At 46.4% G+C, this 230686-nt stretch carries 197 protein-coding genes, 1 tRNA gene, 6 pseudogenes, 2 CRISPR repeat arrays and 1 riboswitch (1 of these 207 running past the window's edge); of the genes and pseudogenes, 158 read left to right on the top strand and 46 right to left on the bottom strand.

Annotated elements, in window-relative coordinates:
- The 12 genes from yaaA to AC6I3O_RS20065 form a co-directional block, all read left to right on the top strand.
- A protein-coding gene (gene yaaA / locus AC6I3O_RS20120) for a peroxide stress protein YaaA (RefSeq protein ID WP_497852404.1) crosses the window boundary here: on the top strand, positions 1-601 show its 3' portion. Its footprint begins 140 nt before the window's first position; the window shows 601 of its 741 coding nt (coding positions 141-741); the start codon falls outside the window, past its left edge; it ends in the stop codon at positions 599-601.
- A 402-nt stretch (positions 602-1003) separates the two neighbouring features.
- Positions 1004-1189 (top strand): hypothetical protein, encoded by a 186-nt coding sequence (locus tag AC6I3O_RS20115; protein WP_497852403.1) that lies wholly within the window; start codon positions 1004-1006, stop codon positions 1187-1189.
- Between the two features lie 79 nt (positions 1190-1268).
- Positions 1269-1994 (top strand): LytR/AlgR family response regulator transcription factor, encoded by a 726-nt coding sequence (locus AC6I3O_RS20110; RefSeq protein ID WP_497852402.1) that lies wholly within the window; start codon positions 1269-1271, stop codon positions 1992-1994.
- Between the two features lie 11 nt (positions 1995-2005).
- On the top strand, positions 2006-3325 hold the full coding sequence (locus tag AC6I3O_RS20105) for a sensor histidine kinase (RefSeq protein WP_497852401.1): 1320 nt from the start codon (positions 2006-2008) through the stop codon (positions 3323-3325).
- A gap of 216 nt (positions 3326-3541) precedes the next feature.
- Positions 3542-4168, top strand: a complete 627-nt coding sequence (locus AC6I3O_RS20100) for an accessory gene regulator B family protein (RefSeq protein WP_497852400.1) — start codon at positions 3542-3544, stop codon at positions 4166-4168.
- Positions 4116-4268 carry a cyclic lactone autoinducer peptide gene (locus AC6I3O_RS20095; protein WP_497852399.1) on the top strand — a complete coding sequence of 51 codons (153 nt, stop codon included), beginning with the start codon at positions 4116-4118 and terminating at the stop codon, positions 4266-4268. The genes AC6I3O_RS20100 and AC6I3O_RS20095 overlap by 53 nt, the downstream gene beginning before the upstream one ends.
- Before the next feature lie 54 nt (positions 4269-4322).
- Positions 4323-13565, top strand: a complete 9243-nt coding sequence (locus AC6I3O_RS20090; RefSeq protein ID WP_497852398.1) for a DNRLRE domain-containing protein — start codon at positions 4323-4325, stop codon at positions 13563-13565.
- 157 nt (positions 13566-13722) lie between these two features.
- Positions 13723-14241: a hypothetical protein gene (locus AC6I3O_RS20085; protein ID WP_497852397.1), complete on the top strand. Its 519-nt coding sequence runs from the start codon at positions 13723-13725 to the stop codon at positions 14239-14241.
- Positions 14242-14268: 27 nt separating this feature from the next.
- Positions 14269-14874 (top strand): hypothetical protein, encoded by a 606-nt coding sequence (locus tag AC6I3O_RS20080; protein ID WP_497852396.1) that lies wholly within the window; start codon positions 14269-14271, stop codon positions 14872-14874.
- 397 nt (positions 14875-15271) lie between these two features.
- Entirely contained in the window at positions 15272-15520 is a 249-nt protein-coding gene (locus tag AC6I3O_RS20075; protein WP_497852395.1) for a hypothetical protein, read from the top strand.
- A gap of 236 nt (positions 15521-15756) precedes the next feature.
- Complete coding sequence (locus AC6I3O_RS20070; protein WP_497852394.1) at positions 15757-17007, top strand: hypothetical protein; 1251 nt, start codon at positions 15757-15759, stop codon at positions 17005-17007.
- Positions 17008-17347: 340 nt separating this feature from the next.
- On the top strand, positions 17348-18112 hold the full coding sequence (locus AC6I3O_RS20065; RefSeq protein WP_497852393.1) for a MerR family transcriptional regulator: 765 nt from the start codon (positions 17348-17350) through the stop codon (positions 18110-18112).
- 46 nt (positions 18113-18158) lie between these two features.
- Here AC6I3O_RS20065 and AC6I3O_RS20060 read toward each other — a convergent pair whose 3' ends face one another.
- Entirely contained in the window at positions 18159-18788 is a 630-nt protein-coding gene (locus AC6I3O_RS20060; RefSeq protein ID WP_497852392.1) for a DUF4230 domain-containing protein, read from the bottom strand.
- A 58-nt stretch (positions 18789-18846) separates the two neighbouring features.
- On the bottom strand, positions 18847-19182 hold the full coding sequence (locus AC6I3O_RS20055) for a MerR family transcriptional regulator (protein ID WP_497852391.1): 336 nt from the start codon (positions 19180-19182) through the stop codon (positions 18847-18849).
- Positions 19183-19522: 340 nt separating this feature from the next.
- Between AC6I3O_RS20055 and AC6I3O_RS20050 the strand changes: the two genes are divergently transcribed.
- From AC6I3O_RS20050 to AC6I3O_RS20035, 4 genes are all read left to right on the top strand, one after another.
- Positions 19523-20443 carry a radical SAM protein gene (locus AC6I3O_RS20050; protein ID WP_497852390.1) on the top strand — a complete coding sequence of 307 codons (921 nt, stop codon included), beginning with the start codon at positions 19523-19525 and terminating at the stop codon, positions 20441-20443.
- 215 nt (positions 20444-20658) lie between these two features.
- A complete protein-coding gene (locus AC6I3O_RS20045) occupies positions 20659-21168 on the top strand; it encodes a helix-turn-helix domain-containing protein (RefSeq protein ID WP_497852389.1) in 510 nt (169 codons plus the stop codon).
- Between the two features lie 165 nt (positions 21169-21333).
- Positions 21334-22149, top strand: coding sequence for a purine-nucleoside phosphorylase (locus AC6I3O_RS20040; RefSeq protein ID WP_497852388.1), 816 nt, complete (start codon positions 21334-21336; stop codon positions 22147-22149).
- Positions 22150-22223: 74 nt separating this feature from the next.
- A complete protein-coding gene (locus tag AC6I3O_RS20035) occupies positions 22224-23414 on the top strand; it encodes a phosphopentomutase (protein ID WP_497852387.1) in 1191 nt (396 codons plus the stop codon).
- A 41-nt stretch (positions 23415-23455) separates the two neighbouring features.
- Here AC6I3O_RS20035 and AC6I3O_RS20030 read toward each other — a convergent pair whose 3' ends face one another.
- From AC6I3O_RS20030 to hydE, 4 genes are all read right to left on the bottom strand, one after another.
- Positions 23456-26464, bottom strand: a complete 3009-nt coding sequence (locus AC6I3O_RS20030; RefSeq protein ID WP_497852386.1) for an EAL domain-containing protein — start codon at positions 26462-26464, stop codon at positions 23456-23458.
- A 75-nt stretch (positions 26465-26539) separates the two neighbouring features.
- Positions 26540-27778, bottom strand: a complete 1239-nt coding sequence (hydF, locus tag AC6I3O_RS20025) for a [FeFe] hydrogenase H-cluster maturation GTPase HydF (RefSeq protein WP_497852385.1) — start codon at positions 27776-27778, stop codon at positions 26540-26542.
- An 87-nt stretch (positions 27779-27865) separates the two neighbouring features.
- The gene (hydG, locus tag AC6I3O_RS20020; RefSeq protein WP_497852384.1) at positions 27866-29287 is read right to left on the bottom strand and encodes a [FeFe] hydrogenase H-cluster radical SAM maturase HydG; all 1422 of its coding nucleotides are present in this window, start codon (positions 29285-29287) and stop codon (positions 27866-27868) included.
- Positions 29288-29388: 101 nt separating this feature from the next.
- Positions 29389-30435, bottom strand: coding sequence for a [FeFe] hydrogenase H-cluster radical SAM maturase HydE (gene hydE, locus AC6I3O_RS20015; RefSeq protein WP_497852383.1), 1047 nt, complete (start codon positions 30433-30435; stop codon positions 29389-29391).
- A 595-nt stretch (positions 30436-31030) separates the two neighbouring features.
- On the opposite strand from hydE, the gene AC6I3O_RS20010 reads away from it, so the two are divergent.
- Positions 31031-32152: an RtcB family protein gene (locus tag AC6I3O_RS20010; protein WP_497852382.1), complete on the top strand. Its 1122-nt coding sequence runs from the start codon at positions 31031-31033 to the stop codon at positions 32150-32152.
- A gap of 5 nt (positions 32153-32157) precedes the next feature.
- Here the strand turns inward: AC6I3O_RS20010 and AC6I3O_RS20005 are convergent, their stop codons facing one another.
- From AC6I3O_RS20005 to AC6I3O_RS19990, 4 genes are all read right to left on the bottom strand, one after another.
- The gene (locus AC6I3O_RS20005; protein WP_497852381.1) at positions 32158-33261 is read right to left on the bottom strand and encodes an ABC transporter permease; all 1104 of its coding nucleotides are present in this window, start codon (positions 33259-33261) and stop codon (positions 32158-32160) included.
- A 73-nt stretch (positions 33262-33334) separates the two neighbouring features.
- On the bottom strand, positions 33335-34198 hold the full coding sequence (locus AC6I3O_RS20000; RefSeq protein ID WP_497852380.1) for an ABC transporter ATP-binding protein: 864 nt from the start codon (positions 34196-34198) through the stop codon (positions 33335-33337).
- Positions 34199-34263: 65 nt separating this feature from the next.
- Positions 34264-35046, bottom strand: a complete 783-nt coding sequence (locus AC6I3O_RS19995; RefSeq protein WP_497852379.1) for a hypothetical protein — start codon at positions 35044-35046, stop codon at positions 34264-34266.
- A gap of 29 nt (positions 35047-35075) precedes the next feature.
- The gene (locus AC6I3O_RS19990; RefSeq protein WP_497852378.1) at positions 35076-35615 is read right to left on the bottom strand and encodes an RNA polymerase sigma factor; all 540 of its coding nucleotides are present in this window, start codon (positions 35613-35615) and stop codon (positions 35076-35078) included.
- Positions 35616-35820: 205 nt separating this feature from the next.
- Here AC6I3O_RS19990 and AC6I3O_RS19985 point away from each other — a divergent pair, with 205 nt between their 5' ends.
- The 5 genes and pseudogenes from AC6I3O_RS19985 to AC6I3O_RS19965 all read left to right on the top strand — a co-directional run bounded on the left by AC6I3O_RS19985 (position 35821) and on the right by AC6I3O_RS19965 (position 38635).
- Positions 35821-36294 (top strand): Panacea domain-containing protein, encoded by a 474-nt coding sequence (locus AC6I3O_RS19985; protein ID WP_497852377.1) that lies wholly within the window; start codon positions 35821-35823, stop codon positions 36292-36294.
- Positions 36281-36721 carry a hypothetical protein gene (locus AC6I3O_RS19980; RefSeq protein WP_497852376.1) on the top strand — a complete coding sequence of 147 codons (441 nt, stop codon included), beginning with the start codon at positions 36281-36283 and terminating at the stop codon, positions 36719-36721. Before AC6I3O_RS19985 ends, AC6I3O_RS19980 begins: the two co-directional genes overlap by 14 nt.
- A 60-nt stretch (positions 36722-36781) precedes the next feature.
- Complete coding sequence (locus AC6I3O_RS19975) at positions 36782-37714, top strand: hypothetical protein (RefSeq protein ID WP_497852375.1); 933 nt, start codon at positions 36782-36784, stop codon at positions 37712-37714.
- Between the two features lie 18 nt (positions 37715-37732).
- Positions 37733-38026: pseudogene (locus tag AC6I3O_RS19970) on the top strand (DNA polymerase beta superfamily protein); the annotation flags it as partial.
- Positions 38027-38209: 183 nt separating this feature from the next.
- Entirely contained in the window at positions 38210-38635 is a 426-nt protein-coding gene (locus tag AC6I3O_RS19965; RefSeq protein WP_497852374.1) for a DNA polymerase beta superfamily protein, read from the top strand.
- Positions 38636-38651: 16 nt separating this feature from the next.
- On the opposite strand, the gene AC6I3O_RS19960 is transcribed toward AC6I3O_RS19965, so the two are convergent.
- A complete protein-coding gene (locus AC6I3O_RS19960) occupies positions 38652-39374 on the bottom strand; it encodes a DUF4253 domain-containing protein (RefSeq protein ID WP_497852373.1) in 723 nt (240 codons plus the stop codon).
- Positions 39375-39766: 392 nt separating this feature from the next.
- On the opposite strand from AC6I3O_RS19960, the gene AC6I3O_RS19955 reads away from it, so the two are divergent.
- Complete coding sequence (locus tag AC6I3O_RS19955) at positions 39767-42910, top strand: hybrid sensor histidine kinase/response regulator (protein ID WP_497852372.1); 3144 nt, start codon at positions 39767-39769, stop codon at positions 42908-42910.
- Positions 42911-43029: 119 nt separating this feature from the next.
- Here AC6I3O_RS19955 and AC6I3O_RS19950 read toward each other — a convergent pair whose 3' ends face one another.
- Positions 43030-43731, bottom strand: a complete 702-nt coding sequence (locus tag AC6I3O_RS19950; protein WP_497852371.1) for a helix-turn-helix transcriptional regulator — start codon at positions 43729-43731, stop codon at positions 43030-43032.
- Between the two features lie 283 nt (positions 43732-44014).
- Here AC6I3O_RS19950 and cas3 point away from each other — a divergent pair, with 283 nt between their 5' ends.
- The 8 genes from cas3 to AC6I3O_RS19910 all read left to right on the top strand — a co-directional run bounded on the left by cas3 (position 44015) and on the right by AC6I3O_RS19910 (position 56410).
- Positions 44015-46525: a CRISPR-associated helicase Cas3' gene (gene cas3 / locus AC6I3O_RS19945; protein WP_497852370.1), complete on the top strand. Its 2511-nt coding sequence runs from the start codon at positions 44015-44017 to the stop codon at positions 46523-46525.
- 56 nt (positions 46526-46581) lie between these two features.
- The gene (gene cas5c / locus AC6I3O_RS19940; protein ID WP_497852369.1) at positions 46582-47331 is read left to right on the top strand and encodes a type I-C CRISPR-associated protein Cas5c; all 750 of its coding nucleotides are present in this window, start codon (positions 46582-46584) and stop codon (positions 47329-47331) included.
- Positions 47306-49180 carry a type I-C CRISPR-associated protein Cas8c/Csd1 gene (gene cas8c, locus AC6I3O_RS19935; RefSeq protein WP_497852368.1) on the top strand — a complete coding sequence of 625 codons (1875 nt, stop codon included), beginning with the start codon at positions 47306-47308 and terminating at the stop codon, positions 49178-49180. The genes cas5c and cas8c overlap by 26 nt, the downstream gene beginning before the upstream one ends.
- A complete protein-coding gene (gene cas7c / locus AC6I3O_RS19930) occupies positions 49173-50030 on the top strand; it encodes a type I-C CRISPR-associated protein Cas7/Csd2 (protein ID WP_497852367.1) in 858 nt (285 codons plus the stop codon). Before cas8c ends, cas7c begins: the two co-directional genes overlap by 8 nt.
- Positions 50031-50035: 5 nt before the next feature.
- Positions 50036-50695, top strand: coding sequence for a CRISPR-associated protein Cas4 (gene cas4, locus AC6I3O_RS19925; protein WP_497852366.1), 660 nt, complete (start codon positions 50036-50038; stop codon positions 50693-50695).
- A gap of 1 nt (position 50696) precedes the next feature.
- Entirely contained in the window at positions 50697-51728 is a 1032-nt protein-coding gene (cas1c, locus tag AC6I3O_RS19920; RefSeq protein WP_497852365.1) for a type I-C CRISPR-associated endonuclease Cas1c, read from the top strand.
- An 8-nt stretch (positions 51729-51736) separates the two neighbouring features.
- Positions 51737-52027: a CRISPR-associated endonuclease Cas2 gene (cas2, locus tag AC6I3O_RS19915; RefSeq protein WP_497852364.1), complete on the top strand. Its 291-nt coding sequence runs from the start codon at positions 51737-51739 to the stop codon at positions 52025-52027.
- Positions 52028-52188: 161 nt separating this feature from the next.
- Positions 52189-54660: direct repeats of the CRISPR family, unit length 32 nt; unit sequence GTCACTCCCTGCGTGGGAGTGTGGATTGAAAT.
- A gap of 190 nt (positions 54661-54850) precedes the next feature.
- On the top strand, positions 54851-56410 hold the full coding sequence (locus AC6I3O_RS19910; RefSeq protein WP_497852363.1) for an IS1634 family transposase: 1560 nt from the start codon (positions 54851-54853) through the stop codon (positions 56408-56410).
- Between the two features lie 30 nt (positions 56411-56440).
- A CRISPR array of direct repeats spans positions 56441-57263; the repeat unit is 32 nt; unit sequence GTCACTCCCTGCGTGGGAGTGTGGATTGAAAT.
- Between the two features lie 448 nt (positions 57264-57711).
- Here AC6I3O_RS19910 and AC6I3O_RS19905 read toward each other — a convergent pair.
- Positions 57712-57906: pseudogene (locus AC6I3O_RS19905) on the bottom strand (nuclease); the annotation flags it as partial.
- Between the two features lie 102 nt (positions 57907-58008).
- On the opposite strand from AC6I3O_RS19905, the gene ptsP reads away from it, so the two are divergent.
- From ptsP to AC6I3O_RS19770, 27 genes and pseudogenes are all read left to right on the top strand, one after another.
- The gene (gene ptsP / locus AC6I3O_RS19900; protein ID WP_497853537.1) at positions 58009-59634 is read left to right on the top strand and encodes a phosphoenolpyruvate--protein phosphotransferase; all 1626 of its coding nucleotides are present in this window, start codon (positions 58009-58011) and stop codon (positions 59632-59634) included.
- 74 nt (positions 59635-59708) lie between these two features.
- The gene (locus tag AC6I3O_RS19895; protein WP_497852362.1) at positions 59709-60044 is read left to right on the top strand and encodes a hypothetical protein; all 336 of its coding nucleotides are present in this window, start codon (positions 59709-59711) and stop codon (positions 60042-60044) included.
- Positions 60045-60172: 128 nt separating this feature from the next.
- Positions 60173-61483 (top strand): M18 family aminopeptidase, encoded by a 1311-nt coding sequence (locus AC6I3O_RS19890; RefSeq protein WP_497852361.1) that lies wholly within the window; start codon positions 60173-60175, stop codon positions 61481-61483.
- 98 nt (positions 61484-61581) lie between these two features.
- Positions 61582-62430, top strand: coding sequence for a YitT family protein (locus tag AC6I3O_RS19885; protein ID WP_497852360.1), 849 nt, complete (start codon positions 61582-61584; stop codon positions 62428-62430).
- Positions 62431-62470: 40 nt separating this feature from the next.
- A complete protein-coding gene (locus AC6I3O_RS19880; RefSeq protein ID WP_497852359.1) occupies positions 62471-63493 on the top strand; it encodes an asparaginase in 1023 nt (340 codons plus the stop codon).
- Positions 63494-63499: 6 nt separating this feature from the next.
- A complete protein-coding gene (locus AC6I3O_RS19875; protein WP_497852358.1) occupies positions 63500-63781 on the top strand; it encodes a hypothetical protein in 282 nt (93 codons plus the stop codon).
- A gap of 46 nt (positions 63782-63827) precedes the next feature.
- Positions 63828-64694, top strand: a complete 867-nt coding sequence (locus tag AC6I3O_RS19870; RefSeq protein ID WP_497852357.1) for a YitT family protein — start codon at positions 63828-63830, stop codon at positions 64692-64694.
- 119 nt (positions 64695-64813) lie between these two features.
- Complete coding sequence (locus tag AC6I3O_RS19865; protein WP_497852356.1) at positions 64814-66037, top strand: PucR family transcriptional regulator; 1224 nt, start codon at positions 64814-64816, stop codon at positions 66035-66037.
- A 120-nt stretch (positions 66038-66157) separates the two neighbouring features.
- A complete protein-coding gene (locus AC6I3O_RS19860) occupies positions 66158-67318 on the top strand; it encodes a double-cubane-cluster-containing anaerobic reductase (RefSeq protein ID WP_497852355.1) in 1161 nt (386 codons plus the stop codon).
- A gap of 226 nt (positions 67319-67544) precedes the next feature.
- The gene (locus AC6I3O_RS19855) at positions 67545-68534 is read left to right on the top strand and encodes a methionine ABC transporter ATP-binding protein (protein ID WP_497852354.1); all 990 of its coding nucleotides are present in this window, start codon (positions 67545-67547) and stop codon (positions 68532-68534) included.
- On the top strand, positions 68531-69199 hold the full coding sequence (locus AC6I3O_RS19850) for a methionine ABC transporter permease (protein ID WP_497852353.1): 669 nt from the start codon (positions 68531-68533) through the stop codon (positions 69197-69199). Before AC6I3O_RS19855 ends, AC6I3O_RS19850 begins: the two co-directional genes overlap by 4 nt.
- A 71-nt stretch (positions 69200-69270) precedes the next feature.
- Entirely contained in the window at positions 69271-70113 is an 843-nt protein-coding gene (locus AC6I3O_RS19845; RefSeq protein ID WP_497852352.1) for a MetQ/NlpA family ABC transporter substrate-binding protein, read from the top strand.
- Positions 70114-70286: 173 nt separating this feature from the next.
- Positions 70287-71198: an AEC family transporter gene (locus tag AC6I3O_RS19840; protein WP_497852351.1), complete on the top strand. Its 912-nt coding sequence runs from the start codon at positions 70287-70289 to the stop codon at positions 71196-71198.
- A 70-nt stretch (positions 71199-71268) separates the two neighbouring features.
- On the top strand, positions 71269-72378 hold the full coding sequence (locus AC6I3O_RS19835; protein WP_497852350.1) for a uroporphyrinogen decarboxylase family protein: 1110 nt from the start codon (positions 71269-71271) through the stop codon (positions 72376-72378).
- A gap of 185 nt (positions 72379-72563) precedes the next feature.
- A complete protein-coding gene (locus AC6I3O_RS19830) occupies positions 72564-73448 on the top strand; it encodes a uroporphyrinogen decarboxylase family protein (RefSeq protein ID WP_497852349.1) in 885 nt (294 codons plus the stop codon).
- A 21-nt stretch (positions 73449-73469) separates the two neighbouring features.
- On the top strand, positions 73470-74126 hold the full coding sequence (locus AC6I3O_RS19825; protein WP_497852348.1) for a corrinoid protein: 657 nt from the start codon (positions 73470-73472) through the stop codon (positions 74124-74126).
- A complete protein-coding gene (locus tag AC6I3O_RS19820; RefSeq protein ID WP_497852347.1) occupies positions 74120-75136 on the top strand; it encodes a uroporphyrinogen decarboxylase family protein in 1017 nt (338 codons plus the stop codon). Before AC6I3O_RS19825 ends, AC6I3O_RS19820 begins: the two co-directional genes overlap by 7 nt.
- A gap of 16 nt (positions 75137-75152) precedes the next feature.
- Positions 75153-76754 carry an ASKHA domain-containing protein gene (locus AC6I3O_RS19815; protein WP_497852346.1) on the top strand — a complete coding sequence of 534 codons (1602 nt, stop codon included), beginning with the start codon at positions 75153-75155 and terminating at the stop codon, positions 76752-76754.
- 17 nt (positions 76755-76771) lie between these two features.
- Positions 76772-77221 carry a C-GCAxxG-C-C family protein gene (locus tag AC6I3O_RS19810; RefSeq protein ID WP_497852345.1) on the top strand — a complete coding sequence of 150 codons (450 nt, stop codon included), beginning with the start codon at positions 76772-76774 and terminating at the stop codon, positions 77219-77221.
- Between the two features lie 14 nt (positions 77222-77235).
- A complete protein-coding gene (locus AC6I3O_RS19805; RefSeq protein ID WP_497852344.1) occupies positions 77236-78246 on the top strand; it encodes an aminoglycoside phosphotransferase family protein in 1011 nt (336 codons plus the stop codon).
- Between the two features lie 28 nt (positions 78247-78274).
- Positions 78275-78380: riboswitch (TPP riboswitch) on the top strand.
- Complete coding sequence (locus tag AC6I3O_RS19800; RefSeq protein WP_497852343.1) at positions 78379-78942, top strand: energy-coupled thiamine transporter ThiT; 564 nt, start codon at positions 78379-78381, stop codon at positions 78940-78942. Its footprint overlaps the riboswitch before it by 2 nt.
- Before the next feature lie 284 nt (positions 78943-79226).
- On the top strand, positions 79227-79877 hold the full coding sequence (locus AC6I3O_RS19795; protein ID WP_497853535.1) for a TVP38/TMEM64 family protein: 651 nt from the start codon (positions 79227-79229) through the stop codon (positions 79875-79877).
- 20 nt (positions 79878-79897) lie between these two features.
- Positions 79898-81031: a sulfurtransferase gene (locus AC6I3O_RS19790; RefSeq protein ID WP_497852342.1), complete on the top strand. Its 1134-nt coding sequence runs from the start codon at positions 79898-79900 to the stop codon at positions 81029-81031.
- A 134-nt stretch (positions 81032-81165) separates the two neighbouring features.
- On the top strand, positions 81166-81594 hold the full coding sequence (locus tag AC6I3O_RS19785) for a hypothetical protein (protein ID WP_497852341.1): 429 nt from the start codon (positions 81166-81168) through the stop codon (positions 81592-81594).
- Complete coding sequence (locus AC6I3O_RS19780; RefSeq protein WP_497852340.1) at positions 81591-82283, top strand: TVP38/TMEM64 family protein; 693 nt, start codon at positions 81591-81593, stop codon at positions 82281-82283. Before AC6I3O_RS19785 ends, AC6I3O_RS19780 begins: the two co-directional genes overlap by 4 nt.
- The gene (locus AC6I3O_RS19775) at positions 82284-83852 is read left to right on the top strand and encodes a TIGR04282 family arsenosugar biosynthesis glycosyltransferase (protein WP_497852339.1); all 1569 of its coding nucleotides are present in this window, start codon (positions 82284-82286) and stop codon (positions 83850-83852) included. It abuts the gene before it with no gap.
- Positions 83853-83855: 3 nt separating this feature from the next.
- Positions 83856-84527 (top strand): annotated as a pseudogene (locus AC6I3O_RS19770) (TIGR04283 family arsenosugar biosynthesis glycosyltransferase); the annotation flags it as partial.
- A 375-nt stretch (positions 84528-84902) separates the two neighbouring features.
- On the opposite strand, the gene AC6I3O_RS19765 reads toward AC6I3O_RS19770, so the two are convergent.
- A complete protein-coding gene (locus tag AC6I3O_RS19765; RefSeq protein ID WP_497852338.1) occupies positions 84903-85043 on the bottom strand; it encodes a hypothetical protein in 141 nt (46 codons plus the stop codon).
- On the opposite strand from AC6I3O_RS19765, the gene AC6I3O_RS19760 reads away from it, so the two are divergent.
- From AC6I3O_RS19760 to AC6I3O_RS19740, 5 genes and pseudogenes are all read left to right on the top strand, one after another.
- Entirely contained in the window at positions 84996-85319 is a 324-nt protein-coding gene (locus tag AC6I3O_RS19760; protein ID WP_497853533.1) for a uroporphyrinogen decarboxylase family protein, read from the top strand. The genes AC6I3O_RS19765 and AC6I3O_RS19760 overlap by 48 nt on opposite strands.
- Positions 85320-85537: 218 nt before the next feature.
- Entirely contained in the window at positions 85538-86425 is an 888-nt protein-coding gene (locus AC6I3O_RS19755) for an Abi family protein (RefSeq protein WP_497852337.1), read from the top strand.
- An 81-nt stretch (positions 86426-86506) separates the two neighbouring features.
- The gene (locus AC6I3O_RS19750) at positions 86507-87316 is read left to right on the top strand and encodes an acyltransferase domain-containing protein (RefSeq protein WP_497852336.1); all 810 of its coding nucleotides are present in this window, start codon (positions 86507-86509) and stop codon (positions 87314-87316) included.
- A 158-nt stretch (positions 87317-87474) separates the two neighbouring features.
- Positions 87475-89133, top strand: a pseudogene (locus tag AC6I3O_RS19745) (DUF4091 domain-containing protein).
- 336 nt (positions 89134-89469) lie between these two features.
- Positions 89470-90380 (top strand): annotated as a pseudogene (locus AC6I3O_RS19740) (Rpn family recombination-promoting nuclease/putative transposase).
- A 220-nt stretch (positions 90381-90600) separates the two neighbouring features.
- Here the strand turns inward: AC6I3O_RS19740 and AC6I3O_RS19735 are convergent.
- Positions 90601-90723: an ABC transporter permease subunit gene (locus AC6I3O_RS19735; protein WP_497852335.1), complete on the bottom strand. Its 123-nt coding sequence runs from the start codon at positions 90721-90723 to the stop codon at positions 90601-90603.
- 211 nt (positions 90724-90934) lie between these two features.
- On the opposite strand from AC6I3O_RS19735, the gene AC6I3O_RS19730 reads away from it, so the two are divergent.
- Both AC6I3O_RS19730 and AC6I3O_RS19725 read left to right on the top strand, forming a co-directional pair.
- Positions 90935-91468: a sigma-70 family RNA polymerase sigma factor gene (locus AC6I3O_RS19730; RefSeq protein ID WP_497852334.1), complete on the top strand. Its 534-nt coding sequence runs from the start codon at positions 90935-90937 to the stop codon at positions 91466-91468.
- Entirely contained in the window at positions 91458-92540 is a 1083-nt protein-coding gene (locus AC6I3O_RS19725) for a DUF4179 domain-containing protein (RefSeq protein WP_497852333.1), read from the top strand. The genes AC6I3O_RS19730 and AC6I3O_RS19725 overlap by 11 nt, the downstream gene beginning before the upstream one ends.
- A gap of 101 nt (positions 92541-92641) precedes the next feature.
- Here AC6I3O_RS19725 and AC6I3O_RS19720 read toward each other — a convergent pair whose 3' ends face one another.
- Positions 92642-93535 carry an AraC family transcriptional regulator gene (locus AC6I3O_RS19720; RefSeq protein ID WP_497852332.1) on the bottom strand — a complete coding sequence of 298 codons (894 nt, stop codon included), beginning with the start codon at positions 93533-93535 and terminating at the stop codon, positions 92642-92644.
- Positions 93536-93688: 153 nt separating this feature from the next.
- On the opposite strand from AC6I3O_RS19720, the gene AC6I3O_RS19715 reads away from it, so the two are divergent.
- The 20 genes from AC6I3O_RS19715 to AC6I3O_RS19620 all read left to right on the top strand — a co-directional run bounded on the left by AC6I3O_RS19715 (position 93689) and on the right by AC6I3O_RS19620 (position 117617).
- Positions 93689-94855: a galactokinase gene (locus tag AC6I3O_RS19715; RefSeq protein ID WP_497852331.1), complete on the top strand. Its 1167-nt coding sequence runs from the start codon at positions 93689-93691 to the stop codon at positions 94853-94855.
- Positions 94856-94882: 27 nt separating this feature from the next.
- Positions 94883-96373, top strand: coding sequence for a UDP-glucose--hexose-1-phosphate uridylyltransferase (gene galT / locus AC6I3O_RS19710; protein ID WP_497852330.1), 1491 nt, complete (start codon positions 94883-94885; stop codon positions 96371-96373).
- 77 nt (positions 96374-96450) lie between these two features.
- Positions 96451-96524, top strand: a tRNA-Arg gene (locus AC6I3O_RS19705).
- Between the two features lie 118 nt (positions 96525-96642).
- Positions 96643-96792, top strand: coding sequence for a hypothetical protein (locus AC6I3O_RS19700; RefSeq protein ID WP_497852329.1), 150 nt, complete (start codon positions 96643-96645; stop codon positions 96790-96792).
- 106 nt (positions 96793-96898) lie between these two features.
- Positions 96899-98167, top strand: coding sequence for a 6-phosphofructokinase (locus tag AC6I3O_RS19695; protein ID WP_497852328.1), 1269 nt, complete (start codon positions 96899-96901; stop codon positions 98165-98167).
- Between the two features lie 238 nt (positions 98168-98405).
- Positions 98406-99818 (top strand): hypothetical protein, encoded by a 1413-nt coding sequence (locus tag AC6I3O_RS19690; protein WP_497852327.1) that lies wholly within the window; start codon positions 98406-98408, stop codon positions 99816-99818.
- 233 nt (positions 99819-100051) lie between these two features.
- Positions 100052-100621, top strand: coding sequence for a glycerol-3-phosphate responsive antiterminator (locus AC6I3O_RS19685; RefSeq protein ID WP_497852326.1), 570 nt, complete (start codon positions 100052-100054; stop codon positions 100619-100621).
- Between the two features lie 33 nt (positions 100622-100654).
- The gene (gene glpK, locus AC6I3O_RS19680; RefSeq protein WP_497852325.1) at positions 100655-102160 is read left to right on the top strand and encodes a glycerol kinase GlpK; all 1506 of its coding nucleotides are present in this window, start codon (positions 100655-100657) and stop codon (positions 102158-102160) included.
- A gap of 169 nt (positions 102161-102329) precedes the next feature.
- Complete coding sequence (locus AC6I3O_RS19675; protein ID WP_497852324.1) at positions 102330-103772, top strand: NAD(P)/FAD-dependent oxidoreductase; 1443 nt, start codon at positions 102330-102332, stop codon at positions 103770-103772.
- Positions 103773-103791: 19 nt separating this feature from the next.
- A complete protein-coding gene (locus tag AC6I3O_RS19670; protein WP_497852323.1) occupies positions 103792-105060 on the top strand; it encodes an NAD(P)/FAD-dependent oxidoreductase in 1269 nt (422 codons plus the stop codon).
- 5 nt (positions 105061-105065) lie between these two features.
- On the top strand, positions 105066-105479 hold the full coding sequence (locus tag AC6I3O_RS19665) for a DUF1667 domain-containing protein (protein WP_497852322.1): 414 nt from the start codon (positions 105066-105068) through the stop codon (positions 105477-105479).
- Position 105480: 1 nt separating this feature from the next.
- Positions 105481-106005 (top strand): GNAT family N-acetyltransferase, encoded by a 525-nt coding sequence (locus AC6I3O_RS19660; RefSeq protein WP_497852321.1) that lies wholly within the window; start codon positions 105481-105483, stop codon positions 106003-106005.
- Positions 106006-106762: 757 nt separating this feature from the next.
- Complete coding sequence (locus tag AC6I3O_RS19655; protein WP_497852320.1) at positions 106763-111757, top strand: VaFE repeat-containing surface-anchored protein; 4995 nt, start codon at positions 106763-106765, stop codon at positions 111755-111757.
- A gap of 122 nt (positions 111758-111879) precedes the next feature.
- Positions 111880-112452, top strand: a complete 573-nt coding sequence (locus AC6I3O_RS19650; RefSeq protein WP_497852319.1) for a 2-oxoacid:acceptor oxidoreductase subunit gamma family protein — start codon at positions 111880-111882, stop codon at positions 112450-112452.
- Complete coding sequence (locus AC6I3O_RS19645; RefSeq protein WP_497852318.1) at positions 112452-112754, top strand: 4Fe-4S binding protein; 303 nt, start codon at positions 112452-112454, stop codon at positions 112752-112754. Before AC6I3O_RS19650 ends, AC6I3O_RS19645 begins: the two co-directional genes overlap by 1 nt.
- A 3-nt stretch (positions 112755-112757) precedes the next feature.
- Positions 112758-113939 (top strand): pyruvate ferredoxin oxidoreductase, encoded by a 1182-nt coding sequence (gene porA, locus AC6I3O_RS19640; RefSeq protein WP_497852317.1) that lies wholly within the window; start codon positions 112758-112760, stop codon positions 113937-113939.
- 12 nt (positions 113940-113951) lie between these two features.
- A complete protein-coding gene (locus AC6I3O_RS19635) occupies positions 113952-114887 on the top strand; it encodes a thiamine pyrophosphate-dependent enzyme (RefSeq protein ID WP_497852316.1) in 936 nt (311 codons plus the stop codon).
- Between the two features lie 6 nt (positions 114888-114893).
- On the top strand, positions 114894-116357 hold the full coding sequence (locus AC6I3O_RS19630) for a sodium-dependent transporter (protein WP_497852315.1): 1464 nt from the start codon (positions 114894-114896) through the stop codon (positions 116355-116357).
- An 89-nt stretch (positions 116358-116446) separates the two neighbouring features.
- Positions 116447-117127 (top strand): TIGR00266 family protein, encoded by a 681-nt coding sequence (locus AC6I3O_RS19625; RefSeq protein WP_497852314.1) that lies wholly within the window; start codon positions 116447-116449, stop codon positions 117125-117127.
- Between the two features lie 22 nt (positions 117128-117149).
- The gene (locus AC6I3O_RS19620; RefSeq protein ID WP_497852313.1) at positions 117150-117617 is read left to right on the top strand and encodes an HAD family hydrolase; all 468 of its coding nucleotides are present in this window, start codon (positions 117150-117152) and stop codon (positions 117615-117617) included.
- Positions 117618-117851: 234 nt separating this feature from the next.
- Here AC6I3O_RS19620 and AC6I3O_RS19615 read toward each other — a convergent pair whose 3' ends face one another.
- On the bottom strand, positions 117852-118394 hold the full coding sequence (locus AC6I3O_RS19615) for a TetR/AcrR family transcriptional regulator (RefSeq protein WP_497852312.1): 543 nt from the start codon (positions 118392-118394) through the stop codon (positions 117852-117854).
- A 233-nt stretch (positions 118395-118627) separates the two neighbouring features.
- On the opposite strand from AC6I3O_RS19615, the gene AC6I3O_RS19610 reads away from it, so the two are divergent.
- A complete protein-coding gene (locus AC6I3O_RS19610; RefSeq protein WP_497852311.1) occupies positions 118628-119491 on the top strand; it encodes a DegV family protein in 864 nt (287 codons plus the stop codon).
- Between the two features lie 124 nt (positions 119492-119615).
- A complete protein-coding gene (locus AC6I3O_RS19605; protein WP_497852310.1) occupies positions 119616-121688 on the top strand; it encodes a HelD family protein in 2073 nt (690 codons plus the stop codon).
- 34 nt (positions 121689-121722) lie between these two features.
- Here the strand turns inward: AC6I3O_RS19605 and AC6I3O_RS19600 are convergent, their stop codons facing one another.
- Positions 121723-122616 carry an RluA family pseudouridine synthase gene (locus AC6I3O_RS19600; RefSeq protein WP_497852309.1) on the bottom strand — a complete coding sequence of 298 codons (894 nt, stop codon included), beginning with the start codon at positions 122614-122616 and terminating at the stop codon, positions 121723-121725.
- A 192-nt stretch (positions 122617-122808) separates the two neighbouring features.
- On the opposite strand from AC6I3O_RS19600, the gene AC6I3O_RS19595 reads away from it, so the two are divergent.
- Positions 122809-123297, top strand: a complete 489-nt coding sequence (locus AC6I3O_RS19595; RefSeq protein ID WP_497852308.1) for an NUDIX hydrolase — start codon at positions 122809-122811, stop codon at positions 123295-123297.
- A gap of 100 nt (positions 123298-123397) precedes the next feature.
- Here the strand turns inward: AC6I3O_RS19595 and AC6I3O_RS19590 are convergent, their stop codons facing one another.
- The 3 genes from AC6I3O_RS19590 to AC6I3O_RS19580 form a co-directional block, all read right to left on the bottom strand.
- Positions 123398-126292 (bottom strand): EAL domain-containing protein, encoded by a 2895-nt coding sequence (locus tag AC6I3O_RS19590; protein WP_497852307.1) that lies wholly within the window; start codon positions 126290-126292, stop codon positions 123398-123400.
- A gap of 188 nt (positions 126293-126480) precedes the next feature.
- Entirely contained in the window at positions 126481-127353 is an 873-nt protein-coding gene (locus AC6I3O_RS19585; RefSeq protein ID WP_497852306.1) for a zf-HC2 domain-containing protein, read from the bottom strand.
- A gap of 43 nt (positions 127354-127396) precedes the next feature.
- Positions 127397-127876, bottom strand: a complete 480-nt coding sequence (locus AC6I3O_RS19580; RefSeq protein WP_497852305.1) for an RNA polymerase sigma factor — start codon at positions 127874-127876, stop codon at positions 127397-127399.
- Between the two features lie 184 nt (positions 127877-128060).
- Here AC6I3O_RS19580 and trxA point away from each other — a divergent pair, with 184 nt between their 5' ends.
- The 5 genes from trxA to AC6I3O_RS19555 all read left to right on the top strand — a co-directional run bounded on the left by trxA (position 128061) and on the right by AC6I3O_RS19555 (position 134136).
- Positions 128061-128369 carry a thioredoxin gene (gene trxA, locus AC6I3O_RS19575; RefSeq protein ID WP_497852304.1) on the top strand — a complete coding sequence of 103 codons (309 nt, stop codon included), beginning with the start codon at positions 128061-128063 and terminating at the stop codon, positions 128367-128369.
- Between the two features lie 177 nt (positions 128370-128546).
- Positions 128547-131135 carry an ATP-dependent chaperone ClpB gene (gene clpB, locus AC6I3O_RS19570; RefSeq protein WP_497852303.1) on the top strand — a complete coding sequence of 863 codons (2589 nt, stop codon included), beginning with the start codon at positions 128547-128549 and terminating at the stop codon, positions 131133-131135.
- A 236-nt stretch (positions 131136-131371) separates the two neighbouring features.
- Positions 131372-132592 (top strand): LCP family protein, encoded by a 1221-nt coding sequence (locus AC6I3O_RS19565; protein WP_497852302.1) that lies wholly within the window; start codon positions 131372-131374, stop codon positions 132590-132592.
- A 54-nt stretch (positions 132593-132646) separates the two neighbouring features.
- A complete protein-coding gene (gene srtB, locus AC6I3O_RS19560) occupies positions 132647-133453 on the top strand; it encodes a class B sortase (protein WP_497852301.1) in 807 nt (268 codons plus the stop codon).
- Positions 133454-133545: 92 nt separating this feature from the next.
- Entirely contained in the window at positions 133546-134136 is a 591-nt protein-coding gene (locus AC6I3O_RS19555) for a hypothetical protein (RefSeq protein WP_497852300.1), read from the top strand.
- Positions 134137-134716: 580 nt separating this feature from the next.
- Here AC6I3O_RS19555 and AC6I3O_RS19550 read toward each other — a convergent pair.
- Entirely contained in the window at positions 134717-135319 is a 603-nt protein-coding gene (locus tag AC6I3O_RS19550; RefSeq protein WP_497852299.1) for a hypothetical protein, read from the bottom strand.
- Positions 135320-135414: 95 nt separating this feature from the next.
- Positions 135415-135651 (bottom strand): sortase family protein, encoded by a 237-nt coding sequence (locus AC6I3O_RS19545; protein WP_497852298.1) that lies wholly within the window; start codon positions 135649-135651, stop codon positions 135415-135417.
- 134 nt (positions 135652-135785) lie between these two features.
- On the opposite strand from AC6I3O_RS19545, the gene xylB reads away from it, so the two are divergent.
- On the top strand, positions 135786-137261 hold the full coding sequence (xylB, locus tag AC6I3O_RS19540; protein ID WP_497852297.1) for a xylulokinase: 1476 nt from the start codon (positions 135786-135788) through the stop codon (positions 137259-137261).
- Positions 137262-137312: 51 nt separating this feature from the next.
- Here xylB and AC6I3O_RS19535 read toward each other — a convergent pair whose 3' ends face one another.
- Together AC6I3O_RS19535 and AC6I3O_RS19530 are read right to left on the bottom strand one after the other, a co-directional pair.
- The gene (locus AC6I3O_RS19535) at positions 137313-138161 is read right to left on the bottom strand and encodes a YitT family protein (protein WP_497852296.1); all 849 of its coding nucleotides are present in this window, start codon (positions 138159-138161) and stop codon (positions 137313-137315) included.
- Positions 138162-138192: 31 nt separating this feature from the next.
- Positions 138193-139542, bottom strand: coding sequence for an MATE family efflux transporter (locus tag AC6I3O_RS19530; protein ID WP_497852295.1), 1350 nt, complete (start codon positions 139540-139542; stop codon positions 138193-138195).
- 345 nt (positions 139543-139887) lie between these two features.
- Between AC6I3O_RS19530 and larC the strand changes: the two genes are divergently transcribed.
- Genes larC through AC6I3O_RS19510 form a run of 4 tightly spaced genes read left to right on the top strand, consistent with a single transcriptional unit; the run spans position 139888 to position 142915 of the window.
- Complete coding sequence (gene larC, locus AC6I3O_RS19525) at positions 139888-141219, top strand: nickel pincer cofactor biosynthesis protein LarC (protein WP_497852294.1); 1332 nt, start codon at positions 139888-139890, stop codon at positions 141217-141219.
- 15 nt (positions 141220-141234) lie between these two features.
- Positions 141235-142107 (top strand): ATP-dependent sacrificial sulfur transferase LarE, encoded by an 873-nt coding sequence (gene larE / locus AC6I3O_RS19520; protein ID WP_497852293.1) that lies wholly within the window; start codon positions 141235-141237, stop codon positions 142105-142107.
- Positions 142104-142301, top strand: a complete 198-nt coding sequence (locus AC6I3O_RS19515; protein WP_497852292.1) for a metallophosphoesterase family protein — start codon at positions 142104-142106, stop codon at positions 142299-142301. Before larE ends, AC6I3O_RS19515 begins: the two co-directional genes overlap by 4 nt.
- 14 nt (positions 142302-142315) lie before the next feature.
- Positions 142316-142915, top strand: a complete 600-nt coding sequence (locus AC6I3O_RS19510; RefSeq protein WP_497852291.1) for a PilZ domain-containing protein — start codon at positions 142316-142318, stop codon at positions 142913-142915.
- Between the two features lie 63 nt (positions 142916-142978).
- On the opposite strand, the gene AC6I3O_RS19505 is transcribed toward AC6I3O_RS19510, so the two are convergent.
- Complete coding sequence (locus AC6I3O_RS19505; protein WP_497852290.1) at positions 142979-143653, bottom strand: PepSY domain-containing protein; 675 nt, start codon at positions 143651-143653, stop codon at positions 142979-142981.
- Positions 143654-143830: 177 nt separating this feature from the next.
- On the opposite strand from AC6I3O_RS19505, the gene AC6I3O_RS19500 reads away from it, so the two are divergent.
- The 3 genes from AC6I3O_RS19500 (at position 143831) to AC6I3O_RS19490 (ending at position 145738) form a co-directional block, all read left to right on the top strand.
- The gene (locus AC6I3O_RS19500; protein WP_497852289.1) at positions 143831-144448 is read left to right on the top strand and encodes a flavodoxin family protein; all 618 of its coding nucleotides are present in this window, start codon (positions 143831-143833) and stop codon (positions 144446-144448) included.
- A 27-nt stretch (positions 144449-144475) separates the two neighbouring features.
- On the top strand, positions 144476-145405 hold the full coding sequence (gene arcC, locus AC6I3O_RS19495) for a carbamate kinase (protein ID WP_497852288.1): 930 nt from the start codon (positions 144476-144478) through the stop codon (positions 145403-145405).
- A 147-nt stretch (positions 145406-145552) separates the two neighbouring features.
- Positions 145553-145738 (top strand): ferredoxin, encoded by a 186-nt coding sequence (locus AC6I3O_RS19490; protein WP_497853531.1) that lies wholly within the window; start codon positions 145553-145555, stop codon positions 145736-145738.
- A 64-nt stretch (positions 145739-145802) separates the two neighbouring features.
- Here the strand turns inward: AC6I3O_RS19490 and AC6I3O_RS19485 are convergent, their stop codons facing one another.
- Positions 145803-146045, bottom strand: a complete 243-nt coding sequence (locus tag AC6I3O_RS19485) for a PRC-barrel domain-containing protein (RefSeq protein WP_497852287.1) — start codon at positions 146043-146045, stop codon at positions 145803-145805.
- Between the two features lie 356 nt (positions 146046-146401).
- On the opposite strand from AC6I3O_RS19485, the gene AC6I3O_RS19480 reads away from it, so the two are divergent.
- The gene (locus AC6I3O_RS19480; RefSeq protein WP_497852286.1) at positions 146402-146791 is read left to right on the top strand and encodes a DUF6483 family protein; all 390 of its coding nucleotides are present in this window, start codon (positions 146402-146404) and stop codon (positions 146789-146791) included.
- Positions 146792-146934: 143 nt separating this feature from the next.
- Here the strand turns inward: AC6I3O_RS19480 and AC6I3O_RS19475 are convergent, their stop codons facing one another.
- A complete protein-coding gene (locus tag AC6I3O_RS19475; protein ID WP_304523303.1) occupies positions 146935-148653 on the bottom strand; it encodes an IS66 family transposase in 1719 nt (572 codons plus the stop codon).
- Entirely contained in the window at positions 148640-148900 is a 261-nt protein-coding gene (locus tag AC6I3O_RS19470) for a hypothetical protein (RefSeq protein WP_305085201.1), read from the bottom strand. The genes AC6I3O_RS19475 and AC6I3O_RS19470 overlap by 14 nt, the downstream gene beginning before the upstream one ends.
- A gap of 480 nt (positions 148901-149380) precedes the next feature.
- Between AC6I3O_RS19470 and AC6I3O_RS19465 the strand changes: the two genes are divergently transcribed.
- The 4 genes from AC6I3O_RS19465 (at position 149381) to AC6I3O_RS19450 (ending at position 151857) form a co-directional block, all read left to right on the top strand.
- Positions 149381-149845, top strand: a complete 465-nt coding sequence (locus AC6I3O_RS19465; protein WP_497852285.1) for a hypothetical protein — start codon at positions 149381-149383, stop codon at positions 149843-149845.
- The gene (locus AC6I3O_RS19460) at positions 149779-150261 is read left to right on the top strand and encodes a methyl-accepting chemotaxis protein (RefSeq protein WP_497852284.1); all 483 of its coding nucleotides are present in this window, start codon (positions 149779-149781) and stop codon (positions 150259-150261) included. The genes AC6I3O_RS19465 and AC6I3O_RS19460 overlap by 67 nt, the downstream gene beginning before the upstream one ends.
- A 178-nt stretch (positions 150262-150439) precedes the next feature.
- On the top strand, positions 150440-150826 hold the full coding sequence (locus AC6I3O_RS19455; RefSeq protein ID WP_497852283.1) for a hypothetical protein: 387 nt from the start codon (positions 150440-150442) through the stop codon (positions 150824-150826).
- Positions 150827-150849: 23 nt separating this feature from the next.
- Positions 150850-151857 carry a type II toxin-antitoxin system antitoxin SocA domain-containing protein gene (locus AC6I3O_RS19450; RefSeq protein ID WP_497852282.1) on the top strand — a complete coding sequence of 336 codons (1008 nt, stop codon included), beginning with the start codon at positions 150850-150852 and terminating at the stop codon, positions 151855-151857.
- A 104-nt stretch (positions 151858-151961) separates the two neighbouring features.
- On the opposite strand, the gene AC6I3O_RS19445 is transcribed toward AC6I3O_RS19450, so the two are convergent.
- From AC6I3O_RS19445 to AC6I3O_RS19430, 4 genes are all read right to left on the bottom strand, one after another.
- Positions 151962-152126 (bottom strand): GNAT family N-acetyltransferase, encoded by a 165-nt coding sequence (locus AC6I3O_RS19445; protein WP_497853529.1) that lies wholly within the window; start codon positions 152124-152126, stop codon positions 151962-151964.
- Between the two features lie 28 nt (positions 152127-152154).
- Positions 152155-152778, bottom strand: a complete 624-nt coding sequence (locus AC6I3O_RS19440) for a hypothetical protein (protein ID WP_497852281.1) — start codon at positions 152776-152778, stop codon at positions 152155-152157.
- Positions 152779-152928: 150 nt separating this feature from the next.
- Entirely contained in the window at positions 152929-154236 is a 1308-nt protein-coding gene (locus AC6I3O_RS19435; protein WP_497852280.1) for a sensor histidine kinase, read from the bottom strand.
- A complete protein-coding gene (locus tag AC6I3O_RS19430; protein WP_497852279.1) occupies positions 154233-154943 on the bottom strand; it encodes a LytR/AlgR family response regulator transcription factor in 711 nt (236 codons plus the stop codon). Before AC6I3O_RS19430 ends, AC6I3O_RS19435 begins: the two co-directional genes overlap by 4 nt.
- A 208-nt stretch (positions 154944-155151) precedes the next feature.
- On the opposite strand from AC6I3O_RS19430, the gene AC6I3O_RS19425 reads away from it, so the two are divergent.
- The 6 genes from AC6I3O_RS19425 (at position 155152) to AC6I3O_RS19400 (ending at position 161078) form a co-directional block, all read left to right on the top strand.
- Entirely contained in the window at positions 155152-156507 is a 1356-nt protein-coding gene (locus AC6I3O_RS19425) for a hemerythrin domain-containing protein (RefSeq protein ID WP_497852278.1), read from the top strand.
- A 91-nt stretch (positions 156508-156598) separates the two neighbouring features.
- Entirely contained in the window at positions 156599-158170 is a 1572-nt protein-coding gene (locus tag AC6I3O_RS19420; protein ID WP_497853527.1) for an AAA-like domain-containing protein, read from the top strand.
- Between the two features lie 90 nt (positions 158171-158260).
- The gene (locus AC6I3O_RS19415) at positions 158261-159133 is read left to right on the top strand and encodes a hypothetical protein (RefSeq protein ID WP_497852277.1); all 873 of its coding nucleotides are present in this window, start codon (positions 158261-158263) and stop codon (positions 159131-159133) included.
- A 57-nt stretch (positions 159134-159190) separates the two neighbouring features.
- A complete protein-coding gene (locus AC6I3O_RS19410; RefSeq protein WP_497852276.1) occupies positions 159191-159451 on the top strand; it encodes a DUF2164 family protein in 261 nt (86 codons plus the stop codon).
- Positions 159429-159767, top strand: a complete 339-nt coding sequence (locus tag AC6I3O_RS19405; RefSeq protein ID WP_497852275.1) for a hypothetical protein — start codon at positions 159429-159431, stop codon at positions 159765-159767. The genes AC6I3O_RS19410 and AC6I3O_RS19405 overlap by 23 nt, the downstream gene beginning before the upstream one ends.
- A 180-nt stretch (positions 159768-159947) precedes the next feature.
- A complete protein-coding gene (locus AC6I3O_RS19400) occupies positions 159948-161078 on the top strand; it encodes a HipA domain-containing protein (protein ID WP_497852274.1) in 1131 nt (376 codons plus the stop codon).
- Between the two features lie 223 nt (positions 161079-161301).
- Here the strand turns inward: AC6I3O_RS19400 and AC6I3O_RS19395 are convergent, their stop codons facing one another.
- Positions 161302-161658, bottom strand: coding sequence for a molecular chaperone Hsp90 (locus AC6I3O_RS19395; protein WP_497852273.1), 357 nt, complete (start codon positions 161656-161658; stop codon positions 161302-161304).
- A 215-nt stretch (positions 161659-161873) separates the two neighbouring features.
- Here AC6I3O_RS19395 and AC6I3O_RS19390 point away from each other — a divergent pair, with 215 nt between their 5' ends.
- The 5 genes from AC6I3O_RS19390 (at position 161874) to AC6I3O_RS19370 (ending at position 170189) form a co-directional block, all read left to right on the top strand.
- A complete protein-coding gene (locus AC6I3O_RS19390) occupies positions 161874-165095 on the top strand; it encodes an alpha-mannosidase (RefSeq protein WP_497852272.1) in 3222 nt (1073 codons plus the stop codon).
- A 59-nt stretch (positions 165096-165154) separates the two neighbouring features.
- On the top strand, positions 165155-165820 hold the full coding sequence (locus AC6I3O_RS19385) for a YesL family protein (protein WP_497852271.1): 666 nt from the start codon (positions 165155-165157) through the stop codon (positions 165818-165820).
- A 129-nt stretch (positions 165821-165949) separates the two neighbouring features.
- Positions 165950-167677 (top strand): sensor histidine kinase, encoded by a 1728-nt coding sequence (locus AC6I3O_RS19380; protein WP_497852270.1) that lies wholly within the window; start codon positions 165950-165952, stop codon positions 167675-167677.
- 36 nt (positions 167678-167713) lie between these two features.
- Entirely contained in the window at positions 167714-168946 is a 1233-nt protein-coding gene (locus AC6I3O_RS19375) for a response regulator (RefSeq protein WP_497852269.1), read from the top strand.
- A gap of 991 nt (positions 168947-169937) precedes the next feature.
- A complete protein-coding gene (locus AC6I3O_RS19370) occupies positions 169938-170189 on the top strand; it encodes a hypothetical protein (RefSeq protein ID WP_497852268.1) in 252 nt (83 codons plus the stop codon).
- Here AC6I3O_RS19370 and AC6I3O_RS19365 read toward each other — a convergent pair.
- The 5 genes from AC6I3O_RS19365 to AC6I3O_RS19345 all read right to left on the bottom strand — a co-directional run bounded on the left by AC6I3O_RS19365 (position 170167) and on the right by AC6I3O_RS19345 (position 173471).
- Positions 170167-170787, bottom strand: a complete 621-nt coding sequence (locus tag AC6I3O_RS19365; RefSeq protein ID WP_497852267.1) for an RNPP family C-terminal domain-containing protein — start codon at positions 170785-170787, stop codon at positions 170167-170169. The genes AC6I3O_RS19370 and AC6I3O_RS19365 overlap by 23 nt on opposite strands.
- A 117-nt stretch (positions 170788-170904) precedes the next feature.
- Positions 170905-171822: an IS3 family transposase gene (locus tag AC6I3O_RS19360; protein ID WP_016220921.1), complete on the bottom strand. Its 918-nt coding sequence runs from the start codon at positions 171820-171822 to the stop codon at positions 170905-170907.
- Positions 171819-172106 (bottom strand): transposase, encoded by a 288-nt coding sequence (locus AC6I3O_RS19355; RefSeq protein WP_016220920.1) that lies wholly within the window; start codon positions 172104-172106, stop codon positions 171819-171821. The genes AC6I3O_RS19360 and AC6I3O_RS19355 overlap by 4 nt, the downstream gene beginning before the upstream one ends.
- A 62-nt stretch (positions 172107-172168) precedes the next feature.
- Positions 172169-172462 (bottom strand): helix-turn-helix domain-containing protein, encoded by a 294-nt coding sequence (locus AC6I3O_RS19350; protein ID WP_497852266.1) that lies wholly within the window; start codon positions 172460-172462, stop codon positions 172169-172171.
- Between the two features lie 61 nt (positions 172463-172523).
- The gene (locus AC6I3O_RS19345) at positions 172524-173471 is read right to left on the bottom strand and encodes a helix-turn-helix domain-containing protein (protein ID WP_497852265.1); all 948 of its coding nucleotides are present in this window, start codon (positions 173469-173471) and stop codon (positions 172524-172526) included.
- A 442-nt stretch (positions 173472-173913) separates the two neighbouring features.
- Between AC6I3O_RS19345 and AC6I3O_RS19340 the strand changes: the two genes are divergently transcribed.
- Positions 173914-175329, top strand: coding sequence for a S41 family peptidase (locus AC6I3O_RS19340; RefSeq protein WP_497852264.1), 1416 nt, complete (start codon positions 173914-173916; stop codon positions 175327-175329).
- A 19-nt stretch (positions 175330-175348) separates the two neighbouring features.
- Here AC6I3O_RS19340 and AC6I3O_RS19335 read toward each other — a convergent pair whose 3' ends face one another.
- Positions 175349-176200 carry a hypothetical protein gene (locus AC6I3O_RS19335; RefSeq protein ID WP_497852263.1) on the bottom strand — a complete coding sequence of 284 codons (852 nt, stop codon included), beginning with the start codon at positions 176198-176200 and terminating at the stop codon, positions 175349-175351.
- Between the two features lie 409 nt (positions 176201-176609).
- Here AC6I3O_RS19335 and AC6I3O_RS19330 point away from each other — a divergent pair, with 409 nt between their 5' ends.
- The 4 genes from AC6I3O_RS19330 (at position 176610) to AC6I3O_RS19315 (ending at position 179642) form a co-directional block, all read left to right on the top strand.
- Positions 176610-176984 carry an IS66 family insertion sequence element accessory protein TnpA gene (locus tag AC6I3O_RS19330; protein ID WP_497850689.1) on the top strand — a complete coding sequence of 125 codons (375 nt, stop codon included), beginning with the start codon at positions 176610-176612 and terminating at the stop codon, positions 176982-176984.
- Positions 176974-177336, top strand: a complete 363-nt coding sequence (gene tnpB / locus AC6I3O_RS19325; protein ID WP_497850690.1) for an IS66 family insertion sequence element accessory protein TnpB — start codon at positions 176974-176976, stop codon at positions 177334-177336. The genes AC6I3O_RS19330 and tnpB overlap by 11 nt, the downstream gene beginning before the upstream one ends.
- Positions 177337-177613: 277 nt before the next feature.
- Positions 177614-179230: an IS66 family transposase gene (gene tnpC / locus AC6I3O_RS19320; RefSeq protein ID WP_497850691.1), complete on the top strand. Its 1617-nt coding sequence runs from the start codon at positions 177614-177616 to the stop codon at positions 179228-179230.
- Between the two features lie 184 nt (positions 179231-179414).
- Entirely contained in the window at positions 179415-179642 is a 228-nt protein-coding gene (locus tag AC6I3O_RS19315; RefSeq protein WP_497852262.1) for a hypothetical protein, read from the top strand.
- On the opposite strand, the gene AC6I3O_RS19310 is transcribed toward AC6I3O_RS19315, so the two are convergent.
- The 3 genes from AC6I3O_RS19310 to AC6I3O_RS19300 form a co-directional block, all read right to left on the bottom strand.
- Positions 179639-180577: a helix-turn-helix domain-containing protein gene (locus AC6I3O_RS19310; RefSeq protein WP_497852261.1), complete on the bottom strand. Its 939-nt coding sequence runs from the start codon at positions 180575-180577 to the stop codon at positions 179639-179641. The two genes, AC6I3O_RS19315 and AC6I3O_RS19310, sit on opposite strands and share 4 nt — an antisense overlap.
- A 61-nt stretch (positions 180578-180638) precedes the next feature.
- Positions 180639-181586, bottom strand: a complete 948-nt coding sequence (locus tag AC6I3O_RS19305) for a helix-turn-helix domain-containing protein (protein WP_497852260.1) — start codon at positions 181584-181586, stop codon at positions 180639-180641.
- Between the two features lie 420 nt (positions 181587-182006).
- Positions 182007-182162 (bottom strand): hypothetical protein, encoded by a 156-nt coding sequence (locus AC6I3O_RS19300; RefSeq protein WP_497852259.1) that lies wholly within the window; start codon positions 182160-182162, stop codon positions 182007-182009.
- 342 nt (positions 182163-182504) lie between these two features.
- Here AC6I3O_RS19300 and AC6I3O_RS19295 point away from each other — a divergent pair, with 342 nt between their 5' ends.
- The 10 genes from AC6I3O_RS19295 to AC6I3O_RS19250 all read left to right on the top strand — a co-directional run bounded on the left by AC6I3O_RS19295 (position 182505) and on the right by AC6I3O_RS19250 (position 196278).
- Complete coding sequence (locus AC6I3O_RS19295) at positions 182505-183929, top strand: radical SAM protein (protein ID WP_497852258.1); 1425 nt, start codon at positions 182505-182507, stop codon at positions 183927-183929.
- Between the two features lie 27 nt (positions 183930-183956).
- Positions 183957-185564 (top strand): ATP-binding cassette domain-containing protein, encoded by a 1608-nt coding sequence (locus tag AC6I3O_RS19290; RefSeq protein ID WP_497852257.1) that lies wholly within the window; start codon positions 183957-183959, stop codon positions 185562-185564.
- A gap of 262 nt (positions 185565-185826) precedes the next feature.
- On the top strand, positions 185827-186642 hold the full coding sequence (locus AC6I3O_RS19285; protein WP_497852256.1) for an ABC transporter permease: 816 nt from the start codon (positions 185827-185829) through the stop codon (positions 186640-186642).
- Positions 186639-186866, top strand: coding sequence for a hypothetical protein (locus AC6I3O_RS19280; protein WP_497852255.1), 228 nt, complete (start codon positions 186639-186641; stop codon positions 186864-186866). Before AC6I3O_RS19285 ends, AC6I3O_RS19280 begins: the two co-directional genes overlap by 4 nt.
- A gap of 23 nt (positions 186867-186889) precedes the next feature.
- Complete coding sequence (locus AC6I3O_RS19275; protein WP_497852254.1) at positions 186890-188380, top strand: ABC transporter substrate-binding protein; 1491 nt, start codon at positions 186890-186892, stop codon at positions 188378-188380.
- A gap of 127 nt (positions 188381-188507) precedes the next feature.
- Complete coding sequence (locus tag AC6I3O_RS19270) at positions 188508-189266, top strand: copper homeostasis protein CutC (RefSeq protein ID WP_497852253.1); 759 nt, start codon at positions 188508-188510, stop codon at positions 189264-189266.
- A gap of 50 nt (positions 189267-189316) precedes the next feature.
- The gene (locus AC6I3O_RS19265) at positions 189317-191947 is read left to right on the top strand and encodes a transglutaminase domain-containing protein (RefSeq protein ID WP_497852252.1); all 2631 of its coding nucleotides are present in this window, start codon (positions 189317-189319) and stop codon (positions 191945-191947) included.
- Between the two features lie 23 nt (positions 191948-191970).
- Positions 191971-193035 carry an aldose 1-epimerase family protein gene (locus AC6I3O_RS19260; RefSeq protein WP_497852251.1) on the top strand — a complete coding sequence of 355 codons (1065 nt, stop codon included), beginning with the start codon at positions 191971-191973 and terminating at the stop codon, positions 193033-193035.
- Positions 193036-193158: 123 nt separating this feature from the next.
- Positions 193159-193677, top strand: coding sequence for a D-lyxose/D-mannose family sugar isomerase (locus tag AC6I3O_RS19255; RefSeq protein ID WP_497852250.1), 519 nt, complete (start codon positions 193159-193161; stop codon positions 193675-193677).
- A 96-nt stretch (positions 193678-193773) separates the two neighbouring features.
- A complete protein-coding gene (locus AC6I3O_RS19250; protein ID WP_497852249.1) occupies positions 193774-196278 on the top strand; it encodes a beta-mannosidase in 2505 nt (834 codons plus the stop codon).
- Between the two features lie 164 nt (positions 196279-196442).
- Here AC6I3O_RS19250 and AC6I3O_RS19245 read toward each other — a convergent pair whose 3' ends face one another.
- The gene (locus tag AC6I3O_RS19245) at positions 196443-196862 is read right to left on the bottom strand and encodes a DUF3788 domain-containing protein (protein WP_497852248.1); all 420 of its coding nucleotides are present in this window, start codon (positions 196860-196862) and stop codon (positions 196443-196445) included.
- A 429-nt stretch (positions 196863-197291) separates the two neighbouring features.
- Positions 197292-197360 (bottom strand): annotated as a pseudogene (locus AC6I3O_RS19240) (DUF6783 domain-containing protein); the annotation flags it as partial.
- A gap of 328 nt (positions 197361-197688) precedes the next feature.
- On the opposite strand from AC6I3O_RS19240, the gene AC6I3O_RS19235 reads away from it, so the two are divergent.
- From AC6I3O_RS19235 to AC6I3O_RS19175, 13 genes are all read left to right on the top strand, one after another.
- A complete protein-coding gene (locus AC6I3O_RS19235; RefSeq protein WP_497852247.1) occupies positions 197689-198843 on the top strand; it encodes a hypothetical protein in 1155 nt (384 codons plus the stop codon).
- A 514-nt stretch (positions 198844-199357) separates the two neighbouring features.
- Positions 199358-201319: an endonuclease MutS2 gene (locus AC6I3O_RS19230; protein ID WP_497852246.1), complete on the top strand. Its 1962-nt coding sequence runs from the start codon at positions 199358-199360 to the stop codon at positions 201317-201319.
- A gap of 28 nt (positions 201320-201347) precedes the next feature.
- Positions 201348-201866, top strand: a complete 519-nt coding sequence (locus AC6I3O_RS19225) for a peptidylprolyl isomerase (protein WP_497852245.1) — start codon at positions 201348-201350, stop codon at positions 201864-201866.
- Positions 201866-202807, top strand: coding sequence for a DMT family transporter (locus tag AC6I3O_RS19220; RefSeq protein WP_497852244.1), 942 nt, complete (start codon positions 201866-201868; stop codon positions 202805-202807). The genes AC6I3O_RS19225 and AC6I3O_RS19220 overlap by 1 nt, the downstream gene beginning before the upstream one ends.
- Before the next feature lie 28 nt (positions 202808-202835).
- The gene (locus AC6I3O_RS19215; RefSeq protein ID WP_497852243.1) at positions 202836-203015 is read left to right on the top strand and encodes a chorismate--pyruvate lyase; all 180 of its coding nucleotides are present in this window, start codon (positions 202836-202838) and stop codon (positions 203013-203015) included.
- A 91-nt stretch (positions 203016-203106) separates the two neighbouring features.
- Entirely contained in the window at positions 203107-203952 is an 846-nt protein-coding gene (locus AC6I3O_RS19210; protein WP_497852242.1) for an energy-coupling factor transporter ATPase, read from the top strand.
- Complete coding sequence (locus tag AC6I3O_RS19205; RefSeq protein ID WP_497852241.1) at positions 203937-204860, top strand: energy-coupling factor transporter ATPase; 924 nt, start codon at positions 203937-203939, stop codon at positions 204858-204860. Before AC6I3O_RS19210 ends, AC6I3O_RS19205 begins: the two co-directional genes overlap by 16 nt.
- Positions 204799-205623, top strand: coding sequence for an energy-coupling factor transporter transmembrane component T family protein (locus AC6I3O_RS19200; RefSeq protein WP_497852240.1), 825 nt, complete (start codon positions 204799-204801; stop codon positions 205621-205623). The genes AC6I3O_RS19205 and AC6I3O_RS19200 overlap by 62 nt, the downstream gene beginning before the upstream one ends.
- 30 nt (positions 205624-205653) lie before the next feature.
- Complete coding sequence (gene truA / locus AC6I3O_RS19195) at positions 205654-206415, top strand: tRNA pseudouridine(38-40) synthase TruA (protein WP_497852239.1); 762 nt, start codon at positions 205654-205656, stop codon at positions 206413-206415.
- 4 nt (positions 206416-206419) lie between these two features.
- Complete coding sequence (locus AC6I3O_RS19190; protein WP_497853525.1) at positions 206420-207571, top strand: aminotransferase class V-fold PLP-dependent enzyme; 1152 nt, start codon at positions 206420-206422, stop codon at positions 207569-207571.
- Between the two features lie 78 nt (positions 207572-207649).
- Complete coding sequence (locus AC6I3O_RS19185) at positions 207650-209884, top strand: hybrid sensor histidine kinase/response regulator (protein WP_497852238.1); 2235 nt, start codon at positions 207650-207652, stop codon at positions 209882-209884.
- A gap of 129 nt (positions 209885-210013) precedes the next feature.
- Positions 210014-211288 carry a double-cubane-cluster-containing anaerobic reductase gene (locus AC6I3O_RS19180; protein WP_497852237.1) on the top strand — a complete coding sequence of 425 codons (1275 nt, stop codon included), beginning with the start codon at positions 210014-210016 and terminating at the stop codon, positions 211286-211288.
- A gap of 15 nt (positions 211289-211303) precedes the next feature.
- Positions 211304-211564, top strand: a complete 261-nt coding sequence (locus tag AC6I3O_RS19175; protein ID WP_497852236.1) for a putative Se/S carrier protein — start codon at positions 211304-211306, stop codon at positions 211562-211564.
- A gap of 49 nt (positions 211565-211613) precedes the next feature.
- Here AC6I3O_RS19175 and AC6I3O_RS19170 read toward each other — a convergent pair whose 3' ends face one another.
- Positions 211614-212795: an IS630 family transposase gene (locus AC6I3O_RS19170; protein WP_304523360.1), complete on the bottom strand. Its 1182-nt coding sequence runs from the start codon at positions 212793-212795 to the stop codon at positions 211614-211616.
- Positions 212796-212914: 119 nt separating this feature from the next.
- Here AC6I3O_RS19170 and AC6I3O_RS19165 point away from each other — a divergent pair, with 119 nt between their 5' ends.
- The 13 genes from AC6I3O_RS19165 to AC6I3O_RS19105 all read left to right on the top strand — a co-directional run bounded on the left by AC6I3O_RS19165 (position 212915) and on the right by AC6I3O_RS19105 (position 230686).
- Positions 212915-213679, top strand: coding sequence for an acyl-CoA dehydratase activase (locus AC6I3O_RS19165; protein WP_497852235.1), 765 nt, complete (start codon positions 212915-212917; stop codon positions 213677-213679).
- 106 nt (positions 213680-213785) lie between these two features.
- The gene (locus AC6I3O_RS19160; RefSeq protein ID WP_497852234.1) at positions 213786-214241 is read left to right on the top strand and encodes a hypothetical protein; all 456 of its coding nucleotides are present in this window, start codon (positions 213786-213788) and stop codon (positions 214239-214241) included.
- 16 nt (positions 214242-214257) lie between these two features.
- Positions 214258-214737, top strand: a complete 480-nt coding sequence (locus AC6I3O_RS19155; protein ID WP_497852233.1) for an RNA polymerase sigma factor — start codon at positions 214258-214260, stop codon at positions 214735-214737.
- Positions 214734-215570 carry an anti-sigma-I factor RsgI family protein gene (locus AC6I3O_RS19150; RefSeq protein WP_497852232.1) on the top strand — a complete coding sequence of 279 codons (837 nt, stop codon included), beginning with the start codon at positions 214734-214736 and terminating at the stop codon, positions 215568-215570. Before AC6I3O_RS19155 ends, AC6I3O_RS19150 begins: the two co-directional genes overlap by 4 nt.
- A gap of 119 nt (positions 215571-215689) precedes the next feature.
- Entirely contained in the window at positions 215690-217672 is a 1983-nt protein-coding gene (locus tag AC6I3O_RS19145) for a sodium-translocating pyrophosphatase (RefSeq protein ID WP_497852231.1), read from the top strand.
- A 315-nt stretch (positions 217673-217987) separates the two neighbouring features.
- A complete protein-coding gene (gene pckA, locus AC6I3O_RS19140; RefSeq protein ID WP_497852230.1) occupies positions 217988-219592 on the top strand; it encodes a phosphoenolpyruvate carboxykinase (ATP) in 1605 nt (534 codons plus the stop codon).
- A 246-nt stretch (positions 219593-219838) separates the two neighbouring features.
- On the top strand, positions 219839-220870 hold the full coding sequence (locus AC6I3O_RS19135) for a CobW family GTP-binding protein (RefSeq protein ID WP_497852229.1): 1032 nt from the start codon (positions 219839-219841) through the stop codon (positions 220868-220870).
- A gap of 94 nt (positions 220871-220964) precedes the next feature.
- Positions 220965-221894 carry a TIGR03943 family putative permease subunit gene (locus AC6I3O_RS19130; RefSeq protein WP_497852228.1) on the top strand — a complete coding sequence of 310 codons (930 nt, stop codon included), beginning with the start codon at positions 220965-220967 and terminating at the stop codon, positions 221892-221894.
- A gap of 76 nt (positions 221895-221970) precedes the next feature.
- Positions 221971-223653: an AAA family ATPase gene (locus AC6I3O_RS19125; protein WP_497852227.1), complete on the top strand. Its 1683-nt coding sequence runs from the start codon at positions 221971-221973 to the stop codon at positions 223651-223653.
- Positions 223654-223710: 57 nt separating this feature from the next.
- The gene (locus AC6I3O_RS19120) at positions 223711-224862 is read left to right on the top strand and encodes an SGNH/GDSL hydrolase family protein (protein WP_497852226.1); all 1152 of its coding nucleotides are present in this window, start codon (positions 223711-223713) and stop codon (positions 224860-224862) included.
- A 128-nt stretch (positions 224863-224990) separates the two neighbouring features.
- On the top strand, positions 224991-228524 hold the full coding sequence (nifJ, locus tag AC6I3O_RS19115) for a pyruvate:ferredoxin (flavodoxin) oxidoreductase (protein ID WP_497852225.1): 3534 nt from the start codon (positions 224991-224993) through the stop codon (positions 228522-228524).
- Between the two features lie 361 nt (positions 228525-228885).
- Positions 228886-230034 (top strand): DUF3696 domain-containing protein, encoded by a 1149-nt coding sequence (locus tag AC6I3O_RS19110; protein ID WP_497852224.1) that lies wholly within the window; start codon positions 228886-228888, stop codon positions 230032-230034.
- Complete coding sequence (locus AC6I3O_RS19105) at positions 230018-230686, top strand: hypothetical protein (RefSeq protein WP_497852223.1); 669 nt, start codon at positions 230018-230020, stop codon at positions 230684-230686. The genes AC6I3O_RS19110 and AC6I3O_RS19105 overlap by 17 nt, the downstream gene beginning before the upstream one ends.

Genomic DNA, 230686 nt, shown 5'->3' with positions numbered 1-230686 from the left:
GCTGTGGCAATGTAACGATAAGATTGCAGAACTGAATTACCGGCGGTTTCAGGATATGAACCTTAGGAGGAACTTAACACCGGCATTGGTTTCTTACGAAGGAATCCAGTATCAGTATATGGCGCCAGAAGTATTTACCCAGAAAGAATGGGATTATGTGCAGGAACACCTGCGCATCCTATCCGGGTTCTATGGTGTGTTGAAGCCTCTGGACGGGGTTGTGCCGTATCGGTTGGAGATGCAGGCGAAAGCACGGGTTAATGAAACGAAGAATTTGTATGAATTCTGGGGAGACAGGCTGTATCATGAAGTACGGGGTGAGGATGGAATCATCCTGAACCTTGCGTCGAAAGAATATTCAAAATGTATTGAAAAATATCTGAAACCGGAAGATACCTATATTACCTGTGTTTTCGGGGAGCAGAAGGACAATAAGGTGGTGCAGAAGGGGACGCAAGCGAAGATGGCGAGGGGGGAGATGGTGCGTTTTATGGCAGAGAAGGATATTCTGGATGTGAAAGAGATACGGGGATTCGACCGTTTGGGATATCATTTTCAGGAAGAGTTGTCATCGGAGAAAGAGTATGTATTTTTAATTTGATAAATCTGTAATTATGTCTTGACTTTGACGTAACGTAAAGCCTTATCCTTGAGTTACCGAAGGGAGGGAGCCTTAATGGAATATGGTATTGTTTTTATGGGGAAACAGAGGTCGTTTACATAATTAGTCTATATAACAGGATATCTAAGAGAGGGATATCCTGTTATTTTATTATTATTTTTGGGTTAGTAAAGCCTTTGGAGATTTGTTATATAAAAACATAAATTCACAATTATTATAATAAAAGAGTTAGTTTGATTAGTAGCAAATGCAAATAAATTCTAAAAAGAAGTATAAATAATTTGTTTTGTATAAAATAATAAATCTAATATGATTATATAAATAGATATATAATATACTTATAATAAAAGTAAAATTCATTTAGTAATGTGAGGAGGAAAAATGTTCAAAGTAGATAAAAAGTATGCAAAGACTAATATCCAAAAAACAGTGCGTTTTACAGAAGATTTGTTGAAAAAGCTGGAGGTGATAGCAGAAAAAGAGGATATATCGTTCAATACATTAGTATTGCAGTGTTGCTATTATGCCATAGAAAATATGGAACCACAAGGGGAAGTGGAAGAATAGTTATCTGCAGCCTGTTGGTTTGAGAGGGAAATTATCTGAATATAGTAAGAATATACAAATTGAATATGGAAATCAAAAGATGAAAACAGAGGGAAGAATGATGTTGTATATAACAATTTGTGATGATGAAGAGATAATTGCTCAAAAAATAAAACAGATTATTGAAAAAGAAGCAATACACATAGACATACCAATCGTGATAAAAATGTGTACGAATGGCGGAGAGTTTTTAGACCAATATCAGGTAAATGAGAAGGAATTAATATTTATGGATATTGATATGCCTGTGAAATCTGGCATTGAGGTAATCCGGCAGTTGGAAGAAATGGAACGGAACCGAAATGTTGTCTTAATTACAAGCCATGACCATCTGGCGTTAGAATCATTATCCTGCGCACCGTTTCAGACAATCCGAAAGGTGATGATGGAATCTGATATCCCTCTGGCAATTAAGAGGTATCTCCGGGAATGGGAGAGTCGGAGACCGACTCTGGAATTAAAAGGCAGCGGTACGATCTATCGGTTGGAAAGAGAGGACGTGCTTTATCTGGAAAAGTACAAGCATAACGTTATCGTACATCGAAAGAAAGGGGAAGATATTCAAATCCGCAGCAGCATGCAGGATTTAGAAAAAGAACTATCCGGCAGAGGTTTTGTCAGGGTACATGCGGGTTATATGGTAAATCTCCGGCACTGCCATTCGTTGGAGAAGAATGAAGTCGTTTTAAGGGAAGGTCTTCGTATCCCTGTCAGCCGGGATAGGAGGAAAATAGTGAAAGAGCAGTTTATGGTAAGCAGAGAATAGGGGAATTTTTAATGGTTATTGCGCTAAGTGAGATTTTCTGTTTGGCAGAAATCATTATCGTGGTTGAATTTCTGGTTCATTTCTTAGGATGGAAGGAAGAAATCCGAGCGAAAAGTGCGGGGATTGCCGGGGTTCTTGCCTTGCTCTTTGGAATGGCGCAGTTAAGTGGGAGGTTTCAGTATAGTTACCAGACGGTTGTATTGAGCGATATATTTATATTGGTATTATTCTGCCGAAAATATTTAAAGGGAAATATACAGTTACAAATATTAGGGTGCACGTTACCGTTTCTGATACTTACAGTCAGCAATGTTTTTCTTATGCAGATTCTGGCGTTCTTTTATAAAATTCCTGTAAAAAGTTATTTGGAGCATTATGGATTCTATTTTCATATAGGAGTGATTCTGTCAAAGTCTATATTGGCATTTTCGCTATATTATATACAAAAAGCGGCAGGGAAAAAACTTTGCTATCTGTCCGATAAGTATTGCTTTATTATAAATGGCGTAATTGTATATACGGTGATTATAGAGCTTCTGCTGTTTTATATTATTAACTATGGCGGATATCAAAAGACAATCAATGCAATGTTGTTGGTTGTTTCTGCGGGGATTATACTGACTACTATATATGTGGTCTGCACTGCATATACGATTAATGAAAAAAACAGCAAATTGTTATATGCACAGATGATACAGATACAGAATCAAGAAAAGGAGAGCCAGATACAGGAGATTGGGAGGGCGGATTTGAGGGAGCGGCAGTTGGTGCATGATTACAGGAATCACTGTCTGAGTATGCAGGAATTGTTGGACAAGGAGAGGTATGGAGAGGTGAAACAGTATTTGGAAGAAATGACGGGGAAGTATATGCGGAAAGAAAAGGAGTATATCCATACACAGAATAAAGCAATCGACGCTGTTCTGAATGCAAAGATTGCGCTGTGCAGGGAAAAAGATGTCTCCATATATTGCACTGTGGTTGGGAATCTGAAAGCAGTGAGGGGATTGGAGTTTAGTTCCATTTTATTCAACCTTTTGGATAATGCGATTGAAGCAAGCATGAAAATTACAGAACCGAAAAAACGCCGCATAGAAGTTTTAGTCTGTAAGGAGAGTTTGGCAGTTGAGATATTTGTGAAAAATACGGTTATGCAATCCGTTTTAGAGTCGAATGGGGAGCTGATATCGGATAAAAAACAGGCTGGGCATGGGATTGGGCATATATCGGTGGAGGCAAGTGTAGATACGTTAGACGGATTGATTCGGTATTATGAAGAAGATCAGATGTTTTGTGTACATATTTTTGTGCCATATATGAGTAAGGAATAGTAGGAATCATTGTCAAAAGACGGCGGTTACAGAGGGAATATCCCTTCGTAATCGCCGTCTTTCTTCTATTATGAAAATCCCCTAAGAGGATGTGGAGGATTATTTTATTCAAAGGGGAAAAAATACAGATTATGCCAGATCTGCTACAGGTTATGCCATGGCTATTGTATAAAATGCAGTACGGCATTATGGTGGAGACGGAGGGAGGTCGAGTATATGATCGCATATGGTGCAAGGAAAGTGACTGAATTGCTGTTAAAAGAAAAAGTGATAGAGAAAGAATATGAAGAAGTCTACCAATATGGAACGGAGCTTCTGTTATCTACAGCGTTGGATTTTCTGATTGTGTTGATAATGGGGGCTATATTTGGCAGAACTGAAGCCGGAATTTTGTATTTCTTAGTGCTGGCAACCGTTAGGACACAGGCCGGGGGATATCATGCCTCCACGTATTTTTGGTGTGGATGTGTCTATAGTATTACGTTTCTTATGGTACTAGGGTTTGTCAGAGTATTTTCATACATATGTGTCAACTTTGCATACCTCATGCTGAGTTTACTGATAAACAATATTTTTATCTGGTCGCAGGCGCCGGTTCTTCATAACCGCCGAATGGAGGATGAAGAGAAAAGGCTTGCAAGAAGGAACGCAGGGGTTTCATGCATGGTTTGGATGTGTATTGCTATATTTCTGTACAGGATCTATCCTGCCGCAGCATATACAATCCTTGCGTCAGGGATTATGATCTCGGTCTATATGATGATTGGAAAACAAAAGGAGGGCAAGATTTATGAAAGCAGACAGAAAAAAGAATCTTCTTACAAATACGGCGAAAGTGATTGAAAAAGCGGCGATATTTGGAGGCGGTTATCCTACGTGGTTAGGGTTCCATGAACCGAAAAAACCTGAAAAGTTAGACGAAATAAGAAAAAACAGAAAGTAAAGATTTTGCTTATGAGGTATGCAAAAGTATGACCAGAAAACAGGAGGAATACGAATGAGTAAAAAAGGAATGAGAAAAATCGTCAGATCGTGTTTATGTTTTCTGATGGCGCTCCTATTGGCATTCCAGGGAACAGGTTCCCTATTCGTACAGGCGAAGGAAACGGTTGAAAATTCTCCGAGGGATGTGGATATGTCAAGGCCGGAGGCTTTGACTTCAAAGGAAGCAGGGATTGAGGAGCCGGAACCAGAAAATGTTGAGGCGGCAGATGATAAAGCAGATGGAGAAACGAAAGAAGATTCCCCTGCAGATCAAGAAGAAGGAAAAGAGGAAGTGCAGGAATCAGAAGAGCCTCAGATTGTAGAAGAGACTCAGGAACCGGAAGAAACCGCTGAGATGGAAGAACCATCCGAACCGGTAGAAATAAAAGAACCGGCAGACTATTATCCATTACCCAAAGAGCCGGATGGCGAACTGATCGAATATGATAAAAAATCACGTACTTATAAGACGGGCGAAAAAGAATATACAACGGTCATCGGCGGCTATGTGGGAGTCTATGAAGATGAAGAAGGCAAAATGCAGCTAGTGGACAATACTTTGGAAGAGTCGGAAGAAGAGTCTCCAAAACCGCAGAGAAAAGCATTAAGAGCCCGTTCTAAAGCCGAAGGAGAACCGGCGGAAGAGCTGGATACGGGAGTCTATCAGAATAAGGCGAATGATTATGTGGTACAGCTTCCTAAGAATATTACGCAAGAGGCAGGAATGGTCATAGAAAAGGATGATTTCCGTATAGAGATTGTTCCACTTGGAGGCGATTATACACATTCGGCTGTAAAGGGCAATGCGATTTTGTACAACCAGGTTTATGAGGGCGTAGATGTCCAGTATACGGTCATAGACCACAATATCAAAGAAGATATTGTCTTAAACAAACCCATAGAGTCAGCAGTTTTTGAGTATGAACTTAGGAATGAGAACTTAAAGGCAGAACTTAAGGATAATCAGGTATACCTTTATCCGGGAGATAAGACGATAGATGATGCGGAATACGTTTTAGAGGCTCCGTCTATGGAGGATGCGGCGGGAGCCGTAGACTTCAATATTGTGCTGGAACTGCGGGAGGAAGAAGACGGAAGAAGCATTCTTACCGTAAAACCGGACGCTGAGTGGCTGGCAAGTGAGGAGCGGCAATATCCTGTCAGAGTTGATCCGAGTACCGTCAGCATTGGTAAGGAAGCCTTCAATCTGAATGGAGTAGAGCAGGGAAGCCCGACGACGTATATTGGAGATAATAACTATCCATACGTTGGTTATGATGATGGAATTAAGTCCGGGAATCTTTCTGGTTATGGGACTATGCACATGATCTGCAGGACTTATATCAAGGTAAATTATGATTTTAGCAATATCCCTCAGGATTCTAAGATAGACAGCGCAACTTTTTCCGTCAGCCAGAGGACCGCATACAGCGGCGGTGCGTCCCAGTTTGGTCTGTACCGGATTGACGACGCATGGGGACTCCCTTTAAAATGGACGAACCAGCCCATGAACCACACATTCATAGACGTGCAGAACGCAAGTGCGGTAAAGAATGCCTATATCAATTATGATGTCAAGGCTCTGGTCAACGACTGGGTACAGGGAACCTATGTTAATAATGGAATGGTATTAAAGGCAATCGACGAAGCCTCCGGGCAGGCGGCGGCCATGCAGTGTGAAGTGCTTAATAACCGCAACTCACCGTATGGACCAAGCCTTACGGTACAATGGTCTCCTGCGGAAGATCCGTTCCTTCGTGACATGTCGATTGATGATACGACTATCCTGCTCCGTCCTATGACGGAAAAGAGTTTGAACGGGAAATTACAGTTTGATGCAGTATTCGTAGACGGACTGGCTAAGAGTAAATCAGAGGTGGAATATTACCTCGTGCCGGATGAAGAAAAAGAACATCATACGACAGACGCAAAACCCTTGTATACCTATCCGGACAGCACAGAATTCAATGTGCTGTTCCCTGCGGCAAATAAATATTACAGCAAGGATACGAACTGGCAGAGCGACCTGTATATAGGACTTGAAAAAGACAAGCTGTATCTGTATAAGGCGTATGCGACGAAAGAAATCGATGGGGAGACAGTAACCGGAAAAGAAGTAACCAGCGACAGTTTTGTAATCTATGGTGTAAAACAGTTTGATACCTTCCCGAAGATTGCAAAATATTATGGCGTACCTCTCAAGGATATCATGAAGGATAATCAGGTTCAGGACGCCCTAGTTGTGGAGAACAACACCATCTTTATACGGAATCCGCAGACAAACGTCCCCTATAATCCGCCGCCGCTTACGGATATCGATAAAATGAAGATTGACGGCGCGCTTTTGGGGCGCGGGCTGCATTGCGAATTCGGTTTTGAGCCTGTGAACCTGAATACAGGAAATTTCTACATGGATCAGGCGGACGTGTCCATGAAAGAGCTGAACGGGGAATTTTCAATCATACGCAGCTACAACTCAAAAGGCACTGACCAGAATTCTATGTTTGGACGTGGATGGAGTTTCAATTATGACCAGTCCCTGGTACAGATGGAGGACGGGAGTATCCTGTATATGCGCGGGGACGGAAGCTATCTGTTCTTTGAAAAAAAGGAGGATGGCTCTTATTCGTGTCCGGCAGGCTACGAGTATGCTCTGAAGCCTGTGACATATGAGGGGACAGACCATGACGAAATTGGATGGGAGATTAAGGACGCAGCGCAAAGCACCTTATCCTTTGATAAATACGGCGTACTTAGGTTTATCACGGATGTTGACGGTTTTGTGACACGCCTTGATTATAGCGAAGAATATAATCTCAACAAGATTGTGACACCATCCGGCAAAGAGTTTGCAATTGAGCAGAATGAATTCGGCTATATCACAGGAATCACGCTTCCGGACGGAAGTAAGCTCGCTTATTCTTATGACGAGAATGGAAACTTGGCGACGTTTACAGATGCGAACGGAGGAATGCGGGAATATCAGTACGATGACACCAGCCGGATGACAAGTTGGAAAGATGAGAATGGCAATACGGTTGTAACGAACACTTATGACGACGACGGCAGAGTCGTCGAACAGACGGATGCCAACGGAGGGACGGCTGTCATTGAATATCAGGAGGGCAAGACGGTCACAGTTGATAATGAAGGAAACCGGACAGCATACAGCTACGATGGCCAGTACCGCACAAAGTCCATTACTTACCCGAACCATACCATGAGTATCAAGTCCTATAACAGGGAAAACCAGTTAGAGCGTGAAGTAACGGCAAAAGGCACCAAAACATACACCTACGATGATTTCGGCAACATTGCTACGGAGACACGGGAAGACGGATGTACGGCCTCTTATGCTTATAATGCGCAGAATAAGCTGGTTTCCGCTACGAACTATAACGGTGCGCTTACAACGTATGAGTATGACGGCGGGGGAAATCTTGCAGCTGTGAATCAGCCGGACAAAAGCCGTATCACATATACCAGCGACAATTTTCACCGTATTACATCTATGACAGACGGAAGAGGGATTACTTCCACATATGGTTATGATGGGGCGAACCTTACCTCCTATACGGATGGGGAGGGGAATGTCTGGAAATTCACCTATGACGATATGAACCGTGCAGTATCAAAGACAGATCCGCTGGGGAATACAGAGAGTATCTCCTATAATGCCAGAGGAGAAGTCATTGCAAAGACGGCAGCCGATGGCGGTGTTGAAAAATACGGCCTGGATGGGGTTGGAAATATTGTTTCGATTACAGACCCACTTGGGAAAACAACCACATTTACCTATGACGCCATGTACAACATGGTGCAGGGGACAGATTCCGAAGGGCATTCTATCTCTTATGAGTATGACAAGAATTACCGGGAAATCCTTTCCACCGACGCAAAAGGCAATACGATTGCGTCAGAGTATGATAAAATGGGCAGGCTTATCAAAGAGACGAACCAGGATTTTGGAACCAGGCAGTATGGATATGATGTTGCCGGTAACCGTGTCAGCGATACGGATGGGGAAGGGAATACCACTTCTTATGAGTATAATGCACTGGGGCTTCCGACAAAAGTTACAGATGCGCTTGGCAGCACGACACAGTATTCCTACGACCCGCTCGGGAATGAAACAAAGGTATCCCACGCAGACGGGGCGGCAGTACAGACTTCTTACGACAGCATGGGCAGGGTGGTTTCTGCTACGGATGAACTGGGAGCGACGGTATCTTACCAGTATGACGCAAATGGGAATGTGACTTCCGTAAGTGACGACAGCGGACGTACTTACTGCTATGAATATGACAGGAATAACAACCCGGTCAAGAAAACGAACCCAGAGGGCGGAGTCAGCGTATATACCTATGACGGAGCAGGAAGAATGGTTTCCTACACGAATGAGGAAGGGCAGACGGAAGTATATTCATATGACGGGGCAGGAAGAGCCGCCAGCGTAACCAACGATATGGGAATCGTCTATGCCAATGAATATGACCAGAACGGCAGCCTTATATCGAGTACGGACGGCAATGGGAACACCAGCTCCTATACCTATAACGGAGTAGGGAGTCTGACATCGGTGACAGATCCGCTTGGAAATATCACTGCCTTCAAGTATGATGTGCTGGATAACCTGAAAGAGACGGTTGACGCCTTAAAAGGAAAAACAAAATATTCCTATGATTCCAGGGGAAATGTGACGAAGATGACAGACCCTCTTGGGAATGTTTACACGTACCGTTATGATAAGAATGGAAATAATACAGGGCTGACAGGACCGCAAGGCGCAGAGGTCACGATGAAGTATGACGCAGCCGGTCAGTTGATTTTCGCAGGAGACGCACAGGGCTTGGAGGTCACATACCAATATGACGCAATGGGTCAGGTGACCAGAGAAAGTGACAATACCGGGAACAGCACGGACTATACTTATGACGGAGCCGGAAACCTCACAAGCCGGACGGATCAGATCGGACGTACAACAAAGTATACTTATGATAAATACGGGCGTCTGCTGGAGATTAAGGAAGCTGACGGAAGCATAACATCTTATGAATATGACGTTATGGACCGCCTGACGGCGGTTACTGACGCAGAAGGAAACCGCACAGAATTCGCTTATGATAAAGCGGGGAATCTTCTTACCATGACAGAAGGGGAAAAAGCAGTCTATCGGTACACTTATGATAAGAAAAACCGTGTGTCATCCGCGACAGATCCTATTGGGGCAGTCAGGAAATTTGCCTATGATGGGAATGACAACCTGCTGGAAGCAGTGGATGAAAACGGCGTAAAAACGACTTACGAATACGACGCGAACGATAATCTAGTCAGACAGACCGACGGTAACGGAAATGCAGTGTCTTACCAGTATGACGAGCTGGACCGTAAGATCAAAGAAATATCACCGATGGAAGAAGTGTCTGAATATCGGTATGACGCTCTGGGAAATCTGACGAAATACCAGGATCCAATGGGATTGGTAACGGAGTATAAATATGACAGCCTTAGTAACCTGGTTGAAGAACTCTCTCCCAAGGGTGCAGTGACAAGGTATGGCTATGATAAGCATGGAAACGTGGTGTCCGTAACGGACGCAATGGGAAATGAGACGGCTTACAGCATGGATCTGAATGACCGTGTCACGAAGATCACACAGCCCAACGGAGGCGAATATTCCTACGATTATGATGAGGTTGGAAGGCTGAAAAGTATGGTCAGTCCGTTAGGATATCAGAAGAATTTCACCTATGATACGGCTGACAACGTGGTAAAAGAAACGGATAGCCTAAAGAGTGTAGACGTTTACACTTACGACAGGCTCCACCGTATGGTCTCATCCACGAATGCCTTAGACGGTACCAGCCGCTATCAATACGACAGACATGGTAATCTGACGCAAGTCTCCGACTCGGTAGGAAGAACAGAAAACTACACTTACGATCTGGCGGGGCGGATGGTCCAGGCTGCCGACCCGATGGGGAAAATAACGAAATTCACCTATGACCCGGTGGGAAACATTACGACCGTAACAAAGCCGGGAGACAGGGAAACTCGTTATGGTTATGATAAAAATTATAACATTACATCCGTAACCGACCCCATGGGATATGCAGAACAGTTTGTCTATGATAAGAGTAACCGGATGGTTGAAGAGATTGACACACTGGAGCAGAAGATTTCTTACAAGTATGATAAGGACGGGCGTGTGACGGAGGTTACGAATAAGTCCGGGTACACGGCTGCATTTGATTATGATCCCCATGGTAACATCCTTGTGAAGACAGACCGCACAGGATTAAAGACCCACTATGAATATGACGTTAATGATAATCTGACCAAAGTAACAGACCCACTTGGCGGGATTACCAGCTATGCTTACGATAACATGGACCAGATGGTTTCTTACACGGATGCGTCCGGTAAGATAACGGCATATACTTATGACCTGGAAGGCAATCTTACATCCCTTACGGATCCTGCTGGAAGGACAGAAGAATTTGCTTACGATGAAAAAGGACGGCTTACTGCGCATACCGCTGCAAGCGGCAAGAAAGTATCCTATGATTATGATAAGCTTAATGACCTTCTGGAAAAATCCTATACAGATGCGAGAGGCAAGGAGACGGAAAAAGCGGTTGCTTATGCCTATAACAGCGCAGGCGAGCGTGTTTCCATGAAGGACCAGACAGGAAAGAGCTTTTATGAATATGACGGACTCGGCAGGATCGTGAAAGTAACGGACGGTTCGGGAAAAGAAGTAAGCTACACTTATGACAAGGCGGACAATCTCCAGAACATCACATATCCGGACGGGACAGAGGTATCCTATGAGTATGACCTGAATGACAATCTGGTAAAAGTGACAGACAGAGACGGGAAAGTGACGGAGTACAAGCATGACGCCTTAAACCGTGTGACAGAGACAATCCGGGCAAACGGCACGAAGACGGTGGTTTCGTATGACGCAGAAGACCATGTGACAAAGCTTGTGAACACTTGCGGTACATGCGGGGAAGTCATCTCTTCCTACGAATACCAGTATAATGAGCGGGGGTATATTATTGCGGAAAGCGCAGCAGAGTTAGAGGCAGGGACAAGAAAGACTCCGAGCTTCTACGACTGGTATAACTGGGGCGGGCAGAAGCTCAAGGAAGACTCCAAGTGCTGCCATGAAGAAAAGACGATTAAGACAAGCCGTAATTACGAATATGACGGGAACTGGGAATTGGTAAAATGTACTGAAAAGATACAAGGAGGCGTACAAACAACCCATCAATACACTTATGATAAGGTGGGGAACCGTACTTACTATGAGCGTGTGGAAGACGGTGTTCTGAAGGTCAAGTATAAGTACGAATATAATGATTCTAATCAGCTTGTAAAGAGAACGGACTGCAAGATCTGGGGAGATAAAGGAGCCTGCTACAAATATGATGCAGACGGCAACCTGATTACTTCACAGGAAAATGATTACGAAGAGCCAGTGAAATATGAGTATACGGCGGAGAACCGCTTGAAAGTAGTGAGTCAGGGCGGTAACGTGCTGATGGCGGCCATGTATGACGGGGATAACAACCGGGTATTCCAGATTGACAACACTTACAAATGGGAAGACTGCTATGGGAAAGAAGTACTGATCCCGGAATCCCAGAGGACGGAAGACGGAAATAGCCCGAAAGAACAGCTTGCGGCTGTCGTCAAGGGAGGTGTAAAGGCTAAGGGATATACGCTGACGGAGTATGTCAATGACATCAACCGGGAGAACGCAGAGGTTCTTCTGGAGTATGGTGCGGATGACCAGGTGCGCCAGTCCTATGTATATGGGGAAGAGCGAATTCAGGTTGATAAAACCGAAGAAAACAGTTATTATTTATATAATGGACAGGGAAGCGTATCAGGGCTTTTAAAGGAGAACGGGAAGCTGGCCAACAGTTACCGGTATGACCCATACGGAAACCTGACATCAGGCACGCCGGATGCAGTGAATTATTATGGTTATCATGGGGAATCTACGAATATAAAGACGGGATTCCAGTATCTGCGGGCAAGGTATTATGCTCCTGCGACGGGAAGGTTTACCACAGAAGACCCATATCTTGGGAACCAGGCGGAGCCATTGTCCAGGAACCGTTATGCGTATACGGAGAATAACCCGGTTAATTATGCGGATCCTACGGGGTATGTGAAGACTGCGAAAACGGCAAGAAGCAGTAGGAGCGGGGGATTGGCAGGTTCTTTAAAGAATCTGGCTAAGAGCGCCGTTTCGGTAGGAAAGAGTGTGTCCCGGAAGGTGCAGAGTTCGGTTACGGCGGCGAAGGCGGTACAGGCTGTTAAGAGTAATCCTAATTATGGAAAATCCGGGAGTCAGAAAAAAAGCTACTTAACACAAGTTTCCAGTGCTGTATCTAAGATATCGAATATTGCGCAACGAGTCAGACAGAATATAGTAAGAGAATTATGTAATTCAAAAGAGAAGGTTTCAAAAGAAATAGATTGGAAAAAAGTTGGCATTATAGCGGCATCAACGGCGGCAGTGTTGGTATTGGGGTATTTTACTGGAGGCGCTGGTCTGGTAGCAGCCGAGGCTCTTGGATTAGCGAAAGGCTCGCTTGGGGCTATGGTGTTTGGAGGAGCGGTTTCAGGAGCAGCTGGAGGAGCGGTATATGGTGTGACATATTCCACACTTTCCGGGAATAATCCAACAATGGTGATGAGAGACACTCTGTCCGGTGGTGCTTCAGGAGCAATATGGGGTGGGATATTTAGTGCTATTGGCTATGCCTATATTGGTCCTGTGACAAATCAGCCTATGTACCCGGTTAATCAGAAGATGGAGCCAGGACATATTGCGAAAATATCAACAAGAGATTTGGCATCAAAGACGTATACGGTATGGGATAACATTATACCAACAGCAGAAAACATCCCATATACAAATACTCCTGCTACATTTGAGATAAAGTTAAATAGTAATATTAACTACATAAATCCTAAAACGGGAAATAGTTCTGTTTGGACTAATGCAAATGCGACAAAACATGTAGGAGAATATGTAACAAGATTTGGAGGTCAAACATCAAACAGTGCTATTAATAGCCAAATTATGTTAGAAAGTTATTCGGTTTCTCTAAATCAAGCAATGGAAGATGTGACATTAAAAGCACCGGGAAGGTATTTTGGTCTTTATGGAAATTGGGAAATAGGTGTTAACACTGAGAGTGGCGTTGTATATCATGCGAGGATGATTAAATAAGGGAGGGATTAGTGTATTATCTGAAATGTTTTGGGTTCTTGATAATGCAAATAAAATAGATTTATGAGTTAATTAAGCAATTCAAACCGTAGAAACGTGATGTGACTTTTAATTGTGCCCTCAAGTGAGGATACAATTGTATAAGGAGTATAATGAAATGATATATGAAAGTGAAAACAAAGAAAAATATACTAGAAATGTGGAAACAATGGGTGAAAATTTAGTCTTACTAGAAGTTGTAAATATTTTAAAAAGAGCAGGAATGAACTATCATTTGTTTTTTACTAACGATAGAAAACCACCATTAGACATAGCAATAAATCCAGAAAAGAATACTATAGAATATTTTAGCTATTTTGTTCAAGATGAAAAGATAGTTAATAAACATTTTTTGAATTTAATTGAATTTTCTAACAAAAGAATAGAAATAGTGAATTTAGATTGGAATGACAAAAATCACGAAACAACTATCAAAAATAATTTTAATATTTTTATGGAGAATGATTGTATTGGAATAATAGATTGCTGTATAGGCGAGAGTGAAACTATTATGGGATATGAAATTGATAATAACAATTATATTTTATTTGACTCTAATAAGAAATTTGCTGGAATAGTGATGGTAAATATTAGTAAAGAAGAATGGAATAAATTAAGGAAGGCAAAAGTTATTTAAAAAGGTGATAATTTGAAAAATACGAATATGATAAAGTTAAGTATTATTAGTGTTTTTATAAGTCTTGAAGTAATGGGGTGTACAAAAAATGAATTTGCTCCAGAAGCCTATGTAAAAAGCACACTGGATGCAGTTTACCACGATGAGTATGAGGAATATGCAAAATTCTTGGACATATCGGAGAAAGAAGCGAAATCTAATCTGGAACAGGATTTTGAGGAACAGATTCAGCTGGAATTTGAAAACTTTGATGGTATTAAGAAAGACGGTATCAAGCAATATCAAGAAATGATGCGTAAAGTGAAGGAGTTGGCAAAATATGAGGTAGCAGGCTCGAAAAAGGACGATGATGGCAGCTATATTGTAGAAGTCCGGGTTGAGCCAGCCGATATTTACCAGACGTTGGAGCAGAGTTCTATGGAAGTAAGTGCGGAAAAGATTGAACAAGGGCTGGATTCTTCAGAACCGGAAGTATTTGCGGCGGTTCTGGCAGAAAGTATCCGGAAAAGTATTGAGCAGAATACTTACGGGAAAGCAGTCACGGTTGAAGTGACGGTATCAAAAAATAATTCAAATACATATTACTTGGAAGATACGGAAATGGAAAAATTGGCAGCCGCATTATTTCCCTAATGATTAAGAAAAAACGCTGTGGGAGTATATCCTGCAGTGTTTTTTCTTAAAAATAAAATTGTTAAAAAAATCCATAAAAACGAGAGGCAGGAAAGATACCAATAGATATAATGTCACAAGCAACTTCTATAATTCCTTATGGTATGGCGGTATACCAATAAAAGGAATATCGATTAAGAAAATAGTCGAGACGGTAACTGCGATTGGGGCTGCCGTTTTAGAGGGTATACAAGTTGTTGGTGTTTCAGAAATAGTGGTAGAAAGTGGAATATTAGCAGCAGAAATGTTGTAAGAGCTGGAAGTGCGACTGGTGGTTCAACCTTGGAAATAAGAATCTCTAATAGCAAACTATATTTCAGATTCTAAACAAGTAACTATTTTTTTGGGTAATATATCTATGTTTAGGGTAATAGAGGAAGGAATGGCACTAAATAATTTATTTGATTGCGAGAAAAACGGAGACTTGAGAATTGCAGGATTTCCCAATATAATTTACCAAATAAAAAATGGTGAGTTTTATGAATTTTCAAAGAAAATTGCAGGAGAATTATGCGATTTGTTAGAATTAAAACACTATGTGATAATAACAATGAACTATATTATTGAAGTGATTACACAATGGGAACCGGAAATAACAATAAACTAAAAATCTAATAGAAAGATTATCTGCATACTAGAAATCTAGGATTATTGGAAGGAGAGAATATTTTAGAGTTACTTAAAAATGTTGATAATAAGTATGATTCTATCGATTCACTAGAAGCTGATTTGTGGTTTAGTGCAAAAAGCAGATGTAGTTTTAATCATTGTTGGTTTTCAGTCAGAGATGGAATACTCTCTTGTGTATATTTTAGGCGATTGGAAAGTAATAGGAGAGGAATTGTGAAAAAAGTAAAGTCAAGTGTCATTTTCTTGTGCATTTTTCTATTAACAGGATGTATAGATAATGAATTGGGAAAAGAAAATATGCGAAAAGCGAATATTAATCATAATTTTTTGAACTATAAGCAGGAGATATATTCTGGATGGGGAAAAGAGTGTGCGTTTTATGAAGGAAGAATTTACTTTTTTCAGAATGAAGGTATTCCGGGTATCTATAGTATGGATGCCCGGGGTAAAGAAAAAAGAATTGAGATTGAAGTTCAAAATATAAGAAAAATTCAAGTGTTAGAAGATGGAATTTATTTTGCAGGACCGATTCAAGGGGATGAATTAAATCGCTATACGATATATCGGAAACGTTGGGATAGAAGTAGTGCTGAAAACTATCTAATGGATAATACTCAAAAAGAAAGAAATGTGTGGGATTTTTTTATGGATGATGATCATACAATGGTTGTGGTAAATGTTTCGCCATATATTCCTTATATGTATTTATATTTCACGGTTTTTACTGTAGATGCCGAAAAAAAGTGGATTCCTTTATCAGAATACAAAGAATATTTAAAAAATTATGAGCAAGATAATGTAGATGACAACCGGACGAATATATTTGGATATGAAGATATTTTGTTTGTGGTAGAAACAGGATTGCATAATAATTCAGAGAATGAATATTTGTATGATTGGGGCGAACAAAATCTGTCAGTTTATCAAATGAAAATAAACCAGATATTATTTTTTAGAAATCAAGAGCTTTATAATGAAAGAGGTTGTGATAGTGTACTCCAAACAATATATAAGGATGAATTTGTAATATCGAATGGTAATAAATTGTTATGGATTGAGCAGAATGCATCAGAATATTCCAAGGTTTTAGAAATTTCTGATATGGAGGAAGTTAAATATTCTATTAAAAAAGATGAAGGATTGATTACCATAGCGAGTGATGGGAAAAACGAATATTTATATCTTGTTAATCTTGAAACGTTACAGATAGAGCATATTTTTTCTGTTCCAAACAAAGAAAAAGTTCTGGCCATAGATCAAGAAAGATTATATACAGTGTCGGAGGAGGGAGTGCAGGTATATAAGTCAAAAAATGAAAAGTATATTATGGTAAATAAAATAGAGTGGAAAAATAAGTTAAAAGATACGAATAAATTAGAGATGGCTGGGACTACTATTTTTAAATATGATGTGAAAAAAGAAAATGGGGAGATTAGTTTGGAAGAATTTTTAGTATTAGATTGAATTTTTAGATAGTGTATGAGGTGAATATATGAAAGTGTTAAAAAAGATAAGTATACTGTTAGATTGAACAAGGGCTGGATTGTTCAGAACCGGAAGTATTAGCGGCGGTTCTGGCAGAGAGCATCCAGAAAAGTATTGAGCAGAATACTTACGGGAATGCAGTCACGGTAAAAGTGACGGTATCAAGAAATAATTTAAATACATATTACTTGGAAGAGGCGGAAATGGAAAAATTGGCAGCCGCATTATTTTCAAAGTAATTTGATAAATCTGTAATTATGTCTTGACTTTGACGTAACGTAAAGCCTTATCCTTGAATTACCGAAGGGAGGGAGCCTTAATGGAATATGGTATCAGAGAGTTATCCGAGATGGCGGGGGTGAGCGCGCGTACGCTTCGCTATTACGATGAAATCGGGCTGTTGAAACCACTCTATGTAAGTGACGCCGGGTATCGTTTTTATGGGGAAACAGAGGTCGCCATGCTGCAGCAGATTCTTTTCTACCGTGAAAGAGGATTCGGTTTGAAGCAGATTCGGCAGATTTTATATCGGGAAGATTTTGATATCAGGAATGCTCTTGAAGAACACCTTTCGGAGCTGCTTAGGCAGAGGGAACATGTGGAGTCTCTGATTCGGACAGTGGAACAGACGATACGTCAGGTGAAAGGAGAATGTAAGATGAGTAATGCGGAGAGGTTTAGGGCATTTAAGGAGCGGATTGTCCATGAAAATGAAGAAAAATACGGCAGTGAAATCCGTGAGAAATATGGGAATGACGAGGTGGATGCAGCGAATAAGAAGATGCTTGATATGTCCGAGGCTGATTATGAGAGGTTCAAGAACCTTGGGGAGGAGATTCAGAGCCTCCTGGAAGATGGTGTTGCCGCGGGAGTGAAACCGGACAGTGAGGAGGCAAAGCGGATTGCGGGTCTTCATAAGGAATGGCTTTGCATGACGTGGAAAAAGTATACGAAGGAAATGCATCAGGGGGTTGCCAGTATGTATGTCTGTGACGAGCGGTTTACGGGGCATTATGACGCCAAAATGGCGGGGTGCGCCAAATTGCTGGAACAGGCGGTATGCTTTTGGGTGGATAAGATATAAAAGTAAGATTTGAGGGGAGTGGTTAAGACTCCCACTCCCAAATTTGTCACTCCTGCGACCACTCTATTTTCACTTCATATTCACCGTTAAAACTGGATAACATTTCAAAAAGTACCGTTTCGGCATTGCTTTTGGCAATGTCTAAAATTCCTTTTTCCGTAGCGCTCTCTTTCATTTTGCCTTTCAAATCGTTTTGAGCATCATTTAAATCTTCTATAGAAATAGGATTAAAAATACTATTAGATTCGTCTAATTTCTCGAATGATTCATTATCAATCTCTACTCCTGTAATTTCTACTGCAGGCAACTTTATAATAATCGTCTCCCTATCTTGCGTTATCTGTGCCTCACTCAGATCTCTAATACCAGCTTTCACAATACCATCATATTGCACAATAAAACTTTTTTCAGTAAAAGGAATTTTCCAGTCCTTAAATTCCCTTGAATCGGTTCTTGTTATAACATCCGTACATAAATACGTTCCTGTATTTAGTTCGGCAGCCGACTCCAATTTTTCTTTAATTACTTCGACGGTATTTACCACTTCGTGCTCCATGCTATTCTTTACTTGTCCTGTAAAATGTTTATATGCAAAATAGCTTCCTCCACCTACCAATATAATAACTACAATAATTGATACTATTTTTATAGTGACTCCCTTTAATACATCCTTCATAGCTTTTCCTTTCTCTCGTTATTCTGCGCTCCTATAAAAGGCAGTTAATTAACTTATTCTAAAAATTATCGTTTGCCAGATTTGCAATCATTTCATTTGCTTTCTCAATCAACTCATCCATTTCCACCTTAGCCTTTCTTAACTTGTCCACTTGTCGTTCAAGAGTTTCTTTTATCAAAAAATTGGGACCATCAATGATGATTGTGATTTCCCGGATTGTAAATCCCAATCGCTGATAAAACTTAATTTGTGCAATTCTCTGTCTGGCAGTATCATCATAAAGTAAATGTCCATACTTATTTCGCCCTGTCGCAGCTACTAATCCTGCTTTTTCGTATCCTTGGAGAGCTCTTCTCGATACCTCAAGTGTTTCACAAATTTCCCGCAGTGTCATACAATACGCACCTTCCCTTTCTAGCGTATATCTGCACGTTACGTGCAGTCAAAGATTTTATTTTTGAAGAACACGCCATTTTTCTTCTTTGAAAGGAAATGTTTTTTTCGCGAATTTTTGCTCAAAATGGATATCCGATTTATTGAAGGGTAAATTTTATAGTTATTTTTAGCATTGACAAGGCTTCAAAAAAAGCATATGATGCAACTATAAATACAGTTGCATAAGAAATTGGCAGCTGTTGCAATAAAGAATGGAGATACGCTGAATGCTTCTGTCGAAAAAGCGATCAAGGAATACGTTTAGATAAAACGCGCGAAGAACAAGGAGGTTGGAGCTTATGGAATACGAAGGACAAATCTGCCGTGCGCCCATGGAGCGCGCTTCATTCATGCTGCCAATCATGGTAGGCTGTTCCTACAACCGCTGCAAATTCTGTAACCTGTTCCGGCACTTGAGCTACCGGGAGCTGCCCCTTGAACAGATTGAGCAAGAGCTAAAAAGGGTCAAAGGAGTCGGCGGGAACCCTAAGAGGATTTTTCTTGGAGACGGGAACGCATTTGCCCAGAAGAATGACCGGCTGATTCAGATTCTTGAGATGATCCGGCAGTATTTCCCGGATTGTGAAGAAATCAACATGGACGCCACCGTGACAAGTATCCGCAAGCGTTCGGACGAGGAGCTTCGTAAGTTTGGGAGGCTGGGGGTGCGGCATCTGTATCTTGGCATTGAGAGCGGGCTTGACGACGTACTTGCATTTATGGAGAAAGACCACAATCAGGAACAGGCATATGAGGCAATCCGGCGTCTGAAACATGCAGGCATGGTATTCGACGCCCATATCATGACGGGTGTTGCAGGGAAAGGAAGAGGGGCCGAGAATGCAAAGGCATTGGCAGAGTTCCTGAATCAGACAGAACCGGCTCATGTGGTAAACTTTTCCATGTTCCTGCATAAAGAGGTTCCGTTGTACCAGAACATTCTGGACGGCAGTTTTATCCCGGCGTCAGAACGGGAGAACCTTGTAGAAGAGCGCTGCCTCCTCGAAAGACTGGACGCGGATATTTTGTATGATGGATTTCATGATTTTATCAGGTTCCGAGTGCGGGGGAGACTGCCCAGAGACAAAGAGAAGATGCTTTCCCGGCTTAACGAGGTGATTGGCAGAACACCGGAGACGGAGTTATATTCTTATGTACAAGGAGAATGCCCTGCGCTGGAAAGATGTGAAGGCGGGGCAGTTTGGAAATATGATTCGTAAATTTTGCGGCATGGTCATGGGAAGAACCATGCCCTTTTTGTCATATAGGAAACTTCGTGTACATTCTTTATTTAATGTCAGGATGATGGAAACAGGCAAAATCAGAGTAGACATCCCATGTCCAGTAGAGAAAATGCGGCATTTCTCGCTTTGTGTCGTGTTCATTCTCCGCGGAAAGGATTATTCTGAATATACACCAGGAAGGAGGAAACAGGATGGACTTAAAAAAGATTGGACAGTTCCTAAAGCTCTTGCGGAAAGAGAAAGGAATCACGCAGGAACAGTTCGCGGAAATAATTGGTGTTTCAGGGCGGACGGTTTCCAGATGGGAGACAGGGGCTAATATGCCGGATCTGGATATCCTGATTCAGATTGCGGATTATTATGAGGTGGAAATCAGAGAAATCTTAGATGGAGAAAGGAAGGGCGAGAAGATGAATAAAGAGATGGAAGATACCATATTGAAGGTAGCAGATTACAGCAATCATGAGAAACAGAAGGTGACAAGGCGAATGTGCATTCTGTCTGTGTGCGGAGTCATTGCATTTACCATATATCTTGTTATGGAATACTTGGGGGTTGCCGACAACAAAGGAATTCAGGAGGATATTGCAAGCTGTGCGTTGGGGTTTGCCTATGGCGTGATGCTGACGGGAGTGATATACACCAGCGGGTATCTTGTAAAAATAAAGGCGTTTAAGGCGCGGATGCTCAAGAGAGGGTAGCATTCAATACTGTATTTGTGAAATGTATCTAAAAACATATGGATAAATTTGTCCAAATCTCCTAAATTTTCAAAATATATCAATTTACGCCAATTGTCATTTTTTATAACACATAAATTAGGTATAATGAATGTAAAATATAAGGGCAGAGAGGAAGGTTTTATCATGTACCAAAAATTAATGACATGTCTATCCAGCGTAAAACAGAAGATTGATTTTAAACCCGAGGTTGCCTTGGTCTTAGGCTCAGGACTAGGAGATTACGCAGACGGAATCAAGGTCGAAGATACTATGGAATATGCAGAAATCGACGGCTTTCCGGTTTCGACTGTCAAGGGGCATAAAGGGCGGTTCGTGTTCGGATACGTGGGAGAGACGCCGGTGGTTATCATGCAGGGACGTGTACATTATTATGAAGGATATCCTATGTCCGACGTTGTGCTTCCCACCCGCCTGATGGGATTGCTTGGGGCAAAGAAGCTCCTTCTGACGAATGCGGCGGGCGGTGTCAACGAGACATTCAAGCCGGGGGATTTTATGATGATCACAGATCACATTACTATCGGGGTTCCAAGCCCTCTGATTGGGCCGAACATCGAAGAGTTAGGGACCAGGTTCCCGGACATGAGCGAGGTATACAGTAACCGGCTTCAAGGCGTGGTCAGGGAGTGCGCGGCAGATTGCGGGATAGATCTTAAAGAAGGCGTCTATGTCCAGTTTACCGGTCCAAGTTATGAGACGCCTGCGGAAATCAGGCTTGCAAGGAGCTGGGGCGCAGATGCGGTGGGCATGAGCACGGCGTGCGAGGCGATGGCGGCGCGCCACATGGGACTGGAGGTCTGCGGGATTTCCTGTATCACCAATCTGGCGGCAGGACTGTCACGTCAGGAGCTGAACCACAAAGAAGTGCAGGAAACGGCAGACCGTGTGGCAAAGTCTTTCAAAGAACTGGTCACGAAAATCGTCACGAATATGGCATGATATGCGGGAGAAACAGCCATTGCAAAGTCGGTATTTCCGCCATTGATGCGAAAGGATAAGAGAGGGGTGTTAAAATGAAGCGATACAAACGGATATTTACGATTGTAGTGGATTCCCTTGGCGTGGGGGCGCTGCCGGACGCGGCGGATTATGGGGATGCGGGGACGGATACCCTGGGGCATATTTCTCAGAGGATGGAGCAATTCCATATCCCGAACCTGCAGAAACTCGGAATGGCGAACCTTCATCCGCTGAAACAGGTGGAGGCTGTGGAACGTCCCATGGGATATTTTGCCTGTCTTAGCGAAGCCAGCGCCGGAAAAGACACGATGACCGGACACTGGGAGATGATGGGACTCTATATCACAGAGCCGTTCCAGACATTCACGGAAAATGGTTTTCCCAAAGAGCTGATTGATGAGCTTTCAGAACGGACGGGGCGTGTAATCATCGGCAATAAGAGCGCCAGCGGCACGGAGATTCTGGAAGAGCTGGCGGAGGAAGAGATTGCCACAGGGCATATGATCGTGTATACATCTGCCGATTCAGTCTTGCAGATCTGCGGAAATGAGGAGACATTTGGGCTTGAGGAGCTATACCGCTGCTGTGAGATAGCCCGGGAGATTACCATGAAGGACGAATGGAAGGTAGGGCGCGTTATCGCAAGACCGTATGTGGGGAAGAAAAGGGGCGAGTTCAGGAGAACCAGCAACCGCCATGATTATGCGCTGAAGCCTTGCGGGAGGACTGCGCTCAACGTGCTTGAGGATGCGGGGCTTGACGTCATTTCCGTGGGAAAAATATTCGATATCTTCGACGGGGAAGGGCTTACGGAGTCCAACAAATCCAAAAGCTCCGTCCACGGAATGGAGCAGACGATTGAGATTGCCAAGAGGGAGTTTGAAGGGCTGTGTTACGTGAATCTTGTTGATTTTGACGCCCTATGGGGGCATCGGCGGGATGTGGAAGGTTACGCAAAGGAATTGGAGCGTTTTGACGTTAAACTGGGGGAATTGTTGGAAATTTTAGGAGAAGATGATTTATTGATGATTACGGCTGACCATGGAAACGACCCGACCCACACGGGGACAGACCATACGAGAGAGAGGGTTCCGTTCCTGGCTTATTCTCCGTCTATGGAAGGATTTGGAAAATTAGAAGACATGCAGACATTTGCCGTGGTTGGTGCGACGATTGCAGACAACTTCGGGCTTGCTATGCCGGAGGGGACGATTGGGAATTCTATCCTTGGGCAGTTAAAATAAAAAGCGGCGCACGGGTATGCGCATAAAAAAGGACTGCTGCGTTAAGTGCAGCAGTCCACTTTTTTTTGGTAAAATTGATTGGAATTCAACAGTTTTTCTTTCTGGATCTCCGTAATCTGCTCCGTAATATCCTTGACAAATACATAGAACAACCTATGTTCTTCCCCCCATTCGGAGTTCTCAAGATGCCCGCAGTCGTCCAGCCAGCGAATCTCACCGTCTTTCCGGATAATCCGGTACTGTACATAATCCATGTTTTCGTTGGAATGTTGAATCTGATTCCGGATTTCCCATTCTACCCGGTCAAGGTCTTCGGGATGGACCAACCCCTTAAACGACCCGTTAACCAGTTCCATGAATTCATCCATCGTATTACATCCAAATATGGTCATAATCGCCGGATTTGCATACAGAATCCGTTCATCGTCCACAGCCCGGTAGATAAAGAAGCCGTCCGACATATTGGCAAGGGACTGGGCCATACGCAGATGGCGTTTCTCCTCCTCGTCTTTGATAATGTTATCAATACTCCGGATTGTAATTACGGCAGTCTTGGGAATCCCTTTTTCACGCTCGCTGATGGTGACGCTGGTGAGGCACCATTCGTCTGCAATGCCAGAGTCCTTCGCGCTCCTTCGGTAACGGTATTCCGTGGAGTCCTGCACCGCAAGGATGGATCGCAGATTATCCAGAGAAAGGAATTTACGGATATTTTTCTCATCATATTTTAAAATCTTGCCTGTCCCGAAATGCCGGTTCACGACTGCTTCATAATTCCCTCGTTCCATCAGGCCATTAGCGTCCGGATAAATCATCCGGCAGTAGTTATCCCGAAGATGAAGGAAATAAACCTCACGGTAAGCAAGCACCATGCTGTTCAGCGCACCCTCATGGATCTGCATATGGGTAACATCCCGCATCAGGCAGGCGACATACCCATACTCATGCTGGTAGAGCGTGAGCTGGAGGTAGTGGCTGGAAATGGAGCTGTATGCGTAATGGGTTAAAGTTTCTCCCCGAAACGCCGATTGGTAGGCTTTGGTAAACAGCTCTTTCTGGTCATCCCGGAAGGCTTTCAGAATCAAGTGCCGCAGTAATTTGACATCTCCGCCGCAGGTCTTCGCCATCTCATGGTTAATATAGATAATCTCATAGTCAACCGGCGCTCCGGAAGGATCTAAAATTATCTTGGCAAGCCCGTATCCGCATGGAATATTGCCGTAATAGTGTTCCAGCTTGTCTTGTTCCTGTTCTGTAAATTCCATGATTTCCGGTTTATATGGCTTTTTCTGCAGTTCCCTTTCCCGGAAAGAGGTAACGTCCACGAGGGAACAGTAGAACATCTTATGGCCGTTCTTTTCCCGCAGGAAAAATACCTTCATGAAAATCCACAGCACCTTGCCGTCCATCCGGATAAAATGAATATAACCTTCGGCGCAGCCAGGGCGTTTGTCATATGCCTGTTCAAATAGGGAGAACAGCACCGGCCTGTCATCATCCCGGACATGATCCCAGAGTTTCTTGTCATAATTCTCTGTATCGTTGGTTCCCACGCCTACAAGCCTGAAATACTGTTCGTTGACACGGGTAATCTCAATCTGGTTCTCGTATACATCGTAAAATGCCGCCGCCCCCAGAATATTATTGACCATGGTATCCGTAAACAGGTTGCCGTCAATGAACTCTCTTGTGTGGAGGGCTTCCACCTGCTTGACACACAGGCCGTTAAAGTCCAGATTCCGTTCGTCAGCCAGAAGATTTTCAAACTGGTTGATGGGAAGAGGTTTATAATAATAGTACCCTTGGGCATAACGGCAGCCCATATTCCGCATCAGCTCCTCATGATGCTGGTTCTCCACGCCTTCCAGGACAATGGGGATTCCAAGGAGGCGGGCCATGTTCACCACTGACTCAAGAATGCCAAGACCCCGGCGTTCCTCCTCTATGCCCATCTCCAGAAAACACATGTCAATTTTCAAGACGTCTACATCCATGCTTTTGAGTGTATTCAAAGAAGAATAGCCGCTTCCGAAATCGTCCATCATGACCTGGAACCCGGCTTTTTGCAGCCGCTTTACCGTATCGTTGACTTGCTGCCCGTCTTCTGCGTAAGCGCTTTCCGTAATCTCGCACTTGAGATATTTTCTGGGTACTTGATATGTATCGGTCAGTTCTATCAGAAATGCAGGTACGTCAATGGTCAGGATATCCAGCCTTGATATGTTAATGGAAATGGGAACCGGGCGGTAGCCTTTGTTGATCCAGCCTTGCAGCCAAGCAGCTACTTTCGTCCAGACAGCCTGGTCAAGCGCCGTGATAGACTGGTTCTTTTCCAGTACGGGAACGAATATCCCGGGGGATATAAGCTTACCGTAATGAATCCAGCGCACCAGCGCCTCCGCACCGACAATCTTCCTGGTGGTGATATCATACTGTGGCTGTGCGTAGAATGTAAATTCGTCATTCTCAAGCGCAACCTTTACATCAGAGAGTACCTGCCATTCCTTCTCCAGAGAATTCTCCATGACGGGGTCATAGATACGAATCCGGTTCATATGGCTTCCCAGTGCATAGGAAAGCGCCATGGTGGCGCGGTCGTACATGACCTCCGGCGGGAGCGTAAGGTCGTCCAATGTATAAATGCCGATAGCGGGAAGGGAATGGGCGATTCCGTTGAGCTGCCCCATGCTGACAGCGATTTCATCCCAAATGGCGCGGAACAGCTCCAATTGGAACGGAATGATGATGCAGAAGTCATCCCCGTTAAAATGTCCGGCGACACCGCCGTATTGTTTCGTATAACGTTTCAGGCAATTTGAAATAAAGATAAGAAGCTCGTCCCCCTTATCTCTGCCGCAAAATGTATTGATCATCCTGAAATGCTCAATATCAATTGCCGCCATGGCATACGCGCCTGGCTGGACATTTTCCAGATAAATCCTCGCCGCATGCATAAAGCTTCGCATATAATGCAGCCCTGTTAAAGGGTTTAAGTCGAAAGCCGCCGGTTCGGCCGCATTTCCTGTTCCAGTCGTGATACCTTTTTCCACGCAGTGTTACCTCCCGATAAATGGATTAATAATGAAATATTGTACTACGTTCCAGTAATAAAATCAAGTAAAGTATCACAACTGGAAGATTGAGGTGCTTCTTTCAAGAATTCCTTTCATATAGGCGATGACTGTCCCATAATTTGTAATCGGCACGCCGGCGTCTTCGGCACATTTCAGGCGGTATTTCATCTCCCGTTCATTCAACGTGCATCCGCCGCAGTGTACAATCAACCGGTATTTCCCAAGGCCGGAAGGGAATTCGGTTCCGCTGGTGAATTCATAATTCAGTTCTTTTCCCGTGTGCTTTTGCATCCATGCCGGCAGTTTTTCCGTACCGATATCCCCGCATTGCCTGTGGTGGGTGCATCCTTCGGAAATCAGCACGGTATCACCGTCATTCAAGGTATCCAGGGCTTTTGCGCCATTTACCACGGTCCTTAGGTTTCCCTTATATCTTGCAAACAAAATGGAAAATGAAGTTAAAGGGATATCGTCCGGCACATCGGCGGCGGTTTGTTCAAATGCCTGGCTGTCCGTAATGACAAGGGAGGGCTTCCGGCTTAGAGATGCAAGGGTTTCTTTCAGCTCCGTATTCCTTGTGACGACGGAAACCGCCCCTGTTTCAAGAATATCCCGGATTGTCTGCTGCTGCGGCAGAATCAGGCGTCCTTTGGGCGCGGCTTTGTCGATTGGGACAACTAAGACGACCAGGTCGGAAGGATGAATCAGGTCCGCGACAAGCTGCTGCCTGTTCTCCTCGCCGGGGGCAAGAGAGGCGATTAACTCTCTTAATTCACGTATGTTGGCCTGCTTAGCGGCGCTTACCCAAATAACGGGAGGGGCAGCGGCGCTGCCGGCAGTTGCTGTGCCGGATGGCATCCCCTCGGTATATTGTGGATTAGGCGGGGGGCTTTGGAGCAGGTCGGACTTATTCATAACAATGACGCAAGGAATGGATTTATCTTTTATCTTTTTCAGGATTGCATCGTCCTCCTTCGTCATGCCCACTGTACCGTCCAGAACAAGGACGGCGATATCCGTCTTGTTTAATATCTGGTATGCCTTTTGGATTCTGAGGCTGCCAAGCTCGCCGTCGTCGTCAAGCCCGGGGGTATCAATGACGACCACCGGACCCAGGGGAAGAAGCTCCATTGCCTTTAGCACAGGGTCCGTGGTGGTTCCCTTGATATCAGAAACGATGGCAAGACTCTGCCCTGTCAATGCATTGATGATGCTTGATTTTCCCGCATTACGTTTCCCGAAAATGCCGATGTGTATACGTTCACCGGAGGGTGTGGCGTTTAAACTCATGATGTGGTTTCTCCTTTTCAAGTACTTTTGTATAGTTCGTTTTTGCCCCGGACGCGTCCATAGTCTGGAGTGGACCGGGGCAGGATGTTAGAAACGGAAATCTCTCCGGTTATTTTCACGTATCAGTTTCAGGTTCTCAAGTACGACTGCCCGTGCCTTCTCGTTTGGCACATTCAAGACTTCTTTGTCAATCAGCTTATCCCCGATTGCCTTAGTCGCCGGGGAAGCATAGTCCATCAGGTACTCCTCAAGGGTCATCAGCGCATTGGGATGGCAGCAGTTCTGAATCTGTCCGCTTTTGCACAGGGACATGAAACGGTCGCCTGTCCGTCCTTCCCGGTAGCACGCCGTGCAGAAGCTGGGAAGATAGTCCATCTCCATCAGCCACCTTACCACCTCGTCCAGCGTGCGGTTGTCGATGACGTCGAACTGCTCGGATTTCGCGTCTTCCGGCTCCGGCTCGCAGTAACCGCCCACGCTGGTCTTCGAGCCGCCGCTGATTTGGGAAATGCCCAGATGGAGCACACGTTCGCGGGTCTTCTGGCTTTCGCGGGTGGAAATAATCATGCCTGTGTAAGGAACAGCAATTCGGATGCAGGCAACGATTTTCGCGAATGTGTCGTCGTCGATACCGTTTGTAAAGGAATCCGCATCAATATCATCGGCATTGCGCAGCCTTGGCACGCTGATGGTGTGCGGACCGACGCCGAAGGCGGCTTCTAAGTGTTCCGCATGCATCAAAAGCCCGGCAAATTCGTAGCGGTATTTATCAAGGCCGAAGAGTACCCCCACGCCTACGTCGTCAATCCCGCCCTCCATGGCCCGGTCCATGGCCGTAGTGTGATAGTCATAGTCGTGCTTAGGGCCGGTAGGGTGGAGTTCCAGATAACTTTCTTTATGGTATGTCTCTTGGAACAGGATATAGGTGCCGATACCGGCTTCTTTCAGCAGACGGTAATTGTCTACGGTGGTAGCCGCAATATTGATGTTAACCCGGCGGATGGCGCCGTTTTTATGCTTAATGCTGTAAATGGTGTTGATGCAGTCCATATAGTAGTCCATGGTATTGTGGACCGGGTCTTCGCCTGCTTCTAAGGCAAGCCGTTTATGCCCCATGTCCTGAAGGGCGATTACTTCCCGGCGGATTTCTTCCTGTGTCAGTTTCTTCCTGGCAATGTGCTTGTTCTTCATGTGGTACGGACAGTAGGTGCAGCCGTTAATACAGTAGTTGGACAGGTACAGCGGCGCAAATAGGACGATTCGGTTGCCGTAGAAGTCTTTCTTGATCTGTTCTGCCAGCCGGAAGATTTTCTGGTTCATTTCCGCATCGTCACAGGCAAGAAGGACGGATGCCTCCCGGTGGGACAGTCCTTTGCGCAGCGCGGCTTTTTCAATCAGAGATTCGATGAGTTCAGAATTGTTCTTGTTCTCGTCGGCATAGGCGAGAGTGTTCAGAATCTCCTCATGGTTGATAAATTCTTCGGGATTTTTGGAATGGACGTCATACATGTTTTTTTCCTCCTAATTATGATTTATATTGATACCTTAATGGACGAAGTCCACCTGCCCCGTCAGGGGCATGAATTGCGGTGTGCCATTTGGGTATTTTGTCAGTTCAGAGAATCGCCCCGTGCGGTGACGATTCGGTAGCCGATGGCTTCCATGCGTCTTTCCAGGCAGCTTCTGCATTCTGCGGCTTCGTCGCCGGTGCAGATTTTGTTGTCGTACAGGGAGTAGTCTTTGCGGACGCCAGTCGGCGACAGGTTCGGCATCACCACGTTTGCGCCGGAGAGGATGCCTAATTCCCGCCCGTTGGGGTCGATGGTTCCAAGGGCTGTGGTCGCCGGAAGCAGTGCCTTTGGGAGCATAAGCCTTAAAAGTCCCAGCATGAACAGGGTTAGCTCTAGCGTGCCGGAAGTCTGGCCTGCAAATGGGGTGTCGCGGTGTACGATGAACGGACCGATTCCGACCATATGGGGATTTAGTTCCCGTATGAACAGCATATCCTCCGCCAGGTGTTCTGCCGTCTGGTAAGGCGAACCGACCATGAATCCGGTTCCCACCTGATAGCCGATTTCTTTCAGGTTCCACAGACATTCCTTCCTTGCTTTTGCGGTGAGGGAAGGCGGGTGAAGCCTGGAATAATGGATGGAGTTGCTGGTTTCATGGCGTAAAAGGTAGCGGTCGGCGCCGGCTTCAAAATATTGCCTGTAACTTTCGCGGGATTTCTCGCCGATGGACAGAGTAAGGGCGCAGTCTGGGTATCGGTCTTTGATACTGCTTATCAGGCGGACGATTCTTTCGTCCGTGTAAAATGCGTCCTCCCCGCCTTGAAGTACAAAGGTGCGAAAACCCAGTCCATATCCGGTACGGCAGCAGTCAAGGATGTCCTCTTCCGAGAGCCGGTAGCGGTTGGCATGGGAATTGCTTTTGCGGATTCCACAGTACAGGCAGTCGTTTTTGCAGTAGTTGGTAAATTCAATCAGTCCGCGTATATAGACGTCATGCCCGTAATGGATGTGGCGTTCTTCCCGGGCGAGGGCGAATAGGTATTCGGCGGCTTCGGGAGTACGTTCCGTGATGAGCTGTACCCATTCATGCTTTGTGAGAGTGCGGTCTTCTTTTAGTTTGTCAATGAGAAATATTTGTTTCTGCATAAATCACTCCTGTGCAAATAAAAGGACCTGACGCAAGTAAGGCGTCAGGTCCTGATGGTCTGTATGGACAGTCCTTAAAAGGGCAGGAAATCCCTACCCAGTAATCCTATCTGAATCTGTGCGCCTTTTCACGCAGCATATGCTGAAATATCATCAGAATACCTTTGTGATCAGTACATCTGTTATTATAGCATAAGGACTTGTGGGGGACAATGAAAGTTTAAGTTTTCACAATATAAATCGTCAAGCACAATATCGTTTTGAGGGTTGACAATCCGCCCCTATCCCTCTATACTGTACATAGTAATTTAGAAATCACAGATTCATTGCATGAAAGGAGGACAATTATGAGTTATTCAGATTATGTATTCAGTAACTTAACAACGGTTTTCAAAGAGAGCGGGTTGTCCGAATTTCATTTCAGGACGAGATAACAGTCGTTTTATCCATGTCCATTTACCCAAGGCTGCCGTAAGGTTTAGAGCCGTTTCAGGCAATCCGTCATCTCTGGCCCTATTTTGGGGGTGTCTTTTTTGTACTCATTTTGCAGGAAAGCACCGTTTGGAATCGGACATATTAGCAGAGAAAGGATTATATGAAAATAGTAGATGGAGTCTATACTTCAGCAAAAATATTCACAGAACAGATTGAAGATTATGCATCTGCACAGATTCAGATGCTTTGTGACAATGCGGCGTTTGCGGGCTGCAAAATCAGAATCATGCCAGACGTACACCCGGGAAAGGTAGGGACAATTGGGTTTACTTCGAGTATAGGAGATAAGATACTGCCAAATGTCGTGGGCATTGATATCGGATGCGGCGTCACTTTGGCGAGATTAAAACAGAAAAAGGCAGAATTTCAGAAATTAGATAAGGTCATCAGGAGATGTGTCCCGGCAGGGTTCCAGATTCGTCAGGAACCACATCGGTTTATTACGGATTTTGATTTCATGGGGCTGCATTGTATTGAGCATATCAATGTCGAGAAGCTGGGATTGAGTCTTGGAACTCTTGGCGGTGGGAATCATTTTATCGAAATTGACCAGGATAAAGAAGGATATCTCTGGGCGGCAATCCATTCCGGCAGCCGCAGGCTTGGAAAAGAGGTGACGGAATACTATCTGACGAAAGGTCAGAAGGCATTGAAAAAAGAAGGCGTTTCCGTTCCCTACGAGCTGACCTATCTGGAAGGCAGGTTGATGGAGGAGTATCTTCATGACGTCCGTATCGTGCAGGAATATGCTATGCTTAACCGGGAGGCAATTCTGGATGAATTGGCGAAAGGCATGAAATGGAAGGTTCAGGAGCAGTTTTCCTCCGTCCATAATTATATCGATGATTCCGGGGATGAGGCCATCCTGCGCAAAGGGGCAGTCTCGGCGAAGAAAGACGAGCCGGTGGCAATTCCCGTCAACGCACGGGACGGTATCTTGCTTGGAGTTGGAAAGGGGAATGGGGATTGGAATGATTCCGCTCCCCACGGCGCCGGACGGAAGATGAAGCGGGAAGAGGTGGCAAAGAGATTTACCGTCCCGCAGTTCAAGGCGCAGATGAAGGGAATCTACAGCACTTGTATCGGAAAAGACACGCTGGACGAGGCGCCGTTTGCCTATCGAAGCCTTGGAGAGATAGAAGGCTTAATTGAGGATACCGTAGAGGTCAGGGGGCGGCTTCTCCCTGTTTATAGTTTCAAAGCCGGAAGGGAGAAGTGGTAGGACATCTAATGGCGCCGGAACCGGTAATATCCGGTGAACATCCCTCCGGCGCCGACTGCGAGCGCAATACACAGATGAAGCGCCATCTGGTTTGCGGAGAATCCGAATCCTGTGCTCATTGGAAGGTAGATCGGCATGGAAGTCATAAAATGGCTTATGATTCTTGACAGCGCCATGTCTAAGGGAAGCATCCTTCCAAGAATCTTAATCCAGACAACGGGGAACAGATAGCCGGAAAGGGCAAGTATCAGCGCAAGGAAAGGGCTATGGCACGCCGCCGAGATTCCTGCCACCATGCCGGTGAGGAGCAGGGCTCCAATGATGCCGAGGCATGTGATATATAGGAAAAAGCCAAGGACGCTTTCCGGGCAGTAGCCAAAAGGCGTGGCAAAATTCAGGAGAATGGAGGAAGCATCCAGTCCTTGTACTCCGTATACGGCAAGGTAGATTCCCCACAGATAGGCGCAGGCTCCTAAAGTCAGGGCGACTGCGAAGCAGGCGGATGCAAGGATTTTCATCCAGATTCCGCTTGCCCTTCCGCGGCGTGTGGTACGCAGGATGTCCGCCGTTTTTAGCTGGTACTCCTCGGCAAAGACCGGGGACAGGCCTAAGATTAATACGACGAACAGCGCAAGTATGATTAAGACATACATTTCAGCAAAGTCATTCCATCCGTATACATAGTCGAACCGTACTTCGTTTTCCAGAAGGTATGCACAGTTATGCTCCCATTCTGCCCCTTCACGAAAATGGATTTCATCCGGGTTATTCCCGTCTGTCTGCAGGAAGTTGGTAAATTCTTCCGTTACAAAACGGTTCAAGTAGTTCCCGATTGCATTTCCATTCGCATCATAATAGAAGAAGCCGTAGTCTTTGTAGATTTGGGCAATGGTATCTTCGGTCAGAAGCCCCAAATAGCGGCTTGCCAATGCCTTATCTTGACGGATTGCCTCCTGTCCGCGGTAAACGGTTTCGTCTATGGTTGTTGTATAGTGGCAGCATTCGTTGTACAGGCGTATGGTCGCAAAAGCCAGCAGCAGGAATACGCCAAGCCAGATGATTTTCCGGGATTTAATCTTATAAAGTTCTTCTTTCCAGATTGTCCACATGTTTAGACACCTCCTCAAAATGATATACCCATCCGGGTATCCCGTGAAGCAAGCCCCTAAGGGGGCGGTCGGACTAACGTCCGATAAGGTATAGATATACGTCTTCTAGGCTGGGGGATACCAAAACCGCGCCTTCGCAGGGACATGTATCCGATACAAGACGCAGGCGTACCGTTTCCCCTTCGTTTTTCAGGTTGCTGACGGCAAAAATCTCATTGAGCCGGATTGCTTCCTCGGGGTTTGCCAGATATTCCCACACCTTCCCTGCTGCGCTTTCGGTGATTTCTGCGACGGTTCCCTGTTGGATGATACGCCCCTGTTTCATGAGCAGGATTTGGTCTGCGATGAATTCTACGTCAGAGACGATATGGGTAGACAGGATGATAATACGTCCCTTGGACAGGGAACTGATGATATTGCGGAAACGGATGCGCTCCTTGGGGTCAAGCCCGGCTGTGGGTTCGTCGAGAATCAGGATTTCCGGGTCGTTTAAGAGCGCCTGTGCAATTCCGAGCCTCCTTAGCATTCCACCGGAAAAGGTACGGATTTTGCTGTGTTGGTCGCCGGCAAGGCCGGTAAGGCTTAACATTTCCCGGACTTTTTCTTTGGCAAGGTCCTTGGGGACTGCCTTACATGCCGCAAGATATTCCAGATAGCGTTTCGCCGTGAAGTCAGGGTAGTATCCGAAATCTTGAGGCAGATAGCCAAGAAGATAGCGGTAATCGCCGTCAAGCCTGCCGATTTCCATATCGTTGCAGCGGATTTCTCCAGCCGTCGGTTTCAGAACGCCGCATACCATGCGCAGCAGCGTGGTCTTGCCGGCGCCGTTTGCGCCCAGAAAACCGTATACGCCTTCGCGTAAGGTCAGGGATACGTTGTCTACGGCGATTTTATTTTTGAAATGTTTGGTGATACGGTCTAATGTCAGTTCAGGCATAGTTACCTCTCTTTCTGTAAAAATGTTTTGCCGTTTTTGGCGTGAATGGTTTAATTGTGGATGGTTTAATTCAGGCAGATATTGTCGCCATTTTCAATGCTGCCAAGCAGACGGCAGATTTGTGCTATGCACATGAGCAGTCCGGCGGCAGCCAATATCTGCCAGATGATAAAGTATCCCGGCTGATACGCAGAATCCCATAACAGGGGAAAGAGCGCAAGGATACCGCACAGTAAGCCAAGGGCAAACGAGCGGAAACCGGAAGAAGTATTTCTAAGGCGTACCAGCATGTGCAGGTACAGGGTGTCCGACCACAGGAAGGGAACCAGCATATAGGTCAAGGAGGCTAGGACCTCCCCAGGATTTCCATCTCCTGTAAGGATTAAAAATAAGGACAAAATGGCGAAATCGGCAATCCCAGCTTCCAGCATCCGGATACATACCATCTGTTTTAAATTCAGGTAAAGGGTCTGTTCCAGCTCTGCCATATGCCAGGAGAACAGGTTCGCTACATGGCCAAGGCAGATGTTTCCTGCAAATACCAGAAATACGGAGCATGCGGCGAGGGTTTCCGTGCCGTCTGCCTGCCGTCTGCGTAAGATCATTACCAGAAACATGGCCGTCAGCAGGAGAAGCCCTTGGAGAAGCCAATGTTTCCATGAACGGAAACGGAGCTGGTTCCATAGCTGTTCCCAGAATGTGGGATAATGCCGAATCTGCTTCCGGGCGGCTTCCAGCCGGATTGCGGCCAACTTTTGAGCCTTTTTCGTTTCGTCCAGCGGGAATTTCCATTCTGTAACCGTTTTTTTAATTCTCTCTGGTTCAGTATTGTTTTTGTGTATTATCACTTCAATGAATTCTCCTTTCTAGGTTCATTTTAAGTAAAATCACTTTGATGAAGCAGTTCTTTCAGCCGGGAAAGTCCCTGACGGATGCGGGATTTTACTGCATCGCAAGAGACCCCGGTCATCCGGGCTATTTCTCGGTTCTTATATCCATAAAAGTGATGGAGGAGCACGGCTTCCCGCTGGGGTTCCGGGATTTTTCTAAGGGCGTCAGACAGGAGCAGCGTGTTTTCCGAAGTATGCGGATTGCTGGGGGGATTTGCGGATTGCAGAGTTTCTATGCATTCCAGTGATTCTGGTTTCCTAAGCGGCCGTGTATCTGCCCGCAGGTATTCACGGCACAGGTTCATGGCGATGGTCAGGAGATAGCCTTTTAGGTTGCGGTATTGATAATGGTCTACATATTTTATAAAACGCAGGAAGGTATCCTGTGCAAGGTCGTAGGCATCTTCCCGGCTGCCGGTCTGGTAGCAGCAGAAATAATAGATGTCGTCATAGTATTTGCCGGCAATCTCGTTCAAATATTCTGTTTGTCCGTTATGAATCCGCCGAATCAGCTCCTTGTCCTCCAAAGCTAATCTCCTCCCTGGTGTAATGGTGTAAAACGTCTTACAATTAATATAACTCTTTTTATCTGAAAAAGGAGTCAGAAAAGCGGAAGAAAAATTAATTAAGAAAACAAACATTTGTTCTGTTTTGGTTGACATGTGAATAGAGTACGTGATATAATTTTTTTAGACATAAGTGGCGGTAATATTATTTAAGAAGGAGTACGTCATGAAAAAGTATAAGGCAATCGATATTGCAAGATGGTTTATTGACAGGAATTGTGAGGATGTCAATAATGGAGAAGATGAAAAGATGACACTTTTGAAACTTTTGAAGCTGCTATATTATGCAGAGGGTTGCTCGCTCGCATTGGATAGGGGGTCGCTATTTGATGAAAAGATATTGGCATGGGAGCATGGCCCGGTAGTAGAAGAAGTGTGGAGAAGTTTTGGCAATGCGTATGATTTGCAGACAGATGAGGAGGATATGGTAAGAAGTTTATCTAAAATCAGTGAGGAAGATAAAGAGTTGCTTGAGGATGTCTATGCCGTTTTTGGAAAATATTCAGCTTCCGGGCTGCGGAATAAGACTCATGCAGAAAGTCCGTGGCTTAATGCAACTCAGGGAGGCAGGAGGTTCAATTCAGAAATTTCGAGACAGTCGATTATGGAATATTTTAAGGAGAACTATGTCAAGAATTAAGGATGACCAGAAAGATTTCATTGATAAACAAGTAGAAGAGCGGTTAAGACGTGCGAACGAAGAGAAACATATAGCCATCAGCTTTGAGCATGAGATATCTAATAACAGTTATAGTCCTGACGGTATACGGGACAAGAATGAAAGACTGAGGTTTTATGAGCAGTTTAGAAGTAAGATGAAGAATATGACTGGAAAAACATGGAGAAATTTCGGAACAGAAAAGAAGAAAACCGGATACGAAACGTTGCCGTTTAAACAATTTACAAAGAGTATGCAAGCATCATTGAAACATACGAATATAGTAAGCCCAGATTCAAAATTGGATGTAATAAGAGTAGCTAATGATTATAGGGTTATTGGAAAATATTTAGCAGGGGTATACTATATCATTGCATATGATATTGCTTTTTCGGCATATAATCATTAGATTTGTACCATAAAGGAGTAAAAACTAAAAACAGAATAAATATCACGGGAGGAAAAGACAATGAATGTACAGATTGAAAATATCATGCCAGAAGGTTTTGTGTACGAGAAAGTCCACAATGTGATGCATGGAGCCGTGAATGGAATCGCGCTTTTGATTGTGCCGATTATGGCGGAGAACCAGTTCCGGATACAGCTTCACGGAGATATAGAGAGGAGCGGCAAAAAAGAGAACTTTTTAGAATTCCTTAAAGTATTGGATCAGAGGCATCCCTTTGTCCGGTATGCGGGGTATAACGGAAGGAATACAGTCACGATACAGATAGATTCCATGGAGCAGGAAGATAAGGAGAATCTGACCATCATTGCCTCGGAAATCACTTCAAAATGTATGGAGTGTGGAATACCTAACTGTTGCTCACGATGTAAGAATGTACTTCCCCTACGGGCCGCGGCTGTGGATGGAATGCCTGCCTTGCTTTGCGAGAATTGCTTTACACAAGAGATGAGCGGGGCGAACGGACAAGGCATACGGAAGGAGAATGTTTTTCTGGGATTCATCGGTGCGGTTGGAGGCGCATTGCTGGGAACTGCTTTGTGGGTAGCGATTGGCATGGTTGGCTTCATTGCCGGAATTGCCGGATATGCAATTGTATTTTGCGGGATGAAGGGCTATGAGATGCTTGGGAAAAAGCTTTCGAGAAAGGGAATCGTCATTTGTATTGTCCTTTCCTGCCTGATGATTCTGGGGGCAGAGTATATCTCGTTAGGATTTTCGATATATAAAGAGCTGGGGAAGGAGTACTATCTTTCTCTGCTTGATTCCTTTTCGCTGGTGCCGGCGCTTTTAGAAGAGCCTGAGATTGTAGGAGGCGTGATAAAGGATTTGATATTTGGATATGGTCTGGCAATCTGGGCATGTTTTTCATCTGTAAGGCTCGTGTGGAGACAGGTTCAACAGGAGCAAAAACCGCATACAGTTGTGCCGTTATAATCATGAAGGGGGATTCCTATGGATTTCAAAGCGTTGATGCTCACAAAAGAATATGACTTCCTCAGAACAAATGAACGCCTTGGCAGCCGCATGATTCTTCTTGGGCTTGGCGGCAGCCATGCCTATGGTACATGCAATGAGAACAGCGACGTTGATTTCCGCGGCGTCACCCTCTCCATGCCCTCTGATTTGCTAGGATTGACACGGTTCGAGCAGTATGAGGACAGGCAAACGGATACGGTGATTTATTCTTTCAACAAAATCATCCGCCTGTTGCTGGAATGTAATCCGAATACCTGTGAATTGCTGGGGCGGATTTCTATGAAATTGTATCGGACTATGAGAAGCGCCTGGAAATGGCGGCGGCAAACTGTACGCTGCCGGATGAGCCTCACATGGAGCAGGTGGGGGCGTTTGTGGAGTATGTGAATAGGAAGAGCATAGAGTACCCAGTTATAAGAAGTGGAAACCAGTTATAGCATGACAGGTGATTCAATGAGAGAGATATTAGAAGAGATTCACAGGAAGTTAGACGAAATCGAACAAGCAGAGGATGTGAAGATCCTCCTTGCCGTAGAATCCGGAAGCAGGGCATGGGGGTTCGCATCACCGGACAGTGATTATGACGTACGGTTCATTTACCAGAGAAAACGCGAGGATTATCTGCGTCTGGATGAAAAGAAGGCGGCTGTCCATCATTACCGCGGAACGGCTGCCAATACCTTTTATGCCCATTTGCAGGGAGCGCAGGTAAAATATAAGAAATATCTTTATGCCCTGCGCCCGCTGCTGGCATGCCGGTATATCGAAAAGAACCATTGCCCGCCTCCGGTTCTGTTCCATGAGCTTTTGCGGATGGAATTGCCGGATGGATTGAGGGAGGGGATTGAAGAGTTTCTCAGAGTCAAAAAGGTTTTTTAAAAGTTTTGTCAAGAAGCTAATCCCACCAGAAATACCACACGTCCGATTCCTCAAGCCCTGCCGCAAGCTCCGAAATTTTGTAAGTCTGGGTTCCCTGCTCGACTCTGTCCGTGCAGAAAGCATAGTGTTCCCTGGCGGCTTCAAGGCTGTCAACCCCGTTCAGTTTCGCAGGTGCATAGAATTCCATCACGTCACTGGTAAACGCTGCGGGAACTGCCTGATATTTTTCATACCAGTATTTGCAGACAGATATCATTTCTTCCGGTGCGGGGCAGTCATTCCAGCCGCCCATGGGCAGGTAGGCGATGATTTCCCACGGGTTTTTCACCGGAATCTCAAGGAGCAGTACATCTTCTTCCAGTTTGTTGGCACGGAATGAGATGTAGCTGCAAAAATGGTTCACGATTTCCCCATCTGTCTCGTTTCCAATGAAATCGTCCACATCGTCGATTTCATAATCATCCATATAACCCTTGAACCGTTCTTCCAGGATATCCTTTCCGTCATCTCCGCATCCTGCAATGAGTTCGTCTCTGCTGCATATCTCCTTTGCGGCGTAATCAAGCCATTCGATTACGTGGTCTTCCAACAGGAGGATAGCCGGGAAGAATCCGCCTTTTTTGCCTGCGTCAAATGCCGTGCGGTAAGCCTGTTCCAGAAGTTCTGGGTCGGAACCCTTTTCAAAAACGGTGTATTTACATTCAAATCTTTCTGCAATCTTTCTGGTTGATTCTTTCATAGTGCATTCCTCATCCTTTCCTTGAAATCATTGTTTTATTCTGGCGTCTCAGGTTGTCAAGCCCAGTTAGGTATACCCAAAGGGCATCCCGTGATGCATGCCCCTGACGGGGCGGGTGGACTTCGTCCATTAAGGTATATTATATCACACATAACTAAGAATACAATCTTATGGGGCTATGTAGGGGCGGGGGCAGCATCCTGCACGGCTCAGGAGTGAGCAGTAACGGCATCCTTCCATAGTTGATTTCCGCCGACAAAGCATATTGACATGGAATTTGACAGTTGATAAAATAAGTAGTATATAATGCGTAGCTATTAGTTTCGTGTGCCGACACGGAAGGTCGCAGTCATCAGAAAAATATTTGCAGAATATAGAGGGGAGAACGGACAATGTATCATTGCCATTTACGATTTTATTTAACAGGTTGTCCATGCAGCGTCTTTGAGAGTATCAAGGAAATACTTCCGTTTGAGCACTTTGCACATGAGTTTTTCGAGAGTGTGGAACTGGAAACAGAACAGGCTTGCGGCGCGGATGTAATTCTTTTGAACCTTATGGGAAGGGAGGTTCAAAAGACATTAACGACATTGCTTGAAGCTAAGAAGAAGGAAACGGATCTGATCGTGCTTGCAGACAAGGGACAGATACCGGAGCTTGATGAGTATCTGGAAGCAGTCCGCGATATATGGGTTATGCCCATGACGGATGCAGAGGCAAGGTTTCGTTTTCAGAAGTGGCAGCAGACATATAAGATGGAGAAGGACTACTGGCAGACCAGCCAGTTTTTCGAGGCAACAATCAACAATGTCCCGAACCTTGTCTGGTACAAAGATAAGGACGGAATACATGAGAAAGTGAACGACAGCTTTTGCAGGACGGTCAACAAGACAAAGGAACAGGTGGAGGGGCGGGGACACGCATATATCTGGGATGTAGAAGAGGATGACCCGGCATGTATCGAATCTGAGCGGGAAGTCATGAACAGCCAGAAGACCTGTATTTCCGAGGAGACCATCAAGACCGGGGACGGTATGAGGCTTCTGACTACATATAAGTCTCCGTTATATGATTTGGACGGAAGCGTGATGGGGACGGTTGGCGTTGCGATTGATGTGACTCAGGAGCGGGCGTATGAGCAAGAAATCATGGAGAAGAACCGGACATTGGAGACAGTGTTTACGACCATGGATTGCGGAATTATATGCCATACTGTGGATGGAACCCGTATCATCAGCATCAACCGGGCGGCGCTCAATATTCTGGGGTATGAATCTCAGGAAGAGATGATGGAAGCAGGATTTTGTATGGTGGCGGATTCCGTGTTGGATGAGGATAAACCGAAACTTAGGGATAGTATCAAGTCCCTGCAAAAGGAAGGGGACAGCGCCAGCGTGGAATACCGCGTTAAGCATAAGGACGGAAAGCTTCTTCATGTGATGGGGAATATCAAACTTCTGGAGGAGAATGGAGAAGCGTTCTACCAGCGTTTCCTTTTAGACTGCACGACACAGAAGTTAGAAGAGAAGAGGAAAGACCAGCACAATCAGGAGTTAGTCCAGGCTTTGAGCATTGACTATAACAGGGTGTGCTATTTTGACCTTAGTACAGGGAAAGGGATTCCGCTTCAAGGTTCTAAGGATCAGACGGAGATGTTTGGTTCTGTTTTTCGTGGAGAAATTTCTCTGGAAAAGAGCATGGAGCAGTATATACAAGCCTTTGTTTACGAGGAAGACCGTGATATGCTCCGGCAGGAATCTTCGAGAGAGAACTTGATGAACAAGCTGGCTGAAAAGGGGAAGCATTTCGTCAACCACCGTGTCTCCTGGGATGGGAATACAAAGTATTTCCAGATGAAGGTGGTGCGTACCGGGGAGTGGAACGAGAGCAAGGGAATCGTCATGGGCTTCCGCAATGTGGACGGCGAGATCCGGGAGGCGATGGAGAAGAAGAATCTGCTGGAGGATGCGTTGATGCAGGCGAACCGTGCCAGCAAGGCGAAGAGCACTTTCTTGTCCAATATGTCCCATGATATCCGTACGCCGATGAATGCAATCGTCGGTTTTACGGCGCTGGCAATCACCCATATTGACAACAGGGAGCGGGTGGAGGAATACCTGCAGAAAATCATGACGTCGGGGAACCACTTGCTGAGCCTGATTAACGACGTGCTGGATATGAGCAGGATTGAGAGCGGGAAGATTCGTCTGGATGAGAAGAAATGCAGCCTGCCGGAGATATTACATGGTCTGCGCAATATCTTACAGGCGGATATCCACAAAAAGCAGTTGGAGCTGTACATAGATACGGTGGATGTGTTTGACGAGGAGATTTTTTGCGATAAGCTGCGCCTGAATCAAGTACTTTTGAACCTGATGAGCAATGCGGTGAAATATTCAATCGCAGGCGGCATTATCAGCCTGCGGATTACGGAGAGGCCGGGGGCGCCTAATGGCAGTGCAAACTATGAGTTCAATATCAAGGATAACGGTATCGGCATGAGCCAGGATTTTGTGGAGCATATCTTTGAACCGTTTGAGCGGGAACGCAATTCGACGATTAGCGGCATTCAGGGAACTGGGCTTGGTATGGCGATTACGAAGAATATTGTGGATATGATGAACGGCTCTATTTCCATAAAGAGCGAGCTGAATGTGGGGACGGAGGTCACGGTAGGGTTTACGTTCCGTCTTCCTTCTAAAGAAAAAGAGCCGCAGGATATCCCGGAACTGAAGGGGCTTAGGGCTTTGGTCGTGGACGATGATTTTGACAGTTGCGACAGTGTGTCCTACATGCTGGAACAGATTGGGATGCGCGCCGAGTGGACGCTGTCAGGGAAAGAGGCGGTTCTTCGTACCCATCAGGCAGTCATGCGCAATGACGTTTACAGTGTATACATTATTGACTGGATGCTGCCGGATATGAATGGCGTCGAGGTGGCGCGGCGGATACGCAAGGAAATGGGCGAGCATGTGTCGATTATCCTGATGACTGCCTATGACTGGGCGGAGATTGAGGAAGAGGCAAAGGATGCGGGAGTCACGGCGTTCTGCGGCAAGCCGATGTTCTTGTCAGAGCTGAGGCGGTGCCTGTACTCGCTTGTCCATGCGAAGGAAGAGTTTGGAGATAGAGATGCACAGGCGCAGATCGGATGCCTTACCGGGCGAATTTTGCTGGCGGAGGATAACGAGCTGAATCAGGAAATCGCGGAGGTAATCTTGGAGGAAGCAGGAGTTACGGTGGAGATTGCCGAAGACGGGCAGAAAGCGCTGGATATGCTCGAGAAGTCGGAGGCAGGGTATTATCAGTTGATCCTGATGGATATCCAGATGCCGAATATGAACGGCTATGAGGCGGCAAGAGCTATCCGAAGACTAAAGAACCGGGAACTGGCTGAGATACCGATTATTGCCATGACTGCCAATGCATTCGAGGAGGATCGGCAGGAAGCTCTGAAAAGCGGGATGAACGGACATATTGCGAAGCCGATTGATGTTGAGGCGCTATTTGGGGCATTAGAGAAGATTCTGGCTTAGTGTACCCAAAGGGTATCCCTTGATGCATGTCCCTTAGGGGGCGGGAAGGCTGTCGTTTCATAGATATACAATAACCATCAGTCCGGAAATGCCAGGCTGGTGGTTATTATTACTGCCGTCTAATCGCTGATTTCGCTCAGATACCGGTAAATCGTCGCGGTAGAGCAGGAAAACTTCTTCGCAACGAAGGAAATCGCTCCTTTGAGCTGGAACAATCCTTGTTCCTGCAGTCGCTCAATAATCTCTTTGCGTTCATACTGGTTCAGCCGGTCGATTGGTGTAGTAAGCGACATGGTAGCATCGTCGAACATCTTCTGCATCAGCGAAGAGATATCCATCGAAAAACTTTCCGTGGTGGAATCCGAAGAAGAAAAGGTGTTCTTAGGAGGTTCCTGGCTGTCAAAATGCTCCACCGGACCGTGCTGTTCAAGGAAAAATTCAGGATGTATTGTATTAAGCAGTTTGTTGTTCAATTCCGCAAATCTGCTGTCATCAAAATTAATGCAAAGAAACCCAATCGGATTGCCTTCCTCGTTCTTGATGAACAGTGTAGAAGAGCGGAGGACACGTCCATTTCCGGCAATGCCCCTGTAGTTACATAAAAAATCATTCGACTCATAAGCCCTGGACGAAAGCATTTGAAGTGAGGCATCGGTCAGAGGACCGCCGACCCGGCGTCCGCTGATGTGACCGTTGACGATTGCGACAATAGCTTGATGCTCCGGGTTCAGATCCTGCAGAACAATCTCATAATCCGGGCCGAGAGTCTTTCCAAGAAATTCAACAATAGTAACGTATTGCTGAAGGCTGTTAAATCCCATAGTATTACTCCGTTTCGATCTGTAGCTAAATTTGCATGTTTCTTAACAATTTTATTATCTCACGATGTCTCATAAAATTCAATATAAAATTCAGTCAATAGCCAAAAAATACTTGACATATCCTACAATACTTCACAAAAATATTATTATTATAATAAAAATGTAAGACGACGAGGAACTTTTAGAATAGTCGTGGTTGAGGAAAATGGGAAATTATGGCATAATAGGTATAGTGTAAGATGCGTATAAGATCGTAAGGAATGAATCGGAGGAGGATAGGATTTTGATGAAGTTGATTGCCCACATAACGGATGCCGGCAATGGAAGGGTGGAACAGAGCTTGAGAGAGCATTGCCTGAATGCGGGGAAGTATGCGGCTCTTAACATAGGAAGCGCCGGCTTATGCCATACCGCCTTTCTGGCGGGAATTCTGCATGATGCGGGAAAAGCCAAGACGGAGTTTGTTGATTATATAGAAAAGGCGTATCAGGGGGAAAAAGTAGACAGAGGTTCTGTGAACCATACCTTTGCCGGCGTGGTATGGCTTTTGGAGAGCTACCATACAGGCACGTCGGCAATATGGGAGAAAATGGCATGCGAGATTGTGGGCTATGCCGTTGGCTCCCACCATGGAATGTTTGACTGTGTGGACTTGAATGGGGAAAATGGTTTCCTGCATCGCCTTCAAAAAAACCGGAAAGAAATATTTTATCAAGAAGCGATGCACAATTATTTTACATATGTGATGGAAGAAGATGTGTTGGATGGGATTTTTCAAAAGTCGGCGCAGGAGATAGAAATATTTTTCCAGAAGGCGAAGGACATGTATCCGAAAGACAGTAAGGGGGTCTTTTTTCAGATAAGTATGTTGGCCAGGCTTATCTTGTCGGCAGTTATTTATGGAGACCGAAGGGATACCAGTGAATTTATGGGAGGCAAAGGGAATGAGGATAATAGGGCGGACTGGAAAAGACAAAGAGAATACTTTGAAATGAAGATAGGACAGTTGGGAGTGGATTCTCCCATAAACCGCGTTAGGAATGCGATTTCTATCCAATGCTTGGAAGCATCGGGAAGGGAACCGGGCATTTATCGCCTGAACGTACCGACCGGAGGCGGAAAGACACTTTGTACATTGCGGTATGCTTTGGCGCATGCAGAAAAATATAACAAGAAAAGAATCATATTTATCATCCCTCTTTTGAGCGTTCTGGATCAGAATGTGAGGGTAATAAAAGAGTTTGTGCCTGACGAGAGTGAAGTATTGGAGCATCATTCTAACGTGGTCAGAGAACAGGAGATGAGTGGAGAAGAATTGGATCATTACGAATATCTGACCGATAGCTGGAACTATCCGATTGTGGTGTCTACACTGGTTCAGTTATTGGACATTCTGTTTTCTCATCAGACATCTGCGGTAGGAAGGATGCAGGCTTTATGTGACAGCGTGATTGTGATTGATGAGGTACAGTCGCTTCCTAAGAAGGCGACGGTCATGTTCAATATGGCAATGAATTTCCTTGGGCAGTTCTGTAATGCGACTATTGTGCTTTCATCGGCGACCCAGCCTTGTTTTGAAGAGCTGAAATGGCCCCTTCATCTGGCAAAGGAGCCGGATCTGGTAAGGCTTTGCAGGGAACAGATGCAGGTATTTAAGCGGGCGGATGTGATAGACTATACAGATAAATATGGAATGGATTGGGAAGAGTGCGCCGGGTTCTGCAATGAGCTGATGCTGCAATCGGATTCTTTATTGGCCGTGTGCAATACGAAGTCGGAAGCGAGGCGGTTATTCGAGGAGCTGAAAGGACAGGCAGAAGATCTGGGTTGGGACATCTATCACCTGTCAACGGCGATGTGCCAGGAACATAGATGGAAGGTGATGGAAAGTCTGAAAAAGAGCCTGAGAAGGGTGCAGCATGCCGCGGAGAATGGAGATGAGAATGCAGTCGGAGACGTTGAGGGCAGAGTAGAAGGCGTCCAGAAAAGCTATGGCATACGTAAGGTAGTCTGTGTATCTACGCAGTTGATTGAAGCTGGGGTGGATCTATCCTTTGCAAGTGTCGTGCGGGTGATGGCGGGTCTTGACAACCTTGCACAGGCGGCAGGAAGATGCAACCGAAGTAATGAATATGGACAGTTGGGCAAAGTATACCTGATTAAATTGAAAAATGAAAACCTGAGCATGCTAAAGGAAATCAAAAAGGCGCAGGACAGCACGAGAAAAGAGCTGGAAACAAGAAAAGAGCTGAATACTGAAGCAAGCTGGGAAAGCGGGCTTTTGGAGGAACAGTCAATGCGGAGGTTTTACCGGTATCTGTTCAAGGAAACAGAACAAGAGATACGCTATCCGATTCAGGATTGCCGCAGGACGGTATATCTAGCGGATTTGTTGTCGAATAAGAACGATGATGCAGAGCAAGGTGTCAATAAAAGTAAAAATGCAGCATATATTTTGAAGCAGCCATTTAAAAGTATCGGAAGAAATTTCCGGGTATTTGACCAGGATACAACGGATATTCTGGTTCCTTATGGAAATGGCGCAAAAATAGCAGAGCAGTTGTATTCGATGCAGGATAGCTGGTTTGATTTCGGAAAATTCAGGGAAATCATGGGACAGGCGAAGAAATACACCATTAGTATATACGAATGGCAGAAGGAGAAGCTCTATCAGGCAGGATTGCTTTCGGCAGTTCTGGATGGAAGGGCATGGGTATTAGACCGGAAAGCGTATGATGATTGCTTTGGGCTGACAGTTACAGAAGAGCAGGCGGCTGTTAATTTTATACTGTAGTTGTAATTTACAGAAATTGATATTCATTAGAAAGAAGAGAAAGCAAGGAGGAAGGAATGAAGCACAGGAACTCGGTAGAATTTGAAGTGAAGGGAGAGTATGGGTTATTCGCAGACCCGGTCACGCGCGTAGGTGGAGAGAAGTTCTCCTACCAGGTGCCCACGTATGAAGCGTTGAAGGGAATCCTGCAAAGCGTGTACTGGAAACCGACGATTATCTGGATCATTGATGAGGTACGGATCATGAACCAGATTCAGACGGAGACGAAAGGAGTGCGTCCGATTAAATATTATAATGATAAGAATGACCTTTCTTATTATACATACCTGAAAGACTGCCGGTATCAGGTGAGGGCGCATTTTATCTGGAATGAGAACCGTCCGGAGCTTGCAAAAGACCGGAATGAGAATAAGCACCATAATATTGCCCGTAGAATGATCGAGCGGGGCGGCAGGAGGGATATTTTTCTTGGGACAAGGGAATGTCAGGGATATGTAGAGCCTTGTAATTTTGGAGAAGGGAAAGGTTTCTATGACGAGCTTGCAGAGCTGAGTTTTGGAATGATGTACCATGGGATTACCTATGCGGACGAGGCGTACTCGGAAGAAACAAAAGGAAAGATGACGGTAAGGCTGTGGCAGACAGTGATGAAGAATGGCGTGATTGCATTCCTGCCGCCGTGGGAATGTATCCACAGGCCCGTGAGGAAAATGGACATGAAGAAGTTCGACGAGGCGTCGGGGAACTTTTCCGTAATCAGCGAGGAAGGAGGGGGAATGGATGTCATGGATGAGCCAGCTATATAAAACATATGAAAGGAATATCGGCAAAAGTCAGCAGGACGAGGTCCCGCTTACGCCGGTCGCCCATATGAACGCCAATGCACAGGTTGAAATTACGTTAAATAGAGAAGGGGAATTTCTGGCGGCAGAGGTGGTCGATAAGAAGGAGTCCGTGACATTAATTCCCGTCACGGAATCGTCGTCAGGCAGAAGCTCCGGCGTTGCTCCCCATGCATTATGTGATATGCTCCCGTATATTGCAGGGGATTTCCCAGAATATTGTGAGGATGAGAAGCAGAAAAAAAGCGCCGGGGAAAAGTTCAAGGCATTTTTAGAAAATTTAGAAAAATGGGAAAAGTCCGAAGATTCTCACCCGAAAGTAAAGGCAGTTTATCATTATCTTTCTAAAAAGATGACAATCTCAGATTTGATGAAAGCAGGCCTGGTTGAATTGACGTCAGAAGGAATGTTTGAAAAGAAAAAAATCAGCGGACAGCCCTATGATAAAGCGCTTGTAAGGTTTCGGGTATTTGACGGCATACAGGAAGAGGACTGCACTTGGAAAGACCTGTCTTTGATTGAGGCTTATACGAAATATTATTTAAAGGGGCAGCAGGGGAAGAAAGATATCTGTTATTATACGGGCGAAGAGAGGACTATTTCCACGAATCATCCAAAAGGCATTGTGGCGTCTGACTACGGTGCAAAATTAGTGTCGGCAAATGACGGAATTGGTTATACCTATCGTGGAAGGTTTCAGAACTCGGAACAGACATATGCATTAAGTTATGAGGCATCTCAGAAAATACACAGCGCATTGACATGGCTAGTCAAGAAACAAGGCGTATACGTGGGAACACAGGACAAGCGAACCTTTATCTGCTGGAATCCTGACGGAAAGAAGACCCCGAACCTGTTTGAGGAATTGGGACTTTTTGATGACGAGGAGGACGATTATACGGAGATTTCTTACCGTAAGCAGCTAAGAAAAACGTTGATGGGATATCAGGAGCAGTTTGAAGAAACGGATTCCATCATCGTCATGGGGCTGGATGCGGCAACGACAGGGCGTTTATCCGTGACATATTATCATGAACAGGCGGCAACGGATTTTCTGGAACGTATTTTTTACTGGGGGAGGACATGCAACTGGCAGTATTTGAAATTTAATGAGAAGAAACAGCCCTATTATGTTGTCGAGACGCCGATTTTTCGCAGGATTGTAGAGTGCGCATTCGGGAGAGAGAATGGAAATTTTATCGAAGCGGGCGATAAGGTCCTGAAAGAGCATACCCAGCGTCTTTTGAAATGTATGCTTGAAAAGCAGCCGATTCCATATGATATCGTACATGCCCTGGCAATCCGTGCCTCTACGCCAATGGCTTACACCAGAGGAAATCGGGAACGGGTATTGTCTACGGCATGTGCATTGATCAGTAAATATTACTATGAAAAAAATAAACAAGGACAGGGGGAGAAAGAGGAGATGAAACTGGATTTAGAAAATCACGACAGGAGTTATTTATTTGGAAGGCTTTTGGCAGTATGTGAAAAGGTTGAGAGAATCACATATGACAGAGGGGAATCCCGGGAGCCGAATGCGATCCGCCTTCAGTCGGCATTTGTAAACCATCCCATGCAGAGCTGGAAAATATTAGAAGGATTGTTGAATCCGTATTTCCAGAAATTGCGTCCGGGTTTCAGGGAATATTACAAAGGGCTGATTGCCAGCATTGTGACTTCATTTCAGGATGAAGATGCCATGGCGTTAAATCAGGAGTTAAAAGAGACATATTTATTAGGGTATTACCTGCAGAGAGCGGAATTGAATAAGAAAAAGGAAGAAAAAGAGGAGGAACAGGAGAATGAGTAATTTGCAGAATAAGATTGATTTTACAGTATTGATTAAGGTGGTAAATGCGAATCCCAATGGAGATCCGCTGAATGGAAACAGGCCGAGGACAACGTACTCAGGACATGGAGAGATATCAGACGTATGCCTGAAAAGAAAGATCCGGAACCGTTTTCAGGATATGGGAGAGGAGATTTTCGTGCAGTCAGCCGATCGCAGCATGGATGAATGTACTTCGCTAAGTGAGCGGGCTTCCGAGAATATTGCGAAGTATGAGTCCAGTGATGATTATGCCAGACAAGCATGTGAGAAATGGTTGGACGTGCGCACGTTCGGACAGGTATTTGCATTTAAACCGAATAAGGATAAAAAAGAAAAAGAGGGCGTCTCCGTGGGGGTGCGCGGCCCGGTATCTATCCATCAGGCAGTCAGTTGTTCTCCCATTGATGTCAACAGTATGCAGATTACGAAGAGCGTCAACAACGAGCCGGAGAAAGGAAAGAGTTCCGATACGATGGGTACGAAGCATTTTGTGGAATTCGGGCTGTATCGTATGAAGGGGTCCGTAAATGTACAATTGGCTGAGAAGACCGGATTTTCGGAGGAAGATGCGGAAAAGTTAAAGGAAGCGCTGCGGACACTGTTCATTAACGATGCGTCTTCGGCAAGACCGGATGGCAGTATGGAGGTTGTTTCTGTTTACTGGTGGAAGCACAAGAATAAGATTGGTCAGTATTCGGCGGCAAAGGTACATGAGTCTTTGAAGATTACGTTGAAGGAAGGTGTGTTAGCGCCGGCTTCTGTGGATGATTATGAGATTAGGATCGATGCACTGCCGGAGTTGGAGCCAGAGGTGACTGAGGGGATATAGAAGAGATGTATCAGGAAGATGATTATTTGATGTTATCCGGGCTGCAGCATTTTGCATATTGCAGAAGGCAGTGGGCGCTCATACATATTGAACAGCAGTGGGCGGAGAATGAACGGACTGTGGACGGACAAATCTTCCATGCTGTGGCGCATGACAAGGGGCGGATTGAAAAGAGGGGAGACTTGCTCATTACACGAGGGCTTCCGATTAAGTCTGCGCAGTTAGGAATGTCGGGGCTCTGTGATGTGGTGGAGTTCCATAAGTCTGCGGAGGGCGTTTCACTGGCTTCCTATGAGGGATTGTGGCAGCCTTATCCGGTGGAATACAAAAAGGGCCTGCCCAAACTGAATGAAGCGGATGAGCTGCAATTGTGCGGGCAGGCGATCTGTCTGGAAGAGATGCTGCTCTGCCGTATTCCGGGCGGGAGTTTGTTTTATGGAGAGAACCGTCGGAGGAAGGCGGTGGAATTTACGGATGAGCTTAGGCGAAAAGTATTTGATATGGCAAAAGAAATGCATGATCTGTGGGAAAAGGGATATACGCCGAGAGTGAAACCGCAGAAGGGCTGCAATGCCTGTTCACTGAAAGAAATATGTGTGCCGAGGCTTGGAAGGGTAAAATCGGTTTCTGCTTATATCGAAGGTAGCCTGTCGGGGGAATGCTAGTATGAGAAAATTGTTGAATACATTGTTTATCACAACAGAGAATGCTTTTCTATCACTGGAAGGGGAGACAGTCTGCGTAGAGATTAATAAAACGAAGGCTGGGCAATTTCCGCTGCATACGTTGGAGAGCATCATTTGCTTTACCTATAATGGTGCGACTCCCGCTTTTATGGGAGCTTGTGCAAAGCGTGGGATTCATCTGGCATTTTTTAGCCCTTTTGGGAAATTTTTATGCAGGGTGGTGGGTGAAAACCAGGGGAATGTATTGCTGAGGAAACAGCAGTATCGGATATCTGATGGAAAAGAGGATAGCTGTCTGATAGCGAGAAATTTTATATTAGGAAAGGTATTTAATTGCCGTTGGAGCATTGACAGGACGCTGCGCGATCATTCTCTCAGGGTAAATGAGGAAGACTGCCGGAACGCGGAACAGTATTTGTCGAATGCCATGGAAAAGATAAGGTACGTGGAGGATTTGGACTCGCTCCGGGGGTTGGAAGGCGAGTGTGCTTCGGTGTACTTTGGAGTGTTTGACCAGCTTATTTTGAATCAAAAAGAGGTGTTTTTCTTTCGGGGGCGGAATAAACGTCCGCCTCTGGATCGTGTGAATGCCATGCTGTCTTTTGGATATACTTTATTGGCAAATGATTGTGCGGGAGCGTTGGAAGGGGTGGGTCTGGATTCTTTTGTCGGTTTCCTGCATCGGGACCGTCCGGGAAGGAAGTCTCTGGCGCTTGATTTGATGGAAGAAATGCGGGCCGTGCTGGTGGATCGGTTTGTTTTGACCTTGATTAATAACCGACAGATTAAGGGGGAGCATTTTCGGATATCGGAAAGCGGAGCCGTGGAGTTTACGGATGATGGAAGAAAGAAATTTCTGACGGCGTGGCAGGAGAGAAAACGAGAGCAGATCACGCATCTTTATCTGCAGGAGAAAATATGCTGGGGGCTGGTGCCCCATGTACAGGCGTTGTTGCTTGCAAGGTATTTGCGGGGGGATATAGATGGGTATCCGCCGTTTTTGTGGAAGTGAGGGATAATATGCTTGTGTTGATTACGTATGATGTGAATACGGAAGACGCCAAAGGAAAGAGCCGGTTGCGTAAAGTGGCGAAGCAGTGCGTGGATTATGGACAGAGGGTGCAGAATTCGGTGTTTGAATGCATTGTTGACCCGGGGCAGTGTAAATTGCTGAAGAATCAGTTGCTGAAGATCGTAGATTTGGATAAGGATAGTTTGAGGTTCTATTATCTTGGGAATCAGTATCAGAGTAAGATAGAGCATTATGGTGCGAAGAAGACGGTTGAGCAGGAAGGGGTGCTGATTTTGTAGTTGCGAAGGGGGAGTATACATAGAAGTCGGGGAGGGTTCGCACTGGAATGGAGCGGATGGGTGGAGAGGAATGTGGATGAGGTAGGTAAGTGAATGGAAGAGTTTGTTAATAATAGACAAATATAGATGAGTATGAGGAATAGATTTTATTTATATTTGCGGTCACTCCCTGCGTGGGAGTGTGGATTGAAATCTTGTGTTATCAAATAAATATCTGATACATTTAGTCACTCCCTGCGTGGGAGTGTGGATTGAAATCGTATATTGCCCGCTATCGTGCATGCAATTAGTGTCACTCCCTGCGTGGGAGTGTGGATTGAAATTGTTAAAAACGCGTTAATAATCGCTCGGCGTGCCTGTCACTCCCTGCGTGGGAGTGTGGATTGAAATTGTTAATCAGGAGATTATTGCTCTGAGCCGTGCAGTCACTCCCTGCGTGGGAGTGTGGATTGAAATTGTTTGTGCGAGCATCTCCGCGTAACGTGTAACGTCACTCCCTGCGTGGGAGTGTGGATTGAAATATAATTATACGCCATATATCATACCTCCTAATAAGTCACTCCCTGCGTGGGAGTGTGGATTGAAATCGAGATTTTCTGATGTTTGCTTTTTATTTTTTAGGTCACTCCCTGCGTGGGAGTGTGGATTGAAATAATAAAGTTACAATTAATATATCGTACATTGTGAGTCACTCCCTGCGTGGGAGTGTGGATTGAAATTTTGTTTATCCCCGCCAGTTCTATAACTATTCCCGTCACTCCCTGCGTGGGAGTGTGGATTGAAATTTATAGATTGCATGGAGGGCGAAAGCTGTCTGTAGTCACTCCCTGCGTGGGAGTGTGGATTGAAATAACTGTTTGGTGATGCTGTCAGTTGTAGGAGGGTGTCACTCCCTGCGTGGGAGTGTGGATTGAAATACATCCTTCATTGAAGCATGTGGGAATCTGCCTTGTCACTCCCTGCGTGGGAGTGTGGATTGAAATAATGCCGAACCCGTAACGCCCCGGGTGGAGATTCGTCACTCCCTGCGTGGGAGTGTGGATTGAAATGAGAAAAGTACAAAACAATCACTTGTGATAATGGTCACTCCCTGCGTGGGAGTGTGGATTGAAATATTGAGCTAACGCCGGATGAACTGGGCTATGCGGTCACTCCCTGCGTGGGAGTGTGGATTGAAATTTACAAAGTGCTTCAATCTGGTATCTTTCCCGCTCGTCACTCCCTGCGTGGGAGTGTGGATTGAAATCACCCAAACAAAGATTTCACCACAAAAAAATTATGTCACTCCCTGCGTGGGAGTGTGGATTGAAATTTTAATCCGCATTTTATCAAAGATTGTTTTATGCGTCACTCCCTGCGTGGGAGTGTGGATTGAAATCAGAAAAAAAAACAAAAATGTCATAGAATGGCAGGTCACTCCCTGCGTGGGAGTGTGGATTGAAATCATAGTCCTGCGCTGGATACGCGCAATCGAATAGGTCACTCCCTGCGTGGGAGTGTGGATTGAAATAAGGATATGGCACAAACCTTATTGAAGGTTTGGTGTCACTCCCTGCGTGGGAGTGTGGATTGAAATACCGGGACACCGAGGCAATCACCGAGGAACTGACGTCACTCCCTGCGTGGGAGTGTGGATTGAAATGGAGATACTAAGAAATACTAAGGTAAAAGAGGAAGTCACTCCCTGCGTGGGAGTGTGGATTGAAATCGGCAGCTTTTAGCATGAATGCCCAAGATGCGGCGTCACTCCCTGCGTGGGAGTGTGGATTGAAATACGAGTTGAACCAAGACACATACAGAAAGTATTTGTCACTCCCTGCGTGGGAGTGTGGATTGAAATCCGTCGGGGGCTGGGTTGTCTTTCACTGGATTCCCGTCACTCCCTGCGTGGGAGTGTGGATTGAAATTTTTATCGTTTCGCCATCGACCCGAACCATTTTGTCACTCCCTGCGTGGGAGTGTGGATTGAAATTCGATTGCACGACTACATACAGTATCGGTCAAGAGGTCACTCCCTGCGTGGGAGTGTGGATTGAAATTGTTTTGAAAATCCATGCCATCCGGCATATGGATGTCACTCCCTGCGTGGGAGTGTGGATTGAAATGCTACTGTCAACTAAGAATTGGGGAAGGGACAACGTCACTCCCTGCGTGGGAGTGTGGATTGAAATAATGCTCTGCTTTACGATAAAGCCCACCGTTGCGGTCACTCCCTGCGTGGGAGTGTGGATTGAAATCTCGGTGGAGGTGTTATTGTCCGCCACCTGCGAAGTCACTCCCTGCGTGGGAGTGTGGATTGAAATTATCGACACGCATGTACCGCAACAAATCTTCCATCGTCACTCCCTGCGTGGGAGTGTGGATTGAAATTCCATAAAATGGTTGTCCACCATGGCAGACAGCAGTCACTCCCTGCGTGGGAGTGTGGATTGAAATATGACGGACATATAAAGCGTATATATCCACGTTGTCACTCCCTGCGTGGGAGTGTGGATTGAAATACGTGAAACATCGAAGGAGGTGGAACGTTAATGGGTCACTCCCTGCGTGGGAGTGTGGATTGAAATCAGCGAGCGCGAATTTATGGCGTTTAACGATGCAGTCACTCCCTGCGTGGGAGTGTGGATTGAAATTCGTTTAATCGAAGGAAGTCAGTTTGATACTGTGTCACCTAATCTCCCGGAATTGTTATACATAGGTCTTTAAGCTTATTCCCCAGATTCCTTATGAAATCGGTGTTTAACCCGTGTTTTTCCTTTACAAACATATGTATAAATGGTATAATAAAAACATAAAATTATACATATGTTGGAGGGAATCTGCATGGCATCTCTGGTCTATCTAAAACACAAAAATGGCACCACATACGTTTATGAAAACGTCTCCTACTGGGATAAAAAGTCAAAAAAACCGAAATCAAAACGTAAGTGCATTGGACATCTTGATCCGGAAACCGCAACAGTACAGCCAAATGGTATGCGTGGCGGCAATCAGAAAAACATTACGCCCAAATCAGAAAAAGAGCCGCCCAAATGTTTCACTTACAGCTGTGGCGTATCCTCCCTTTTGGATAAGGTATGTGCAGATATCGGGCTCGGACATATATTGAAAAAATCCTTTCCCAATGACTGGGATGCCATCCTGACATGCGCCTATTACCTTGTCAGCGAAGGGCAGGCGCTGTCCAGAGCCGAAAAATGGTCCCAGCAGGCAGTCACACCTTATGGGGCGGTGCTTGCTGACCAGCGGATCAGTGAACTGCTGATACGGATCACGCCGGAACTCGTCCAGGGCTTCTTTTCAGCATGGATGGAACATAACAGCTGTGACAGGTATTACTGTATGGACATCACAAGCGTTTCATCCTATAGTGAGCTGAACGAATTTGTATCATATGGGTACAACAGAGACAAGGAAAAGCTTCCACAGATCAATCTTCTGATGGTCAGCGGTCATACAAGCCGTCTTCCTTTATTCTTTAGGGCTATGCCTGGGAGCATCCATGATGTCAGCACGATGGATGAAAGCTTTAAAAGGCTTGACCTCGTTGACGCGAAACGGCTGCATATGGTCATGGATAAAGGATTTTACAGCGAGGATAACGTGGATGCCCTATATAGAAGGCATATGCGGTTTCTGGTTGGCGTTCCGTTTACGACATCCCTTTCTTTGGATGCGGCAGAGCGTCACCGCAATGATGCAATGATCTCTTACCGCCACTACTGTAATGTCCTTGGGGAAGAACTCTATGCGGACACAGAACTCATAAAGTGGAAAGGGCACCGCTGCTACCTTCATGTTTATTTTGACAGTATCAAAGCCGCGCTGGATGAGAAAAAGTTCAGCCATCGGATTCTGATGGAATATGAGGAACTCTGCTCAGGGAGTACGGTAAAAGAGCATCAGAAAGACTACGAAAGATTTTTTACTGTCAAGGAGACTCCTAAGCGGGGCAGGAAGGTTGAATACAATCAGGAAGCGATAGATGTCTGCAGAAAGAACAGTGTTGGCTGGCTTGTGCTTGCGACAAATGATGTCAAAGATCCGGTGAAGGCACTTGAAATATATCGGATGAAGGATACAATAGAAAAGCACTTCGATGACTTGAAAAATGACCTTGATATGAAAAGGCTGCGTATCCATTCCTCAGCAGCAATGGACGGGCGGCTGTTTATCCAGTATATTGCCCTGATACTTACTTCTCAGATTAAAAACATCATGAATGAGGCCGGATGGTTCAAGAGCCATAATATGCAGGAAGTGATAGATGAGATGAAATCCTTGCGGGTAGTTTCTGTTGAAGGGAAACGTAAACAGATCTACACAACGACAACAGCTTTTCAGAAAGAAATTATTGAACTCTTTGGGCTTAACATCGGCTAACATATGTATAATTTATATGGGATTTTAGGTGTCACTCCCTGCGTGGGAGTGTGGATTGAAATTTTCCACTTTTTTACTACCATCCGCAAAGCCGAGGTCACTCCCTGCGTGGGAGTGTGGATTGAAATTATGTTCCCGCCCGCTGTACAGAATATACCGTCCGGTCACTCCCTGCGTGGGAGTGTGGATTGAAATATGACATGGCGCTTAATAATGAGTTTGTATACAAGTCACTCCCTGCGTGGGAGTGTGGATTGAAATAGTTTATTCGGCAATTTTTAACTAAATATTTTGGTCACTCCCTGCGTGGGAGTGTGGATTGAAATGCCCATCATGTGTTCGCGTCCCGCTCTCTTTTGTAGTCACTCCCTGTGCGGGAGTGTGGATTGAAATAGCTACGCGCTCCGGGAAGGTACCAGGCTTCTAGTCACTCCCTGTGCGGGAGTGTGGATTGAAATTGGCCTCTGCTCAGGCAAGCAGCAACACCACCGCGTCACTCCCAGTGCGGGAGTGTGGATTGAAATTATTTCTATTACATCTACTGGATATAGTGCCTTAGTCACTCCCAGTGCGTGAGTGTGGATTGAAATACAGGTATAAGTTACTGAATGGTACATATCGGTCTGTCACACCCAGTGCGTGAGTGTGGATTGAAATCTGCCACTCCTTACACTTGCGGATTATGCGAAGGTCACACCCAGTGCGTGAGTGTGGATTGAAATTCTTTTAATTTTTCATCGTCTGTTATGATTTCGTGTCACACCCAGTGCGTGAGTGTGGATTGAAATAGCAGTATCATTAACGACACGTTCCATGACATCGTCACACCCAGTGCGTGAGTGTGGATTGAAATAGTCTCATAGATTTCTCAATGTAAGGTCACAAAGGTCACTCCTATGCGTGAGTGTGGATTGAAATTGGATATGGCGCGGCTGAAAGATTCTGAAAACTTGTCACTCCCAGTGCGTGAGTGTGAATTGAAATCGGCCGGAATGGAATCGCCGCGGCGGCCGTACAGTCACTCCCAGTGCGTGAGTGTGGAGCGGCCTCTTTCGGTATCTTTTTCAGAAAACGCTCACCATATGCATAGAGAAAGGTCTGGCAGAAGGGAAACTGGTTTTTACAGACTCGATACACATGAAAGCAAAAACATCCCAGCAAACGGAATCCATAAAGCAGTTGGAAAGGATAAAATCGAAACCATTCACCACCGTGAGAACAAAACAGACCCCAAAGCAGGATTTTACAAGCAAAAAGGGAAAGCAGAAGGGATGTATTACCTGTCCAAGATGAAATATCAAGTCATGCATGAACTTCCCGATTGGCGTATCTCTACAGTAAGCGCCATTTACATTCAGGATGTGCGAACCGTCCTCAAATCTTTCCCAACCCTTTTGCCATTATGTCATTCTCTAAGGGAAAGATTACCTACGTATCCGGCAGTTTGACGAAGTCCTCGCCTTTCTTCAAAAGGCTGCGTCCATCAAGTTGGAGTTTTTCAAGGGTTCTTGATGTAATTTAAGTCATATTATGTTACAATTCATATCAGACTCCATTATGCATAAATTAAATAGTATGGCGGAAGTGAGATGAAAGAGATGCAGAAATTTTTAGGCAAATCCGCAAACAAAGGCATTGCCCAAGGCCCCGTAATGGTAATCAAAAACGGAAATCTACGCATAAGGCATGAGAAGATATCCAATGTCCAATCCGAAATAAAACGCGTAGAAAGCGCGGTAAAACGAGCCAGAGAACAGCTCCAGACATTGTATACAAAGGCATCGGAAGAAATAGGTGAATCTGTTGCGGCAATTTTTAAAGTACACCGGATGATACTGGAAGATGAGGAATATCTCGGCTCCATCCGCAATATTATTACTGCCGAGATGGTAAACGCTGAATATGCCGTAGCAATTACCGGAGAAAAATTTACCAGAATCTTTTCCGGTATGGATGACGAATATGTGAGTGCAAGGGCAGCAGACATGAAAGATATCTCAGACCGACTGCTCCGAATATTGGACGACCGGGAAGATACAGGCAGGAGTTCAGAAGCCCCTGTCATCATTGTGGCAGAAGATTTGAGCCCCAGTGAGACAATCCAGATGGACAGAGAAAAAGTTCTTGCATTTGTTACCATCCACGGTTCCACCAACTCCCACACGGCAATTCTTTCCCGACTCATGAATATTCCATCCTTGGTGGGAACGCCTTTGAATCTGGAAAATATCCGAAACGGTATGACGGCGGTGGTAGATGGCTTTGAAGGTACAGTGATCTTTGAACCGGATGAAAAAACATGTAGACAGGCAAAAGAACGTATAGAAGAAGAGCAGAAGAAGATCCGACTCCTACAATATTTAAAGGGAAAAGAAAACGAAACGCGAGACGGAAGAAAAATCAGCATTTGCGCCAATATTGGAAGTGTCACGGACGTAGAAAGTGTGTTGGAAAATGACGCAGGAGGAATCGGGCTGTTCCGAAGTGAGTTTCTGTATCTTGGGCGAAATGATTTTCCAGCAGAGGAAGAACAGTTTCAGGCATATCGTCAGGTCGTACAGAAGATGGGAGGAAAGAAGGTCATCGTGCGAACCTTGGATATCGGTGCAGACAAGAAGGCAGAATATTTCGGCATTGGAAAGGAAGAAAATCCGGCTATGGGATATCGTGCAGTTCGTATCTGCCTGAAACAGCCGGAGATATTAAAAACACAGCTTCGAGCATTGTTCCGTGCAGCGGTATACGGCAATCTTTCAGTCATTTACCCGATGATAACCTCTGTAGAGGAAGTGCAAAGGCTTCTTGGGATTGCCGAAGAAGTACGAGATGAACTTGCGAATGAGAAGATTCCATTCAGATATCCCAGGCAAGGGATTATGGTTGAAACGCCGGCGGCAGTTATGATCAGCGACGAGCTGGCAGAGCTGGCAGATTTCCTTAGTATTGGAACGAACGACCTGACCCAGTATACGCTTGCCATCGACAGGCAGAACGAGAAACTTTACGAATTCTATAACCCGCACCATAAGGCAGTCATGCGGATGATACGGATTGTGACTGACAATGCTCATAAACATGGCAAACGGGTCGGTATCTGTGGGGAACTTGGTGCTGATACGGAACTGACGGAAGAGTTTTTGCGCATGGGAATCGATGAGTTATCCGTGGCGCCTTCTATGGTGCTCGAACTTAGGAAAATTGTCCGGGAAATGAAAGAATATTGAAAGGGACAGGAAGATATGCTATGATGTGAATTGGAACATTCAAAAGATAAGTTTTCACAGAAAAGGATATTGTTATGACGAAAGAGCAGAGACAGGCGGTTATAAAATTGGAAGATCAATTAAAGGAGACAGATGCACCTGCGCCTGATGACCTGCTCTGGGATACGCTGGTGAAGTTTCAGAATTATCCGTTTCACACAGCAAAGAATCTGGAGTTTTCTTATATCATCAAGGGGAATGAGATGTTTGTGACCCGAAAGGATAAGTCCATTACCAGGGCAAGCATTATGGTGGCATTTCATAAGGCATTAGAACTTGAACGGGCAGTGAAGGGACCTAAAAAACTGGGAACCTTCGGGGCTAGTTATCTATATCCTGTCTTTCGGGAAATAGGCGTAATCATAGTGTAAAAAAGAAAGGTAAAAGTAATTGAATATCGTGAATTTTAATGTTACTATTGATATAAATGTAGTTCAAGCCCAATGGTATTTCGAGCTTGAGCAGCTGCATGAGAATTGGAAATAAGAGGTAATGGAAGATGTGTGAAGAGATTGTATCTGGATTGGCTTCTTTTGTCGGAGATAGCCCGACGGCGTTTCACGCTGTCGCGAATATTGGGGATATTCTGCAAAAGAATGGATACCAGAGACTTTATGAGGAAGAAAGGTGGGAGATTAGCCCGGGCGGGAAGTATTATGTGACTCGGAATGATTCTAGTATCATTGCGCTGAACGCAGGGGCAGGCCTTGAGGATTATTGTTTTAAGATTGCAGCTTCCCACAGTGATTCACCGACGTTCAAGCTCAAGGAGAATGCCGAGATTCAGGTGAAGGAAAAGTACATGAAGCTGAATACGGAGGGGTACGGCGGGATGCTGTGTGCCTCCTGGTTTGACCGTCCCCTGTCGGCTGCCGGACGGGCCATGGTGAAGGACGGTGGGGCATATCGGGCAAGGCTTCTGAATATAGACAGGGACTTGCTGTTGATTCCCAATATGGCAATCCATATGAACCGCAAGGCAAACGACGGGTATACTTACAATTTGCAGGTGGACATGCTGCCGCTGTTTGGAGGAAGCGGCTGCAAAAAGGGCGATTTTAAGAAGCTGGTGGCTAAGGAGCTGGATGTGGAGGAGGATTGCATTTACGGGATGGACTTATATCTGTATAACCGGATGAAGCCATCGGTGTGGGGCGCTAAGAAGGAATACATTTCCAGTCCGCGGCTTGACGACTTACAGTGTGCTTATACTTCCCTCCAGGGCTTCCTGAAAGGCTCGGACGACGGGGCGGTCAATGTATTTGCCTGCTTTGATAACGAGGAAGTGGGTTCCGGCACGAAGCAAGGGGCGGCTTCTACATTCCTTTATGATACCCTTTACCGCACGAACCTGTGTCTGGGAAAAGGAGAGGAGGAGTTTTTCAGGGCGGCTTCTAAGGGCTTCATGCTGAGCTGTGACAATGCACAGGCGGTTCACCCCAACCATCCGGATAAGACGGACGCGGATAACTGTGTGTTTATGAACGAGGGTATTGTGGTGAAGTCCCATGCGGGACAGAAGTATACCAGCGATGCCGTAAGCATTGCCGTATTCCGGGGAATCTGCGAGGAGGCGGGCGTACCGCTGCAATTCTTCGCGAACCGTTCGGATATGGCAGGCGGGAGTACCCTTGGCAATATTGCCATGTCCCAAGTGTCAATGAACAGTATTGACATCGGGCTTGCGCAGCTTGCCATGCATTCTGCCTATGAAACTGCCGGAGTGAAGGACAGTTACCATATGGTTCAGGCTGTCGGGCAGTTTTTTAACAGCCGGATTGAGATGTTGCCGATTCAATCGTTAACATAAATCCCTTTCAATTCATGGAGGTATACCCCCGGTTTTTTGATGCCGGGGGTATACTTTCGCCTACGTACAAAAATAATTAGTTTTATAAGGAGTTGATTATGAAAGCAAAGATTAATTTTAAAGAATTTTTGGTGATACTTGTAGGTATGTTTCTCATATCTGTGGCGGTTTATTATGTGATGATACCGGATAATCTAGTTCTGGGGAGCCTGTCCGGTCTGATATTGGTGCTGGTGAATTTTATCCCCTTGAAGATTTCCACATTGACGTTTATCCTGAATGCTGCCCTTTTGGTGGTTGGATACATATTTATCGGGAAAGAATTTGGACTGAAAACGGTGATTACGTCTCTGATGCTGCCCGTGTATCTTAGGGTTTTCGAGATTGTGACGCCAAATGTGGAGTCCCCGTCCGGGAATATTGTGATTGATTTGGCATGTTTTATGGTGGTAATCAGCCTTGGACAGGCATTGCTGTTCAACATAAATGCTTCTTCCGGCGGGCTGGATGTAGTGGCAAAGCTGTTAAATAAATATCTGGGGTTCAAGATCGGGGAGAGCCTTACGATTGTTGGGTTTGTAATTGCGTTTACGTCTATTTTTGTCTACGACCGTGAGACGATGATTATCAGCCTGATAGGGACGTATATATACGGGCTTGTGCTGGACCGGTACTGCGACGGGTTTCGGATACGGAAGAAGGTATGTATCCTGTCGGGTAAATATACGGAGATTCAGGAGTTTATTGTGAAGGAACTTCACCGGGGGGCGACCTTGTACCGGGCGTATGGAGGAATGGGCCTTGCGGAGCAGATGGAGATTGCGACGATTCTTGAGAAGAGTGAGTATGGAAAGCTGTTGGCATTTATCCAGCAGACAGACCCGGCTGCCTTTGTGACGGTCAGTACGGTCAATGAGGTAATCGGGGCTTGGAATAAGAAGCGGTAGGGACGGCGAAATACGCAAATGAGGAAGGGGATTGAAAACGATGAAGAAGATACTGATGATTGGGACAGGAGGCACCATTGCCTCTACCCAGACGGAGTTTGGCCTGGCGCCGGGCCTTACGCCTGCGGATATCCTGTCTTATATTCCAGCGGTACGGCAGGTCTGCGAGGTAGATTCGATTCAGGTCTGTAACCTGGACAGTACCAATGTGACGCCGGAGCATTGGAGGCTGTTGGCAAGAAGCGTTGAGGAACACTACGGGGCGTATGACGGGTTTGTCATCTGCCATGGCACAGATACGCTGGCATATACGGCGGCGGCGTTGTCCTATATGATTCGGAATTCGTCGAAACCGATTGTGATTACAGGGGCGCAAAAACCTATCCAGATGGATGTGACCGATGCCAGGACGAACCTTTTGGACAGCTTTATCTATGCAGCGGATGATGAATCACAGAATGTCAATATTGTGTTTGACGGGAAGGTGATAGCCGGAACAAGGGCAAAGAAGGAGCGGGCGAAGAGTTATGATGCATTTTCCAGTATAAATTTCCCGTATCTGGCTGTGATTCAGGAGGGGATGATCGTGCGCTATATTAAGGAGCCGCCTTGCAGCGAGCCGGTCTGCTTCAGTTATGATATGAAGGACAGCGTGTATGTGTTAAAGCTAATCCCAGGGATGCACGCAAGTATACTGCCATATTTGTTTATGCATTATGACTGTATCGTGATTGAGAGCTTTGGGGTCGGAGGGGTTCCCAATACGCTGGTGCAGGAGTTTTACCGGGAGATGAAGGAGTGGGAAGGCAAAGGAAAGTATGTGGTGATGACTACTCAGGTGGCCAACGAGGGGAGCAACATGACCGTCTATGAGGTGGGGAAACGTGTGAAGCAGGATTTTAAGCTGCTGGAAGCGTATGACATGACTCTGGAGGCTGTGATTACTAAGATGATGTGGCTGATGGGAAGAGGACAGTCAGATTATGAGGGGATGAAGAGGGAGTTTTATACGGAGATTAACCATGATATTTTGTTTACGAAGAGACTGGAAAGAGAGGGATAGGCTGTTATGGAGCTTGTGATTTATGGAATGCATGTTTGTCCGGACTGTGTGGAGGCTTTAGAGGAGCTTGACAGAAGAGAGATTGCGTATGTGTATAAGGATTTTTCCGAAGCTACGGCGAATCTGAAAGAGTTTTTAAAGTATAGGGACTCTAGTGAGATTTTTGATGAGGTTAAGGCAGACGGGGGGATTGGGATTCCCTGTTTTGTGCTACCGGACGGGGAAGTGACCCTTTCTCTGGAGGATGTATTAAAGGTATACCCAAGGGCACACCGTGACAGGCAGTGAGGACTCGTCCGGAAGAAAAGAATTTGAGAGTTGTGGAGGCATTATCGTGGAAGAGAGTAAGGCGTTTGATGGGAAAAAGTTTTTAAAGGAGTATGGTCTGCTGACTCTGGGGACGGCAGGTATTGTTATTTCAGACTATTTTTTTAAGTTTCCGAATCATTTCAGTTTCGGCGGCGTGACAGGTATTGCAGTTTTGTTAAGCGGCGTTTTGGGCGGTACGGCAAGTACGTACTCATTTATTATGAATATTGCGCTGCTTGTGATAGGCTTTTTTGTGCTGGGGAAGAGCTTCGGGATAAAGTCGGTGTATGTCACATTGCTGTTCAGTGTGGGACTTGAGGTGATCCAGTTTGTAATTCCCTTTGAGGGGACGCTGACAGACCAGCCTGTGCTGGAATTAATTTTTTCATTTATCTTTATGACGGTTTGTTCGGCGTTGTTCTTCAACCTGAATGCGTCCAGCGGCGGGACAGATATCATTGCTCTGCTTCTCAAGAAATATACGAATGTTTCGATTGGGCGGGCGTTGATGATCACGGATTGCATCGTCGTGATTGGCTCTTTCTTTATCTATGGACCGACCATCGGCTTGTTTTCGCTGGCGGGCTTTCTGGCGAAGTCCTGTTTTATTGACACAGTGATTGAGAGTATGAATCTGTGTAAGTATTTTACCATCGTATCAACCAATGCGGAGCCAATCTGTGAATTTATCCATAAGGAGCTGAACCATAGCGCGACGGTGTACCATGCCGAGGGGTCTTACACCCATAAGGATAAGACGGTGCTTCTGACCGTGGTAAACCGGAACCAGGCGATTCGGCTGCGTGATTTTGTCCGGGCCGTGGACCCGGAGTCGTTTATGATGATTACGAACAGCAGCGAGATTATCGGAAGGGGATTTCGGGTGAATTGATAATAACTATAAATAGACGTTCTTATCGACATTAACGATTGGACAGAGAATTTTCCTGCTAATATAATAAAAAGTAGTATGTCAATACACTGGTATTGCAGAAATGAGGGCAGATGTGCATGAAGGATAATTTCGATATAAATGTCTGTTATAAAAAAGTATTCAGGATGTTGGGGAACGAAGGCACGATGGACAAGATGGTAAATGATATCGCAGAATATACCAACACGGTCATTACCATCATCGATATCGGAGGAAAGATACTTTCTGCGTCAGATGGAAGCCTGGACGGGGATGACGGAGGCTGCAAGGAACAAAGAGAAAAATTTACGCGCCTGGTTGCGCGTTACATCGACGTGCAGGAAGATGAATCCTCGGAGGATTCCATGCTGATGGAAGAAGAGGAAGGCTGCAAGGTAATCAGCAGGATTACGGTAAAAGGAAATACGGAAGGGTTCAGTATCATGGAGTCCCCGTTTTGCGGGGACTTTGGCATGGACACAGAGGAGATTCTTTGTCAAGTCAACGATATTCTCTGTCAGGCGGTAGGAATTCTGATGGAGCGGTACGGACACAGGGTTTATTACCATGCTTCCACGCTGCGCCGCATGATAGCCAGAAGTTTTTTTGACGAAGAGGCGGAAAATGGATTTAAGATTAAGGAAATTCGCTCCATGTACGACGCCTACGTCCTGCCTGGGTTTATCGTAGCCGTGCTGGAGATGAAAGATTATCATATGTTCCAACTGCAAAAGGCAGCGAACGGACTTGCAGACGAGTTTCCAGATTCATTTATCTATATGAAAGAAAACAGGGCATACGTATTGTTTTCAGGTGTGCGTGTAAAACATCCGGAGAAAAAGATTCGCACGGTATTGGAAGAGCTGTGCAAAGGGTTTGGATTCTACTGCGGCATGAGCGGAGCTTTTGATGATGTAGGATTGGTAGAAAAGAAGCATTTTCTGGTGAAGAGGGCGCTTGAAATCGGAAAGTCATCGGAGCCGGAGAAGGGAATCTACATGGAATACGACTATTACATCCAGACCGTCTGTTCCTGCGCGGTATCCTTCATAGGTAAGGCAAGATATTTGGAGGAAGAGCTGCAGGAATTGAAGAACGAAGACTGCATGAAAGGGACATGCTTTTACAATACATTAAAGGAATATCTTCTGAATGGGAATAATGTCAGTATGACGTCAAAAAAATTATTTATCCATCGCAATACGATGATTTACCGTCTCGGGAAAATCAACGAGATACTGGGAGTGGATATCAATGCGCCTTCCGTCGCCTGGCGGCTCATGCTCAGTATTATTTTGCAGGAACAGGAATGGGGGAACTGAGGGAAAGTGGTCATTGTGCAGACTGCATAACGAAAAGTTGCTTGTTTGTGTCAGGAAGAATTGTTTTTTGCAGAAGGAGTGTGGTAGAATAGGGGTGTTTAGGTAAGAGGAGAGCGTTATATGAATATCATTAAGGAATTGCCCGAAATATTCGAGGAATTTGCAGAGCAGAAGAAACAGTCATTTTTAATCGTGAAAGAGTGCAAAGACCGGCATATTCCGGTTATCGGGGCATACTGCTCCTATTTCCCGAGAGAACTGGCTACGGCGATGGGGGCGGTTCCCATCGGGCTGTGTTCATCGTCGGAGGAGACGGTAAAGATTGCGGAGACAGTACTGCCTAAAAATGTCTGTCCGCTGATTAAGTCCAGCTATGGATTCGCTGTCTCGGACAGATGCCCATATTTTCATTTCTCAGATCTGGTCGTGGGAGAAACCACCTGCGATGGGAAGAAGAAGATGTACGAGATGATGGCCGAATTCAAAGACGTCTTTATCATGGAGCTTCCCAACATACAGTCTGAGAAAGGGCTGAAACTGTGGCGGGAGGAAATCATCCGGCTGAAGGACTTTCTGGAAGAAAAGTTCCAGCTCGTGATAACGGACGAGGATGTCAGGCAGGCGATTCATCAGGAGAACCGCCAGCGGGAGGCGTTAAAGAGGCTTTATGAGGTCATGAGGTTGGATCCTGTTCCTGTTATGGGAATGGATTTGCTCAATGTGCTTTATGGGAGCAAGTATCGGCTGGATAAGGAGCAGGCGGCGGAAGAGCTGAATTGTTTGAGAGAGCGGATACTGGAAGACTACCATGCCAATCCTAAGAAGGAGAAGAAGCCAAGGATACTGGTCACGGGATGCCCGATTGGCGGGGATACCCAGAAGGTCGTCCGGGCGATTGAGGATAACGGCGGGGTTGTGGTGGCATTTGAGAACTGTACAGGGGCAAAAGTGCTGGATAAACTGGTGGACGAGGAAGATCCTGATATCTACGGGGCGATTGCGCGGAAGTATTTCTATATCGGGTGCGCCATTATGACGCCCAATGACAACCGGATTGAGCTGTTGGGCAGGATGATTGATGAGTTCCGTGTAGATGGGGTGGTGGAAATGATTCTGTCGGGATGCCATTCCGTACATATGGAGTCGATTAGTGTACGTAACTTCGTCGGAGAAGAGAAGCATATACCATACATAGACGTTGTCACGGATTACTCTCCGGGGGATGTGGGACAACTGAATACGAGGATGTCGGCATTTATTGAGATGTTGGAGACACATTGAAGAATGAGGCTGTGGGAAAAATGGATACGCCGTTTTCCTACAGTCATTTTTTGTCCATGTTTACACTATTTATAGACAATATATATTTATTATAGACATATATAGACATCGTCTAACAATTTGTGCGCAATGCACAATCGACATAGAAAATATTGGAATTGTAGATGATGAAATCATAATAATTTTTTATTAGAATATCAAAAGGATTGTACGAGGAGGGAAGAAAGTGATTGAGATAAAGAACCTAAAGAAAATCTGGGAGGACGACGGAACCAGCGTCCTTGAGGACATCAACCTGACGATCGAAGACGGGGATATCTACGCACTGGTAGGGCGAAGCGGGGCGGGCAAATCAACGCTGCTTAGGTGCATTAACGGACTGACCTCTTATCAGGGCGGCAGCCTTACCGTGGACGGGTGTGAGATTAAGGACTTAAAAGATAAGGAACTGAGAGAGTTCCGCAGGCATGTGGGCATGATATTCCAGCATTTCTCCCTGTTGGAGCGGGAGACAGTGTACCAGAATATTGCACTTCCCATGCAGTGCTGGAAATATTCCAAGGCAGATACGGATAAAAAAGTAAAGGAGCTGCTGGAGCTGGTAGGACTGACAGATAAGATGAACGCCAAGCCAAGAAACCTTAGCGGCGGACAGAAGCAGAGAGTCGCGATTGCAAGGGCGTTGACCATGGAGCCTAAGATTCTCCTGTGCGATGAGGCGACATCCGCCCTTGACCCCAAGACGACGAACTCAATTCTGGAGCTTCTGTTGGAGATTAACCAGAAAATCGGAATTACCATTGTCATCGTGACGCACCAGATGGAGGTCGTAAGGAAAGCATGCAATAAGGCCTGCATTCTGGAACAGGGACGGATTGCAGACGAGGGGACGGTGCGGGATATTTTCATCAAACAGCCCTTATCTCTCAGGAGGCTTCTTGGAGAAGAGGAAATCCGGCTTCCTTCAAAAGGGCACAATATCCAGATTGCCCATATGGTAAATGATATCAGTGATGGGGAGCTGTTCGGCAAAATGTCCAAGGATTTGGATTATGTGTTCCCGATTCTGGACGGTAAGATTCAGGAGTATCAGGGGGACCATATGGGAATCTTTGTGATAAATGTGGACGACGCACATTTCCAAATGGTAAAGGACTACTTAGACACCCAGAAATTGAACTGGTGCGTGCTTGACGAAAGGAGAGAAGAAGAATGACCTTAAAGAATTATACGTTTTTGCAGATATGTCAGATGATTATTATCCCCGCATTTTTTGATACGATGAAAATGTTGATCATTTCCGGCATCCTTTCGACAATTCTGGGATTCTTCCTGGGAGTCATACTGATTATCACGGAGAAGGGCGGCCTGTGTGAAAATGTAGTCGTGAACCGTATTCTGGACTTTTTTGTTAATATGATACGGTCGTTCCCTTTTATTATCCTGATGATTTCGATTATCCCCCTTACGAGGCTGATTGTGGGAAGTTCCATCGGGGACAAGGCAGCTATCGTTCCGCTTACGGTGGCGGTAACGCCTTTCATGGCTCGGATTTACCAGAACAGTTTTAAGGAAGTGGATCCGGCGCTCATTGAAGCGGCACAGTCCTTTGGCGCATCTAAGAGCCAGATTGTGTTTAAGGTGATGTTAAAAGAATCTGTCCCGTCGATTATTTCCGGGTTGTGCCTGGCAATCATCAACCTTCTGGGAGCCACTGCGATGGCTGGGGCGGTGGGAGCCGGAGGGCTTGGCTCTGTGGCGCTTACATACGGCTATCAGAATTTTAACCAGCAGATCATGTATTCCATCTGTGCGGTGCTGGTCATCCTGGTGGCAATCATTCAGTATTTGGGAGACTGGATTTACCGGAAATTAAAATAGGCACGAATAAAGATGGGCGACAGGCCCATTTTTAGATAAAATTTAAATTACGTATTAGCAGGAGGTTATTTATGAAAAAAAGATTTTTGAGTATGGTTCTTATCATGGGTATGGCAGGAGCGATGCTGGCAGGTTGCGGCGGTTCCGGGGATGAGAAAGCCGATGCAGGGGATTCTGGTTCGGAGAGTTCTGGCTCTAAGGATACTATCCGGATTGGTGTCCGTTCCGACGGAATCGACCAGTTAGAGGTTGTGCGTGACAAGATTGAAGCGGCGGGCTATACGGTAGAGGAGAGCGTATTTGACGACAGTATCCAGCCGAATGTGGCGTTGGCAGAGGGCAGTATAGATGCCAACTGGTATCAGCATGGGCCGTATCTTGAGAGCTATAATGCGGAAAATGACACGGATTTCGTGATGGTGGAGCCAAAGACGGCATACCCGTTGTTCGCAATGTTCTCAGACAAGCATGATTCTATCGAGGATCTTCCGGACGGAGCAAAGATCGGGCTGTGTAATGATGCGACGAATCAGGCGCGCGCGCTGAATATGCTTGAGGCGGAAGGATTGATTGAGCTGGATGATTCGGTGGAAGTCCCGACCATGTATGATGTGAAGGGAAATCCGCATAATTTTGAGTTCATTGAAGCTGAGATGACGGTGCTTCCGCAGTCTTTGGGAGATGCGGATGCCATCTGTCTTGCAGCGGCGCATATGGTAACGGCCGGAAAGCCGGCAGACAAGTATCTTTGTTCTGCACCAGACGGTGAGGACTATGCGGTAGGCTTTGTTGTAAGGAGCGAGGATAAAGACGCGGAGTGGGCGAAGGAGATTGCTAAGCTTGTGCAGTGCGACGAGCTTGCAGAGTATTTTGCCACGGAAAAAGACGGGACGATGGTTCCAAGCTGGAAATAATGAGGACGGGGGGCGGACACTTGGTGTTTGCCCTTTTTGGATAGCAGGGAGCGCGTGCCAGAATTTTGTTTCTTTTGATCTGTAGAACATATTGTTAGGGCTTATTGCTGTCAGAGAGCTGATGTAGGAGCGCCGGAGTGTGGAATCCGGATTGCATAGTGAGGAGGTCGTGAATGGAACTTGCCGCAATTACCTTGTATAAGACACTTGTCATGGTGATTCTTGCATTGACAGGGGTGTTCAGTTACAGGGCAGGAATCGTAGATGAGTCCATGAACCGAAAACTGTCGGAGCTGGTACTGACACTTTTCACGCCGGTTTTGTTGTTTACGTCGTTCCAGAAAGAATTTTCCCGGGAACTGCTTTCCGGGCTTGGGATATCCGTAGTGTTATCGTTTTTGTCCTTTGCCGTTATCTGGTTCATCTGTAAATGTGTCGTGTATGGGCGGGATAAAGACTATCAGGCGGTGGAGCTGATTGCTATGATGTATTCAAACTGCGGGTTTATTGGTATCCCCATGGCGCAGGGAATCTGGGGGACGGACGGAGTGTTCTATATGACCGCATATGTGGCGGTGGCAAATTTCCTGCTATGGTCCCATGGGGTCATCGTTATTTCGGGAAAGAAGAATGTAAAGTCATTGAAGCATGTATTTACGTCGCCGACGATACTTTCCATTGTCTTAGGGGCGGTGTGTTTTCTGGCGCAGGTGAGGCTCCCGGCAATGGTGAATGAGCCGCTTGCAATGGTGGCGGATATGAATACCCCTATGGCGATGATGGTCGCGGGGATTAATATTGCACAGGCAGATCTCAGGAATACCTTCCGGAAATGCCGTTTGTATTGGCTGGCCTTCGTGAAATTAATTATGATGCCATTGGTGCTTATCGGGCTGTTTCGGATGCTGCCCGTGGAAGATGAAGTGAAAACGGTCATGGTACTGGCCACGTCCTGCCCGGTAGGGGTGACGGGGAGCTTGTTCGCACTGCGGTATGGGAAGGATGCGGTGTATGCATCGGAACTGTTTGCGATGTCAACCGTGATTTCAATCGGTACGATGCCATTTATGATGCTATTCTGCTGATGGATTGTTGTGGAAGGACGGCTATCGGATGTTGTTTGTGTGTTTCGGTGAGAGAGGAGAGAACCTAAATATGGAATTAATAAAATTAGAAATGACCCCCAAAGAGAGGAAGCTGGCTTATGCCAGAGGAGAGGAGGTCGATCGGATACCCACGTCCCTGAGCGCAAATGAAACGGCGCCGCCCTTATATGGGATTGATATCTGTGATTACTATTTTTCCGCCGATGCAATGGTACAGGTGGAGACGGCTTTGGCAAATGATTTTCAGGCGGATAACATGGGAATCGGGCTTGGCCTTAGGTCTGTGGTGGAAGCACTCGGTACGAAGCTTGAGTATCCAAAGAAAAATGTGTCCTATATTAAAGAACCTGCGCTGAAAACGTTGGAGGATGTGGAGAACCTGGAACTGATTAATGTGGAGAAGGACGGGAGATTCCCAATTATTCTGGAGGCGACTGAGCGGCTGCTTAAAAGGTTCGGCGAGGAGCGTGTGATCGGCAGCGGGCTTGCGGGGCCGTTGACGACTGCGGCGAGCCTGATCGGGACGGAGATGTTCCTGAAGGCGACTGTGAAGAATAAGGAAGGGGCGCATAGATTGCTGCAGTTTAGCACGGACTGTATTGTAACATGCTGTAAAGATATCAACCGGAAACTGGGGATTGGTTTTATGCTGTCAGAGCCCATGGCGGCGCGCAACCTGCTGAGCAAGAAGCAGTTCAATGAGTTTTTCCTGCCGTATCTTAGGCAGACGGTGGAAAGGCTGAATGAGTTCCAAAGCGGGACGGCAATCCACATCTGCGGGAATACGAGGGATAGGTGGCAGGAAGTGGTGGATGCAGGGGTGAGCGGTTTCTGGGTGGATAACTGTGAGAGCTTGAAGGAGTTAAAGGAATCCTTCGGGGAGCGGATTGCCATAAGCGGCAACCTTGTGCCGGTAGGGGTACTCAGGGACGGTACGACAGAAGAAATCGCAGAGAATGTCCGGTTTTGTATTGCCCAGGCCGGCGATAACCCTTGCGGATATAATCTGTGTCCCGGTTGTACGACTCCTATTGGGACATCTAAGGAGAACATGATTGCGTTTATGAACGCTGCCGCAGTTTATGGCAGAGGGGCAAGGAAAGGACGAATGCCTAAGGGGATACAGGATAGTCTGGAAATTGGAGAGTTCTTGTTTTAGGATAAGGGAGAAGCCTTCGGGAATCTCCCTGTTTTGTACAATGATGATATAGATATATTCTATATATCTATATCATCATTGATAATATCAATTAGTGTGAAAGAAGTATTTGTGATACGATATGTTTGACGAATTACAGCGGATTTTAGATAGGTTTATGGAAGAATAGGGAAGGGGAGAGGATATTGGCAGAGATAAAAGATTTTCAATGTACATATGACAATTCTGCCGGAATCAGCAGTAAGGTGACGGAAGGCCTGGGCCTTACGTTCCCGGATGCGTACCTTAACTGGGATACCATGGCGGCATTGTCCAAGGCGTTAAAGGAGCATGACAAGGCGGCGTTCTGTGAACTGCCCTTCTGCCATACGGTTGAGGCAGAAGCATTGGGCGGTATCGTTAATTATGGAAATGAGACGGCAGGCCCCAGGGCGAAGGAGTATATCTGTACATCGCCGGAGGAGCTTCTCACACTGCCGAAGATTGATTTCTCGTCGGGAAGGATTCATGAGGTTTTGCTGGCATGCAAGGCCTTGCGGGAGGCGGGAGAGCATGTGGTGCTTCAGGTGTCGGGGCCGCTTACCATATTGAATGTATTGATCGATGCGAAGTATGTTTTCAAAGCAATGCGCAAGAAACCGGAACTGATGAAAGAGGTGTTCTGGAAACTTGGTGCAGAGATCCTCAGGTTCATGGAAGAAGGGAAAAAGTACGGTGCGGATCTGATAAGCTATGCAGATTCTTCCGGCGGCGTGAATATTCTGGGTCCAAAGATGGCGGGGCAGGTGGTGGAGGATTTCACATATGGATTTTTGAAAAAGGCTGAAATGCTGGCGGACGGCAAGACGATGATATTATTATGCCCGAAGACGGCGTTTGCCTTGCTTGGGACGGGAAAAGCGAGATTCCGCGACTTAAAGCTGCCAGAACCGATGGCATACGGGGAAGGGTGTATCGAGATGATTGGGAAGGTAAAGATGGCAGGGCAGATGTGTATTAAAAATGTAGGATACTGGCTTGAGAACGGGATATTTAAAGAGGTTGTGCTTGAGGACTGTGCAGATTCATGAAGATTACAGGAGGAATTTCGGATGAGTTCAAAAGAGGAATTATTAAAGCGTCTTTCAGACGGAGTGGTAGAGATGGAGGAAGAAAATGTCGCCTGCGCGGCGCAGGAATATCTGGATGCGGGTTATCCGGCATTTGACGGTATCATGGAAGGGCTGGTGGACGGAATGAACCGCGCCAGTGAACTTTTTGAGGCGGAAGAGTATTTTGTGACGGATGTACTGCTGTGTTCCGATGCGATGTACGCAGGACTCGATATTTTGCGGCCCTATCTGCCGGAAACGTCAAGGGACGATAAGGTCACAGGGGTTATCGGGGTCGTGGAGGGGGATACCCATGACATCGGGAAGAATCTGGTGAAGATTATGCTGGAGACGGCGGGATTCCATATGATAGACCTTGGAAGGGATGTCCCGCTGGCGAAGTTTGTGGAGACGGCAAAGGAAGAAAATGCGGATTTTGTGTGCCTGTCTACATTGATGACCACCACCATGGGCGGGATGGAGACGGTAATCCGTCTGCTTACCGAGGCAGGGCTGCGTGACAGAGTGAAGGTAATGATCGGGGGAGGCCCCATTTCCCAGAAATATGCAGACAGAATCGGGGCGGACGGGTATTCCCAGAATGCAGTGGAAGCTGTAAAACTGGCGAAAAGATTGCTGAGGAGTGAGAAATGCTGACACCAAAAGAAAGATTAAGGATGATTTTAGCGGGGCAGCAGGCGGACAGACCTGCCTGTATCTGCCCCGGCGGAATGATGAATATGGTGACTTCCGAGCTGATGGATAGGGTGAAGGTCTATATGCCGGAGGCGCACAGGGATGCAAGACAGATGGCAGAACTGGCGAAAGCTGTTTATGAAGAGGGATGTTTCGAGAATTATGGAGTTCCCTTCTGCATGACCGTAGAGGCGGAGGAGATGGGCGCAGAGGTAGATATGGGGACTTCTGTGTACGAGCCCCATGTGACCGGATATGTGATTGAGTCCGTAAGTGAGTTGGAGAAACTGCGGCCGGTGGATGTGACGAAAGGCAGGGCGAAGGTTACGCTGGATGCAATCCGTATCCTGAAAGAAGAGACAGAGGATGTGCCGATTGTGGGCAATCTGACAGGGCCAATCAGCACGGCAAGCTCTGTGATGGAGCCGGTTACATTTTACAAGGAGCTGCGTAAGAAGAACAGAGAAGCACATACATACATGGAATTTATTACGGAACAACTGATTACCTTCGGGCGGGCGCAGATTGAGGCAGGCGCAGATATTATCGCAATCTCGGACCCAAGTGGAACGGGAGAGATACTAGGGCCGAAATATTTCAAAGAGTTTGCCGTGACCTACATTAACCGGCTCTTGGATGCCCTGCAGGAAGAGAAAATGGGGACGATCGTGCATATTTGCGGGCAGATGAGCCCGGTATATAAGGAAGTACACGAAGTACGCAGCAGCGCGCTCAGTTTTGATTCCATCGTGCCCATGAAGGAGGCGCGGGAACATCTGAAAGACCGGGTACTGATGGGAAATGTCAGTACCTATGCGTTGGAATTCGGAGATCCTGACCGAGTCAAGATGCTGACAAAAAGCTGTGTCAAAAGTGGTTCAGATATTATTTCCCCGGCGTGCGGGCTTGGGATGAAGTCGCCGCTTAGGAATGTACAGTCGATTTTGGAATGCCTGACCGACGCGCAGTGAGAGGAGAGAAAGAGAGATGGCAGAGATAAAGATTCGGCATGGCGGAAGGCATTTTATATGTCAGAACGGCACAAATCTTCTGGACGCTTTGCTGGAAGCCGGAGTTTTCGTAGATAATCCTTGCAATGGCAAAGGCATCTGCGGGAAATGTAAAGTGAAGGTATTGTCTGAGGGCTTGACCCCAATGACGGCTTCGGAGGAGCGGCTATTAAAGCCGGAAGAGATTTCAGAAGGAGTCCGTCTGGCCTGCATGGCGGAAGTGACGGGGGATGTGGAAATCGGACTGCTAAAAAAGGAACGGAAACATGAGGTGCTGACAAAGGGATATCTGCCGGCGTTTGAGAAGGACAATTTTGACGGCGGGTATGGCGTCGTCATCGACATCGGCACGACGACGGTAGTGACGGCATTGATTGACCTTAGGACAGGGGAGGAGATTGCCAGCGCGTCGATGATCAATGCACAGAAACGTTACGGTTTGGATGTGCTGACCAGGATTACCTACGAATACGAGCATCCGGACTGCGGGGTACGTAAGCTTCAGGAGGCGATCGTGAATTCAATCAATGGCATGATCGAAGAGGTATGCAAGGAAACAGCGGTAAGCCGGGAGGAGATTCGGGAAATCGATGTGGCGGCAAACTGTACCATGATGCATATGCTGTTGGGAGTCGATGCAAGGTCTCTCGGGAAATCGCCCTACAAGCCGGAGTTTACAGAGGCAAAAGAGCTGCTTGCCCATGAGATTGGAATCCGGGCGGCAGAGGATACGAAGCTGTACTGCCTTCCCCAAGTGTCTGCCTATATTGGAGCGGATATCGTGGCAGGGGCTTATGTCTGCCAGCTTTGGAAGGAGCAGGGGAATGTGCTCTTCATCGACATCGGGACCAATGGAGAAATCGTCCTTGCAAACCATGGACGGCTTACATGCTGTTCCTGCGCGGCTGGACCTGCGCTGGAGGGAATGAATATCAGCTCCGGGATGCGGGCGGCTGAAGGGGCGATCGAAGATGTGGAGATTATGGAGCAGGGAATCCGTCTAAGGGTCATCGGAAATGGGGAGCCGGCGGGACTCTGCGGGAGCGGAATCCTTGCTGTGGTGAAGGAATTATTGCGCACGGGAATCGTGAAGAAGACAGGAGTGTTCGTGAAGAAAGAGAAACTTGAGGAGACCGATTACCGTTATCCCATGATCCGCATGGATGGGACGAAGCGGGAATTTGTCCTGTGTGAGGAGCCGCAAATCGTGGTGACGCAAGGAGATGTGCGTCAAGTGCAGCTTGCCAAAGGAGCAATCCTATCCGGGTTCACCGTTCTTTTAAAGAAGGCAGGGCTTAGGATGGAGGAGCTTGATAAGGTGATGATTGCCGGGCAGTTCGGCGCGCACCTTCCGGCAGAGTCCTTAATCGGGACAGGAATCCTTCCGCAGGAGGCAGCGGGAAAGCTTTCCTATGTGGGAAATTCGTCCAAGACGGGAGCCTATATGGCGCTTTTGTCCCGGCGGGTGAAACAGGAAATCGAAACTTTGGCGGAGAAGATGGAGTATATGGAGTTGGCGGAAACCGAGAACTATGAGAGGATATTTGCGGAGAGCATGATATTTTCCGAGGTAAATTGAAGAATAGGAGTGAAGACATGGAAGAAAAAGTAATTGCCGAACAGTTCATGAAGGGTTATGACTGTTCACAGGTCGTTGTGTCCCATTATGCGGCAGAACTTGGCATCTCAGAAGAATTGGCGAACAAAGTAGCCGCCTGCTTCGGAGGCGGAATGCTTCAGGCGGATACGTGCGGGGCATTCACAGGGGCGCTTATGGTGATTGGGTTAAAGTATGGACATTATGATTCAGGGAAGCTTCAGACACAAAAAGAAGTAATGATGGCAAAGAGCGGGGAATTCAGGAAAAAGTTTTTTGAAAAACACCCTACATGTAACTGCAAAGAACTGGTGGGCTATGATGTCTCTACGCCGGAAGGGTTCAAGGAGGCAGTGGAAACGGGAAGGATGATGTCCTTCTGCCCGAAGCTGGTGAAGGATGTAATCGAGGTGTTAGATGAGATGCTAAAATCTTCTCACAGTAAATAAAGAAGGATGAAAATATGGACAGAATTACAGGGTTAAGGGAATACATTAACTCAGAAGAAGTGAAAGAAAAATTGGGCATTCCCCGCCGGGAAAAACTGGAATGCCGTCTGTTGGCACAGGGAGAATATAATATTAATTATGTGTTCGTGCATCCCTTGTCAGAGAAAAAATTGATTCTCAGGGTGAATACAGGCAGTCAGATGCATTTAGAGAATCAAATCGAATATGAATACCATGCGTTGAAGCTATTGGAAAATTCAGGCAGGACTCCCCGTGCCGTCTATGTAGACGGAAGCAGGGAGAAAGTGGAATATGGCGTCATGGTGATGGAGTTCCTCGAAGGGCATGCTCTCGACTACCGTCAGGAAATGGAATGTGCGGCGCAGTGCCTTGCGGACATTCACAGTGTTCCGGTGTCAGAGGATGCAGGGCTTATTATGCCAGAGAACCCGCTGCAGGCGATTCTGGACGAATGTAACGAGATGGCAGAGACTTACTATCATTCCCCTCTTGGAGATATGTCAAAAAAACAGATGATAGGGCGGATGCTAAAGAGCGGGCAGCGGATGTTGAATCAAGTTTCCGTATCTGGCGGATATCGGTGCTGTATCAATACGGAGCTGAATTCCGGGAATTTTTTGATCAATGGTAAGGGGAAGGAAAACTATCTGGTTGACTGGGAGAAGCCGCTGTATGGCGACCCGGTGCAGGACTTGGGGCATTTCCTTGCCCCGACGACGACCTTCTGGAAGACGGACGTGATTCTTGGAGGGGAGGAGATGGACCATTTTATCCGGCAGTACAAAGATTCTGTAGAAGGCAGGTATGACGTACAGGGAATCGAAGAACGCCTGAAACTGTTTATTCCGCTTACCTGCCTCAGAGGAATCACATGGTGTGCCATGGCATGGATACAATACCAGAATCCGGATCGCTTGATTTGGAACGAAGGAACCTTCCGCAAAATAGAAGCCTATTTAGAGGATGGATTTCTGAAGAAGCTAGAGACTTCATTTTTTGCTTGACTTTTTCCGATTATGGACGTATTCTAAATATGTTGCATAGGGGTGCTTAGAATGGCTGAGATGTATGCAGAGCATACGAACCCTTCAAACTTGATCCGGGTAATGCCGGCGTAAGGAAAGGAGAATTTCATAATGTCACAAACTAATTCTGTCACAGGCAGGAGTGCGTCTTCTGCCGTCAAAAAGCTCGTTTTTTCTGCAATGGGAATCGCACTTGCAATGGTCACTTCCTACATAAAGGTATGGGAGATGCCAATGGGCGGTTCGGTCACGCTATTATCCATGCTGTTTATTTGCCTGATTGGTAATTGGTTCGGAGCCGGTTACGGAATCCTCACCGGGGTCGGATATGGCTTCCTGCAATTTATTGCAGACCCCTATATGATGTCCATTCCACAGGTACTTTTTGATTATCCCCTTGCTTTCGGTGCATTGGGATTGTCGGGATTTTTCAGCGGCAGGAAATATGGGCTGCAAATAGGTTATGTTGTAGGCGTGTTGGGTAGATTCCTGTGCTCAACGCTGTCCGGCGTGTTCTTTTTCGCCGCATATGCGCCGGAAGGAATGAATCCATGGGTGTATTCTTCCCTGTACCAAGGAAGTTACCTCGGGGCAGAAGGGATCATAACGCTGGCGATTATATCCATACCGCCTGTGGCAAAGGCGTTGGATACGGTGAAGAGACAGGCGATGTAATTTTTTAGAAAAAGATGGGGCAGTTGGGAGATGTTTCTATTTCGGCATCACGGACTGCCCCATTTTTTCTTTTATATATTAATAAAATCTATAATTGAATTAACATATATTTTTTTTCAATTAGACGCGTATATTTTCCCATGATAATATAAAAAAGCAAAAATTCTATATGTATTTATTTACAGAAAGAGGGGAAATATCTTATGAAGAAGTTGTGAATAACAGAGCAGAAAAAAAAGAGCTGGATAGGGAAAGCAATCATCGTATTGCTGTTCGCCGCGGCAATACTTGCATACATGTGGATCCCATCCGTGCATGACTTATACAATGAGATTGCCCGGATGTTTGCCAGCGGTGATTTTACCGTGGTACGAAACTTTGTGGAATCTTACGGCGGTTATGCGGCGGCAGTGTCATTCGCACTGATGATCTTACAGTCTATCGCAGCGCCTCTCCCGGCATTTTTGCTGACATTTGCCAATGCGAACCTTTTCGGATGGTGGCAGGGAGCGATTCTTTCATGGTCCAGCGCAATGGCAGGGGCGACGGTCTGCTTTTTCATTGCGCGGATTTTAGGCCGCGACGTGGTGGAGAAGATTACCAGCAAGGCAGGGTTAAAACAGATTGACGTTTTCTTTGAGAAGCACGGGAGGTTGAGCATTTTGATTGCAAGGCTGCTCCCGTTCATTTCCTTTGACATCGTAAGCTATGCGGCGGGACTTACGTCCATGTCCTTCTGGAGCTTTTTTGTCGCGACAGGAATCGGGCAGCTCCCGGCAACGATTATTTATTCTTATGTAGGCGGTATGCTGACCGGAGGGGCGCAGATGCTTGTGACGGCGTTGATGATACTTTTTGCTTTGTCAGCGTTGATTGTACTTTTCAGACAGCTTTATGTGGAACGACAAAAGAAAAAAGAAGAATCATTTTTATGAGTGAAGGAGAGTATTCCATTATGAAAAAGAAACTATTAAGCGTATTATTAAGTGTGACAGTAGCAGCGGCTCTTGCTGTGGGATGCAGTTCCAATCCGGACGACGCAGAGAAAGCTCCGGAGAATACCGCGGATGAGCAGAAAGAGGATACCGATGCAGCGGATGATACATCAGACGATACCGCAGACGTAGAACCTGTGGAGCAGCGGACCGTGTATGTTACGCCGGAGTGGGTGAAAAGCGTCATTGACGGAAACCAGGCGGGCTATGAGGACGCCGTGATTGCAGAGGTCACATATACAGGCGTGCTGGATGACAGCGAGTCTTATAAGAAAGGACATGTCCCGGGGGCAATCCTCGTGGGAGATACGGAAGTGGAGGATGCAGAAGGAACGGAAGAGAAGCCCTATAATCTTCTTACGCCGGAAGAAGTTGAGTCTTATATGCTTTCCCACGGCATTACCAAGGATACTAAGGTCATCTTGTATGGTGAGGATGTTTCTGGTGTAGGCCGTGTGGCATACGCTTATCTCTGGGCAGGCGTTGAGGATGTCAAGATCTTGAATGGCGGCCTGAAGGCATGGGAGAAGGCCGGCTATGACCTGGAAACGGATGTGAATGAAGGAACGAAAGCAGATAGCTTCGGCACAACGGTTCCGGCCCATCCGGAATTCTGGGTATCCATTGAGGATGCAAAAGACAGGCTTGAAAATGATGACAACTTTAAACTGGTAAGTATTCGGAGCGAGGATGAGTGGCTCGGAAAGACAAGCGGCTATAACTACATTGAGCGGGGCGGCGAGCCGGAAGGCGCTGTGTGGGGCAAAGGCGCGCAGACTGCGTTCGACGTGGCTGATTTTACAGACGCAGACGGAGTTGTCAAGGATTTAGAGGGATTTAAGAAAGTATGGGAAGACTGTGACTTTACCCTGGACAACCATCTTTCCTTCTACTGCGGCACAGGCTGGCGGGCAACGGTTCCGTTTTTAGTGCTTTATGAAAATGGGTATGATGATATTTCCGTTTATGACGGCGGTTGGTATGAGTGGCAGATGAAGTCCGACTATCCGGTACAGGTAGGAGATCCGGCAAGCGACGACTGTGAGCATACGACGGTAAAGGAGCTGCCGACGGATAAAGCGGCTGCAGAATAATCGGACAGAACAGTATTATGTCGGGGGCTGTTGTACTAAGCAAGATAATTACAAGATATGGCTGTCATATATTGTATATTTTATGCTTAATGCGGCAGTCCCTTTCGTAATTTTTATTGAGGTATGGAGAATCTATGAAAAAAGTACTATATATCATCTCAGATCTATTGATAGCCGCATTGCTGGCGGGAGCATATATCGTCCAGTATTTTGCGAAACGTAAGCTGGGGATGAACCGCTGGATCGTGTTCAAGATTTCAAAAGTAAAAGAAGCGCTGCCGATCGAGATGCTGCGCTACGTGGCCGTGGCGGCAGTGCTTGCGCTGGCAGTCCTGGTTTTGCTCCTGTATGGAAGGAACAGGAAGGCATACCAGAAAATCGTTCTTCCAATGGTAATCGTGACGATTGTGCTTGCGGCAGGTTATCTTGGGTTTACGCTATATTTTTCACAGGAGCGAGTCCGCGCCTATTATCTGATGCTGCCGTTGATCGGTCTGGCAAATGTGGTGCAGTTGGCAAAGACTTTTACTGCGATGAAGCTCTGTAAGGTCAATGAGCCATGAAGAAATATATCAAAATCATAACGTTTGCATTCATTATCGTACTGATACTGGTGTTGAACCATTACTTCGGCTGGTCAGACTATCTGTCGGATGCGGATAATCTGATGTTCCTGAAGGAAACGGTGGAAGAGCACTTCCTGTGGGCGCTGTGCATCTATATTGTCCTTACCATCATCGGCTGCGTCGTGCTTGCGCTTCCGGGAATTACCTTTGCCGTTGCGGCAGGCATACTTTTCGGGCCGTTCATGGGTATCTTTGCGTGCCTGACCGCTACGACCCTTGGCGCCATGTTCGCGTTCCTTGTGGGAAGGTTCTTTCTCAAGGAATCCGTAAAGCCTATGCTTGAAAAGAACAGGCTGTTGAAGCGGCTTTTGTTCTCAGAGGACGGGAAGAGCGACATGATCGTACTTATGATCACGAGGATGGTTCCGCTCTTTCCCTATAATCTGCAAAATTTTGCCTATGGGATCACGGATATCGGATTCTGGAAATATTCCATATTCACGTTTATCTTCATGCTGCCAGGAGTGTCCTTTTTTACCATTGGTTCGGCGGGGCTTACGGCAGAAGGGGACAAGTGGAAATACTTCCTGACTGCCGGAATCCTTTCAGTACTGGTGACGGCAGCCGGGATTCTGATCCAGAGAAAGTTTCTTGGGAATGTAAAGGAGGAAACAAAAGGAAATTAGATGAAACAGGCAATCATTTTATTTACAAGAGTCCCTGTGGCTGGACAGACAAAGACAAGGCTGATGCCATTTTTATCAGGGGAGGATTGTGCGGCGCTGCACAGCGAGTTCATCCGAAGCGCTGCACGGGCATGCCAGGGCGTGGATGCGGATCTTCTGGTGTATTACGCTTTGCCGGAGGCAGTGTGCCCGTCTGGGGCGAGAAAGAATGACGGGGCGTGTATTGGAACGCTTGCGAAGTTGACCAAAGGCTCTAAGGGTTTTTATCCCCAGAAGGGGGAAGGACTGGGGGAGCGGATGTCACAGGCCTTTGCGGAAGTTTTTGCGCTGGGATATGAGCGTGTGCTGCTTACTGGGACGGATATTCCCCAGATAACGGCCGATATTTTCCGACAGTCCTTCCGGGAGCTTGAGGAATACGACGCCGTAGTGAACCCCACGGAAGACGGCGGTTATTATCTGATTGGACTGAAAAGCGCCAGGGACGATATCTGGAACGTGCCTCATTATGGCACGAATACCGTATTTGAGGATACTCTCTGCCAGCTTGAAAAGGCAGGGCTTCGTGTCTGCGTCGGGCAGACATTGAGAGATATTGATACAAAGGAAGATCTGATGGCATGGTATGGGGCTGACCGCTGTATCCACTGCGGGGCATGTACAAGGAGCTGCCGTTTTCTTGAGAAGTATGGGATCGATCTGGAAGGGTTTGCGAAACGGCCCGAGCTTGCATATTCCTGCTTCCTGTGCGGCAGGTGTAAGGCGGTATGCCCTAAGGATATTGACGGCGCGCGTATGGCAGTCCTTATGCGGCAGATGCGTGAGGACAGAGCTTCCTATCAAGGTCTTTTGTGGGAGAAAAGCCCCTATAAATTCGCCAATTACCGGAAGGGATGGAAAAAGTCTGTTTTTTTCCCGGGATGTAATTTTACCGCATTTTATCCCAAGACCACGAAATATCTGGAACGTCTCATGAAAAAGCATGGGATAGGGACAGTCTATGACTGCTGCGGGAAACCGGTCTATGAGCTTGGGCTTAGGGAAGATTCGGAAGATGGCCTTGACCGGATTGCCGCCCGTCTGAAAGAACAGGGAGTGGAGGAGTTGATCGTGCTGTGTCCCAACTGTTACCATTTTTTTAAGGACAGGCTTGAGGTTTTGATGGTGACAGTCTATCAGAAGCTCAGAGAACTGGGCGAAGGAAAGCCTGTGAAAAAAGACAGGATTCCCATTTACTATCCATGTCCGGACAGAGATCAGAAGGAAATGTTCCAGGATGTCTGCCAGTTTTTGGAAGGGGAGGTAACGGAGCCGTTTTGGAAGGTTCAGTGCTGTGGGCTGGGTGGCTGCGCAGGCGTGAAGGAACCTGAGCTTTCACGGGAAATGGCGGAGTCGGCGAAGGATTACGGCGATGAGCTGTATACTTATTGTGCTTCCTGTATCAGTAATTTCAGGAGAAAGGGCATGGAAGATGCGCACCATATCCTGCCGTTGATTTTGGGGATTGAGGAAAAGGTGCCTCTTGGGATACAGCCATTCATGAATCGTGCAAGGAGAAAATTATTGTAGATGAAGGTTTCAATTATTATTCCAATCTATAACGAAGAAACGACAATCCGAAAACTGCTTGGGTCTCTTGAGCCGGTGAAAGAAAAAGCGGAGATTCTTTTCGTGGACGGCGGGAGTACGGACAGGACATTGCAAATGATACCGGAAGGATATACGGTGCTTCAAGGAGCGAAGGGGCGGGCAAGGCAGATGAACCTCGGTGCAAATAAGAGCAGTGGGGATGTGTTGTTCTTTCTCCATTGCGACAGCGAACTTCCGGCAGATGCCATAGAGCAGATTGAGGCGGTCATGGAGCAATACCGTGCAGGGTGTTTTGGGATTGCGTTTCATTCTAAAAATATCTGGATGAAATGCTGCCAGCTCATTTCCAATCAAAGAATTAAGGACCGGAAGATCATGTTCGGGGATCAGGGAATCTTTATCCGGCGGAAACTATTCTTTGAGATAGGCGGGTTTCCGGATCTGCCCATCATGGAAGATTACCAGTTTTCCCTTACGCTCAAAGAGATGGGGGTCAGGCTCGGGATTGCCGGGAAGCGGATCTATACTTCTGACAGGCGGTTCGCCAGAGGCGGAAGGCTTCGGGTAATGTGGAAAATGAACCGTCTGCGCGCGATGTACAGAAGAGGCGTGGATATTGAGAAGATTGCAGAGCTGTATAGGGATGTGAGGTAATAGAGGAGATGGGAACCGGCATGCCGGGAGACGGCGGAGGTTTGGCTTGGCACGCCGCAAGGGACTGTGTACTGTCTGGTGATGAGCAGGGAACAGACAGACGAAGTCTGAAAAGATTTTGGCAGGAATCGCGAAAGTCCATTGCGTCTTGCCTTTTTATATGGTATACTTCTTACATAAGAATCTTAAAAGGTGTTCACCTTCTATTTTCTATCCGACAGTTCGCCGGATTATTCAATCATTATTTTAAGTATGCAGATTATGAGATTCTTAATATTGAAGATTTTGTTATCAGACATCAATGATTTCTTTTGAAATCCTGCTTCTCTATGTGTATGTTTCATGATATGATGAATCTATACAGTAAAAGTCTTCCTAAGAGAATTCTTTGCCACCCTTAAAGGTGAGCTGATAAGCATACATGACCATGGTAGTCGTTGACATGAAAGGTCCGCCGCCGGTCATGGTATACACGATATCGAACACCTGCATGGAGCTGATAATTGCCAGAAACATAAGTTAAATGAGCTGAGCCTTGACAACATCATCGACCTTGGGCGTGCCGTTGAGGAACTGGGGAATCAGATTCCGATTGCGGGAAATATAGATCCCGTGGAAGTGGTGATGAATGGCAGCAGGGAGGAAATCCATAGGGAGGCGCTAAGATGTATTGAGATTGGACAAAAGGCAGAGAAAGGGTATGGGTTGGCCACCGGGTGCGATGTGCCGGAAACAGCGAAACCTGTGCAGATTGACTGGATGATGGAGGCGGTCAGGGAATACTGCCGCTAAAATAGCATATACTGAGTATAAGCTTCATTTTGCTTGACTTCTGTAAAAAGTCATTGTAAAATAAGCTTAGTGATCGTACTGGGGAAACTTGTGAAGCCCTCAGTCCGGAAGGCTCCTGAGGGAGCCTTTCGTTATATTTTGATAATGCAATCCTTGGTGTAATATGGATAGGACAGGAGGGAATCGGAACGTCAAAGACCTTTAAATCATATGAAGATTTGTTAGAAATCTTACAAAAAGATAAAAATCTGATAATCGATGATATAAGTTATGCAAGACGTATTCTAGCGAAGACGGGCTATTTTTCTCTGATTTCTGGTTATAAATCTATTTTTAAAAATCCAACTACCGGAAAATTTAAAGATGGTACTACTTTTGAAGACATATATAGGCTCTATTTATTTGACAATGAATTGAGAAGTATATTTTTGAAATATATACTCATCGCCGAGCATGGTATAAAATCTTCATTAGCATATTATTTTACGGAAGCATATGGAGAAGATCAAAAAGAATATTTATCGATGGAGCATTATATGGTGACAAAATCAACACAGTGCGATGTACGGAGGATGATAAATATTCTTTCTTACAATATTACACATAGAAGTGACTATACGTTTATAACACATTACAAAAATCAGCACAAAAACGTGCCGTTGTGGATTATGATTCAAGTATTGACGCTTGGACAGCTTTCGCATATGTTTGATCTGCTAAAAGCAAATGTGCCCATTAAAATGTGTTGTAGTTATCATGATGTTGGACGGAAAGATATGCACTCTTTCTTATCTGTTATGACAAAACATCGAAATGTCTGTGCTCATGGAGAGCGTTTTTATAATTATGTTACAAAAGATAGTATTACAGATACGTTGCTTCATAAAAAGATAGAGATATCACGGGAAAAAGGACGTTATCAGAAGGGGAAGACAGACATTTTCTCTGAGGTGATTATTTTAAAATATCTTTTAGATAAAGAAGATTTTCATAATTTTTATTATGAACTGATACGTTGCTTCAAAAAATATCGTCCGAATGAGAAGATAATGAATATTATGGGTTTTCCTGAAAAATGGATGGCTATCATACGTTTAAAATTATAGAATAGAGACAGGGGATTTGCGAGTAACATTTTGAGTGTATGGAGGGAAACATAGTTTGTCCCCCAAAGGAGAAAGAATGAGATGAAGATAGAAGAAATAATGGAACGGATTCATTTACCCGAAGAAGCACGCGGGCTGGTACGTAAAGAGCGGATAGACGAGAATGAATATGGCGTCTGGAAGGAGAAGTTGTATCAGGATAGCCGGCGCTTTATCGGCGAATGGGAGAAAATGGACGCACGTTTCTCATGGGCGTTGGAATTTTATCTGAAACTGGCAATGGATACCTATGAAGAATACCAAAAGAAAGGGTATGCAGACAAGATATTTGACCAGACCTTTTATGATATTACAATCTGGTGCGGCGAATGTTACCGGAAGCACGGCGTCTACGGTCTGGAAGAACTTATGTGGCTTGGGCAGTCCGTGAAGATGGAACTGTTCCGGCTTGGAAGATTACAGTTTGAGCCAATTCGTACCGAGAAGGATAGGAAGGGGAAGAATCAGCATATTCCTGCGGGAACGAAGGCGTTAAGCGTACATATTCCTGCAGGGGAGCCGTTAGTATATGAGGAGTGCCAAAAGTCTTTCGCAGAGGCGAGAGCATTCTTCGGTGGGGAATATGGGGTGTTCGTCTGTGACTCCTGGCTGTTGTCCCCGCACCTGAAAGAGATACTGCCGGAATCAAGCAATATCATTCGTTTCCAGAATCTCTTCGAGGTGACAGAGGTCAGCTATGCGTATCCGCAGGCGGAACAGAGGATTTTCGGAGATGTACTTGAAGATAAGCGGCAGTATCCGGAGGATACATCCCTTAGGCAAAGGGCGAAAGCGTATGTGCTCGCCGGACGTGATCTTGGAATCGGCGCGGGATTTTTTGTAACCTTTTGAGAATTTTCTCACACTAACAGATGTATGGAAAAAGACGTCTCAGTAATGTATAGATATATTCGATAGGTTAATTCCATATATTTATATTATCAATTTAACAACGGGGAAGATTATGGTTAAAATGTCAATAGCGCAGAGGATACGGAGGTAAGATGCATATGTTTAAACAGAAAGAAGTTAAGTATGAGATGAAATTATTAAGTTCTCTGGTCAAGGTGTTTCAGGACGAGACTCCGGTATACCAGCCGGAATGCCTGAAACTCAGCGCCTTGTGGGGAGAGACGGTATCTTTTCAGGCGGCATACACAGGAGATTATTTTATGCGGGAGCGCCTGGACGTTAAGGTCGTGTCTCCGATTGAAAAATGGATTCGCGTAAGGACTGTGGAACAGGTCCCGGTGGGACGGGCGACCAACGGGATTGTGGATGATAACTATCTGAAAACCACTTCCGGGCTGTACCCGGATCTTCTGCGGGACTTAAAAGACGGAAAGGCTATCGTATGTTCCCATCAGTAGAGGAGCCTTTGGATTGATGTGGATGTGACGGAAGAAATCGAAGCCGGAGATTATGAGATTGAAATTCAGTTACAAAAGGAAGGAGAAAACGTGTGTTCATCTGTCATGAAGCTGTCGGTAATCGGCGTTACCCTTCCGAAACTTGGAATCATGCACACGGAGTGGCTTCACGTGGACTGTCTTGCAGACTATTACCATGTGGAGGTATTTTCGGAGGAACACTGGAAACTTCTGGAAAATTATTTTCATGAATATGTGCAGAGAGGCTGCAACATGATGCTTGTCCCGCTGTTCACATTGCCGTTGGATACTGCTGTGGGACTTGAGCGGACGACGACCCAGCTGATTGAGGTGGAAGTAAAAGACGAAGAGTACCGGTTCGGGTTTGACAAGTTAAAACGCTGGATAGATTTGTGTAAAGACTGCGGGATTGAATATTTTGAGATGTCCCACCTCTTCTCCCAGTGGGGAGCGAAATATGCGCCTAAGGTTGTGGCAATGGTAGATGGGAAGGAAGAGAAGATTTTCGGGTGGCATACGCCAGCTGTGGGCGAGTACACAAAATTCCTGCAATGTTTCCTGCCTAAGCTCACCAACAAGCTGCGGGAGTGGGAGATTGCAGAAGTAACATACTTCCATATCTCCGACGAGCCGCGGGAAGCGCATCTGGAGAGTTTTAAAGCCGCGAAAGAGTCGCTTGGGGACCTGCTTTATGGTTTCCATACTTTTGACGCGCTGTCAAGCTATGAGTTCTACCGCCATGGGCTGATTGACAAGCCGATTCCTGGGAATAACGAGATAGAAGAGTTCCTGGGGCACGGGCTTACAGAGATGTGGACTTATTACTGCACCGGGCAGTTTTATGAAGTGAGCAACCGGTTTATGTCCATGCCGTCTGCAAGGAACCGGATTTACGGGGTACAGTTGTTTAAGTATGACATTATCGGAATCCTGCATTGGGGATATAATTTCTACAACAGCCAGTTCTCCATCGAACATATCAACCCCTATGAAGTGACGGACTCGGGCAATGCATTCCCGTCGGGCGACCCGTTCCTGGTCTATCCGGGAAGCGATGGGCATCCGGAAGAATCTATCCGTATGATGGTTCATTATGAGGCGCTGACGGATTTGAGGGCGCTTCGCCTGCTGGAATCTCTGGCTGGCAAGGAGTATGTGATGGATTTGGTGGAGGGCGAACTTTCGGAGCCGCTGACGTTTAAGAGGTATCCTAAGTCAGATATGTACTTGATTACCCTGCGCAACCGTGTGAACCGTGAGATTGCCCGGAGAATATAGAAAGATAGGGAACAGACAGACGAAGTCTGAAAAGATTCTGGCAGGAATCGTGAAAGTCCATTGCGTCCTGCCTTTTTATATGGTATACTTCTTACATAAGAATCTTAAAAGGTGTTCACCTTTTATTTTCTATCCGGCAGTTCGCCGGATTACTCAATCATTATTTTAAGTATGCAGATTATGAGATTCTTAATATTGAAGATTTTGTTATCAGACATCAATGATTTCTTTTGAAATCCTGCTTCTCTATGTGTATGTTTCATGATATGATGAATCTATACAGTAAAAGTCTTCCTAAGAGAATCCGAGTATTCTGCAGATGAAAGGAGACTTTTTATGAATAAGACACAAAATGGAATGCAGACACAGACAGATTTTATTATGTCCCCGACCGTTGATGTATGTTTTGCCGGATTAATGGAAAATCCTGTTGTACGGAAAGGATTCTGTGCGGCTGTTATGCGGGTTCCGCCGGACCTGATTGGTGAGACAATGCTTGTTCCTACACATCTGCGCAGAGAGAATGCCCAGGATAAACTGGGAATTTTGGATGTTCTGGTAAAATTAAAAGATGGGACACATATCAATCTGGAGATGCAGGTGAGATATTTTGAGTTCTGGGATGAGAGGGCGCTGTTTTATCTCAGCAGGATGTTTTCCGGCAGTTAGAATACGGGGATTCTTATGAAAAATTAGGGAAATGTATCCATGTCAGTATTTTGGATTTTGTACGCTTCCCAGAGGATGAGAAGTGTTACCGTACCCTGCATTTTAGAGATGATGAGAGTAGTGAGCTTTATAATGATAAGATGGAGATTCAGATTCTGGAACTTAGGAAGTTGCCGGAGGAAGTGCGGACAGGGGAGGACATTGTGGATTGGATGCGTTTCTTGAAAGGAAAAAGCAGGGAGGAGTTTGAGCGGATGGCAGAAACAAGCGTATATTTTGGAGAAGCATATGAAGCGTTGCAGCGATTAAGTGCGGATGAACGGAGACGATTGGAATATGAAGAACGGGATAAGGCGTTGAAAGATTATAATACACAGATGAGCAGTGCGCTAAGGCAGGGGCAGAAGATTGGAGAAGAGATAGGAGAGAATGCCGGTATTCATTTAGTATGCAATGTATTGAATTTGCATGCACAGGGAAAATCTGTCGAGGAAATTGCAGCAGTATGTAATTCGAGCATTGAAAAAGTACAGATGATCTTACAGAATGTAAAAAGCATTTTTCAGAAGAGGATTTAAAGACTGGGTTTCTTAGAGGAGCTGCCCGTATCTTACAGAATAAGAAGTGAGAGACCGCACGCCCTCACGGTGTCTTACTTCTCCATATCATCCCTTCAACCCATTCAGCGCGACCCCCGCCTCGAATTTTTACTGGAGCAGCAAATAGAACAGAAACGGCGGCATAAACGTATCACCGCACATGCCATCGAAAGTCCCACATCCACATCATACTGTGCCTTCATGGCAGTGTGCGCATCACCAGAGGCAGAATGACAGACCACAGAATCCTTCGGTTGGAAGCTCCGTCAATCCGGGCAGATTCCAGCAGTTCATTGGGGATGTCAAGAATCGCCTGCCGCATAATGAACACATAGATAAGTACAAGAGATAATTAACGGCATATGGGAGGATGGACGATGAAGATTCAAAAACACAAGTGGCACATAGGAATCCACCGTATCGGTTTTTATCCGGTACAGTGGATTTTTTGTAACTTTTTCTGAAATTTTCCCCACTAATAGATGTACGGAAAAAGACGTCTTTTTGAGAAAAGTAAATAAAGGAGAAGTGTAATGAGTGCAGAGGAACAGATACGGCTTGTGAAAAAAGCAGTAAAGGGAAATCCGGACGCATATGGTACATTGATTGCAGAGCATCAGGAGTATTTGTATAAAATGGCGTATTTATATGTACGCAATGAGGAAGCCGCCCTGGACGTGGTGGGTTCTGCAATACTGAGCGCATACCAAAGCATACGCACATTGAAGGAACCGGAGTATTTTAAGACTTGGCTTACCAGGATTCTTATCCGCACGGCGTTAAACGAGCAGAAGAAAGTGGTCTATTACAGTGAATTGGACAATGTAGTGATTTCGCAGCGGTATACGGGAGTATCGTTGGAAGAAAAATGCGATTTAAATTCTGCCATCGGGCAGTTGTCCGAAAAATATCGCACGGTCATCTATCTGAAATATTTCAGCGAGTTCACGATAAAAGAAATCGCATTTGCCATGGACGCGCCGGAAGGTTCGGTAAAAGCATATTTAAGCCGCGCGAGAGAGGAATTAAAACGAATATTGAAGGAGGATTATCTATATGCAAATTAAATTTGACGATATCAGCGTCCCGACAGAGAAACTGAATCAGGTAGTCGCACAGAATCTCTATGATATAAAAATCCAGTATAAGAAAAGGCGGCAACGGAATCATTTGTTCAGGGGGATGGCGGCGGCAGCCATTCTGTTTGCAGCAGGAGTCTGTTTTACCAATCCGGCGCTTGCGGCGAAGCTGCCCTTGATTGGCCATATTTTCGAGAAGGTTCAGGATGAGATGATGTTCCCAGGGGATTTTGACGAGGTAGCGGAACCGGTAACGGAAGGAAATGTCAGCGAATCCCAAGGCGTTACAATCACATTGTCGGAAATCTACTGCGACCCAAGGGCGATGCAGGTTTCCGCAGTAATTGAGACGAAAGAGCCGTTCCCGGACAAAGTCAAAGAATCCAACATCCTATATGGGGATGACATCGGATATCGAATGGAGCTTGACGTGGAGCAGGATTTTGATTTTATGACGCCTTCTGGCAGTGAGGATGAATGGGAATGGACGCCTGTTGAGATGAGGGGAGAATATGTGGATGAGCATACCTTCGTCGGGGCAATCTATATTCCTTTTTGGGTCAGCCCGATAGCAAGATATACGGTTCCGGATACATTTCAGTGGAAATTAAAAGTGAGCGGGATACGGAATCAGTATTATTCCAAGGCAGGAACATGGGAATTCAAGACGGACGTGACGGTTGACCGGTCACAGATGAAAGTGGTTGAGGTCAATAAAAGCGCGCCGAACGGCGAGATCATCAAATCAGTGACTATGACGCCTACAGAGGTATATGTGGACGCCGTCCATGACGACAGCCGGGAGATTGGGAGTTATGAAGAACTCCAGAGCGTCATGCTGGATGCGGACGGCAGGCACATCATTGATAAAGTGTGGACATTTTCGGCAGAGCAGTACAATGTGTCGAAAATTACGATTTACTATTTCCGCGCCGAGACAGACGAGGCATATATGGAGATACAGGAAAAATTAAACGACGAGTCATTTCAGGATCAACTTGTGGAGTATCTGGAGGAAATATCGGTCGAAAAGATAGAGATTGATTTGAGTGATGTATAGATCTATTAAATAGATTAATGATAACAGAGCGATGAATATTAGAGAGAGGATTATCCTCTCTCTTTTGCCAGGGAGAATACATTGACAATTATTAAAAGCATTTAAGAGGGGATACGCATATGCTCCTTCCGGTAACGGCTGGGGGAGCATCCCATGTACCGCTTAAATATCTGCCCGTAATACGCGGGGGTGGAGAATCCTGTCATGACGGAAGTCTTCGTAACGCTCTCCCCCTCCCGCAGAAGCGCAAGGCTATTCTGCACCCGCAGGAACAGGATATAGTCAAAGATTGTCATTTTCATATATTTCTTAAAAAAACGGCAGCATTCGCTTTTGCAGATGTTCACATGCTCCGAGATTTCATCTAATGTCAACTCCTGTGTATAATGAGCTTGAATATAGGAAAGGATTTCTTTCAGTCTTGCCAGATGCTTCTGGGGCTGTTGCTCGCTGACGGGAAGGGAACTGTAATATCGGTATAGGTTCTGCCAGATGCCGGCGAGGATTAGATGCACCTGCAATTCATAGTCCGCCGGCGGATTCTGCGACATCCGGTAAATCTTTTGGAGCTGTCCAATCACATTCTGATGCCATTCCACGTCTTTTTGGAGTTTTAAGGAATGCCAGCTCTCGTTCGCAGTGATAAAATCCACATATTTCGTCTGGAGCAGGCTATTCTCGTACCCGTAAATGAATCTGGGATGGAAGGTGACGGACAGATAGTTACAGTCCTTCTGCTCTACCATATAGCCGGAATGGAGGGCGTTGCTGTTGCAGAACAAGCCTTCCCCCTGAGAAAGCAGGTTCTTCTCATTGTTCACAAAATATTCGATTTGCCCGGACATGACCCATGTAAACTCGATTTCCGGATGCCAGTGCCAGGGAAATGAATTCTGTTCGTATGCCTGAATCTTCTCGAGGCTTACGTGGACCGGAAATTCATAGTTCCCGTGTTTTTTGATTTCTTTCTGGTCTTTTTCTGTTTGCAGCTTCATAGCAAAACCTCATTTCCTCAATATATTGATAATATTATCAAATATTCTTATTGTATCCCTTGGCAAATCTCATTATAATTATAAAACAAATAGGGCAGATATGCAATCCGTCTGCACTACGGATTGGTAAATAACAAAACGGAGGATACGATGATGAAGGAGAAATTAATTCAGCAGTTCCAAGATCTATACAAAGGGGAAGGTGAAATCAGGGCTTACTTTGCGCCGGGGCGTGTGAATCTGATCGGAGAGCACACAGATTATAACGGGGGGCATGTATTTCCCTGTGCGTTGACATTAGGGACATATGGAATCGTAAGGAACAGAGAGGACAGGAAACTCAGGTTCTACTCTGCGAATTTTGACAAGCTGGGTGTCATTGAGACGACCCTTGACGAGCTGGTTCCGGACCCGAAGGCGAATTGGACGAATTATCCCAAAGGCGTGATGTGGGCGTTCGAGAAACGGGGATATAAGCTGGCGCACGGCCTGGATATCCTGATTTACGGAAATATCCCCAACGGTTCCGGACTGTCTTCTTCCGCGTCCCTAGAGGTGCTGACAGGAATCATATTGAAGGATACTTTTGGGTTTGATAATGTGTCCATGGTGGATATCGCGCTGATCGGCCAGGATTCGGAGAATAATTTCAATGGCTGCAACTGCGGGATTATGGATCAGTTTGCCAGCGCAATGGGCAAGAAGGACCACGCCATTTTCCTGGATACCAATACGCTTCATTATGAGTATGCGCCGGTAGCGCTTGAAGACGCGAAGATTGTAATTACCAACAGCAAGGTAAAGCACAGTTTGGTGGACTCTGCGTATAATGACCGGAGAAATGAATGTGAGACGGCTCTGAAAGAGCTAAAGGCCGTGACAAATATTTCTTCCCTTGGAGAATTGTCAGAGGAAGCGTACGAGGAGCATAAGGACGCAATTAAGGATGCTGTTCGGCAGAGACGGGCAAAACATGCCGTCTATGAGAACCAGAGGACGATCCGCGCCGTTGAGGCTTTGAAGAACCAGGATGTAGAGCTGTTCGGAAAGCTGATGAACGCATCCCATGAATCCCTGCGGTATGACTATGAGGTTTCCTGTGAAGAGATTGACATCCTTGTGGATCTTGCCCAGGCGATGCCGGGTGTGCTTGGCTCCCGTATCACGGGCGGCGGTTTTGGCGGCTGTACCGTCAGCATCGTGAAGAATGACGCTGTGGATACATTTGTCAGCGAGATTGGGAAGGCATACAGAGAGAAGGTAGGGCATGACGCGGAGTTCTATGTTGTAGATATCGGGGACGGCGCAAGTGTAATTTAGATTTTGGCAGCATAAGGAGAAGAGAAAATGTTAAGTGAAAATATCAAAAAATTAGTAGAATACGGCATTCAGACTGGCTTAACCCCTGAGGAGGAGCGAATCTATACGACGAATCTCCTGCTGGAAATGTTCCATGAAGACGACTATGAAGATGCTGCGTTAGACACGGACGAGATCGAGTTGGAATCTGTGTTAAAGGAGCTTCTAGATGAAGCGGTAAAGCGCGGCATTATCGAGGACAGCATCGGATACAGGGATTTATTTGACACGAAGTTAATGAACTGCCTTGTCCCAAGGCCGGCACAGGTACAGGCGGCATTTGCGGAAAAATATAAGGCGTCCCCTAAGGAGGCGACGGATTACTATTACAAACTGAGCCAGGACAGCGACTATATCCGCCGTTACCGCGTAAAAAAAGATATGAAATGGAAAGTGGATTCCCCTTACGGCGAGATTGATATTACCATCAACCTGTCAAAGCCGGAGAAGGACCCTAAAGCAATCGCGGCGGCGAAACATGCCAAGGCGAGTAGTTACCCTAAGTGTCTTTTGTGCATGGAGAACGAAGGATACGCCGGACGCCTGAACCATCCGGCGAGGGAGAACCACCGGATTATCCCTGTCACGATTAACGACAGCAAATGGGGATTCCAGTATTCTCCGTATGTGTACTATAATGAACACTGTATCGTATTTAACGGGCAGCATGTCCCGATGAAGATAGACCGGGCGGCGTTTATCAAGCTGTTTGATTTTATTAAGCAGTTCCCGCATTACTTCCTTGGATCCAATGCGGATCTTCCAATTGTGGGAGGCTCTATTTTAAGCCATGACCATTTCCAGGGCGGAAACTATACGTTTGCCATGGCGAAGGCGCCTATTGAGAAGTCTGTGACGATTCCGGGATACGAGGACGTGGAGGCAGGAATCGTGAAATGGCCGCTGTCTGTGCTGCGAATTAGGAATCAGGATGAGAAGCGGCTGATAGATCTTGCAGACCATGTTCTGGGCGCCTGGAGGGGATATACGGACGAGGACGCATTTATTTTCGCAGAGACGGACGGGGAACCCCACAATACGATTACGCCGATTGCAAGGAAAGTAGGAGATACATACGAGCTTGACCTGACGCTTAGGAATAATATCACGACAGAAGAGCATCCGCTGGGGGTTTATCATCCTCATGCCCAGTACCATAACATCAAGAAAGAGAATATCGGACTGATTGAGGTCATGGGGCTTGCGGTGCTGCCTGCAAGGCTGAAGGAAGAGATGGAGATTCTGGCAGATTATCTGGTGGATGGCAAGGATATCCGAAGCAATGAGAAGATTGAAAAGCATGCGGATTGGGCGGAAGCATTCCTGCCTAAGTATGACGGCATCAATAGGGAGAATGTGATGGATGTGCTGAAAGAAGAAATCGGCATTACATTTACCCATGTGCTGGAGGACGCAGGCGTCTATAAGTGTACGGAGGAAGGGCGTCATGCATTCCTGAGATTTATAGACACGCTGTAAAATAAATGCGAAAAGCCTATTGACAATCTGGGACAACTGATATATAATAAATATCGTTGTAAACAGATTGTTAATATGTGGGCGTAGCTCAGCTGGATAGAGCGTCTGGCTACGGACCAGAAGGTCGGGGGTTCGAATCCTCTCGCCCACGCTAAAAGTCCTTGCAGTTTCTCTGTAAGGACTTTTATCGTACAATGACGATATGGGGCTTGATGTATCGGGGATGATGAAGCCTGATTTATACACTTCCTGAAAGGAGGAGTCCGTGGATGGAGAAGAGAAAGATTGCATGTGAAGTCTGCCGCAACCAGTGCGAGATGGAAGTCGAGATGGAAGACGGCGAGGTAGCCGAGGTTACGGGCAATGGATGTATGAAAGGGTATATTTTTGCGCAGAATGCGGTTAAAGAGCAGCAGTAATGCGGCTTTGGCAATTTTAGCTTAGATTTTTTGTGGACAATTACATCAGAATATATTAAGATGGTAATATCGTCAGAATTTATAAGAGAGAAAGGAATATGGGACTATGAAGAGAAATGTTATTGTAGGGCAGTCTGGGGGACCGACAGCGGCGATTAACTCAAGTCTTGCGGGCGTTTACCGTACTGCAAAGGATCGTGGGGCGCAGAAGGTATACGGTATGCTTCACGGCGTACAGGGATTGTTGGAGGAGAATTATATTGACCTGGCTGACCATATCAAGACAGAACTGGATGTGGAGCTTTTGAAGAGGACTCCGGCGGCATTTTTAGGTTCTTGCCGTTATAAACTTCCGGAGATTCATGAGAACCGCGAGGTTTATGACAAGATTTTCGAGATTCTGGAGAAGCTGGATATTGAGGCGTTTATCTATATCGGCGGGAATGACTCCATGGATACGATTAAGAAGCTGTCTGATTATGCAATCATTACGGGATTTTCCACCAGATTTATCGGATGCCCGAAGACGATTGATAACGACCTTGCGCTGACTGACCATACGCCTGGATATGGAAGCGCTGCGAAGTATATCGGTACTTCTATGAAGGAGATTATCCGTGATAGTTTCTGTCTGGAGACGGAGAACGGAATTGTTACGATTGTAGAGATTATGGGACGTAACGCAGGATGGCTGACCGGTTCGGCAGCATTGTCCGAAGGTGAGGACTGCGAAGGCCCGGATTTGATTTATCTGCCGGAGACGAAGTTCGATCTGCAGGCTTTTGGCAGAAGGGTAAAAGATCTGTTAGAGAAGAAGACATCTATCGTGGTCGCGGTATCAGAAGGAATCCGTACCGAGGATGGCACTTATGTATGTGAGCTTGGCAATAATATTGACTTCGTGGATGCGTTCGGACACAAGCAGTTGTCAGGAACGGCGTCTTATCTGGCAAGCTTTATCGCCGGAGAGCTTGGATGCAAGACCCGTGCAATCGAGCTTAGCACGCTGCAGCGTTCTGCGTCACATGCGGCGTCCCGTGTAGATATTCTGGAGGCTTATCAGGTCGGCGGTGCGGCTGTGAAGGCGGCTGACGAGGGAGATACCGGTAAGATGGTGGTACTGCAGAGATTGTCTGACGATCCGTATCAGTGCGGGACGGAAGTGAAGGATGTCCATAAGATTGCCAACGATGAGAAGCTTGTTCCGAGAGAGTGGGTGAACGAGGAAGGAACATACGTGACCAGCGAGTTCATTTCCTATGTAAGGCCGCTGATTCAGGGCGATGTTTCACCAGTCATGGTAGACGGTATCCCGAGACATCTGTATACGCCGAGAGAGCTGAGCTATAGACAGAAAAAAGGGAATGTAGAGTAGTAAAAAGACCGCTGCACGGGATATGTGCGGCGGTTTTTCGTATCACACATTATTTTCATATTTTAACCGACGCTCCTTTAATTTCCAAAATGTACTTGCAATTTTGCGGAAAATCAAGTAGTATAGAATTATTCTAATATTCTTAAAGAATTACGATTTCAGTTCATCCTAAGTTTTCACGTGCCTATTCCAAAGATAAAGATATCAAGTGATTAAAATTGAAAAAGAGGTGGTGTATGTGACAGGAAGAGAAGGGTTTGACGTATTGCGTCTGATTGAACATGGGCAGACTTGCTATATCAGTTCCGAGTATGTGGAAGGCAGAATACTTGCGGGATGGTTAAAAGCCTGTCCGGATATTACGAAAGAGCAGCTTTTTTCCCTGATGAGGGAGGCGGCAAATCAGCTTGGCATGATACATAAATGCCGGAAAAAGCCCTATTATCAGTATGTGAACCCCTACAGCATAGTGGTTACGGACGAGAGGAAGCTATATTTTCTGGATTTAGAAGCAGGTTCCAATGAAAAAAGGCTTAGGTTCATGCAGAGGCGCGTTGTCAGGGAGAATTTCCTTCCCAAAGAAGAAGCCTACTACCAGAGAGGAAATGCAGAGATTGACATCTATGGGCTTGGGAAGACGTTTCAGTATCTCCTTGCCGCATCTGCGCCGAACCCTCCGCTTAACGGGCGGGAGGAAAGGCGGTTTCTCAGAATCATTTCAAAATGTCTGAATTATCAATCAAAATCATCTTATCAAAGTGCGGCAGATATCCGAAGGAATATCCCACAATATAAGAAAAAAACAGAATATTCGCCTACATTTCGGAAACGCCTCCTTATGGCTTTAGGGGCGGCTGCCATCCTTGGGGCAGCGTGGAAACTTCAGGAAACCGGGACTTTTGGGGGATGGGAGGATGTCAGCGGACCGGAGGGCGTCAGTTTACAGGATTATGGATTGCAGGAAGGGGAGACGGGCTTTCGGACGAAATTATTGGCTGGAGACAGCGGCGAGGCATATATGGAGGTTGCGTTAGCGTACATTCTGGATTTGGAGGACTATGAGAAGAGCCTGTATTATCTGGACAAGATTGAGGAGTATATTCCGGCAAGGGATTTGAAGGAGATAGCAGAAGCGCTTTTCCAGGGAGTAAAGGAGCCGGAGACATTAGAAGCAAGCCTGCTTCGGTTGGAAGACGAGGCTTTTCAAGATACTACCGGGCAGTATTGTCGTTGTCTGATGAAAGGCTATGCATTGCTTGATACGGAACAGGCGGCCAAAGCCATCCTGCGTCTTGGCAGGCCGTATATAGAGCAGGCAGACGGCAGAGGGGAAGAGGCGGAAGAGATTTCAGAATATATGGCTTGGGCTTATGAGAAGATTGCCATACTATATGAAGAACGCGGGCAGAAGGAGAAGGCGGCAGAGACTTGTGTCCGGGGAATCGGGGAACTTGGCGGGGCGGAAAGGCTTGCAGTCATGCATATCCGGCTGATGTGTCAGGATACATCTCTAGAGCGTGACCAGTGCGGGCAGGCCATACAAGAATATATCCGTCAGACGCCGGGGATTTTGGAGAATGAAGAGTTCCAAAAGCTGCAGGAGGAATATGGGATACAGATGGAAGGAGAGCAGGTATGGGTAGGACGATAAAAAATATTGTTGAGTTGTTTGTGATACTGGGATTGATTTACTGGCAGCAATATGGTATAGTGATATCAGTTTCATAAACGGATTGAGATGGGAGAGCGAATCATTACGACAGAAATGTTGTTATTTAGTTTGCTCTTTTCTTATATTCTGCCATAGGATGGGGATGTCCTAGGCAGGCGGACATCGTCCGTTAAGATAAGGGATAAATAAGGAATATAATAGAGGGAAAAGGGATGGACAGAAAGTATTACGATGCAATCGAGAGTAATCCCGTCGTGGCCGCAGCAAAGGACAGAGAAGGGCTGGAAGAGTGCTGCGGGCTGGAAGATATCAAGGTAGTCTTTATTCTGTTTGGGGACATTTGTTCGATTAGAGACATTGTGGACAGGGTGAAAGCGTCGGGCAGGATGGCGTTCGTCCATATAGACCTTATCACGGGATTAGGCGCCAAAGAGGTAGCGGTGGACTATATCCGGCAGTATACGGAAGCGGACGGGATTATTACGACGAAGCCGGCGCTGGTTAGAAGAGGGAAGGAGCTTTCGCTGTGTACGGTGCTTCGGTATTTTCTTATCGATTCTATGGCTTTAGAGAATATACGGAATCAGCAGCATGGGATTAGGCCGGACTTTATCGAGGTGCTTCCGGGAATCATGCCGAAAGTAATCAGGGAGATCTGTAAGATTTCCAGGACTCCAATCATTGCCGGCGGGCTGATTACCGATAAAGAGGACGTAGTGGGCGCGCTGTCTGCCGGTGCGATAGCGGTATCCACGACGAACCGAGGCGTATGGCGGATGTAAACAGGATAAAATGGTTTTTAGGAGGGTGTGAGGATGGCGAAGTATGTAATGGCGTTAGACGCCGGGACCACGAGCAACAGATGTATTCTTTTCAACGAGGAAGGGAAGATGTGCAGCGTCGCGCAGCGGGAATTCAAGCAGTATTTCCCCAAGCCGGGCTGGGTAGAGCACGATGCAGACGAAATCTGGGCGAGCCAGATGGGGGTAGCCGTGGAGGCTATGAGTATGATAGGGGCGTCTGCTTCGGATATTGCCGCGATTGGAATCACAAACCAGCGGGAGACGGCAATCGTGTGGGACAAGAATACCGGAGAACCGGTCTACCATGCAATTGTGTGGCAGTGCAGGAGAACGTCCGAGTATTGCGATTCCCTGAAAGAAAAGGGATTTACGGATAAGTTCCGTGAGAAGACGGGATTAGTGATTGACGCTTATTTTGCCGGGACGAAGGTAAAATGGATTCTGGATCATGTGGAAGGCGCAAGGGAGAGAGCCGAGAGAGGGGAACTCCTCTTCGGAACGGTAGAGACTTGGCTGATATGGAAGCTTACCAAGGGCAAAGTCCATGTGACGGACTACTCCAATGCGTCCCGCACCATGCTTTTTAACATTAACACGTTGGAATGGGACGACGAGATTTTAGAAGAACTAACGATTCCAAGATGCATGCTGCCGGAGGCGAAGCCGTCCAGTTACATCTACGGTGAGGCAGACCCGTCCTTCTTTGGAGGCGCGATTCCGATTGCCGGGGCTGCCGGCGACCAGCAGTCGGCGCTGTTCGGGCAGACCTGTTTTACGGCGGGCGAAGCAAAGAATACATACGGCACAGGGTGTTTCCTGCTGATGAACACAGGTGAAAAGCCGGTGTTCTCCAAGAATGGGCTGGTGACGACCATAGCATGGGGACTGGACGGGAAAGTCAATTATGCCCTTGAGGGGTCGATTTTCGTTGCCGGGGCGGCAGTTCAATGGCTGCGGGATGAGATGCGCCTGATAGATTCTGCCATGGATTCTGAGTATATGGCAAAGAAGGTAAAGGATACCAACGGCTGTTATGTGGTTCCTGCGTTCACAGGGCTTGGAGCGCCTCACTGGGATCAGTACGCCAGAGGAACCATCGTCGGGATTACCCGCGGGGTGAACAAGTACCACATTATCCGCGCGACGCTGGAATCACTGGCTTATCAGGTCAACGACGTGCTGACGGCGATGAAGGCAGATTCCGGCATTTCACTGGCGTCCCTGAAGGTAGACGGCGGCGCCAGCGCCAATGATTTCCTCATGCAGACCCAGGCGGACATCATCAACGCCCCTGTACAGCGTCCCCAGTGCGTAGAGACGACGGCAATGGGCGCGGCGTATCTGGCGGGCCTTGCGGTGGGATACTGGAAGAGCAAGGAAGAAGTGCATAAGAACTGGGCAATCGACCGGAAATTTGAGCCGTCCATTCCGGAAGAGCGGCGGGCGAAGAAGATACTCGGGTGGAACAAGGCGGTTAAGTATGCCTATGGATGGGCAAAGGAAGAACAGGAAATGTAATTATATTTTTGAATAGAGGATTTGCAGGAGAGAAGAGCAGGGCAATGGACGCATTGAGAGATATGCGTTTATTGTCTTGCTCTTTTTGTACCTGACGCCTGCAGGGGCAGGGATGCCTTATGGTAAATGGATTGGATAGCAGATTTTAGGATGAGAAGGAGGCTTACTTATGTATCGATATGATGTAATCATTATAGGCGGGGGAGTGTCCGGCTGTGCGGCGGCAAGGGAACTGTCCCGTTATAAGGTAAATGTGTGTGTGTTGGAAAAGGAAGAGGACGTTTGCTGCGGGACGTCCAAGGCGAACAGCGGGATTGTCCATGCAGGGTACGACGCGCCAACCGGCTCCCTGAAAGCAAAGATGAACCTGCGGGGGAATGAGATGATGGAATCGCTGGCTCAGGAGCTTGATATTCCTTTTATCCGCAATGGTTCGCTGGTAGCCTGCCAGAACAAAGAGGATCTGCCAAGGCTTGAGGCGTTGTATGGCAGAGGGGTTGCCAACGGCGTGAAAGGACTCCGTATCCTGAACCGGGATGAGGCCTTAGAAAAAGAACCAAATCTTTCGGAGGACGTGTATGCGGCGCTTTATGCGCCCACAGGGGGAATCATATGTCCCTTTGAATTGAATATCGCCCTTGCGGAAAATGCCAGCATGAACGGAGTGGAATTCCATTTCCGTACGGAAGTGACGGGGATTGGGAAGCAGGAGGGTGGTTACCGGATACTGACGGGCCAAGGCGTCTATTTTGCAAAATATGTGGTGAATGCGGCGGGGGTCTACGCAGACAGAATCCACAATATGGTCAGCAAACGCAAGATTCACATTACGCCAAGGCGGGGAGATTACTGCCTGTTGGATAAGTGTGCCGGAAACCATGTGAAAAGTACCATATTTACGCTGCCGGGGGAATTTGGTAAGGGGATTCTGGTCACACCGACGGTTCACGGCAATCTGCTTCTGGGACCGACGGCGGTTGACATTCAGGACAAAGAGGGGACGAACACGACCCGGGATGGAATCGCTCAGGTGCTTGGTAAGGCGGGGATGAACGTGAAAAATATCCCTATGCGTCAGGTGATTACCTCATTTGCAGGATTGCGGGCGCATGAAGACGGGGATGAATTTATCATAGAAGAGTTAGAGGATGCACCGGGATTTATTGACTGTGCGGGAATTGAGTCTCCTGGGCTTACGAGCTGTCCGGCGATTGGGGAACGGATTGCCGGGATGCTGCGGGAGAGACTGGAACTTCAGGAAAAAGAGCGCTTCATCGCCACAAGAAAGGGAGTCCTGAAACCGGAAACGCTGTCTAAGGAAGAGCGGACGGCGTTGATTCGGGAGAATCCGGCGTATGGGAATATCATCTGCCGCTGCGAGATGGTCACAGAGGGAGAGATTATCGACGCCATACGGCGTCCCCTTGGCGCAAAGTCCTTAGACGGGGTGAAACGCAGGACGAGGGCGGGCATGGGGCGCTGTCAGTCAGGGTTCTGTTCTCCGAGGACGATGGAGATTCTTGCAAGGGAGTGGAAGATGGATATCCGGGAAGTGACGAAATCCGGCGGGAATTCTTATCTGGCTGTCGGGACGAATAAGGATGTATTTTAAGTTGTGAGGAGGCATCGATATGGAAAATTATGATATTGTGGTTATCGGGGGCGGCCCGGCCGGACTTGCGGCTGCAGTCTCGGCAAGGGAAAACGGAGTCCAAAGGATTGTCATTCTGGAACGTGACAAGGAGCTTGGAGGAATCTTGAACCAATGTATCCATAACGGTTTCGGATTGCATACTTTTAAAGAAGAGTTGACGGGACCTGAGTATGCAGGGCGGTTTATTGACGCGGTGAAGGGCTTGGGTATTGAATATCGGTTAAATACCATGGTCATGGACATAAGCCGCGGGAAGGTTGTGACGGCGATGAACCGGGAAGACGGACTGTTTGAGATTCAGGCGAAGGCAGTCATCCTTGCCATGGGATGCCGGGAGCGTCCAAGGGGGGCGCTGAACATCCCGGGATACCGTCCGGCAGGAATCTTTTCGGCAGGAACGGCACAGCGTCTTGTGAATATGGAGGGGTATCTGCCGGGAAGGGAGGTTGTCATCCTTGGCTCCGGCGATATCGGGCTGATTATGGCAAGGAGGATGACGCTGGAAGGGGCGAACGTGAAGGTGGTCGCGGAGCTGATGCCTTATTCCGGCGGTTTGAAACGGAATATCGTCCAATGTCTGGACGATTATGGAATTCCCCTCAGGCTGAGCCATACGGTAGTGGATATCAAGGGGAAGGAACGGGTTGAGGGAGTCACCCTTGCAAAGGTTGACGGAAAGGGAAAGCCGATTCCCGGCACAAAGGAATTCTATCCCTGCGACACGCTTCTGCTCTCTGTAGGCTTGATTCCGGAAAATGAGCTTTCCGGCGGCATGGGCGTGGAGCTGAACCCGGTCACATCCGGGCCAAGGGTGGATGAAAGCCTTGAGACGAATATTGAGGGTGTATTTGCATGCGGAAATGTACTCCATGTGCATGATTTGGTAGATTTCGTTTCGGAGGAGGCGAAGGCTGCGGGGAAAAACGCGGCGAAGTACGTGCAGGAGAAGAAGGCTGCGGGGGGAGATAACAGAAAGATTCGTTTGGCTGCGGGAGAAGGAGTACGTTACACAGTCCCGGAAACAATCTGTGTCAAGCGCATGGATGAACGGCTGACCGTACGTTTCCGCGTAGGAAGCGTATACAAAAATTGCTATGTCAGCGTTTATTTTGGAAAAGACAGGGTAATCCACAAGAAAAAGGCGGTGGCCGCCCCGGGCGAGATGGAGGAGGTTGTGCTTACGAAAGAGCAGCTTATGGAATATCCTACCTTAGAGGCAATTCATGTGAAGATAGAGGAGGCATAAGAGCGATGGAAGAGAAAAATCTAATCTGTATTAACTGCCCTATGGGATGCATGCTTAACGTTGCGATGGAAGAAGGGGAGATTCTTGGCGTGTCCGGGAACACATGCAGGCGCGGGGAGGCTTATGCCAGAAAAGAGCTGACGAACCCCACAAGGATTGTGACGACAACGGTGAAGGTGTCCGGCGGGGCTGCGCGGATGGTGCCGGTCAAGACGAGAGAAGATATTCCTAAGAGAAAAGTCCTTGAGTGTGTGCGGGCATTAAAGGATGTAGAAGCGAAAGCGCCAATCCGTATAGGAGACGTGATTGTTGAAAATATCGTGGGGACCGGGGTCGATATTGTTGCGGCAAAAGCAGTGGCACAGGAAATATGGCAGCCTGATGAGAAAGGGCATAAGACACTATTGAAGGACAGATGATATGTACATAGAAACTACACGGATGATCATTCGTGAATTTACACCGGAAGACGCCGTGGCACTCCACGACATCTTAGGTGATGATGAAACAATGGCAAACTGCGAACCGGCATATGATTTTGAGAAAACGAAGGATTTTCTGACTTCTTTCTGCATTGGCAGGAAAGGCGCGGTGGCGGCGATCCATAAGGAAAGCGGCAAACTGATAGGATACATCCTGTTCAATGAGCTTAACGAGGGTGTATATGAAATGGGCTGGATTTACAACCGCAGCTTTTGGCGGCAGGGTTATGCCTATGAGTCTTGTAAGGCTGTGATTGGCTATGCTTTTAGAGAACTAAATGCCCACAAGATATTTGCCGAAGCAATCGACCCCGTGAAATCCGTCGGTCTGATGCAGAAGTTGGGAATGCGTCTTGAAGGTATTTTGCCAAGCCAGACCAAGGATAAACAAGGCGGCTGGGCAGACCTTTACTGCTATGTCATGCTGGAAGATGATTGGAGAAGCTATGGAGACAAGCTTTGAGAATCAGCCGTAAACCTTATGGGATGAATGGAGGTGTTAGGATTTCCCGGCACCTCCATTGTTTTTTATGAGTTTTGAATCAAAGTCCCCCTTGACAGACTGGATTATTTTGCTATAATGTATCTAACGAAACATTGTTGCGGACAGTATCGGGCTGTCTACAGGACAATCGTCCTAAGCGACACGAAGAGTTCTGATTTATTCTTTTGTTTTCCATGAGATGTATCATATGGTTCATTTATTATCATTATCCAAGTTTACCCTAACTTTTATTGTCAGACATTCTTTTTTCATTTCTGTAATAATGTCTTACATTCTATCAATCTAAGATTCAAGCGTATTCATGTAACGAATCCCTGAATGAATACCCAAAGGGCACACCGTAATGCATGCCCCTTGCGGGGCGGGTGGACTTCGTCCAATAAGGTATACCCCAAGGGCACACCGTAATGCATGCCCCTTGCGGGGCGGGTGGACTTCGTCCAATAAGGTATACCCAAAGGGCACACCGTAATGCATGCCCCTTGGGTATGATTGAGTGAACCAGCCGGCACAGATTAAGGAAGGAGGTGTGAGGTTCCGGAAAACGAAATATCGGATAACAGAGCTTGATGGCAGGCAAATAACATCTTGCCATTGATATGCACAGGTTTCGGGGCGGGCATGCGGTTATGTGCCCGGATGTCATTATACCCGGAAATGCTTTATGGATAGGGTTTCCGGAAGAATCATCGGAATTCGGAAAGGAGAACAGAATATGGGAAGAATGAAGAGAGGAATTTCCATTTTGCTGGTATTTGTAATCTGTTTGCTGGCTTTGCAAAATGATGTGGGGAATGTTTCCGCTTCGGAAACGGGGCAGGAGGAATGGACAGTCCGGCTTGCGCAGACGGAGCATGGCAGGGTTAGGTTTGTAAGTTCAGACGAAGATAAGAATACAGGGCAAGACGGGGACAGTTTGGCAAGTTCAGGAGAAGATACGGACGAGGAGACAAAGGCGTACCGTACAGGGGATAAGGTTGCATTGGAGATAGATCCGGATAAAGGATTTTGCGTAGAGAACATTCGGATTCTGGATGCCGTGACAGAAGAAGAGATATCGCCGGAAGCCGTAAAAGAAGGGAAGGATAAGTATTCTTTTGTGATGGGAAATCAGCCTGTGATTGTCTGCGTTGATTTCCGGCTGGCAGACGAAGCCGACGAAGGAACCTTAGAGGGAGCCTCCGGGGAAGAAACTATTAGGGAAGGAAGCGATGGGGAGAATCTGGAAACGGAGTATCATTTCCCACAAAAAGGGTATGTGTGGGGGAAGGACAGCGACAGGACAGATACCGGGAAGGACGCCCGTCTGATTGGGGAAACCGGAGGGCGGAAGTTTCGGTCTGCAGCAGGTTCGGATGTGGTAATCCGTCCCGGTACTGCGCACAGCTATGGAAGCTGGGGAACCTGTGAGTTCACGGTAACGACCAGCGAGGGACAGTTTTTGGGGTACTGTGCGCAGCCGAACCTGAATACACCCAATGGGACATACCGTGTCTCAGAGCTTGACAATGATATGATTAAGGCGGCGCTTCTGATAGCGCCCGGAGGCGTACCGAAACTGTATCAGGATTATGGAAAGAACATTTATAACGAGAAGGACAATAATGTCTATGCCTACGCCCATGCCTTGATTGGATATCTGTATATGGGCTCCTTAAAAGGCCTGTCAACATCCATGGCGGCAGGAGTGCGGAATATGGCGGATGTGCTGAACCAGTTATCCCAGAATCCGGCAGACCCTTCCTATGGAGTTTTTCAGGATTACCTAAAACAGTACCGGGCCTATGTGGCATACACAGGAGCGGCAGATGTCCAGGATATTGTGTGGCTTGAAAAGAATCCCACCGGTTCTGCCAGATTAAAGAAGACTTCGGCAAACACAGAGATTACGGACGGGAACAGTTGCTACAGCCTTGCGGGGGCACAGTACGGCGTGTTCCGTGACAGCGGGTGTACACAGCAAGCAGCAGTCCTGACTACGGATGTGTCCGGGAACTCGGACACGGCAAGTTTAGACGCCGGGACTTATTATGTGAAAGAAATTACGGCGGCAAAAGGATATCAGCTTGATCCGGAAGTGTATCCGATACAAGTCTCGGCAGGACAGACGGCAGAATTGAACGTCAGCGACGAACCGATTTACGCACCCCCGGTCATTATTTATAAGGTTGACCGGGAATCCAGGGAAACAGCGGCGTTGGGGGCGGCAACGCTTGCAAACACGCAGTTCCGGGTAAATTTCTACGGCGGGCATTACACGAAGGAGAATCTTCCGGCATCAGCAACAAGGTCATGGGTCGTCAAAGCCGGGGAGCCAGTGGCAGGAAAAGGGTTTGAGGCAAAGGCGGCAAGTATACAAAAACCAGATAAAATTTCCGGAGACGCATTTTACCAGATTGGAGGGGAGATCATGCTGCCCCTGGGGACAATCAGCGTCGAAGAGATACAGGCGCCGGCGGGATACCAGCTTGACAGTCTTTACCTGAATGGTGAAGGCGTCGGCGGGACGGCGGAAAAAGTCCATGTCGCCCGGATTATCCAGGACGGAAGCCAGGGCATGGTGGAGGATGGTACAGAGTACCGGGTTGCGGACAGTGTGATCCGAGGGGATTTTGAACTGACGAAGATTGACAAGAATACCCAGCGTCCCATTGCCGGCGTGCCTTTTCGGATTACGTCAAAGACAACAAAGGAATCCCACGTCGTCATGACGGACGAGAACGGACATTATTCTTCCAGTACCGCATACGCCGCCCACAGCCATCGGACCAACGGCAGCCAGGCGGGAGACGGTCTGTGGTTTGGGCTTGGCAGGGATGGCGGGAGCGTCCCCGTGGATGACAGCGTGGGAGCGATGCCCTATGACACCTATACCATCGAAGAACTAAAGTGTGCAGCCAATGAAGGAAAATTCCTCTATTCCGGTTCATTTACCATCACCCGGGCAAACTATATCGTCAGTCTGGGAAATGTGGAAAATGCGGATGTTGCAATCGAGACCGCGGCAAGAGACGAGGCGACAGGAACACACTATGCTTTGGCGGATGATGTGACGTTGATTGACCGGGTTACTTATATCGGCTTGCAGAAAGAGAAGACCTACCGTCTGGAAGGGACGCTGATGAACCGGACGACGGGAGTTAAGGTCACGGACAGAGAAGGAAATCCCGTTACGGTGACAAAGACGTTCATCCCTAAGGATTCCAACGGAGAGGTTGAGGTGGAATTTACCTTTGACGCCTCAGGGCTTGCGGGAAATGACGTTGTAATCTATGAAAAATTGTATCTGGGAGATGAAAAGCTGGCGGAGCATGCGGACATCAACGACGATTCCCAGACCATCCATTTTCCTGCCATCGCAACGAGCGCGGCTGACCAGAAGAGCGGCAGCCAGATGGCGGCAGCAGAGGAAGAAATGATCATTGTGGACACGGTGTCTTATGAGAATCTGCGCGCCGGACGCAAATATAAGATTACTGGGATTCTGATGGATCAGGCGACAGGGAAAGCCGTCCTTGACGATAACGGAAGTAAGGTAGAGGCGGAGACATCTTTTACGGCAAAGGAGACAAGCGGGACGGTGGAAGTGGTATTTACTTTCCCGGGGAAGAAACTTGCCGGGAAGACCTTAGTGGCCTTTGAGACACTGAAAAAAGATAATCAGGAATATGCCGTCCACCATGACATCACAGACGATTCCCAGACAATTTACATCCCTAAGATTGGCACTGCCGTTTTGGACAATGACACGAAGTCACACATTTCAAGGGCAGATGGGGATGTGACGTTGGTTGACGTGGTGAAGTATGAGAACCTTCTGCCGGGAAGGGAGTATGTGCTGAAAGGAACACTGGTGGACAAGGAGACGAAGAAAGCGGCGGAAGATGCAGACGGGAAACCGATTACGGCGCAGACGGCATTTACCCCGACAAAGAAGGATGGAAGTGCGGAAGTGGTATTCCGGTTTAACGGGAGCAGGCTTGCAGGAGAGACAATGGTTGTCTTTGAAGAGCTGCTGTGCAGCGGGAAACTGGCGGCGGAGCATAAGGATGTAAAGGACGAGGGACAGACGGTGTATTTCCCGTCTATTGAAACCACGGCGACAGATAAGGAGACTGGCAAAGGGAATTCCTATGCAGGGCAGCAGGTGACGATTGAAGATGTGGTGCATTACGAGAACCTGATTCCGGGGAAAACGTATACGGTACAGGGAGTGTTGATGGACAAGTCAAACGGAGAGCCGTTGTTGGATGCCCAAGGGAAGGAGATTCGGGCAAAGAAGGAATTTACGGCGAAAGATACAGAGGGAGACGTGACCGTAGTGTTTGTATTTGACGGGAGTCTGCTTGCAGGAAAGACGGCAGTTGCGTTTGAGGAATTATTTTCCGAGAAGAAGAGCATTGCGATTCATGCAGATATCGAGGATGAGGCGCAGACGGTTGATTTTCCGGAGATTCAGACACAGGCGTTTAATCCCGAGACAGGGACGAATCTGACGAATGCGTCTAAGGAGGTTACGGTGGTGGACAGGGTTTCTTATCATCACCTGATACCCGGGCGCCGGTATCATCTCTACGGGGAGCTGATGGACCAAGAGACAGGGGAACCGGCGTTAGATGCCAAGGGAAAGAAGATTCGCGCAGATATGAAATTTGTGCCGGAGGAAGAGGAGGGTACGGTAGAACTGACCTTTCATTTCCCGGGGGAAGGCTTAGAAGGGCATACATTCGTCGTGTTCGAGGAGCTGTCGATGGAGAAGTCATGGTTTCGGAAAACGACGGCTGCAGTCCATAAAGATTTGGAAGATAAGGCGCAGACCATCCATATCCCGAAAGTCTGGACAGAGGCGGCAGATGATGAGACGCTGACCCATCAGTCGATGGCAGACGGGGAGATTGGCGTTACGGATCAGATCTTTTATTCAAATGTGGTGGTTGGAAATGAGTACACGGTGAAAGGAATCCTGATGGATCAGGAGACAGGCGAGACGCTGAAAGACGACGGCGGGAATGCGGTCACAGCAGAGGCGTCCTTCGTGGCAGAGGAAACCCAAGGGGAGGTTTCCGTAGAGTTTTCTCTGAGCGGGACATCCCTTGCAGGAAAGACGGCGGTTATTTTCGAGACACTGGAGTATGAGGAGCATCCTATCGCAGCCCATGAGGATTTGAAGGAGGTGAAACAGAGCATCTATTTCCCGACAATCAAGACGAACGCGAAGGATAAGGCAGACGGCGATAAAGAACTGGTGATTGGGGATATGGCGACGGTTACGGACCTGGTAGAGTATGAGAATCTGATTGAGGGCATGGAATATAAGGTTGTGGGCGTACTCATGGATAAGGCTGCAGGGGAGGCGTTGATGATTGACGGGACGCCAGTGACTGCAGAACGCGTCTTCAAGGCAGAGAAACCTACGGGAAGTATTGAGTTAGACTTTACCTTCCCAAGCGAGGGGCTTGGAGAGAAGGAACTGGTTGTGTTCGAGAAGCTCTATATGACGGGAAATGGGGAAGAGGTTGCGGACCATGAGGATATGGAAGACCAGAACCAGACCGTGAAGCTGGTAAGGAAACCAGAACCGCCGAGATTGCCCAGGTCGCCTAAGACAGGGGATGGAACGGTAGGGAGAATCTGTATCTGCCTGATTCTGGCCGCGGCAAGCGCAGCTGCCGCTATGGAGAGCGCGGGGCGAAAGCGGAGATGGAAGTAAAAAATAGTAATTCATTGTAGACACCAGACGAATCTTCAAGTACAATAGTGGATGTGAGAAAAACAGAGTTCACTCGGTAATAGCATACCCGGAAGAAAAATACAAGGAAAGGAAGAAGGAAGATGAGTAACCTTACAGAAATCAGATGGCACGGCAGGGGCGGCCAGGGCGCCAAGACGGCAGCCCTGCTCCTTGCAGACGTGGCGTTCCAGACAGGGAAATACGTCCAGGGATTCCCGGAGTACGGCCCAGAGCGTATGGGTGCGCCGATTACGGCGTATAACCGAATCAGTGACAGGCAGATCCGCGTCCATTCCAATATCTATACCCCCCAGTATGTGGTAGTCGTAGACGAATCGCTGTTAGAAGCAGTGGATGTGACTGGCGGATTGAAAAAAGATGGAGCGATCCTTGTCAATACATCCCGCCCCAAGGAGGAGATCCTCCCCCACCTGAAAGGCTATGAAGGAAAGGTATATACCATCGACGCCCACAAGGTATCCATGGCTGCGATGGGAAGATATTTCCCCAATACACCACTCCTTGCGGCAATCGTCAAAGTAGCGGAAATTATGGACGAAGAGACATTCTTGAGAGAAATGCGGGCATCCTTTTCACATAAGTTTGCCAGTAAGCCGGAGGTTATCGATGGCAATATGGCGGCTCTTGAGATGGCCCTTGAGGAGGTGCGGTAATGAGTACGGATATCAGGAAATTAGGTGTAAAAGCAACATGGAAAGAGCTGACGGAAGGCATGGTGATTGCCGGGGCAGGGACGTCCAAAGAGTTCAACACAGGTGAATGGTCCACAGACAAGCCGGTATTTATCGAAGAAAAATGTAAACAATGTCTTCTGTGTACGCCGGTCTGCCCGGACAGCTGCATCCCTGTGAAAGACGGCAAACGAGGCGAATTCGATTATGGGCATTGTAAGGGGTGCGGCATCTGCGTCAAGGCATGCCCGTTCGGTGCGATTACGATGGAAGGGGTGGAATAAGAGATGGCAAAAAGAGACCGTTTATCAGGAAATGAAGCGATTGCAATCGCATTAAGACAGATTAACCCGGATGTATTCCCGGCGTTCCCAATCACCCCGTCTACGGAGATTCCCCAGTATTTTGCGTCCTTCGTGGCAAATGGGCAGGTGGATACGGAATTTATTCCGGTAGAGAGCGAGCACAGCTCCATGAGCGCTGCAATCGGAGCGTCGGCGGCAGGCGCCAGAAGCTTGACGGCAACCTCTTCCTGCGGGCTTGCCTATATGTGGGAAGAGTTATACATAGCGGCGTCCAACCGCCTTCCTTTGGCATTGGCGTTAGTGAACCGCGCTCTGTCAGGGCCGATTAATATTAACTGTGATCATTCGGACAGTATGGGAGCGCGAGATGCCGGATGGATTCAAATCTATGCGGAGAACAATCAGGAAGCCTACGACAACATGGTACAGGCATACCGCATTTCTGAGCACAAGGACGTGCGGCTTCCTATCATGGTTTGCCAGGATGGTTTCATTACCAGCCATGCCGTGGAAAACATGGAACTGCTGGAAGATGATGAGGTAAAGAGATTTGTCGGGGAATATGAGCCTGAGAATTATCTGCTGAACCCAGATTGTCCGATGGCGGTGGGGCCTTATTCTATCACGGACTATTATATGGAAGCAAAGCGTAACCAGGCAGAAGGCATGAAGCATGTGGAACAGGTTGTTTTGGATGTGGCGAAGGAATTTGCAGGGATTTCAGGAAGAGAGTACGGGCTGTTCGAGGAGTACCGCATGGAGGATGCCGAGTATGCGGTGGTCATGATTGGATCGGCGGCAGGCACTACAAAGGATGCCATTGACGCCCTGCGGGAACGGGGAGAAAAGGTTGGTCTTTTGAAAATCCGCCTTTACCGTCCATTTCCGGCGGAAGGAATTGCCGAAGCCCTGGAAGGAGTCAAGGCAGTTGCGGTTATGGACCGTGCGGAGGGATATACCAACCACGGAGGTCCCCTCGGCGCAGACGTGATGTCCGCACTATACCGGGCAAGGTCTAATGCTTTGGCAGTGAATTACATCTATGGGCTTGGCGGGCGAGACGTGCGCGTAGAAGATATGGAAGGTGTATTCGCAGTTCTGAAACAAATCGCAAAAGACGGCAATGCGGGAGAAACATACCGTTATCTGGGAATCAGAGAATAGGGGGGACAAAAGATGGGTTATAATTTCAAAGAAACGATGAGTAAGCCGGAACGTCTGGCTCCGGGGCATAGAATGTGTGCTGGCTGCGGCGGCACGATTGCGGTGAGGAACGTACTGAGGGGCCTGCACGAAGGAGATAAGGCGGTAATCGGAAATGCCACAGGATGCCTTGAGGTATCCACATTTACCTACCCCTATACTGCTTGGGAGGATAGTTATATCCATAATGCGTTTGAGAATGCAGGAGCGACTTTAAGCGGTGTGGAGGGCGCTTACAAAGTTTTGAAGAGAAAGGGGAAATTAAACGAGACATACAAGTTCATTACCTTCGGCGGAGACGGCGGGACTTATGATATCGGTTTCCAGTCCTTGTCCGGCGCGATGGAGAGGAACACGGATATGGTATACGTGTGTTACGATAACGGTGCATATATGAATACAGGAATCCAGCGTTCCTCTGCCACGCCGATGTATGCGGATACGACGACGACTCCAGTAGGCAGCGAAAGCAACGGAAAGCCTCAGAACCGAAAAGACTTGGCGGCAATCATCGCCGCGCATGATATCCCCTATGTGGCGCAGACTACATTTATCCAGAATTTTAAGGATCTCCATGTGAAATCCGAGAAGGCAATCTATACGCCGGGAGCGGCATTTTTAAACATTATGGCGCCATGCCCGAGAGGTTGGAGGTACAACACACCAGATATTCTGGAAATCTGTAAGCTGGGCGTGGAGACTTGCTACTGGCCTTTGTTCGAGGTGGTGGAAGGCAGGTGGATTCTGAACTATGAGCCTAAGAAGAAGCTGCCGATTGAAGATTTCCTGAAGCCTCAGGGACGTTTTAAACATTTATTTAAGAAAGGAAATGAATATCTGATTGAAGAATTCCAGAAGGAAGTGGATCGCAGGTGGGAAGAACTCAAGTTCAGATGTTCCAGAGGATAAGAGAGCGTGAAGAGAGAAAAATTCGGGTCGCGTATGGGATTTATTCTGGTATCTGCCGGGTGTGCCATCGGAATCGGAAATGTATGGAAGTTCCCCTATATGTGCGGGGAGTTTGGGGGCGCGGCGTTCATCCTCATCTATCTGGCATTCCTGCTGATTATGGGAATCCCGGTGATGGTCTGCGAGTTTGCCGTGGGAAGAGGAAGCCGCAGGAGCGTGGCGGCAAGTTTTGAAAAATTAGAGATTGTCGGGACGCGCTGGCATGTGATGAAATGGATTGGCGTGGTCGGGTGCTATCTGCTGATGATGTTCTATACGTCGGTGGGCGGCTGGATGATGTATTACTGTTTCCGAAGCGTCAAGGGAGAATTTGCAGGCGCATCGTCTGAGACGGTGGCGGAAGGATTCTCAGAGATGCTTGGGAATGTGCCGGTCATGACATTTTGGACGGTCCTGATCTGTATCATTGGATTTGCAGTCTGTTACTTTGGAATCCAGAAGGGAATCGAGCGTGTTTCCAAGGTCATGATGTCCGCGCTTCTGGTTATCATGGTGGCGCTTGCAGTCCACTCGGTATTTCTCGAAGGCGCAGGAGAAGGGATACGTTTCTATCTGGTTCCGGATTTCGCCGGGATGCGGGAGATTGGCATTGGAAACATAATTTTTGGAGCGATGAGCCAGGCATTTTTCACCCTCTCCATTGGGATTGGGGCGATGCAGATCTTCGGCAGTTATATTGGAAGAGAACGGAGCCTGACAGGAGAAGCCGTCAGTATTACGGCATTGGATACGTTCGTGGCGCTAATGGCGGGATTCATCATTATTCCCTCCTGTTTTGCCTTCGGCATTGAGCCAGGGGCCGGGCCGAGCTTGATTTTCATTACGATACCCAATATCTTTGCACAGATGCCAGGGGGAAGGGCGTGGGCGGCATTGTTCTTCCTGTTCCTGACCTTTGCGGCGTTTACAACGATTGTGGCAGTGTTCGAGAATATTATTTCATTTGCAATGGATCTGCTTGGATGGTCCAGACGTAAGAGTGTGCTGGCGAATGTGGTGATGCTTGTGGTGTTGAGTATGCCTTGCGTGCTGGGCTTCAATGTATTGGCCGGGTTTGAACCGTTGGGCGCAGGGACGAATATCATGGATCTTGAGGATTTCATCGTGTCCAACAACCTGCTTCCTCTGGGAAGCCTGGGGTATGTCCTATTCTGTACCAGAAAGAATGGATGGGGATGGGAGGAGTTTCTGGAAGAAGCTAATGCAGGAGATGGAATCCATTTCCCACGGGGGTTAAAAGGATATGTGTCCTATGTGCTTCCGGTGATTATTATTGTCATTTATTTAAAGGGGTATTACGATAAATTCGTTGGGCAGGGGACGGCTGCGCTTGCCGGATGGATGGCTTTAGCCGTATTGTTCCTCGGGTTTGTGCTGTTCTGTGCGTGGGCGAAGCCATCAAAGGAGTAGGCTGGCAGGGAGGATGTATTGTTGAATTTAATTGACACTTTTTCCATAAATGATTATGATATAGGTAAAGACATATCAGGAGGTACATTATGAGGTATGAGATTAAGGGAGAGACACTTCCAGTTGTAATCTGCCAGCTTGAGGGCGGAGAGAAGATGATAACGGAAGGCGGCGGCATGTCATGGATGTCGCCGAATATGCTGATGGAGACGACGACTAACGGAGGAATTGGGAAAGCGTTCGGAAGGATGTTCTCGGGGGAGAAGATGTTCCAGAACATTTACACAGCGCAGGGCGGCAGCGGTATGATTGCGTTTGCATCCAGTTTCCCGGGGTCGATTAAGGCGTTCGAGATCGCCCCTGGGCAGGAGATGATTTTCCAGAAAAGCGCATTCCTTGCCGGCGAAGCAGGGGTGCAGTTGTCCGTGTTCTTTAATAAGAAGTTCAGTTCCGGGCTGTTTGGCGGCGAAGGGTTCATCATGCAGAAAATCAGCGGACTTGGAATCGTATTTGCCGAGTTTGACGGACATGTTGTGGAATATGAACTGCAGCCGGGGCAGCAGATTGTCGTAGATACCGGCCATCTTGCGGCGATGACGGCGTCCTGCCAGATAGAGATTAAGAGCGTGCCGGGAGTCAAGAACATGCTGTTCGGCGGCGAAGGGTTATTCAATACCGTAATCAGCGGGCCGGGCAAGGTGTGGCTCCAGACGATGCCAATCAGCAATGTGGCAGGAATATTAAGGCCGTACCTGCCGTCCGGTTCATAGGTTCCAGTTCGGGAGCAGGTAGATGAAGATAGAGATTCCCGGTTACAAGGTACTTAATTTGGAGTATTTGGTATTGGATTACAACGGGACCATAGCTGTAGACGGGTTGATTCCGGGCAATGTGCGTGAACGCCTGAATCGGCTGGCAGAGAGGTTCCGGATTTATGTGGTTACGGCAGATACACATGGAAATGCAAAGAAAGAGTGTGCGGATATCCCGGCAGATATCCGCACGTTTCCTTCCCAAGATGCCGCACATGCGAAAAAGCAGATAGTGGAAGAGCTTGGCTGTGAGAAGTGCATATGTGTGGGAAATGGCAGGAATGATGTACTCATGTGCCAGATTGCCGGACTTTCAATCGGAGTTATGGATGCAGAAGGCATGTATGGAAGATTGGCTGTGGAGGCGGATATATGTGTAAGGTCGATACAGGAAGGGCTGGAACTGCTGATGCATGAAAAACGCTTGATTGCAACGCTGCGCGGATAGGGAAAATGAAAAATCCACTGTACGAATCTTCTATTCTGTAAAGTGGATTTTAAAATTCTGTATCCATCGGACGATACCTCTCTTTTCTTTATTTTTCAGATTTAAAGATTTAAATTTTTGGTGGTCTGTCCTCCTTTTCTTTTGATATATTGATAATATCATACGATATGAGATATGTCAATAGATAATCTGAAAAAAAAATAGAAAATTATAAAAAAACTGACAAATCATGATTTACATTTTTGTAGGCTCCGCAATACGCTGCAAGAGCCCGACAAGCTCTTCCGGAGTTTCTTTCGCTCCATTTGAAGACCAGGAAATGTAGAGATTATACAAAGCTCCTGCAAAAGCCTGCAATCCGTAATAGGTTTCCATTCCATCCTCCGGTTTATACCAGAAATCGATGATATATTTGCTGATTGCAGTCAGGAGCAGATGCCCAAGCCCGCTTTTGAACAGGCCGTCGAGAAATTCCTTGTGTTTCTCGAAGTAAGAAAAACAGTGGAAGAGGTTGGCGGAGTCATAGATCTGCTTATCTAATAATAGTTCCCGCGCCTCTTTCTGGTAGTCGGCTAAGGCTTCTTCCAGATAGGAAGAGAAGATATCTTCTTTAGACTGGTAATTTCGGTAATATGTCATCCGTGAAACGCCGGCTCTTTCTGTCAATTCGGAAATGGATATGGCAGACAGCGGCTTTTCCTTTAATAACTGCATCAGCGCCGTAACGATACACTCCCGGGCTAATTTATTTGCCTGATTTTTTCTTTCTATATTCATGAACAAAATCCCCTTATTTGTCACAGTTGCGTGTTAAGATATTGAATTTTAAAATCCAAAGTGTTACAATTTGTCACACTTTATTATAAAGACGGATACCGTTAATTTCAAGAGAAATATGGAAGCGCTTGGGGCTGCCCTAAGGCGGGAGACTTCTGGCAATACAGACGGATAACAATACTGAGTTAGAGAGAATAAGAAAAACGATATGAATGAGCGGGAGGAAGTGCAGTATGAAGACAGCTATCATGACAGACAGTAACAGTGGGATTTCAAAAAGTGAAGCAAGGAAGTTAGGAATCTATTCACTTCCGATGCCCGTAATCATTGACGGCGAGACGCACTATGAGGGCGTGGATCTTACGCAGGAGATGTTTTACGGCAGCCTGACGGGAGGAAGGGATGTGTCTACTTCACAGCCGTCGCCGGGAGAGGTTATGGGAATGTGGGATGAGCTCCTTGAAGACGGATATGACGAAATTGTACATATCCCAATGTCCAGCGGTCTAAGTAATTCCTGTGAGTCTGCAATCGGTCTAGCGGCGGATTATGACGGGAAAGTGCAGGTAGTGGACAACCATAGGATATCCGTGACACTGAGGGAATCTGTGATGGAAGCGAAAGAGCTTGCAGACAGAGGGATTTCCGCCGCAGAAATCAAAAGAGAGCTGGAAGAACGGGCATATGAAGCCAGCATCTACATAGCTGTCGATACACTGGAATTCCTGAAAAAAGGAGGAAGAGTGACGCCTGCCGCCGCAGCTTTGGGTGCAGTGCTGAATATCAAGCCTGTACTTACGATTCAGGGAGATCGGCTGGATGCATTTGCCAAAGTACGGGGAATGAAAAAAGGGAAACATAAGATGATAGAGGCGCTGAAAAACGATTTGAAAACCAGATTCAAGGATGTAGACATGGGCCGTGTGGTGATTGGAGGAGCCGGAGCCGGGCTTAGCGGGGAAGAGGAAAAAGAATGGATAGATACGCTTAGGAAAGAATTCCCGGAGGCAACGGTCTATTATAACCCCTTATCTTTCAGTGTCGGAGCGCATACGGGCCCAGGAGCGGTGGGGACAGCTATCAGTATCCGGAAATAGTAATTGGGATTGCTGCATAACATAAAATTACTGCTCACAGGGCAGTAGAATAGTTGCGTTCTAATATTTTATCAAGTATAATACCATGAGATTGATGACTTTAGTATAGAAAGGCAAGAATGTTATGAGCAGGGGTGTAGATTATTTAAACTATGTAATAGACCAGCTAAGGAACAAAATCCAGGAGATAGACCAGACAATCAGTGATGTGCAGAAAGACATCGCAGAGATGAACGAGTATTACTGGGAGAATTATACGGAGATGGATCAGTATGGTTATGAGAACTACGATAACCAGCAGGCTCTTTTCAGTCAGGTAAATGCAAGTCAGGAACATCAGAAACGGAGAAGTCTGTGGAGGAAGATGCTGGATTCTCCGTTTTTCGGAAGTGTTGATTTTGTCTACGACGGAGAGGAGGAGGCCGAAACCTTTTATATCGGAATCGGAAATTTTGCAAGGAAGAGGGGCAGCGTACCGCTAATCTATGACTGGCGCGCCCCGGTCAGCGGATTATTTTATGATTATGACAAGGGAGCGGCATCCTACGAGGCTCCGGCCGGGGAGCTCAAAGGGGAGATCCTGTCAAAGCGGCAGTATAAGATCCGCGGCGGTAAGATGGTCTATGAATTCGAGAGCGATATGAAGATTGACGATGATGTCCTCAAGCGGGAGCTTGGCGCCAACAGTGATACACAGCTTAAAAATATTGTTCGGACGATACAAAGGGAGCAGAATACAATTATCCGCAACACGAAAGATAAGATTTTGATTATCCAGGGGGCGGCGGGTAGCGGAAAGACGTCAATTGCACTGCATCGGATTGCATACCTGCTATATCATGACAGAGGTCGCCTACAGTCTTCTAATATTCTGATTCTGTCGCCGAACAGTGTATTTTCTGATTACATTTCCCATATCCTGCCGGAATTGGGGGAGGAAAATATCCAGGAGATGAGCTTCGATCTTTTCGCATACCATCAGCTCAGAAAGATTGCAAAGGATTGTGAAGATCGATGGAATCAGGTTGAAAAGCAAATAGAGCGAGTACGCCGGGAAAACAGCGGCAGCACTTGCAATACGTGTCCGGAAGGGAAAACGCAAGGCGTTTCGGATGATGTGCGGTATCGGTGGAAACAATCTAAAGAGTATGTGGCGGCAGCGGAAGGATTTCTGGTAGAGCTTGAGGATCGTCTGGTTGATTTTAAAGATCTCAAAATTGAAAATATGGTGAAGAAAGCAGAAGACATCCTTCATATGTTCTATTTCCGTTTCCAGAATATCCCGCTTCTGTCCCGCATGGACGCTGTGATGGAGTATTTTGTGGATGAATATGAGACACTTAGCGGGCGGAATATCTCGGATGAAGAAATGGAGTCGATAAAAGAACGGTTCCGCAGTATGTACGTCACCAGAGATATCTACGAAATCTATAACTGGCTGCTGGAAGAATACGGATGGGAGCGGCTTAAAGAGCTGCCATGGGAGGAGCGGATACTGGCTTACGAAGATGTCTACCCACTGCTATATTTAAAATACCGTCTGCTTACCGTACCTGATCAACGATGTATCCGCCATCTGGTCATTGATGAGATGCAGGATTATTCCTATCTCCAGTATGTAATCCTCGAGAGGATGTTTTCCTGTAATATGACGATACTGGGAGACAGGGCGCAGACGGTGGATGACCATATGCAGGATGTACTGACATTCCTGCCTAAGATATTGGGGAAGAAAGTACGTAAGATTGAGCTGAACCGAAGCTACCGCAACACATACGAAATTGCGGAATATGCCAACCGCATTGCCGGGATACAGGGAATCGAATATATGAAACGGCATGGAAAAGCCGTAGAAGAGATAGCGTGCATTTCCTGCGAAGAAATCGTGAGTCATATCCTTGAGAAGGTGAATCTGGGAGAAGACGGATTTGAGACTGCCGCAGTGCTTGTCATGACAGAGCAGGAGGCACGTAGATTCTATGAAGTACTCCGTGAGAAACGAAAAGACACATCCTATATAGACCGGGACAGCGAAAAATTTCGGAAAGGGATTACGGTCACAACCTACTACATGGCGAAAGGTTTGGAATTTGACCAGGTATTTGTAGTAGGGAGAGAGCCGGAGAATCCATTCTTCCGGCAGTTTCTATATATCTGTGCCACAAGGGCCCTTCATGAGCTGTATGTACTGAGATAAAATGCAGAACGTTGCATGGAACGGATTCACCGGTTCAGGATGTTCTGAATACAGCCAGCATATCCTCCGGCAGGCGTGCGTGGAAGGTCATTTCTTCTCCTGTGATAGGATGTGTGAATGCAAGCCTGTGGGAGTGCAGTGCTTGTCTCTGAATTTTTTCCATGTCGGGATTATACAGATAGTCCCCGATTAGCGGAAAGCCAAGATATTTCATATGGATTCGGATTTGATGGGTGCGGCCGGTTTCCAGACGAAGGGAGACCAGGCTGTACCCGTTTTTCTCGCCCAGGACTCTGTAATGGGTGATTGCCGTCTCACCATGTTCAAGGTCCACAATCCGCTCAATGATGGTGCCGGGCTTGCGGGACAGAGGCGCATCGATAGTACCGCACTGTGGTGTGACCTGCCCCCGAACGATGGCAAGATATTCCCTGTGGAGCTGGTGCCTGCGTACCATGTTGGAGAGGATGCTTGCGCTGACCAGATGCTTTGCAACTACCGTAAGACCGGAAGTATCGCGGTCCAGCCGGTTACAGCAGCGGAAAATGAAAGGTTTTTCTTGTTCCTGATAATACCAGGCAAGCCCATTTGCCAAAGAATTCGTATAATGATTCAGTGAGGGGTGGATAGGCATACCGGCAGGTTTGTTAATCACGATAAGGTCTTCGTCCTCATATACAATGTCAAGGGGAAGGCTGACGGGCGGAACCTTCTTGGAGCATCCGGTCTCGCAGATGCGAACCGAAAGAATATCTCCAGATGCAAGCTGCTGACGCATATAGTAATGGATGCCATTGACAAGGATGCTCTCAGGCATTCGCTTGATTTCTGTCAGATTTTGGCAGGAATAGCCGCGCCGCTTTAAGAATTGTTCCACACGCAGACCATCGCTTGCGGAATCAATGGCATAATTAATGACTCTCTTCATAGTCGGACTCCTTTAAAGAACCTAACACAGATACATTCGGTTCTGAAAATAATTTTGATTTCAGTATAGCACATTCGTCGGGAGAATGAGGGATTCATATGAAAAGAAATTGTAAAATTATATGGAGGATGTTATGATAAATAAAATCATGGAAGGATTTGGATTATTTTATAGAAAGGATGAGGCAGAAAAATGGCGAAGTTAAGTACGCTGTGTTATATTGAGCGTGACCATCAATATCTGATGCTGCACAGGACAGTGAAGAAGAATGATGTGAATAAGGATAAATGGATTGGCGTAGGCGGGCATTTTGAGGAGGATGAAAGTCCTGAGGAATGCCTGCTGCGGGAAGTGAAGGAAGAGACAGGATATACCCTGACTTCTTACCGGTATAGAGGGATTGTGACTTTTATATCTGGAAATGGAGTAACAGAGTATATGTCGTTGTTCACGGCGGACGGTTTTGAAGGAGAGCAGATTCCCTGTGATGAAGGAGAACTGGAGTGGGTGGATATTGACAAGATTCAGGAATTGAATATCTGGGAAGGCGATAAGATTTTCTTCCGGCTGTTGGCGCAGGAGCGGGAATTTTTCTCGCTGAAATTGGTGTATGACGGACATGATGGGCTTGTTTCTGCAGCCCTTAACGGAATAGTGATGGAACTGCCTTCCGGAGACTGACAGAAGGGCAGCACAGATATCAAAAACGGGAGCGCCACATATAACTGCGGCGCTCCCGTTTTGTACGGATATCCGTAACATCCTTGATTCTTATGAATGCTTATCTCTGGGACAGCCTGGCCTCAAAATCTGCCTCCGGAACCGGCTTCGCATAGCGGTATCCTTGGGCAACCCGCGCCCCAATCTCCCGCATCAGTTCCACATCCGCATCCGTCTCCACGCCTTCACACACAATCTGGGAGCCTAGATTGTCTGCAAGCTCCACAATACTCTTCATAATCTTCACCTGACGCTCCCTATCCTTCTTATTCAACAGGAAAGAACGGTCAAGCTTGATTACGGATGCCGGAATCTTCTCGATTACGCCAAGGGAAGAATACCCTGCGCCAAAATCATCAATAGAGAGCCTTACCCCCTTGGCGTGAAGGTCGTCCAAGGTCTGCTTGGCGAGATTCTCCTCCATCTCCTCCATGACGAGTGTCTCCGTAATTTCAACCTCAATCAGCTCTTTGGGGATACGGTACTCATCCAACACCTGCTCAAACCGCTTGGCAAAATCCGGCTTCACAAAATGCATCCGGGAGAAATTACAGGAAATCGTCACAACCTTTTCCCCGCTGTCTATCCGTCTGCGGAGCATCTTGCAGGCACACTGGAGTATAAAGAAATCAATGTCCGCCACCTTCCCGGTCTGTTCATAGTAGGGGATGAAGAACCAGGGAGTCCGCACAGCGCCGTCCGCCGTCGGGTCCAGAAAACGTACCAACGCCTCAGCGCCCACAATCTCCTCTGTGTTGACATCCACCTTCGCCTGATAATAAGCGACAAAATTCTCTTCTATATCCACGGAATCCAACAGCTTTTCCCGCCGATGCCGTTCACGTACCGCCTTTTCAAGTTCCTCATCATAGATCCGGATATTCTCCCCGCTGTCACTGTCAATAAAATCAATCGCCTGGCTTGCACAGTCAATCGCTCCCCGCAGGTCGTCGTTGTCATGGGATATAAAATAGATTCCCATCTGGACTTCAATCCGGCTTTCAATCGTCTGGAAAATCCGTTCTTCAATGAACTGCTGAATCTTTTTGGCTCTCTTAGCGATATCTCCATTCTCATCAGACAAAAGGAATGCAAAATGTGCCCCGTCAGCTTTTGCACAGATTTCATTCTTTCCGTCAACGCATTGGGTCAGGACCTTTGCAATCAAAGCCAGAAGCTTTTGGCCGTTATTCCATCCATAGATTACCTTGAAACGCTGAAATTGTGAAATATTGAGGTAAACAATGCCGTACTGCTGGGCGGCCCGGTTAGGCAGAATTTTTTTCTCGCCCGTATAGATGAGGTAATTCAGGTTCCCGATGTCAATCTCCACATCCTTGTACATCAGCTTCTGAATCTTCTTGGCATCCCGGATGATATGCAGCGCAACCATTACAATCACCAGCATAATTACAATCAGGATCAGGATGATGACAAAACTATGTTCCTGTATGAAGATGCCGACGCTTGCCAGGGAATACACGTTACTCTCCAGCATATAGTCGCTGATTGCCCTCGCATCTATGGTCAGCAGCGTCTTGTTCAGTATACCTGCAAGCTCAGGGGAGTCGTTGCGGACAGTCATAGAAATCCCCAGGCCGTCGCTTAACACATTCTTAATCTCCAAGTCATAATAGCGCATCTGGGAACTCAGCAGATATTCTGTCAAATAGCCGTCGCACATGACAGCGTCCACGTTCCCGTCCTTCACAGCGTCCAGGCAATCCTTAGGGCTGTCGTATACCTTAACAGAAGTGCCTGCCGTACCGATTAGTTCGGCAGCCTTGTTTGAAAGATAATCAACCGTTGCCAGAGACTCAATCGACTCCATCTCCGTTCTTTCCTTCGAGACGAATACCAGAGGAACCTGTACATAATCTTTGATCTTGGAAAGCTGATGGTTATGGGCTTCACCCTCGGCATGGACACAATAAGACATAACGTCAATCTCTCCATTCTCAAGGGCAGTGCGCGCTTCCTGAGGGTTCGCCTCCTTTTGCCAGGAGATGTTAATCCCGGTAAGCGCTGCGATACCCTCCAGCATTTCCTTCGTCAATCCTTTGCACTCGCCATCCTCCTCATAGACAAATGGGTAATAACTGTCAAGATAACCAACCTTGATGGTGTCTGTCTCGTCAAGATATTCCTTCTCATCTAAAGTAAATACAATGGTCTTGTCCAGCTTGCTCTGATAGAAGCGATTCATCAACTGGGTTTCCAGACCCGGCTCATTCATCTTCAAATCTGCAATGGCGTTGTTCAGTTCACGCATCACATCATCATTCCCGGGATAAGAGAGGTAGTAAAAGGGCCTTGGGGCAAAACGCCCAATCAAGCGCTGTCCTTCCCTGATTTCCATGAAAGTATGGACAAGTGCGTCCACTTCCCCCCGGTCAAGCGCATCCTGTAAGTCTGCCGTGGAATCATATTCCCTGATTTTCGGAGACGCAACCCCGTTGTCGGCAAGATAACCCAGAAACTCCTCCCTGCGCACATAGGTACGGACCATCCCGAAGGTGATTTCCTCCATGGCTTCAAAATCCTCATATGCCAGGCTGCTGTCTGGATTGGTGGCTATGATACCGAAGGTATATCCGCTGGACAGGTCTGCATACTGGTAAGTCTCCGCCCGTTCCGCCGAATACTGGGCGCTGCCTACCAGGTCCGCCTTGTGCTCGGCCACAAGGGTAAGCGCCGCATCCCAGTCCTTACATTCCACATATTCAATTTCCCAGTTGGTATAGTTGCGTAACGCTTCCAGATAATCCACATCCATACCGATATAGCTGCCGTCTTCCCCTTTCATATGGTATCCGTTCATTGGGAAAAACGCGACCTTTACCGTCCGCTTTTCTGCCGCGTGGGCGGTGTGTGGCATGAATCCGGCAGACATGCACGCTGTCAGAATCAGGCATAGAAAAATTAACGCGCCACGTTTCAATCTTCTGTTTTTCATTCCTGCTAACATCCCTTTCATTCCCCGCAAACTGAATGTCCCCCAACCGTTAAGTAAATACGGGCCTTATTGTTACTATTATACCAAATCGCAGGCATAATGACTATACTTCCAATGAAAAAACTACAAGTAAACAAAAGGACTGAGGCTGCGATTTTGCAACAGCCCCAGTCCTTGATAGGAATGGCCTAATACAGAAACAGAATATCTTCATGCCCGGAGGAATCCCTGGTTCCTTGTTCCTTCATTTCCAGTTCCTCCTGAACCCTTTTTTCCACAGACGCCGGCGCTGGCATAATCTCCTGTCCCTCCTTCCAGATGGTAAATCGTTTATTATGCTTGCCCTGATAATATATGAATGAGTTTTTATGGACTGCTGCAGGAAAGTCCCAAAAGTCGCTGTCATCCGGGAAAATCTCTTCCTGCCCAACGGTCTCTTCGGCGGGAACTACGAAGGAGTATGTCTGGGAATCCAACCGGCCAAGAAATACTTGTTCCAATCTGGATACTTTCTCAAGGGACAGACAGCTTTCTCCATTGTCATAAGATTCGGAATATTCACTGTCAGGAGAGTCGATCCTGTCGCCATATGAAATAGGGGAGCAAGGATGCTCGCTTTCTAACGTAATATAGAAATCCCCGTTTTCTAACTGGTATAGTTCCGTCATTTGCATATCTTCGACTGCCACGCGTCTGTCGAACAGGTAAAGCTCCGGATTATACTCTTTTACTAAAGAAAGGGAGGTTGAAACCACGAATACCATAATGGCTGCCGACAGGACAACGACCACTTTCAGCCAGTTAATCTGCCGGGAAATCCGCCGTAACGTCTCGATACCATCCGAAGCAGAAGAGCCGGATTCATTGCCGTTCTTTGCGCCGGTTCCGTCCTGCGCAAGAGTGACAGGAGGAAGTTCGGAGTTTAACGCATCCAGATATTCACGGCAATCCTCACATTCAGGCAGATGCCCTTCAATCAAATCCTTACTTTTCTCGCTGCATACGTCATCTTTATAGAGGGGCAGCAAATCTCTAATTACATCACAAGATATTTTATTCATAACGATCTCCTTTCTGCCGCCGTTTTCAGGCGGCCGCTTCTTCTTAATCCTGCATATGCTCCCGTATCTTGAGCCTTGCCCGGTGGTAGGTGACTCTTGCCCAGTTTTCCTGCTTTTCAAAGATTTCTGCGATTTCCTTAAAACTTAAATCACCAAGTACCCTGAGAGTAAAGACTTCCTTGTACGGCTCGCTCAGGCAATGAAGGACTTTATAGATGGAGAGGGCTTCGCCTTTTCGGATACAGATATCCTCCACGTCCGAATCGTCCGGCATATCTTCCAGGGCTTCGGAGTGTACCGGCTTTTTCTTACGTGTGCCGGAGATATAGAGATTCTTGGCTATCTGGCAGAGCCATGTCTTCACAGAGCAGTTCCCGCGGAAATTTTTGGCTTCTTTGAGCGCTTTGAAAAACGTTTCCTGAGTAATCTCTTCGGCAATGTGCGGATCCTTACTCATTGCCAGTACAAACAGATAAACGTCTTTAAAAAATCGTTCATACAGATCGTCAAAATCAATCTTCATTCCCTCACCTCCTTCATTTGCTAATTAGACGCATGACTTGGCGTTTCGTTACAAAGATTATAAGATATTTTTTTAATCCTAATTAAAAAAATTTCATAAAATTGGTTTTTTAGCTAAAAATGTATGGAAAAATAGGTTATAATAAAGTATATTATATATTTTTATGCAGAAAGGAAGATAAAAGATGGCAGCATTACATTTGACAAAGGAAAATTTTAAGAAAGAGGTATTGGAGTCTGATGTGCCGGTTCTGGTTGATTTCTGGGCGACATGGTGCGGACCCTGCCAGATGGTAGGACCGATTATCGAGGAGATTGCGGGAGAGGTCACAGATGCGAAGATTTGTAAGGTGGACGTAGATGAGAACCCGGAACTGGCGAAGGAGTATCGGGTAATGTCAATCCCGACGCTGATGGTCTTCAAGAACGGAGAGGCGGTTAAAAGGGAAGTTGGCGCGAAGCCAAAGGATGAGATTTTGGACATGCTGAAATAGAGGCAGGAGAAGGCGTACTAAGTGATATTGAGAATTGTTGTGAAGTCAGTGATTAGGGCTTCACAAAATTTTTATAAAAGAATTAGCACTCAATCCTTGACAGTGCTAACAAAATGCGTTAATGTTATATTGTAAATAGAACACCAACTAATTCAGCATTAAAAAGGAGGCTGTACTATGAATATAAATAAATTTACGCAGAAATCCATGCAGGCAGTGAACCAATGTGAGCGGGTAGCGCTGGAATACGGCAACCAGGAGATTGAACAGGAGCATCTCCTCTATGGGTTGCTGACTCAGGAGGACAGCTTGATACTCAAGCTCATGGAGAAGATGGGAATCGACAAGAACACGATTCTTGAACGGACAGAGGAAGCCCTTAGGAAACGGACCAAAGTACAGGGCGGCCAGCAGTTTATCGGGCAGGATTTGAATAAAGCGCTCATCCACGCCGAAGACGAAGCGCGGCAGATGGGGGATGAATATGTATCCGTTGAGCACATTTTCCTGTCCCTCCTGAAATACCCCAACAGAGAACTCAAGACCATTTTCCGGGAAATGGGCATCAAACGGGATGACTTCCTGAAAGCATTGTCCACGGTCAGAGGCAACCAGCGTGTGACCAGCGATAACCCGGAAGATACCTATGACACCCTGAACAAATACGGCTCAGACCTGGTAGAGCGCGCAAGGGAGCAGAAATTAGACCCGGTGATTGGGCGGGACTCAGAAATCCGCAATGTAATCAGGATTCTTTCCCGTAAGACGAAGAATAATCCTGTACTGATTGGAGAACCTGGCGTCGGCAAGACGGCTGTGGTAGAGGGATTGGCGCAGAGAATCGTCCGGGGCGACGTGCCGGAAGGACTGAAGGACAAGACCATTTTCTCTCTGGACATGGGCGCGCTGGTAGCAGGCGCAAAATACCGGGGCGAGTTCGAGGAGCGTCTGAAAGCCGTACTGGAGGATGTGAAGAACAGCGACGGCAGGATCATCCTGTTCATCGACGAGCTGCATACCATTGTAGGGGCAGGCAAGACAGACGGCGCCATGGATGCTGGCAATATGCTAAAGCCGATGCTGGCAAGAGGGGAACTTCATTGTATCGGAGCGACGACGCTGGATGAATACCGGCAGTATATCGAGAAGGATGCCGCTCTGGAACGGCGTTTCCAGCCGGTGATGGTGGATGAGCCGACGGTGGAGGATGCCATTTCCATTCTCCGGGGGCTGAAAGATCGTTATGAGGTATTCCACGGGGTGAAGATTACGGACAGCGCGCTGGTAGCGGCGGCAACTTTGTCGGAGCGGTATATTTCCGACCGTTTCCTTCCGGACAAGGCAATCGACCTGGTAGACGAGGCGTGTGCGCTGATTAAGACGGAGCTTGACTCTATGCCCGCCGAGTTAGACGAACTCCAGAGGAAGATTATGCAGATGGAGATTGAGGAGGCAGCGCTCAAGAAGGAAGACGACCGGCTGAGCCGGGAGCGGCTAGAACACTTGCAGCAGGAATTGGCGGAGCTTAGGGAAGAGTTTGCTGGAAAGAAAGCACAGTGGGATAACGAAAAGGTGGATGTGGAGCGCGTCCGGAAACTTAGGGAAGAGATTGAGCAGGTACACAAGGATATCGAGAAGGCGCAGCAGTCCTATGACCTGAATAAAGCAGCGGAGTTACAGTATGGGAAACTTCCTCAGTTACAGAAGCAGTTAGAGGCAGAAGAAGCAAAAGTTAAGGATGAAGAGAAGTCTCTGGTTCATGAGAGCGTGACCGACGAGGAAATCGGAAAAATCGTATCCCGGTGGACGGGGATTCCGGTCACAAAACTTAATGAGAGTGAGCGCAGCAAGACCCTTCATCTGGCGGAAGAGCTTCATAAGCGGGTGATTGGGCAGGATGAAGGCGTGGAATTAGTGACAGAGGCGATTATCCGTTCCAAGGCTGGGATTAAAGATCCCACGAAGCCCATTGGCTCATTTCTGTTCCTTGGACCTACGGGCGTGGGGAAGACCGAGCTTGCAAAGGCTCTTGCAGAGAGCCTGTTCGACGACGAGGGCAACATGGTGCGGATTGACATGAGCGAATATATGGAGAAGTATTCTGTGTCAAGACTCATTGGGGCGCCTCCGGGATATGTGGGATATGACGAAGGCGGCCAGTTGACCGAGGCAGTCCGCAGGAAACCCTATTCCGTAGTGTTGTTCGACGAGGTGGAGAAAGCCCATCCAGACGTGTTCAATGTGCTGCTTCAGGTGTTGGACGACGGGCGGATTACGGATTCCCAGGGGCGTACCGTGGACTTTAAGAATACGATTCTGATTATGACGTCTAATATTGGTTCTTCCTATTTATTAGAAGGAATTGATGACCAGGGGAATATCAGCGAGGAAAGCCAGAAGATGGTCATGGATGATTTAAGGGCACATTTCAGGCCAGAATTCTTGAACCGGCTGGATGAGACGATTCTGTTCAAGCCGTTGACGAAAGGCGATATTTATCATATTATTGACTTGTTGGTGGCAGATGTCAACAAACGTCTGGCGGACAGGGAGATTTCTATTTCACTTACGGAGGCGGCGAAGAATTATGTGGTAGAGGGCGGATACGACCCGACTTATGGGGCAAGGCCGCTGAAACGATATCTCCAGAAGAATGTAGAGACGATGGCGGCAAGGCTGATGCTAAAGGGAGACATAGGGGCGCAGGATACTATCGTGCTGGATGTGGAGAATGGAAGTTTGAAGGCATTTGCAGGGCATGAATGATATCAAAGATCATGAACGCAATTACGATAAGATTGAGGAGAGAGGATTGCCCGCTCTCCTCAAAGTATCGTTCATTTTAGTAAATATAGCAGGATAATATCAACCATTGTAAGTTATTTTTGTCATTTATTTCAAATAAAACTTTTCGTTTTTACTTGACATTCATAGGAAATAAAGTATAATTTTTAATAGAAAGCATTTATTTGTTTTTTGTAGTGGACTGATATATGGAGGCAATGATGAAAAAAAATAACGACCTTTTCCCCGAAGTGGATAGTACAGGGGATTCCTCGGATTTTTCAATCGAAGTCCTTTATGAGGATTCTTTCGACGACAGGCCTCTTGATGACGATGGCTCTTGGGATGATGATGAACATAGACATCACAGACACCGGCATAAGCACAAGCATGAGAAGCACAAGAAACATCGCACCCTGAAGAGATGGAAGAAGGTTATGTTAGGCCTGATAGCGGTTATTGTGGTCGGTATTGCAGGACTGACGGGGGGCTTCTTCTATTTGCGCGCCCAAGGTGAAAAACATCTTAAAACCAATGTTGCGGCAGCAGGGGATTCAGCAGAGGCGCAGGAAGGGTTATACATTACATATAATAATAAGAAGTACCAATATAATGAGGATGTCATTAATTTCCTTTGTCTGGGAATAGCCAAGGATGTTCCGATTGAAGAAAAGACAGCTATTACTGGACTTGAGACCGGAGGAGAAGGATTTGCAGATGCAGTAATTTTGGTAAGCCTTAATATTGCAAGCGGCAAGATTAAGATTTTCGCGATTCCAAGAGATACTATTGTTCCGGTTAAGGTTGTTGATTCGGCCGGATATTTTGTAAGAACCGAGAATATACAGCTTACTGCGCAACACGCATATGGACAGACCGCGGCAGAAGGCGCTGAGCTTATGGTAGATGCGGTGTCGAATTTATTTTACAAGGTGCCGATTCAACGGTATTGTTCGATTAACCTTTCCGCGATTCCAATTTTGAATGACGCGATTGGCGGAGTTGACGTGCAGGTGTTGGAGGATATCAATGGTTCTACTGGGACATATCGTGCTGGAGAGACTATTCATCTGGAAGGGAAGATGGCGGAGGATTATGTACGCCAGAGAGATACCAACATCTATGGAAGCAGCTTGAATCGGCTTGAACGTGAAAAGCAATATATTACCAACTATTTTGCAACAGCAAAAGAAGCAATAAAAAAGGATATGACGCTTCCAATTACGATTTATAACAGTCTTCAAGGCAATATGTTTACGAATATTACGGTGGAGGATATCGCCTATTTGGTGCCGGAGTTATTGAATATCCCATTGAGTGCGGAGGATATGATGACAATTCCAGGTGAAGCAACCTGGGGCGAATATATGGAGTATAATGTAGACACTGACCAGTTGAAAGAGATTGTTATCAATAATTTTTACAAAGAGATTCCATAAAGGGTTGATTATGGAGGGAAAACATAGTAAGATAAGGTTATGGAGGAGAAACCAATGGATCAAGATAAGAAGCAGAAGAAGTCTTCTGGGAATTCGAAACTGATTATTATCCTTGCAGTCGTATTAGTGCTTGCAGCGGCAGGCGGGGTTGGGTTCTATATGCATTCATCCAAGGAAAAAGCGAAAGTTGCCGCCGAGGAAGCGAAGACGGCAGATCCGGATAAGACTCAGGAACGATATGAGAAGTTGAAAGAACAGGCTACAGTTAAGGAAGATCCGAATGATCCGATGAACCGTGAGATTGATTTTGCGGCTCTTCAGGAAGTGAATCCGGATGTATACGCATGGATTTGGATTCCGGGAACGAATGTGGATTATCCGATTCTCCAGAGTGAGACGGAGCCGGATGAATATTATCTGAACCACACGATTGAGAAGAAGGAAGGGCTTCCGGGGACGATTTATACGGAGAAGTATAATGCAAAAGATTTTACGGATCCGGTAACCATCGTTTATGGACATGATATGAAGAACGGAAGCATGTTTGCGAATCTTCATCTGTATGAAGATCAGGCGTTCTTTGACGCTAATCCGTACATTTATATTTATATGCCAAATCAGGCTTTGAAGTATAGAATCTTTGCAACGGTGGTTTTTGATGACCGGTATATACTTGGGAATTATAATTTCTTGGATCCGGAAGATTTCCAGATGTATCTGGATGAGCTTAGGAGTTCCATTAACGGACATGTGAATAAGGACGTGAATGTTACACAGGAATCAGGGATACTTACATTGTCTACCTGTATTGCTACATCGCCGAATGAAAGATGGATGGTGAATGCGACACGGGAGCAGTAGTTGACCATAGATGGTCTGATAAGGATATTAAGGCATATAAAGCTTTAATATATAATCACACAAGTAACAGAATAAGGAAGGAGTAAAAGAATATGAAGTTTAAGAAATTAGTTGCTTTATGTACTGCAGGCGCTCTTTGCCTCGGTATGAGCTTAACAGCATTTGCAGCAGATGCTAGCCGTGAAGAGCTTCCGGCAGGCGTTACAGCTGGCGATGTAAAACTTGAAGTAAAACCGTTAAACAAACAGCAGTTAGAGGATGTTAAAAAGGATTTAACATCAATCCTGGAGAATTCTGGACGTGGCGACATGCCAGAAAACAGCAAAGCTGAAGTAGTTGTTGCAGCAGATATTGATGTTCCAAAGGGGACAGACACTTCCAAAGGTGTTCAGATTGAAGTTGCTCTGACTGATACCCAGAAAAATGGTTTATCAAATGGTGACCGTCTTTATGTGCTTCACTGGAATGGAACAAAGTGGGAAGTTCTTAATGGATGGGCTGAGTACAGAGATGGTAAATTGTATGCGAAAGTATTCGATTTCTCTCCATTTGCTTTCGTAAAGATTACACAGATAACATATGATAAAGATGGTAAGCCGGTAGAGAAGGTTATCACTCTGGAGAAAGATACTGGTAAGGTTGTAACACCTGCTAAGAAGGCTTCTCCAAAGACAGGCGAGTAATTCATTTGTTTTCCAGGCATAGGCTGACAATTCTGTTAAAAATATATTTCTCACAGAATTGTTCAATATGCCGTATCTGTAGGGAACTTAGCCCTACGTTAAAAAAAATAAGTGATATGACATAACTGTTATTGTGTGATAGAAAGAGACCATTCGGCTATAAGCAGGGTGGTTTTTTTCATTTGTTTTAGTGGAAAATGTAGAAATAAGATTAGCCAATTGAGATGCCGTAAGAGTTGGAAGCGAACGAAGCACCTAAATCTAAAATTTATATACAATATGACGGATAATAATGAATCGAGTAGGCAAGAGCCATCTTCCCCTGCTCGCAGCGCGACCCGTGCGCCGCTTCAGCGGCATATTTCCTCTGCACGGGTCTGCGCATGGAAAGGGACCATCCCGCCTACGGCTAGATGGTCCCTTTCTATCACACAATAACAGTTATGTCATATCACTTATTTTTTTTAACGTAGGGTTAAGCTCCCTACACCATGAATTCACTGTTTCATCAACAATTCGGTGAGGGATAAAGTAAATTTTTAACCGGAATTGTCAATTTATGCGGCAAAATTCTAATAGATTATTCTCCTGTTCTTGGAGAAGACGGCGTCCTAGTACCATCTAAATTCGTTCTCCTACCAGTTGTAGTATCAACCTTAACAACCTTACCGTTAGACATTACCTTAACAACTGCAAATGGTGATAAGTCACTGACATGAACCTTAACAACTGCATTGCCATTAACAGTAATAACTGTAACAGGGATGATCTCCAAGCCATCTTTTCCCCAGTGGAAAACATATACGGTATCACCGTGCTTTAAACCGGCTGCTGCAGCAGAACCGATATTTAAATCAAGATCCAAACCACCCTCTGGAATTTTTTCGCCATCTTTCAGATCAACATCTTTGGAGAAAACGACTACAGGTGTCTCACCGTCTTTTAAATCAAATCCGTTCTCTTCAAAAAGATCAGCTATTTTTTCTGGATCTTTGAGTGCATCCTTAACGGCTGCCTCAGTGGTTTCTTTATACTCTAATGGAAGAACTTTTCCATTTTCGTCTGTGGCATATGCAGGAACTTTTTCAGGGCTTTTGTCTGTGCCAGCTGCAAATGCGGTCATGCTCATACCAAGGCAAAGAGCGCCTGCAGTAATCAGAGCAACTAATTTTTTTAATTTCATATTCTCTTACTCCTTCCTTAATCTGTTATTCGTGTGATTATATATTAAAGCTTTAAATGCCTTAATATCTCTGCCATACAAACTGTCTACGGCTCTTACTGCTCCCGAGTCGCATTCACTATCCATCTTTCATTTGGCGATGTTTCGATACAAGTAGATAATGTGAGGATTCCCGATTCCGGTGTCACATTCACATCCATATTCACATGTCCGTTAATCGAACTCCTAAGCTCATCCAGATACATCTGGAAATCCGCCGGATCCTGAAAATTATAGTTTCCAGTTATATAACGGTCGTCAAAAACTACCGCTGCAAACAATCTATACTTCAAAGCCTGATTTGTCGTATAGAATAATGCGCCAATAAGGTCAAAATAGTGCTTATCAAACAGGAAAGCAGGGTGTATAATGACAAGAAAGTGACAGGAAATTACAATAGAAAAAGAAGCAGAAAGGCGAAGCGCATATGAAGTATTTCGTAGGAATCGATTTAGGAACGTCAAGTGTAAGGGCAGTCGCAGTCAATACGGAGGGAAGAATAGCCGCAGCAGGACAGTGTGAATATGATATCATGAAACCAGAACTGAATTATGCCGAACAGGACATGGAACAGCTCTGGAGAGCTGCTGTCCTTGCAATCCGTAAGATGCTAAGCACAGGCGAAGAAATCCGTGAAAACATCAGCGGAATCGGCTTTTCCGGTCAAATGCACGGGCTTGTAATGTTAGATGCTCACGGCAAATTAATCCGCAATGCCATTATCTGGGCAGACCAGCGGTCAAGCAAGCAGATTGAGCAGATTTACGGTACAATTCCCCGGAAAGAATTCTGTGAAATATATGGGAACAGGCTCAGTACCGGATTCCTTCTGCCGTCCCTTCTGTGGGTGCGGGAGCATGAGCCTTGGAACTATGAGAGAACCAGCAAAGTATTGTCGCCAAAAGACTATATCCGTTACCGTATCTGTGCAGAGATAGGGACAGACGCCTCTGATGGCAGTGGAACAGGTATTTGGGATATGGAACATCGTACATGGGCATATCAACTGCTAAATCGGTTAGGCATTTCGCAGAATCTACTGGCACAGAGCCATGAGTCATATGAAAAGGCTGGTACAGTGACAGAAGCGTGTGAAATGGAGACGGGTTTAAAGGCTGGGACTTTTGTTGCCTATGGCGGCGGCGATTCCTTGATGATGGAGCTTGGAAACGGCATGATTCAGAGGGGCAGGATGGCATCGACCATCGGGACGGCCTGCCACCTGACCTGTGCATTAGATCAGCCATTATATGACCCTGAGTTTCGGACAAATACATGGTGCCATGGCGAAGAAAAACTATGGAGTATCATGGGGGCGCATTTAAGCGGCGGTGTCGCACTGAAATGGCTGAAGGATCAGATTTTAGGATTCAAAGATTTCGATGCTATGACGGAGATTGCAGAGGAGATCCCGGCAGGAAGCGAGGGAATGTTGTTTCTCCCGTATTTGAATGGAGAACGTACGCCCCATAACGATCCGGATGCCAGGGCAATCTATTTGGGGATGACTTTAAAGCACACGAAGGCACATATGATTCGGAGTACGATGGAGGGGATTGTCTATAGTATGAAGGAGTCTTATGACATTTTCCATTCTCTGGGAATTACGGCAGAGCGCATGATTGCGGCGGGTGGAGGGGCAAAGAGCCGGTTATTCCGGCAGATACAGGCGGATATGTACCAATGCCCGGTATATACGAATCAAGAGAAGGAACAAGCAGGCGTCGGCGCGGCAATGACGGCGGCGGTAGGAAGCGGATATTTCCGAAATTATGGGGAAGCTTGCGACAGTATGGTGCATTTAAGCAGTGAAGTAACAGAACCTAATCCTGAAAATATGAAGCGATATGAGGAGGATTTCCAGAGGTTCAAAGAAATCTATCCTGCAAATAAGAAATTATAAAAGCGGCAGCTATAGAAAGCCAAATGGCATTCCCCTTGCTGCCGCTAAAAACTATTGGTAGCGTTTATTCAACGAAAACCCGCGTCCCCGTACTTCACTCACCCTGCTGACAATGATGAAACTTTCCGGGTCAATATTGTGAATCAGCTTCTCCACTTTAGGCAGTTCCCGGTTAGATATCACACTTAAAATAACGGGAGAGGGGTTATGCAGATAACCGCTTTCCCCGTTCAATATGGTAACGCCCCGGTCAATCTGGGTCAGGATTGCGTCGCGTATCTCATCAGATTTCTCACTGATAATCTTAATCTCCGTCCTCGTTGCGCCCATGAGCAGCATTTTATCCAGCACAAGGGTATAAATCAGTACCAGTACCACTCCGTACAGGATATTTTCCGCCGGACGGAACAATGCCTGTGACAGCAAGATACAGACGTCAAATGCATACATACTGACAGACACTGGAATCCGTACCGTTTTTTGCAACACAAGCGGAGGGATGTCCATGCCTCCCGTAGACGCCCCTGAGCGGATGACGATTCCAAGGGCCATCCCGATGCCAAGCCCGGAAAAAATGGTACATAGCAGGATATCCTGAGTCAGTATGTAGTTCCCTAACACCCGGTCAAGCACTTCCAACGACAACGGATACAAGAAGGTACTGGCAAGTGTGGTAACGGCAAAGGCTTTTCCCAGACAAAAGAAACCAATGACCAGCATTGCCACATTAAAAACAAGGACAAAGGATGAGATGGAAAAGTCTGTCAGATAGTTGACGGTCAGCGCAATACCGGTGGTCCCTCCTGTCACCAGACCGGCAGGAAGCAGGAACAGCTTTACGGTCAAAGCATACAGAAAATTCCCGATGACTACGGAAATCAATGATAAAACAGTATTCATAACAAAATTCCTCCTAAAATGTATCAAAATGTCAAGCGTTAATTTTCGCTTCTAAAGGTTTGGATTTCCAGTAATAGAGGGTAAATACCACGGAACTCAGCGTCCACGTAAGGGGATAAGCCCAAAAAATCACATTGATTACCGGGACAAAATGGATTACAACCGAGATATATCCAATTCGGACGCCGCACCAGAAAATCAGCATGACGATCATCGGAACTATGGATTTTCCCGCTCCCCGCAGGATTCCAGCCATACAGTGGGAGAACGCCAGCAGGAAGAAGAAGAACGTCTCCGTCCTCGCCTGGCTCGTCCCAAAGGCGACGACCTCCGGTGTATTGTTGAAAGCGGCAATCAGCAGCGGCGCAAGGAAATAGATGATTATCCCGATCATCTCCGCACCAATAGTTGTACAGACGACGCCGAAAGCTGCGCCCTTCTTGGCGCGGTCATATTTTCTGGCCCCAAGGTTCTGGCTGATGAAGGTGGTAAGCGCCATGGAGAAGCAGGTAATCGGCAGGAACCCAAAACCCTGCACCTTCGAGTATGCGCCGCATCCGGCCACAGCCATTTGGCCGAACTGGTTGATATTTGCCTGAACAAACACGTTCGCAACAGAAATAATGGAATTCTGGAATCCGGCGGGCAGCCCATTGGTAAGAATCCGTTGCAGCATATTTTTTTCAAGATGAATTTTCCGGAAGGAAATCCGGAATTCCTCCGGGCTTCGGAGTAACTGGCGCAGACACAGGGACACACTGATAAACTGTGAGATAACCGTTGCAAGCGCCGCGCCTCCCACGCCATAATGCAGCACGCCAATGAAAAATAAATCCAGAGTGATGTTAATGGCAGAGGAAATTACAAGGTAAATCAGCGGGTGGCGGCTGTCGCCAACCGATTGCAGGATACCCACGAAAATGTTATACATCACGAACGCCAGTGACCCGCAGAAATAAATCCGAAAATATGTAATCGAGTTAGGCAGGACGGCAGACGGCGTCCCCATCCATACCAAAATCTGGGGCGCTGCAAAGACGCCTACAAGCGTAAGGAGACATCCGCAGATTAGTCCAAAAGCGATGGTGGTATGGATTGCCTTCTGGAGGCTGCAGATATCCCGCGCGCCGAAATACCGGGCGATCACAACACCCGCTCCAATAGAAATCCCGTTAAAGAACCCGACCATCAGAAAAATAAGGCTGCCGGATGAGCTGACAGCCGCAAGTGCGGCATCGCCAAGAAAGTTCCCGACGATTAGGGAATCCGCCGTATTATAAAGCTGCTGGAAAAGATTTCCCCAAAAAAGAGGAAACGCAAACGTGATGATGCGCTTCCAGATAGTGCCTTCTGTCATAAGGGTAGATGTAGTATTTGACATAGAAATATGCCTCCGTTATCTGATATTTTGTAATGTTATTTTAAGCATTTGCCTGTCAGGTCTGCAAATTCCTTGTGTTTATCCTCATAGTAACCCTCCTTTCTGCTGATTTGGAGTTTGGGTTTCCTGATAAAAAAAGTAGGTATATAAGATATATCGGCTAAAGGCGCAGAAAGAAAACAGTCGAATTGGAAATAAGAAGGGCCAGGAACGAAATTTTGCTTCCATATTTGATGCTTTTTCAAGTAAGTATTAGACATTATATAGAAGTCTGTCGTATAATGGAAAACGACGGTAATTAAAAAATTTTATCATAATATGCGTGGTTTCAGGAGGTAGAAGAAAATGTTACATGGAAAACAGGGAAATACATTGTATCTGGAGTGTTACAGCGGAATCAGCGGCGATATGACGGTCGGCGCGCTGCTTGACCTTGGGGCAGACAGAAAAGTATTAGAAGAGCAGCTTGGAAGCCTTCCGATAGACGGATTCAGGATTGAAATTGGAAGGGTACAGAAGTCGGGGCTGGATGCCTGTGATTTCCGGGTGTTGTTGGATCAGGAGCATGAGAACCACGACCATGATAATGCGTATTTATATGGACATAGGCATGAAGATCCACATGCCCATTCCTGCGAAGGACACATGCATGAAGGGCATATGCATCATGGACATGGGGAACATCCCCATGCTCATGGCTGCGCACACACCCATGAGCATAGAGGGCTGCCGGAGATAACATCTATCATACAAAACTCCGGGATTACAGAACGCGCCAAGATAATCGCAACGAATATATTTACCGTGTTAGCAGAAGCAGAAGCGAAGGCCCACGGAAAGGCCATAGAGGAAGTCCATTTCCACGAAGTAGGAGCTGTGGATTCTATTGTTGATATTGCTGCGGTATCGATCTGCCTGGACAACCTAAACATTACGGAAGTCATTGTGCCTGAGCTGTATGAGGGCAGAGGAACGGTCAGGTGCCAGCACGGAATCATCCCAGTCCCGGTTCCGGCAGTGGTCAATATCGTTGGGCGGCACGGGATCGCACTGCACATGACAGAGACAGAAGCAGAGCTGGTAACGCCTACCGGCGCGGCAATTGTAGCTGCGGTGCGGACTTCCGATAAGCTCCCGGGCAGATATAAGATAAGCCGGGTTGGGACAGGCGCAGGGAAGAGGGATTATAAAAGACCCAGTATCCTGCGTGGGATGCTGATTGAGCCGGAGTCCGGGGACACAGATTCCATTTACAAACTGGAAAGCAACATCGACGACTGTACGGGAGAATCCCTGGGGTATGCTATGGAACGGCTGCTTGAAGCCGGCGCGCGGGATGTGCATTATACGCCTGTGTATATGAAGAAGAACCGTCCGGCATATCAGCTCAATGTAATCTGCAGCCAAGAGAAGATTGCAAAGATGGAAGAAATCATGTTCCGTGAGACGACTACGATAGGAATCCGCAGGATGAAGATGGAGCGCACAGCGCTAAGACGTGAAATCCGCAAGATACCGACTTCCCTTGGGGAGGCGGAAGTGAAGGTATGTGAAATCAACGGAAGTTTAAGGGTTTACCCGGAATATGAGAGCGTAGCGGCAATCTGTAGGGAAAAAGGACTGCCATATCAGGAGGTGTGGGAGCTGATTTGCCGTGAGGCAAGTGAAATAAACTAGAATAAGGACAGCAATATGGACCACTATCAACAAAAAGTAGAAATTCTTAGAAAAAAAATGCACCGGTACGCTGCAGCAGATACCATCATAGCCTTTTCCGGCGGCGTGGACAGCAGTCTCTTGCTGAAGCTTGCCAGCGACGCCGCAAGAGAAACCGGGAAAAAAGTTTATGGAATCTATCTCCACACAATGCTGCACCCCGTAAAGGAAGAGGAAGGCGCGCAGAAAGTGGCGCAGGAAATGGGAGCCATATTCCGGGTATTAAAGGTTGACGAATTGGAAGGCGCCGGCATAGAAGACAACCCATTGGACAGATGCTACCGCTGTAAACGCCATCTTTTCTGCAAAATCCAAGAAAAGGCAAAAGAGCTGGGCGTATCCACAATACTAGAGGGAACGAATGAAGACGACCTTCACGTATACCGTCCGGGAATCCGGGCAGTCCGTGAGCTGGGCATCCTAAGCCCGCTGGCAGACGCCGGGTTCTCCAAAGCAGACGTGAGAAGGCTTGCGGGAGAGTACGGCATTTCCGTGTCCGATAAGCCGTCTGCCCCATGCCTTGCCACCCGTTTTCCCTATGGCGCACGCATTTCTTATGAGGAAATGCGCAAGGTAGAGGAAGGCGAGACTTTTTTGAAAAATATGGGACTGTACAATGTCCGTCTGCGGGTTCACGGAGGGCTTGTAAGAATTGAAGCCGACCAGGACAGCCTGCAAACCATTCTGGAACAACGGGACGGGGTAATCGGGCATCTGAAAAGCCTTGGCTACAGATATGTGACTTTGGATTTAGAGGGATTCCGTTCGGGGAGCATGGATGAGCCGGATAACCAGACTGACTCTATCACGCCCAGTCCTCATACCGCATTGAAAGGAGAGAACAGATGAAGATTTTAGCGCTGTCAGATACCCACGGGCTGCTTCGCCCTCAAGTGGAGAAAATGCTTGGGGAATGTGACGCGGTAATCCATGCCGGGGATTTCCAAACGAAAGAGATTGAAACTAAGATTCAGGGTGCTGTAGGGGCTGGCGTCCCGTTATTCATGGTCCGAGGAAATAAAACAAAAAATACAGAAAAATAGAGAGGGGAAAATCTATGGTTCTAAATAACTGTACTGTATGTTCCGTATATGAATTAGATGAGACGGTTCAGAGAAGGCTCCGGGTGAAATGTGACGGGGAACAGATTACATTATATATGAGGCGGGAAAATGAGCTGTCCGATTCAGAGAGGGTACGGATTGATTTTTTTGACGGGCAGATTGGGTGTGTCCGGACATACTGCGAGGTGGCAGTCCGGAGGAACTACGACCCGCAAGTCGCAGAACCATGGATTGCAGACTGCGGGGTACTCGAGGTAATGGAGATTGTTCAGGGACGGAGGCATCTGCGGGTTAAGGTGGAAGATGAGGCAGTGATCACATCTTTTAAACGTGGGGAATTAAAGGGCGATATCCAGAATATCAGTGAGGGCGGTCTGTATTTTATCACGAAGACAAGGCTTGGCTGTGACGATACCATAGAATTTGGCTATACGTTTGTAGAGACAGAATATCGGTTAAGGGCTATGGTTCTGAGGGAAGAGGACTTCCGCGACGGGCGTTACGGGTATGGATGCCAGTTCACGGAACTGCCGAAAGGGACAAGGAGAGATATCCAGCAATATGTATTCCGGCGGCAGAATGGCAGGACGTAGGAAGGGAAGTGTTACAGCCGATTGGAAGGGAATCCAGTCGGCTGTTGCCCTCAGGCGGGATACTTATCTCCGCTCTTCTTTCCACTCCAGAAAATCACCCGTATTGGCATCAATTTCAAATTCATATTCCTTCTGGCCGTAGATAATATCGCCTTCGTATTTGTAGTAACCGTCGTCATAATCCAGCTCAATCTTCAAATCCTGTGCAGACGCTCCCGGAACTCTGTCAAGCGCAAGCTGTGAAGCCTGTTCCGTAGAAACCGCAACATCCGCCTGTGCATTTTGGTTATTGCCGGAATGACCATGGCTGCCGGTATTATGCTGGCCCTGCTGTCCTGTCTGGTTCTGTCCGTCCTGTGCCTGCTGCCCATTCGGATTCTGCTGGTCATTCTGTGTCTGCTGCCCATTCGGGCTCTGTTGACCATTCTGTGTCTGCTGCCCATTTTGCCTCTGTGCCGCAGAACCCTCATAGTCAGCGCTGAGGATATCCCCGTCAGACGCCAGGATCTCATACTCATACTCTGTCGTCCCGCAAGTAAACGCTACCTCATAGATGCTCTGCCCATCGTCCCTGTCCTGGGACACTCTAAGGCGTGTGACCTCTGCCTCAGAGAAACCGGCATCCGTCAGGGCAATCTCGGCTGCCTTGTCTTTGCCGATGTCCGCCCCCTTACCGCATCCGGATGCGTACCCTAAAAGGGTCATGGAAATAAGTACTGCTACAACATTTCTTTTCATAGTGCAATCCTTTCTTTGTTTCTTATACACATAAGTATAATCCTTTCAGGCAAAAAAATCAAAAGAAAAATTGCCGAATGTTCCTGCGAATGGTACAATAAGAAATAGACACATATACATGCATGGCCGAAAGCCGGACGGCTGGAGGCAGACTATCATGGAAGAGGAGAGAATGCTATGAAAGTATTATTAATCAACGGAAGCCCCCACGCAAAGGGCAGTACATATACCGCATTACATGAGATGGAGAAGATTTTTGCCGAAGGCGGAATCGAGACCGAAATCATTCATGTAGGCAATCAGGATATCCGCGGCTGTATTGCCTGTGGTTCTTGCGCAAAAACAGGAAAATGTGCATTTCAGGATATTGTCAATGAAACCGCAGAGAAATTTCAGGAATGCGACGGTATGGTTGTAGGCAGCCCGGTCTACTATGCTTCGGCAAATGCTACCGTAATTGCATTTTTAGACCGTCTTTTCTACAGCACACGTTTCGACAAGACTATGAAAGTAGGCGCAAGCGTCGTGTCAGCCAGAAGAGGAGGGCTGTCAGCCACATTTGACGAGCTGAACAAGTATTTTACCATCTGCGGCATGCCGGTGGCGTCTGGCCAGTACTGGAACAGCATCCATGGAAATAATGCCGCCGAAGCAGCCAAGGACGGCGAAGGGCTCCAGATTATGCGTACCCTTGCAAGAAATATGTCCTTCCTGATGAAGAGCATTGCCCTTGGCAAGAAAGAATACGGGCTTCCAGAGAAAGAAGAGAGAATCGGGACGAATTTTATCCGATAGATGACAGACCGTAAAGGGGTAGAGATTATGAAAAAAAGAGTAGTAGTAGCGTTGGGGCACCGGGCTTTGGGAACCACGCTTCCAGAGCAGAAAGTTGCTGTCAGCAGGACGGCGAAGGTCATTGCAGATTTGGTGGAGTCGAATTATCAGGTGGCAATCACCCACAGCAATGCGCCGCAGGTAGGCATGATTCACACGGCGATGAATGAATTCGGCAAGGCGCATCAGGACTATACGCCCGCCCCCATGTCCGTATGTTCCGCCATGAGCCAGGGGTATATCGGTTACGACCTCCAGAACGGAATTCGGGAAGAACTGCTGGACAGGGGAATCTACCGGACGGTCAGCACAATCCTGACGCAGGTCATCGTAGATCCCTACGACGAGGCATTCTATATGCCGACCAAGATTCTGGGACGCTATATGAACGTAGAAGAAGCAAATGAAGAGCGCAAAAAAGGCAATTACATCGTAGAAGAACCGGGGAAAGGTTATCGCCGGATCGTGTCCGCGCCGAATCCGGTCAGCATCGTAGAAATCGACGCTATCCGCGCGCTCTTGGACGCAGATCAGATTGTGGTAGCGTGCGGAGGAGGAGGAATCCCGGTATTGGAGCAGAACCACCGCCTGCGGGGAGCCAGCGCGGTCATTGAGAAGGATTTGGCAGCCGGAAAGATGGCGGAAGAAATCGACGCCGATGAGCTGATTATCCTGACCAGCGTGGAAAAAGTAAAAATCAATATGGGTCGCCCGGAAGAAGAGGAACTTAGCGAGATTCATTTAGAGCAGGCGAAACAGTATATGGAAGAAGGGCATTTCGGAGAGTATAACATGCTCCCTAAGTTCCTTGCATCCGTCTCCTTTATCGAGAAGAGAGAAGGAAGGAGCGCATTGATTACATCCTTTGATAAATTAAAAGATGCACTGAAGGGCAGGACTGGGACGCGGATAAAATAATCTGTTTTGAAGAGAATGACGAATAAACGGCAGGGAAATGGGGGATACTATCTTCGGTTGCAGGCAGGATTCTATGCCAAGAGGTTTGGAATCCTGCAAGGCACAGGGAAAGAACAGGAATCTGAAAAATGCAAGGAGGAAAGACCCATGAAAGCCAGAGTAAACGATGGATGTATTTCATGCGGCGCATGTGTTGCCACATGTCCGGAGGTGTTCCGGTTCAACGACGACGGCGTTGCAGAGGCATACGCAGACGTAGCGCCGGAATATGAGAGTACAGCCACGGAAGCAAGGGACGACTGCCCGGTTTCCGTCATTGATATTGAAGAATAACCGTACACAAGGCAAGCCCGCCGGGCATATCGGAGTATATGTCCGGCGGGCTTCATCCAACCGTTCATCTCTTTTCTTCATGCATTTCCACCAGAATGATATCCGACCCAATCTTCTTGATGCATTTGAATGGGATAATATATTCGGAACCGTCGCAGAAAAATCCACATAATTTTCCGGCTTTTGGAATCACCAGCGCCTCGATACATCCGTTGCATTCATCTATGATCAAATCTACGATATATCCAAGCTTCTTACAATCACAGGCGTTAATGACTTCTTTGTCTTCTAATTCACACAGTCTCATATCTACACAGCCTTAATTTCTTATTCTTAGTATATGCACGTCTTCTGAATTTTGTTTATTGAATTTCAAATACTTGGTCTGCCAAGAACCTGCTCAGAAAATATCCGATCGGTTAACCCAAGGTCTTGCATTGCATTAGACTTTACAGGTATAATGAGGTATACTTTATCGGACGTTAGTTCGCCCGCCCCGTCAGGGGTATGCATTACGGGATGCCCAATGCCCTTATGGCGGCATTTATTCGGAAAGGAGTTAGGAATGAAGATACAGTTTGACGCTTACGAACCATGAGGCGTTGGCAGGGTTTGAGGCTGTAACGGTGGATGAAATTATTGGAGATCAGAGGGAGATTATAGATGAATTTTGAAGACGAAAAAGATTATCTCATGAGAATTATAAAAGAAACCGTCAGAATCCTATTTTCACTGATGTTCGGAAAGCAGTATGTATCTGTTGAACAGGAGATCCGCAATAAATGCGAGATAGCCGGAAAGACCCCGGACGACTTGTTTGCCATGATTGATAAAGGCGACATAAATGAGGCGGAAAATATCCTGTTGACAAGTATGGACTATAGTGATAAGGATGATGTCGCTGTTGCTGCACTTTTCTATCGACATCTGAGTGAAAAAGAAGAAGATTTTTTATCTCAGAATAATTATTCCAAAGAGGAAGTGATTGACGGCATGAAACAGTTGGCGGCAAGGGCTGGATACGGAAATGTACTCGACATTCTGAAACTATAAAAGCCTGCCCCTGACGGGGCGGCAGACTACCGTCCGATAAGGTATAAGGAACAACGAGTGCAAGGCAGTATGGGGTAAACAATTATTGCGTTACATTTCACACCCACGCCATCTGTATAATAAAAAAGGTTGCTGCTTTGGCGTTAAGCTTTAGCAACAACCTTTTCCTGTTTTATTTTGGGCGGGCGTTTCCGTTCATATATTTCTGATATCTTCTGATATACATCTACATTTTGTGAGCGTAACAAATAGACTATGCTTAAGCCATTACAAATATCGTTTAAACTTTCTTGGCTCCGCAGAGTAATTGCCTGCTTCTGTTTTCGTTTATAGACTCTTGCCAATCTTTCACATAGGGAATTATTGGCTGGAACCCGTTTGTCATGCAGGAACAATAATTCGCTTTCTTTATATTCCCTTAACCGGAGAAATAGATTATACCCTTCCCTATAATACTCCGTCGGCGGCTCATCCTGATATTCTTTCTCCGCCTTGTTCAGGATTTCGTCATACCTTTTCTCGAATCCCTCAACAATTATCGGATCAAGTTCTTTCTCCCCCAACCCATTTCGGTAATGCAGCATCTCCTGGAACAATCCGTGCATCTCCTTGTTCCATTCCAGCTGCGGCTCATTCTGCTCGCTGCCGATCAGATAGCGGCAGTCATGCTGGGTACACTCCTGATGTTTTGTTCCATAATGGTAAAATGTCTTGTCATGGTCATGCAAGACAATCCCAACATAATTCTCCAGCGGCGTTCCTTCTATTCCTTTATGCCCTTTTTTCTCCCTGCCTATATAAAGTGCCACATCTGCAATCGGGGATGCAAGTATAAGGACCTGCGCACTGTGCCCATTTACAGATGCGTTTGTAAAATCTGCATTCATGACCGGAGACTGCATTAGTTTCTTTATAATCTCTTTTTTCTCTTCCGCTGTTTTCGCTGAAAATTCCCTGGTAAGACCATTGATCATGCCGTCGGACAGTTCGATCTCGCCTTTTGTCAATTCTGAGATTAGCTTTCTTATTTTTCCATGGGATACGTTGCATTCATTGCTCAGGAGAAAGGCAAGTGCCTTCACCGTCCCGTCATAGTTCACTTCATTGATATATCCTTCTGGAAATGGAGCATGTACACGGGCTCCGGTTCTTTTGTCACGGTATTCCTTTGTCGTATATTCCATGACCGCTACAGACATCTGGATGACCACTTTCTGTTTCCGAATGATTTTTCCCGTCTCATAATAATTCTCTTTATCCAGGTATTTTGCAGGTGCAGGGATTTCATGTGTCTCTGTTACGGCATGGAGCTTCCTGCGGTGTCCGGCATGGCCTGGCTGTCCGCCCGGTTTCCGGTCAGTTTTTACCCGGCTGTTCGGGATTTTTTTCCTGCCGGGTTTCTGCTGGGAAGAGGGGATGGATGAATTCTCAAAATCCATATTGACCTGCGCAGTCAGTTTTTGGTTCAGGCCTTTTTCTTCCTCCAGTTCAGCCCCTACCCTGTAGAATTCCTGTCTTATATCACGGCATTTATCTAATGCTTCATCTCTCTGGCGAACAACTTCCAGATTCTCTTTTTTGAGCTTTGCAATGAGACGGTCTTTCCTGTCAAGTTCTTTTTGGCATTCGTGGTAAAGATCATCATTTGCTTCCATCCATTGATTACGGACAGACCGGATCTCCTTACGTGCCTGTGCTAATTCTTGTTTTAATTCCCGGATATTTTTTTCAAGTTTCCGAATAATACTCTTATATTCTTCTTCTAATTTTTGGTATCTCTCGCCGGATTTAAATTCGGCGATCTGCTGTGCCAGTGATTTCACTTTGTACTGTAATGCACTTGTATATTCAAATGGATTCATCTGTAATCTCCTTTGATGAATTAGGGCGGGAATCTAATACCTGTGCCATCGTTCTGCTTAATTCTATTGTCTCTTCCAGTTGTAATGTCAGCATGGAAATATATTCTTCTTTCTGTTCAAGAAGCTCTTCCGAAGTCCGAATACATTTTTCCTGGATTCGGATTACATTTTCTGCTTCTTTAAGAGCATTCTCCAATTTAGAAATCTGTAATTCATATTTTTTTATAAGTGATGTTTCTTTACTCATTGCTGCCTCCGCACTTGTAATAAAAAAAGTATAGCAGAAACCTGGAAAAAAAGCGAATGAATGAAATCTGGCATTCGTCATTTTGCCAGGGATAAATTGTTGATTTTTCAAGACAAATGGATATTAAACCACGCAGAAAGAGATGTGAGAAGGGGGGTTTAAGACGAAAAACAGAAAAGAGGAAATGTTATCCACAAGAAATATCTGAGGACAAAATGTTAATAACATTTTGTCCTCAAATGTATCATTTACTGTGGATAAAATTTTTTTTAATTTCAGCACATTTACCAACACTTTCTAAAAAGCCTATTACTGGCGTGGGTGTGAAAAGTAACATTATTGCTAAAATCATTGCTAAAATTCCAGATTATGTCTGGAAAAGCACAATGTTCTATGTTATAATACCGCATGTGTACACATTTATAAAAGCTTCATCTTTGGCAGCTAAGAATATTTCAGAGATACATAAGGAGCACGGTAATGAAAAAGTTAAAAATTCGAGGGAAACTGACATTAGGCTTTGGACTTCTGCTGATTATTATAATTGTGATGAATGCATTTTCACTTTCTAATTTGCGGGGTATTTCTAATCTTTCAGTTGACTTGTATACAGGTCCGCATATGAGTGCGCTTTCCTCTGTCGCGCTGCTAAAAGATGTTTATAAAATAGAGAATGCAGCCGACCAGATGCTGTTGGCTGCCGACGGAAAGCTGACGGATGATTACGAGAAAGCCTGCCAGAACATCGAAGCAGAATTGACTGCGATTCGGGAAACCGGCGTGATAGATACAGCGATGATAACGGCTTTTGAGGAAAAGCTGTCTGCATTGAAAGCATCGTATGAGGAGATTAGCCGTTTATTATCCCAACAAGAGCAGTGGCAGGCGCAGGAAGAGATGAAGCAGTTCGACGCGCTGGCGGAGGAGGCGACGGCGCAGCGGTAGAAGCAGCGCGTGCCGGCGAAACAGGCAAAGGCTTTGCGGTTGTTGCGGATGAAGTCCGCAATCTTGCGAGCAAGAGTGCGGAAGCTGCCAGCTCCACCGCAGAAATGATAGAAAAATCTGCATTAGCAGTGGAACATGGGATTCAGGTTGCCGACGCAACGGTGCAGTCCATGAAGCAGGTTGGGGACAATGTGCAGTCCATGGCAGAACTTTTGGGAAATATCGACCAATCTACCAATGAACAGGTAGAGGCATTTGCGCATATGGTCGATTCCATGTCTCAGATTAGCGGAGTTGTACATGCCAACGCAGCGGCAGCCGAAGAAAATTCTGCCGCGTCCAGGGAGCTGTCCGAACAGGCAAGGATAATGGAAAGCCTGGTCAAAAGGTTCCGCACCAGAAAAGAGCGTACATAAGTTTAGTTTATTTTTCCCCTGCCGATATGCTGCAAGGCGTTCGGCAGGGGATTTATTGATTTCTGGGATATCTCATTTAAATATTTTTGAATGATATGATATTGACAAAATCCTATCATTAGTGTAAAATGATAACAGGATTAAAAACTTAGTTATATTTTCTACGGAGGAAGATACATTGAAAATAGGGCTAAAAGATATAGAGCAGTATCTTTCTGATGTGAAAGATGCAGTAGAAAATAATAGATACCGCATTGCCAGAAACTCAAAAAGGCAGGACAACATAGACTTATTTCTGGATTATGTCATTGATGAAGCCAAGGCAAAGGAAATTCTCCTTAGTCTTGCGCCCATAGATTTTTCAGGGATTCTACAGAATGTGCATAAGGGATATGAATATGAGAGACTCTATGTTTTTGGGAAAGATGTGACTCTCTTAGAGAGAAATGGGCCGGGAGAAAAGCTCGTTTCCTTATATATCAAGGTTAACAAGCTAGAAAACTGTTTTGTGATAGTGATTTCATTTCATGAACAGAAAAGTCCGCTTACATATTATTTCAAATAATTAGCTGAAAAACAGAGGTGATTATGATGACAGAGAAAAAAAGAAGGGATTTCTGTGTAGAATGCAGGAAAGAAACAGAGTATTTTTTGCAGAAAAAGGATATCACAAAAAGTATAAGGAATAAGGAATATATTTTTGAAATTACGGTTGCAGTATGTTCAGAATGTGGAGAAGAGATGGGGATACCAGGGCTTATTGATAAAAATGTACAGGAGATTGACAGTCAGTATAGATTTGCGGAAGGGGTAGTTTCCATCGGTGACATTGAAAAGTTGATGGAGATTTATAAGATTGGGAAAGCTCCCTTATCGCTTGCTCTTGGCTTTGGTGAGATTACGATTCCCAGATACCTTGAGGGACAAATTCCATCAAGGGAATATTCCGATGTTATAAGAGCTGCCCTTTCCTCTCCGGCATTTATGAGAGATAAGCTGACAGAGAATAGGGATAAGATTACGGATGCGGCATTTAAGAAAGCTTTGGCCGCGGCCCATAGTTTAGAGAGCATTTTTACGGTATCCGATAAAATGATTAGAGTCATTGCATGTACTTTTGAAAAACTCGAGGAAGTCACTCCGCTAATGCTCCAGAAACTCCTCTATTTTATTCAGGGAACTTATTCTGCATTATATGGGAAACCAATCTTTCATGAAGATTGTAGAGCGTGGGTTCATGGACCTGTTTATCCGGATGTCTACGACCTTTTCAGGGATTTTAAGTACAATCCGATCGATGATGCAAGGTTTGCGCTCTTAGAGTGGACGGAAGATGTATTGACAGAGGATGAGAAAAAGGTTATTAATTTGGTCTTAAATACTTTCGGAATGTATGGCGGGAAAGTATTAGAGAAGATTACCCATAATGAGGAGCCTTGGAGAAGCGCGCGCAGAGGATATGAAGATGGTATTCCTTCCAATGAAATATTAACAAAAGACAGCATTAGGAAGTATTATGGCGCTGTGCATAAAAGATATGGCATAGATAAAGAAGCGGGATTGCAGAATTATATTCGCGATATGCTGAGAATGTAAAATGGACTGCAGCCCCGCAAGGGGCAAGTATTACGGTATGTCTTGAGGGTGTGTTTTATCTGACGATAGTCCCATTCTTTTTTTAAATATGCTGCATCCGTTGATTAAAAATCCGTATCCACCCGAATATAGTAAATCCCATTCCGGATACATAATTCTTCTATTAGCCGAAACGCAATATCTGCCAACCCAATTCCTCTGAACTCTTTTTGAAAGGCCATCCGATGGATAACGGCATACGGCTCTTCGGCGCTCCAAGCCCATTGGATTTTCTTATATGCAGACTCCCCATCAAAATCAATGCAATTTTTTCAATATCGGCGCATATGCGCCGGTATAACGCTCCATCTGCCTGATTTTCTCAAGTTTCCGCTTTGCCGCCGTAGAACCCTGTTTTATTTCGGCTTTGCACACATTCTCTTCGCCTTCCCGCCGGACGTTTGCCTGATTGGAAATCTTTGCCATGTCCAAATCTGCAGACAATTCGGTTATTCGGTCAATACTGTCTTCCAAAGAATCCGCGGGCGGCGTATTCTGGGGTTTCTGGTAAGCCGTATCCTTCTCATTATCCTTCTCGGTTTCCTCTGCCTGTTTTGCCATCTCAGAGGCAATCTGTTCATTCAGTGCGTCCAGTTGTTCCTCATATTCTTCTAACTGTTCCTTCATCCCGGCAGAACCGGCTCCTGACTCATCGTCTAAGGCACGCTTTAGCAGAGAATCTTTATTCATCTGAATCAGCTCTTTCTGGCTCATCAGGTTTGCAAGGCGGCTGGCGGCTTTCCCTTGCGGCGACAAGGCGGCCGTATCACTGCGCATAACATTCCCCTGCGGCTGTCCGTTCCCGGAAACATTTTTCCTGAACCCGGGGTTCCCAAGCCCCGGCTGTAAACATCTGTTTGTCTGGCTAAAATTAATCCGCATGATTCAATCCTCCATATTTGTTGAATTTACCCTGCCCGGATATCCTGCGGGGTATATCTGACTATCGGCAGATACCCTTATCGGATTTATCCCATTGATGCAGACGGGAACGATTTTGACGCCAAAGGAAGAGCCACAGAGACGGGAACATTATTTTGATGCCAAAGGAAGCATCACGCTTAACGTAAACTGTGTCTCGCACCTAAGGTCAAGCACGCCGCCATACCGCTCCACCACCGCCCGGATATTCTGAAGGCCGACCCCGCAGAACGTACCCCTTTTGGAAGACAGGAAGAACCTTTCACCCTGCACAGATACCGGCGCATGGATGCTGTTACTGATTTCAAATACCCAGTAATTCGTATGCATCTGCGCCCGAGCCCGTATCCACCCTGCAGGATTCCCCGCATCCATTCCCCGCTGGCATGCCTCGATCGCGTTGTCAAATGCATTAGACAACAGACAGCAAAGCTCCACCGGAGCAATCGTCTCCTCACCCGGAACCGTCATCAGGACAGAAAGGTCAATGCCCATCTCCTTAGCCTGACGGCATTTCGGGTTCAGCAGTGCGTCCGCGAAGACAGAACCGGTCTGTATCACAGCGTCCCCCAGTTCCATCCGCAGATTCATCTGCTCAAGATAACGCATGGCTTCCTCCGTTTTCCCATCTGCCAATAATTGTGCAAGGCACAGCCCATGATTTTTCATATCATGCCGGATTTTCGTAATCTGGCAGTACTGTTCCTTAGAAGCCTCGAGATGCTTTCCAAGTATCTGATACTGCTGCTTTGCCAATCGCTCCACCAGACGTCGCTCCAGCATGACTGCACAAGAAACCAAAAGAACCTCGCCGCCCAGCGCAATCAGGCTCAAGGAAACGGCGACAGCGAACACATTTGCTCCACTCCACCCACTGATTCCGGTAAACAGATTCAGCATCATGTCAACAGCCCCACAGATAAACACGATGATACACATTAGATAAACAGCGTCCCGGTCTTCAAAATCCCGCTTGAGTACATGGAGGTTCCGGGATAAAAGCTCCATCATGGCATACAGTGTCAGACATGCGGCACAGTCAATCAATTTCAGTGCAATATCCGAATAAACAGACGTCCCGTTCATGACCGTCAGTGCGTGAAACAGGGGGAAGAAGATCACGCAGGCAACTTCCGGGACACAGTACATCCACGCCGTAAAGAAGCATTTTTTCATCACGCTCCCATGGAACAGAAGCATATTGAGGGCAAATGCACATCCGCACAGATAGACGAGATTGCCCCAAGGCGTACCGGCAAGCACGAGCCATACGTTTAACTGCCCATAGAACAGAGAACCCAGGTAGTACCATATATAAGCGAACCGGTATTTCGCCCCCAGCATTTTCTTTAAGAACCGGTATCTCAGAAAAATATCCAAAAAGCCCCAGAGGACAGAGCCGACCGCCGCCCCGCTCAAAACACATCCCCGATTTCTTTCAGATAATGCATAAATTCCAGCCCGAAGGACTGATACCTGCGCTTGGACAGGGGAATCTGCTCGCCGTTTAAAAGCCATACGTCCTTTTTGTCATAACGCTGCACATGGTCAAAATTAACGATAAAACTTCGGTGGCATCGGAAAAACGTCTCCGGCAGCGACGGTTCCAGTTCCTCCAGTTTCCCGTAGAACGGAAGGCTTTCCTGCTCCGTATGCAGATGGATCTTCCGGTTGATGACTTCCAGATAATAGACCTGCTCAAATGGAATCCGCCTGACAGCCGTACCCTGCCTTATGGCAATGGCAGGTTTGCGCTCCTTCTGTAACGAAGAACACAGTTTCAGAAGCACTGTTTTAAGCTTTTCGGCATCCACAGGCTTGACGAGATAATGGGACGCCTGTACATCGTACGCATCTATGGCATATTGCCGATGGGCCGTGATGAAGATTAACTTACTTTCATCTCCGCGCATGCGAAGCTTTTTGGCAAGTTCCAGGCCGCTTAACGGCTCCATAGCGATATCAAGAAGCAGCAGGTCGAAAGGCTCGCGGACCAGCAATGCGCCGCCATTTGCAAACCTTTCGACCGTATAGCTGACAGAATGCCGATTTAGTATTATGTTCACCATATCTGCCAAATGGTTCAGGAGAACCGGCTCATCCTCACAAATTGCAATCCGAATCAATTTTCACACACTCCTTACTGAAAATATTATATAAAAAATATGATCCAGATACAAGACGATTGGGCAAACGGGACATTTTTTGATGTGAATGGGTATTGTATCTAAAAATTGTTTGATGAATACTATAACAGTATACACAAATAGCACACATAAAGAAAAATAAATTTGCTGAGTCAATTTGCTGTAAAAAATGAGGAGGATTACCAAAATGGAAGGTCAGTTAATATGGAAAGATGAGTACAATATCGGCGTAGACATTATCGATCAGGAACACAAAAGACTTTTTAAGATTATCAACAAACTGTTCCGGTTCAGTGATGAAAAAAATAAGAGCCAGTGGGCATGCCAGGAAGGAATCAAATTCTTTAAGGATCACGCTGTGAAGCATTTTACGGAGGAAGAAGAATACATGGCGTCTATTCATTATGAGCGGCTGAACGTGCACATGCATATTCACAGCGAATTTCGGGAGAGGACGCTTCCGGCTCTGGAAGAAGAGCTGGAGCAGACAGACTATTGCGCGGATTCCGTAGAACATTTCCTCGGAGTCTGCGCCGGATGGCTTGTGGGACATACGTTGATGGAAGACCGGGCGATTACGGGCAAGGGCAGGAGCCGGTGGGTTGGGCTTCTGCCGGGAAGGGAGCAGGAGGCAGTGAAAAAAGTCATACTTCAATTGATGTATGATTTGTTTCATTTGGAGTCTTATGTCATCAGCGACGCATACGGCGGGGAAAAATTCGGGAGAGGAGTCTATCACCGTCTGGTCTATGGAACAGATCAGGAGGAAGAAAAATATGAGATATTTCTGGTCTTTGAAGAAAAACTATTGATTAATACCGTGGGAAAGACAATGGGAATTAAGACGAATAAGCTAAATACTTTGCTGATGAATGCGGCCAGGTTTATGGCCCGGCAGTTTGCAGAACATGTGAGAGACCACCTTACGGACATGGACGGTTATGAGCTGAAGGAGGAAAACCTTCTTACGTATGACCAATTCCAGGAAGTATTTGGAAATGAAAAGCTGCAGGTCAGCCTGTTGTTCGACACTGGCGAAGGCTATTTTTCATACTGCACGTCCGTTAAAAGACCGCCCAAAAAAGGAGGCGCCGCCCCTATAAGAATAGATAACGCGATGGAAGAGGTGGGAAAATATCTCATGCAGAGAGAAGGCCATCGGAAGCGGAAGGTACTGGTGGTGGATGATTCCGCCACAGTAAGGGAGGGAATCCGGAAACTGCTGGATGAAGACTACGATGTGGCGCTTGCAAAGTCCGGCGCTGCGGCGCTGCGGTGCATGATTCTGGATAAACCGGAGCTGGTGCTTCTGGATTATGAGATGCCGGTCTGCGACGGGCAGCAGGTGTTGGAAATGATGCGTTCGGAGGAGACATTTGCAGATATCCCAATTATCTTTCTGACTGGGAGAGCAGATATGGAAACCGTTAAGAAATTATTAGCCTTGAAACCAGACGGATATATGGTAAAATATTTAAAACCTGCACAGATTAAGCAAAAAATAGACGAATATTTTAAGAGGGAAAACAGGCTCCCAATATGATTGGGGGTCGCTACATATGTGCGGTTGCGGTTCGAGGAATTATTGTGTATACTGAAAGCAGTTGAAAGCTGTTCGGAAAGGGGAGACGATGATGAGGAGGGAATTTAATATCACAGGCTTATGCGTGCCTGAGAAGCATTATATGGTAAATTTGGACAGTCGTCTGGAACAGATGAAAAAAATGGTGGACAAGGGGAATTATTTTGTGGTCAGTCGTGCGAGACAGTACGGGAAGACGACGATACTTGCGGCTTTGGCAGATTACATGAGCGATGAATACATCGTTGTTTTTATGGATTTCCAGATGATAGGGAGCGCAATGTACGAGAATGAAGATTCATTTTCAAGGGCGTTTGCCGCCTGTTTTCTGGATGAATTCCAACATGTATCCGGTCAGGCAGGTCAGACGGCAGAGGAACTGGAACAGATGCTTAGGGAGCCGGACAAGCCCTTTTATTTGATGAGTCTTTTTCGGTATCTGATCGCCATATGTGAGCGTTCAGATAAGCCGGTTGTCTTGATTATTGACGAGATTGACAGCGCGAAGAATAATCAGGTATTTTTAGATTTTCTGTCTCAGATTAGGAAATATTATTTGCAGAGAGAGCGGAGAGGGACGAAGACATTTCAATCCGTGATACTTGCGGGCGTCTGTGATGTGAAAAATCTCAGAAGAAAATTAAGAGATGAAGAAGAGCATAAGAAAAACAGCCCATGGAATATTGCCGTGAATTTTGATATTGATATGAGTTTTTCTAAAGACGAGATTGCCGGGATGTTGCGGGAATATGAAGCTTGCGAACATTCGGGGATGGATATTGAGGGCATGGCGGGAAGGATTTACGGCGAGACGGGAGGATACCCGTTTCTCGTCAGTCGTTTATGCAAAATGATGGATGAAGAATTACCTGCGGCATGGAGTAATGAAGGCTTTCTTGCGGCAGTCAGAACGTTGGTTCTGGAAAAGAATTCGTTGTTTGACTCGCTGAACCATAAACTTACTGAGTATCCGGAATTAGAGCGTGTAATCAGCAAAATGCTATTTAATGGGGAGAAGATTGCGTATAACCCGGATTTGGAAGAGATTGACGTTGCAGTTATGTTCGGTTTTGCAAAGCAGGAAGGTGCGGCGGTGGTGATCGCGAATAGAATTTTTGAGACACGTCTGTATAATCGTTTTCTTGCGTCAGAGGAATGGAAGGAAAGCAGCATGACACAGAAAGCTTTTATGGATAAAAATGGTTTTGTGGTAGATGGGTATTTGAACATGCGAAGGATTCTTACAAAGTTCGTGATACATTTTCAGGAGTTGTATGGAAATGAAGAGAAAAGATTTGTTGAAGAATATGGAAGAAGATTTTTCCTTATGTATCTCAGACCGATTATAAATGGGACGGGAAATTATTATATTGAGGCGCAGACAAGGGACAAGAAGCGTACCGATGTGATTGTGGATTATCAGGGAGAACAGTTTATAATTGAAATGAAAATATGGCATGGAAAAGAATACCATGAAAGGGGCATGGAGCAGTTAGCAGAATATTTGGATATATATCAGAAACAAACAGGGTATTTGCTGAGCTTTAATTTTAACAAAAAGAAAGAGACCGGAGTGTTTGAACAGATGATTGGTGATAAGAAGATTATTGAAGCGGTAGTGTAAAAAAAATCATATTTCGTTAAGTAACCCGGTCAAAATGCCGATAGTTTTAATAACAGCAATCATTTGGCGAGACATGTAAGGAGGAAAAGTATGCGGATCTATGCACAAAATATGTTCCCCATGAATCGGGCGAACAGCCAGAAGACACTCAATCAATTACTGCCGGGGGCTGCAAGGTCAGCAGACGCGCAGAAATCTATAGAACAGAGAGAGATTCGGGAAAAAGCAGCGGCTCTTACAAGAGGCGGAGGGACGAGGCAAGTGGATACCGGGCTTGAGAACACAGGCGCGGCAGCGTTGTCTTTGCTTCTCATTGATAAAAAGGACGTACCTGCAAAAGCGGCGCAGAAGATAGAGGCTTATTACCAGACCACAGGTTCTCTGGCGGATACCATTACATACAAGGAGGCGCGGCTTACATACCTACAGTCCGAGTATGAGAAGATTGCCGCAAACGATTCTGGCAAGAGGGCGGATAAGATGAAGGAACTTATTAAGTCCGAATATAAGGACATGGCGGGCGTGCTGAATTATACGGCAGATTTGATGAGCGAAAGCCTCCGCAATTCCGAGGCTGTGTACGGGAAGCCATTCAGTGAAGAGTATCACGCGCTTCTGAATGACATTCCGGATAAGCTCCACAGTATTGCAGACGGGTTAAAAGATTTCGACAATATAGAAGATGCGCTGGAATATCTGGGAGCGGCAAAGGAACAGCTTTTCGGGCTTGGTGAGGAACTAAAGAGCCAATACCGGGAGTATACGGGAAAAGAACTTGCAGGATATGAATTCCGGACGGAAGAAGATTATGCAGGCGCAGTTGGTTCATATGCGCTTATGTGGAGTTGGGACGAAGTGACGGTAGATACGGAGCATATGGAGAATCTGGCAGATTACGGCGTGGATATCCATAACCTGAGCGCAATTCCTGAAGCAGTCAATCTTATAGATACGAAGGCATGAAAAAAAGGCTGATAGACGCTTGTTAGTTATTAGGCGTACCAGTGAATGGAGAAGATTATGGGAAAAAGACAATCTTTGCCGCAGATTAGGCTGTCTGATTTGCAGAAAGAGAAGTTGAACGACGAGATTAAGGCGTTTTATCTGGATGTGCGCGGCGAAGAAATCGGGATGATTGAACAGATGCAGATTTTAGAGTTATTTGAGCAGAAGATGGCGCCTGTCATTTATAATAAAGCATTAGACGATGCAAAAAGATGGTTCAGCCAGATGACGGACAATTTGGATTCCGACTATTATGCACTGTACAAGGAAGAATGAATGTAGACTTTTACGTCCGGCAGTCATCTATGTGACAGGCGGTAAGATTAACGAGAATTATGAGAAATTGGAAGAACTCAAGGCATATTGTGTGGAGAATAAAGTCGTGTATATCTGCCCTACGGCAACGGATGTGGAAGAATTGGGCAAGACATACCAGTATGCAGTCGATAAGTTCAAGGCTCTCAATATCGTGAAAGAAGAGATTTCGGTCAAGGCAGACAGCGATAATCTGGGTGCGGCACAGGAACTCGTAGAGTATATACTGGATGAGTTCGACGATGAGCTTGACGATGCGGAGACATTCAGCATATAAGTATTTGGTATCTAAAGAATATTGATGGATTAGCGCCGGCGTACAGGGAGAGGAACCTGTATGCCGGCGCTTTTTCTTACATATGCTTTAGCGCTTGTCTTTTACGGGCAGAATTGTTATACTTAACATATATCAGATTCGGAGCCTGACATATGTGGAAAAAGGGGGGAGGGCAGTGATATGGCTGGTGAAGGAAATGGCTTTGCGGGAGAACGGACAGTAAGGTATCTTCTGCTTAATAAAGATGTGGTGATTGCGGAATTTGAGGTGGATACGGTATATGATGATATAACAATTGTGAAACAGTATGTGGAATTACCGGATTGGTTTGGTAATTTAGACAGTTTTATCATAAAAAGACGAGCGCCAAAGCAAAGAGAGAATATCGAAGAGTTGTTACGTCTTAGTGGGTGCGATACTTTGCAGGGATTTTTGGATATCTCTCATGCGCTGTCTCTTGTAGATACATTTTGGGTAAAGCGTATAGACAGTGATCTATGTTGGAAAAACGTATCATTGTACACACATCCATTTAATGAAGTGATTGCGAAGATGGCGTTTGAGGGTGGTTTGCATGGCAGGCAGCTTAGTACCACGTCGCCAGAGTATGGTACGGATGGTTCGTTTGCGAAATGCTGGATTCGTGAAGGAGAAAAAATCCGGATGCTGAAGCGCGGAAGTTCAGGTGCGAGAAATGCTGGTCTGGAGCCCTATTCAGAGTTTTATGCAAGTCAGTTAGTGAAAATTTTTACGGATGATTTTGTGGCGTATGGTCTGAGAATGCACAATAAAAGGATTTGTTCCGTCTGTGATTTATTCACATCTGAGGATTATGGGTATCTTCCTTATGCTGCGGTTGATTCCAGAAGTTCGACATTAAAAGATGTATTGCGGAAAATGAAAGAACTTGGCCTTGAAGAAAAAGTGAAACAGATGTTTGTCATAGACGCCGTAATCCTGAACGAGGACAGGCATAAGAATAATTTTGGATTTATTGTAGATAACAGAACACAGGAAATCGTTACAATGGCGCCTCTGTTCGACCACAATATCTCCTTGCTGCCTTACGCAGAAGAAGGCGAGTTTGGGTACGGCGGCAATTATCTGAGGATGAAAGGCCCCCGAATCGGGGACGACTGGGTGAAAACTGCAGCCATGTGCCTTGACGCAAAAACCAGAAAGAATCTCATCCATTTATCAGATTTCAAATTCGAGAGACATAGGAATTATAATCTGCCGGATTGGAGGCTTCAAGACTTAGAAAACCTGATACACACGACCATTCAGAAGATATTAAGTTTTCCGAGTTAAAACAGATTTGCTTTCGTACTTAGGAGGTGGTACAATGCAAAATACAAATTTAGAAATTATTCAAAAAGCTATGGAAGAATATATATATCTAAAAAGTTTTCTTAATGTAGCCGGCGTTAATGTCACAGAATTGGACAAGATCAAAGAATAGAGTTGAATAGCTGCAGATGGTAAGGGTGCGGGAAGTATTGAAAAAGGCAAAACTTATTCCCGCACCTGCACATTACAAAAGCTCTTCTTTTTTCTCCAATATAGCCTCGCAAGCCGCACAAGCCGCGCAGTCACAGTACTTCGCCCCGGCAGCTTTTATCTCCTGCCCATGTGCAAGCACCTTTTTCGCCGTCTCCGCGCCGAACACCTGCGCCCCCATTTCCGACCCAGCAAATGCAATTAAGCCGTCAATGGGCATAATATCCTCTTCAAGCTCCGCAATCAAGTTCTTTGCCGCTTCTGCCTCCTTCTCTGTCCCGACAGCATCCAGCCAGTTTTTCGCCGCTTCTTTCGCCTCGGCACAGCAAGACTGCGCTTCAATCAATTCGTTTACCTTCTGAGTTACATAATCTTTTACTTCTGCGTTCATCCTATACTCCTTTCTTAGGAGGCCATTTTTGGCATCCAAATTCAATCATACCGCTCTTTCAAGGAAATCAATTTCTTTTATATAAAATTATACTATATAGGAATAAAAGTGTAAAGTGGACAAATTTCACCAAAACTAGAATTTTCTGAATTGCAATCTTCCATGCCCCATATTACAATGATTCTATAAGACAGGGCGATAACAAGGAGGATGTTATGTTTTTAACAGACAGAAAATTAGAAAGACGTATCAATGAGCTAGAGCAATACCGTTACCGTGATATCATTCCATTCAACAACTTTTGGGCGGCTGAAGAAGAACAGGGTGTAGTCAATCCTAAGCTGCCCAAGTTCCCACAGGAAGGAATCCCAATAGAGAAAGAAGCCGGACTTCGTCCGATAGGGGATACAATAAACACCGGCGATACATGGAAAGGACGCGACCGTTTCGTATGGCTGCATAAGGATATCCCGATTCCTGCCCAATGGAAAGGAAAAAAAGTAGTCGGCATCTTCGACTTCGGCAACACAGGCGGGGGAAATAATTCCGGATTTGAGTCTATGGCATATGTAAACGGAACCATGTATCAGGGCGTAGACGTTAACCACAAGGAACTCTTCTTCGACGAAGCCCTCTGCGGAACCACCGTAGACCTCACCTTCCGCCTGTGGTCAGGGTTAGAAGGCGGCGGCGTCCCGAAAGAGCAGGAACACCGGATTGCCCGCGCCGACCTTGCATGGCTGGACGAGAAAGCAGACGACCTTTATTACATGGCGTCCATGGTATATCAGACCTTGGCAGAACTTGCCGATTCAGACCCTATCCAGCATGAGCTGCGCAAGGCGCTGGAACAAGCCTTCTGCCTGATTGACTGGACATACCCGGGCAGCGGGGAATTCTACGAGTCTGTGTACCAGGCAGATGAAGCGCTGAATGCAAGCATAGACAAGATGGATAAGCGCTCCATGATAAATGTTTATTGCGTAGGGCATACCCACATCGACGTGGCGTGGCTGTGGCGGCTGAAACACACAAGAGAAAAATGCTCCCGCTCCTTTTCCACCGTATTTCGTCTGATGGAGCAGTATCCCGAATACATTTTCCTCCAGACACAGCCGCAGCTCTACGAGTATATGAAAGAGGAATTCCCGGATATATTTGCAAATATCAAGAAAAGAGTGCAGGAGGGACGTTGGGAAGCCGACGGCAGTATGTGGGTAGAAGCCGACTGCAACCTGACAAGCGGGGAATCCCTGACAAGGCAGATACTCATCGGCAGCAAGTTTATCAAAGACGAGTTCGGCAAGGACGTGGAATACCTCTGGCTTCCCGACGTGTTCGGCTACTCTTGGGCAATCCCTCAGATATTGAAGAAAGCCGGAATCAATACCTTTATGACGACCAAAATCAGTTGGAACCAGTACAACCGTATGCCCCACGATACATTTATGTGGAAAGGAATCGACGGCAGCGAAGTACTGACTCACTTTATCACCACGCCGGAGCCTTGGAGAGAGCGGGATTCCTGGTTCTACACCTACAATGGGAATCTGCTTCCAAGAACCGTAAAAGGCGTGTGGGACGCATACCGGGATAAACAGATGAACCAAGACCTGCTGATTTCCTTCGGTTACGGAGACGGGGGCGGCGGCGTGAACCGCGACATGCTGGAATGCCGCAGAAGGCTCGACAAGATTCCCGGCCTTCCAAACGTGAAGATGTCAACGGCAGGAGAATATTTCAGGAAACTGCATGAGACCGTAGAAAATACGGATCAGTACGTCCACACATGGGACGGGGAGCTGTATCTGGAGTACCACAGGGGAACCTACACAAGCCAGGCATATAACAAGCGCATGAACCGGAAAATGGAGCTGCTCTATCGGAGAGCCGAATGGCTTACCGTAATGGACGCCCTGCAGTCACGTAATCTGGCAGAGGCAAAGCAGGAGGAGCTGACCAAAGGGTGGAAACACATCCTGACAGACCAGTTCCATGATATCATCCCAGGCTCCTCCATCCATGAGGTGTACGAGGACTCCCGGAAAGACTATGCATATATCGAAGGAATTGCCAGGGAAGTCGAAGAGAAGGCATATGCACATATCACAGAGAAGAAAGAAAATACATACACCGTCTTCAACTCTTCTGGTTGGACCATGAGCCAGATTGTGGCTGTCCCGCAGGAACAGGATGGGATTTATCTGGATGAAGAGGGTAATCAATTAATTTCCCAGAAGGGACAGGGTGTGACTTATGTAGAAGTAAAGGACGTTCCGTCTATGGGCGCAAAGACGATTTATCTTAAAGAAGAGGCGGAAGAATGTGCGGCAGGCTGTGGGGCAGAGAAGCCTTTCAAAAGTAAGGGGATTCCAGAGAAGAATACAAATCTTGCGGCAGAAGCAGGGATGAAAGGCAGAGAGATTGAAACGCCGTACTATCAGATATCCCTGAACCAGTACGGACAGATTACAAGACTGTACGACAAGACCTACGCCAGAGACGTTATTCCGGAAGGGCAGCGGGCAAACGTACTCCAAGTATTCGAGGATAAGCCCCTTGATTTCGACGCATGGGATATTGACATCTTTTATCAGGAAAAGATGCGGGAAATCACTGACCTAAGGACATTTGAGATTACGGAAATGGGACCACTATGTATGAAGGTTCATATGGAGTGGAATTTCAACCGGGCTTCTGCTATTAAACAGGACATGATTCTTTACCGCGGCACCCGTAGAATCGATTTTCGGACAGAAGTAGATTTCCATGAACAGCACCAGCTTTTAAAAGCGGCGTTCCCGGTAGATATCCGCTCTACCTACGGCACCTACGACGTGCAGTACGGCAATGTGCGGCGCCCGAACCATTGGAACACAAGCTGGGATCAGGCGAAATTTGAGACGGTGGCCCACCGCTTTGCAGATTTGTCTGAGCGTAATTATGGCGTGAGTATCCTGAACGACTGCAAATATGGACACGATATCAAGGATAATGTACTGCGGATATCCTTATTAAGGGCAGGAACCCATCCGGACCATTTGCAGGATCAGGGATTCCATACATTTACCTATGCGTTGCTGCCCCATAAAGGGGATTTCGTAGAGGGAATGACAGTTCCGGAAGCGTTTGCACTGAATGAGCCGATGCAAGCCGTGGCAGGGGCAAGCAGCCTTTCCTACGACAGCTTCCTCTCCTTCGATAATGGGCAGGTTGAGCTGGATGCTGTGAAGAAATCTGAGGATGGGAAATATATTGTGGTCCGTTTCCATGAGTTTGCAGGAGCAAGGCAGGATGTCACTGTTACGGCAGGTTTCCCATACCGGGCATGGGCGGAATGTGATTTGCGGGAACGTCCGATAGCGGAGTTCGTGCAGGGTGAAATACAGATGAACCTCCATGCATATGAGATTAAGACGATATTGATGGAACTATAATTTGCTGTGCAGTCAGGAGCGGCGGGCTTTCGGGACGGAACAGGAGAGAGGAGAAAAAGATGGAAGAATTATTTAACATAGAAAAAGTATTGGGGTTTTGTGAAAAGGTGTGCTATTTTTTCACGGTGAACCTGTTGTTTATGATTTCCAATACTCCGGTATTGCTTTTCCTCTTGTTTGTGGGCGCCGGGCAGATTCGGGAATGCCTCCCGCTGTTCCTTGTGTGCCTGCTCCCTATGGCTCCTTCATTGTCGGCTGTGATGTATGCGATGAACCGGCTGATACGTGGGATGGAAGGGAAGGCGCTTAGGGATTATAAGAAGGGATACACAAGGGATTTTCTCCGGAAGGCAGGTCTTGGGGCAGACCAACTGATGTTCATCCTAATGTGCTGGACGAACATCGAGTTCTTCGCGGTGCAGTTTAGAATCCTTCCCCTTGCAATCCTGTTTATTCTGCTGTTTGCGGCAGCAGTCCTTGTTACGCCGAACCTCTATATGCTTGCCAGCCGATATGACATGGGGAATATGCAGACAACAAAAACGGCAGTTACCCTGTTGTTTGCAAAACCGGTTGCAACCCTTGGAAATATTGTGGCGCTGCTCCTTGTTCTTGCGGCGTTCGAGATAGCGGCGGGGACGACCGTGCTGTTCATGGGGAGTGCGTATGGGTTTCTGGTGATGTTTATGAATCAAAGCGTTATGCAGCAATTAGAAAATAAGTGAAATAATGAGCGTTCCAAAAAGCAGATAGCCTTTGGGAGCATTCAAGGGTAAGGAAATGCAGGAAATACTGCATTTCCTTGTTGATATTTAGATGTTTTTTATTCCGAAATGAAAGAAAGGAAATTCAGGATGGAAATCAAGGGCTCAAAACAGCTATACCATAAATTGTTTTTTATCTATACGGTAATCTTAGTCTGCGCGATATCGGCATTGGTCATTTTCTTCCTTAACAGCACTAAGAACCGTTTTTTAGAACAGAGTATTAGCTACACGGAAATGATGAGTGAATCTGCCGTCTCTTACCTTGAGGATACATCCGATATTGCAGAGTATATCCATGAAGATTTGTACAGTTCCAGCATAGAGTTGAACGATGTGCTTCATTACTTGACAGACGAACCAGACGTTTACCTGCAGCACCGTCTGGATACCTATATCGCAAACAAATACAGTGAATACAAGGGAATCGTGAAATTTTTCCTGGATGCGTTTCAGGCATACGGAAGCTTAAACCGTATTACCCTGTTCAGTTATGGGCGGGATGAAATCACAGAATACACAAGAGACGGGAAGAGTTATCGGAGAGCCGGGGATGAGGAGTTCAAGAAATCCTTTGGAAACGGCTGTCTGGTAGAGGAGGATTGTTTTTCCTATCTCAAGGAAATCCGCGACCCGGCGACCATGCAGGTCAAAGGCTGTATGATTCTGCGGTTCAGGAGTAAGAAATTTGAATCCATCTGGCAGTATTATTCCCGCGCGGAACTGCTTGTGTACCATGATGCCGGGATGGTAGTGTACGATTCTTCAAGGGAGCACGAAATTACAGATATTCTGGCGGCAGATGATAACGGAACACTGGAGGATTTGCTGGGAGCCTATGTGGAGCAGGCCCAGCGCGGTGAATACCATACCGTAAGCTATCTGGAAAAGAAACGGGCGGCGGCAGTCCCGCTGTCTATTGTCGTAATGTCCGTTCTGGTTGGAATTGCCGTGATGGCGTTAGGGGAACTGTTTGTAAGATATCATTTGCAGCACCTTGCCAAACGGCTGAACCGGATTCTGGACGGGATGACAAAAGTAATGGACGGAGACTTAGGGGTACGTATCCCCACAGATAAAAACGGGGATGAACTGGATGTGATTGCCCAATATTTTAACGAAATGTGCGTCAAACTGGACGGGCATATCAAGAAGCAGTACCTTGCGGAAATTGAGCAGAAAAATGCAGAGATGGATGCACTCCAAAGCCAGATTAACCCGCATTTTCTGTACAATACGTTGGAGGCTGTCCGCATGAAAGCTATCTGTAACGGCGACCGGGAAGTCGGGAAGATGCTCTACAGCCTGGCGGTCACATTTCGGGCGCAGATTAAAGAGGCGGATGTCATAACGCTGGCACAAGAACTGCATTATTGCAAGAAATATATGGAGCTTTTTGAGTTCCGGTATCAGAACCAGTTTCAGGCAAATGTGGAATGCCCGGAAGAGTATCTCCGGACGCCGATTATCAAGTTCGTGTTACAGCCTGTGATTGAAAATTATTTTATCCACGGTATCCGGTTGAAGGAGCAGGATAATTTTATCAGGATTATCGTGGAGAAGGAAGAAGGATACAGGATTATCGTGGAAGATAACGGGAAAGGAATGACGAAAGAGGCGATTGCGGCGAAGAACCAGGAGCTGGAACATGATACCATGGAGAAACATTCATCCATCGGGATAGCCAATGTCAACCGGAGATTGAAAGCCGTGTATGGAAAAGAGTGTGGAATCCGCCTGGAAACAAGGGACGGCAGAGGGCTTCGAGTGATATTAAGATTCAAGCCGGATGGAGGCGGGAGTGGAAGCATAGGATGAAAAAGGGAACGTGCATGGGAAATGGGAGATAGAGTGATGAAAAAGGTAATGATTGTGGAGGATGAGGAGCTGATATTACAGGGAATCCGTAATATTGTGGACTGGGAGGATTTGGGGCTCAAGGTGGTGCATATGGCGCACGACGGCGTGGAGGCTCTTGAAATGTGGGAGAAGGAGCCGGTACATATTGTGGTGACGGATATCAGCATGCCGGAGATGGATGGGCTAACCCTCCTTAGGAACATTCGGGAGAAAGAAGAGCAGGTGAGATTCATTATCCTGACCGGTTACGACGAGTTTGCATATGCCAGAGAAGCAGTCCGGCTGGATGTTGAGAATTATATTTTAAAACCAATCAATGAAGAAGAACTGGAACGCCAGCTTAGGGAAACCGTGAGGAAGCTGGAAGAGATGGACAAGAAGAAACTGCAATATATTGATGAAAAAACACAGTGGCTGCATTTCCTGAACGGGAATTCTGATAGAGCCGAATCGGAAAAATTTGCGGCAATGCTGGGACTTGCACCGGAGGGCGAAAGTTACTATGCAGCCGTGATGAAATGGAATATGAAAGGGCTGAAAGAGAAAAAAATTACGGATATGATTGTCGAACTGAAGAAGGAAGAGGGACTTAGAATCGTACATCTTCCTCCTGACAGCCTGCTTATGGTGCTGCGCATAGAAGCAGACAGTGCAGATGAAAACAGGGTGGCAGAAGGCAAAGTGTGGGAATATTTTACAGAGCTTCAGAATAGCATGGAAAGCAGATTTAATATTATGACCTTTATCTGCATAGGAAATTCTTTTACAAGACTGGAACAATTGCCGGAAGTTTACCGTGGTGCAAGAAAACTTCAAAAGTATCTGATCATTGAGGGATATGGGAATTGTATCAGCCTTCGACAGATTCAGGACAGAAAAACGGAGTCAATCCGTATGGATGAAACACAGCTTAGGAAATTCATCCTGAAAAAGGAAAAAGAAGCGGCAGTCAGCTACATCGAAGATTTGTTTATCAATAATATCCGGAAGGATGCCGCCGTAAGTTCTCTGTACCAGATGGCGGTGAAGATGGCGGTACTTCTGCAGGATATTAAGAAAGAGTATAAGCTGGAATCCGTCTTGATTGCGGCGGTTTTCCTCTTGATTGCGGCGATTTACCTCTTTCCAGTGTTCAATCTCTTCCTGATTCCGCTTATCCTGCTCTTTCCACCGTTTATTTTCCTCCTGAAGTTCATCAATCATATAACGTACCGTATTTCTGTCTAATTCATACAATTCCTTTGAAAACATACCCATCACCTGCTCTATATTCTGGCAAATCTCATATACCTGCGCATACATCGGCTTGAAATCCGGGTACTTCTCAATCAGCGCAATGATATCCTCCGGCGCATCGCTGCTCAGGAAAGTAAGCCATCCGTTCAGCCGATTCTTTATATTTTTATTTTGCTGGTTTTTTCTGTAGATGTCAAGCGCAACAAAGACAAATTTCTGCAAAAGGTTGAGCTTTAACCCGGTATTTGATTCTTGCTGGAATTTGTGGATATATTTATCCGGAAATTGATGGAACTCAGGAGTGCTTTTCTCGAATAGGACGATGGTATAGACACTGGAAATCTTGCGTTTTCCCTTTTTCCCAAGCAATAAGGAGATTAACTCTTCGAGCCGTTCCGGATAAATTTCCGGATTCAGTATTGCCTTTATACAAAAGTCATAGAGCATCTTAACACCTTTTGCGCCCGTACAGAAATCGAGGAACTCTTCCCGCTGTTTTTCTTGCCAACTATGAAAGATACCTTCCAGCTCTTTTGAGCCATGGATTTTCCCCAAGATTTCTTCACGGCTTTGAAGCGTTGGAAAATATGTCCGTAATGAATTTGCCAAATATAATCCCTCCTCGTAAAATCTCCGTGAACATTGTTAAATTAATCTCTAAAATCTTTTATTGGGTAAATGTTTTATAATAGATAATGCCTATATTTTCTGGGAAAGAAACGATAGATACAAACCACTGACTATAGGAGAAAAAAGAATTTCAGATTGGACGTCATTTTTCTTATGGGTTTATTCTATCATTATCTGAAAGTTTTCTCAATTACATTTGTGCGACATTTTTCGACAAGAGAAGTTTTAAATTTAGAGATGCTAAAGCCTATCGTCAGGCGTTAAAGATAAAAAACCCAGAACGATGCGGTGTTCTGGGGAGATTGTGGTGTATTCTGTTGCCATAAGAAAAAGAAAGGATGGTTTTACCAAAATGAAAAACAAATTAACGGCACTATTGGCGGCGTTGTTGCTGAGCATCTCTTTGCTGCATACGGAGGTCTATGCCAGTCTGAATCCCTATTCCGAAAAACCTTCGGAGGTCTTAAAAAAAGTGAAGTTGGAAAATGAAATAATCTCAGGAGAATTGGAATTATGGGATTGTTACGGTTTCAGGAATGGTACACTAATCCATCCATTCCAGAACCGGGCAGTTGGGATGATTAGAAGGAAAAGTTCATATTAAAGTTTTTTTTCGCCGTTTCTTCAAGAAGAAGTCGGTTGCGGTCGTTTCCAATCACTTTATAGAGACAGTGTGCATCCCAATAGTACTTTTTACATTTTTCAGGATCTCCTTTGTGGAAATAGCATTCTCCCTGAAGTTCCAGAAGCCCAGGGAGGAATCGGTAATGAGCGTATTCTATACAAGCATTTTGTCCTAGCGTTGCAATCTCAAGTGCGTCGTCATATCGTCCCGCTATAAAGAGTGTACGTGTGTAGTTATGAGCAATTAAGATAAGTTTTCTGCCGTATCGAGGTAACTTACGATAATGTTTTTGCACGTACCTAAGCAATTGGCGGTAGATGTCGATTGCTTGGTTTAGCTGTTCCATATTTACATAAATATTTGCAAGCAGATTAATTAAGGTAGATTCATCCAGACTATACAAACCACGATTAATTTCCTCAAAATCAAAATTAGGAATTGTTATGTGTAGAGCTTCCAGTGTAAGTTTAAATTCTTCGTCTAGACTGTAAGGTCTATTTGGCTTTCCAAAGCTTATCTTCATGGCAAAAATGTATTGGCGGATGATTCGTTCATCTGGTTTTGCGAGTTTTTCCAATTTTTCTAGCTTTTGTAACCCGGTCTTTCTAATGTCATGCCGCTTTTCAGAAGTAGTGGTACTATGTCAAGAAAAAGTACAAGTTAAAAGTGAACTTTTCTTACAACCTTCCATTTTTTATCCAGCCAATCTTTCCATCTTATTCAATTTCTGTTCATACACATTCTCGTATTCATTTGGTGATAGATATCCACAATGACTGTGGATTCTTACCGTATTATAAAATGTCTCTATGTATTCAAATACCAATTTATAGGCATGTTCATAATTTTTTATTTTAAATCGATTCAGCCATTCTCTTTTGATCAATGCATGAAAGGATTCAATACAGGCATTATCCCATGGATACGCTTTTTTCGAATAACTTCTCTTCATTCCAATGGTTGCCTCTACATACTCCCTGCACACATACTGGATCCCCCGGTCTGTATGCAGAATTAAGGGTTTCTCCACATTCCTCCTTCTTTTTGCCTTTTCTACCGCTTTTACGACATGTTTTGCTTCTAATGTATTACTTAATACCCATGAGATGATCTTTCTCGAGTACAGATCCATAATACTCGTTAAGTATACAAAGCCCTCGTAAGTCCAGATATAAGTGATATCCGAACACCAGACTGCATCCGGTTCTTCCGGATTAAATTTTTCTTTCAGAATATTTCTCAGCCTACTGCTTAGATCCGGTTCGATTGTTGTAACGGTATAAGGTTTCACGTACTGTGCTTTGATCCCCAATTCCCTCATATAATTCCCCACTGTTTTGTCTGCTATTTTTTCTCCTTCCCTGCGCAGACATTCTGCTATTTTGGGGGCTCCATAATTCTGATGGGATTCCTGATAAATCTCAACGATCCTCTCTTTTATCTGCTCCTTTCTCTTCTCCCGGGTGGAAGGGAGGCGGTTTTTCCATGCAAGGTATCCGCTTCTTGAAACACCTAAGATCCTCAGCACACCAGAGACATTCGGCCGGCGTTTCCCCTCTTCCAGAAGCTGCTCTTCATACCGGGCAGTCTCCAGGAAGAGAGCCTCTGTCATTTTCCCAGTATGCCGATTGCTTTTTTTAAGATATCTAAAGCATCTTGTGTATCACGTAGCTCTTTACGCAGGCGTGCAAGTTCCTTTGCATCATCACTCTCAAAATTCCCCCTTCCTCTGGTTGGGACTGTCCCCTCATTTGCATCATATATCTTTCTCCAGTTAGAAAGAGCTGTCTTACTAATCCCCAGATTCTTTGCACACTTAGCAATCCCAAGCTCTGGATGTTCCTTCCAATACCTTACTGCATCATTCTTAAATTCTTCTGTATATTGTGTAGCCATGTTCATTCCTCCATCTGTTCTATTATACTTTCCTGTTGGGAATTTTCCATGTCTAACTTGTACTAATTATATTCTAACACCATAGAGCGCTCAAACCGGACAATATCAGCACGAATCTCATCCTGTAAAGTTTTTATTTCCAATTCGTTCTGGTTTAACAAGGCGAAATACTGGTCGTCTGGCAATCCCAGCCGTTGAAGAAAAGTACAGATACGAGTATAGGATGGGATTTGTTTCCCGTTTTCCATACGAGAAATCGTAATTGGTTCACAGATGCCTTCACATAACTGTTCCTGAGTAATTCCCTGTCTTATTCGTTCTTGTTTGATGTATTCTCCCAAGGATAATTCTCTCATGAGGCTCCCCCTTATCTTGTCATGTAGGAATGATTTCCCTTGTCAATTTAATGACATGGGACTAAAATGGATATTTCAAATCTAGTTTTTCTTTTACTTCATTTTCAATAAGAAGCCGTCCGTAGTCATTTCCGGTTTCTTTATAGAGACAGTATGCCGCCCGATAGAATTCTTTGCAGTTCTCCAGCTCATCATTATAGAAATAGCATTTCCCCAGAAGCGCTAGAAGTTCAGGAAGAAATTGATAGTGACCATACTTTACGCAAACTTCCTGTCCGAATTTGGCAATCTCAAGCGCGTCTTCATACCTCTTTGTTAGGAGGAGTGTACGGGTATAACCAAGGGCAATTAAAGCAAACTTTTCAGCATATCGGGACGTCTCACATTTGGAACTTTGCGTATATTTAAACAAATGACGGTATATGTCAAGTGCTTTATTCGATTGACCCATCTTTGCATATATGTACGCAATCTGGTATATCAACGAAGTCTCATCCAAGCTGGACAGACCTAAGTTGAAAGTTTCCGGATTACAGTTAGGAACTGTGATGTGAAGGGCTTCCAGTAAACCCTCCAACGCTTCCTTGGAACTGTAAGAACCGTCCGGCTTGCCGAAGGTTATCTTCATAGTTAAAATGAATTGGCGGATGATTCGGTCGTCTGGTTCCGCGAGACATTCCAGTCTCTCCAGTTTTTGTAACCCTGCCGCTTGGATATCGGGCTGATTTTCCGGTACGGCTTGGGAAAAACGGACGGCATCGGCGCGAATCTCGTCCTGTAAGCCCTTGATTTCCAGTTCGTTTTCGCTTAATACAGCGAAATATCGGTCGTCCGGTAGGGAAAGACGCTGCAGGAAAGCGCGGATTCGATTGTAGGAAGGGGTCTGTTTGTCGTTTTCCATGCGGGAAACAGTAATGGGTTCGCAGATGCCTTCGCACAACTGTTCCTGTGTAACCCCTTGTTTCAGCCGTTCTTGGCGGATATACTCGCCAAGGAATAGTTCTTTCATAAAGTTGTCTCCTTTAATATAATAATGATGTTATTATGTTATATTATTATACTCAAGTCAAGAGAAGTGTTAATATTTTAAATTATTATGGCAATTCACAGGAAATAATGAAAAATATGGATAGATTTATTGTGTAAGAAAGGATTTGTATATATAATAATCTTATTACCATGCGGTATTTCCACCGTTAAGTTAAGAAGATTAGGTTGTCGTTTTGCATTATTTAAAAGAAACAAGGGGCGATATGGGAAGTTCAGGCGGGGTGTGGTAATGTATAATCACACCAAGGGACGTGAGAACGATACGTAGTATCCTTAAATTGCTGAATAGTATAATGTATTGTACGTTTCCGGATGTCCCCAAAAACATTCTAAGAAAAAATAGTAATGAAGTGTATTTTTGTAGCCTTCAAATAAATTGAAATATAAAGGATGTGGTATAGATGGAGAAAAAAAGATTATTGCAAATTTTAATATACGTTATGTTAGTAACATTTATTCTTTCGGGATGTCAGCCATTGACTCAAACTGGCAAGAAAGATACAGAGCAGGATCAGGAAACACAAATTGAGGAAGTATGGATCGAAAATCCGATTCCGGAAGAGGAAAGAAAGGACATTGAAGGTTCAGATCAAATGGGAAATGCAGAGTGCGAAATGTTTATTAATGCAATTTCTCCGAGTGAACCGCTGAACCTGACAACAGAACAAAAGCTGGAAGACTTTGATTTTTTTTGGAATAAGATTCAGGAGAAAGTCTATTGCCTGGAAGACATTCTGGCGGAAGTGGGGATAGATTATGAGGAAAGTATTGCCGAATTTCGGGAAGAGATGTCCAAAAGTCAGAATGACTATGAGTTTTATAAGATTCTGAATGATTCTGCTCAAATGGTAAGAGGAAATTGGCATGTCAAATTAGTCATGCCTTATACTGCATTGCTGGAAGGGATCACCCTCAGCAAGACGATTGGCCAAATTAAAGAAACAGACGGAGATGAGACGGATCACAGGTTAAAGTACTGGGATGTATTATTAGTGCAAAACGATATGAATTACAGGACGAACCGCAGGTCGAATGGGGAAAGCGGAGAAATGCCAGAATTAAAAATCATAAATGAGAAAACGGCAATGATCACACTCCCAACATTTTATTACAGTTTTCAGAGGGAAGAAGCCGGAGAGCTTTTGATCGAATATATGAAACAGGTTTCTGATTATGAGAATGTTATTTTTGATATGAAAGGAAACCGGGGAGGAATTAATAGTTTCTTTTATGATAACCTAATCGCTCCGAATATTGATGAACCATTGACATATACGATATACCCGATTTTTAAAATGGCAGAAGAGCTCCTTGGGGCAAACATGGTTACGCCTACAGATGATATTCCGGGAGAGTTTCGCCTTGGATACAAAGGAATAAAAAACTACCAATCTGAACCGATTTCACAGTTGCCGGAGGAGGAGAAAGGTGACTTTGGGAATGCAGATCATTTTATGAGATATGAGCGGACTGTTTTTCCGAGGTATGACCATAAGATTCTGGACGGGAAATTGTGGTTATTGACTTATCCGGAGAATTATTCCTCAGCAGAAGAATTTGCAATCAGTTGTAAAAAGACAGGCTTTGCAACCCTGGTAGGGAAACAGACAAAAGGGGATGGAGGGGCAGGCATTATGGGTTTGAGATTTGAACTTCCAAACAGCAGACTGTACGGCAGTGTCCAATGCGTATGGACATTAAATGAAGATGGAACAAGTAATATGGAGGAAGGCACAAAGCCGGACATCGAATCTCCCGAGGGCGAGACGCCGCTTGAAACCTGCCTGCGGGTGATTGGAGAGTCTGAGAAGCAATAGTTCGTGTGAAAGAGGAGTGTCAGAATGACCTCCTCTTTAACCCCGTTTTCCGTCCTAATTCCTTGCGCAGACGCTTAATTTCTTGTTTCAAATATAAATTTTCCTCTTGATTGCGGCAATTTACCTCTTTCCAGTGTTCAATCTCTTCCTGATTCCGCTTATCCTGCTCTTTCCACTGCTTATCCTGCTCTTTCCACCGTTTATTTTCCTCCTGAAGTTCATCAATCATATAACGTACCGTATTTCTGTCTAATTCATACAATTCCTTTGAAAACATACCCATCACCTGCTCTATATTCTGGCAAATCTCATATACCTGCGCATACATCGGCTTGAAATCCGGGTACTTCTCAATCAGCGCAATGATATCCTCCGGCGCATCGCTGCTCAGGAAAGTAAGCCATCCGTTCAGCCGATTCTTTATATTTTTATTTTGCTGGTTTTTTCTGTAGATGTCAAGCGCAACAAAGACAAATTTCTGCAAAAGGTTGAGCTTTAACCCGGTATTTGATTCTTGCTGGAATTTGTGGATATATTTATCCGGAAATTGATGGAACTCAGGAGTGCTTTTCTCGAATAGGACGATGGTATAGACACTGGAAATCTTGCGTTTTCCCTTTTTCCCAAGCAATAAGGAGATTAACTCTTCGAGCCGTTCCGGATAAATTTCCGGATTCAGTATTGCCTTTATACAAAAGTCATAGAGCATCTTAACACCTTTTGCGCCCGTACAGAAATCGAGGAACTCTTCCCGCTGTTTTTCTTGCCAACTATGAAAGATACCTTCCAGCTCTTTTGAGCCATGGATTTTCCCCAAGATTTCTTCACGGCTTTGAAGCGTTGGAAAATATGTCCGTAATGAATTTGCCAAATATAATCCCTCCTCGTAAAATCTCCGTGAACATTGTTAAATTAATCTCTAAAATCTTTTATTGGGTAAATGTTTTATAATAGATAATGCCTATATTTTCTGGGAAAGAAACGATAGATACAAACCACTGACTATAGGAGAAAAAAGAATTTCAGATTGGACGTCATTTTTCTTATGGGTTTATTCTATCATTATCTGAAAGTTTTCTCAATTACATTTGTGCGACATTTTTCGACAAGAGAAGTTTTAAATTTAGAGATGCTAAAGCCTATCGTCAGGCGTTAAAGGTAAACGGTAGATAGCGAGTACCTCGACTAAAGGCACAAAATATGTGACAATAGACATATTTCTATTATGAGTATCAAAAGTTAAGCCTTAACTTTTGATACCGGTATATGGAGGTAAGTCTATGAATTCAAAAACAACAACAATAGCTGAACACTATCGTCTTCAACAGTGGGCTGCACAGATCAAAGATTGCCAGAATCGTCCGGAAGGAATGCGCATTACAGAGTGGTGTATCCAGAATGGTATTACAAAAGGTAATTATTATTATCGGCTCCGCCGCGTAAGGGAAGCTTATCTGAATGGTCTTTCGAAAGAAAATGGCTTACAGGACATTGTACCAGTAGATGCACAATTCCTGTGCCAGACCCGGACGGCTCCGGATGTCCTTTTTCAAGGATTGGATATTTCACTGGCAGGATGTTCGATTCATGTGGCTGAAACCACTTCCATGAAGCTTCTGTCAGCAGTCCTGGAGGTGATCCGGAATGCTGAATGATGCGACCTGCTTTCAGGCGGTCTATATCGTATGCGGATATACAGATCTCCGATCAGGAATAGACCGTTTGGCGGCTATCCTTGAAACCCAGACGGGTAATAAACCATATTTACCGGACACTCTTTACCTTTTCTGCGGAAGACGTGCTGACCGTATCAAGGGACTGGTATGGGAAGGTGACGGCTGGCTCCTGCTATATAAAAGACTGGCAGAAAGCAGGTTCCAATGGCCGCGCAGCGCGGAAGAAGTAAAGTCATTGACACAGCAGCAGTTCCGCTGGTTAATGGAAGGCCTTACGATCACACCCAAGAAATCCGTAAAAGCAGTAAGACCGCCGGAATATATGGGGTAAGATTGTGCAAAACAGAGATTTTACACGCCTTATTTCAGACAGTAAAGAAAGGATATATGGCTGCTGGAAGCTTGCTCCAGCATACTCCTTAGGGCGGCCATCCGGACTGGAACTGCTCCAGACGGCTTTTAAGGGAACCCTTCAGATACCGTCTCCGTATCCGCTTCTGAGGGGTTCTTACGTATCGGCATTTTGACGGGAAATGCAGAAACCGGAATTCGCCAAAACCTCCAAAGTTTGATATAATGAAAATATAGAAAATGAGGGAGGGAAACATATGGCACCGGAGTACACAGAAGAAAAACTGGAAAACATGGATAAGGAGACGATCATCCAGTTATTTCTCTCCCAACAGAATCAACTGAGAAATATAGATAAAAATCTTCAATTGGTTTTGGAGCAGCTTGCGGATTCCAAAAGGCAGCGTTTTGGCAGGTCTTCTGAAAAGCATGAAGTGGAGAACCAGATCTCATTTATGGAGGTAGATGGAAAGGTTGTATTCTTTAATGAGGCGGAAGCGGTTGCCGGGGAAAGTGCCGGGAGCACTGGTTCTGATGAGATTCCACGTAAAAAAATACAGAAGAAAAAGGGAAAACGGGAGCAGGATTTAGAAGGGCTTCCAGTTGTGGTTGTTGAGCATACAATGACAGCGGAAGAACTTGCAGATACCTTTGGCGAATCCGGATGGAAACAGCTCCCCGATGAAGTGTACCGCAGATACCGTTTTACCCCGGCCAAAATAGAAGTCGAAGAGCACCATGTGGCCGTATATGCAGGGAAAAACGAGGATAAGATCATCAAAGCAGGGCATCCCGGGTATCTCTTGAAGGGGAGCCTTGTTTCCCCATCCCTGGAAGCTGCGGTGATGAATGCCAAATATGTGAATGCGCTGCCCCTGTACCGTCAGGAAAAAGAGTTTGAACGTTATGGCATCGCGATCTCCAGACAGGATATGGCGTACTGGACGGTTCAGTGTGCAGAGCGGTATCTGGCAATACTCTATGATTACCTCCATAAAAAGCTTTATGATTATCATGTACTGCAGGCAGATGAGACTCCTGTGGCCGTAAACAAGGACGGACGCCCTGCAGGGAGCAAGAGTTATATGTGGGTATACCGCACAAGCCAGATGTACAGCGGCAGGCAGATCGTCCTGTATGAATACCAAAAAACGCGGAATGCAAGCCATCCCCGGGAATTCCTGAAAGATTTCAACGGTATATGTGTTACCGATGGATACCAGGTCTACCACACAGTGGAAAAAGAACGTGAGGACCTGAGGGTTGCCGGATGCTGGTCACATGCACGGCGCAGGTATGACGAAGCTGTAAAGGCGCTGCCCAAATCGAGGCAGAAAGACAGCCGGGCATATCTGGCACTGACCATGATCCAGGCCATCTACCGGGAAGAGAAGCAATTAAAAGACCTCCCGGCAAAAGATCGAAAAGACCGCCGCCAGTTGAGCGTGAGACCTCTGGTGGAGGCTTATTTCACATGGGTACGTGAAAATCTTTTAAAAGTGCCGCAAAAAAGCAAGACCTGGGAAGGATTCCAGTATTCCATCAACCAGGAGAAATACCTGAAAGTATTTCTGGACGATGGCGAAGTACCGATGGATAATAACGCTGCGGAGCAATCCATTCGGGGATTCTGCATAGGAAAGAAGAACTGGGTGATGATAGACACCATAGCCGGTGCAAAATCCAGTGCCATAATATACAGTATTGCAGAAACAGCAAAAGCAAACAGCCTAAAGCCATATGACTATTTTGAATATCTACTGACAGAGATACCCAAACATATGGATGACACAGATCTAAGCTTCTGTGAAGACCTACTCCCCTGGTCGCCAAATCTTCCAGAAAGATGTCGGAAACAGACACAAACAAAATGAAATAATTATGAGAGAATACTCTGTTTGCTTTTAGAAGTATTCTCTCATATTTTTTGGCGGAATTCTAGGTACGTGTTATCTACCGTTTACCGTTAAAGATAAAAAACCCAGAACGATGCGGTGTTCTGGGGAGATTGTGGTGTATTCTGTTGCCATAAGAAAAAGAAAGGATGGTTTTACCAAAATGAAAAACAAATTAACGGCACTATTGGCGGCGTTGTTGCTGAGTATCTCTTTGCTGCATACGGAGGTCTATGCCAGTCCGAATCCCGATTCTGATATTCCTTTGGTGGTTTCAGAAAATGTGAAAGTGGAAAGCATTAAGTACTCGGAGAAATTGGGGGGTTGTGCCATTAGATCTGGTAGGTTAGTTTATCCAGCGACTCCCGAAAAGGAAGAGTGGGAGTTTTAAAAGCAAAAATCCATATTTAGTTGTTCTTTAGCCATTTTTTCCAAAAGAAGCCGATCGCGGTCATTTCCAATCACTTTATAAAGGCAGTAAGCATCCCGGTAGTATTCTTTACATTTTTCGAGGCTTCCTTTATAGTAATGATATTCGCCTATAAGATCCAAAAATCCAGGCAGAAATTGATAGTGATTGTACTTTACACAGATATTCCGTCCAAGTTCGGCAATCTCAAATGCATCTTTATAACGTCCTGATATGAGGAGTACTTGTGTATAGTTATGAGAAACCAAGGCAACCTTTCCGGCATAGCGGGATATTTTACTATAATGTTTATGTATATACTTTAATAACTGCCGATAAATGTCAATGGATTTGTTTAGTTGTCCCATATCTGCATAGACATTTGCAATCTGGCTAATTAGTGAAGTTTCATCCAGACTGTAGAGTCCAAGGCCGATTTCTTCTAAGTTACAATTTGGAACAGTAATGTGTAAAGTTTCTAATAAAAGCTCTAAACGTTCCTTTGGGCTGTAAGCACCTTGGGGTGTGCCAAAACTTCCCCTCATGGCTAGAATATACTGTTGGATAATTCGTTCATTAGTACATTCTAGCTTTTCTAGTTTTTGAATACCAGACGCACGGATGGCTGGACGGTTTTCAGGCTTGGCTCGCCCGAATCGAATAATGTCGGCACGAATCTCATCCTGTAAAGTTTTTATTTCCAATTCGTTCTGGTTTAACAAGGCGAAATACTGGTCGTCTGGCAATCCCAGCCGTTGAAGAAAAGTACAGATACGAGTATAGGATGGGATTTGTTTCCCGTTTTCCATACGAGAAATCGTAATTGGTTCACAGATGCCTTCACATAACTGTTCCTGAGTAATTCCCTGTCTTATTCGTTCTTGTTTGATGTATTCTCCCAAGGATAATTCTCTCATGAGGCTCCCCCTTATCTTGTCATGTAGGAATGATTTCCCTTGTCAATTTAATGACATGGGACTAAAATGGATATTTCAAATTTAGTTTTTCTTTTACTTCATTTTCAATCAGAAGCCGTCCGTAGTCATTTCCGGTTTCTTTATAGAGACAGTATGCCGCCCGATAGAATTCTTTGCAGTTCTCCAGCTCATCATTATAGAAATAGCATTTCCCCAGAAGCGCCAGAAGTTCAGGAAGAAATTGATATTGACCATACTTTACGCAAACTTCCTGTCCGAATTTGGCAATCTCAAGTGCGTCTTCATACTTTTCTGTTAAGAGGAGTGTACGGGTATAACCAAGGGCAATTAAAGCAAACTTTTCAGCATATCGGGACGTCTCACATTTGGAACTTTGCGTATATTTAAACAAATGACGGTATATGTCAAGTGCTTTATTCGATTGACCCATCTTTGCATATATGTACGCAATCTGGCATATCAACGAAGTCTCATCCAAGCTGGACAGACCTAAGTTGAAAGTTTCCGGATTACAGTTAGGAACTGTGATGTGAAGGGCTTCCAGTAAACCCTCCAACGCTTCCACGGAACTGTAAGAACCGTCCGGCTTGCCAAAGGTTATCTTCATAGTCAAAATGAACTGGCGGATAATTCGGTCGTCTGGTTCCGCGAGACGTTCCAGTTTCTCCAGTTTTTGTAACCCTGCCGCTTGGATATCGGGCTGATTTTCCGGTACGGCTTGGGAAAAACGGACGGCATCGGCGCGAATCTCGTCCTGTAAGCCCTTGATTTCCAGTTCGTTTTCGCTTAATACAGCGAAATATCGGTCGTCCGGTAGGGAAAGACGCTGCAGGAAAGCGCGGATTCGATTGTAGGAAGGGGTCTGTTTGCCGTTTTCCATGCGGGAAACAGTAATGGGTTCGCAGATGCCTTCGCACAACTGCTCCTGTGTAACCCCTTGTTTCAGCCGTTCTTGGCGGATATACTCGCCAAGGAATAGTTCTTTCATAAAGTTGTCTCCTTTAGTGTAATAATAATATTATTATGTAATATTATTATATTCAAGTCAAGAGAAGTGTTAATATTTTGAATTATTATGGTAATTCACAGGAAATAATGCAAAATATAGCTAGATTTATTGTGTAAAAAGGATTTGTATATATAATAGCTTTATTACTATGCGGTATTTCCTCCGTCAAGTTAAGATGGTTTGCGTTATCGTTTTGTGTTATTTAAAAGAAACACGGGACGATATGGGATACTTAGGCGGGAGGTGGTATCTTATAGTTACCCTAAGGAATATGAGAACGATACATAGTATCTTTAAATTGTTAAATATTATTAAAGGGAATATATTTAGAAAATAATTTAGGAAGGAATGGTATAGATGGAGAAAAAAAGATTTATAAAAATTTTAATATACGTTATGTTAGTAACATTTATTCTTTCGGGATGTCAGCCATTGACTCAAACTGGCAAGAAAGATACAGAGCAGGATCAGGAAACACAAACACAACTGCTCCTGTGTAACCCCTTGTTTCAGCCGTTCTTGGCGGATATACTCGCCAAGGAATAGTTCTTTCATAAAGTTGTCTCCTTTAGTGTAATAATAATATTATTATATCCAAGTCAAGAGAAGTGTTAATATTTTGAATTATTATGGTAATTCACAGGAAATAATGCAAAATATAGCTAGATTATGAGGAAAGTATTGCCAAATTTCGGGAAGATATTCCAGGAGAGTTTCGCCTTTTTCCCGTCAAGTTGAGAGATTGGGTTATCGTTTTGTGTTATTGAAAAGAAACATGGGACGACATGGGATGTTCAGGTGGTATGTGGTATCTTATAATCACAGCAAAGGAAGTAAGAGTGACACAGAGTTTCCAGTGTTGAATACGGAGGAAAGGAGATACAGACATGCAGGTTATTGAAGAAAAGAAAAGCATTAATGTACGTGGAGGAAACGGTAAGCCTACCGCTCATGGAAATTGCAACTGTTAATTTTAATTCCAAAATCAAAAGGGTCTCAGGATTTCCCGAGATCCTTTTCGCCAAATCAGATAAAAAATTTATTCAACGAAAGGGGAACACCATGTACATTCTTCCAGGCTACACTACCCACTATGAAGAAAACGGAGCGATCTACGTATCCTCCAAGTTATTGCAAAACAAGGTTATGCTCACTGAACCCGACATTCAAGAGGAGTTTCGCACAATTGTCAAATCAGGAGGATGTCCGGAGATTTCTACACCTTTGACGAAGTTTCTTCATGAACAAGAATTGCTGCTGAATAACGAAGAGATAAGAACCGCAGTGGCTGAGGTTAAGAACCTGCTGAATAATACTTTAATGTTGACTATCATGCCTACAGAAGGATGCAATTTCCGGTGTCCTTATTGTTATGAAGTACATAGGGCGGTATCTATGTTTCGGGATACACTGGATCGAATCCAAGAATATATTACAGAGCAGGCATCTCGTTTTCCTAATATTCATATTAGTTGGTTCGGAGGAGAGCCAACTTTATGTAAGGATGTTATATTGGAAACAAACGCCCTTGTTCAGGAGCTTCAGGAAAAACACCAATTCCATTTTACATCCAGCATGACCACGAATGGATATCTTCTTGATGCAAAGAATTTTCAAGAGTATTATGCAGCAGGGATAACCGATTACCAGATTACTCTGGATGGCTGGGGACATGATAAGATCCGCCCCCATGTCTCAGGCGGCGGAACATTGCAAACCATATTAGACAATCTGGTCTTGCTTGCTTCTTTGGACGCTGAAAGGTATCCGTTCCATATTACCCTCCGGCGAAATATTCTCGCTAATGATATGGATTTCACCTGGTATGATCATTTGTATGATTTGTTCGGTAATGATAAACGATTTTTTATGTTGGTTGTCCCTGTGGGCGATTGGGGCGGCAAAACTGTGAAGGCTCTGGATTTACAAAAAAAAGAAAGTAAAAAAGAACTCATACTGGCGCACAAGGCGTATATAGATAAGATTGGCATGCAATGGGGGAAGCAGGATGAGGTTCCTTTTTCAAATGTATGCTATGCATCTTATCCATACGGGTTTGTATTTCGTCCTAATGGTAAGATTGAAAAATGTACTGTCGCCCTGGATCATCCTAAAAATCTCGTGGGGACTGTAGATCCGGATAAAGGTGTTATTTTGGATGAAGAAGCCAATCGTTTGTGGTCTGGAAGTGATTTGAAATCGGAGTGCAGTACCTGCCCGTCTCTGCTGAGCTGTCTTAATCTTGCCTGCAGAAAACAGTTAGTGGTAGACGGACGTACAGAGGGGGGATGCCCTTATGATGCGCGTTTAGCTATTAAATAGTTTTTGCTTTTTTGAGGAGGGATTGTTATGTCCTATTATTTAAAAAAATTATGGAAAGCGAATCTGATTGTCATTATTCTCCAGTTCTGTATGCATGCGATACAAGCAAGTTTTGCCCTGCTTATGGTGCAGAGGGTACAGGCAATTCTGGATTTTGATTTATATCTCTTTCTCTTCTGGGAGGCGCTGCATATGGCAGGCTGGGGGATGTACCTATTTCTTGACTATCTGGTAAGAATTTTCAGGGGACGTGCAGTCCGGAAGATGAACAACATGGTCCGGCGTGATATGGCGGCATCGCTGCTGAAAAAAGACTACCAGGAATTCCATGCACAGGACAGCGGGGAGTATCTGTCCTGGTTTACCGCAGGCATTAAGGAGATAGAAGAGAAGGCATGGGATTCATTCTTCCAGTTTACCGCTTATTCAGCACAGGTAATTACGAATATCGTAATCTTGGCTTGCGTTCAGTGGTCATTGCTGCCGCTGGTGTTCATCTCTGCAGTGATTATGATTGTTATGCCCAAGCTGTTTGAAAAAAAGTTGGAGTATTTGAGTGAAAAGTGTGCGCAAGGTCAGGCGGCGGCAACCGGCGGACTGAAAGACTTGTTACGCGGGTATGATGTCCTTCGCTTTTTTGGCAGGGGCGTCCGGTTTCGGAAAGGGATAGACAAAGCGAGCGAACAGATAGAAGAACCCGCATATCAGGAGACTTGTAAAGCAGGAATGATTTATGACGGCGTTGGAATGGTGAATATTCTTTCTCAGACGATTATTTATGTCTATACTGTGGTATTGGTAATCATGAGGATTATTCCCTACGCTACTTTGGCTGGCGTTGGCAACCCGAGCAGCGCTATCTCCAACGGACTGGATCAGCTTGCCAGTTGCCGTATGTGCTTTTCTGCCAGTAAGCCATACTTTGCCCGTATCACCGTCTATGACGACGGCAGTACGCCTCAGAAGCCACAGGGTACGAAGCCGGTACAGGACTGTATTACTGTGGAGAACGTAAGCTTCAATTACGGTGAGAAACCGATTTTAAAAGATATGTCCGCAACTTTCCGAAAGGGCGGCAAATACGCCCTCACCGGTTCCTCTGGCTGCGGCAAATCCACGCTGCTGAAACTTCTTCTTGGGTGGCTTCCGGACTATAGCGGAATCATCCGGTTTGACGGAAGGGACGCTAAGGACTTTACAACCGAGGAGCTTTTGCAGCAGATGAGTTATATTGCTCAGGATGTTGTTCTTTTTAACACGACCATCCGTGACAACATCACGCTGGGAGGGGATTTTACAGACGGGCAGATGCAAAAAGCCTTGAAAGACAGCGCATTGGCTGGTGATTTAGCCAATATGCCGGACGGTCTTGACACGGCGGTAGGCGAGGAGGGAAGCAACCTCTCCGGCGGGCAGAGGCAGAGGGTTGCAATCGCCCGCGCGCTCATCCATGACCGTTCCATCCTTCTAGTGGACGAGGGAACCAGCGCGTTAGATGAAAAGAATGCGAATATTGTGGAGGAGAGCCTGCTGGCGAACCCAGAACTGACGTTGATTCTGGTGAGCCATCACCTTGCGCCGGAACGTAAGGCGCAGTTTGACCATGTATACCAGCTAAAAACTTGCGCGGCATAGAGAAAATTGAATAAGACTGTACAAAATCGTGAAATAATGGACAAATTATTTCACGAATTTTTTGTGCTAGAATTTATCCAATGAACCTGAAAGTTTTCAACTTTCAATACAAACTGCACAATGATATAGTTGATACAAGCAAAAAATACCGCAGTTTAACGAACCGGTAAGTTGACAGACGGTATGGCATTCCGTCCACGCCAAGAAAATGCGGCCGCAAAAAGAGCGGAGAGAATGTCGGCGAAAAGGAGGAGGTTAAGAGTTGAAGGCGAATACAAAAAAAGCCGGGAAGCCTAAGGGGAATTTCCTTAGCCGGCTCAAGGCGAATAAAGAGCTGCTTATTTTAAGCATGCCGGGAGCAATCTGGTTTCTGTTTTTTGCATACCTGCCGTTGTTCGGTATCCTGGTAGCATTCAAGAAATTCCGGTTGTCCGGGGACGGTTTTTTCTATAATCTGTTCACCAGCGAGACGGTCTGGTTTGATAATTTCAAGTTCCTGTTCAGCAGCGGCGACGCATGGATTATCGTAAGAAATACGGTGCTTTATAATCTGGCATTTATCATCTTAGGTGTCGCTGTGCCAGTCGTGCTTGCGCTGTTATTAAATGAAATCAAGAACAAAGGAATGATGAAAATCTACCAGAGTTCCATGTTCCTGCCCTATTTCCTGTCATGGGTAGTCGTAAGCTACTGCGTGTTTGCGTTCCTGAATCCCGAAAAGGGTTATTTCAATGCAATCATCCAGCAGTTCGGCGGAGAACCGGTTTCCTGGTATACGGAGAAGAAATACTGGCCGTTTTTCATCATTTTCATGAGCCAGTGGAAGGGAATGGGTTATAACACCGTAGTCTATCTGGCGTCCATCTGCGGAATCGACAAGACCTATTACGAGGCGGCGGTTCTGGACGGTGCGTCGAAATGGCAGCAGATTAAATACATTACGCTGCCGCTGTTAAAGCCGGTCATCACAATCCTTTTGATTATGTCTGTGGGCGGAATTTTCAAGGCTGATTTCGGCCTGTTCTACCAGCTCCCCAGAAACTCCGGCCCGCGATGTATATGGATAACAGGGATTTGATCCCGCTGCAATATCTGCTGATTCAGATTGAGAGTTCCATCGACTGGCTTGCCAACAACAAGGCGACCATGGGTGTTGACGGGATTACGGCTGCGGCAAATATGCCGAAAGAAACCATTAAGATGGCAATCGTGGTCATTTCCACGCTGCCGATTATATTTGCCTACCCCTTCTTCCAGAGGTACTTTGTAAATGGATTGACGGTGGGCGCAGTAAAAGAGTAAGATGAAAGAGGAGGAAAATGAGGATGAAATTGCAGACGTTAAAGAGATTCGCGGCGGCGGGACTTGCCATAGCCATGGCGGCAGGGCTTACGGCCGGCTGCGGCAGGAAGAAGACGGAGACGAATTCCAGCGGCGAGGAGATTGTGGAGCTGACTTGGTGGCAGATTGGAGACGCCCAGAAAGATCAGGATAAGGTTCTCGAGAAGGTAAATGAATACATCGGTGAACAGATTGGCGTGAAACTGAAAATCAACACGGCAGGATGGGGTGATTATGACCAGAAGATGCAGGTAGTAATCAATACGGGCGACGACTGGGATCTGTGTTTTACCTGTTCCTGGGCAAATAATTATCTCCAGAATTCCAACAAAGGCGCCTTTCTTGAGATTGACGATTATATCAAGGATACCGAGATGTACAAGAACATCGACGAGCGTTTCTGGGAGGCTGCAAAGGTACAGGGCAAGACTTACGGCGTACCCAGCGAGAAGGAAATCGGAAGTATGCCCATGTGGGTATTTACGAAGGAGTATGTGGACAAATATGACATTCCGGTAGACGAGATTCACAGCCTTGAGGATTTGGAGCCATGGCTTGAACTCATCAAGGAGAAGGAGCCGGACGTGGTGCCTATGTATTTAACCAGCAGTTATTCTGCTCCGATTTACATGGATTTGATCCAGAACCCGGTGGGGATTGAGTACGGCGACGAGACTCTGACGGTGAAAAATGTGTTTGAGACGGAGAAAATGAAATCGACGCTGAAGACCATGCGGAAGTATTATCAGGCGGGCTATATCAATAAGGATGCAGCCACGGCTTCTGACGACAAGTCGGTTAAGCGTTTTGTGGCCAAGGGTGACGGTCAGCCTTATGCAGAGCTGGTATGGGGGAAAGACCTTGGGTACGAGGTAGTTGCTACCCCGATTATGGATACCTATGTGACCAACATTTCCGCCCGGGGCGCGCTGACGGCAATCAATGCCCAGACGGATCACCCGGAAAAGGCGGTAGAGCTTCTGAACCTGATTAATACGGATGAGTACCTGCGCAACCTGCTGAACTATGGGATTGAGGGAGAGCACTGGGATAAGGTGGACGTCCCGGCAGACGAAGCGGCAGAAGCAGAGGGGAAACCTTATGTGTATGACAACAAGATTAAGATGAATGAGGAGACCAGGAAGAATTACTCCGTGTCCTATTGGGTGCAGGGGGGACTGTTCAATACTTACGTTCTGGAAAACGAGCCGGTTGACAAATGGGCGACGTTCAAGGAGTTTAATTCTTCATCCGTGGAGGCTCCGTCCTTTGGGTTTGATTTTGACTTAGAGCCGGTGAGCACAGAGGTGGCAGGATTCGGTAACGTGCTGGATGAATTCGGAAAGTCGCTGTATACGGGAAGCGTTGACCCGGATGAATATCTGCCGAAGCTTCAGGAAAAGTTAGAAGCGACGGGGATTGACATGGTAATCGAGGAGATGCAGAAGCAGATCGACGAGTGGAAAGAGCAGTAATGAAAGATGCAGAAAACAGATTGACGGCATGAAGACCAAGAAGTAGAATAAGAAGAAAGGGCAGCCCCGGGGTGTGTTTGGGAGGGCTGCCCATCTTATAAAAATGCAAAGGAAAATGGGGATAATTATGAGCGAAAAGAAGATGCCTAAGTTGGAAGTGTGCGTTGATTCTGTGGAGTCTGCTATGATTGCGCAGGAAGGAGGAGCGGACTGCCTTGAAGTCTGTGGGAATCTGATTATTGGAGGGACGACTCCTGGGGTGAGCCAGTTTAAGCAGATCCGGGAAGCATGTGGTATTAAGCTGAATGTTCTGGTGCGTCCGAGATGCGGGGATTTTTTGTACACGGATGCGGAGTTCCGGATGATAAAGGAGGATATACGGATGTTCCGGGAACTGGGGGCTGACGGCATTGTAGCCGGATGCCTGTGTGCGGACGGGAATCTTGACCTTGAAAGGATGAAAGAGCTTAGGGAGTGTGCAGGCGGGTTGAAGTTTACGCTCCATCGGGCGTTTGACGTGTGCCGGGATTACAGGCAGGCGCTTGAGGAGGCGGTTTCCCTGAGGATAGATACGATTCTGACTTCGGGGCAGGCGTGTGACTGTATAGCGGGGAAGGAGGTATTGAAGGAACTCTTGGTTCTTGCCGGCGGACGGATTGAGATTCTTATCGGCAGCGGGGTGAACGCAGAGGCCATACGGCAGTTGAAGGAGGAAATTCATGCAGGAAGTTTCCATATGTCCGGAAAAAGGAAGTTGGACAGCGGCATGGTTTACCGGAATGAGCATGTCAGCATGGGGCTGCCGGGGCTGAGTGAGTTTGAGATTTTCCGCACGGATGGAGAGGAGATCCGGCGGGCAGGCGAGATTTTACGGGGACAGGCGTAATTTCTGCCGTATGCATGATGGAGAGAAAAAATACGAGCGGAGGAATGGGAATGTTTTCAGAAAAATTAAGAAATTATGCGCAGGAGCATATAGACAACCGGTTACATATGTTAGGTGGCTTGAAAGATGAGATTGAGGATAAGTTAAAGGGCTGTACGCCAGATGAACAAGTCTTGATGAAATTTTTTTATGGTACGATGCCAATCCGGGACGCCGGTGAATATGATTTTGAGGTGTTTTTAGGATTCGTCCGCCACGCGCTCATGGTGTATGACACAATGGATTGGTGCCGGGAACTTCCTGAGGACATTTTCCTGAACGATGTCCTGTATTACCGGGTGAATAATGAGAATATCGAAGACTGCCGACGTTTCTTCTACGACCGGCTCATTGACAGAGTCCGGATGAAGACGGCTAAGGAGGCTGTTTTGGAAATTAATTACTGGTGTGCGGAACATGCTTCCTACGAAGCCTCGGATAACCGGACGATTTCCCCGCTGGGTATGTACCGTGCCGGAAAAGGGCGCTGCGGGGAGGAGTCTACGTTTGCGGTTACGGCATTCCGCAGTGTCGGGATTCCGGCAAGACAGGTATATACGCCAAGATGGGCGCATTGCGATGATAACCATGCATGGGTGGAGGTCTACGTAGACGGGCAATGGCATTTTCTTGGGGCATGTGAGCCGGAGGAAGTACTGGATAGAGGGTGGTTTAAGAATGCTTCGTCAAGAACGATGATGGTTCATGCAAGAGAATTTTCAGATTATAGCGTAGAAAATGGAGGGCAGCAGTATTGGCGGGAAGGATGCCTGTGCTACCGAAATGTTACTTCTAGCTATACGGAGACGGGAGAGCTTCGTGTAAAGGTGGCGGAAGCGGACGGTACGCCGGCAGAAAATGCAAGAGTTTTTGTGGAGGTTCTGAACAGCGCCGAGTTCGCCAATATCGCGGTTCTTGTCACGGACGCTGCCAGGGAGACGTCGCTGTGCCTTGGAAAAGGGACGGTTCATCTGTGGGCAGTGAAGGACGGCAGGATTGGCGAGACGCTGATTCATACGCAAGATGTAAGTGAGGTTTTGCTTACAATTAAGGAAGAACCCCAGCATGGACTTACGAAGGAAGCAGCCGGACAGCGGGGCGCTTTCGGGTGGATCGAGATGGACATTAAGGCTCCTAAGGAAGCTTCTGTCTATGCCTCACATGTGACGCGGGAACAGAAAATAAAGAACCGGGAGCGGGTCTTGGCGTCGGCTGAAATGCGCAAGAACCGGATTGCGGGCTTTTTCCAGGAAGAACTCGGGAAAAAGTATCCAGAGGAGCGGGAAATCCTGCGGCTGGCGTCAGGAAATTTTGAGCAGGTGTATGCATTTTTAGATCAGGATACAAACCCGGACCGGAAGGGAATGCTTCATGCCCTTAGCGAAAAGGACTATAAGGACGTTACGGCGGATTTGCTGAACCGGCATCTGAGCGAGGCGTCCCGATACCGTGCAGAATGGGAGGAGAGAGGGGAGCTGGATATTTATACCAGATACATCCTCTGCCCGCGGATTTATTTTGAAGAGCTGACCTGTTACAGAAAGGAGCTTCTGGATTGGCTGGAAGAAGGCGTGGGAGCCGGTGAGATTGAGAAGTTCCGGAAGGAACCAAGGCGAATCTGGGAATATGTAAGGGAACAGGTTGGATACGACGAGAAGTATGACTACAGCGCGTTATTATCCACTCCGGTAAATACCCTGAAAATTAAGCTTGGCTCTCCTTTGAGCAGGAAGATTCTGTGTACGGCAATCTGCCGGACATTAGGCGTCCCGGCGCGGCTGAATCAGGCGACCCGGGAGGCGGAGGTATACCGGGACGGAAGGTTTGTGAAGATTTCGGGGGTGGAAGAAGGGCAGCCGGAAACTGCCGCGCTTGTTTTAAAACGTCAAGAAGGGGAAGAGTGGAATTATTACCAGAATTGGACGATTGGGCAGTACCGTCAGGGATGCTTTGTGACATTGGATTATCAGGAACTGCAGTTTGAAGGAAATGAGCTTAGGATGGACGTGGAACCGGGATTATACAGGATATTGACCGCAAACCGGATGCCCAGCGGCAATCAGCTTGCGGCGGAGTGCAAGTTTTATCTGGATTCGGGACAGACCTTTGAGGTGGAAATGTATTTGCGCCAAGGCGACCGGGGAGAGATGCTGGTGTCTAACCAATTGGAAGATTTTGAACTTGCCGAGAATGGCGTTTCCAAACCTGCAGCTTCTCTTATCGGAAACAAAGCGCATATCCTGATGTTTCTTGCGCCTGGCGAAGAGCCCACGGAGCATGTGTTAAATGAGATGCTGACCCTTCAGGAAACCTTGCGGCGCATGGACGCCGGGTTATGTTTTGTGCTGCAAGAAGGCGATATCCAGAGAACGGCGGCATGGGAGAAGGTTTTAGAAGCATTTCCGGACGGGAAGGTTGTCTGCGGAGTATTTGACGACATCGTGGAACCGCTTGCGCGGAGGATGTATGTAGATCCGGAAAAGCTGCCCCTGATGATTCTTGTGAATCCGGGGCTTCGCGGAATCTTCGCATGCAGCGGATACCGTGTCGGAAGTGTGAAGCTGGCTCTGGATTTGCTAAAGGTGAGCAAGGAATGTGAATCAGAGTCAGAGTCAGGATTTAATGAAAGCCAGTTGGGATGAAGTGTAAAAAAGGGGGATTTCCTGTGAAAGATAAGAAAGAGTTACTTGGGCTGGTGGGAAACATGCAGCAGCTCGCCTATGTCCGCCCGATTACGTATGAGGAAGGACGGGCAAGGGGAATGAGGGCGTTCGAGGTAAAGAACGGTTCTCTGCAATTCCATGTGATGGCTGATAAATGTCTTGATCTGGCAGATGTGTCGTTTTGCGGACATAACGTAAGTTTTCTTGCGAAGCCGGGGCTTATGGGGCGGAATCATTTTGATACTAATGGGGCGGAGGCGCAGCGCAGTATTATGGGCGGGATGTTATTTACCTGCGGGCTTGAAAATATCTGTGCGCCCTGCCGGGTTGATGGCAAGGATTACCCTATGCACGGACGAATCCGCACGACGCCTGGGGAACAGGTAGGGGCAGATGCGAGGTGGGCAGGGAACGACTATGTTATGACAATATCGGGGACGATGCGGGAGGCAGAACTTTTCGGAGAGAACCTGTCGCTTCGCAGGACGATTACCACCTGTTACGGAAAGAACCGTATCTGCATTGAGGATGAGATTACCAATGAGGGGTTTGGCAGGGAGCCGATGATGCTGCTATACCATATCAATGTAGGCTACCCGCTTCTGTGTGAGGATTCTGAGATTTTGATTCCTACAAGGAAGGTGACTCCAAGGGATGATGCGGCGGCGGTGAACACAGCGTATTGGAACCGTATGGAGCCGCCAAAAGACAATGAGCCGGAGTATGTTTTCCTGCATGAGATGGCGGCAGACCCGGAAGGAAACACGTTTGCCGCAGTACTCAACCGGAAACTGGGGATTGGGCTTAGGGTAGATTATAATGTAAGGGAGTTGCCGTATTTCATGCAGTGGAAGTCCATTGCATCCGGGGATTATGTTATTGGGCTGGAACCGGCGAATTCCAGTGTTTATGGAAAAGTATATCATTTGGAAAAGAATAGCCTTCATGAGATGGAGCCGTTTGCCACAGAGCATAAGAAGATTGTACTGACGTTTCTTTCGGGCGGGGAGCTTGATGCGGTGAGGCGTGAGGCAGAAGAGTTTCTACAGCAGACGGGGCTTGCGTAAAGCAGGCGGAGTTTGCAAAAAACAGGCTGGGTTTCCGTAAAGCAGACCGGGATTTTGCAGAAATAGGAAGAAACGTTCAAAAAGCAGAAATTAGAAAGTAGAAAGAAGAAAGGTGAGACAGGAATGAAACGTTCAAAGATAAATGCAGAAATCAGACATATGGAGGAAATGATAGAGGCTCACGGATTTGAGATTCCACCGTTTTGCAAATGGCCTGCCGGCGAGTGGAAGACAAAGGGTGCAGAATATGATGAGATCCGGGACAATATGCTGGGGTGGGATATCACGGATTATGGCCTTGGCAAATTTGATGAGGTAGGATTTTCATTGATTACAATCCGAAACGGGAATCTGGAGTTTGCCGATACGGATGTCACCGTCCATTGCGATGGGCGGGAATTTACCGTACCTGCGGGTACGAAAGTGCGCCTGACGCCGGGAGAGAGTATTACCATTTATCCGTATATGTATCATGATTTTCATGTAGAAGAGGGGAGCGGCGACGTGCTTCTCGGGGAAGTGTCCATGTGCAATGACGATGAGCATGATAATCGGTTCTATGAGCCAATTGGACGTTTCCCGGAGATTGAGGAGGATGAAGAGCCGTACCGGTTATTGTGTAACGAGTATCCAAGGAATTAATGAAAGAAGCTGCTGTCATGGGCGTAAGATTAAGAATCGCGCTTGATGCGGCAGCTCTTTTATCTTTGTGCCAGAAATGAAATAGCAGGAGGTTGTATGATAATACAGAATTTAGATAAAAACTGGCGGCTGCGGTGTCAGGGAGAACCTGACCAGCCCGCCGTTGTTCCGGGAACGGTCTACACGGATTTACTGCGAAACGGCAGCATGGAAGACCCATTCTGGAAGGACAATGAAATCCGCGCCCTCCCTTTGATGGAAAATGATTATGAATATGAGGTAAGCTTTGATTCGGATAAGGATCTGCTTGGACAGGAGCGGATTTTCCTTCGTTTTGACGGGTTGGATACGATTGCCGATATTTATATGAATCAGGAATTGGTTGGAAAGGCGTATAATATGCACCGTGTCTGGGAGTTTGATGTTACAGGCATTCTCAGGGAAAAGGATAATGTGCTGCGGGTTTTGCTGCACTCGCCCCTTAGGTTCATAAGGGAAGAATTTGCCAAATGCCGGACGCTGGGTTCGGAGGATGCCATGGATGGTTTCGTCCATATGCGCAAGGCTCATTGTATGTTTGGGTGGGACTGGGGAGCGCATCTTCCGGATGCGGGAATCTTCCGTCCGGTATCGCTGATCGGGGTGAAGAAGGCAAGGATTGACAGTGTTTCTGTCAGGCAGGAGCATGGAGACGGGAATGTTGTGCTGCACTTTGATGTTACCGCAAAACATGTTGGGGTTTGTGGGCAGTCACGGGATGAGGGGGATTCTCCGGCTGAACTAGCGGGGACAGGGAATCATCCAAATTCACTGGATGTCAGGTATGTGGTAGAAATAAAAGAGCCTGACGGTACGCTCCGAAAGTATCCGGATTCTCCAAAAGATATCTTAATTGAACATCCCAAGCTCTGGTGGCCCAACGGCTACGGCGCTCAGCCACTTTATACCGTGAAGGTAATGCTCTATGCAGACGGAGAGACTGCCGATGTCTGGGAGCGGCGGATAGGACTTAGGACAATGACAATGGGGATTGAAAAGGATGCGTGGGGGGAGAGCTTTGCCCATGAGGTAAACGGCGTCGCCATCTTTGCCATGGGCGCGGATTATATTCCGGAAGACCATTTGCTCGGGCGGGTTACGCCGGAAACCACCCGGAAACTCCTTTCGCAATGCGTGGCGGCGAATTACAACACCGTCCGTGTGTGGGGCGGCGGCTATTACCCGGAGGACTGGTTCTATGATATTTGCGACGAGATGGGACTGATTGTCTGGCAGGATTTCATGTTTGCCTGTGCCGTGTATGAGCTGACGCCGGAATTCAAGGCGAATATCCGCCAGGAATTCATCGACAATATCAAACGCCTCCGCCACCATGCGTCTCTGGGGCTTTGGTGCGGCAATAACGAAATGGAGATGTTTGTGGAGGAAGGGCATCACTGGGTCACGAAGAAGACGGAAGTCCGGGACTATGTCATCATGTATGAGCAGTTGATTCCCGAAGTGCTGGCAGAGTATGACCCGCAGACCTTCTATTGGCCTGCAAGCCCGTCGTCCGGCGGGGCGTTCGACGCGCCCAACAGCCCCAACCGGGGGGATGTGCATTACTGGGAGGTGTGGCACGGAAATAAGCCGTTTTCCGAGTACCGCAAATATTTCTTCCGCTATGCGTCTGAGTTTGGGTTCCAGTCCTTCCCAAGCAGGAAGACCATTGAGACGTTTACCGACGACCCTAAGGACATGAACATTTTTTCCTATGTGATGGAAAAGCATCAGCGCAATTACGGTGCAAACGGGAAGATTATGAATTATCTGCAGCAGACGTATCTGTACCCTACGGATTTCGATACCCTGATTTATGCGTCCCAGCTTCTGCAGGCAGATGCAATCCGGTATGGCGTGGAGCATTTCCGGCGGAACCGGGGACGCTGTATGGGGGCGATTGTGTGGCAGCTCAATGACTGCTGGCCGGTTATTTCCTGGTCGTCCATTGATTACTGCGGAAGATGGAAGGCGCTGCACTATGCGGAAAAACGTTTCTTTGCGCCCTTGCTGATTTCCTGTCAGGAGGAAGGGATGATGACGCAGGAGGCGGACATGAACCGGGAGCATTTTGTGTTTGAAAAGTCGATTCGGCTAAATGTGGCAAATGAGACGATGGAGGAACAGTGTGTGCAGGTATCCTGGGCTGTCCGCAATGGGAAGGCGCAGGTAATCCGGGACGGCGGCATGCAGGAAGTGAAGGTTCCCGCGCTTGCCAGCGTGTGGCTTGACAAGGTTCTTTTGCCGGAGGTTGACGTATTTTCGGAGTATGTAAGTTATGAAATGCGAAAGGATGGAGAAGTGGTTTCGGACGGGACGGTTATTTTTTCATACCCGAAATATTTCCGGTATGAAGATCCAAAGCTTTCCTTTTGTGTGGAGGGCGATGAGATTGTTGTGTCGGCAAAGGCGTATGCGAAAAGCGTGGAGATTCTAAACAAGGAGGAAGATTTGATTCTGTCGGATAATTACTTTGACCTGAACGGGGATGAGAAGAGAGTGAAGATTGTCTCCGGGAAGGCGGAAGGGATACGGGTGAGGAGCGTGTTCGATATCCGGTAAGATGATAACGCCGGGCAATACATATCTGAATCCAACTATAGAGGGGCTGTCTCGAAAGGTTGTATTTTCTACAATATATGCCATACTTCTTCAAAGAAGCTATCTATATATTGTTTGAAAACCTCATTTTCCGACAACCCCTTCGTACCGTGCAAGTTGGAGAATCAACGGGTACTGCGGATTTTGATCAGGCGGAGTACGTCGTGGTACATGGAATCCTTGTCTTCCAAGTCAATCATCAGCCACCGCTGCCCGTTCCCCTCTTTTGTCTCCTTATAAATCTCCTGTAACCGGGAAGTACACGCAGGCAGGAGTTCTTCAACAGATTCTTTTTCTTTCCTTCCGATGACGACCATGGCGGTGAAGAAAGATTCTCTGGGATATATGGTACAAAGGGATTTTCCCGATTTTTTGAATTTTACATTCCATCCCGGCTCCATACTACAGCAGCTATATTCAATCTTTTCGCTGCATTTGTAGGTTTCTTTGATTTCCGAGCAAAAATCTTGAAATACGGAATTTTGGATATAAGCGCCTATCTCCTCTAAGGTAGGGCAGTAATTACGGTCTTTTAAATCAATCATAGATATTCAGGTTCTCCTTTATAAAGTTAAAATTATATTTTCGCATATCAGTGCAATTTATTTACGGTGGGACTTGATATTGTCAAAAGTGTCTTCACGCATATCAGCGCAATTCATTATATCATAATAAGTAGGGGTTGGGAAACTGTTCTGGATAATAATTGTCGGAAAAAGTCGGATGAAAATAATTGAGATATGGCTTCGGAAGTGATATTATAATAGAACAACCGATTCAATATTCGTTTTGAGGCGGTTGAAGACCGTCCTATACCGAATTTGATTCTATGGTATAGGCAATTCTTTGTTCAATATAGTCTTATTTTCAAATCTGATAATCGTCAGAATTTATCCGATTTATGAAAAAAAGCGTGTTTGAGAATTTATTCCCATCATCTGAACCTCCTGCTTCGCGGTATATTTTGCCCAAATTCAGTCAACATAGTCAGCTATGACACCTTCATTTGAGCAAAATCTCCCACAAACTGGAAGGCACAGCTGATGAAAACAATTTCAAACAAGCTCTAGTGTACTGTCTGTATTATATCTGGCGAAACTCCGCAGGATATTCGTTCATCTGCAAGGCGGATTTTCGACGGCGTAGCGGTGGCTGTTGTCACAAGGAGGGACCCGCTTGCGGGAGGATTCCTTATGACCGACCGTTGAGTGAATCCAACGCGGCAAATGGGCGAATAGACAAGGAGGTTTGGCTGAATATAATGCAGACAGTACACTAGGGAAAAGGGCAGGTGGTTTCCATGAGAAAATACATGAAATAGTTTGATTACCTTGCATATGACTCTGAAATTGAATATAATGGAGGTAGTGAATGGCAGATGAGGTTTTACAATGGCATGATGGCTTTCACGCAGCTCTCCAGATTGAATTAAAGGGAGAATCTGCACGTCTGAGATTCCGTTCGGAATACGAGTTATACAAGAAATCACTGCGCATTGACACGGTGGTGATTAAGGAATCAGATGATACGCCTGTACAAAAGAATATTGGAAAGATTTTCCGTAAACACAATTTAATAGAATACAAGAGCCCGGATGATTATCTGAGTATTGATGATTTCTATAAAGTTTATGGGTACGCATGTCTCTATCAATCGAACACGCAGAAAATACACGAGATTTCCATGGAAGATATCACAATCACTTTTGTATGCAGTCATTTTCCCAGAAAGATGTTGAAATTGTTGAAAAACGAGAGGAACATTGAGGCAGTGCAAAAAGGGAAAGGAATCTACTGGCTTGTGAATGACCCGGTTTCGATGCAGATTATTGTAAATACACAGCTTCCGCCCAGGGAAAACCGGTGGCTGAGTAGTTTAAGAAGAAATCTGGCAATGGATATGAATACGAAACGGTTATTGGGAGAGTACAAGGGACATAGGGAATCCAATCTATACCAGGCGGCCATGGATTTGATTATGCGGGCGAATCAGAAGACGATGGAGGAGGCAGGGCATATGGTATGTGATGCGTTAAAAGAGATTTTTGCAGATGAGTGGAGGAAGAAAGAACTTCAGTTCCAGGAGAAGGAAACGAAGCTTCAGGAGAAGGAAACGAAGTTCCAGGAGAAGGAAACGAAATTCCAGGAGAAGGAAACGAAGTTCCAGGAGAAGGAAACGAAGTTCCAGGAGAAGGAAACGAAGTTCCAGGAGAAGGAAACGAAGTTCCAGGAGAAGGAAACGAAATTCCAGGAGAAGGAAACGGAGCTTCAGGAGAAGGAAACGAAGTTCCAGGAGAAGGAAACGGAGCTTCAGGAGAAGGAAACGAAATTCCAGGAGAAGGAATTGTCATTGAAAATGAGAGAAGTGCAGGTACAAAAGAAGGAGATGCAATTAAAAAAGAGGGAAAATCGTATGGAAACCTTAGTTCAGCTTCTTCTTGACAAAAATCTTTTGGAAGATCTAAGCAGAATCAGTGTGGATAAAGCATACCGCGAACTGATGTATCAAAAGTATGGATTAGAATAGAATATGCATTTTACATTTCAAAGCTCCATAGATAGCTCCATAGATAAAGGATTTTATACTTGACAGGGGATTGTTTTGCATATATAATCATAAACGGATTTAATTTTACAGATAAAGAAATAGGAGGATGTTGCATGTTAAGTGTGGTTGTAATGGAGAAAATTGCAGAATAGATATTGCAGGGGTGATTTTTAGTTATACACTAGGAGTTTGCCCATTTGTTGACAGCGTAAGCTGTTGACGTTTTCGCCTTACAAATGCTTAATATTGTGGTATTCTTTTAAGAGATATATTTGCAGATATTACGAGAGCATGGCTGTATGGTCATGTTCTTTTATTATTACAATATTCTTGAAGGCTGTTGTGACGTTTGGGAGAGTCAGAAAATTTCTAATTATCACCGACAGTGCATCAGAGTGTATGAAAAGACCATGGTATTTTATGCTTTCAGGCAGCCATGGTCTTTTTCGTATTAATAGATAAGGATGTAATTATAAAAGGGAGGAAACCGAAAATGAACATAGAAAAACAGATTGAATTTGACAAGATTAAGGAAAAATGGATGGAACTGGCGATTACCGACCAAGCAAAGGACCAGATACGTAACATATCATTTTATCTTTCTGAACTGGAATTGAGGAGGCGGCTAAAGGATACAACAGACAGCAGGAATATGATGGAAAATTTAGGAGCGCCTCCGCTTCAGAATGTTTCCGAAATCCGGGAAATCCTTGTGAACGCCGAAAAAGGGGGATGCCTTACGCCTCGCCAGCTTGAGCAGGTCGAGAAGGTTCTGGCAGCGGTCAAACGTCTCAGAGATTACCTAAGCAGGGGAAAATCTTATGATAATTCTCTCGCCTATTATGACGAAAATTTATTTACTATCCAAGAACTCCGTGAGGAAATCGGCAGGCAGATCCGTGGGCAGCAGGTAGATGATCATGCATCGAACGAACTTATGAAGCTTAGAAACCAGATAACAAAATGCGAAGAACAGATGAAGCAAAAGGCGGAACAGGTCATGCGTTCTAATAAAGCATATATGGCAGACAGTTTTTGCACCCTGCGCAATGGAAGGATCTGCGTCCCTGTGAAAAGAGAATATAAGTCCAGGATACCAGGAAGTGTGGTTGACAAGTCTGCAACTGGGAATACACTCTTTATTGAGCCGTCAATTGCTGCCAAATTTTATGACGAACTGCAGTTGCTGAAAATCAATGAAGAGAATGAGGTTTACCGAATACTCTATACGCTGACGGCGATGGTGGCGGAATCTGCGGAGTTGATGAACAATAATATGGGGATGATTGAGAAACTGGATTTTATTTTCTCAAAAGGAAAGCTGAGCATGGATATGGACGGGACAGAACCAGCCATCAATACAGGACGGAAGATTGTTTTAAAAGACGCAAGGCACCCGCTGATGGATAAACGAGTGAATGTGCCGTTACAATTTGAGATCGGAGAGCGGGCAAGGGGCATTGTCATAACCGGACCGAATACAGGCGGAAAGACGGTCGCGATTAAGACGGTAATGCTAAGCTGCATGATGGCGCAATGCGGGCTGCATGTGCCTTGCCGGGAGGCAGATGTCTGTATGAACAGCACTTATCTGTGCGATATAGGAGACGGTCAGAATATTGCAGAGAACCTATCTACATTTTCAGCCCATATCAAGAACGTGCTGGAAGTTCTGAGTGAAGTAAATAAGGATAGTTTTGTAATAATGGACGAGCTTGGCTCCGGAACCGATCCTGCTGAGGGGATGGGGATCGCAATCGCGATTCTCGAAGAGCTGAGAAAGAGCGGTGCGATTTTCCTGGTGACGACCCATTATCCGGAAGTCAAGGAATATGCAAAAAAGACGGAGGATCTTATAAACGCAAGGATGACGTTTGATAAGGAAACATTAAACCCTACTTATCAGATGGTAATCGGCGAGGCAGGGGAGAGCTGTGCCTTTTATATTGCCGACAGGCTGGGAATGCCGGGTGGGATGCTGAAAACTGCAATTTGCGCTGCATACGGGGAAGCGGCAGTTGCTTCCTATCGTTTCCGAACAGAAGATGCTGCGATAAGGAAGCGAAATGGGCAGAAGATTTCTAAAGTGAAAGAGGCGAAAGGAAATATTGGGCTTCGTGAGAAGTTTCGGCGCGGAGACAGCGTGATGGTATATCCGGATAAGAAGATAGGGATTGTCTGCGAGCCTGTGAATGAGAAAGGCGTACTTAGGGTCCAGATGCCGGGAAAAAAGATTTGGATCAACCATAAACGGGTGAAGCTCCATGTGGCGGCGGATGAATTGTATCCGGAAGATTATGATTTCTCAATTATTTTCGATACGGCTGAGAATCGGAAAATCAGGCATGATATGGAACGAAAATATACAGAGGAAGTTATCCGGTACGAAGATTCACATTCCCACTTTACGAACGGCCTAATATCCGCTACAATAGATAGCGGTAAATTTAGTTAAAAACAGCAGGAAGAGAGGAACAGGAAATATGGAAAATCCAATTGTAACATTTGAAATGGAAAACGGGGACATCATGAAGGCAGAACTGTACCCTGAGATTGCGCCGAACACCGTAAACAATTTTATTTCATTGGTGAAGAAGGGGTATTATGACGGACTGATTTTCCACCGCGTAATCAGCGGCTTCATGATTCAGGGCGGATGCCCCGACGGGACAGGCATGGGCGGTCCGGGGTACAACATCAAGGGGGAATTTGACCAGAACGGAGTTGCCAATGACCTAAAACACACAGAAGGCGTACTGTCTATGGCAAGGGCAATGCACCCAGATTCCGCAGGTTCACAATTCTTTATCATGCATAAGAATTCCCCGCATCTGGACGGCTCCTATGCTGCGTTTGGCAAAATCATCGAAGGTCTGGACGTTGTAAATAAGATTGCCGAAACCGATACGGACTACAATGACAGACCAATGGAAGAACAAAAGATGAAGGCGGTAACGGTAGACACAAAAGGAGTGGACTATCCGGAACCGGAGAAAGAATAATGGAACGTTTTTATCAGAATACGGCTGCCAGGACAATTCTGGCGTTAGTGTGCTGCGCCTTATGGGGCAGCGCATTTCCATGCGTAAAAATCGGCTATGAGTTATTCCATATTGAAAATGCCGGCAGCCAGATTTTGTTTGCCGGATACCGATTTTTTATGGCGGGTGTGTTTACGTTTCTTCTGGGCTGCATTCTGGAGAAACGAATCATCAGAATGAAAAAGGCATCCATACCCTTTGTGTTTGGACAGGGAATCCTACAGACTACAATCCAGTACGTATGTTTTTATATCGGACTTGCCCATACAACTGGGGCGAAAGGTTCCGTGATTAATGCGTCAAATGCATTTTTTTCAATTATAGCGGCACATTTCCTCATGAAGTCAGAGAAACTGACTTGGAAGAAGGTTGTGGGATGTTTGGTGGGATTTGCGGGAATCATTATCATCAACCTGGAGCCAGGGGCATGGGGGAGCGGGTTTACGTTTCTGGGGGAAGGAATGGTTCTGATATGCGCATTTTCTTACGGGCTTAGCAGTGTGACCCTCAAGATGATCTCGAACCGGGAGAAGCCTGTGACAATCACGGCGTATCAGCTGCTTTATGGCGGCGCAGTGTTGATTTTGATTGGAGTCGTATCAGGGGGAAATGTCCATGGATTCAACACAAAATCCTCGTTGCTGCTGTTATACATGTCGTTGTTGTCAACGGTTGCATTCAGCATATGGGCAGAACTTCTGAAATACAATTCTGTGGGGAAGGTAGCGATTTTTGGGTTCAGCATCCCAATATTTGGTGTCGCATTGTCGGCAGTCTTCCTGGGGGAACAGGTGGTATCTGTGAAGAATCTGGCTGCGCTCATCTGTGTGAGCATCGGTATCATTATTATTAATCGGAAGGGACAGGAAGACCGGATGGAATCATCGGCTGGTAAAGGTTAGAAAATGTTGATTAACGGAGGAAGATAGTATGCTAAGATGCACATATGTTGTAGAAAGAATAGACGGAGATTATGCTTTGCTTGGGCGGGAAGACGTTACGGAGCCGAACGCGGAACCTAAGATGGTAGCACGGGCGCTCCTGCCGCCGGAGATTGTGGAGGGGACAAGGCTGCTTTATGAATACCTGCAATATTCTGTTTTGGACTGATTTATTTTGAAAACAGTACCTTGCAAAACAAAAAATGATAACGTACAATGAAATAAAGAGAAAAATATAGAGGAAAGGCAGATGCATTGACATGGTTCGTACGGATAAGCTGATATTTGAATATGAGAAACGGGATGAAGAAGGCAACATTATCGGCACGTCCCGGGCAATCGACGAAGTGGATATTGATGTCAAAGAAGGGCAGTTCATCGCAATCCTTGGACATAATGGTTCCGGAAAGTCTACCCTTGCCAAGCACATCAACGCCATTCTCGTACCGACGGGAGGAACCATGTGGGTGGGAGGGCGCAACACCAGCGACCCGGCACAGCTGTGGAATGTGCGTCAGTCTGCCGGCATGGTGTTCCAGAATCCCGACAATCAGATTATCGGGACTGTGGTAGAGGAAGACGTGGGGTTCGGCCCGGAAAATTTAGGCGTCCCCACAGACGAAATCTGGCAGCGCGTGGAAGAAAGCCTGAAAGCCGTAGGGATGATTGAGTACCGTCATCATTCCCCCAACAAATTATCCGGCGGACAGAAGCAGCGCGTGGCAATCGCAGGCGTGGTGGCAATGGAGCCAAAATGTATCGTAATGGACGAGCCTACAGCGATGTTAGACCCTGTGGGACGTCGGGAAGTATTGAATACCGTGCAGAAGCTTAGGAAACAGAAGCAGGTGACGGTCATCCTGATTACCCACTATATGGAGGAAGTGGTAGACGCAGATAAGGTCTACGTGATGGATCACGGCCAAGTGGTGATGGAGGGGACGCCAGGGGAAATATTTTCCAGAGTAGAGGAACTGAAAGCTTATCGTCTGGACGTCCCACAGGCGACGCTTCTGGCGGATGAGCTTAGAAAGCGGGGGCTTAACATCAGGGATGGTATCCTGAGGAAAGAAGAGTTGGTGGAAGCGTTATGTCAATTAAATTAGAACATCTGAATTATGTCTACAGCCAGGGGACAGCATATGAGAAGAAGGCCCTTGACGATATTTGCCTTGAGATTCCAGATGGGGAGTTTGTGGGAATCATCGGTCACACCGGCTCCGGTAAGTCTACGCTGATACAGCATTTGAACGGGCTGATTCGAGCGACCAGCGGAGAGCTGTTTTATAACGGAGAGAATATTTACCGGGAAGGCTACCCTATGAAGGAACTGCGTAATGAAGTAGGGTTGGTCTTCCAGTATCCCGAGCATCAGCTCTTTGAGATTGACGTGCTGACGGACGTGTGCTTCGGTCCTAAGAATCAGGGATTGTCTCCGGAAGAATGTAAGGAGCAGGCGCTTTTGGCCCTGAGACTGGTTGGGCTGAAAGAAAAATATTATGGCGTCTCTCCTTTCGACCTTTCCGGCGGGCAGAAACGGCGGGTTGCCATTGCGGGCGTTCTTGCGATGCGGCCAAAGGTGCTGGTGCTGGACGAGCCTACGGCAGGGCTTGACCCCAAGGGACGGGACGATATTTTAGACCAGATTTCATTTCTCCACAAGGAGAGAGGCATAACGGTGATTCTGGTATCTCACAGTATGGAGGATATTGCCAGATATGCCGACCGCCTGATTGTGATGAATAAGGGGCGGGTCATGTATCATGACGAGCCTAAAAAGGTGTTTGAACATTATCAGGAATTGGAGAAGGTGGGGCTTGCCGCGCCGCAGGTCACGTATATCATGCACGATCTGGCTAAGAGGGGGATCTCGGTCAGGACAGATGTCACGACGGTCAAAGAAGCGGCGGATGAAATTATGTTATCAATCGGTTACAGGATGGAGAAGAAAAATGATACGAGACATTACGATAGGACAATATTATCCGGCAAAGAGTGTGATACACAGGCTTGACCCAAGGGTGAAGCTTGTGTCTACACTGTTATATCTCATTTCGCTGTTTTTATTTAAGAGCATATCCGGGTATCTGATTGCAACGGTATTTCTGGCGGCTGTGATTAGGGTGTCGCGTGTGCCGTTCTCATTTATTGTGAGGGGGTTAAAACCAATCGTTATGCTGCTTATGATTACGGTTCTGTTCAACCTGTTTCTTACGAGAAGCGGCGAAGTGCTGTTTTCTGCATGGATTTTCACGATTACAGAGGGTGGGCTTACGACGGCGGTCTATATGGCGGTCAGGCTCATCTATCTGATTATCGGTTCATCGCTCATGACGTTTACCACGACGCCAAACGAGCTGACCGACGGAATGGAAGCTTTGCTGCACCCGCTGAACAAGGTACGCGTCCCGGTGCATGAAGTGGCGATGATGATGTCGATTGCGCTCCGTTTCATTCCCATCCTTCTGGAAGAGACGGATAAGATTATGAAGGCTCAGATTGCCAGAGGAGCTGATTTAGAGAGCGGAAATATGATTCAGAGGGCAAAGAGCATGATCCCGATTCTGGTTCCGTTGTTCGTATCTGCGTTCCGCCGCGCCAACGACCTTGCGATGGCGATGGAGGCGAGATGCTACCGTGGGGGAGAGGGAAGGACGAAGATGAAACCGCTGCATTATAGAGGAAGGGACTATACGGCGTATCTGGCCATGGCAGTGTATGTGGTCACTGTGGTCGTAGTGGGGAGATTTGTCCCTCTGCATATATGGATATTTTGATACACAATTGGTATAGAGGGTGGTAGGATGATGAAACGAATCAGAATCGTTGTTGCATATGATGGGACAGCCTACTGCGGCTGGCAGATTCAGCCAAATGGTATCACTGTTGAAGAGGTCCTGAATCAAAAACTGAGGAAACTGACTGGCGAGGACATTCATATCATCGGTGCAAGCCGTACCGATTCCGGAGTCCATGCCCTGGGAAATGTGGCCGTGTTCGACACAGAGTCTAAAATCCCGCCAAAGCGTATGGCATATGCGCTGAACCAGAAGCTTCCGGAGGATATCGTCGCTGTTCAATCGGACGAAGTGCCTCCCGGCTGGCATCCCCGTTATCAGACCAATGTAACAAAGACCTACGAATATCATATCTATAATGCTTCGTTTCCCAATCCTTTGAAACGCAGGTACAGCGCATTCGTATCTTTCCCGATGGATGTGGAAAAGATGAGGCAGGGGGCGTGCTATTTGGTGGGAGAGCATGATTTCACAAGTTTCTGCAACATCCGGACGAATACAGAGGATACGGTACGCAGGATAGACGGCATAGAGATTGAGAGAATAGGGGCGGATATTATAATCCGCATCACGGGAAATGGGTTTCTGTACAATATGGTGCGAATCATAGCAGGTACTCTAATCCGTGTGGGACGGGGGTTCTATACACCAGAGAAGGTGAAGGAGATACTGGATGCCAGAAAACGGACGGAAGCGGGAGTGACGGCGCCGCCGGAAGGACTGGTTCTTGTAGGGATTGCATATGGAGACGCCGGATTTGAAAGAAGGTAATGATATGGAAGAAGGCAGGCAGATTTATTTTGATAACGGAAGCACTTCATGGCCCAAAGCGCCCAATGTGGCGGAGGCAATGGCAGGACTGCTGAAAAACGGAGCGTTTAACATTAACAGAGGCAGCTATGAAGGCGCATATGAAATAGAAGGGATTGTACTTGATACCCGGGAGCAGCTTGCGCGCCTGTTCCATGCCCGGGATTCGAGAAACGTTATTTTTACGCCGGGGATTACATACTCTCTGAATTATTTTATCAAAGGTTTCCTAAAGCCTGGAGATCATGTGCTGGTGTCGGGGCTGGAGCACAATGCCGTCATGCGTCCCCTCAAACAGATGGAAGCCAAGGGCGTGGCTTACGATGCTGTGAGGACACAGGAGGATGGGACGGTGCATCCGGAGTCTGTAGAGGAAGCGGTAAGGGGCAATACGAAAGCAGTTATCATGCTCCATGCGTCCAATGTCTGCGGAACCATCCTTCCGATTCGGGAGATTGGGGAAATCTGCCGGAGACATCATCTGTTTTTTGCCGTAGATACGGCGCAGAGTGCCGGGACGATTCCTGTGGATATGGAGGAATGCAATATTGATTTTCTTGCATTTACCGGTCATAAAGGGCTGTTGGGGCCGCAGGGAATCGGCGGGTTCCTTGTCTCGGAGGAATTGGATGGGTGTATGGAGCCGTACATTGCAGGCGGGACAGGGAGTCAGTCGGATTCTCTGGATATGCCCCAATCCCTTCCGGATAAATACGAGAGCGGCACGCTGAACCTTCCCGGCATTATCGGGCTGCATGCGGCGCTTTCTTATATAGAAGATACCGGGATAGAAACGATACACAGACGGAAGATGGAGCTGACCAGATATTTTTTGGAGAGGATCGCAGAATTTCCAGATATCCGTGTGGCGGGAAAGAAAGGGACAAAAGACAGGGTGGCGGTTGTTTCTCTGGATTTCCTCGGTAAAGATAATGCCGTGGCGGCATTTGAACTGGAACAGCAGTATGGAATCATGACAAGGGTCGGGCTGCACTGCGCGCCGGCTGCGCATCAGACGCTTCACACCTATCCGCAGGGGACGGTACGGTTTGCGTTTGGAATGGAGAATACGGAAGAAGAGATTGATTTATGCCTGGAAGGGCTTAGGAGGATTTGATTTACCCGGGAATGTATGGTAAGATACCTGTATAGCGAAAAATGAGCGGATTTTGATTAGAAAAATTGAGGGATTTTCATGAAAACAGGAGAGAAAAAGAATGGCATCCGATACAGGGGAGTGCGGGACGGCCCGATTTTGCTGATTCTTTTCATGGTTGTGGTAATGGTGACGGTATCCGGTAATTATCTGAGGTTTCTGGATTCGCAGCTTTTTGAAGAACGAAAAGGGCATATCATTGAGTTTACGGACAAAGCAGCCCAGATTGTGGACAGCGTGATTACGTATTCCTGGCAGCAGGTCTATGCCTGTGAACACATGGCGAAGATAGATAGGATTGAAACGAAAGAGGATATGATGGGTTCCATTGCATCTGCGAAGAATTTCATCGATGAGTCAAGCTCCCTTGTGCTTGCGTTTGACGGAGACGGGAATTATTATTGTTCTGATGGCCAGTCCGGTGTCTGGCAGCAGTCTGAGCTTCTGGCGGAAGGTGCGCAGAGCAAGCAGCAGCTTGTCGCCACGGTTCCGCACAGGGATGATATCGTATATTTCCTCTGCATCAAGAGGCTCGATGAGCCGATTCGGTTTCAGGACGGCAGCAGTGAGATTACCCATCTTGCAGTCGCCGTAGACTTAGGAGCCGTTCAGGAGAAGATTACCGTGAAAGGATTCGGGGATAACTGTTATACTTATCTGATAAACGGGGATGGAATGTGGCTGTTTAAGTATACGTTTGCAAATGGCTTCATCGAGGAAGACAATGTAATGGCTTCTGTAGAGAATTGTGAGATCATACACGGCGGAAGCATGGAAACGTTTATGAGTGAAGTTGAGCAGGATGGCCACGCTGCATTAGAATTCAAATATACGGAAGAGAACGGAAGAGAGCAGAAGTGGTTTGTCGCCAATGCCGGGGTCACAGAGGAGAACTGGCATGTCCTGCTATTCGTGCCGACGGCAGTGTTGGGAGCAGACTCGGATATCTTGCTTGAACATACTCTTCGGTTTTTTGCGTTGGTGTCTATCGTTTTTCTGGTGATGATTGTTATCATCATTATCGTTATTATGATAGGTAGGGCGGACAAGCAGTTAGTCCGGCAGAAAGAAGAAGCAAACCAGCTTTTAAAAAATGCGGCGGAACAGGCGAGGAGCGCGAGTCAGGCCAAGAGTGATTTCCTGTCCCATATGAGTCACGATATCCGTACGCCGATTAACGGAATTATGGGGATGACGGATATCGCCATGAAAAATATCGGCAATGACGATAAGATTCGGGACTGCCTGAATAAAATCAGCGGATCTTCCCAACATTTGCTGGGGTTGATTAACGACGTGCTGGATATGAGCCGGATTGAATCAGGAAAGACAAGGGTGAAGCATGAGAGTTTTGATATCCGGACCTGTATCGACAATTGTATTTCCATCATCGGCGGGCAGCTTGCGACCCGGGATTTGGAGATGGTGCGGGATTTGGGGAAGTTTCAGCATCCTTTCCTGATTGGGGATGAGCTGCATCTGCGCCAGATATTCATTAATATCCTTGGGAATTCCGTGAAATTTACCCCGGATGGAGGCAGGATTTCTTTCCGGGCATTGGAGAAGGAATGGACGGATGAAAAAGTCCTGTACCGGTTCGAGCTGGCCGATACGGGGATTGGGATGAAAGAAGAATTCCTGCCTCATCTGTTCGAGGCGTTTTCCCAGGAGGACGACGGAACCAGAACGACCTACAAAGGGACCGGGCTTGGGATGGCGATTACCAAGGAATTCGTGGAAATGATGGACGGCACAATCGAAGTGGAGAGCAAGCTGAATATAGGGACGAGATTTTCTATTGAGATTTGGTTTGATATCGACCAGAATGCAAGGGCAAAAGAGTCGCAGGTGGATTTTCAGGTGGATTTGGTAGGCATGAAGGTCCTTCTGGTGGAGGATATCGAGCTGAACATGGAGATTGCGCAGTGTATGTTGGAGGATGAAGGCGCCGAGGTGACGCCGGCGGTGAACGGACAGGAGGCTGTGGACGCTTTTTCCGGTAATCCTCCAGACACATTCGACATGATTATTATGGATATTATGATGCCTGTGATGGACGGGATTACTGCGGCAAAGACAATCCGGGCGATGGATAGGCCGGATGCGAAGAAGATTCCGATTATTGCGATGACGGCCAATGCATACGAGGAAGATATCCAGAAGACCCATGATGCAGGGATGAATGCGCATCTGTCCAAACCAATTGATATTGACTTGATGCTGAAAACTTTGACGATGTTCTATTCTGCGAATCAGGAAGAAGAAAACTTATAGATAAAACCAATAAAACATTATTACTTATTATAAAAAACAATCGCAATTCTGCCTTGAATCCGTTGCCCATATCAGCCAAACGTGTTACGGTTATTCTATCAGTATAGAGGTACAAAGGAGGATTTAATTATGGCTGATTATCGCAAGATGTGGGAAGAACTGGGGATGGATCTTGAGACCCATGACCAATTGTGCGCAGTGCTCCCGCAGGCATTCGGGGATGTTTATCTGTCCCAGGAGAACCGTCCGGAGGGTATGGATTATTATAACATGGTGGTGGCGGACATCCATGGAATACGTCCGGCGGAGCTGATTGAGCACCAGAAGAAGGGCGGCAAGGTGTTCGGTACATTCTGTGTCTACGTGCCGGATGAGATTGTATTTGCGGCGGACGCAATCGCGACAGGTTTATGCGGCGGCTCTCAGTTCTGGGTTCCCGGCGGGGAGAAGGTACTTCCGACCAATACCTGCCCTCTGATTAAGGCTTCTGTGGGCGCAAGGCTTGACCGGACCTGCCCGTTCTTCCGGATTGCCGATATGTATGTGGGCGAGACGACTTGCGACGGCAAGAAGAAAGCATGGGAGATTTTGGGAGAGGACGTGCCGATCCACATCATGAATCTTCCGCAGATGAAGCGGGCGAAGGATGTTAAGGCATGGGCAGAAGAGATTGAGGCATTCAAGGATGCGGTGGAGGACTTCACGGGCAACCAGATTACGGCGGAGAAACTATCGGAGAGCATTCGGCTGATTAATGGCAAACGGAAGGCCTTAGAGCGTCTGTATGAACTGCGCAAGAATGAGGCGCTCCCAATCAGCGGATGCGATGCATTGTTGATTTCACAGATTGCATTCTACGACGACCCGGGAAGATTTACCAAGATGACCAATGCGCTGTGCGACGAGCTTGACCAGCGCGTGAAGGACGGCGTCAGCGTAGTTCCGGCAGGGACGAAGCGTATCCTGCTGACGGGAACGCCGCTTGCGATTCCAAACTGGAAGCTGCACAATATTGTCGAGACTAGCGGCGGGGTTGTTGTCTGTGAAGAGATGTGTACGGGTACACGTTACTTTGAGCATCTGGTGGATGAGACGAAGACCCAAGTCGCTGACCAGATTGAGGCGCTGGCAGAAAGATATATGAACATTAACTGTGCATGCTTCACGCCGAACACGGGAAGGATTGACGATATCCTCAGGCTTGCGAAGGAGTACAAGGCAGACGGTATCATTGATGTCAACCTGAAGTTCTGTAACCTGTATGATACAGAAGGGTATCTGATAGAGCGCGCGCTGAAAGACGCAGGCATTCCTGTACTGGGTATCGAGACAGATTATACGGACAGCGACGCACAGCAGCTTAGAACAAGGGTCAGTGCATTTATCGAGATGCTGAATCATTAAGAAGGAAGTTTACATATGTCTGAGATACAGCACTATGTATTGTTTCCCAACCATGACAATGCGATGCGGCTGCACCGGGAATTAAAGGCGATGGGGATTAAGGCGGTGATTGCGCCGACTCCCAGGGCTGCCAGCAAGTGCTGCGGAGTTTCGCTTCTGGTTAAGGAACAAGACCTTGAGGAGATTGAAGCCTGTGTAAAAGAGCAGGGAATCGAGATATTAAAAATAGCAGAGATTGAGCGGGATGTGAATCCCAGAAGAGACAGATATTGTTAGTAGAAAGCTGCGGTCAGCACACTAGTACATTGAATAATTAATAACTGGCCTAATTAGCATTTGATTTTATGCCAGCTTTAACGGCTTCATCCTGACTTATTTCATCCATTTTATAAGTCCAATGGTATACAACTGGCTCCCTGTTGACCTCTTCAAAATACAGGTATATGCGGTCAGCGAGTTCCTCCTTTGATTTGACTCGAATTCCTTTTAACATCTGCTTTGTCATCTTGCTAAAGAAACTTTCTATCATGTTTAACCATGATCCATGCGTGGGCGTAAATACAAAGATAAATCGTCCCTCCGGACACGTTGCAAGATAGTTTTTTGTCTCCTTGGACTTGTGGGCAGAATGGTTATCGCATATGATACGTATCACATCCCCTTCTGGATATTTATTGTCCAGTTTCTTCAACAGATTGATAAAATCTGAACTTTTATGACTCTCGCTGACCAGTGGAATTGCTTCCCCAGTCAGCAGATCAATTCCTGCCAATAAGGAAAGAGTCCCTAAACGCTTATATTCCGCGTCACGGTAAACACATCCTGTATCCGCTGTTGGACGCAGGTCATCCCCGGTCGTTGCAATCGCCTGTATTCCGGGTTTTTCATCACAAGAAACTGTATGGACAACAATCCCATCTTCTGGGACGATTATGCTACCATCTTCATTAAACTGTAAGGATATTTGCTTATATACCAAAAGTACATCATGCATTTTCTGTTCAAATTCAGGGTCACGTTTTTCACAGTAATACTTGATTTTGAAAGGTTTGATTTCCGACTTGCGCAATATCTTTTGAACCATAGGTTTTGTGATCGTGGCAAGCCGGGGAAAGCCCACCTCTTGTGCATTTTTCTGAATATGCTGATGCAGGTTTTTCAGAGTCCAAAGTTCCTGGGAATAGCCAAGATCAGCTGGACGTTGGCAGGCCAAATCCACGATCCATGCCACAGCATCATCTGTAATTTCAATTGGATGACCAGGACGTGGTCTATCATATAAAGCAAGATCAACACCGCCTTCTTTAAACTTTTTAAGGCATAACTTAACGGTATTCACGTTAACATCTATGCGCTGTGCTATTGCGGCATTTGACTCACCTTGTGTTTTGTATATCAATATTTTTGCTCGGTCAACAATCTGAGCCTGTATTGTTCTGCATCTACACAGAGATTGGAGATATTCATAATCTTCCTGTTCAATATCTAATATATTTGCGTGTGCCATAATCAACATTCCTTCCTATATTAAATAATTTGATTATAACACTCATATATATATTTGGCTAGTTATTTAATTTATGATGTACTAGGCTGCCCGCAGTTTCTTAGATTGGGGTAAATGATATGAATTATGTAGGTATTGATATAGGCTCGACAGCGTCTAAGGTAGCGGCAGCGGGAGAGAAGGAGCTTTATTTTCTCCTTCCTACCGGATGGAGCAGCAAGGAAACGACGCAGACAATCAAAGAAAAATTGCTGGAAGAGGGTATCGATGTCCTGGCGGATGATACGAAAGTGGTCGCCACAGGATACGGGCGGGTCGCGGTAGATTTTGCCGACTATGTGATTACGGAGATTACCTGCCATGCCCGGGGCGGAAGAGAGATGGCGGGAGACGACTGCGCCATTATTGACGTGGGTGGACAGGACACGAAGGTAATTCTTGTGGAGCATGGCATGGTGCAGGATTTCCTGATGAATGACAAGTGTTCCGCCGGAACGGGAAAGTTCCTGGAAATCATGGCGAACCGCTTAGGCGTCACCCTTCAGGAGTTGTTCGATATGGCGGAGGCGGGAACCGTCCTTCCCATTAGTTCTTTATGCACCGTGTTTGCAGAGTCCGAGGTGATTAATTACATCGGGGAAGGCAGAAGCCGGGAGGATATTGCGGCCGGGGTCGTGGATTCCGTTGCGGCGAAGGTAGCGCAGCTTGCCCAGAGGAAGAATCTTGCGGGAAGGATTATCCTGACCGGGGGATTAAGCCACAGCGGATATTTTACAAAGCTCCTGTCTGAGAAGATTGGGCAGACGGTGGAACCGACAGAGCAAGGCAGGTATGCGGGCGCTCTTGGAGCCGCATTGCTGGCACGGGAAAAAAATAAAAAATAATTCTTATTTTTTGAATGGTTTTTCATTCTTTGGTCGTATTATAGATAGAGATCAGAAATGATCTGGAAGAACAAGGAAAACAAGTCAGGTAGAATGGAGGAAGATCATGAAGAAAGTTGTAACTGTTGTCTTGATTTTTGTGTTGGCGCTTTCTCTGGGAGGAATTGTGGCGTTTGCCGAGAAACCGGTAGAAGCCCGCTGTTTCTACGGCACGAACAATGGATGGGTCTGTGATTACCAGAATTTGGGCTGTGCGTTTGGGAACGGCTGTTTATCCAATTACTGCGGTAATTACGGAACAGGCGTGGACATGTCAGGGTATGTTTCCGAAAGGCCGGTTGTGAACCAGACGCCTGTATATAGCGGGAGCAGCAACCAGAGCTACAGCGGAAGCAGCCAGAGCTATACCGGAAGCAGCCAGTCAACAGGATGGTCCGGAGGCGGTTATCAGGGTTCCGGCTACGTGGACAATAACAACGACGGATATTGCGACAACTGGTCAGGTTCTTACGGCGGAGGCCATCACGGCGGCGGACACCATGGCGGCGGACACCACAGATAAGAGATGAGGTTCTATTGTGCGGAGCGAACAGGAGGTAAACAGGGCGCTGGAACAGTATGCGGATACAATACAGCGCATCTGTATGATACATCTGAAGAATTATCATGATACCGAGGACATATTTCAGACCGTGTTTTTGAAGTATGTCCTAAGTTCCGTTGTTTTTGAAAATGCTGAACATGAAAAAGCGTGGTTCATACGGGTAACGCTCAATGCCTGTAAGGATTTGCTCAAAAGCTTTTTTCACAGCCATACGGTTCCGTTAGAAGAATGGACGGGGCAGATGGAGGACCAGGTGCCGGAGCACAGCGAAGTGCTGGCAGCGGTCCTTTCTTTGCCTGTAAAATACAGGAATGTAGTGTACCTTCATTACTATGAGGATTACTCTGCCGCTGAGATTGGGCGTATTCTTGGGAAGAATGTAAATACGGTCTATACGCTCCTGACGCGTTCAAAGCGGCTGCTCAGGGAGAAATTGGGAGGTGAGAGGTTTTGAGTGACAGACGATTGAAAGAAGCATTTGACAATGTCCATGCAGATGATGAAATCAAAAGGCGCACCAGAGAATTTCTTGCCCGAAAGACCAGAAGCTATGGGCGGGGAACGATGTTCCCATACCGGCGGCTGGCAGCGGCCATGGCATGCCTGCTGCTTGTGGCGATGGGATGGGGAGGTTATTTCCTTTATTTCATACCGGTATCTTCGATTAGTGTGGACGTAAACCCTTCCATCGAACTTGGAATTAACCGGTTCGACCGGGTGGTGAAGGTCGATACCTATAATGATGACGGATATAACATTATGTCTTCGCTGGACGTACGGTTCATGGACTACCGGGATGCGATGGATGTAATTCTGAACCAGGAGAGCGAGGAAGCGTATCTGGCAGAGGATTCCTGCATTGCCATTGCCGTATCCGGGGCGGCGGAAGGAAAACAAAGAGAGATGCTTGCATGCCTCCATACATGTGCCTCTTCCTATGGAAATGTACATTGCTCGACAGGGAGCCACGGCGATGCCGCCGCGGCACATGAGGCGGGGATGACTCTTGGGAGGTATCAGGCGTTTTTGGAGCTTCAGGCGTTGGATTCTTCTATTACGGCAGAGGATATCGAGGGGCTTACCATAAGCCAGATATGGGATAAGATTGCCGAATTGTCAGGAGATACCGGGCAAGATGGGAATGCTGCGCAGTATACGCCGGGAGGGCAAAACGGGTGTGGTATGCATCATGGAAATGGGGGACAGGACGGAGCCAGTACACAGAATGGGACACAAGGTACATGCCAGCAAAACGGACATCATAGTGGGCATGGACATGGCCATTGATTTTAAATATAAAGAATGTAAATTATTTGTATATATTAACGAAAATTTCAAAAAAACTATAGACAACTTGTGCAAATGTGATAAGATGGAAGTATAATAAGTCTATGGGAGGGGAAATTATGGAAATTTTCTTGAATGTGGTTCCAATCCTGGGAATCGTCGCCCTGATCTTTGCGGCTGCGTTAGCTTCTAAGGTCAACAGACAGGATGCAGGAACTGAACGGATGAAAGAGATTGCGGCGTCGATCAGCGAGGGCGCCCAGGCATTTTTGACAGCCGAGTATAAGATATTGATTTTCTTTGTGATCGTGCTGTTTGTCCTGATTGGTGTCGGAATCGGAAATTGGGTGACGGCGGTATGTTTCGTAGTCGGCGCGGTGTTCTCAACGCTGGCAGGGTATTTTGGAATGAGCGTGGCGACGAAAGCGAATGTGCGGACAGCCAATGCGGCGAAGGAGAGCGGAATGAACCGCGCGCTTTCGATTGCATTTTCAGGCGGGGCGGTCATGGGAATGTGCGTAGCAGGACTTGGGGTTCTTGGTGTAAGCACAATTTACCTGATTACAGGAAATGTGGACGTATTGTCCGGGTTCAGCCTTGGCGCATCTTCGATTGCTTTGTTTGCCCGTGTGGGCGGCGGTATCTACACGAAGGCGGCGGATGTGGGAGCCGACTTGGTAGGTAAAGTAGAAGCAGGAATCCCGGAGGATGATCCCCGTAATCCAGCGGTTATTGCCGATAATGTAGGCGACAATGTAGGTGATGTTGCGGGAATGGGTGCAGACTTGTTTGAGTCTTATGTGGGAGCCTTGATTTCAGCGCTTACGCTTGGAATCGTGTATTATAAGGTGGAAGGTGCAGTCTATCCGCTGTTGATTGCAGGGCTTGGACTGATTGCATCTATACTGGGAACATTTTTCGTAAAAGGGGACGAGAATTCTAATCCTCACAAAGCGTTAAAGATGGGTTCTTATGTGGCGAGCGCTTTAGTCCTGGTGGTTGCATTTGTATTCAGCCAGTATCTTTTCGGGGATTTCAAGGCTGCGATTGCCATTGTTGCCGGATTGATTGTAGGGCTTTTGATTGGTATTATCACGGAGGTCTATACGTCCGGGGATTATAAGTCGGTAAAAGAGATTGCGGAGCAGTCCGAGACGGGGCCTGCGACGACCATCATCAGCGGGCTTGCCGTGGGCATGAAATCTACGGGTATTCCGATTCTCCTAATTAGTATCGGCATCTTCGTGGCATATCAGTTCTGCGGGCTGTATGGGATCGCCCTTGCGGCGGTGGGCATGCTGTCTACGACCGCAATTACCGTAGCTGTAGATGCCTATGGGCCAATTGCGGACAATGCCGGGGGGATTGCAGAGATGTCCGGCCTGGATGTCAAAGTTCGCAAGATTACAGATAAGCTGGATGCTGTGGGCAACACGACGGCGGCGATGGGTAAGGGATTTGCAATCGGTTCTGCGGCTTTGACCGCCCTTGCGCTCTTTGTCTCCTATGCCGAGGCAGTGCAGCTGAAGAACATTGACTTGCTGGACAGCCGTGTGATTATCGGTCTGTTCATCGGCGGTATGCTCCCCTTCTTGTTCTCCGCTATGACGATGGAATCTGTTTCAAAGGCGGCGTACAAGATGATTGAAGAAGTAAGGCGGCAGTTCCGTGAGAAACCGGGAATTATGAAAGGAACGGATAAGCCGGATTATAAGTCCTGCGTTGCCATCTCGACGACGGCTGCGTTGAAGGAGATGCTTGTGCCGGGAATCATGGCGGTAGTGGCGCCTCTGGCAGTCGGGCTTTTGTTAGGGCCGGCATCACTGGGAGGCTTGCTGGCAGGCGCGCTTGTCACAGGCGTTATGATGGCGATTTTCATGTCCAATGCAGGCGGCGCATGGGACAATGCGAAGAAATATATTGAAGACGGGACTCATGGCGGCAAAGGAAGTGAAGCCCACAAGGCCGCGGTAGTCGGAGATACGGTGGGAGATCCGTTCAAGGATACGTCGGGACCGTCCATTAATATACTGATTAAGCTTATGACGGTCGTGTCACTGGTATTCGCGCCCCTGTTCTTAACCGTTGGGGGTCTGTTATGATCGTTCTTTACTGACAGACTGGGAGACGTTTTGTAAGGAAACGGTCTCCCTTTGTTTTTTGTAATCAGTCGTAGTGAGTGGATTGAAGGAATAGATGGCGCCAAGCCTGAGATGACAGATTGTTAAAAATTTATCCTTTTTTGAAAAATTTAGATGATTTTTATTGATTTTATTTTTTTATTATGTATACTATTTATCAGAGGAAGTAAGAGAATTGGCTTCCGGATGATATACCGTGGATTCCGTGTAGTACCGGTATTCGTAGATGGTTATCATTAAGAAACTGTATACTATGAAAAAAGGAGATTATGAAAGATGGCAGAGATTAATTTGAGCAAGTATGGCATCAATGGCACCACTGAAATCGTACACAACCCTTCTTATGAGATGTTATTCGAGGAAGAGACGAAACCGGAACTGGAAGGTTTTGAAAAGGGACAGGTCAGCGAGCTTGGCGCAGTGAATGTCATGACTGGTATCTACACCGGACGTTCACCGAAAGACAAATTCATCGTTATGGATGAGAATTCCAAGGACACCGTGTGGTGGACCTCCGATGAATACAAGAACGATAACCACCCGGCTTCCGAAGAGACTTGGAAGGCAGTGAAGGACATTGCCTTGAAAGAACTCTCTAATAAGAGGCTGTTTGTTGTAGACGCTTTCTGCGGTGCGAACGAAGACACACGTATGTCTATCCGTTTTATCATGGAAGTTGCATGGCAGGCACATTTCATCCGGAATATGTTCATTATGCCGACCGAGGAAGAGCTTGAGAAGTTTGAGCCTGATTTCGTTGTTTACAATGCATCCAAGGCGAAAGTAGAGAACTATAAAGAACTCGGGCTGAATTCTGAGACGGCTGCTATGTTCAACATTACAAGCCGCGAGCAGGTGATTGTCAATACATGGTACGGCGGAGAGATGAAGAAGGGTATGTTCTCTATGATGAACTACTATCTGCCGCTGAAAGGTATCGCTTCCATGCACTGTTCAGCCAACACGGACATGAACGGAGAGAACACGGCTATCTTCTTTGGTCTTTCCGGAACAGGCAAGACGACGCTTTCCACAGATCCGAAGAGGCTTCTTATCGGTGATGACGAGCACGGCTGGGATGACGACGGTATCTTCAACTTTGAAGGCGGATGCTATGCGAAGGTCATCAACCTTGACAAAGAGTCTGAGCCGGATATCTATAATGCGATTAAGAGAGACGCCCTTCTTGAGAACGTTACTCTGGACGCAGAAGGCAAGATCGACTTCAACGATAAGAGCGTGACGGAGAATACCCGTGTATCCTATCCGATCAACCACATCGAGAAGATCGTGCGTCCAAAATCTGCAGCTCCGGCAGCAAAAGAAGTTATCTTCCTGTCCGCAGATGCGTTTGGCGTACTGCCGCCGGTATCCATCCTTACTCCGGAGCAGACACAGTACTACTTCCTGTCAGGATTTACAGCGAAACTTGCAGGAACAGAGCGCGGCATTACTGAGCCGACGCCTACCTTCTCTGCTTGTTTCGGACAGGCTTTCCTTGAACTGCATCCGACGAAGTATGCAGAGGAGCTCGTAAAGAGAATGGAAAAGAGCGGCGCGAAGGCTTATCTGGTAAATACCGGATGGAATGGAACCGGAAAGCGTATCTCTATCCGTGATACCCGTGGTATTATCGATGCGATTTTGAACGGAGATATCCTGAAGGCATCTACCAAGAAGATTCCATACTTCAACTTTGATGTTCCGACAGAGCTTCCGGGCGTAGACACGAATATCTTAGATCCACGCAATACTTATGCAGATGCTTCCCAGTGGGAGGAGAAGGCTAAGGATCTGGCTCAGAGATTCGTGAAGAACTTTGCGAAGTATGAAGGAAATGAAGCCGGAAAGGCTTTGGTTCCGGCAGGCCCACAGTTATAACCTAAAATTAATATCGGATGTGAAAGAACCGGCGCTTATTGTTTGGCGCCGGTTCTTATTTGATAGGAACTCTATTGTTATCCGCCCTGAAATTAGATATAATAAATGAAAAGAAATCTGGCAAGGAGTGCCATAAGCCGTATATCATAGATTTTATACGGCAATAATTTAAACGATGCTCTGGCGGCAGACGGAAGATTGTGGTAATATATTGGTCGTATAAAATGGTGAAAAGAGGGATATCAGATGACAAAGGTAGACATTATATCGGGATTTTTAGGGGCCGGAAAGACAACATTTATCAAGCAGTTGATTGAACAGGTCTTTACAGGTGAAAAACTTGTGCTGATTGAAAATGAATTTGGCGAAATCGGCATTGACGGTGGTTTCCTAAAGGATGCAGGAATTGAGATTACGGAGATGAATTCGGGGTGCATCTGCTGTACGCTGGTGGGGGATTTCAGCAAGGCGCTCCAAAAGGTCTTGGAAGAATACAAACCGGACCGTGTGATGATCGAACCGTCGGGAGTCGGCAAATTATCGGATATCGTGAAGGCAATCGAAGATGTGAAGAAGGAAGCCGAGATTGAAATCCATGGAAGGATTACGGTGGTTGACGGAAAGAAAGCGGCATTATACATTAAGAACTTTGGAGAATTTTTCGAGGATCAGGTAAAGCATGCATCTACAATTGTCATTAGCAGGACACAGATGATGTCAGACGAGAAGATTGAGGAATGCGTCCATATGCTCCGTGAGAAAAACAAAGATGCGGCAATTATTTCCACACCATGGGAGAAATTGGGCAGGGAAGCCATTTGCCGGGCGCTTGGGCATGGGGCGGAGATAGAAGAGCTTCTGGAAAATCACACCGGGCATGACCATCATCATAACCACGGGGAAGACTGTGGATGTGACCATCATCATGAGCATCATCACGGCCATGAAGGACATTGCTGTGGTCACGGCCATGACCACCATGGCCACCATCACCATCATGCAGACGAGATATTCACGAGCTGGGGAAAAGAGACTGCCCACAAATACACAGACGAGGAGCTTTCTTTCCTGCTGAGGGCATTATCCGAGACAGAAGGATACGGGAACGTCCTGCGTTCAAAGGGAATCATCCCGATGGCAGACGGCACATGGAAACAGTTCGACCTTGTCCCGGAAGAGTATGAAGTCCGCGAAGGCCAGGCTGACTATACCGGTCGGGTATGCGTAATCGGAACAGACTTGAAGGAAGAGGAACTGCTGAAATTGTTCCATATCTAAAACCGAAAAGGCATCCTGCCTCAAGAAGTATTTGGATGAGGATGCTTTCAGAATTTAATAAATAGGGAATGAAGGTGATTGCATGAAGACTCCTGTGTTCATTTGTACAGGTTTTCTTGACAGCGGGAAGACGACGCTTGTGAAGGATACGCTGATGGAACAAGACTGGATCGCGCCGGGACTGACACTGTTGATTCTGTGCGAAGAAGGAGAGGAAGGATACTCCAAGGAATATCTTGAATCCCACGAAATGGCCATGCTGAAAATCGAAGAATTTGATCAGTTGAATCCATCATTTTTCAAGAATTGTGAGAAGAACTATCATCCTGCCCAGGTAGTGATTGAGTACAATGGGATGTGGAAGCTGGAAGATTTGCTGTCCATTAAGTACCCCAGAAGCTGGGAACTGCAGGGCGTCTATTCCACCGTAAACGGCATGACTCTGGATATGTACCTTAAAAACATGAGGAATCTGCTCATCGAGCAGTTGACGGAATCAGGGTTGATTGTGGTGAACCGTTGTCCGGAAGGGGCGGACCGCTCCGGTTTCCGCAGGGCGCTCAAGGTGCAGAATCCCATGGCTCAGTTGATATTCGAGGGAACGGACGGCAGAATCATACAGCCGTCAGAGGAAGACCTGCCCTATGATGTCAAAGGGGACAGGATACAGATAGAACCGGAAGATTTTGGAATCTGGTATGTGGACGCATACGACCACCCTGATCTGTATCTCCACAAAGAAGTAGAATTCGTAGCGCAGGCATTCCGTCCCAAAGGGATGGGAGAGAACATGTTCGTCCCGGTACGTAAGATTATGACCTGTTGTGCCGATGATTTAAAGTTTTATGGCTATCCCTGTAAATCAGACCATCCGATTACATTCAAGAAAGGCGCATGGGTTAAGGTCCTGGCAAGATTTGAATATGAACAGGCAGTATCTTTCGGGAATGAACAGCCGGTGTTGTATCTGATTGCTATGGAGGGGGCTGCGAAACCCAAAGAGGATGTGGTCTATCTTATGTGACAGAAAGGACCGTAAGGGGCGTCTGTAAGAGGCATGGACGGCCCCTTTTAGGATATGGTACAGGCGGAGGGTGTGGATGAGGACAATCAGTATAGGAAATGACGGATTTGATGCGATTCGGGAGAAAAATTGTTTTTATGTGGATAAGACTGCATTTATCAGAGAGTGGTGGGAGTCAGAGGATAAGGTCACATTGATTGCCCGCCCTCGCCGATTTGGGAAAACTCTGAATATGAATATGTTAGAATGTTTCTTTTCTATGAAATATAAGGGACGTGGAGATTTGTTTGAGGGGCTTTCTATCTGGTCGGATGATAAATACAGGAACCTACAGGGAACCTGTCCAGTCATATCCCTTACGTTCGCGGACGTGAAATCCGGCACATGTGATGGGGCGATTGCCCGAATCAAGCAGAACTTGACAGACCTATATAACCAGAATGAATTTTTACTCAAGGGTGATTTACTGAATGCGAAGGAAAGGGAGCAGTATGACGCCGTCAGGCCGGATATGAAAAATGAAGAAGCAGAGGTCGCTGTGCGTGCATTAATGGGATATTTGAGCCGTTATTACGGGAAAAAAGTCATCGTCTTACTGGATGAGTATGATACCCCGCTGCAGGAAGCATATGCCAATGGTTTCTGGGAGGAAATGTCTATGTTTATCAGAAGCATGTTTCATTCGATGTTCAAGACAAACCCTTATCTGGAACGGGCAATGCTGACGGGAATTACGAGAGTAAGTAAGGAATCCATTTTCTCAGACCTGAATAACCTGCAAGTAGTGACGACGACTTCTTGTATTTACGAGAATGCGTTTGGTTTTACCGAGGATGAGGTGTTCGCCGCGCTTAAAGAGGCCGGGATCTTGGACAGACAGGAGCAGGTAAAGGCGTGGTATGACGGATTTACTTTTGGAAAAAGCAGAGATATCTATAATCCTTGGTCGATCACAAAGTATCTGGATGAGAAAAGGTTCGCGGCATATTGGGCAAATACCAGTTCTAACAATCTGGTCAGCAATCTTATTCGGGAAGGCGCTTCCGATGTGAAGATTGCAATGGAAGATTTAATTGAAGGAAAAAGCATTGAAAAAGTCATTGATGAGGAGATTATTTTCGAGCAGTTAGATGATAACAGCGAAGCAATCTGGAGCCTGCTTTTGGCGGCGGGATACTTAAAAGTGGAGGACGTCACCGACGCCGACAACGGGGAAGATGCAGTTTACCGTTTATCTCTGACCAATTTAGAGGTCAGGAAAGAATTCCGCAAAATGGTCCAGGGATGGTTCAAAAAAGCATCCATTCGATATCATGATTTTGTGGAAGCGCTACTGGCAAATGATGTGGCGTATATGAACCAGTACATGAACCGGATGACACAGACGGTATTCAGTTATTTTGATACCGGGAACCATCCTTCTGAACAGACGGAACCCGAACGTTTTTATCATGGTTTTGTGTTGGGGTTGATCGTGGATGCAAAGCTTGATTACCATGTCACTTCAAATCGGGAAAGCGGTCTGGGAAGATATGATGTGGTCATGGAGCCTCGTGATAAGAAAAAGGATGCGTTTGTGTTTGAGTTCAAAGTGAAGAACCAGGATTCTAAGGAAAGTCTTGAAGATACGGTAAGGAATGCGTTAAAGCAGATTGAGGAAAAGAATTATGACGCGATGTTGATTGCGAAAGGAATCCCGAAAGAGCGAATCCGTCATTATGGTTTTGCTTTTGAGGGGAAGAGAGTATTGATTGGTTAGTTATAGACATTTGTAAAGCCTCTGGAAGAGAGGTTATGTGCCGGAAGAAGGGTGCTTATGAAATTTGGGGGATATGGGAAGAGAAGGCCAGGGAAGAGCTTGGCATTTGTAGTCAGTTTATTTATCTGTGTTATGATGCTTCTGTTCGGAACAGAAGCGGTCTTGCCCCATGCAGAAGAGCCGGGAAACCAGCCGGGAGAGACAAAAAAACAGGAAATTTCGGATAAAGAAGAAAAAGCCAAGCAGAAATGGGAAGGCGATACCATCTACTGTACGGCGTTGGGAGACAGTATTGCCAAAGGTTACGGAGGCAAAGGACAGGAAGATTTGAGGAGTTACACCCAATTCATTGCCGACTGGGTGTCTGAGGAGACGGGGATACCTGCGGAATGTGAGAAATTTGCAAAAAACGGGCTGGATTCTTCGCGACTAAACTCCGATATCCTGACCAAGGAGGAAGCCCTGGCATCCCTTGACCGGGCGGATATCATCACATTGACCATCGGGGCCAACGATTTGATGCAGGAATTTAAGCGCGCGGCAGGGGAGGTCTTAGGTACAGAGCGTAAGTTTTTGAGTGTATACGATGCATTTGATTCTTTGCAGGATGGCGTGGAAGGGAACCCGCTTCTGATCGTAAAAATACTGGATGTGCTGAACAACTGGGATTATGAGGTGTTTGAAGAACAATGGACAACTGCCATGGAAACCATAGCGGCACACAGGAAGGCTGGGGCGCAGTTGGTGGTTACGAATATTTATAACCCGGTGAGTCGGTTTGAATTGCCGGGAGCCATGAACGGCATTGTAGAGGACATTATCCGCAATATGAATCAGATTATGTACGAACACGCAGAAGATTACGATTACCGGGTCGTCGATTTGTTTGAATCGGAGATCTGTGAACATACCCAGGAGGACGGCCTTCACCCGGATGAAGAGGGGCAGGAGCTGATTGCCAGGCTGGCGGCTGAAAAGATTGATACCGGCAGGTTCAAAGGGGAACCGGAGAAAGAGATAGAAGAAGAACCACGTCCCGAAAAGGTGGAGCCGCGTAAATACAGTCTGTGGACGGTCTTAGGACCGATGCCCTGGATTGGCCTTGCCATCCTTTTGGGAATTGCCGCCGTATTCCTGTTCTGGACGGCAAAGAGGAAAAACAGGGACTTGTACCGAAAAAGGAACAAAAATAAGGGCAAGAATGACTAGACTTTTAACAATGTGTGGACTATAATAAAAACACACGCCAAATTATGCCAGATCAAGGTATGACCCTCAGGCGGACTTGGTCCGGTCTGGCAGATTAATTTGCACAATTATAAGGAGGAACAACGAAAATGGCAAGAAAAATGAAGACCATGGATGGTAATCAGGCTGCGGCTCACGCATCATACGCATACACAGAAGTTGCGGCTATTTACCCGATCACACCATCATCTGTTATGCCGGAGCATGTGGATGAGTGGGCAACTGAAGGCAGGAAGAATATCTTTGGACAGACTGTCCAGGTAACAGAGATGCAGTCAGAGGCAGGAGCAGCGGGAGCAGTACACGGTTCTCTGGCGGCAGGCGCTTTGACGACGACATTTACGGCATCTCAGGGCTTGCTGCTGATGATTCCTAACTTATATAAAGTAGCAGGCGAGCAGCTTCCGGGTGTATTCCATGTATCCGCGCGTGCGCTTGCCAGCCATGCACTGTCAATCTTTGGAGATCATTCTGACGTATACGCATGCAGACAGACAGGCGCCGCTATGCTCTGCGAGTCAAGCGTACAGGAAGTTATGGACTTAACGCCAGTTGCACACTGTGCGGCTCTCAAGGGCAAGCTCCCGTTCATTAACTTCTTCGATGGATTCCGTACTTCCCATGAGATTCAGAAGATTGAGACATGGGATTATGAAGATTTGAAAGAATTAGTTGATATGGATGCCATTGATGCGTTCAGGAACCATGCATTGAACCCGAACCACCCATGCCAGAGAGGTTCCGCACAGAATCCGGATATCTTCTTCCAGGCAAGAGAGGCATGTAACCCATACTATGATGCTATGCCGGCAATCGTACAGGAGTACATGGACAAGGTAAATGCTAAGATTGGTACAGACTACAAGCTGTTCAACTACTACGGAGCAGCAGACGCCGAGAAGGTAATCGTAGCAATGGGTTCCGTATGTGATACTATTGAGGAGACCATTGACTACCTGTTGGCGGCAGGCGAGAAGGTTGGCGTCGTAAAGGTTCGCCTTTACAGACCGTTCTGCGCACAGGCATTGATTGACGCAATTCCTGACACTGTAAAATATATCAACGTTCTTGACCGGACAAAAGAGCCAGGAGCACAGGGAGAGCCATTATACTTGGATGTTGTATCCGCATTAAAGGGTTCTAAGTTCGACGCGGTTCCGGTAAATTGCGGACGTTACGGACTTGGTTCTAAGGACACGACGCCTGCACAGATCGTTGCAGTATTCAATAATGCTGACAAGGCAAGATTCACCATCGGTATCGAGGATGATGTGACCAATCTTTCCCTTGCAACAGGACCGGCATTGGTTACGACACCGGAAGGAACCATTAACTGTAAGTTCTGGGGACTTGGTGCGGACGGTACGGTGGGAGCGAATAAGAACTCCATTAAGATTATCGGCGACAACACAGATATGTATGCACAGGCATATTTTGACTATGATTCCAAGAAGTCCGGCGGCGTTACCATGTCACATTTACGTTTCGGTAAGAAGGCAATCAAGTCTACCTACCTGATTCATCAGGCGAATTTTGTTGCATGCCACAATCCTTCTTATGTGGACAAGTATAACATGGTTCAGGAATTGGTTGACGGCGGAACATTCCTTCTGAACTGCTCATGGGATATGGAAGGCCTTGAGAAGCATCTGCCGGGACAGGTGAAGGCATATATCGCAGACCACAACATTAAGTTCTACACCATCGATGGAATTAAAATTGGTAAGGAAATCGGTCTTGGAGGACGTATCAATACCGTATTGCAGTCTGCATTCTTCAAGCTGGCGGCAATCATTCCGGAGGAAGAGGCAATCGATTTGATGAAGGCTGCTGCTAAGGCTACCTACGGAAGAAAAGGCGACAAGATCGTTCAGATGAACTATGATGCCATCGATGCGGGTGCGAAGCAGGTGGTAGAAGTTGCCGTACCGGATTCATGGAAGTCCTGTGCGGATGAGGGATTATTCTCACCAGAGGTCAAGGGCGGAAGAGAAGATGTTGTAGACTTCGTTAAGAATGTACAGTCTAAGGTGAATGCACAGGAAGGTAATTCTCTTCCGGTATCTGCATTTAACGACTATGTAGACGGCTCTACGCCATCCGGTTCTTCTGCATACGAGAAGCGTGGTATCGCAGTAGATATCCCGGTATGGGTAGAAGAGAACTGTATCCAGTGTAACCGCTGTGCGTATGTATGTCCTCACGCTGTTATCCGTCCAATCGCCCTGACAGAGGACGAGCTTTCTAAGGCTCCGGAAGGAACAAAGGCGATCGATATGATTGGTATGCCAGGCATGAAGTTTACCATGTCCGTATCCGCTCTTGACTGTACAGGATGCGGTTCTTGTGCGAATGTATGTCCGGGCAAGAAGGGCGAGAAGGCTCTTGTTATGAAGAACATGGAAGAGAATATCGGCTCACAGAAGGTATTTGATTTCGGCAGAGAGATTCCGGTGAAGCCAGAGGTTGTGGCTAAGTTCAAACCAGAGACGGTAAAGGGAAGCCAGTTCAAACAGCCGTTGCTTGAGTTCTCAGGAGCTTGTGCAGGATGCGGAGAGACACCTTATGCGAAGTTGATTACCCAGTTGTTCGGTGACAGAATGTATATTGCCAATGCCACAGGATGTTCTTCTATCTGGGGCAACTCCTCACCTTCCACACCTTACACGGTAACTCCGGAAGGAAAGGGACCGGCTTGGTCAAACTCCTTGTTCGAGGATAACGCTGAGTTCGGATACGGTATGCTGTTGGCACAGAAGGCAATCAGAAAGAGATTAAAAGCTCAGGTAGAAGAGATTGCAGGCTCCGACAAGGCTTCTGAGGAAGTGAAGGCGGCATGCAAGGAATATCTGGATACCTTTAACTGCGGCGTATCCAACGGTGACGCTACAGATAAATTAGTTGCTGCACTGGATGGAATCGACTGTGATATCTGTAAGGATATCGTTAAGAACAAAGATTTCCTTGCTAAGAAGTCTCAGTGGGTATTCGGTGGCGACGGATGGGCTTACGATATCGGATTCGGCGGCGTTGACCATGTATTGGCAAGCGGCGAAGATATCAATGTAATGGTATTCGATACCGAAGTTTACTCCAACACAGGCGGACAGTCTTCTAAGGCCACCAAGACGGGTGCGACAGCACAGTTCGCGGCAGGCGGAAAAGAGACGAAGAAGAAAGACCTTGCAGGAATTGCTATGAGCTATGGCTATGTTTATGTAGCACAGATTGCTATGGGTGCAGACTTCAACCAGACGGTTAAGGCAATCGCAGAGGCAGAGGCTTATCCGGGACCGTCACTGATCATTGCTTACGCTCCATGTATCAACCATGGTATTAAGAAGGGCATGAGCAAGGCTCAGACAGAGGAAGCGTTGGCGGTAGAGTGTGGATACTGGAACAACTTCCGGTTCAATCCGGCTGCAGAAGGTGCGAAGTTCTCACTTGACAGCAAGGAGCCGTCAGGAGACTATCAGGCATTCCTTGACGGAGAAGTTCGTTACAATGCACTGAAGAGAGCGAATCCGGAGAAGGCTGAGAAGCTGTTCGCGAAGAACGAGGCTGAGGCTAAGGAGCGGTATGCTTATCTCAAGAAGCTGGTTACGCTGTATGGAGAGGACTAAAGCAGATTGAGCCAGGTTCTTAGGGAAGAATGCAGTGATATGATCATGTAAGATAAATTTAAGATGCGAATCCTTTTCAGGTTCGTTAGAAGGGAAGTCCCGCACGAATATTTCGTGTGGGACTTCCTTGTGTTATAATAGTATAGATTTACCTATCTATTTTTTTCAGGCTATGATATACTATTTTTGAAATTTATTAGTTTCAATGAAGAATTTGAATAAGAAATCTGATGTAAAGCGTGGGATATGTGATGAAGGATGTGCAGGATATATCGAACAGGATAAAAGAAATTAAAGATTTTGCCAGAGAGAATGATAATGAAATCAGCCTTTTGGCCTGGAAATTTGTCGAGGAGTTTTTATGCTGCAAGAGTTAATCTTAAATAATTTTAAATGTTTTGAAAACCTTCACATAGATTTTTCCACCGTCAATATTTTGACTGGTTTAAATGGGATGGGCAAGTCTACGGTCATGCAGAGCATACTGCTGTTAGCCCAGTCGAAAAAGAGCATATCTTCGGAAGAGGTGTTGTCTATAAAGGGAAAGTATGTGGATCTCGGAACAGGACAGGACATTCTTTTTGAAAAGGCAGAAAAAGATGAGATTGGAATCGAGATACGGACGGAAAATGAAGAAGAACGGTTTTTATTTGAGTATCAGCCGGAAGCAGATGAGCTGCCTTTGAGAAAAATTAGTTCCGAGTTAGGGGCATCGAAGATTTCAGGTTGGGCAGATAGACTATTCTATCTGTCAGCCTATCGTATTGAACCACAATTTTTGTATCACATTGAGAATGAAAAAGATATTTCAGAAAGACATTTTGGGAAAAACGGCGAATATGCGATTCAATATTTAAAGCTGCATGGCGGAGACGATGTGGCAAATCAAGAAGTCGTAATCGGAGACAGGAACAAGACGACGGTGGCAGATCAGGTGAGAGCATGGCTCGATATCATCTCTCCAGGCGTATCGCCGATGATTCATATTGACATGTCTTCCAGAACAGCGGAATTAAAATATGAATACATTGAAGGCAGAGATAAAACCAATTCCTACAAAAGTGTGAATGTAGGATTCGGTATTACTTATGTACTGCCTATCATTGTTGCGTTAGTCTCTGCAAAACAAGGCGACATTCTCTTGCTGGAAAATCCTGAGGCGCATATCCATCCCAGAGGACAGAGAATGTTAGGAGAATTGATTGCGGCGGCAGGTTCAGGCGGCGTACAGGTAATTGCCGAAACACATAGCGACCATGTGCTGAATGGAATCCGGGTCGCTGTCAAAAAGAATAAACTGAATCCAGAGGAGACTGGCTTCTTCTTCTTTTATAAGGATGTGGATGATTCCTACAGACATAAAGTTGCGTGTCCGAAATTGGATGAAAATGGGCGTCTTGACAAATGGCCTGAAGGCTTTTTTGACGAATGGGATAATGCGCTTTTAGAGTTTTCAGTATCCATTTGCCACAAAAGAACTTGCGGTACAATATATGCACCGATTCCTTGATATCTGTAAACGAATTCAGAAGGATGAGGTAACGAATATTCAGGAAATAAAAACAGGTTTTATTGATTCTCAGGCAGAGATTGGACCTGATTATAAACTGATTCAGTTGATCCAGGAGTTTAAAGGCAGAGAAGAAAGAACGTTATTGTTGGGGATTTTAACGAATAGAGGTACTTATCGGGAAGAGGGCGGAAGCGCTTGTAAAATTGACGGAAAAGAATCATCGGTATGTATACAGGGTATCGATAATTTTCTGGTCAGTCTTTTATCAAGCCGGTTATTTTTTGAGAAAACAATCAAAGGAATGGTTGGTCAGGAAGAAATAGAGTTGAGGAATCTGTCTAAGGAAGAGCATATAGATTATTATCGGAATGAGTTAGGTCTTCGGCGCTATCATGGGAATGATAAAAAGCATAAATTTGACAGAGAGAATCCGTATGGAAAAGGAAAGATTGGAAGCAGGATGGATTTACATGATGAAGAAGCGCAGGAACTGCTGAATAAGGCTATTGATATCAAAGGCAGATTATATGCAAAGAAAAACGGAAATTATTACGCGTTCCAGAATGAAAGAGATATTTTTTATCATGGATACCGGGCAGATGATTTGGGAGAGGATATTAAGAGACAATTAGACCGGAAATTTACTTAG

The sequence above is a fragment of the Sporofaciens sp. St.21A7 genome (assembly GCF_059728535.1).
This window is presented reverse-complemented; position numbering and strand designations above follow the sequence as displayed.

Bases quoted from the DNA above. Each gene is read 5' to 3' on its own strand.
- AC6I3O_RS20115 (WP_497852403.1), top strand. From the start codon at position 1,004: ATGTTCAAAGTAGATAAAAAGTATGCAAAGACTAATATCCAAAAAACA.
- AC6I3O_RS20110 (WP_497852402.1), top strand. From the start codon at position 1,269: ATGAAAACAGAGGGAAGAATGATGTTGTATATAACAATTTGTGATGAT.
- AC6I3O_RS20105 (WP_497852401.1), top strand. From the start codon at position 2,006: ATGGTTATTGCGCTAAGTGAGATTTTCTGTTTGGCAGAAATCATTATC.
- AC6I3O_RS20100 (WP_497852400.1), top strand. From the start codon at position 3,542: ATGATCGCATATGGTGCAAGGAAAGTGACTGAATTGCTGTTAAAAGAA.
- AC6I3O_RS20095 (WP_497852399.1), top strand. From the start codon at position 4,116: ATGAAAGCAGACAGAAAAAAGAATCTTCTTACAAATACGGCGAAAGTG.
- AC6I3O_RS20090 (WP_497852398.1), top strand. From the start codon at position 4,323: ATGAGTAAAAAAGGAATGAGAAAAATCGTCAGATCGTGTTTATGTTTT.
- AC6I3O_RS20085 (WP_497852397.1), top strand. From the start codon at position 13,723: ATGATATATGAAAGTGAAAACAAAGAAAAATATACTAGAAATGTGGAA.
- AC6I3O_RS20080 (WP_497852396.1), top strand. From the start codon at position 14,269: ATGATAAAGTTAAGTATTATTAGTGTTTTTATAAGTCTTGAAGTAATG.
- AC6I3O_RS20075 (WP_497852395.1), top strand. From the start codon at position 15,272: ATGTTTAGGGTAATAGAGGAAGGAATGGCACTAAATAATTTATTTGAT.
- AC6I3O_RS20065 (WP_497852393.1), top strand. From the start codon at position 17,348: ATGGAATATGGTATCAGAGAGTTATCCGAGATGGCGGGGGTGAGCGCG.
- AC6I3O_RS20060 (WP_497852392.1), bottom strand. From the start codon at position 18,788: ATGAAGGATGTATTAAAGGGAGTCACTATAAAAATAGTATCAATTATT.
- AC6I3O_RS20055 (WP_497852391.1), bottom strand. From the start codon at position 19,182: ATGACACTGCGGGAAATTTGTGAAACACTTGAGGTATCGAGAAGAGCT.
- AC6I3O_RS20050 (WP_497852390.1), top strand. From the start codon at position 19,523: ATGGAATACGAAGGACAAATCTGCCGTGCGCCCATGGAGCGCGCTTCA.
- AC6I3O_RS20045 (WP_497852389.1), top strand. From the start codon at position 20,659: ATGGACTTAAAAAAGATTGGACAGTTCCTAAAGCTCTTGCGGAAAGAG.
- AC6I3O_RS20040 (WP_497852388.1), top strand. From the start codon at position 21,334: ATGTACCAAAAATTAATGACATGTCTATCCAGCGTAAAACAGAAGATT.
- AC6I3O_RS20035 (WP_497852387.1), top strand. From the start codon at position 22,224: ATGAAGCGATACAAACGGATATTTACGATTGTAGTGGATTCCCTTGGC.
- hydF (WP_497852385.1), bottom strand. From the start codon at position 27,778: ATGAGTTTAAACGCCACACCCTCCGGTGAACGTATACACATCGGCATT.
- hydG (WP_497852384.1), bottom strand. From the start codon at position 29,287: ATGTATGACGTCCATTCCAAAAATCCCGAAGAATTTATCAACCATGAG.
- hydE (WP_497852383.1), bottom strand. From the start codon at position 30,435: ATGCAGAAACAAATATTTCTCATTGACAAACTAAAAGAAGACCGCACT.
- AC6I3O_RS20010 (WP_497852382.1), top strand. From the start codon at position 31,031: ATGAAAATAGTAGATGGAGTCTATACTTCAGCAAAAATATTCACAGAA.
- AC6I3O_RS20005 (WP_497852381.1), bottom strand. From the start codon at position 33,261: ATGTGGACAATCTGGAAAGAAGAACTTTATAAGATTAAATCCCGGAAA.
- AC6I3O_RS20000 (WP_497852380.1), bottom strand. From the start codon at position 34,198: ATGCCTGAACTGACATTAGACCGTATCACCAAACATTTCAAAAATAAA.
- AC6I3O_RS19985 (WP_497852377.1), top strand. From the start codon at position 35,821: ATGAAAAAGTATAAGGCAATCGATATTGCAAGATGGTTTATTGACAGG.
- AC6I3O_RS19980 (WP_497852376.1), top strand. From the start codon at position 36,281: ATGTCAAGAATTAAGGATGACCAGAAAGATTTCATTGATAAACAAGTA.
- AC6I3O_RS19975 (WP_497852375.1), top strand. From the start codon at position 36,782: ATGAATGTACAGATTGAAAATATCATGCCAGAAGGTTTTGTGTACGAG.
- AC6I3O_RS19965 (WP_497852374.1), top strand. From the start codon at position 38,210: ATGAGAGAGATATTAGAAGAGATTCACAGGAAGTTAGACGAAATCGAA.
- AC6I3O_RS19960 (WP_497852373.1), bottom strand. From the start codon at position 39,374: ATGAAAGAATCAACCAGAAAGATTGCAGAAAGATTTGAATGTAAATAC.
- AC6I3O_RS19955 (WP_497852372.1), top strand. From the start codon at position 39,767: ATGTATCATTGCCATTTACGATTTTATTTAACAGGTTGTCCATGCAGC.
- AC6I3O_RS19950 (WP_497852371.1), bottom strand. From the start codon at position 43,731: ATGGGATTTAACAGCCTTCAGCAATACGTTACTATTGTTGAATTTCTT.
- cas5c (WP_497852369.1), top strand. From the start codon at position 46,582: ATGAAGCACAGGAACTCGGTAGAATTTGAAGTGAAGGGAGAGTATGGG.
- cas8c (WP_497852368.1), top strand. From the start codon at position 47,306: ATGTCATGGATGAGCCAGCTATATAAAACATATGAAAGGAATATCGGC.
- cas7c (WP_497852367.1), top strand. From the start codon at position 49,173: ATGAGTAATTTGCAGAATAAGATTGATTTTACAGTATTGATTAAGGTG.
- cas4 (WP_497852366.1), top strand. From the start codon at position 50,036: ATGTATCAGGAAGATGATTATTTGATGTTATCCGGGCTGCAGCATTTT.
- cas1c (WP_497852365.1), top strand. From the start codon at position 50,697: ATGAGAAAATTGTTGAATACATTGTTTATCACAACAGAGAATGCTTTT.
- cas2 (WP_497852364.1), top strand. From the start codon at position 51,737: ATGCTTGTGTTGATTACGTATGATGTGAATACGGAAGACGCCAAAGGA.
- AC6I3O_RS19910 (WP_497852363.1), top strand. From the start codon at position 54,851: ATGGCATCTCTGGTCTATCTAAAACACAAAAATGGCACCACATACGTT.
- ptsP (WP_497853537.1), top strand. From the start codon at position 58,009: ATGCAGAAATTTTTAGGCAAATCCGCAAACAAAGGCATTGCCCAAGGC.
- AC6I3O_RS19895 (WP_497852362.1), top strand. From the start codon at position 59,709: ATGACGAAAGAGCAGAGACAGGCGGTTATAAAATTGGAAGATCAATTA.
- AC6I3O_RS19890 (WP_497852361.1), top strand. From the start codon at position 60,173: ATGTGTGAAGAGATTGTATCTGGATTGGCTTCTTTTGTCGGAGATAGC.
- AC6I3O_RS19885 (WP_497852360.1), top strand. From the start codon at position 61,582: ATGAAAGCAAAGATTAATTTTAAAGAATTTTTGGTGATACTTGTAGGT.
- AC6I3O_RS19880 (WP_497852359.1), top strand. From the start codon at position 62,471: ATGAAGAAGATACTGATGATTGGGACAGGAGGCACCATTGCCTCTACC.
- AC6I3O_RS19875 (WP_497852358.1), top strand. From the start codon at position 63,500: ATGGAGCTTGTGATTTATGGAATGCATGTTTGTCCGGACTGTGTGGAG.
- AC6I3O_RS19865 (WP_497852356.1), top strand. From the start codon at position 64,814: ATGAAGGATAATTTCGATATAAATGTCTGTTATAAAAAAGTATTCAGG.
- AC6I3O_RS19860 (WP_497852355.1), top strand. From the start codon at position 66,158: ATGAATATCATTAAGGAATTGCCCGAAATATTCGAGGAATTTGCAGAG.
- AC6I3O_RS19850 (WP_497852353.1), top strand. From the start codon at position 68,531: ATGACCTTAAAGAATTATACGTTTTTGCAGATATGTCAGATGATTATT.
- AC6I3O_RS19845 (WP_497852352.1), top strand. From the start codon at position 69,271: ATGAAAAAAAGATTTTTGAGTATGGTTCTTATCATGGGTATGGCAGGA.
- AC6I3O_RS19840 (WP_497852351.1), top strand. From the start codon at position 70,287: ATGGAACTTGCCGCAATTACCTTGTATAAGACACTTGTCATGGTGATT.
- AC6I3O_RS19835 (WP_497852350.1), top strand. From the start codon at position 71,269: ATGGAATTAATAAAATTAGAAATGACCCCCAAAGAGAGGAAGCTGGCT.
- AC6I3O_RS19825 (WP_497852348.1), top strand. From the start codon at position 73,470: ATGAGTTCAAAAGAGGAATTATTAAAGCGTCTTTCAGACGGAGTGGTA.
- AC6I3O_RS19820 (WP_497852347.1), top strand. From the start codon at position 74,120: ATGCTGACACCAAAAGAAAGATTAAGGATGATTTTAGCGGGGCAGCAG.
- AC6I3O_RS19815 (WP_497852346.1), top strand. From the start codon at position 75,153: ATGGCAGAGATAAAGATTCGGCATGGCGGAAGGCATTTTATATGTCAG.
- AC6I3O_RS19810 (WP_497852345.1), top strand. From the start codon at position 76,772: ATGGAAGAAAAAGTAATTGCCGAACAGTTCATGAAGGGTTATGACTGT.
- AC6I3O_RS19805 (WP_497852344.1), top strand. From the start codon at position 77,236: ATGGACAGAATTACAGGGTTAAGGGAATACATTAACTCAGAAGAAGTG.
- AC6I3O_RS19800 (WP_497852343.1), top strand. From the start codon at position 78,379: ATGTCACAAACTAATTCTGTCACAGGCAGGAGTGCGTCTTCTGCCGTC.
- AC6I3O_RS19790 (WP_497852342.1), top strand. From the start codon at position 79,898: ATGAAAAAGAAACTATTAAGCGTATTATTAAGTGTGACAGTAGCAGCG.
- AC6I3O_RS19785 (WP_497852341.1), top strand. From the start codon at position 81,166: ATGAAAAAAGTACTATATATCATCTCAGATCTATTGATAGCCGCATTG.
- AC6I3O_RS19780 (WP_497852340.1), top strand. From the start codon at position 81,591: ATGAAGAAATATATCAAAATCATAACGTTTGCATTCATTATCGTACTG.
- AC6I3O_RS19775 (WP_497852339.1), top strand. From the start codon at position 82,284: ATGAAACAGGCAATCATTTTATTTACAAGAGTCCCTGTGGCTGGACAG.
- AC6I3O_RS19765 (WP_497852338.1), bottom strand. From the start codon at position 85,043: ATGTTTCTGGCAATTATCAGCTCCATGCAGGTGTTCGATATCGTGTAT.
- AC6I3O_RS19750 (WP_497852336.1), top strand. From the start codon at position 86,507: ATGAAGATAGAAGAAATAATGGAACGGATTCATTTACCCGAAGAAGCA.
- AC6I3O_RS19735 (WP_497852335.1), bottom strand. From the start codon at position 90,723: ATGCGGCAGGCGATTCTTGACATCCCCAATGAACTGCTGGAATCTGCC.
- AC6I3O_RS19730 (WP_497852334.1), top strand. From the start codon at position 90,935: ATGAGTGCAGAGGAACAGATACGGCTTGTGAAAAAAGCAGTAAAGGGA.
- AC6I3O_RS19725 (WP_497852333.1), top strand. From the start codon at position 91,458: ATGCAAATTAAATTTGACGATATCAGCGTCCCGACAGAGAAACTGAAT.
- AC6I3O_RS19720 (WP_497852332.1), bottom strand. From the start codon at position 93,535: ATGAAGCTGCAAACAGAAAAAGACCAGAAAGAAATCAAAAAACACGGG.
- AC6I3O_RS19715 (WP_497852331.1), top strand. From the start codon at position 93,689: ATGAAGGAGAAATTAATTCAGCAGTTCCAAGATCTATACAAAGGGGAA.
- galT (WP_497852330.1), top strand. From the start codon at position 94,883: ATGTTAAGTGAAAATATCAAAAAATTAGTAGAATACGGCATTCAGACT.
- AC6I3O_RS19700 (WP_497852329.1), top strand. From the start codon at position 96,643: ATGGAGAAGAGAAAGATTGCATGTGAAGTCTGCCGCAACCAGTGCGAG.
- AC6I3O_RS19695 (WP_497852328.1), top strand. From the start codon at position 96,899: ATGAAGAGAAATGTTATTGTAGGGCAGTCTGGGGGACCGACAGCGGCG.
- AC6I3O_RS19685 (WP_497852326.1), top strand. From the start codon at position 100,052: ATGGACAGAAAGTATTACGATGCAATCGAGAGTAATCCCGTCGTGGCC.
- glpK (WP_497852325.1), top strand. From the start codon at position 100,655: ATGGCGAAGTATGTAATGGCGTTAGACGCCGGGACCACGAGCAACAGA.
- AC6I3O_RS19675 (WP_497852324.1), top strand. From the start codon at position 102,330: ATGTATCGATATGATGTAATCATTATAGGCGGGGGAGTGTCCGGCTGT.
- AC6I3O_RS19670 (WP_497852323.1), top strand. From the start codon at position 103,792: ATGGAAAATTATGATATTGTGGTTATCGGGGGCGGCCCGGCCGGACTT.
- AC6I3O_RS19665 (WP_497852322.1), top strand. From the start codon at position 105,066: ATGGAAGAGAAAAATCTAATCTGTATTAACTGCCCTATGGGATGCATG.
- AC6I3O_RS19660 (WP_497852321.1), top strand. From the start codon at position 105,481: ATGTACATAGAAACTACACGGATGATCATTCGTGAATTTACACCGGAA.
- AC6I3O_RS19655 (WP_497852320.1), top strand. From the start codon at position 106,763: ATGGGAAGAATGAAGAGAGGAATTTCCATTTTGCTGGTATTTGTAATC.
- AC6I3O_RS19650 (WP_497852319.1), top strand. From the start codon at position 111,880: ATGAGTAACCTTACAGAAATCAGATGGCACGGCAGGGGCGGCCAGGGC.
- AC6I3O_RS19645 (WP_497852318.1), top strand. From the start codon at position 112,452: ATGAGTACGGATATCAGGAAATTAGGTGTAAAAGCAACATGGAAAGAG.
- porA (WP_497852317.1), top strand. From the start codon at position 112,758: ATGGCAAAAAGAGACCGTTTATCAGGAAATGAAGCGATTGCAATCGCA.
- AC6I3O_RS19635 (WP_497852316.1), top strand. From the start codon at position 113,952: ATGGGTTATAATTTCAAAGAAACGATGAGTAAGCCGGAACGTCTGGCT.
- AC6I3O_RS19625 (WP_497852314.1), top strand. From the start codon at position 116,447: ATGAGGTATGAGATTAAGGGAGAGACACTTCCAGTTGTAATCTGCCAG.
- AC6I3O_RS19620 (WP_497852313.1), top strand. From the start codon at position 117,150: ATGAAGATAGAGATTCCCGGTTACAAGGTACTTAATTTGGAGTATTTG.
- AC6I3O_RS19615 (WP_497852312.1), bottom strand. From the start codon at position 118,394: ATGAATATAGAAAGAAAAAATCAGGCAAATAAATTAGCCCGGGAGTGT.
- AC6I3O_RS19610 (WP_497852311.1), top strand. From the start codon at position 118,628: ATGAAGACAGCTATCATGACAGACAGTAACAGTGGGATTTCAAAAAGT.
- AC6I3O_RS19605 (WP_497852310.1), top strand. From the start codon at position 119,616: ATGAGCAGGGGTGTAGATTATTTAAACTATGTAATAGACCAGCTAAGG.
- AC6I3O_RS19600 (WP_497852309.1), bottom strand. From the start codon at position 122,616: ATGAAGAGAGTCATTAATTATGCCATTGATTCCGCAAGCGATGGTCTG.
- AC6I3O_RS19595 (WP_497852308.1), top strand. From the start codon at position 122,809: ATGGCGAAGTTAAGTACGCTGTGTTATATTGAGCGTGACCATCAATAT.
- AC6I3O_RS19590 (WP_497852307.1), bottom strand. From the start codon at position 126,292: ATGAAAAACAGAAGATTGAAACGTGGCGCGTTAATTTTTCTATGCCTG.
- AC6I3O_RS19585 (WP_497852306.1), bottom strand. From the start codon at position 127,353: ATGAATAAAATATCTTGTGATGTAATTAGAGATTTGCTGCCCCTCTAT.
- AC6I3O_RS19580 (WP_497852305.1), bottom strand. From the start codon at position 127,876: ATGAAGATTGATTTTGACGATCTGTATGAACGATTTTTTAAAGACGTT.
- trxA (WP_497852304.1), top strand. From the start codon at position 128,061: ATGGCAGCATTACATTTGACAAAGGAAAATTTTAAGAAAGAGGTATTG.
- clpB (WP_497852303.1), top strand. From the start codon at position 128,547: ATGAATATAAATAAATTTACGCAGAAATCCATGCAGGCAGTGAACCAA.
- AC6I3O_RS19565 (WP_497852302.1), top strand. From the start codon at position 131,372: ATGATGAAAAAAAATAACGACCTTTTCCCCGAAGTGGATAGTACAGGG.
- srtB (WP_497852301.1), top strand. From the start codon at position 132,647: ATGGATCAAGATAAGAAGCAGAAGAAGTCTTCTGGGAATTCGAAACTG.
- AC6I3O_RS19555 (WP_497852300.1), top strand. From the start codon at position 133,546: ATGAAGTTTAAGAAATTAGTTGCTTTATGTACTGCAGGCGCTCTTTGC.
- AC6I3O_RS19550 (WP_497852299.1), bottom strand. From the start codon at position 135,319: ATGAAATTAAAAAAATTAGTTGCTCTGATTACTGCAGGCGCTCTTTGC.
- xylB (WP_497852297.1), top strand. From the start codon at position 135,786: ATGAAGTATTTCGTAGGAATCGATTTAGGAACGTCAAGTGTAAGGGCA.
- AC6I3O_RS19535 (WP_497852296.1), bottom strand. From the start codon at position 138,161: ATGAATACTGTTTTATCATTGATTTCCGTAGTCATCGGGAATTTTCTG.
- AC6I3O_RS19530 (WP_497852295.1), bottom strand. From the start codon at position 139,542: ATGTCAAATACTACATCTACCCTTATGACAGAAGGCACTATCTGGAAG.
- larC (WP_497852294.1), top strand. From the start codon at position 139,888: ATGTTACATGGAAAACAGGGAAATACATTGTATCTGGAGTGTTACAGC.
- larE (WP_497852293.1), top strand. From the start codon at position 141,235: ATGGACCACTATCAACAAAAAGTAGAAATTCTTAGAAAAAAAATGCAC.
- AC6I3O_RS19515 (WP_497852292.1), top strand. From the start codon at position 142,104: ATGAAGATTTTAGCGCTGTCAGATACCCACGGGCTGCTTCGCCCTCAA.
- AC6I3O_RS19510 (WP_497852291.1), top strand. From the start codon at position 142,316: ATGGTTCTAAATAACTGTACTGTATGTTCCGTATATGAATTAGATGAG.
- AC6I3O_RS19505 (WP_497852290.1), bottom strand. From the start codon at position 143,653: ATGAAAAGAAATGTTGTAGCAGTACTTATTTCCATGACCCTTTTAGGG.
- AC6I3O_RS19500 (WP_497852289.1), top strand. From the start codon at position 143,831: ATGAAAGTATTATTAATCAACGGAAGCCCCCACGCAAAGGGCAGTACA.
- arcC (WP_497852288.1), top strand. From the start codon at position 144,476: ATGAAAAAAAGAGTAGTAGTAGCGTTGGGGCACCGGGCTTTGGGAACC.
- AC6I3O_RS19490 (WP_497853531.1), top strand. From the start codon at position 145,553: ATGAAAGCCAGAGTAAACGATGGATGTATTTCATGCGGCGCATGTGTT.
- AC6I3O_RS19485 (WP_497852287.1), bottom strand. From the start codon at position 146,045: ATGAGACTGTGTGAATTAGAAGACAAAGAAGTCATTAACGCCTGTGAT.
- AC6I3O_RS19480 (WP_497852286.1), top strand. From the start codon at position 146,402: ATGAATTTTGAAGACGAAAAAGATTATCTCATGAGAATTATAAAAGAA.
- AC6I3O_RS19475 (WP_304523303.1), bottom strand. From the start codon at position 148,653: ATGAATCCATTTGAATATACAAGTGCATTACAGTACAAAGTGAAATCA.
- AC6I3O_RS19470 (WP_305085201.1), bottom strand. From the start codon at position 148,900: ATGAGTAAAGAAACATCACTTATAAAAAAATATGAATTACAGATTTCT.
- AC6I3O_RS19465 (WP_497852285.1), top strand. From the start codon at position 149,381: ATGAAAAAGTTAAAAATTCGAGGGAAACTGACATTAGGCTTTGGACTT.
- AC6I3O_RS19450 (WP_497852282.1), top strand. From the start codon at position 150,850: ATGATGACAGAGAAAAAAAGAAGGGATTTCTGTGTAGAATGCAGGAAA.
- AC6I3O_RS19440 (WP_497852281.1), bottom strand. From the start codon at position 152,778: ATGCGGATTAATTTTAGCCAGACAAACAGATGTTTACAGCCGGGGCTT.
- AC6I3O_RS19425 (WP_497852278.1), top strand. From the start codon at position 155,152: ATGGAAGGTCAGTTAATATGGAAAGATGAGTACAATATCGGCGTAGAC.
- AC6I3O_RS19420 (WP_497853527.1), top strand. From the start codon at position 156,599: ATGAGGAGGGAATTTAATATCACAGGCTTATGCGTGCCTGAGAAGCAT.
- AC6I3O_RS19415 (WP_497852277.1), top strand. From the start codon at position 158,261: ATGCGGATCTATGCACAAAATATGTTCCCCATGAATCGGGCGAACAGC.
- AC6I3O_RS19410 (WP_497852276.1), top strand. From the start codon at position 159,191: ATGGGAAAAAGACAATCTTTGCCGCAGATTAGGCTGTCTGATTTGCAG.
- AC6I3O_RS19405 (WP_497852275.1), top strand. From the start codon at position 159,429: ATGCACTGTACAAGGAAGAATGAATGTAGACTTTTACGTCCGGCAGTC.
- AC6I3O_RS19400 (WP_497852274.1), top strand. From the start codon at position 159,948: ATGGCTGGTGAAGGAAATGGCTTTGCGGGAGAACGGACAGTAAGGTAT.
- AC6I3O_RS19395 (WP_497852273.1), bottom strand. From the start codon at position 161,658: ATGAACGCAGAAGTAAAAGATTATGTAACTCAGAAGGTAAACGAATTG.
- AC6I3O_RS19390 (WP_497852272.1), top strand. From the start codon at position 161,874: ATGTTTTTAACAGACAGAAAATTAGAAAGACGTATCAATGAGCTAGAG.
- AC6I3O_RS19385 (WP_497852271.1), top strand. From the start codon at position 165,155: ATGGAAGAATTATTTAACATAGAAAAAGTATTGGGGTTTTGTGAAAAG.
- AC6I3O_RS19380 (WP_497852270.1), top strand. From the start codon at position 165,950: ATGGAAATCAAGGGCTCAAAACAGCTATACCATAAATTGTTTTTTATC.
- AC6I3O_RS19375 (WP_497852269.1), top strand. From the start codon at position 167,714: ATGAAAAAGGTAATGATTGTGGAGGATGAGGAGCTGATATTACAGGGA.
- AC6I3O_RS19370 (WP_497852268.1), top strand. From the start codon at position 169,938: ATGAAAAACAAATTAACGGCACTATTGGCGGCGTTGTTGCTGAGCATC.
- AC6I3O_RS19360 (WP_016220921.1), bottom strand. From the start codon at position 171,822: ATGACAGAGGCTCTCTTCCTGGAGACTGCCCGGTATGAAGAGCAGCTT.
- AC6I3O_RS19355 (WP_016220920.1), bottom strand. From the start codon at position 172,106: ATGGCTACACAATATACAGAAGAATTTAAGAATGATGCAGTAAGGTAT.
- AC6I3O_RS19350 (WP_497852266.1), bottom strand. From the start codon at position 172,462: ATGAGAGAATTATCCTTGGGAGAATACATCAAACAAGAACGAATAAGA.
- AC6I3O_RS19345 (WP_497852265.1), bottom strand. From the start codon at position 173,471: ATGAAAGAACTATTCCTTGGCGAGTATATCCGCCAAGAACGGCTGAAA.
- AC6I3O_RS19340 (WP_497852264.1), top strand. From the start codon at position 173,914: ATGGAGAAAAAAAGATTATTGCAAATTTTAATATACGTTATGTTAGTA.
- AC6I3O_RS19330 (WP_497850689.1), top strand. From the start codon at position 176,610: ATGAATTCAAAAACAACAACAATAGCTGAACACTATCGTCTTCAACAG.
- tnpB (WP_497850690.1), top strand. From the start codon at position 176,974: ATGCTGAATGATGCGACCTGCTTTCAGGCGGTCTATATCGTATGCGGA.
- tnpC (WP_497850691.1), top strand. From the start codon at position 177,614: ATGGCACCGGAGTACACAGAAGAAAAACTGGAAAACATGGATAAGGAG.
- AC6I3O_RS19315 (WP_497852262.1), top strand. From the start codon at position 179,415: ATGAAAAACAAATTAACGGCACTATTGGCGGCGTTGTTGCTGAGTATC.
- AC6I3O_RS19310 (WP_497852261.1), bottom strand. From the start codon at position 180,577: ATGAGAGAATTATCCTTGGGAGAATACATCAAACAAGAACGAATAAGA.
- AC6I3O_RS19305 (WP_497852260.1), bottom strand. From the start codon at position 181,586: ATGAAAGAACTATTCCTTGGCGAGTATATCCGCCAAGAACGGCTGAAA.
- AC6I3O_RS19300 (WP_497852259.1), bottom strand. From the start codon at position 182,162: ATGAAAGAACTATTCCTTGGCGAGTATATCCGCCAAGAACGGCTGAAA.
- AC6I3O_RS19290 (WP_497852257.1), top strand. From the start codon at position 183,957: ATGTCCTATTATTTAAAAAAATTATGGAAAGCGAATCTGATTGTCATT.
- AC6I3O_RS19275 (WP_497852254.1), top strand. From the start codon at position 186,890: ATGAAATTGCAGACGTTAAAGAGATTCGCGGCGGCGGGACTTGCCATA.
- AC6I3O_RS19270 (WP_497852253.1), top strand. From the start codon at position 188,508: ATGAGCGAAAAGAAGATGCCTAAGTTGGAAGTGTGCGTTGATTCTGTG.
- AC6I3O_RS19265 (WP_497852252.1), top strand. From the start codon at position 189,317: ATGTTTTCAGAAAAATTAAGAAATTATGCGCAGGAGCATATAGACAAC.
- AC6I3O_RS19255 (WP_497852250.1), top strand. From the start codon at position 193,159: ATGAAACGTTCAAAGATAAATGCAGAAATCAGACATATGGAGGAAATG.
- AC6I3O_RS19250 (WP_497852249.1), top strand. From the start codon at position 193,774: ATGATAATACAGAATTTAGATAAAAACTGGCGGCTGCGGTGTCAGGGA.
- AC6I3O_RS19245 (WP_497852248.1), bottom strand. From the start codon at position 196,862: ATGATTGATTTAAAAGACCGTAATTACTGCCCTACCTTAGAGGAGATA.
- AC6I3O_RS19235 (WP_497852247.1), top strand. From the start codon at position 197,689: ATGGCAGATGAGGTTTTACAATGGCATGATGGCTTTCACGCAGCTCTC.
- AC6I3O_RS19230 (WP_497852246.1), top strand. From the start codon at position 199,358: ATGAACATAGAAAAACAGATTGAATTTGACAAGATTAAGGAAAAATGG.
- AC6I3O_RS19225 (WP_497852245.1), top strand. From the start codon at position 201,348: ATGGAAAATCCAATTGTAACATTTGAAATGGAAAACGGGGACATCATG.
- AC6I3O_RS19220 (WP_497852244.1), top strand. From the start codon at position 201,866: ATGGAACGTTTTTATCAGAATACGGCTGCCAGGACAATTCTGGCGTTA.
- AC6I3O_RS19215 (WP_497852243.1), top strand. From the start codon at position 202,836: ATGCTAAGATGCACATATGTTGTAGAAAGAATAGACGGAGATTATGCT.
- AC6I3O_RS19210 (WP_497852242.1), top strand. From the start codon at position 203,107: ATGGTTCGTACGGATAAGCTGATATTTGAATATGAGAAACGGGATGAA.
- AC6I3O_RS19205 (WP_497852241.1), top strand. From the start codon at position 203,937: ATGTCAATTAAATTAGAACATCTGAATTATGTCTACAGCCAGGGGACA.
- AC6I3O_RS19200 (WP_497852240.1), top strand. From the start codon at position 204,799: ATGATACGAGACATTACGATAGGACAATATTATCCGGCAAAGAGTGTG.
- truA (WP_497852239.1), top strand. From the start codon at position 205,654: ATGAAACGAATCAGAATCGTTGTTGCATATGATGGGACAGCCTACTGC.
- AC6I3O_RS19190 (WP_497853525.1), top strand. From the start codon at position 206,420: ATGGAAGAAGGCAGGCAGATTTATTTTGATAACGGAAGCACTTCATGG.
- AC6I3O_RS19185 (WP_497852238.1), top strand. From the start codon at position 207,650: ATGAAAACAGGAGAGAAAAAGAATGGCATCCGATACAGGGGAGTGCGG.
- AC6I3O_RS19180 (WP_497852237.1), top strand. From the start codon at position 210,014: ATGGCTGATTATCGCAAGATGTGGGAAGAACTGGGGATGGATCTTGAG.
- AC6I3O_RS19175 (WP_497852236.1), top strand. From the start codon at position 211,304: ATGTCTGAGATACAGCACTATGTATTGTTTCCCAACCATGACAATGCG.
- AC6I3O_RS19170 (WP_304523360.1), bottom strand. From the start codon at position 212,795: ATGGCACACGCAAATATATTAGATATTGAACAGGAAGATTATGAATAT.
- AC6I3O_RS19165 (WP_497852235.1), top strand. From the start codon at position 212,915: ATGAATTATGTAGGTATTGATATAGGCTCGACAGCGTCTAAGGTAGCG.
- AC6I3O_RS19160 (WP_497852234.1), top strand. From the start codon at position 213,786: ATGAAGAAAGTTGTAACTGTTGTCTTGATTTTTGTGTTGGCGCTTTCT.
- AC6I3O_RS19145 (WP_497852231.1), top strand. From the start codon at position 215,690: ATGGAAATTTTCTTGAATGTGGTTCCAATCCTGGGAATCGTCGCCCTG.
- pckA (WP_497852230.1), top strand. From the start codon at position 217,988: ATGGCAGAGATTAATTTGAGCAAGTATGGCATCAATGGCACCACTGAA.
- AC6I3O_RS19135 (WP_497852229.1), top strand. From the start codon at position 219,839: ATGACAAAGGTAGACATTATATCGGGATTTTTAGGGGCCGGAAAGACA.
- AC6I3O_RS19125 (WP_497852227.1), top strand. From the start codon at position 221,971: ATGAGGACAATCAGTATAGGAAATGACGGATTTGATGCGATTCGGGAG.
- AC6I3O_RS19120 (WP_497852226.1), top strand. From the start codon at position 223,711: ATGAAATTTGGGGGATATGGGAAGAGAAGGCCAGGGAAGAGCTTGGCA.
- nifJ (WP_497852225.1), top strand. From the start codon at position 224,991: ATGGCAAGAAAAATGAAGACCATGGATGGTAATCAGGCTGCGGCTCAC.
- AC6I3O_RS19110 (WP_497852224.1), top strand. From the start codon at position 228,886: ATGCTGCAAGAGTTAATCTTAAATAATTTTAAATGTTTTGAAAACCTT.
- AC6I3O_RS19105 (WP_497852223.1), top strand. From the start codon at position 230,018: ATGCACCGATTCCTTGATATCTGTAAACGAATTCAGAAGGATGAGGTA.